This is a genomic window from Ralstonia insidiosa (assembly GCF_008801405.1).
Classification (GTDB): Bacteria; Pseudomonadota; Gammaproteobacteria; order Burkholderiales; family Burkholderiaceae; genus Ralstonia; species Ralstonia insidiosa.
In genome coordinates, this window is the sequence record NZ_VZPV01000002.1 from 742,544 (window position 1) to 968,064 (window position 225,521).

Annotated in this window: 216 protein-coding genes and 1 pseudogene (2 of these 217 running past the window's edge); 90 read left to right on the forward strand and 127 right to left on the reverse strand. The window is 63.5% G+C overall.

Annotated elements, in window-relative coordinates; all coding sequences use genetic code 11:
- From F7R11_RS20125 to F7R11_RS20140, 4 genes are all read right to left on the reverse strand, one after another.
- Positions 1-1,050: the 5' portion of an efflux RND transporter periplasmic adaptor subunit gene (locus F7R11_RS20125; RefSeq protein WP_064808405.1), read on the reverse strand. Its footprint begins 255 nt before the window's first position; 1,050 of the gene's 1,305 nt are visible here — the first part of the coding sequence; the start codon lies at positions 1,048-1,050; its stop codon lies beyond the left edge, outside the window.
- Positions 1,043-4,249 carry an efflux RND transporter permease subunit gene (locus tag F7R11_RS20130; RefSeq protein ID WP_064808403.1) on the reverse strand — a complete coding sequence of 1,069 codons (3,207 nt, stop codon included), beginning with the start codon at positions 4,247-4,249 and terminating at the stop codon, positions 1,043-1,045. The genes F7R11_RS20125 and F7R11_RS20130 overlap by 8 nt, the downstream gene beginning before the upstream one ends.
- 257 nt (positions 4,250-4,506) lie before the next feature.
- Positions 4,507-4,800: an addiction module antidote protein gene (locus tag F7R11_RS20135; protein ID WP_064808401.1), complete on the reverse strand. Its 294-nt coding sequence runs from the start codon at positions 4,798-4,800 to the stop codon at positions 4,507-4,509.
- A 1-nt stretch (position 4,801) separates the two neighbouring features.
- Positions 4,802-5,098, reverse strand: coding sequence for a type II toxin-antitoxin system RelE/ParE family toxin (locus F7R11_RS20140; RefSeq protein ID WP_021193282.1), 297 nt, complete (start codon positions 5,096-5,098; stop codon positions 4,802-4,804).
- A gap of 280 nt (positions 5,099-5,378) precedes the next feature.
- Here F7R11_RS20140 and F7R11_RS20145 point away from each other — a divergent pair, with 280 nt between their 5' ends.
- Positions 5,379-6,617 carry a cystathionine gamma-synthase family protein gene (locus F7R11_RS20145; protein ID WP_064808399.1) on the forward strand — a complete coding sequence of 413 codons (1,239 nt, stop codon included), beginning with the start codon at positions 5,379-5,381 and terminating at the stop codon, positions 6,615-6,617.
- Here F7R11_RS20145 and F7R11_RS20150 read toward each other — a convergent pair.
- From F7R11_RS20150 to F7R11_RS20185, 8 genes are all read right to left on the reverse strand, one after another.
- The gene (locus F7R11_RS20150; protein ID WP_104577571.1) at positions 6,608-7,921 is read right to left on the reverse strand and encodes an MFS transporter; all 1,314 of its coding nucleotides are present in this window, start codon (positions 7,919-7,921) and stop codon (positions 6,608-6,610) included. The genes F7R11_RS20145 and F7R11_RS20150 overlap by 10 nt on opposite strands.
- Before the next feature lie 150 nt (positions 7,922-8,071).
- Complete coding sequence (locus F7R11_RS20155; protein WP_064808397.1) at positions 8,072-8,422, reverse strand: cytochrome C oxidase subunit IV family protein; 351 nt, start codon at positions 8,420-8,422, stop codon at positions 8,072-8,074.
- Positions 8,423-8,430: 8 nt separating this feature from the next.
- Complete coding sequence (locus F7R11_RS20160) at positions 8,431-9,123, reverse strand: heme-copper oxidase subunit III family protein (protein WP_064808394.1); 693 nt, start codon at positions 9,121-9,123, stop codon at positions 8,431-8,433.
- On the reverse strand, positions 9,120-9,740 hold the full coding sequence (locus F7R11_RS20165) for a cytochrome c oxidase subunit 3 (protein ID WP_064808392.1): 621 nt from the start codon (positions 9,738-9,740) through the stop codon (positions 9,120-9,122). Before F7R11_RS20165 ends, F7R11_RS20160 begins: the two co-directional genes overlap by 4 nt.
- Complete coding sequence (gene ctaD, locus F7R11_RS20170) at positions 9,737-11,506, reverse strand: cytochrome c oxidase subunit I (RefSeq protein WP_064808389.1); 1,770 nt, start codon at positions 11,504-11,506, stop codon at positions 9,737-9,739. Before ctaD ends, F7R11_RS20165 begins: the two co-directional genes overlap by 4 nt.
- Before the next feature lie 12 nt (positions 11,507-11,518).
- Positions 11,519-12,676 (reverse strand): cytochrome c oxidase subunit II, encoded by a 1,158-nt coding sequence (locus F7R11_RS20175; protein ID WP_064808387.1) that lies wholly within the window; start codon positions 12,674-12,676, stop codon positions 11,519-11,521.
- Between the two features lie 232 nt (positions 12,677-12,908).
- Positions 12,909-13,421, reverse strand: coding sequence for a hypothetical protein (locus tag F7R11_RS20180; RefSeq protein ID WP_064808385.1), 513 nt, complete (start codon positions 13,419-13,421; stop codon positions 12,909-12,911).
- Between the two features lie 99 nt (positions 13,422-13,520).
- Complete coding sequence (locus F7R11_RS20185) at positions 13,521-13,988, reverse strand: DUF3293 domain-containing protein (RefSeq protein WP_064808384.1); 468 nt, start codon at positions 13,986-13,988, stop codon at positions 13,521-13,523.
- 134 nt (positions 13,989-14,122) lie between these two features.
- Between F7R11_RS20185 and F7R11_RS20190 the strand changes: the two genes are divergently transcribed.
- From F7R11_RS20190 to F7R11_RS20200, 3 genes are all read left to right on the forward strand, one after another.
- Complete coding sequence (locus F7R11_RS20190; protein ID WP_021193292.1) at positions 14,123-14,578, forward strand: universal stress protein; 456 nt, start codon at positions 14,123-14,125, stop codon at positions 14,576-14,578.
- 124 nt (positions 14,579-14,702) lie between these two features.
- Positions 14,703-15,401 (forward strand): YceH family protein, encoded by a 699-nt coding sequence (locus F7R11_RS20195; protein WP_064808382.1) that lies wholly within the window; start codon positions 14,703-14,705, stop codon positions 15,399-15,401.
- A 203-nt stretch (positions 15,402-15,604) separates the two neighbouring features.
- On the forward strand, positions 15,605-16,399 hold the full coding sequence (locus F7R11_RS20200) for an alpha/beta fold hydrolase (RefSeq protein ID WP_082932961.1): 795 nt from the start codon (positions 15,605-15,607) through the stop codon (positions 16,397-16,399).
- A 49-nt stretch (positions 16,400-16,448) separates the two neighbouring features.
- Here the strand turns inward: F7R11_RS20200 and edd are convergent, their stop codons facing one another.
- Positions 16,449-18,287 carry a phosphogluconate dehydratase gene (gene edd, locus F7R11_RS20205; protein ID WP_064808380.1) on the reverse strand — a complete coding sequence of 613 codons (1,839 nt, stop codon included), beginning with the start codon at positions 18,285-18,287 and terminating at the stop codon, positions 16,449-16,451.
- Between the two features lie 367 nt (positions 18,288-18,654).
- Here edd and zwf point away from each other — a divergent pair, with 367 nt between their 5' ends.
- The 4 genes from zwf to F7R11_RS20225 all read left to right on the forward strand — a co-directional run bounded on the left by zwf (position 18,655) and on the right by F7R11_RS20225 (position 22,377).
- Positions 18,655-20,124, forward strand: a complete 1,470-nt coding sequence (gene zwf / locus F7R11_RS20210; protein WP_021193296.1) for a glucose-6-phosphate dehydrogenase — start codon at positions 18,655-18,657, stop codon at positions 20,122-20,124.
- Positions 20,124-20,828, forward strand: a complete 705-nt coding sequence (pgl, locus tag F7R11_RS20215) for a 6-phosphogluconolactonase (RefSeq protein ID WP_082932960.1) — start codon at positions 20,124-20,126, stop codon at positions 20,826-20,828. Before zwf ends, pgl begins: the two co-directional genes overlap by 1 nt.
- The gene (locus F7R11_RS20220) at positions 20,809-21,888 is read left to right on the forward strand and encodes a glucokinase (RefSeq protein ID WP_064808378.1); all 1,080 of its coding nucleotides are present in this window, start codon (positions 20,809-20,811) and stop codon (positions 21,886-21,888) included. The genes pgl and F7R11_RS20220 overlap by 20 nt, the downstream gene beginning before the upstream one ends.
- Before the next feature lie 114 nt (positions 21,889-22,002).
- A complete protein-coding gene (locus F7R11_RS20225; protein ID WP_064808376.1) occupies positions 22,003-22,377 on the forward strand; it encodes a CzcE family metal-binding protein in 375 nt (124 codons plus the stop codon).
- Here the strand turns inward: F7R11_RS20225 and F7R11_RS20230 are convergent.
- Positions 22,362-23,219, reverse strand: coding sequence for a MurR/RpiR family transcriptional regulator (locus F7R11_RS20230; RefSeq protein ID WP_064808373.1), 858 nt, complete (start codon positions 23,217-23,219; stop codon positions 22,362-22,364). The genes F7R11_RS20225 and F7R11_RS20230 overlap by 16 nt on opposite strands.
- 206 nt (positions 23,220-23,425) lie before the next feature.
- Here F7R11_RS20230 and F7R11_RS20235 point away from each other — a divergent pair, with 206 nt between their 5' ends.
- On the forward strand, positions 23,426-25,150 hold the full coding sequence (locus tag F7R11_RS20235) for a S53 family peptidase (RefSeq protein WP_064808371.1): 1,725 nt from the start codon (positions 23,426-23,428) through the stop codon (positions 25,148-25,150).
- Positions 25,151-25,195: 45 nt separating this feature from the next.
- Here the strand turns inward: F7R11_RS20235 and F7R11_RS20240 are convergent, their stop codons facing one another.
- From F7R11_RS20240 to F7R11_RS20270, 7 genes are all read right to left on the reverse strand, one after another.
- Positions 25,196-25,726 (reverse strand): MarR family winged helix-turn-helix transcriptional regulator, encoded by a 531-nt coding sequence (locus F7R11_RS20240; RefSeq protein ID WP_064809100.1) that lies wholly within the window; start codon positions 25,724-25,726, stop codon positions 25,196-25,198.
- A 39-nt stretch (positions 25,727-25,765) separates the two neighbouring features.
- Complete coding sequence (locus F7R11_RS20245; protein ID WP_151180555.1) at positions 25,766-26,650, reverse strand: alpha/beta hydrolase; 885 nt, start codon at positions 26,648-26,650, stop codon at positions 25,766-25,768.
- A complete protein-coding gene (locus F7R11_RS20250) occupies positions 26,640-27,341 on the reverse strand; it encodes an ABC transporter ATP-binding protein (RefSeq protein WP_197495075.1) in 702 nt (233 codons plus the stop codon). Before F7R11_RS20250 ends, F7R11_RS20245 begins: the two co-directional genes overlap by 11 nt.
- Positions 27,342-27,351: 10 nt before the next feature.
- The gene (locus tag F7R11_RS20255) at positions 27,352-28,140 is read right to left on the reverse strand and encodes an ABC transporter ATP-binding protein (RefSeq protein ID WP_064808369.1); all 789 of its coding nucleotides are present in this window, start codon (positions 28,138-28,140) and stop codon (positions 27,352-27,354) included.
- Positions 28,137-29,027, reverse strand: coding sequence for a branched-chain amino acid ABC transporter permease (locus F7R11_RS20260; RefSeq protein WP_231973416.1), 891 nt, complete (start codon positions 29,025-29,027; stop codon positions 28,137-28,139). The genes F7R11_RS20255 and F7R11_RS20260 overlap by 4 nt, the downstream gene beginning before the upstream one ends.
- 124 nt (positions 29,028-29,151) lie before the next feature.
- Positions 29,152-30,072 (reverse strand): branched-chain amino acid ABC transporter permease, encoded by a 921-nt coding sequence (locus F7R11_RS20265; RefSeq protein ID WP_104577589.1) that lies wholly within the window; start codon positions 30,070-30,072, stop codon positions 29,152-29,154.
- Positions 30,073-30,173: 101 nt separating this feature from the next.
- On the reverse strand, positions 30,174-31,340 hold the full coding sequence (locus F7R11_RS20270) for an ABC transporter substrate-binding protein (protein WP_064808364.1): 1,167 nt from the start codon (positions 31,338-31,340) through the stop codon (positions 30,174-30,176).
- A 516-nt stretch (positions 31,341-31,856) separates the two neighbouring features.
- Here F7R11_RS20270 and F7R11_RS20275 point away from each other — a divergent pair.
- The 3 genes from F7R11_RS20275 to F7R11_RS20285 all read left to right on the forward strand — a co-directional run bounded on the left by F7R11_RS20275 (position 31,857) and on the right by F7R11_RS20285 (position 35,543).
- Positions 31,857-32,600: a response regulator transcription factor gene (locus F7R11_RS20275; protein WP_064808362.1), complete on the forward strand. Its 744-nt coding sequence runs from the start codon at positions 31,857-31,859 to the stop codon at positions 32,598-32,600.
- Positions 32,601-32,603: 3 nt separating this feature from the next.
- The gene (locus F7R11_RS20280; RefSeq protein WP_021193310.1) at positions 32,604-33,920 is read left to right on the forward strand and encodes a sensor histidine kinase; all 1,317 of its coding nucleotides are present in this window, start codon (positions 32,604-32,606) and stop codon (positions 33,918-33,920) included.
- Between the two features lie 150 nt (positions 33,921-34,070).
- Positions 34,071-35,543, forward strand: coding sequence for a DegQ family serine endoprotease (locus tag F7R11_RS20285; RefSeq protein ID WP_064808360.1), 1,473 nt, complete (start codon positions 34,071-34,073; stop codon positions 35,541-35,543).
- 440 nt (positions 35,544-35,983) lie between these two features.
- Here the strand turns inward: F7R11_RS20285 and F7R11_RS20295 are convergent, their stop codons facing one another.
- The 3 genes from F7R11_RS20295 to leuC all read right to left on the reverse strand — a co-directional run bounded on the left by F7R11_RS20295 (position 35,984) and on the right by leuC (position 39,463).
- Positions 35,984-37,303, reverse strand: a complete 1,320-nt coding sequence (locus tag F7R11_RS20295; protein ID WP_064808358.1) for a 2-hydroxycarboxylate transporter family protein — start codon at positions 37,301-37,303, stop codon at positions 35,984-35,986.
- A 98-nt stretch (positions 37,304-37,401) separates the two neighbouring features.
- Positions 37,402-38,064 (reverse strand): 3-isopropylmalate dehydratase small subunit, encoded by a 663-nt coding sequence (gene leuD / locus F7R11_RS20300; RefSeq protein ID WP_064808356.1) that lies wholly within the window; start codon positions 38,062-38,064, stop codon positions 37,402-37,404.
- Positions 38,057-39,463 (reverse strand): 3-isopropylmalate dehydratase large subunit, encoded by a 1,407-nt coding sequence (leuC, locus tag F7R11_RS20305; RefSeq protein WP_064808354.1) that lies wholly within the window; start codon positions 39,461-39,463, stop codon positions 38,057-38,059. Before leuC ends, leuD begins: the two co-directional genes overlap by 8 nt.
- Positions 39,464-39,590: 127 nt before the next feature.
- Between leuC and F7R11_RS20310 the strand changes: the two genes are divergently transcribed.
- Positions 39,591-40,511, forward strand: a complete 921-nt coding sequence (locus tag F7R11_RS20310; RefSeq protein WP_064808352.1) for a LysR family transcriptional regulator — start codon at positions 39,591-39,593, stop codon at positions 40,509-40,511.
- Between the two features lie 139 nt (positions 40,512-40,650).
- Here the strand turns inward: F7R11_RS20310 and F7R11_RS20315 are convergent, their stop codons facing one another.
- Both F7R11_RS20315 and F7R11_RS20320 read right to left on the reverse strand, forming a co-directional pair.
- Positions 40,651-41,130 (reverse strand): VOC family protein, encoded by a 480-nt coding sequence (locus F7R11_RS20315; protein WP_064808350.1) that lies wholly within the window; start codon positions 41,128-41,130, stop codon positions 40,651-40,653.
- 205 nt (positions 41,131-41,335) lie between these two features.
- Entirely contained in the window at positions 41,336-41,836 is a 501-nt protein-coding gene (locus F7R11_RS20320; RefSeq protein ID WP_151180556.1) for a hypothetical protein, read from the reverse strand.
- A gap of 240 nt (positions 41,837-42,076) precedes the next feature.
- On the opposite strand from F7R11_RS20320, the gene F7R11_RS20325 reads away from it, so the two are divergent.
- Together F7R11_RS20325 and F7R11_RS20330 are read left to right on the forward strand one after the other, a co-directional pair.
- A complete protein-coding gene (locus tag F7R11_RS20325) occupies positions 42,077-42,421 on the forward strand; it encodes an ArsR/SmtB family transcription factor (protein ID WP_064808346.1) in 345 nt (114 codons plus the stop codon).
- Positions 42,411-42,923: an SRPBCC domain-containing protein gene (locus tag F7R11_RS20330; protein WP_064808344.1), complete on the forward strand. Its 513-nt coding sequence runs from the start codon at positions 42,411-42,413 to the stop codon at positions 42,921-42,923. Before F7R11_RS20325 ends, F7R11_RS20330 begins: the two co-directional genes overlap by 11 nt.
- A 74-nt stretch (positions 42,924-42,997) precedes the next feature.
- Here the strand turns inward: F7R11_RS20330 and F7R11_RS20335 are convergent, their stop codons facing one another.
- The 5 genes from F7R11_RS20335 to F7R11_RS20355 all read right to left on the reverse strand — a co-directional run bounded on the left by F7R11_RS20335 (position 42,998) and on the right by F7R11_RS20355 (position 48,747).
- On the reverse strand, positions 42,998-43,768 hold the full coding sequence (locus tag F7R11_RS20335) for a class I SAM-dependent methyltransferase (protein WP_167317180.1): 771 nt from the start codon (positions 43,766-43,768) through the stop codon (positions 42,998-43,000).
- Positions 43,755-44,780: an aminotransferase class I/II-fold pyridoxal phosphate-dependent enzyme gene (locus F7R11_RS20340; RefSeq protein WP_064808340.1), complete on the reverse strand. Its 1,026-nt coding sequence runs from the start codon at positions 44,778-44,780 to the stop codon at positions 43,755-43,757. Before F7R11_RS20340 ends, F7R11_RS20335 begins: the two co-directional genes overlap by 14 nt.
- Positions 44,777-46,111 (reverse strand): radical SAM protein, encoded by a 1,335-nt coding sequence (locus F7R11_RS20345; protein ID WP_064808338.1) that lies wholly within the window; start codon positions 46,109-46,111, stop codon positions 44,777-44,779. Before F7R11_RS20345 ends, F7R11_RS20340 begins: the two co-directional genes overlap by 4 nt.
- Before the next feature lie 93 nt (positions 46,112-46,204).
- On the reverse strand, positions 46,205-47,638 hold the full coding sequence (locus tag F7R11_RS20350) for a nicotinate phosphoribosyltransferase (protein ID WP_064808336.1): 1,434 nt from the start codon (positions 47,636-47,638) through the stop codon (positions 46,205-46,207).
- Between the two features lie 71 nt (positions 47,639-47,709).
- Positions 47,710-48,747: a bifunctional nicotinamide-nucleotide adenylyltransferase/Nudix hydroxylase gene (locus F7R11_RS20355; protein WP_064808334.1), complete on the reverse strand. Its 1,038-nt coding sequence runs from the start codon at positions 48,745-48,747 to the stop codon at positions 47,710-47,712.
- A gap of 155 nt (positions 48,748-48,902) precedes the next feature.
- Here F7R11_RS20355 and F7R11_RS20360 point away from each other — a divergent pair, with 155 nt between their 5' ends.
- Entirely contained in the window at positions 48,903-49,508 is a 606-nt protein-coding gene (locus F7R11_RS20360) for a hypothetical protein (protein WP_104577570.1), read from the forward strand.
- 28 nt (positions 49,509-49,536) lie between these two features.
- Here F7R11_RS20360 and F7R11_RS20365 read toward each other — a convergent pair whose 3' ends face one another.
- Complete coding sequence (locus F7R11_RS20365) at positions 49,537-50,124, reverse strand: chorismate mutase (RefSeq protein ID WP_064808327.1); 588 nt, start codon at positions 50,122-50,124, stop codon at positions 49,537-49,539.
- 191 nt (positions 50,125-50,315) lie between these two features.
- Between F7R11_RS20365 and F7R11_RS20370 the strand changes: the two genes are divergently transcribed.
- The 5 genes from F7R11_RS20370 (at position 50,316) to F7R11_RS20390 (ending at position 54,198) form a co-directional block, all read left to right on the forward strand.
- Positions 50,316-50,666 carry a hypothetical protein gene (locus F7R11_RS20370; RefSeq protein ID WP_021193329.1) on the forward strand — a complete coding sequence of 117 codons (351 nt, stop codon included), beginning with the start codon at positions 50,316-50,318 and terminating at the stop codon, positions 50,664-50,666.
- A gap of 76 nt (positions 50,667-50,742) precedes the next feature.
- Positions 50,743-51,183 (forward strand): GFA family protein, encoded by a 441-nt coding sequence (locus tag F7R11_RS20375; protein WP_261312637.1) that lies wholly within the window; start codon positions 50,743-50,745, stop codon positions 51,181-51,183.
- 307 nt (positions 51,184-51,490) lie between these two features.
- Positions 51,491-52,273: an ABC transporter substrate-binding protein gene (locus F7R11_RS20380; RefSeq protein WP_064808325.1), complete on the forward strand. Its 783-nt coding sequence runs from the start codon at positions 51,491-51,493 to the stop codon at positions 52,271-52,273.
- 36 nt (positions 52,274-52,309) lie between these two features.
- Positions 52,310-52,858 carry an RNA 2'-phosphotransferase gene (locus F7R11_RS20385; RefSeq protein ID WP_197495054.1) on the forward strand — a complete coding sequence of 183 codons (549 nt, stop codon included), beginning with the start codon at positions 52,310-52,312 and terminating at the stop codon, positions 52,856-52,858.
- Between the two features lie 167 nt (positions 52,859-53,025).
- The gene (locus F7R11_RS20390; protein ID WP_064808321.1) at positions 53,026-54,198 is read left to right on the forward strand and encodes a GGDEF domain-containing protein; all 1,173 of its coding nucleotides are present in this window, start codon (positions 53,026-53,028) and stop codon (positions 54,196-54,198) included.
- Between the two features lie 24 nt (positions 54,199-54,222).
- Here the strand turns inward: F7R11_RS20390 and F7R11_RS20395 are convergent, their stop codons facing one another.
- Positions 54,223-54,891, reverse strand: a complete 669-nt coding sequence (locus tag F7R11_RS20395) for a site-2 protease family protein (protein WP_064808318.1) — start codon at positions 54,889-54,891, stop codon at positions 54,223-54,225.
- A gap of 30 nt (positions 54,892-54,921) precedes the next feature.
- Positions 54,922-56,097 (reverse strand): hypothetical protein, encoded by a 1,176-nt coding sequence (locus tag F7R11_RS20400; RefSeq protein WP_064808316.1) that lies wholly within the window; start codon positions 56,095-56,097, stop codon positions 54,922-54,924.
- Between the two features lie 205 nt (positions 56,098-56,302).
- Here F7R11_RS20400 and F7R11_RS20405 point away from each other — a divergent pair, with 205 nt between their 5' ends.
- On the forward strand, positions 56,303-56,860 hold the full coding sequence (locus tag F7R11_RS20405; protein WP_021193335.1) for a dihydrofolate reductase family protein: 558 nt from the start codon (positions 56,303-56,305) through the stop codon (positions 56,858-56,860).
- 1 nt (position 56,861) lies between these two features.
- Entirely contained in the window at positions 56,862-57,434 is a 573-nt protein-coding gene (locus tag F7R11_RS20410; protein WP_249042862.1) for a DUF2059 domain-containing protein, read from the forward strand.
- A gap of 36 nt (positions 57,435-57,470) precedes the next feature.
- Here the strand turns inward: F7R11_RS20410 and F7R11_RS20415 are convergent, their stop codons facing one another.
- Positions 57,471-57,854 carry a VOC family protein gene (locus F7R11_RS20415; protein ID WP_048934908.1) on the reverse strand — a complete coding sequence of 128 codons (384 nt, stop codon included), beginning with the start codon at positions 57,852-57,854 and terminating at the stop codon, positions 57,471-57,473.
- 182 nt (positions 57,855-58,036) lie between these two features.
- On the opposite strand from F7R11_RS20415, the gene F7R11_RS20420 reads away from it, so the two are divergent.
- The 3 genes from F7R11_RS20420 to F7R11_RS20430 are packed head-to-tail and all read left to right on the forward strand — an operon-like array spanning position 58,037 to position 59,200.
- A complete protein-coding gene (locus F7R11_RS20420) occupies positions 58,037-58,495 on the forward strand; it encodes a GNAT family N-acetyltransferase (protein ID WP_064809095.1) in 459 nt (152 codons plus the stop codon).
- A gap of 25 nt (positions 58,496-58,520) precedes the next feature.
- Positions 58,521-58,784, forward strand: a complete 264-nt coding sequence (locus tag F7R11_RS20425; RefSeq protein WP_021193339.1) for a DUF2164 domain-containing protein — start codon at positions 58,521-58,523, stop codon at positions 58,782-58,784.
- Between the two features lie 41 nt (positions 58,785-58,825).
- Positions 58,826-59,200, forward strand: coding sequence for a 2OG-Fe(II) oxygenase (locus F7R11_RS20430; protein WP_064808314.1), 375 nt, complete (start codon positions 58,826-58,828; stop codon positions 59,198-59,200).
- A gap of 5 nt (positions 59,201-59,205) precedes the next feature.
- Here the strand turns inward: F7R11_RS20430 and F7R11_RS20435 are convergent, their stop codons facing one another.
- Positions 59,206-59,919 (reverse strand): tetratricopeptide repeat protein, encoded by a 714-nt coding sequence (locus tag F7R11_RS20435; RefSeq protein ID WP_064808312.1) that lies wholly within the window; start codon positions 59,917-59,919, stop codon positions 59,206-59,208.
- Positions 59,920-60,077: 158 nt separating this feature from the next.
- Here F7R11_RS20435 and F7R11_RS20440 point away from each other — a divergent pair, with 158 nt between their 5' ends.
- The gene (locus F7R11_RS20440) at positions 60,078-60,752 is read left to right on the forward strand and encodes a Crp/Fnr family transcriptional regulator (RefSeq protein ID WP_064808310.1); all 675 of its coding nucleotides are present in this window, start codon (positions 60,078-60,080) and stop codon (positions 60,750-60,752) included.
- Between the two features lie 7 nt (positions 60,753-60,759).
- Here the strand turns inward: F7R11_RS20440 and F7R11_RS20445 are convergent, their stop codons facing one another.
- On the reverse strand, positions 60,760-61,773 hold the full coding sequence (locus tag F7R11_RS20445; RefSeq protein WP_064808308.1) for a 2-dehydropantoate 2-reductase: 1,014 nt from the start codon (positions 61,771-61,773) through the stop codon (positions 60,760-60,762).
- Between the two features lie 27 nt (positions 61,774-61,800).
- Complete coding sequence (locus F7R11_RS20450; protein ID WP_082932955.1) at positions 61,801-63,468, reverse strand: twin-arginine translocation signal domain-containing protein; 1,668 nt, start codon at positions 63,466-63,468, stop codon at positions 61,801-61,803.
- 270 nt (positions 63,469-63,738) lie between these two features.
- Here F7R11_RS20450 and F7R11_RS20455 point away from each other — a divergent pair, with 270 nt between their 5' ends.
- Both F7R11_RS20455 and F7R11_RS20460 read left to right on the forward strand, forming a co-directional pair.
- Complete coding sequence (locus F7R11_RS20455) at positions 63,739-64,899, forward strand: enolase C-terminal domain-like protein (protein ID WP_064808306.1); 1,161 nt, start codon at positions 63,739-63,741, stop codon at positions 64,897-64,899.
- A gap of 289 nt (positions 64,900-65,188) precedes the next feature.
- Positions 65,189-65,950 (forward strand): autoinducer binding domain-containing protein, encoded by a 762-nt coding sequence (locus F7R11_RS20460; protein ID WP_064808304.1) that lies wholly within the window; start codon positions 65,189-65,191, stop codon positions 65,948-65,950.
- A 19-nt stretch (positions 65,951-65,969) separates the two neighbouring features.
- Here the strand turns inward: F7R11_RS20460 and F7R11_RS20465 are convergent, their stop codons facing one another.
- On the reverse strand, positions 65,970-67,754 hold the full coding sequence (locus tag F7R11_RS20465; protein ID WP_064808302.1) for an EAL domain-containing protein: 1,785 nt from the start codon (positions 67,752-67,754) through the stop codon (positions 65,970-65,972).
- Between the two features lie 241 nt (positions 67,755-67,995).
- On the opposite strand from F7R11_RS20465, the gene F7R11_RS20470 reads away from it, so the two are divergent.
- Positions 67,996-69,024 carry a MerR family transcriptional regulator gene (locus F7R11_RS20470; RefSeq protein ID WP_064808301.1) on the forward strand — a complete coding sequence of 343 codons (1,029 nt, stop codon included), beginning with the start codon at positions 67,996-67,998 and terminating at the stop codon, positions 69,022-69,024.
- A 60-nt stretch (positions 69,025-69,084) separates the two neighbouring features.
- Here the strand turns inward: F7R11_RS20470 and F7R11_RS20475 are convergent, their stop codons facing one another.
- The 4 genes from F7R11_RS20475 to F7R11_RS20490 form a co-directional block, all read right to left on the reverse strand.
- The gene (locus F7R11_RS20475; RefSeq protein WP_082932954.1) at positions 69,085-69,924 is read right to left on the reverse strand and encodes a DUF4349 domain-containing protein; all 840 of its coding nucleotides are present in this window, start codon (positions 69,922-69,924) and stop codon (positions 69,085-69,087) included.
- A 204-nt stretch (positions 69,925-70,128) separates the two neighbouring features.
- On the reverse strand, positions 70,129-70,599 hold the full coding sequence (locus F7R11_RS20480; RefSeq protein ID WP_064808299.1) for a nuclear transport factor 2 family protein: 471 nt from the start codon (positions 70,597-70,599) through the stop codon (positions 70,129-70,131).
- Entirely contained in the window at positions 70,596-71,207 is a 612-nt protein-coding gene (locus tag F7R11_RS20485) for a pyridoxamine 5'-phosphate oxidase family protein (protein ID WP_231973298.1), read from the reverse strand. The genes F7R11_RS20480 and F7R11_RS20485 overlap by 4 nt, the downstream gene beginning before the upstream one ends.
- 107 nt (positions 71,208-71,314) lie before the next feature.
- On the reverse strand, positions 71,315-71,860 hold the full coding sequence (locus F7R11_RS20490) for a carboxymuconolactone decarboxylase family protein (protein WP_064808295.1): 546 nt from the start codon (positions 71,858-71,860) through the stop codon (positions 71,315-71,317).
- A 120-nt stretch (positions 71,861-71,980) separates the two neighbouring features.
- Between F7R11_RS20490 and F7R11_RS20495 the strand changes: the two genes are divergently transcribed.
- On the forward strand, positions 71,981-72,928 hold the full coding sequence (locus F7R11_RS20495) for a LysR family transcriptional regulator (RefSeq protein WP_064808293.1): 948 nt from the start codon (positions 71,981-71,983) through the stop codon (positions 72,926-72,928).
- 104 nt (positions 72,929-73,032) lie between these two features.
- Here F7R11_RS20495 and F7R11_RS20500 read toward each other — a convergent pair whose 3' ends face one another.
- Positions 73,033-74,679: an APC family permease gene (locus F7R11_RS20500; RefSeq protein ID WP_064808291.1), complete on the reverse strand. Its 1,647-nt coding sequence runs from the start codon at positions 74,677-74,679 to the stop codon at positions 73,033-73,035.
- A gap of 375 nt (positions 74,680-75,054) precedes the next feature.
- Here F7R11_RS20500 and F7R11_RS20505 point away from each other — a divergent pair, with 375 nt between their 5' ends.
- From F7R11_RS20505 to F7R11_RS20520, 4 genes are all read left to right on the forward strand, one after another.
- On the forward strand, positions 75,055-76,395 hold the full coding sequence (locus F7R11_RS20505) for an MATE family efflux transporter (protein ID WP_064808289.1): 1,341 nt from the start codon (positions 75,055-75,057) through the stop codon (positions 76,393-76,395).
- Between the two features lie 257 nt (positions 76,396-76,652).
- Positions 76,653-77,036 carry an immunity 22 family protein gene (locus F7R11_RS20510; protein WP_064808287.1) on the forward strand — a complete coding sequence of 128 codons (384 nt, stop codon included), beginning with the start codon at positions 76,653-76,655 and terminating at the stop codon, positions 77,034-77,036.
- A 129-nt stretch (positions 77,037-77,165) separates the two neighbouring features.
- Positions 77,166-77,462: a hypothetical protein gene (locus F7R11_RS27170; RefSeq protein ID WP_197495053.1), complete on the forward strand. Its 297-nt coding sequence runs from the start codon at positions 77,166-77,168 to the stop codon at positions 77,460-77,462.
- A 165-nt stretch (positions 77,463-77,627) separates the two neighbouring features.
- Positions 77,628-78,068 carry a hypothetical protein gene (locus F7R11_RS20520; protein ID WP_064808283.1) on the forward strand — a complete coding sequence of 147 codons (441 nt, stop codon included), beginning with the start codon at positions 77,628-77,630 and terminating at the stop codon, positions 78,066-78,068.
- A 199-nt stretch (positions 78,069-78,267) separates the two neighbouring features.
- Here F7R11_RS20520 and F7R11_RS27090 read toward each other — a convergent pair whose 3' ends face one another.
- Entirely contained in the window at positions 78,268-78,426 is a 159-nt protein-coding gene (locus F7R11_RS27090; protein ID WP_156669037.1) for a hypothetical protein, read from the reverse strand.
- 12 nt (positions 78,427-78,438) lie between these two features.
- Entirely contained in the window at positions 78,439-79,047 is a 609-nt protein-coding gene (locus F7R11_RS20525) for a helix-turn-helix domain-containing protein (protein ID WP_064808281.1), read from the reverse strand.
- 87 nt (positions 79,048-79,134) lie between these two features.
- Here F7R11_RS20525 and kbl point away from each other — a divergent pair, with 87 nt between their 5' ends.
- The 3 genes from kbl to F7R11_RS20540 all read left to right on the forward strand — a co-directional run bounded on the left by kbl (position 79,135) and on the right by F7R11_RS20540 (position 83,006).
- Positions 79,135-80,364, forward strand: coding sequence for a glycine C-acetyltransferase (gene kbl / locus F7R11_RS20530; RefSeq protein ID WP_064808279.1), 1,230 nt, complete (start codon positions 79,135-79,137; stop codon positions 80,362-80,364).
- Positions 80,364-81,332 (forward strand): NAD-dependent epimerase/dehydratase family protein, encoded by a 969-nt coding sequence (locus F7R11_RS20535; RefSeq protein WP_064808277.1) that lies wholly within the window; start codon positions 80,364-80,366, stop codon positions 81,330-81,332. The genes kbl and F7R11_RS20535 overlap by 1 nt, the downstream gene beginning before the upstream one ends.
- A gap of 747 nt (positions 81,333-82,079) precedes the next feature.
- Positions 82,080-83,006 (forward strand): response regulator transcription factor, encoded by a 927-nt coding sequence (locus F7R11_RS20540; protein WP_064808275.1) that lies wholly within the window; start codon positions 82,080-82,082, stop codon positions 83,004-83,006.
- Positions 83,007-83,188: 182 nt separating this feature from the next.
- On the opposite strand, the gene F7R11_RS20545 is transcribed toward F7R11_RS20540, so the two are convergent.
- Complete coding sequence (locus F7R11_RS20545; protein ID WP_064808273.1) at positions 83,189-83,665, reverse strand: SRPBCC family protein; 477 nt, start codon at positions 83,663-83,665, stop codon at positions 83,189-83,191.
- Positions 83,666-83,816: 151 nt separating this feature from the next.
- On the opposite strand from F7R11_RS20545, the gene F7R11_RS20550 reads away from it, so the two are divergent.
- The 3 genes from F7R11_RS20550 (at position 83,817) to F7R11_RS20560 (ending at position 86,291) form a co-directional block, all read left to right on the forward strand.
- Positions 83,817-84,365 carry a GNAT family N-acetyltransferase gene (locus tag F7R11_RS20550; RefSeq protein WP_021193376.1) on the forward strand — a complete coding sequence of 183 codons (549 nt, stop codon included), beginning with the start codon at positions 83,817-83,819 and terminating at the stop codon, positions 84,363-84,365.
- Between the two features lie 355 nt (positions 84,366-84,720).
- Positions 84,721-84,954 (forward strand): hypothetical protein, encoded by a 234-nt coding sequence (locus F7R11_RS20555; RefSeq protein ID WP_080981244.1) that lies wholly within the window; start codon positions 84,721-84,723, stop codon positions 84,952-84,954.
- A gap of 332 nt (positions 84,955-85,286) precedes the next feature.
- Positions 85,287-86,291, forward strand: a complete 1,005-nt coding sequence (locus tag F7R11_RS20560) for a Vgb family protein (RefSeq protein WP_064808267.1) — start codon at positions 85,287-85,289, stop codon at positions 86,289-86,291.
- Positions 86,292-86,339: 48 nt separating this feature from the next.
- Here the strand turns inward: F7R11_RS20560 and F7R11_RS27340 are convergent, their stop codons facing one another.
- The 4 genes from F7R11_RS27340 to F7R11_RS20580 form a co-directional block, all read right to left on the reverse strand.
- Complete coding sequence (locus F7R11_RS27340) at positions 86,340-87,488, reverse strand: energy transducer TonB (protein ID WP_238500882.1); 1,149 nt, start codon at positions 87,486-87,488, stop codon at positions 86,340-86,342.
- 288 nt (positions 87,489-87,776) lie between these two features.
- Positions 87,777-89,501: an Hsp70 family protein gene (locus F7R11_RS20570; protein ID WP_064808263.1), complete on the reverse strand. Its 1,725-nt coding sequence runs from the start codon at positions 89,499-89,501 to the stop codon at positions 87,777-87,779.
- A gap of 242 nt (positions 89,502-89,743) precedes the next feature.
- Positions 89,744-94,675, reverse strand: coding sequence for an NAD-glutamate dehydrogenase (locus F7R11_RS20575; protein WP_064808261.1), 4,932 nt, complete (start codon positions 94,673-94,675; stop codon positions 89,744-89,746).
- 104 nt (positions 94,676-94,779) lie between these two features.
- Positions 94,780-95,238, reverse strand: coding sequence for a MerR family transcriptional regulator (locus F7R11_RS20580; protein WP_021193383.1), 459 nt, complete (start codon positions 95,236-95,238; stop codon positions 94,780-94,782).
- 76 nt (positions 95,239-95,314) lie between these two features.
- Between F7R11_RS20580 and F7R11_RS20585 the strand changes: the two genes are divergently transcribed.
- Positions 95,315-96,565, forward strand: coding sequence for an NADH:flavin oxidoreductase/NADH oxidase family protein (locus F7R11_RS20585; RefSeq protein WP_064808259.1), 1,251 nt, complete (start codon positions 95,315-95,317; stop codon positions 96,563-96,565).
- A 5-nt stretch (positions 96,566-96,570) separates the two neighbouring features.
- Here F7R11_RS20585 and chrA read toward each other — a convergent pair whose 3' ends face one another.
- From chrA to F7R11_RS20655, 11 genes are all read right to left on the reverse strand, one after another.
- Entirely contained in the window at positions 96,571-97,809 is a 1,239-nt protein-coding gene (chrA, locus tag F7R11_RS20590; protein ID WP_064808257.1) for a chromate efflux transporter, read from the reverse strand.
- A gap of 17 nt (positions 97,810-97,826) precedes the next feature.
- Positions 97,827-98,408: a hypothetical protein gene (locus F7R11_RS20595; protein ID WP_064808255.1), complete on the reverse strand. Its 582-nt coding sequence runs from the start codon at positions 98,406-98,408 to the stop codon at positions 97,827-97,829.
- A gap of 89 nt (positions 98,409-98,497) precedes the next feature.
- Positions 98,498-99,490 carry a fimbrial protein gene (locus F7R11_RS20600; protein WP_049286086.1) on the reverse strand — a complete coding sequence of 331 codons (993 nt, stop codon included), beginning with the start codon at positions 99,488-99,490 and terminating at the stop codon, positions 98,498-98,500.
- Between the two features lie 20 nt (positions 99,491-99,510).
- Complete coding sequence (locus F7R11_RS20605) at positions 99,511-100,248, reverse strand: fimbrial biogenesis chaperone (RefSeq protein ID WP_064808252.1); 738 nt, start codon at positions 100,246-100,248, stop codon at positions 99,511-99,513.
- Positions 100,245-102,734 (reverse strand): fimbria/pilus outer membrane usher protein, encoded by a 2,490-nt coding sequence (locus tag F7R11_RS20610; protein ID WP_064808250.1) that lies wholly within the window; start codon positions 102,732-102,734, stop codon positions 100,245-100,247. Before F7R11_RS20610 ends, F7R11_RS20605 begins: the two co-directional genes overlap by 4 nt.
- Positions 102,735-102,827: 93 nt before the next feature.
- A complete protein-coding gene (locus F7R11_RS20615; RefSeq protein ID WP_021193390.1) occupies positions 102,828-103,340 on the reverse strand; it encodes a fimbrial protein in 513 nt (170 codons plus the stop codon).
- Positions 103,341-103,489: 149 nt separating this feature from the next.
- Entirely contained in the window at positions 103,490-104,173 is a 684-nt protein-coding gene (locus F7R11_RS20620; RefSeq protein WP_064808248.1) for a response regulator, read from the reverse strand.
- An 88-nt stretch (positions 104,174-104,261) separates the two neighbouring features.
- Positions 104,262-108,659: a beta strand repeat-containing protein gene (locus F7R11_RS20625; protein ID WP_064808246.1), complete on the reverse strand. Its 4,398-nt coding sequence runs from the start codon at positions 108,657-108,659 to the stop codon at positions 104,262-104,264.
- Between the two features lie 677 nt (positions 108,660-109,336).
- On the reverse strand, positions 109,337-109,741 hold the full coding sequence (locus F7R11_RS20640; RefSeq protein WP_151180557.1) for a response regulator transcription factor: 405 nt from the start codon (positions 109,739-109,741) through the stop codon (positions 109,337-109,339).
- Between the two features lie 68 nt (positions 109,742-109,809).
- Positions 109,810-110,889, reverse strand: a complete 1,080-nt coding sequence (locus F7R11_RS20645; protein ID WP_031328870.1) for a linear amide C-N hydrolase — start codon at positions 110,887-110,889, stop codon at positions 109,810-109,812.
- Between the two features lie 734 nt (positions 110,890-111,623).
- Entirely contained in the window at positions 111,624-112,301 is a 678-nt protein-coding gene (locus tag F7R11_RS20655; protein WP_021193396.1) for a response regulator, read from the reverse strand.
- A 417-nt stretch (positions 112,302-112,718) separates the two neighbouring features.
- Between F7R11_RS20655 and F7R11_RS20660 the strand changes: the two genes are divergently transcribed.
- On the forward strand, positions 112,719-116,102 hold the full coding sequence (locus F7R11_RS20660; protein ID WP_082932952.1) for an ATP-binding protein: 3,384 nt from the start codon (positions 112,719-112,721) through the stop codon (positions 116,100-116,102).
- Positions 116,103-116,443: 341 nt separating this feature from the next.
- A complete protein-coding gene (locus F7R11_RS20670; protein WP_160170167.1) occupies positions 116,444-117,025 on the forward strand; it encodes a response regulator transcription factor in 582 nt (193 codons plus the stop codon).
- A 28-nt stretch (positions 117,026-117,053) separates the two neighbouring features.
- On the opposite strand, the gene F7R11_RS20675 is transcribed toward F7R11_RS20670, so the two are convergent.
- The 4 genes from F7R11_RS20675 to F7R11_RS27095 form a co-directional block, all read right to left on the reverse strand.
- Positions 117,054-117,386 (reverse strand): DUF2322 family protein, encoded by a 333-nt coding sequence (locus F7R11_RS20675; protein ID WP_021193399.1) that lies wholly within the window; start codon positions 117,384-117,386, stop codon positions 117,054-117,056.
- Between the two features lie 81 nt (positions 117,387-117,467).
- A complete protein-coding gene (locus F7R11_RS20680; RefSeq protein WP_064808236.1) occupies positions 117,468-117,863 on the reverse strand; it encodes a DUF1801 domain-containing protein in 396 nt (131 codons plus the stop codon).
- A 255-nt stretch (positions 117,864-118,118) separates the two neighbouring features.
- Complete coding sequence (locus F7R11_RS20685) at positions 118,119-118,931, reverse strand: polysaccharide lyase family 7 protein (RefSeq protein WP_064808234.1); 813 nt, start codon at positions 118,929-118,931, stop codon at positions 118,119-118,121.
- 426 nt (positions 118,932-119,357) lie between these two features.
- Positions 119,358-119,510, reverse strand: a complete 153-nt coding sequence (locus tag F7R11_RS27095; protein ID WP_156669036.1) for a hypothetical protein — start codon at positions 119,508-119,510, stop codon at positions 119,358-119,360.
- 106 nt (positions 119,511-119,616) lie between these two features.
- Here F7R11_RS27095 and F7R11_RS20690 point away from each other — a divergent pair, with 106 nt between their 5' ends.
- From F7R11_RS20690 to F7R11_RS20715, 6 genes are all read left to right on the forward strand, one after another.
- Entirely contained in the window at positions 119,617-122,001 is a 2,385-nt protein-coding gene (locus tag F7R11_RS20690; protein ID WP_064808231.1) for a HAMP domain-containing protein, read from the forward strand.
- A complete protein-coding gene (locus tag F7R11_RS20695) occupies positions 122,001-122,717 on the forward strand; it encodes a methyl-accepting chemotaxis protein (protein ID WP_064808229.1) in 717 nt (238 codons plus the stop codon). Before F7R11_RS20690 ends, F7R11_RS20695 begins: the two co-directional genes overlap by 1 nt.
- An 11-nt stretch (positions 122,718-122,728) precedes the next feature.
- Positions 122,729-123,262 (forward strand): hypothetical protein, encoded by a 534-nt coding sequence (locus F7R11_RS20700; RefSeq protein ID WP_064808227.1) that lies wholly within the window; start codon positions 122,729-122,731, stop codon positions 123,260-123,262.
- 26 nt (positions 123,263-123,288) lie between these two features.
- Entirely contained in the window at positions 123,289-123,654 is a 366-nt protein-coding gene (locus F7R11_RS20705; RefSeq protein ID WP_021193405.1) for a response regulator, read from the forward strand.
- 160 nt (positions 123,655-123,814) lie between these two features.
- Positions 123,815-124,087 (forward strand): hypothetical protein, encoded by a 273-nt coding sequence (locus tag F7R11_RS20710; RefSeq protein WP_064808225.1) that lies wholly within the window; start codon positions 123,815-123,817, stop codon positions 124,085-124,087.
- 59 nt (positions 124,088-124,146) lie between these two features.
- Positions 124,147-124,536 (forward strand): DUF2784 domain-containing protein, encoded by a 390-nt coding sequence (locus tag F7R11_RS20715; protein WP_064808223.1) that lies wholly within the window; start codon positions 124,147-124,149, stop codon positions 124,534-124,536.
- A 5-nt stretch (positions 124,537-124,541) separates the two neighbouring features.
- On the opposite strand, the gene F7R11_RS20720 is transcribed toward F7R11_RS20715, so the two are convergent.
- Both F7R11_RS20720 and F7R11_RS20725 read right to left on the reverse strand, forming a co-directional pair.
- Positions 124,542-125,108, reverse strand: coding sequence for a thioredoxin family protein (locus tag F7R11_RS20720; RefSeq protein ID WP_064808221.1), 567 nt, complete (start codon positions 125,106-125,108; stop codon positions 124,542-124,544).
- 68 nt (positions 125,109-125,176) lie between these two features.
- Positions 125,177-125,593: an organic hydroperoxide resistance protein gene (locus F7R11_RS20725; protein ID WP_169340507.1), complete on the reverse strand. Its 417-nt coding sequence runs from the start codon at positions 125,591-125,593 to the stop codon at positions 125,177-125,179.
- 371 nt (positions 125,594-125,964) lie between these two features.
- On the opposite strand from F7R11_RS20725, the gene F7R11_RS20730 reads away from it, so the two are divergent.
- A complete protein-coding gene (locus F7R11_RS20730; RefSeq protein WP_021193410.1) occupies positions 125,965-126,297 on the forward strand; it encodes a hypothetical protein in 333 nt (110 codons plus the stop codon).
- Between the two features lie 11 nt (positions 126,298-126,308).
- Here F7R11_RS20730 and F7R11_RS20735 read toward each other — a convergent pair whose 3' ends face one another.
- The 3 genes from F7R11_RS20735 to F7R11_RS20745 all read right to left on the reverse strand — a co-directional run bounded on the left by F7R11_RS20735 (position 126,309) and on the right by F7R11_RS20745 (position 128,892).
- Positions 126,309-127,175, reverse strand: a complete 867-nt coding sequence (locus F7R11_RS20735) for a class I SAM-dependent methyltransferase (RefSeq protein WP_064808219.1) — start codon at positions 127,173-127,175, stop codon at positions 126,309-126,311.
- Positions 127,176-127,196: 21 nt separating this feature from the next.
- Positions 127,197-127,862, reverse strand: a complete 666-nt coding sequence (locus F7R11_RS20740; RefSeq protein ID WP_064808217.1) for a glutathione S-transferase — start codon at positions 127,860-127,862, stop codon at positions 127,197-127,199.
- Between the two features lie 67 nt (positions 127,863-127,929).
- Positions 127,930-128,892 (reverse strand): GlxA family transcriptional regulator, encoded by a 963-nt coding sequence (locus tag F7R11_RS20745; protein WP_064808215.1) that lies wholly within the window; start codon positions 128,890-128,892, stop codon positions 127,930-127,932.
- 89 nt (positions 128,893-128,981) lie between these two features.
- Between F7R11_RS20745 and F7R11_RS20750 the strand changes: the two genes are divergently transcribed.
- From F7R11_RS20750 to F7R11_RS20770, 5 genes are all read left to right on the forward strand, one after another.
- Positions 128,982-130,244, forward strand: a complete 1,263-nt coding sequence (locus F7R11_RS20750; RefSeq protein WP_064808213.1) for an MFS transporter — start codon at positions 128,982-128,984, stop codon at positions 130,242-130,244.
- Between the two features lie 103 nt (positions 130,245-130,347).
- Positions 130,348-131,754, forward strand: a complete 1,407-nt coding sequence (locus F7R11_RS20755) for an alkaline phosphatase family protein (RefSeq protein WP_064809093.1) — start codon at positions 130,348-130,350, stop codon at positions 131,752-131,754.
- Between the two features lie 2 nt (positions 131,755-131,756).
- On the forward strand, positions 131,757-132,248 hold the full coding sequence (locus tag F7R11_RS20760) for a GNAT family N-acetyltransferase (RefSeq protein ID WP_231973294.1): 492 nt from the start codon (positions 131,757-131,759) through the stop codon (positions 132,246-132,248).
- Between the two features lie 168 nt (positions 132,249-132,416).
- On the forward strand, positions 132,417-133,964 hold the full coding sequence (locus F7R11_RS20765) for a methyl-accepting chemotaxis protein (RefSeq protein WP_021193418.1): 1,548 nt from the start codon (positions 132,417-132,419) through the stop codon (positions 133,962-133,964).
- Positions 133,965-134,091: 127 nt separating this feature from the next.
- On the forward strand, positions 134,092-135,528 hold the full coding sequence (locus tag F7R11_RS20770) for a M20/M25/M40 family metallo-hydrolase (protein WP_064808208.1): 1,437 nt from the start codon (positions 134,092-134,094) through the stop codon (positions 135,526-135,528).
- 322 nt (positions 135,529-135,850) lie between these two features.
- On the opposite strand, the gene F7R11_RS20780 is transcribed toward F7R11_RS20770, so the two are convergent.
- Positions 135,851-136,615, reverse strand: a complete 765-nt coding sequence (locus F7R11_RS20780) for an SDR family NAD(P)-dependent oxidoreductase (RefSeq protein WP_064808206.1) — start codon at positions 136,613-136,615, stop codon at positions 135,851-135,853.
- Positions 136,616-136,739: 124 nt separating this feature from the next.
- A complete protein-coding gene (locus F7R11_RS20785; RefSeq protein WP_021193421.1) occupies positions 136,740-137,324 on the reverse strand; it encodes a CGNR zinc finger domain-containing protein in 585 nt (194 codons plus the stop codon).
- Between the two features lie 148 nt (positions 137,325-137,472).
- On the opposite strand from F7R11_RS20785, the gene F7R11_RS20790 reads away from it, so the two are divergent.
- Positions 137,473-138,543 carry an NAD(P)H-dependent flavin oxidoreductase gene (locus F7R11_RS20790; RefSeq protein ID WP_064808204.1) on the forward strand — a complete coding sequence of 357 codons (1,071 nt, stop codon included), beginning with the start codon at positions 137,473-137,475 and terminating at the stop codon, positions 138,541-138,543.
- 174 nt (positions 138,544-138,717) lie between these two features.
- Positions 138,718-139,626, forward strand: coding sequence for an alpha/beta fold hydrolase (locus tag F7R11_RS20795; protein WP_064808198.1), 909 nt, complete (start codon positions 138,718-138,720; stop codon positions 139,624-139,626).
- A gap of 10 nt (positions 139,627-139,636) precedes the next feature.
- Here the strand turns inward: F7R11_RS20795 and F7R11_RS20800 are convergent, their stop codons facing one another.
- From F7R11_RS20800 to F7R11_RS20840, 9 genes are all read right to left on the reverse strand, one after another.
- Positions 139,637-140,554 carry a LysR family transcriptional regulator gene (locus F7R11_RS20800; RefSeq protein ID WP_064808196.1) on the reverse strand — a complete coding sequence of 306 codons (918 nt, stop codon included), beginning with the start codon at positions 140,552-140,554 and terminating at the stop codon, positions 139,637-139,639.
- A 258-nt stretch (positions 140,555-140,812) separates the two neighbouring features.
- Positions 140,813-142,345 carry an L-piperidine-6-carboxylate dehydrogenase gene (gene amaB, locus F7R11_RS20805; protein ID WP_064808194.1) on the reverse strand — a complete coding sequence of 511 codons (1,533 nt, stop codon included), beginning with the start codon at positions 142,343-142,345 and terminating at the stop codon, positions 140,813-140,815.
- A gap of 57 nt (positions 142,346-142,402) precedes the next feature.
- Positions 142,403-143,458: an ABC transporter substrate-binding protein gene (locus F7R11_RS20810; RefSeq protein WP_021193426.1), complete on the reverse strand. Its 1,056-nt coding sequence runs from the start codon at positions 143,456-143,458 to the stop codon at positions 142,403-142,405.
- Positions 143,459-143,494: 36 nt separating this feature from the next.
- Complete coding sequence (locus F7R11_RS20815) at positions 143,495-144,628, reverse strand: NAD(P)/FAD-dependent oxidoreductase (protein ID WP_064808192.1); 1,134 nt, start codon at positions 144,626-144,628, stop codon at positions 143,495-143,497.
- Complete coding sequence (locus tag F7R11_RS20820; protein ID WP_064809092.1) at positions 144,621-146,045, reverse strand: FAD/NAD(P)-dependent oxidoreductase; 1,425 nt, start codon at positions 146,043-146,045, stop codon at positions 144,621-144,623. The genes F7R11_RS20815 and F7R11_RS20820 overlap by 8 nt, the downstream gene beginning before the upstream one ends.
- 8 nt (positions 146,046-146,053) lie before the next feature.
- On the reverse strand, positions 146,054-146,380 hold the full coding sequence (locus tag F7R11_RS20825) for a (2Fe-2S)-binding protein (RefSeq protein ID WP_064808190.1): 327 nt from the start codon (positions 146,378-146,380) through the stop codon (positions 146,054-146,056).
- 13 nt (positions 146,381-146,393) lie between these two features.
- Complete coding sequence (locus F7R11_RS20830; protein ID WP_064808188.1) at positions 146,394-147,188, reverse strand: ABC transporter permease; 795 nt, start codon at positions 147,186-147,188, stop codon at positions 146,394-146,396.
- A gap of 10 nt (positions 147,189-147,198) precedes the next feature.
- Positions 147,199-148,056, reverse strand: a complete 858-nt coding sequence (locus tag F7R11_RS20835; protein ID WP_064808186.1) for an ABC transporter permease — start codon at positions 148,054-148,056, stop codon at positions 147,199-147,201.
- Entirely contained in the window at positions 148,053-149,114 is a 1,062-nt protein-coding gene (locus F7R11_RS20840) for an ABC transporter ATP-binding protein (protein WP_064808184.1), read from the reverse strand. The genes F7R11_RS20835 and F7R11_RS20840 overlap by 4 nt, the downstream gene beginning before the upstream one ends.
- A gap of 200 nt (positions 149,115-149,314) precedes the next feature.
- On the opposite strand from F7R11_RS20840, the gene F7R11_RS20845 reads away from it, so the two are divergent.
- Entirely contained in the window at positions 149,315-150,157 is an 843-nt protein-coding gene (locus F7R11_RS20845; protein WP_021193433.1) for an IclR family transcriptional regulator, read from the forward strand.
- 27 nt (positions 150,158-150,184) lie between these two features.
- Here the strand turns inward: F7R11_RS20845 and F7R11_RS20850 are convergent, their stop codons facing one another.
- The 3 genes from F7R11_RS20850 to hglS are packed head-to-tail and all read right to left on the reverse strand — an operon-like array spanning position 150,185 to position 154,259.
- On the reverse strand, positions 150,185-151,618 hold the full coding sequence (locus F7R11_RS20850; RefSeq protein WP_064808181.1) for an FAD-binding oxidoreductase: 1,434 nt from the start codon (positions 151,616-151,618) through the stop codon (positions 150,185-150,187).
- 20 nt (positions 151,619-151,638) lie between these two features.
- Positions 151,639-152,850, reverse strand: coding sequence for an aminotransferase-like domain-containing protein (locus F7R11_RS20855; RefSeq protein WP_064809091.1), 1,212 nt, complete (start codon positions 152,848-152,850; stop codon positions 151,639-151,641).
- A gap of 5 nt (positions 152,851-152,855) precedes the next feature.
- A complete protein-coding gene (gene hglS, locus F7R11_RS20860; protein ID WP_064808179.1) occupies positions 152,856-154,259 on the reverse strand; it encodes a 2-oxoadipate dioxygenase/decarboxylase HglS in 1,404 nt (467 codons plus the stop codon).
- A gap of 147 nt (positions 154,260-154,406) precedes the next feature.
- On the opposite strand from hglS, the gene F7R11_RS20865 reads away from it, so the two are divergent.
- Together F7R11_RS20865 and F7R11_RS20870 are read left to right on the forward strand one after the other, a co-directional pair.
- Positions 154,407-155,327 (forward strand): LysR substrate-binding domain-containing protein, encoded by a 921-nt coding sequence (locus tag F7R11_RS20865; protein ID WP_064808177.1) that lies wholly within the window; start codon positions 154,407-154,409, stop codon positions 155,325-155,327.
- 124 nt (positions 155,328-155,451) lie between these two features.
- Positions 155,452-155,988 carry a PadR family transcriptional regulator gene (locus F7R11_RS20870; protein WP_021193438.1) on the forward strand — a complete coding sequence of 179 codons (537 nt, stop codon included), beginning with the start codon at positions 155,452-155,454 and terminating at the stop codon, positions 155,986-155,988.
- 9 nt (positions 155,989-155,997) lie between these two features.
- Here the strand turns inward: F7R11_RS20870 and F7R11_RS20875 are convergent, their stop codons facing one another.
- The 7 genes from F7R11_RS20875 to F7R11_RS20905 form a co-directional block, all read right to left on the reverse strand.
- Positions 155,998-157,002, reverse strand: coding sequence for an NAD(P)H-dependent flavin oxidoreductase (locus tag F7R11_RS20875; RefSeq protein WP_064808175.1), 1,005 nt, complete (start codon positions 157,000-157,002; stop codon positions 155,998-156,000).
- Positions 157,003-157,059: 57 nt separating this feature from the next.
- Entirely contained in the window at positions 157,060-157,515 is a 456-nt protein-coding gene (locus F7R11_RS20880) for a nuclear transport factor 2 family protein (protein ID WP_064808173.1), read from the reverse strand.
- A 114-nt stretch (positions 157,516-157,629) separates the two neighbouring features.
- The gene (locus F7R11_RS20885; RefSeq protein WP_064808171.1) at positions 157,630-158,097 is read right to left on the reverse strand and encodes a universal stress protein; all 468 of its coding nucleotides are present in this window, start codon (positions 158,095-158,097) and stop codon (positions 157,630-157,632) included.
- A gap of 103 nt (positions 158,098-158,200) precedes the next feature.
- Positions 158,201-159,100 (reverse strand): LysR family transcriptional regulator, encoded by a 900-nt coding sequence (locus tag F7R11_RS20890; protein WP_064808169.1) that lies wholly within the window; start codon positions 159,098-159,100, stop codon positions 158,201-158,203.
- Positions 159,101-159,127: 27 nt separating this feature from the next.
- The gene (locus F7R11_RS20895; RefSeq protein ID WP_064808168.1) at positions 159,128-159,451 is read right to left on the reverse strand and encodes an AtuA-related protein; all 324 of its coding nucleotides are present in this window, start codon (positions 159,449-159,451) and stop codon (positions 159,128-159,130) included.
- Between the two features lies 1 nt (position 159,452).
- Positions 159,453-160,796, reverse strand: a complete 1,344-nt coding sequence (locus tag F7R11_RS20900) for an acyclic terpene utilization AtuA family protein (RefSeq protein ID WP_064808166.1) — start codon at positions 160,794-160,796, stop codon at positions 159,453-159,455.
- A 4-nt stretch (positions 160,797-160,800) separates the two neighbouring features.
- Positions 160,801-162,099: a CitMHS family transporter gene (locus tag F7R11_RS20905; RefSeq protein ID WP_064808164.1), complete on the reverse strand. Its 1,299-nt coding sequence runs from the start codon at positions 162,097-162,099 to the stop codon at positions 160,801-160,803.
- A gap of 189 nt (positions 162,100-162,288) precedes the next feature.
- Between F7R11_RS20905 and F7R11_RS20910 the strand changes: the two genes are divergently transcribed.
- Both F7R11_RS20910 and F7R11_RS20915 read left to right on the forward strand, forming a co-directional pair.
- Positions 162,289-162,837 carry an RBBP9/YdeN family alpha/beta hydrolase gene (locus F7R11_RS20910; protein ID WP_064808161.1) on the forward strand — a complete coding sequence of 183 codons (549 nt, stop codon included), beginning with the start codon at positions 162,289-162,291 and terminating at the stop codon, positions 162,835-162,837.
- Between the two features lie 46 nt (positions 162,838-162,883).
- Complete coding sequence (locus F7R11_RS20915) at positions 162,884-165,388, forward strand: heavy metal translocating P-type ATPase (RefSeq protein ID WP_064808160.1); 2,505 nt, start codon at positions 162,884-162,886, stop codon at positions 165,386-165,388.
- 36 nt (positions 165,389-165,424) lie between these two features.
- On the opposite strand, the gene F7R11_RS20920 is transcribed toward F7R11_RS20915, so the two are convergent.
- From F7R11_RS20920 to leuA, 4 genes are all read right to left on the reverse strand, one after another.
- Entirely contained in the window at positions 165,425-167,047 is a 1,623-nt protein-coding gene (locus tag F7R11_RS20920; RefSeq protein ID WP_064808157.1) for a DUF4139 domain-containing protein, read from the reverse strand.
- 76 nt (positions 167,048-167,123) lie between these two features.
- Positions 167,124-167,600, reverse strand: a complete 477-nt coding sequence (gene cadR, locus F7R11_RS20925; protein WP_021193448.1) for a Cd(II)/Pb(II)-responsive transcriptional regulator — start codon at positions 167,598-167,600, stop codon at positions 167,124-167,126.
- Positions 167,601-167,618: 18 nt separating this feature from the next.
- Entirely contained in the window at positions 167,619-168,005 is a 387-nt protein-coding gene (locus F7R11_RS20930) for a four-helix bundle copper-binding protein (protein ID WP_021193449.1), read from the reverse strand.
- 136 nt (positions 168,006-168,141) lie between these two features.
- Complete coding sequence (gene leuA, locus F7R11_RS20935) at positions 168,142-169,854, reverse strand: 2-isopropylmalate synthase (protein ID WP_064808155.1); 1,713 nt, start codon at positions 169,852-169,854, stop codon at positions 168,142-168,144.
- A 619-nt stretch (positions 169,855-170,473) separates the two neighbouring features.
- Between leuA and F7R11_RS20940 the strand changes: the two genes are divergently transcribed.
- The 5 genes from F7R11_RS20940 to F7R11_RS20960 all read left to right on the forward strand — a co-directional run bounded on the left by F7R11_RS20940 (position 170,474) and on the right by F7R11_RS20960 (position 175,032).
- Positions 170,474-170,932, forward strand: coding sequence for a (2Fe-2S)-binding protein (locus tag F7R11_RS20940; RefSeq protein ID WP_064808152.1), 459 nt, complete (start codon positions 170,474-170,476; stop codon positions 170,930-170,932).
- 20 nt (positions 170,933-170,952) lie between these two features.
- A complete protein-coding gene (locus F7R11_RS20945) occupies positions 170,953-173,196 on the forward strand; it encodes a xanthine dehydrogenase family protein molybdopterin-binding subunit (RefSeq protein WP_064809090.1) in 2,244 nt (747 codons plus the stop codon).
- Positions 173,197-173,316: 120 nt separating this feature from the next.
- Positions 173,317-173,751 (forward strand): organic hydroperoxide resistance protein, encoded by a 435-nt coding sequence (locus tag F7R11_RS20950; protein WP_021193453.1) that lies wholly within the window; start codon positions 173,317-173,319, stop codon positions 173,749-173,751.
- Positions 173,751-174,368 carry a nucleotidyltransferase family protein gene (locus tag F7R11_RS20955; protein WP_064808150.1) on the forward strand — a complete coding sequence of 206 codons (618 nt, stop codon included), beginning with the start codon at positions 173,751-173,753 and terminating at the stop codon, positions 174,366-174,368. Before F7R11_RS20950 ends, F7R11_RS20955 begins: the two co-directional genes overlap by 1 nt.
- Positions 174,369-174,828: 460 nt before the next feature.
- On the forward strand, positions 174,829-175,032 hold the full coding sequence (locus tag F7R11_RS20960) for a YMGG-like glycine zipper-containing protein (protein ID WP_039596769.1): 204 nt from the start codon (positions 174,829-174,831) through the stop codon (positions 175,030-175,032).
- A gap of 63 nt (positions 175,033-175,095) precedes the next feature.
- On the opposite strand, the pseudogene F7R11_RS20965 reads toward F7R11_RS20960, so the two are convergent.
- Positions 175,096-177,727 (reverse strand): annotated as a pseudogene (locus tag F7R11_RS20965) (putative bifunctional diguanylate cyclase/phosphodiesterase).
- Between the two features lie 935 nt (positions 177,728-178,662).
- On the opposite strand from F7R11_RS20965, the gene F7R11_RS20970 reads away from it, so the two are divergent.
- From F7R11_RS20970 to F7R11_RS20980, 3 genes are all read left to right on the forward strand, one after another.
- Positions 178,663-178,953: an H-NS histone family protein gene (locus F7R11_RS20970; protein WP_021193457.1), complete on the forward strand. Its 291-nt coding sequence runs from the start codon at positions 178,663-178,665 to the stop codon at positions 178,951-178,953.
- 84 nt (positions 178,954-179,037) lie between these two features.
- A complete protein-coding gene (locus tag F7R11_RS20975) occupies positions 179,038-179,766 on the forward strand; it encodes a GntR family transcriptional regulator (RefSeq protein WP_064808146.1) in 729 nt (242 codons plus the stop codon).
- A 252-nt stretch (positions 179,767-180,018) separates the two neighbouring features.
- Positions 180,019-181,083, forward strand: coding sequence for a porin (locus F7R11_RS20980; RefSeq protein ID WP_064808144.1), 1,065 nt, complete (start codon positions 180,019-180,021; stop codon positions 181,081-181,083).
- Positions 181,084-181,197: 114 nt separating this feature from the next.
- Here the strand turns inward: F7R11_RS20980 and F7R11_RS20985 are convergent, their stop codons facing one another.
- The 4 genes from F7R11_RS20985 to flgA all read right to left on the reverse strand — a co-directional run bounded on the left by F7R11_RS20985 (position 181,198) and on the right by flgA (position 184,284).
- Positions 181,198-181,911: a LuxR C-terminal-related transcriptional regulator gene (locus F7R11_RS20985; RefSeq protein WP_031328887.1), complete on the reverse strand. Its 714-nt coding sequence runs from the start codon at positions 181,909-181,911 to the stop codon at positions 181,198-181,200.
- A 450-nt stretch (positions 181,912-182,361) separates the two neighbouring features.
- Positions 182,362-182,823, reverse strand: coding sequence for a flagella synthesis protein FlgN (locus tag F7R11_RS20990; protein WP_064808141.1), 462 nt, complete (start codon positions 182,821-182,823; stop codon positions 182,362-182,364).
- Positions 182,824-182,941: 118 nt separating this feature from the next.
- Complete coding sequence (flgM, locus tag F7R11_RS20995) at positions 182,942-183,271, reverse strand: flagellar biosynthesis anti-sigma factor FlgM (protein WP_021193462.1); 330 nt, start codon at positions 183,269-183,271, stop codon at positions 182,942-182,944.
- Between the two features lie 122 nt (positions 183,272-183,393).
- Positions 183,394-184,284, reverse strand: a complete 891-nt coding sequence (gene flgA / locus F7R11_RS21000) for a flagellar basal body P-ring formation chaperone FlgA (RefSeq protein ID WP_064808139.1) — start codon at positions 184,282-184,284, stop codon at positions 183,394-183,396.
- Positions 184,285-184,969: 685 nt separating this feature from the next.
- Here flgA and flgB point away from each other — a divergent pair.
- The 12 genes from flgB (at position 184,970) to F7R11_RS21060 (ending at position 196,507) form a co-directional block, all read left to right on the forward strand.
- On the forward strand, positions 184,970-185,425 hold the full coding sequence (flgB, locus tag F7R11_RS21005; protein ID WP_021193464.1) for a flagellar basal body rod protein FlgB: 456 nt from the start codon (positions 184,970-184,972) through the stop codon (positions 185,423-185,425).
- Positions 185,426-185,623: 198 nt separating this feature from the next.
- Positions 185,624-186,031, forward strand: coding sequence for a flagellar basal body rod protein FlgC (gene flgC / locus F7R11_RS21010; protein WP_021193465.1), 408 nt, complete (start codon positions 185,624-185,626; stop codon positions 186,029-186,031).
- A 37-nt stretch (positions 186,032-186,068) separates the two neighbouring features.
- Positions 186,069-186,734, forward strand: coding sequence for a flagellar hook assembly protein FlgD (locus tag F7R11_RS21015; RefSeq protein WP_064808137.1), 666 nt, complete (start codon positions 186,069-186,071; stop codon positions 186,732-186,734).
- A gap of 50 nt (positions 186,735-186,784) precedes the next feature.
- Positions 186,785-187,996 (forward strand): flagellar hook protein FlgE, encoded by a 1,212-nt coding sequence (flgE, locus tag F7R11_RS21020; RefSeq protein WP_021193467.1) that lies wholly within the window; start codon positions 186,785-186,787, stop codon positions 187,994-187,996.
- A gap of 52 nt (positions 187,997-188,048) precedes the next feature.
- Complete coding sequence (gene flgF, locus F7R11_RS21025) at positions 188,049-188,786, forward strand: flagellar basal-body rod protein FlgF (RefSeq protein ID WP_021193468.1); 738 nt, start codon at positions 188,049-188,051, stop codon at positions 188,784-188,786.
- Between the two features lie 38 nt (positions 188,787-188,824).
- Positions 188,825-189,607, forward strand: coding sequence for a flagellar basal-body rod protein FlgG (gene flgG, locus F7R11_RS21030; RefSeq protein ID WP_021193469.1), 783 nt, complete (start codon positions 188,825-188,827; stop codon positions 189,605-189,607).
- Positions 189,608-189,640: 33 nt separating this feature from the next.
- On the forward strand, positions 189,641-190,390 hold the full coding sequence (locus F7R11_RS21035) for a flagellar basal body L-ring protein FlgH (protein WP_021193470.1): 750 nt from the start codon (positions 189,641-189,643) through the stop codon (positions 190,388-190,390).
- A gap of 10 nt (positions 190,391-190,400) precedes the next feature.
- Entirely contained in the window at positions 190,401-191,507 is a 1,107-nt protein-coding gene (locus tag F7R11_RS21040) for a flagellar basal body P-ring protein FlgI (RefSeq protein WP_064808135.1), read from the forward strand.
- A gap of 16 nt (positions 191,508-191,523) precedes the next feature.
- Positions 191,524-192,615 carry a flagellar assembly peptidoglycan hydrolase FlgJ gene (flgJ, locus tag F7R11_RS21045; protein ID WP_064808133.1) on the forward strand — a complete coding sequence of 364 codons (1,092 nt, stop codon included), beginning with the start codon at positions 191,524-191,526 and terminating at the stop codon, positions 192,613-192,615.
- Positions 192,616-192,733: 118 nt separating this feature from the next.
- A complete protein-coding gene (gene flgK, locus F7R11_RS21050) occupies positions 192,734-194,671 on the forward strand; it encodes a flagellar hook-associated protein FlgK (protein ID WP_064808131.1) in 1,938 nt (645 codons plus the stop codon).
- A 65-nt stretch (positions 194,672-194,736) separates the two neighbouring features.
- On the forward strand, positions 194,737-195,696 hold the full coding sequence (gene flgL / locus F7R11_RS21055; RefSeq protein WP_064808129.1) for a flagellar hook-associated protein FlgL: 960 nt from the start codon (positions 194,737-194,739) through the stop codon (positions 195,694-195,696).
- Positions 195,697-195,763: 67 nt separating this feature from the next.
- Positions 195,764-196,507, forward strand: a complete 744-nt coding sequence (locus F7R11_RS21060; protein ID WP_064808126.1) for a YoaK family protein — start codon at positions 195,764-195,766, stop codon at positions 196,505-196,507.
- Between the two features lie 8 nt (positions 196,508-196,515).
- On the opposite strand, the gene F7R11_RS21065 is transcribed toward F7R11_RS21060, so the two are convergent.
- The 10 genes from F7R11_RS21065 to fliL form a co-directional block, all read right to left on the reverse strand.
- Entirely contained in the window at positions 196,516-197,325 is an 810-nt protein-coding gene (locus F7R11_RS21065; protein WP_064808124.1) for a hypothetical protein, read from the reverse strand.
- A complete protein-coding gene (locus F7R11_RS21070; RefSeq protein ID WP_064808122.1) occupies positions 197,325-198,053 on the reverse strand; it encodes a 3-ketoacyl-ACP reductase FabG2 in 729 nt (242 codons plus the stop codon). Before F7R11_RS21070 ends, F7R11_RS21065 begins: the two co-directional genes overlap by 1 nt.
- A 233-nt stretch (positions 198,054-198,286) precedes the next feature.
- Complete coding sequence (locus F7R11_RS21075) at positions 198,287-198,637, reverse strand: hypothetical protein (RefSeq protein WP_151180558.1); 351 nt, start codon at positions 198,635-198,637, stop codon at positions 198,287-198,289.
- Positions 198,638-198,745: 108 nt separating this feature from the next.
- The gene (gene fliR / locus F7R11_RS21080; protein WP_021193479.1) at positions 198,746-199,549 is read right to left on the reverse strand and encodes a flagellar biosynthetic protein FliR; all 804 of its coding nucleotides are present in this window, start codon (positions 199,547-199,549) and stop codon (positions 198,746-198,748) included.
- 41 nt (positions 199,550-199,590) lie between these two features.
- Positions 199,591-199,860, reverse strand: a complete 270-nt coding sequence (gene fliQ / locus F7R11_RS21085; protein WP_021193480.1) for a flagellar biosynthesis protein FliQ — start codon at positions 199,858-199,860, stop codon at positions 199,591-199,593.
- 9 nt (positions 199,861-199,869) lie between these two features.
- A complete protein-coding gene (gene fliP / locus F7R11_RS21090; RefSeq protein WP_064808118.1) occupies positions 199,870-200,619 on the reverse strand; it encodes a flagellar type III secretion system pore protein FliP in 750 nt (249 codons plus the stop codon).
- Complete coding sequence (gene fliO / locus F7R11_RS21095) at positions 200,616-201,005, reverse strand: flagellar biosynthetic protein FliO (protein WP_021193482.1); 390 nt, start codon at positions 201,003-201,005, stop codon at positions 200,616-200,618. Before fliO ends, fliP begins: the two co-directional genes overlap by 4 nt.
- Before the next feature lie 61 nt (positions 201,006-201,066).
- A complete protein-coding gene (fliN, locus tag F7R11_RS21100; RefSeq protein ID WP_064808116.1) occupies positions 201,067-201,519 on the reverse strand; it encodes a flagellar motor switch protein FliN in 453 nt (150 codons plus the stop codon).
- Positions 201,509-202,516 carry a flagellar motor switch protein FliM gene (fliM, locus tag F7R11_RS21105; RefSeq protein WP_021193484.1) on the reverse strand — a complete coding sequence of 336 codons (1,008 nt, stop codon included), beginning with the start codon at positions 202,514-202,516 and terminating at the stop codon, positions 201,509-201,511. Before fliM ends, fliN begins: the two co-directional genes overlap by 11 nt.
- Before the next feature lies 1 nt (position 202,517).
- Positions 202,518-203,015, reverse strand: coding sequence for a flagellar basal body-associated protein FliL (gene fliL, locus F7R11_RS21110; RefSeq protein ID WP_021193485.1), 498 nt, complete (start codon positions 203,013-203,015; stop codon positions 202,518-202,520).
- Between the two features lie 394 nt (positions 203,016-203,409).
- Here fliL and F7R11_RS21115 point away from each other — a divergent pair, with 394 nt between their 5' ends.
- The gene (locus F7R11_RS21115; RefSeq protein WP_104577569.1) at positions 203,410-205,257 is read left to right on the forward strand and encodes a putative bifunctional diguanylate cyclase/phosphodiesterase; all 1,848 of its coding nucleotides are present in this window, start codon (positions 203,410-203,412) and stop codon (positions 205,255-205,257) included.
- A 133-nt stretch (positions 205,258-205,390) separates the two neighbouring features.
- Here the strand turns inward: F7R11_RS21115 and F7R11_RS21120 are convergent, their stop codons facing one another.
- A complete protein-coding gene (locus F7R11_RS21120; protein WP_064809088.1) occupies positions 205,391-206,026 on the reverse strand; it encodes a LuxR C-terminal-related transcriptional regulator in 636 nt (211 codons plus the stop codon).
- A 404-nt stretch (positions 206,027-206,430) separates the two neighbouring features.
- Here F7R11_RS21120 and F7R11_RS21125 point away from each other — a divergent pair, with 404 nt between their 5' ends.
- From F7R11_RS21125 to F7R11_RS21140, 4 genes are all read left to right on the forward strand, one after another.
- Positions 206,431-207,252, forward strand: a complete 822-nt coding sequence (locus F7R11_RS21125; protein WP_021193487.1) for a flagellin N-terminal helical domain-containing protein — start codon at positions 206,431-206,433, stop codon at positions 207,250-207,252.
- Between the two features lie 215 nt (positions 207,253-207,467).
- Positions 207,468-209,513, forward strand: a complete 2,046-nt coding sequence (gene fliD / locus F7R11_RS21130) for a flagellar filament capping protein FliD (protein WP_064808114.1) — start codon at positions 207,468-207,470, stop codon at positions 209,511-209,513.
- A 52-nt stretch (positions 209,514-209,565) separates the two neighbouring features.
- Positions 209,566-209,994: a flagellar export chaperone FliS gene (gene fliS, locus F7R11_RS21135; RefSeq protein WP_021193489.1), complete on the forward strand. Its 429-nt coding sequence runs from the start codon at positions 209,566-209,568 to the stop codon at positions 209,992-209,994.
- 61 nt (positions 209,995-210,055) lie between these two features.
- On the forward strand, positions 210,056-210,412 hold the full coding sequence (locus F7R11_RS21140) for a flagellar protein FliT (protein WP_021193490.1): 357 nt from the start codon (positions 210,056-210,058) through the stop codon (positions 210,410-210,412).
- Between the two features lie 24 nt (positions 210,413-210,436).
- Here F7R11_RS21140 and F7R11_RS21145 read toward each other — a convergent pair whose 3' ends face one another.
- The 15 genes from F7R11_RS21145 to fliE (F7R11_RS21215) form a co-directional block, all read right to left on the reverse strand.
- On the reverse strand, positions 210,437-211,522 hold the full coding sequence (locus tag F7R11_RS21145; protein ID WP_064808112.1) for a glycosyltransferase family 2 protein: 1,086 nt from the start codon (positions 211,520-211,522) through the stop codon (positions 210,437-210,439).
- Between the two features lie 60 nt (positions 211,523-211,582).
- Positions 211,583-212,026 carry a MarR family winged helix-turn-helix transcriptional regulator gene (locus F7R11_RS21150; RefSeq protein WP_021193492.1) on the reverse strand — a complete coding sequence of 148 codons (444 nt, stop codon included), beginning with the start codon at positions 212,024-212,026 and terminating at the stop codon, positions 211,583-211,585.
- Between the two features lie 203 nt (positions 212,027-212,229).
- Positions 212,230-212,559 carry a flagellar hook-basal body complex protein FliE gene (gene fliE / locus F7R11_RS21155; protein WP_064808110.1) on the reverse strand — a complete coding sequence of 110 codons (330 nt, stop codon included), beginning with the start codon at positions 212,557-212,559 and terminating at the stop codon, positions 212,230-212,232.
- Between the two features lie 12 nt (positions 212,560-212,571).
- Entirely contained in the window at positions 212,572-213,801 is a 1,230-nt protein-coding gene (locus F7R11_RS21160; RefSeq protein ID WP_064808108.1) for a glycosyltransferase family 2 protein, read from the reverse strand.
- A 29-nt stretch (positions 213,802-213,830) separates the two neighbouring features.
- Positions 213,831-214,577, reverse strand: a complete 747-nt coding sequence (locus F7R11_RS21165; protein ID WP_064808106.1) for a cephalosporin hydroxylase family protein — start codon at positions 214,575-214,577, stop codon at positions 213,831-213,833.
- Positions 214,570-215,286, reverse strand: a complete 717-nt coding sequence (locus F7R11_RS21170) for a WbqC family protein (RefSeq protein WP_064808104.1) — start codon at positions 215,284-215,286, stop codon at positions 214,570-214,572. The genes F7R11_RS21165 and F7R11_RS21170 overlap by 8 nt, the downstream gene beginning before the upstream one ends.
- Positions 215,283-215,798 carry a GNAT family N-acetyltransferase gene (locus tag F7R11_RS21175; RefSeq protein ID WP_064808102.1) on the reverse strand — a complete coding sequence of 172 codons (516 nt, stop codon included), beginning with the start codon at positions 215,796-215,798 and terminating at the stop codon, positions 215,283-215,285. Before F7R11_RS21175 ends, F7R11_RS21170 begins: the two co-directional genes overlap by 4 nt.
- The gene (locus F7R11_RS21180; RefSeq protein ID WP_064808099.1) at positions 215,795-216,964 is read right to left on the reverse strand and encodes a class I SAM-dependent methyltransferase; all 1,170 of its coding nucleotides are present in this window, start codon (positions 216,962-216,964) and stop codon (positions 215,795-215,797) included. The genes F7R11_RS21175 and F7R11_RS21180 overlap by 4 nt, the downstream gene beginning before the upstream one ends.
- Complete coding sequence (locus tag F7R11_RS21185) at positions 216,961-217,809, reverse strand: phytanoyl-CoA dioxygenase family protein (RefSeq protein ID WP_064808097.1); 849 nt, start codon at positions 217,807-217,809, stop codon at positions 216,961-216,963. Before F7R11_RS21185 ends, F7R11_RS21180 begins: the two co-directional genes overlap by 4 nt.
- Positions 217,794-218,933 (reverse strand): DegT/DnrJ/EryC1/StrS family aminotransferase, encoded by a 1,140-nt coding sequence (locus tag F7R11_RS21190; protein WP_064808095.1) that lies wholly within the window; start codon positions 218,931-218,933, stop codon positions 217,794-217,796. Before F7R11_RS21190 ends, F7R11_RS21185 begins: the two co-directional genes overlap by 16 nt.
- Positions 218,934-218,955: 22 nt before the next feature.
- A complete protein-coding gene (rfbC, locus tag F7R11_RS21195) occupies positions 218,956-219,534 on the reverse strand; it encodes a dTDP-4-dehydrorhamnose 3,5-epimerase (protein WP_064808093.1) in 579 nt (192 codons plus the stop codon).
- Positions 219,531-220,649, reverse strand: coding sequence for a CDP-glucose 4,6-dehydratase (gene rfbG, locus F7R11_RS21200; protein WP_064808091.1), 1,119 nt, complete (start codon positions 220,647-220,649; stop codon positions 219,531-219,533). The genes rfbC and rfbG overlap by 4 nt, the downstream gene beginning before the upstream one ends.
- Complete coding sequence (rfbF, locus tag F7R11_RS21205) at positions 220,634-221,407, reverse strand: glucose-1-phosphate cytidylyltransferase (protein WP_064808089.1); 774 nt, start codon at positions 221,405-221,407, stop codon at positions 220,634-220,636. The genes rfbG and rfbF overlap by 16 nt, the downstream gene beginning before the upstream one ends.
- A gap of 38 nt (positions 221,408-221,445) precedes the next feature.
- A complete protein-coding gene (locus tag F7R11_RS21210) occupies positions 221,446-222,588 on the reverse strand; it encodes a glycosyltransferase family 2 protein (RefSeq protein ID WP_064808087.1) in 1,143 nt (380 codons plus the stop codon).
- Positions 222,589-222,651: 63 nt separating this feature from the next.
- Positions 222,652-222,993, reverse strand: coding sequence for a flagellar hook-basal body complex protein FliE (gene fliE, locus F7R11_RS21215; RefSeq protein WP_064808085.1), 342 nt, complete (start codon positions 222,991-222,993; stop codon positions 222,652-222,654).
- 273 nt (positions 222,994-223,266) lie between these two features.
- Here fliE (F7R11_RS21215) and fliF point away from each other — a divergent pair, with 273 nt between their 5' ends.
- The gene (gene fliF, locus F7R11_RS21220) at positions 223,267-225,090 is read left to right on the forward strand and encodes a flagellar basal-body MS-ring/collar protein FliF (RefSeq protein ID WP_064808083.1); all 1,824 of its coding nucleotides are present in this window, start codon (positions 223,267-223,269) and stop codon (positions 225,088-225,090) included.
- Positions 225,087-225,521: the beginning of a flagellar motor switch protein FliG gene (gene fliG / locus F7R11_RS21225; protein WP_021193507.1), read on the forward strand. 558 nt of this gene lie beyond the right edge of the window; the window shows 435 of its 993 coding nt (coding positions 1-435); the start codon lies at positions 225,087-225,089; its stop codon lies beyond the right edge, outside the window. Before fliF ends, fliG begins: the two co-directional genes overlap by 4 nt.

Genomic DNA, 225,521 nt, shown 5'->3' on the forward strand with positions numbered 1-225,521 from the left:
GGTCGGCACGATGAACGACTTTGGCGCATCGCCGGTTGCACCTGCCTTGCCGGCGACGGCCACCTGCACATACGCGCCGGGCAGCAGACGGCCATCCTTGTTGGGCAATTGCACCTCGACCTGCATGGTGCGCGTGGCCGTATCAATGGCGCCGGATGCGCGGGCGATGGTGCCGTGGAAGGTCTGTCCCGGCATTTCGGCCATCGTGACGGCCACGTCCTGGCCTACCTTCACCTGCTGCGAATACGCTTGCGGAACGTACAGGTAAATGCGCAGCGGGTCGGTCTGCGCCAGCGTGAACAGCTCGCGATTGGCACCCGCATTGCCGGCGTTGACCAGCGTGCCCACATCGACATTGCGCTTGGTGACAACACCTGCAAACGGTGCCACCACACGGCGGAAGCCTTGCAGCTCCTGCAGGCGGCGCACGTTGGCATCGGCGGCAGCCAGGTCGGCGTGCGCCTGGTTGGCGGTGCTGGTGCGCTCATCCAGTTCCTGTTGCGAGACGGCGTCTTTCTGGCGCAGGTTCTGCCAGCGCGTGAGCGACGTCTGCGCAAGTGCCAGACGCGCGGCCGCCTGGTTGCGCGCGGCCTGGGCCTGGTTCAGTTCCTGGTCCACTTCCGGCGTGTCGAGCAGGGCCAGCACTTCGCCCTTGTCGACATGCGCGCCGATGTCTTTGAACCAGCGCAGCACGTAGCCGTTGGTGCGCGCATAAATGGGCGATTCCACAAAGCCCTGCAGCGTGCCGGGCAGCGTCAGGTCGCGGCTGGTGTTGGCGGGTTTCGGTGCGGTGGTGTTGACGTAGCGGCTGGTTTGCGCGCTCACCTGCCGCTCCAGCGCGTGGGCGTTGTAGTAGCGGCTGACCAGCGTGCGCGCAGCGCCCAGTGCCAGCAGCACGCCCACAACAATCACGACCCAGCGTGCGCGTCGCATGGCGCGGCCGCGGTCTACGTGCTCGATCGGGTCAACGGTGACGACGTGATGCGGCGGGCCGTCCGCCAGATGACCCGAATGCGGCCCAGAATGCGTGCCGGATGATTGTTCAGACATGTCCTTCGCTTCCCCGCAAATCGTGACTACGCCGTGCGGCGCGCCGCTGCAATCTGTTGTGCACGCTGGCAAACACCACCGGAACAAAGAAGAGTGTCGATACGGTCGCAAACAGCAGACCGCCGATCACTGCGCGGCCCAGCGGCGCGTTCTGCTCCGCGCCTTCGCCCAGGCCCAACGCCATCGGCACCATGCCGATCATCATTGCCAACGCCGTCATCAGCACCGGGCGCAGGCGGGTGGCGCCGGCTTCCAGCGCGGCCTGCACGGGTGCGATGCCTTCGGCCAAGCGCTCGCGCGCAAACGAGATCAGCAGAATCGAGTTGGCCGTTGCCACCCCCATCGTCATGATCGCGCCCGTGAGCGACGGCACCGACAGCGTCGTACCTGTCACGAACAGCATCCACGCAATGCCCGCCAGCGCCGCCGGCAGGGCGGTCACGATGATGAGCGGATCGATCCACGACTGGAAGTTCACCACGATCAGCAGGTAGACCAGCACGATGGCCATCACCAGGCCCACGCCCAAGCCGACGAACGACGATTCCATCGTCCGCACCTGGCCGCGAATGGTCACCTGCGCGCCGCGCGGCAGCTTGGGGCGGATGTCGTCCACGGCTTTCTGGACTTCCTTGGCGACGGCTCCCAGGTCGCGCCCCTGCACGGAGGCGTACACGTCCACCACTGGCGTGATGTCGTAGTGCGAAACCACTTGCGGCTGCACCGATGGGCTCACCTGTACGAGGTTGCCCAGCAGTTGCGGGCCACCCGGCTGCGCAGCACCGCCACGCGCACCGGCCACCGGCGTGCGCAGCAACGCGTCGAGTGAATCCACGCGGTACTGCGGGCTCTGCACCGCTACCTGGTAGACCACACCGTTGATCGGGTTCAGCCAGAACGTGGGCGACGTCTGGAAGCTGGAGCTGAGCGACACCAGCAGGTTTTGCGCCACGTCGCGTCCTTCCAGGCCAACCTGCTGGATGCGGGTGCGGTCCATGTTCAGGGCCAGCGTGGGCTGGTCAAAACGCTGGTGCACGTGCGTATCCACTGCGCCCGGAATCTGCTTGATGCGGTTGGCCAGAATGCCGGCCAACTGCTGGTTGGTGGCCACATCGGCGCCCGAGAACTGCACGTCAATCGCCGAGGGCAAACCGAAGTTCAGGATCTGGCTGACGATGTCCGCCGGCTGGAAGGCAAACTCCACGCCCGGGAAGCGCTTGGGCAGCTCTTCGCGCAGGCGGCTGATATACACGGCACTGGGCTTGCGCTCGCCTTCGCGCAGGGCGATGAGGATTTCGCCATCCAGCGTGCCGATTGTGCCGGCGTTGCTGTACGACAGGTTGATGCCCGAGTTCGGCACGCCCAGGTTGTCGAGGATGGTGGTCAGCTCGTTCTTGGGAATGATCTCGCGGATGGTGGCTTCCACTTCATCCGCCAGGCGCGCGGTTTCTTCAATGCGCAGGCCGGACGGTGCACGCATGTGCAAGCGGATCTGCCCTGCATCCACATCGGGGAAGAAGTCGCGCCCCAGCACCAGATACAGCGCGCACGACGCCACGCAAAAGCCCAGGAACGACAGCGCGAACGCGCGGCGGCGCTCCAGCAGCCCACTGAGGATGGCCGCGTAGTTGCCGCGCATGTGCTCGAACTGCGCGTTGAACCCCTTGTAGATGCGACTGAAGGTGCTCGGCTTGGCGTCGGGTTTCTGCGTGTTTTGCGTGTGGCCGGCCATCATCATCATCACCAGCGTCGGCACCAGCGTGCGTGACAGCACGTAAGACGCCAGCATCGCGAAGATCACCGCCTCGGCCATCGGCACGAACAGGTAGCGCGCCACGCCGGTGAGGAAGAACATCGGCACGAACACGATACAGATACAGATCGTCGAAACGAACGCCGGCACGGCAATCTCGGCCGCGCCGTCCAGAATGGCGGTGATCGGGTCCTTGCCCTCGTGCAGATGACGCTCGATGTTCTCGATGGTGACGGTGGCGTCGTCCACCAGAATCCCCACCGCCAGCGCCAGGCCGCCCAGCGTCATCAGGTTGATGGTCTCGCCAATCAGGTGCAGCACGATGATCGATGTCAGGATCGACAAGGGAATCGATATCGCGATGATGACGGTGCTGCGCCAGTTGCCCAGGAACAGCAGGATCATGGCCGCCGTCAGGCACGCGGCGATCAGCGCCTCGCGAATCACGCCCTCAATGGCGGCCTTCACAAACAGCGACTGGTCGAACAGCGGCGTGATCTTGAGGTCTTGCGGCAGGGCCGCCTCCGCCGCAGGCAGCAGCTTGTAGATGTTGTTGACGATATCGAGCGTGGACGCACCGCCGTTTTTGAGAACCGACAGCAGCACGCCGCGCTGACCGTCCTGGCGTACCACGTTGGTTTGCGGCGAGAAGCCGTCGCGCACGTTGGCCACGTCGCCGAGGTAAAGCGTGGCGCCGTTGCTGGTCTTGACCGGAATGGCATTGAGCGCGGCGATGCTGCCCGGCGTGCCGTTGAGCGTGACGCCGTATTCGGTGGCATCGATCTTCTGCGTGCCGGCCGGCAGGATCAGGTTCTGCGCGCCCACCGCGTTGACGATGTCCACCGGCGTCAGACCCTGCGCCAGCAGCTTCTGCGTATCCAGATCCACCGTGATCTGCCGGCTCTTGCCGCCGTACGGAAATGGCACGGCGATGCCCGGCACGGTAATCAGGCGCGGGCGCAGGAAGTTCAGCGCCGTGTCATTGAGTTCCTGCTCAGACAGCGTGTTGGACGACAGCCCCAATTGCAGAATCGGAATGCTGGAAGCCGAGTACTTGATGACCAGCGGCGGCGTGGTACCTGGCGGCAACTGCCGCACCTGCGCCTGCGTGCTCGCCACGATCTGCGCCAGCGCCGTCTGGATGTTGGCGTTGGGCTGGAAGAAGACCTTGATGATGGAGATGCCGCCCAGCGACTGCGACTCGATGTGCTCGATGTCGTTGACGGTGGTGGTGAGGCTGCGCTCCGTGACGGAGACGATGCGATCGGCCATCTCCTTGGCGGGCAGGCCGTTGTAGTTCCAGATGATGCTGGCAACCGGAATATCGATTTCCGGAAAGATGTCCGTTGGCGTACGCATGAGCGTAAACGGCGTTGCCAGCAGGATCAGCAGCGCAAGGACGATGAACGTCAGCGGCCTTCGCAGCGCGAGTTGGACAATCCACATGGAAGCGTTTCAGAACCGCGAAGCGTTGACGGGGGCGAGAGCCACCCGAGCGGGCGGCGACCAACAATTCTAGCGCCGGGAGTGTTCGATCAGAATGTTTTGATGATCAGACATTATTACAGTGCATAACGGCGGCTGCCGAGGCAACTGAAGAGCGTTGCGTGGTGCGGCTGTTCTGCCTAGGGCTTCCATTTGACCGACCGGTCAATCCCCAATAAGCGGACGCGCGGGTTGGATCGCCTGTCTCTTACCGCTGCTCAGTGGGCAACGTGGACCTTGGTCGTCAATTCAATACCGAGCGCTTGCATGACAGCCAGCAAGGTCTTCAATGTGGGGTTGCCCTGCTCACTGAATGAGCGATAGAGCTGTTCGCGGGAAAGACCGGTGTCATTGGCGATCTGTGCCATGCCTTTGGCGCGGGCGACGATTCCCAGCGCATGCGAGATGAAGCCAGCATCGTTGGTTTCGAATGCGCCGGCCATGAACGTGGCGATGGCTTCGTCAGAGGTCAGATCCTCAGCCGGATCATAGGTCGTCAACTTGTCGGTCATGTCATTCGCTCCATTGCGCAGCGAGGCGCTTGGCCGTGTTGATGTCCTTGGCCTGCGTGCTTTTATCACCACCGCAAAGCAGGATAACGATCGTGCTGCCTCGCTGATGGAAATAAATGCGATATCCAGGCCCGTAGTGGATGCGCAGCTCACTAATGCCTTGTCCGACCGGTTCGGCATCGCCAACGTGGCCATAACCCAAACGGGCCAACCGCAAGGCGATGGCAGCGCGAGCGCGCTCGTCCTTGAGCTTTGTGCGCCACTTTCGGAACGTCTCGGTTTGCTTGAGCTCGATCACAGAATTGTGGTTTATAAACTACTGATATGCAAGAGGGGGATGGCGAGCCAGCCTGATGGCTGATCGCGGAACAGACGATGTCGAGACTGCGACGTCAGCTGCCGGCACCACGAAGGCGGGTGCGTAAATGGTAGTGATCGGTTTCTGTCTGTAAATTGCCCGGCGTCTGATTTGCGAAGCCTTGGCGTGATGACCTGCATTACGCGTTGCGACGCCGCAGGCGTAGCAAGATTCGCGCGATAATGATCGACTTTCCCGCCTTTCCCTTGCTGCCCCCGCCATGACCGGACTCACCACCGCCCTCCTGCACGCCGACCGCGAAGCCGGCTCCGAGCACTACGCTGTCCACAAGCCGCTCCATACGTCCACCACCTATGGCTATACGGATACGCGCGAGCTGATCGACGTGTTCCAGGGCAAGCCCGGCTACACGTACGCGCGCCAGGGCAACCCGACCACGGCGGCGCTGGAAGCCAAGATCACCATGATGGAGGGTGGCCTGGCCACCGCGTGCTTCGCCACCGGCATGGCCGGCATCGTGGCGGTGTTCTCGACCCTGCTGCGCGCGGGCGACCACGTGGTCTCCAGCGCCTTCCTGTTCGGCAATACCAACAGCGTGTTCGAGACGCTGCGCCACATGGGTGTGGAGGTGACGTTTGTCGATGCCACCTCGGCACAGGCCGTGGCCGACGCCGTGCAGCCGAACACGCGCCTCGTCTTCGTGGAAACCATCGCCAACCCGCGCACACAGGTGGCCGACCTCAAGGGCATCGGCGACATCTGCAAGGCGCGCGGCCTGCTGTACGTGATCGACAGCACGATGACTTCGCCGTGGCTGTTCCGTGGGCGTGATGCACAGGCCAGCCTCGTGGTGCATTCGCTGTCCAAGTACATCGGCGGGCACGGCAACGCGCTGGGCGGCGCGGTGGTCGACACCGGTCTGTTTGATTGGACCACGTATCCGAACATCTTCCCGGCCTATCGCAAAGCCAAGCCGGAAATGCAGGGCATCCAGCAGATCCGCAAGAAGGGTCTGCGCGATCAGGGCGCGACGCTCATTGCCGATGCCGCACACCGCATTGCTGTGGGCGCTGAAACCATGGCCCTGCGCGTGGACCGCACCTGCAGCAACGCGCTGGCACTGGCTCGCACGCTGGCCGCGCATCCGAAGGTGGCACGCGTCTACTACCCCGGCCTGCCGGAGCACCCCGAGCATGCCCGTGCCACCGAGCTGTTCCGCCACTACGGCGGCCTGCTGAGCTTCGAGCTGGTGGAAGGCGCGGACTATGTGGAGATGCTCAACCACCTGCGCTTTGCCGTGCGTGCCACCCACCTGGGCGACACGCGCACGCTGGTGATTCCGGTGGCGCCGACCATCTATTGGGAAATGGGCGCCGAGCGCCGTGCGTCGATGGGCATTGCCGATTCGCTGGTGCGTGTGTCGGTCGGCATTGAAGATGAAGCCGACCTGCTGGCCGACTTCACCCAGGCGCTGGACGCCATTACCGTTCAGGCGTAAGCCGGCTTGTGCCGCAGCACGCGCATCAGCAACGCAGCGGCACACAGGTAGAGGGCCATCACGAATGCAAGCCCGGGCACGGGGGAGCCGGTCGCACCGGTAATCCAGGTCGTGATCGACGGCATGACGGATGGCCCGAGATTCCCCAGGCTGCTAATGAGGGCGATGCCGCCTGCGGCGGTCTTGCGCGGCACGTACTCGCTTACGGCAGCAAAGAAGAGCGGCGTGGTGGACGATTTACCCACCGCGACTACCGCCAGCGCCACGATGGACCACACCAAGTGTCCTTTGGCGAAGATCGTCAGGAACAGGCCCAATGCGGCGAGTAGCGCCATGCAGGCAAAGTGCCGGCGGCGTTCTTGGTGACGATCGGAACTCCGGCCCACCAGCACCATGCTGGCCGCGCCCACCACGGCGGGAATGCCGGCCAGCAATCCGACCACGAACACGTCTGCCACGCCCCAGCTCTTGATGAGCGTCGGTGTCCAGAACACCACCGCATAGCTCGCGCCCAGAAACAGGAAGTACGTGAGCGACAACAGATAGACCTTCGGATCACGCAGCAGGCTACCCAGCGCACCGTGCCCGGCCCGGGTGGTGTCCTGGCTCAGCAGGCGGCGCAGCGTGTGCTTCTCCCCTTGCGTGAGCCAGGCGGCGTCTTCGGGGCGGTCTTTCAGCGTGAAATAGGCCACGATGCCAAGCAACGGCGCCGGCAGGCCGTGCACCACAAACAGCCACTGCCAGCCATGCAAGTCGAGTACGCCGTCCATGAACTTCATGAGCCAGCCTGAAGCCGGCCCGGCGATGATGCCGGCAATCGGCAGGGCGACCATGAAGGTTGAGATGGCCTTGGCGCGCCGGCTGCTGGGGTACCAGTAAGTCAGGTACAGAATGACGCCCGGAAAGAACCCCGCCTCGAATGCACCCAACGCAAAGCGCAGCGCATAGAACTGCATGGGCGTCTGCACGAAGATCATGGCGGCCGCGCACAGGCCCCAGCACACCATGATGCGCAGCAGCGTCTTGCGCGCGCCGATCCGCTCCAGGATCAGGTTGCTCGGCACTTCAAACAGGAAGTAGCCGACAAAGAAAATGCCCGCCCCCGCCGCGTACACCGCATCGCTAAACGGCAGCGCATGCTTCATCTGCAACTGCGCAAAGCCGATGTTGATCCGGTCCAGGTAGGCAATGACGTAGCACGTGATGAGCAATGGCAACAGGTGCCAGTTGACCTTGGTAAAGAGTGCGTCGTCATTAGGTTGCGCTAGGGGGCGCAAGTCGGCTGGCGCCAACGTTTTTTCCATGCATGTCTCCTTTGTTGTCCGCGCGCCATGTTTGGCATGCGTGCCGAGGCCCATGGCTTTGTGGTGCCTCGATCAAAGGATGGTGCTTGGAATGTCGTCCGGTTGTGCGGCGCTCAACCAATCCTTACGTTGTTGTTGCGCTTTGGCAGGTCAGTGGAAGAAGAGGGCGCGCATGCCAAAGGTGTGGTGTGCCTCTGCGGCCATCAGCACCATCAACACCAGCAGGGCCAGGGGCGGCATCAGGATGGCGTAGACCAATGCCAGCCGCTCCCACACCATGTGCATGAACACCGATACGATCAGGCCCGCCTTGGCAACCATCAGCACGATGATCAGTGTCCAGCGCGTCAGGCCTTCCACGCGAAAGTAGTCCACCAGGTACGACAGGGTGCTCAGCACGAATAGCAGCCCCCAGATTTTCAAGTAGATGCCGATGGGGTGCTGCTGGCCATGTGCGGCAGCGGAAGCCTCATGGCCGTGAGCGGCGTCGGTGTGGTCCATGGTCTGCCTCACCACAAGTAGAACAGCGCAAAGATGAATACCCAGACGAGATCGACGAAGTGCCAGTACAGGCCGGCGATCTCAACAATCTGGAAGTTGCCTTGCTCAGCAAAGCCTGGCTGCAGGATCTTGCGCGCGATCACCAGCAGGTAGATCACGCCGCAGGTCACGTGAAAGCCGTGGAACCCGGTAATCATGAAGAAGCACGCGCCAAACTGTGCCGCACCTAGCGGGTTGCCCCATGGGCGGATGCCTTCATGCACGATCAGCTTGGTCCATTCGAACGCCTGCATCGAGACAAAGGCTGCGCCCAGCAAGGCTGTGGCCAGCATCAACAACGCCGCCCGCTTGGCGTCGCGCCGGTAGCCGAAGTTGACCGCCATCGCCATCGTGCCGCTGCTGCTGATGAGTACGAACGTCATGATGGCAATGAGGAGCAACGGCACTTCGACGCCACCCACCGACAGCCCGAACACCTTGGATGGATCAGGCCACGGCACGGTGGTCGACATGCGCACCGTCATGTAGCCGATCAGGAAGCTGCTGAAGACGAAGGTGTCCGACAGCAGGAAGATCCACATCATGGCCTTGCCCCACGGCACCTTGAAGGTTTCGCGGTCGCCTGACCAGTCGGTGACGATGCCGGGCCAGCCTTCAGGTAAGGCCTTGGCGGAATCGGTCGGGAGCGTGGGGGTGCTCATGGTGTGGCTCCAGTCAGCGGCCCGCAGATGGCGGTGACGAATGCTGGGGTGATCCACCACATCGCCGCCAGCAGCACGAGCCACACGGCCAGCAGGAAATGCCAGTACGTTGTGCAGAGAGCGACGGCGCGCTGGGTGCGATCCATGTTGCCGCGCAGGCGTGCAATCGTCACAACCAGGACGACAAGCCCGCCGATGACGTGCGCCGCATGCAGACCGGTGAAAACATACAGGAAACTGTTGGAAGGGTTGGCCGCCACACCTTGGCCGCTGGCAGATAGCTGTTGCCAAGCGTTCCATTGGCCGAAAACGAACAACGCCGCGAGTGCACCGCCCGCCAGCAGCCAGACCGTGCGGCGCGATGCTGTGCGCCGTGCAAGCTCCATCGCCGCACTCGCCAGCGCAAGCGCACCGGTGTTCCACCACAGCAGCACGGGGTGCGGCACGGGCATCCAATCCGCTTCACGCATGCGCATTGCATAAGCGAGGATCAGCAGCGAGAACAATGCCGTCACGACGCCCATGAAGACGCGCAACCCCGTTTTTTCCACATCCTGGCCAGCGCTTGGTAGAACGGGCGATGCATCTGGAACGAAGTGGCGGGGCAGGGTCGTCATGCGCGCACCCCGCCAGCGTGGAGGATGTCGGCTTCCGTCTCGGGTGCACCGGTGGGCGGCTCGTTCTGTGGCACGAAGTCTTCTGCGCGATTGGGCGGGCTGTATTCATATGCCCAGCGATAGACCACCGGTAGCGTCGCCCCCCAGTTGCCGTGCACGGGCGGTGTCTGCGGGGTCTGCCATTCAAGCGTGGTGGCGCGCCACGGGTTGCCGCCGGCCTGTTTGCCGCGCACCAGGCTCCACGCCAGATTGATCAGGAACAGCAACTGCGCGGCACCGACGATGAACGCAATGATGCTGATGAAGGTATTCAGCGTCTGCGCCGATGGCGGAATGAAGCTGTAGCCCTCATAGGCGTAATACCGGCGCGGCATGCCCAGCACACCGAGGTAGTGCATCGGAAAGTAGATCAGGTACGTGCCGATGAAGGTGATCCAGAAATGCGCGCGGCCCAGCGTGTCATTCAGCATGCGGCCCGTCACCTTCGGATACCAGTGGTAGAGCCCGCCAAACACCACCAGGATCGGCGACACGCCCATCACCATGTGGAAGTGCGCGACCACGAAGTACGTGTTGGACAGCGGAATATCCACGCTCACGTTGCCGAGGAAGAGGCCGGTGAGCCCGCCGATCACGAACGTGCTGATGAAGCCGATGGCAAACAGCATGGGCACGGTCAGGTGGATATCGCCGCGCCACAGCGTGAGCACCCAGTTGTAGACCTTGAGCGCGGTCGGGATGGCGATGATGAGCGTGGTGGTGGCAAAGAAGAAACCAAAGTACGGGTTCATGCCCGCCACGAACATGTGATGCGCCCAGACGACGAACGACAACGCACCGATGATCACAATGGCCCACACCATCATCCGGTAGCCGAAGATGTTCTTGCGCGCGTGCGTGCTGATGAGGTCCGACACGATGCCGAAGGCCGGCAGCGCAACGATGTACACCTCTGGATGCCCGAAGAACCAGAACAGGTGCTGGAACAGCAGCGGGCTGCCGCCGGCATGCTGGAGTGTTTGCCCCATCGACACGACCGCCGGGATGAAGAAGCTCGTGCCCAGTGTCTTGTCGAGCAGCATCATGATGGCCGACACGAACAGCGCCGGGAACGCGAGCAGCGCCAGCACGGTCGCAGTGAAGATGCCCCACACCGTGAGCGGCATGCGCATCAGCGTCATGCCTCGGGTGCGCGCCTGCAGCGTGGTCGTCACGTAGTTGAGCCCGCCCATGGTGGCCGCGACGATGAAGATCGCCAGCGACACCAGCATCAGCACGATGCCCCACTCGGTGCCCGGTGTGCCCGGCAAGATGGCCTGCGGGGGATACAGCGTCCAGCCCGCGCCCGTCGGCCCGCCGGGCACGAAGAAGCTTGCCACCAGCACCAGCACAGCCAGCAGGTAGACCCAGTAGCTGAGCATGTTCAGGAACGGAAACACCATGTCGCGCGCACCCAGCATCAGCGGGATCAGGTAATTGCCGAAGCCACCCAGGAACAGTGCCGTGAGCAGGTAGATCACCATGATCATCCCGTGCATGGTGACGAACTGGTAGTAGTGGTTGGCGTCGATGAAGGCGAACTTGCCCGGAAAGCCCAACTGCAGCCGCATCAGGTTCGACAGCACGAGCCCCACCAGCCCGATGGCGATGGCCGTGAGCGAGTACTGCACCGCGATGACCTTGTGGTCCTGGCTCCAGACGTAGCGTGTCCAGAAACTCGAGGGTTCGTGACCCTGGCCGTCGTGGTCGGTGTGGGCGTAGGACATGGAGTCTCCTCGCTACGGTTTGGCCGCGGTGGCTGCAGCGTCGCTGCTCTGCGCCTTGATGTAGGCCACCAGTGCCGAGAGTTCCTGCTCGCTCAGATCGAAGTTCGGCATGATCGGCGCGAAGCCCTTCACCACACGCGCTTTCGGATCTCGAATGAAGGCGCGCAGGTAGGCCTCATCGGCCACAGCGGTCGAGCCGTCGGCCATGGTCTGCGTGGAGCCATACAAGCCTTTCCACGTGGGGCCGACGCCAGGGCTGCCGTTGACCGTGTGGCAGGCGACGCAGCCCTTGGCCTGCGCGAGTGTCTTGCCCTGGTCGGCCAGTGCCTGCGCGCTGCCACCAGCCGCTGTTTGCCCGGCCGATGCGGCTGGCACCTTGGCTTGCTGCCGCTGCTCAAGCGTCGGCTGCTGTGCCAGCCAGCGTGCGAACGACGCTTCGTCTTCCACCACCACCACACCGCGCATGTTGGAGTGGCCGATACCGCAAAGCTGCGCGCATAGGATGTCGTACCGGCCCGCCTTGGTGGGCGTGAACCAGAACGTGGTGATCATGCCCGGCACCATGTTCATCCGCGCCCGGAACGGCGGCACATAAAAGTCGTGCAGCACATCGCGCGAGCGTGTCAGTACCTGGATGGGGCGGTTCAGCGGCAGGTGCACTTCGGGTGCATCGATCAGGTGGTTGTCGCGCCCGTTCGGGTCCGCCGGGTTCAGGCCAAACGGGTTGTCGTCGCTGATGTACTTCACGTCGGTTGTGCCGAGCTTGCCGCCTGCGCCGGCAAAGCGGAAGCGCCATTGCCACTGCTGGCCGAGCACCTCCATCTGCAGCGCGTTGGCAGGGGGGCGCACGTAGTCGGCGTAGACGAACAGGCCCGGCGCCAGCAGCGCCGCCACGCCCACGGAGGTGATGCCGATTAGCCACCATTCCAGGCGGCGGTTGTGCGGTTCGTACGTGGCGCGATGGCCGTCACGATGACGGTAGCGCACGAGTGCCGCAACGATGAAGAGGTTGATGGCGATGAACAGCGCGCCGGTGATGATGATGGTGATCGTGAGCGTGTCGTCCATGCGCACCCAGTTGGATGCGATTGGCGTGATCCACCACGGGCTGACAAAGTGAAACCCCACCGCCAGCACGACGATCAGCACAAGCGCAATCGCAAGGGCCATGGGCACCTCCCGCCGAGGGTGATCCTCAACACGCTAAAGACAGGCTAGGTCGCCCATCTGGATCGTGCAAGGCAACGAAAGGAGGACGCGCGCCCGGCATGCGGATTGCGCCAACACACGTTTTGCGTGTTGCGATGCAATGCAAAACGGCCGCCTCCGGCATGTCGTGCCGCAGGCGGCCGTCTCCTGATGGCGCCGGGTGTCTTGCGGCGCCGCAGGAAAAAACGGCGCGTCAGTGCATCGTTTCCTGGGCGCGCCGCTCCAGCATGCCGTACGTGACGGCGGTCACCGCGCCAAACAGCAGGTTCGCCAGCAATGGCCCGGAGCCGCGTTCCGATGCAAACCACGGAAACACTGCCGTCATGCCGTAGAAGTTGACGACGTACGCGACGATCCCAAAGGCCAGCCCGATGGCGGCGAGCATGCCCATGCTCGAATCGAAGTGGAACGGCGCGATGATGGCCCCGAGAATCATCCCCATGATGGCGCCCAGCACGAAGTGCAGCACCAACGCTGTCGCCACGATGCCGAAGCTGAACAGCGACATCTGCTCAAGCGCCCCCTGGCCCATGATCATGGCCGCGATCTTGTGCGTCGGGCGCCAAGGGCTTTCATTGAGCACCATGGTCGACCAGAAGAACTCCAGCACGATGACCAGTGCTCCGCCCACGATGCCCGCCACGCTCGCAGCCAGCCAGTCGGGCATGCGGCGTTCCCAATGATGCGATTGCATATGCAGTTCCATACGAACCTCCTGCTGATGTATCCGCGTCAGCACTTAAGCATCGGAAGCGCCACTCGCAATGCTTCAGAGCGCCACTCGCTAAGTGCCCTTTTGCGTAACTCAGTCTGGCAGATACGGGTGCCAACGCAAGGTACAAAAACCCTGCGCATCACACAGCACCACGGCGTTCTGCTCGAAGGTCAGCATCAGGGTGTCGGCGATCGTCGGATCATCGATGAACAGCAGCAGGCTGGGCTCCGGTGCCCACGCACTGGATGTGCCCGTGGGCGTGTTTTCAGGTGGGCCGCCCTCGCCGGTGAGCCACGACATGCCGCGCGCGATGGCCCAGGCAAGCAGCTCGGCCTGGCGTGCGGCGTTCTCTTCTGCAGAGACCGGGTGGGAGAACGGTTGATACGCCGTCACGAAGGCAGCCCATGGTGCTTCAGCCTGCGCGAGGAGCGCGGCCACACGCGGGCTGGCGGCGTCGATGAGCAGCAGCACATCGCCTTGCGGCGACGCGACGCGATACCGCGCGCTGCGGTATGCGGCGATCAGATCAGGTGTGAGAGCGGGTGGATGACGGTGCATTGTTGTGTCACTTCGTCACGGCCATCTGATTTGGCGCAACGCAAAAGGGTCGTGGATGTCACAGAATACGCATGTGCCGGCAAAGCCGTGCCATTGCAACACGCAAACAACCACTCTCCTGCGAGGCTTCAACCATGTACAAGAAAATCCTGGTCGCCGTGGACGGCAGCGAAACCAGCAAACTGGCCCTGACCGAAGCTGTGCGCCTGGCCAAGGCGTTTCAGAGCACGGTGCGCGCCGTGTATATCGTCGACAGCCCGGCCATGCTGTTCGACGTCGGCTACTACGACCCGACCGAGCTGCGCAAATCGTTCGTCCAGGCTGGCACGGCGCTGCTGGCGGATGTTGGCTCCGCACTCACCAAGGAAGGCCTGACGTACGAGACCACGCTGGTGGAAACCGAAAGCGTGGGCGAAGACGTGGCGGGCGCTCTGCAGCGCGAAGCCGCACAGAGCGGCGCTGATGTGGTCGTGATCGGCACGCACGGCCGCCGTGGTCTGGCGCACGCCATGCTGGGCAGCGTGGCCGAGAAGTTCATCCGCCAGGCCACCACGCCGGTCCTGCTGGTGCGCGGGCCTGCCAAGGGCTGACGCAACGCCGGCCCGATGGCGACGGGTGCCTCCGCCTGTGCCGGATATCATGTTGGGATCACGGGCCGCCGCCTAACAGGCGCACGACCGGCCTCGCTCCCAACACATCCGTCGCCATCCCATCATGAACGTCAATCCCGACGCGCCTGCGCGCCGCACCATCCGCACTCTCACCGCACTTGAAGGACGCGTGCTTGGCGTCCTGGTCGAGAAGCAGAAGACGGTGCCTGACACCTACCCACTGACGCTCAACGCGCTGGCTTCGGGCTGCAATCAGAAGACCGCACGCGCCCCGGTGATGTCTGTTACCGAAGCTGAGATCCTCACCGCCATCGACGGCCTGAAATCGCTGAGCCTGGTCATGGAGGGCAGCAGCAGCCGCGTGCCGCGCTTCGAGCACAACATGAATCGCGTGCTCGGTGTGCCTAGCCAAGCCATTGCGTTGCTGACCGTGCTGCTGCTGCGCGGCCCACAGACCGCCGCCGAATTGCGACTGAACGCCGCAAGGCTCCACGCCTTTGCCGACATTTCGTCTGTCGAAGCGTTTCTGGAAGAGATGGCCGAAAGCGATCCGCCGACCGCCGTAAAGTTGGCGCGCACGCCGGGGGAGCGTGAAAGCCGTTGGATGCATCTGCTATGCGGTGAAGTCACGCAGACCGACATGCCGCAGAGCAGCGCTGCCGACGAGGCCATCGCGCCTTCCGAGTTCGAAGCGCTCAAAGCGGAGCAGAAGCGCTTGGCCGACCAAGTGGCCCGGCTTCAAGCACTCGTCGAACAGATGGCCGGGGAGTTGGGCATCTCGATTGACACGTCGACGCTGTAATCACCGCCGGTCACGCTCGGTCAATGTGATCCTTGATCGACATTATTTGTCATTCTCAGATAGTATTGGCCCGCCCTCACGCAATGCGGCTCCGCGCTGAGGCATGGACTCAATCGATCCTGTCCAGAAGCGGCTGAGTGATGGGTCCCGAATGCGGATCGCATCAGGCTGTGACGACCGCAGGTCAATACCGGCAATAGAGGATGCACGAGATGACGACGATTAACGTCGCAGGTACGAGCGTGAACTATTCGGCAACGGGTGCGGGCCCGGGCCTGGTGTTCGTGCACGGAACAAGCGTTGATGCGCAGGGCAATTTCGGCCACGTGGTCGACCGCTTTGCTGACCAACGGCGGGTGATCTGCCCCAACTACGGCGGGGCCGGCAATTCGACGATCCCCGATGGGAGTCTGGCGCTGGACACTCTGGTGGAACAGATTGCCGGAACGATTCGCCATGCGGCGACAGCCCCGGTCGATCTGGTGGGCGACTCGCTTGGCGCTGTGGTTGCGGCCGCGACGGCAGCGCGCTACCCGGCGTTGGTGCGCAAGCTGGTGCTGGTGGCAGGGTGGGCCGATAGCGGCGATGCGCGGCACAAGATGGTGTTCGATACCTGGGCGCGCTTGGAGGCGAGCGATGCCGAACTCGCGAGCCGCTATGGCATGGCACTGGCTGTGAAGCCCGCGTTCCTCACCGCGCTCGGCGAGGCCACGATTGCAGCGTTGAGCCGCCAACCCGCTCCGTCGGAGACAGGACGGCGCATTGACCTGGGTTCGCGCATCGACATACGCGACGCGCTGCGTACGATTACAGCGCCGACGCTGATCATCCGTGGGTCACACGACTATTTGATCCCGCCCTATCAAACTGCGCTGCTACGCACGCTGATCAACAACAGTCAGGACGTGGAAGTCGACAGCGGCCATGCGGTCTTTCTCGAACAGGGCGATGAGGTGGTGGCGATCATCCGGGAATTTCTGTTCGACCGCGCGATGTAGCTAGCTGTGTGCAGGCCCGGGTATCGCGCCCGCACACATTGACATCAACTCACGCGCCCGCTGACACAAACAGCGTGCAGGCGCCTTCTTCCGCCGCCGATACGTTGCGGCGGAAGCCCGAGAACAAGTCCCGCCCAACACCCGCGTGGTAGTGCGCCAGGTCTGGCGTTGTGACCTGACGGGCATTCCATTCCGCCTCCGGCACACGCACTTGCAGCGTGCCGGCTTCGGCATCCAGCACCACGACATCGCCATCGCGCACGCGCGCCAGCGGCCCACCGTTGAGCGCTTCCGGCGTGATGTGGATGGCGGCCGGCACTTTGCCCGACGCGCCCGACATGCGCCCGTCCGTGACCAGCGCCACCTTGAAGCCGCGCTCTTGCAGCACCGACAGCGTGGGCGTGAGCTTGTGCAGTTCGGGCATACCGTTGGCGGCTGGGCCCTGGTACGGCAGCACGGCAATGAAATCGCGTTCCAGCTCGCCGGCCTTGAAGGCGTGGATCAGATCATCCTGCGCCAGGAACACGCGCGCGGGTGCTTCCACAACGCGGTGCTCCGGCTTGACTGCCGACACCTTGATCACCGAGCGCCCGAGGTTGCCGTCCAGCACGCGCAGGCCGCCATCTGCCGAGAACGGCTCGGCCACGCCGCGCACGATGTTGGTGTCGAGCGACGCTGCCGCACCATCGCGCCACACCAACGTGCTGCCTTCCAGGAAGGGCTCTTGCGCATGACGGCGCAAGCCCTTGCCCATGACGGTGGTCACATCGTCGTGCAGCAGGCCGGCATCGATCAGCTCGCGAATCACGATCGACAAACCGCCCGCCGCCTGGAATTCATTCACATCGGCCTTGCCGTTCGGGTACACGCGCGCCAGCAGCGGAATCACACCGGAGAGATCGTTGAAGTCATCCCACGTGAGCAGAATGCCTGCCGCGCGTGCCATGGCAATCAGGTGCAGCGTGTGGTTGGTCGAGCCGCCCGTCGCCAGCAGGCCGACGATGCCATTGACGAAGGCGCGCTCGTCCAGCACATCGGCAATCGGCGTGAACTGTTCGCCGCCGTACACAAGCTTGAGCACCTGTCGGGCGGATTCACGCGTGAGCGCCTCGCGCATCGGCGTGCCCGGGTTGATGAACGCGGTGCCAGGCAGGTGCAGGCCCATGACTTCCATCAGCATCTGGTTGGAGTTGGCCGTGCCGTAGAACGTGCACGTGCCCGCGCCGTGGTACGACTTGGATTCCGCTTCCAGCAGGTCAGCGCGAGAGAGCTTGCCCTCGGCGTAGCGCTGGCGCGTTTGGGCCTTCTCGTCGTTGCTTATGCCGGTGGTCATCGGGCCGGCTGGCACAAAGATGGCCGGCAGGTGGCCGAACGACAGCGCGCCAATGACGAGGCCCGGCACGATCTTGTCGCACACCCCCAGGTACAGCGCCGCATCGAACATCTGGTGCGATAGCGCCACAGCGGTCGACAGCGCAATCGTGTCGCGCGAGAAGAGCGACAACTCCATGCCGTCCTGCCCCTGCGTCACGCCATCACACATGGCCGGCACGCCCCCGGCGTATTGCGCGGTGCCGCCGGCTTCCAGTGCGGTTTCCTTGATCCACGCCGGAAACGCTTCCAGCGGCTGGTGCGCCGACAGCATGTCGTTGTACGCCGAGACGATGCCGATGTTGGGCCGCTCCAGTGCCTTCAGGCGGATCTTCGCCTCGCGTGGCATGGCCGCAAAGCCGTGGGCGAGGTTCGTGCACGACAGCAGCGAGCGCTCGACCTTGCGGCCGATGTTCTTGCGCGTGACATCCAGGTAGGCCTGACGGGGGCCGCGGCTGCGGTCGATGATGCGCTGGGTGACGTCGGCCACAACGTTGTGCAGGCGGTGCGGGGCCATACGGGTTCTCCTGGTGGGGGTCCGGGGTGGGACGGAATGCTGTAATTTTCCTACAAACGGGCCGTTCGTGGTGCAGGGTTTTCCACAGGTGCCGGTTGTGTTCTGGCGCCTGAGCACGCGAATTGCGTGCCAGAAGAGGCGCCAAGGCGCTCGCTGTGCGGCATTTCCGGCAGATTGCGGTCGATCGGAAAACAGTGCCGGGGGCGGCCGCAACAACGCCTTGCCTGTGATGTAGTAATACTACAGAATGGGCGAGAAAAGCACGTTGCCCCGCTAGCCGCCACAAAACGCGCTCACAATGAATCGGCGCGATTCCTGCGCGTTTTCTAGGCTAGCCTAATCAGTGGCTCACACACAGGAGATGACGATGTCGGTGCCCGCATTCGACATGGTGTTGTTTGGCGGTACGGGCGATCTGGCCCGCCGTAAGCTGATTCCGGCCTTGTTCGATGCGCACCAGGGCGGCGAACTGCACCCGCGCGGGCGGATCTTCGCCATCGGCACCCAACCGCTGGAAACCGCGGGCTACCTGGCCTTGCTGGAGCGTGAAACGCGGCCGACCATGCGCCTATACTCCGGCGCACCCGTGTCGGACGACGCCTGGGAATCGTTCGCCAAGCGCATCGTCTATCAGCAGGTCGATGCCCGCAAACCGGAGCATTTCGATGGGTTGGCCGCTGCGCTGGGTGAAGACCGTGCGCCCGTGACCGTGTGCTACCTGGCCACGGCGCCCGGCATCTTCATCGACATCTGCGCGCAGCTCGCCCGCGTTGGCCTGAATACGCCCAATGTGCGGCTCGTGCTGGAAAAGCCGCTGGGCACCGATCTCGCGTCGAACGAGCGCATCAACTCCGCCGTGGCCGAGTTCTTTGCTGAAGAGCAGATCTACCGGATCGACCACTACCTCGGGAAAGAGTCCGTCCAGAACCTGATGGCCATCCGCTTCGGCAATGCGCTGTTCGAGCCGCTGTGGCGCCGCGAGTGGATCAAGGATGTGCAGATCACCATTGCCGAGCAGCTCGGCGTGGAAAAGCGCGGCGACTTTTATGACGGTGTCGGCGCGCTGCGCGACATGGTGCAGAACCACCTACTGCAGCTGCTGTGTATCGTCGCCATGGAGCCGCCGTCGAGCCTGTCGCAAGACGCCATCCGCGACGAGAAGCTCAAGATCCTCAAGGCGCTCAAGCCGATTCCGCTGCAGGAAGTGCCCGAGAAGACCGTGCGCGGCCAGTATCTGGAAGGGGCCATCGCCGGGCAGCCGGTGCAGGGCTATTTGCACGAGCAGGGCATTCCGCCGGACAGCCGCACCGAAACGTTTGTCGCCATCAAGGCCGAGATTGCCAACTGGCGCTGGGCCGGCGTGCCGTTCTACCTGCGCACCGGCAAGCGCATGCCGCAGCGGCTGGCGGAGATCGTGGTGCGCTTTCATGACGTGCCGCATGCGTTGTTTCCGAAGCCGCTGATCCAGTTTCCCGAAAACCGTCTCGTCATTCGCCTGCAGCCGGAAGAAAGCATCCGCCTGCAGTTCCTGACCAAGACGCCGGGCGCGGCGCTAGGCCTGCAGCCTTCCACGCTGGACCTGGACTTCACCAACCACGGCGGCGTGCGCCATGCCGGTGCGTATGAGCGTCTGCTGATGGATGCCGTCAACGGCAAGCTGGGCCTGTTCGTGCGCCGCGACGAGCAAGCCGAGGCGTGGCGCTGGGTCGAGCCCATCATCGAAGCGTGGAATGAGGCACGTACGCCACCCAAGGGCTATACGGCGGGCAGTTGGGGGCCGGCTGCGTCGAGCGCACTGCTCTCGCGCGATGCCGCTGCCTGGCACGAGGAGATGTGATGACGATGCGGTGGCACGTCTCGTCGGATGCGTCAGCGCAAGTTGCGTCGCTGGCGGAAGCCATCGCTGGTGCGCTGACGCGTTTGATCGACGCGCAGGGCAGTGCTTGCCTGGCCGTATCCGGCGGGCGCTCGCCCATCGCCTTGTTTGCTGCGCTGCGTGTACTGCCGCTGCGCTGGGCCGATGTGTCGATCACGCTGGTCGACGAGCGCGCCGTGCCGCCCGAGCATGCCGACAGCAACGCGCGCCTGGTACGCGAGCATCTGCTGCAGGACGGTGCTGCCGCCGCGCGTTTCTTTCCGCTGGTGCTGTCCGCACACGTGCATGGCGATTCCGTGGAAGTGGATGCGTGTGTGGCCACCGCCAACGATCCGTTTCAGCAACCCGACGTCGTGATCCTCGGCATGGGGGACGACGGGCATACGGCATCGCTGTTTCCCGATGCGGCAGAACTGGACGAGGGCATCGACCGCGAGCAGGCGCCTGCGTATTTGCCGGTGCGCCCGGGTGTGGCGCCGCATCGGCGCATCAGCTTGAACCTGTCGGCGCTGTGCGCGGCGCGGCAGTTGTTCCTGTCGATCACGGGGCCGGTCAAGCGCACGGTATTCGACGAGGCTGCACAGGGCGCGACACAGCGCGCGCTGCCGGTGAGCTACGTCATTCATCAGCGGGAGGTACCGCTCGATGTCTATTGGACTGCATGAAGTGAGCGCGGGCACCGGGGCCGACCGATTGGCCCACACGCTGGCCTACCCGCGCCTGGTGGCCGACGTGGGTGGCACCAACGTGCGCTTTGCGCTGGAGATGGCGCCCATGCGCCTCGCCCACATCGGCATGCTGGCCGGTGACGACTACCCTTCGCTCGAAGCGGCCATGCGCGCGTATCTTGCGGCGCTACCGCGTGAGATTGCGGCCACGGGTGTCAGGCATGCCGCCATTGGCATCGCCAACCCGGTGCTGGGTGACCAGATTCGCATGACCAATCGCGACTGGGCGTTTTCCATTGAAGCGATGCGGCAGTCGTTGGGCTTCGACACCTTTGTCGTACTCAATGACTTTGCCGCGCTGGCCCACGCGCTGCCGTACTTGCCGGCGGACGAGCTGGAGCAGGTGGGCGGTGGTGCGGGCCTGACCGATGCGCCGCGCGCGCTGCTGGGCGCTGGCACGGGCCTGGGCGTGGCGTCATTGCTGCCCACGCCGGATGGTCGCTCGGGTGTGCGTTATATCGCCGTGGCGGGTGAGGGCGGCCACGTCGCCTTCCCGCCAATGAACGACGAGGAAGTCGCGATCTGGAAATTCGCGCGTGACCGCTTTGGTCACGTGTCGGCCGAGCGCCTGATTTCAGGTATGGGGCTGGAGCTGATCTACGAAGCGCTGGGCGCATGCTTTGACCTCTGGCAGCAAGGCCCCGCCGTGCGCCGCGCCGCAGACATCACCGCCATCGCGCTCGGCGAAATGGAAGACAACCTGGGCGATCATGCCCGCTGCCGCTATGCGGTCGACACGTTCTGCGCGTTCCTGGGCACCATCGCGGCCAACTTGGCGGTCACGCTCGGTGCGCGGGGCGGTGTGTATATCGGCGGCGGCATCGTGCCGCGCCTGGGGCCGACCTTTGCCAACTCGCCGTTCCGCCGGCGTTTTGAAGACAAGGGGCGTTTCTCGGCCTATGTGGCATCGATGCCCGTGTATGTGATTCACTCGCCGTACCCCGCGCTCATCGGCCTGTGCGCGGCGATGGACCACGCGGTCGCACAAGGGCATTGATCGCGCCCGGATGTGGGTGCGGTAGATGATGCGTTTGTCATCTACGCGCCACGTTCGCGTCGGGGGCCGCCTTCTACGCTGACCCTGTCTCTGACACGACGACAGGAGTTTGCGATGACCTTCTCTGCTGCCTTTGTATTACCCGCCGCGCTTTCGCTCGCGGCGTTTCTCAGTGCCAATCCGGCGTTGGCTGTCACGCAGATGACCGTGCAGGAAGCTGCCCGGCCGGGCGCTTACGCCCACCTGTTCGGCACGCCCGCGGATGCGAAGACGGCAACGCGCACGGTCGAACTGCGCGGCCAGAACGTCGTGCGTGTGTCATCGGGCGAGACGGTGGCGTTCAGCAGCGGCACGCGTATCGGCGCATGGCATTTCACGCCGCGCGCTGACAGCACGACGGTGGCGCTCAGCGAACTGTTGCCCGCCATGCCCGGCGGTGCACAGGTGACTGTGCTGATCGAGCGCAGCCCGATCTACTCCGGCAACTGACGGTCTTGCGGAATGGCACTGCCCTTGCGCAGCGCCACTTCCAGCACCAGGGCGTCGAGCAACGCCAGGTGCAGCAGCCGCGCGACCATGGAGCGGTCGGCTACGTCGGCGACCACGTCGGCGGGCAACACCACATCAGCCAACGCGGCCAGTGGGCTGTCGGGCGCCGTCACGGCAATCACACGCACGCCTAGCTCACGCACGCGCTCCACGGCCGTCTGCAATTCGGGCAGTGCGCCTGACTTGGAAATGGCGATCACCACGTCGCCCGCCTGCAACACGTTCAACGACATCGACACGAGGTACGGATCGCTGTACGCATTGGCGGGAATGCCGTAGCGGAAGAACTTGGTCTGTGCATCGGCCGCCACCACGCCGGAGCTGCCGAAGCCGTACAGGTCGATGCGGTGGGCAGCGTCGACCAGTGCAACGGCGGCGTCCAATGCGTGTGGGTCGAGCCGGTCCTGCAAGGCGGCGAGTGCGTCGATGGTGTTCTGCAGCACGCGCGTGCCCGGCGGCGGTGCGGCGCGTTCCGGCGCGGCACCGCGTGCGCCGTCGTGCGCCACATTGCCGAGGTTGCCTTGGGCCAGCCGCAGCTTGAAATCCGACAGGCCGTGACAGCCCATCGAACGGCAGAAGCGGATCACGGTTGGCTGACTGACGCCGGCCTCACGCGCGATGGCTGCCACGGGCAGGCTCAGCACCGTGCCCGGCTGGCGCAGCACCCAGTCGGCCACTTGGCGCTCCGCTGGCGACAGCGATGCACGTGCAGTGCGGATGCGCTCGCGCAAGTCGGTCGAAGCGTTGGCGGGGGCGGGGGGCGTGGCTGGCAGGGCGCTCATCTGCGCGCGGGTGTCGGGTGGTTGATCGCGTCACGATAAAGGCAAGCGCAGCCTTGCGCAACCGCCTGCTTAGGTGTGGATGGCTCCGCCTGCAACTGTATGTTTTTGCACTGTTGCAGGGGCGAAGTGGTGGATACGGTGAACGACGCCACGGGCGCCACAAGCGCGGTGGCTCCACAACGTCGTACTCCTAAAAGGGACATCCGATGAACCGTACTGCCACCCCCATGCAGCATCTTTCCTCCCTATGCCGTCACCTGGCCCGCGCATGGCCGCTGGCGCTGGCGGCTGGGTCCGTGCATGCCGCCACGGATTGGGTCGACACCCACACCAAGGCCTTCGTTACGGGCCCCCAGCTCATGGCGCGCGGTGCCGCCAACGAGGTCGCACCCGGACAGACCACCGATGTGCTGATCAGCCTCACGCCGCGCAACGAAGCCAAGCTCAAGGCGCTCGCGCACGACGTGAACAATCCGCGCAGCGTGCACTATCGCCAGTACCTCACGAGCGCACGGTTCCTGGCTGACCATGCGCCCACCCAGGCGCAGGTCGATGCGGTGGTGAGCTATCTGCGCCAGAACGGCTTCATCGACATCGAGGTCGCGCCCAACCGGCTGCTGGTGTCGGCACGCGGTACAGCCGGCACGATCAGGACCGCATTCAACACGCCGCTGGTGCACTACCAGTTTGCGGGCCGCAGTGGTTTTGCCAACAGCGGCAAGGCTCAGGTGCCGCGTGCGCTGGGCGGCATTGTCGGCTCCGTGCTGGGGCTGCAGAACGTGACGCGCGCCCGCCCGCTGCTGCGCGTGGGTGACGTGGCAGAAGCCCGCACGCTGGCCGCCGGTACGGCCACGGGCCACTATCCGAAGGAATTCCCGGCCTTGTACGGCGCTACCGGCGTGCCGACGGCCAGCGGCACCACCATCGGCATCATCACCATTGGCGGGGTGTCGCAAACGCTGCGCGACCTGCGCACCTTTACCAGCAGCAATGGCTACGCCACCGTTTCCACGCAAACCATCAAGACCAACGGCACCAGCGGCAACTACGCCGACGACCAAGACGGCCAGGGCGAGTGGAACCTCGACAGCCAGTCCATCGTGGGTGCAGCGGGCGGCGCAGTCGGCAAGCTGGCCTTCTACATGGCGGATCTGAACGCACCGGGCAACACGGGCCTGACCAAGGCCTTCAACAAGGCGGTGTCGGACAACACGGCCAAGATCATCAACGTGTCGCTCGGCTGGTGCGAGAACGACGCCAACGCCGACGGCACGCTCAACGCCGAAGAGGCCATCTTCACCACGGCCGCCGCGCAGGGGCAGACGTTCTCTGTCTCCTCCGGTGACGAAGGCGTGTACGAGTGCAACAACCGCGGCTATCCGGATGGCGGCAACTACAGCGTGTCGTGGCCGGCATCGTCGCCGCACGTGCTGGCCATTGGCGGCACGACGCTCTACACCAGCGGTTCGAGCTTCGCCAGCGAAACCGTGTGGAATGAAGGCTTGGATGGCAACGGCAAGCTGTGGGCTACGGGCGGCGGCAGCAGCCAGATCCTGCCCGCGCCTGCCTGGCAGGGCGGCAACGCCCGCCTGCTGCCCGACGTGTCATTCGATGCCGCGCAAAGTACTGGCGCCTACATCTACAACTACGGGCAACTGCAGCAGATTGGCGGCACCAGCCTGTCATCGCCGATCTTCGTGGGTTTCTGGGCGCGGCTGCTGGCGGCCAACGGCAACCTGGGCTTCCCGGCGGCGCGGCTGTACAGCGCCATTCCGGCCAATGCCTCGCTGCTGCGGTATGACGTGGTGTCGGGCAACAATGGCTACCAGGGTTACGGCTACAACGCGGCCCAGGGCTGGGATTACCCGACGGGGTGGGGCAGCCTGAACATCGGCGCGCTGAACCAGCTCATCCAGTCGGGCGGGTTCTGATCGCTACGTAGGCGTGGTTGGCTAGCGGCCGGCAAGGGGCGGCCGCTAGCGCCCAGGCGATTCGCCCAGGTGGCGCTTGAGCTTGCCGAGCAGGTTGGCGAGCTGGCCCTGCTCTTCGCCGCTCAGGCCGTCGAACAGGGCGATCACCCACTGCTCGTGCAACGCCGCCATCTCCGCAAACTGGGTCTTGCCCTTGTCGGTCAGGCAGACCGTGTAGGCTCGCCGGTCGCGCGGGTCATCACGGCGCTCGATCAGGCCTTCTTCGACCAGGCGATCAGTGATGCCGGTCACGTTGCCGCCGGACACCATCAGCAGCCGCGACAGGTCGCGCATCTTCAGCCCTTGCGGATGGCGCTCAAGCTGCGCCATCAGGTCGAAGCGCGGCAGGGTGGTCTCGAAGCGGGTGCGCAGCTGGCTGCGCAGTTCCGTTTCGATCAGGCTGTGGCAGGTCAGCAGCCGCAACCACACGCGCAGCGCACCGTGGTTGCCGGCGGATGGGGGCTTCGAGTCGGGGCGGACGGCGCCGCCATGCTGCGGTTCCGTCTTGCCTTTGCGCCGGTTGCGTGGAGTGTTCACGATGTCTGCCAAGCGTTGTGCATGCTTGCCGGCGCGGCCCTACGCGCGACAGACATCGATCAATTCCAGCGATGCCTCGAACAACGGTGACTGCGGTTGCGCGAAGGCTTCGCACAGGCTCAGGTGATCGTCCGCCGGCATGTCGACCGCACCGCGCCAGCCATCGGACCAGGCATCGGCAAGCAGCGCCAGTTGGCGTTTGAACTCGCTGCTTTCCTGGCCGCCCACGGCGCCGATCAGCGGGGTGTTCGCCACCGGCATCTGGTGGATCGGGCTCAAGGTCGCAATGCGCTCCGGCGTGAAATGGAGGTCGTTGTGCAAGACCGGCACCTGCGCCAGCGGCGCAAGGTCGGCCAGCGGCGACAGCGCAATGCCGCCTGCCAGCAGCCGTGCCGGCAGGGCTGCATCCAACGCAGGCCAGTCGGTCGCAATGGCCATGCACGTCAGGTGCCCGCCCGCCGAGTGGCCCGACACGACCATGCGGCGGCGATCGATGCCGTAGGTGTCTGCCTGGCTGTACAGCCAGGCGATGGCCCGACGCGTCTGGTCGACGATGGTCTCCAGCGTCGTGGCCGGAGCCAGGCCGTAGTTGACGACGGCCACGGACACGCCGCGCTGCACGTAAGCGGGAGCGACCCAGGCGAAATCGTCCTTGTGCAGGCGCCGCCAGAAGCCACCGTGCAGGAAGACCAGCAGGGGTGCGTTGTGCGTGGCCGGTGCGGCGCAGAACAGGTCGAGCTGTTCCGCTTCGCCCGGCCCGTATGGCAGGTTGTAGTGACCGGGCAGCCGGTTCGGCCCGTCGCGCAGCGCGCGGGAGCGCTCGGTCCACGACGACAGGGTCGATGCAAAGGCCGGCACGAAGGCCGAGACATCGTATTCGCGCGCCAGGTCCACCGCCGGCGCATGCATCGGTTCAGACGCCAAGATAGCGCTCCCACAGGTCGGGCTGCGCCGCCAGGCGGGCGTTGTCGCCCGTCCACGGCACGTGGCCTTTTTCAATGAAGACGTGGTGGTCGGCCACGCGCTGGATTTCCTTCAGGTACTTGTCGATCACTAGGATGGTTTGGCCGGCGGCCTTCAGGCGGGCCAGCACGTTCCAGATCTCGCGGCGGATCAGTGGCGAGATGCCCTCGGTCGCCTCGTCCAGGATCAGCAGATGCGGGTTGGTCATCAATGCACGGCCGATGGCCAGCATCTGCTGCTCGCCGCCGGACAATTCGTTGCCCATGTTGTCGCTGCGCTCTTTCAGGCGCGGGAACAGGGCGTGGATGCGGTCGAGGTTCCAAGGGTCTGCACTGCCGCTGCGGTTGCCGGCAAAGGCGGCGAGGTTTTCGCGCACAGTCAGGTTCGGAAAGATCTGCCGGCCTTCCGGCACCAGCGCAATACCCATCTGCGCGATGCGTTCGGTGGAGCGGCCGTTGATGCGCTCGCCGCGGAAGCGGATCTCGCCGCGCCAGGCGGGCAGCAGGTTGAACAGCACCTTGAGCGTGGTGGTCTTGCCCATGCCGTTGCGGCCGAGCAGGGTGGTTACCTGGCCGGCGCGCAGTTCGAAATCCATGCCGAACAGCACCTGGCTCTGGCCGTAGCCGGATTCCACGTGTTCAAACGAAAGCAGGGCGCTCATCTCAGATCACTATCGTGTGGGTGGCAGGCGCCTCGTCGGCGGTGTCGCTGTCGTTGCCGAGGTAGGCCTGGATGACGGCCGGATTGGCACGGATGTCTGCCGGCGCACCCGTGGCGATGACGTGGCCGGCGACCAGCACCGAAATCCGGTCGGCCAGGCGGAACACCGCATCCATGTCGTGCTCGACCAGCACGATGGTGTACGTGCCGCGCAGCGCCTGAATCAAATCGGCCATGCGCTGGGATTCCTCCGGATCGGTGCCGGCCATCGGCTCGTCCAGCAGCAGCACGGCCGGTTGGCAGGCCAGCGCCATGCCCATTTCCAGCGCGCGCTGCTTGCCGTGCGAGAGCGTGCCGACCACACGGTCCAGCGCATCGCTCAGTCCGACGACGTGGGCGATCTCCTGCGCGGCGGCGTCCAACTCCGATTCACCGGCCACCACGCCCAGCACGTCGAAGGAGTGGCCCGTGCGTGCCTGCGCGGCGAGCGCGAGGTTCTCGCGCACCGTCAGGCGGGCAAACAGCGTCGTGATCTGGTACGAGCGCGCGATGCCCGCCGCCACGCGCTGATGCACGCGCTGGCGCGTGACGTCGTTGCCGCGGAACAGGATGCGGCCGCTGTCGGAGGCCAGTTCGCCCGACAGTTGCGCCAACAGCGTGGTTTTGCCGGCGCCGTTCGGGCCGATCAGCGCATGGACCTCGCCGGCGGCGATTTCCAGATTGCAGTCGTTGGTGGCCGCCAACCCACCAAAGCGCTTGAAGAGATGATCAACCTGCAGGATCGGGCTCATTGCGCACCTCCGCGGCGCAGCGCAGCGGCTATGCGGCCGCGCAGGCTCATGACGCCGTTGGGCGCCACCATCACGATCAACAGCAGCAGCGCGCCGAGCACGAGGTTCCAGTGTTCGGTGTGCGAGGAGATGACCTCTTCCAGCAGCAGGAAGATGGCCGCGCCCGCAACGCCGCCCCAGAAATAGCCCGAGCCGCCCAGGATCACCATGACCATCAACAGGCCCGACTGGTGCCACGTGAGCGTATGCGGCGTGACGCCCAGGCTCAGGTTGGCCAGCAGTGCACCGGCCAGTCCTGCCAGCCCACCCGAGAGCGTGAAGGCCATCAGCTTGAGCCGGTAGACGGGGTAGCCGATGGCCGCCATGCGCCGTTCGTTCTCGCGGATGGCGACCAGCGCGCGGCCGAAGCGCGAGGCGACCAGGCGGTAGAGCAGGGCGAAGGCCAGCCCTGCGATGAAGAGGACGAAGTAGTAGAAGGCCACGTCGTCACCCAGCGACAGGCCGGGCACATTCAGGCGGGTCGTCAACTGCAGGCCGTCGTCGCCGCCCAGCACCGGCAGCGACACCGTCAGCAGGTACAGCAACTGCGCAAAGGCCAGCGTGATCATGATGAAGTAGACGCCACTCGTGCGCAGGCTGGCCGCCCCGATCAGGAAGGCCGCCAGCGCGGCGACAGCCACGCCGGCCGGCACCGCCAGCCAGGCCGCCTGCACGCCCTGGTTCATCAGGAATGCCACGGTGTAGGCGCCGGTGCCGAGGAACGCCGCATGCCCGAGGCTGATCATGCCGCCGTACCCAAGCGCCAGATTGAGCGCACTGGCAGCCAGCGCCAGGATCAGGATGCGTGCGCCGAGCGTGATGTAGAAATCCGCGCCGATACCACGCATCAGCAGCGGGTACAGCGCCAGGCCGACCACCACGGCCAGCGCGGTCCAGCCGCCGGGCAGGCCGGCCGTCAGCGGTGTGTCGGCGGGGCGCAGGTTCAGCAGAGACGGTTGTTGCGACATGCTCTTACCCCCGCGCCGGAAAGAGGCCCTTGGGCCGGAAGAACAGGATGCCCACCATCAGCAGGCTGACCAGCATGGAGGCGAGCGTGGCGCCCAGCGTGGCCGCCTCTGACACCGCAAGCGCCTTGAGCAGCGTGGTCATCACCAGCCGGCCCAGCGTGTCGATCATGCCCACCAGCAGCGCCCCGACCAGCGCGCCGCGCATCGACCCGATGCCGCCGATCACGATCACTTCGAAGGCCGGGATCAAGATCGATTCGCCCATGCCGATCGACACCGACAGCAGTGGCCCCAGCAGCGCCCCCGCCAGCGCACACAACGCGGCGCCCAGCGCAAAGACAAAGGTGAACAGCGGCTGGATGCGAACGCCCATGGTGGCCGCCATGGGCGGGTTGGAAGCGCCCGCCCGGATCCACATGCCGAGCCGAGTCTTGTTGACCAGCACATACAGCCCCACCGCCACCGCCACGCCCACGGCGATGATCACCAGGCGGTAGAGCGGGTACTGCAGATCGTCGCCCAGCAGATTGACGGAGCCCGAGAGGCTGTCGGGCATGCCGATCATCAGCGGTTGCGCGCCGAAGAGCATCTTCGTGGCCTCGTTGGCGATCAGGATCAGCGCAAAGGTGGCGAGCACCTGCGACAGATGCGGCATGCGCTGCAGCCGCTGGTAGAGCACCTTCTCCAGCAGCGCGCCCAACAGCGCAGTGGCCACGATCGCCAGCAGCAGCGCGCCGAAGAAGTGGTGCACGAGCTGGTAGAACGCAGCCGCCAGGAAGGCGCCGATCATGTACAGCGAGCCATGGGCCAGGTTGATCAGGTCCATGATGCCGAACACGAGCGTCAGCCCCGCCGCCAGCAGGAACAGCATCAGCCCGTACTGCAGCCCGTTGAGGAATTGTTCAAGGATCAGTGCCAGCATGATGAAACCGCAGGGAAGCGCAGAGGCGTGAGGCCATCCAGGAGGGCCGCCCCGCGTGGCGCGAAGCGGCATCGGCATCGGTATAACGTCGGTGGTCCGTCCGCCTACTGCATCTTGCACTCGCCCACGTAGGTGTCGGCCAGCTTGTCGGCCACCTTGCCGATGTACTTGTTGCTGACGCTGCCGTCGGCGCTCTTCACGATCTCGCGCAGGTAGTAGGCCTGCTCCGGATAGTGGTTAGGGCCGAAGCGGTATTCGCCGCGCGTGGTGGGCGCCTTGACGGTTTCCAGGGCTTTGCGCAGCGCGGCCTTGTTGTCGAGCTTGCCGCCCACCTGCTTGACGGCTGCGTCGATCAGCAGGGCGGCGTCGTAGCCCTGCGATGCATACAGCGTCGGCAGGCGGCCATATTCCTTCTGGAAATCGGCAACGAACTGCTTGTTGGTGGGGTTGTCCATCTCGCGATACCAGTGCGAGGTGTTGTAGATGCCTTCCATGGCCGGGCCCACGGCCTTCACGACATCCTCGTCGGCGGAGAAGCCGGGCGCGTACAGCGGCGTCTTCTTGAGCAGGCCGGACTGCGCATATTGCTTGATGAAGTTGACGCCCATCGCGCCGGGCAGGAACACGTACAGCGCATCGGCATTGGCCGCGCGGATCTGCGCGATCTCGGCCGCGTAGTCGAGCTGGCCGAGTTTGGTCATGATCTCGTCGGCCACCGTGCCCTTGTAGTAGCGCTTCACGCCCGCCAGCGCGTCCTTGCCGCCCGGGTAGTTGGGCGCCAGCAGCACGGCCTTCTTGATGCCCTTGTCCTGCATGTACTTGCCCATCGCCTCGTGCAGGTTGTCGTTCTGCCAGGCCACGTTGAAGAAGTAGGGATTGCACTGCGCGCCCGCGTACTGGCTGGGCCCGGCGTTGGCCGAGACATAGAAGGTTTGCGTGTTGAAGAACGCCGGTCCCACGGCCAGCATGATGTTGGAGAAGACGATGCCGGTGCCGATGTCGACCTTGTCCTTCTTGATGAAGCGCTCGGCAATCTGCTTGCCCGTCTCGGGGTTCTGCGCGTCGTCGGCGATCAGCACGTCGGCCGGCAGGCCGCCCAGTTTCTTGTCCAGCCGCTTGAGCGCCAGGTTGAAGCCGTCCCGGATGTCGATGCCCAGGCTCGCGCCGGGGCCCGACAGCGTGGTCATCATGCCGACCTTGATGCCGTCGGCGGCCGTGGCGCCCGCGGCCAATGTAGATAGCGCCGCGGCAAGAACGAGTGGCTTGAACATGGGGTCTCCTCGGTATTGGGGTGGATACGGCTTGGGGTGCTGCTGGCGGTGCGGCTCATGCGTGCGGCGCGAGATGAAGCGGGCGGTCGGCCGCATACCCTTCGCCTGGTGTGCGGGCTGGGGCGGGGCGCGTCCGGGTACGGTCGCGCCAGGCTGCGCAGGGCCCGGCGGTGTGATGCCGGCTGCAAATGGTTTGAGTATGATTAATTTAGGTATGAACTATTTAAGCTGTCAATTGCCGCCGACTCGGGGTTTTCACGGCCCCTGCCGGTGCGGGAAGGCGGGCTTGTACGCCCTGCCACCCGTGTGCGATATGCGCAAAAAAGCCCATGACGATTGGGTTTGCGCGGGATGCATACGGCGTTGTTGCGGCACGGCAAACGCCCAGCGGGCTGGGCGTAGACGGTGCGTCTCTTTCGGATGAAGGGGTAAACCAGAGGGGCCGTCGGGCCTTCATCGGGCAATCCCGATGGCGGTCTTACAATGAGCCTTCCCCGGCTCATCATCTTTCTTGTCATGCGCGTACTGCTAGTCGAAGACGACGACATGATTGGCGACAGCGTGCGCAAGGGTTTGCGCCACGACGGTTTCGCCATCGATTGGGTGCGCGATGGCGACGCCGCCGTGCAGGCGGTCATCGCCCCCGGTGCTGCCGGCGCTGACCCCGGCACCTCCATGTTCGACCTGATGCTGCTTGACCTCGGCCTGCCCAAGCGCGACGGGCTGGAGGTGGTGCGCGAGGTGCGCCAGCGTGGCATCGCCATCCCCATCCTGATCCTGACCGCGCGCGACGCGGTGGCCGACCGTGTGGCCGGCCTCAACGCGGGGGCAGACGACTACCTCGTCAAGCCGTTCGACCTGCAGGAATTGGCTGCACGCATGCATGCCTTGCTGCGCCGCCAGGGCGGTCGTGCTGATCCGCTCATGCGCCACGGAGAGGTGCTGCTCAACCCCGTCACGCGTGAGGTGCTGCGTGCGGGGCTGCCAGTCAAGCTGTCGGGGCGCGAGTTTGCCGTGTTGCATGCACTGCTCGCGCGGCCGGGCAAGGTGTGGTCGATCGCGCAGTTGCAGGACAACCTTTATGGCTGGGATGAGGAGGTCGGCAGCAACACGGTGGAGGTCTACATCCACGCGTTGCGCAAGAAACTTGGCAGCCACTTCATCCAGAACATCCGCGGCGTGGGGTACGTCATTCCCCGCGAGACCTCTGTGTCGCCAACGTCTCCTGCGGAACCAGCCGACGGCAAAGACCACCAATAGCACATGCAATCGATTCGAAAAACTCTGCTGTGGTGGCTGGCCGGCGGTCTGCTGGCGGCTATCGTAGTGGCCACCGGCCTGATCTACGCGCAGGCGCGCCAGGAAGCCAACGCATTGTTCGACTACCAGATGCAGCAGGTGGCCGCCGCGTTGCCGAGCCAGTGGATCGACCCGCCGCCGCCAGCACTGGCCGCCATCGCCGGGGACGACGATGTCGTGATCCGCATCTGGGACGACACCGGCCGCAGCCTCTACCTTTCGCACGCGCGTCCTGATTTGCCCGCCCGCGCGGCGCTCGGCTTCTCTGATGTACGCACGCCCGAGGGTCCGTGGCGGGTCTACAGCGTGGCCTATGGGCCGGCTGTTGTGCAGATCGCCCAGCCGTATAGCGCACGGCACGAAGTGGCCGCCCGCATGGCGCTGCGCACCGTGGCGCCGCTGCTGATCCTGCTGCCGCTGCTGGGCTGGATCGTGTGGCTGGCGGTGGGGCGCGGGCTGGCGCCGCTGGGCTCGGTCGCCAAGCAAGTGCAGGCGCGCGATGCCGCTGCGTTGTCGCCGCTGCCCACGCAGGGTTTGCCGGATGAGATTCGCCCGCTCACCAACGCGTTGAACGATCTGCTGGCCCGTCTGGGTGCGGCACTCGCGCATCAGCGTGCCTTCGTTGCGGATGCCGCGCATGCGCTGCGCACGCCGCTGGCCGCGCTCAAGCTGCAGCTGCAGGTGGCTGACCGTGCGCAGGATGAGGATGAGCGTCGCGCCGCGCATGCCGATCTGCATCGCGGCGTGGAGCGGATGATTCGCCTCGTGGGCCAGCTCCTGACGCTAGCGCGGCAGGAGCCCGGCGCGGCAGATACGCAGCGCGCGCCGGTTGCGCTCGATGCGGTGGCGGCTGATGTGGTGGCCGAGCTGTCGCCGGCGGCCATGCACAAGGGCATCGACCTCGGTATCGCCATGGAGTCGCAGCCCGCTTCAGTCACGGGCAACGGCGATGCGCTGCGCGTGCTGCTGGTCAACCTGGTCGACAACGCGCTCAACTACTGCCCGCGCGGCGCGCGGGTGGACGTATCGACGGGCCATGCGCCTGACGGCGGTGCACAGCTCGTGGTGGAAGACAACGGCCCCGGCATTCCCGCTGAAGAGCGCGAGCGTGTGCTCGACCGCTTCTACCGTCCCGCGCAGGCACCCACCGGCGGCAGCGGACTGGGTTTGGCGATCGTGCGCGAGATTGCACAGGGGCACGATGCCACGTTGGCGCTGGAGGAACGAGAGGGCGGCGGTTTGCGTGTGGTGCTGCGCTTTCCGTTCAAGGCGGCCGCCTAGCCGCTACCCTCCAGAAATACTTTGTTGCATGTGATGCCCGAGCATTTAAGTCTCGATTAAGTCTGCGTGCCTACGATGTTGGCAACCGATGGGCACGACAGGCGACCTTGTCAGTCGTGGCCCGCGTACCAAGCACGAGAGGACACGACAATGACGCGTCAAACCCTGACCCGCAGCGCGGCTGGCCTGGCCGCTGTGATGGCCGTTGCAGGTGGCTATGCCTATCTGCAGAAGGACATGATCTCGCATGCGGTGGCCGCACCGCTGGCGCCAGTGACTGCGCAGGCTGCAGCGGGTGCCCCGATCGCGGTGGCTGCACCGGTGGACTTCTCCGGCATCGTCGAGCGCTATGGTCCGGCGGTGGTCAACATCAGCACCACTGCACACGCGCAACGCACCAGTATGCAAGGCCTGCCGCCCGGCATGAGCCCGGACGACCCGTTTGCCGAATTCTTCAAGCGCTTCATGCCGCAGGTGCCGCAGCAGCGCGGCGACCAGATCGTGCGCGGGCTGGGCTCGGGCTTCATCGTCTCGGCCGATGGGCTGATCCTCACCAACGCCCACGTGGTGGATGGCGCGCAAGAGGTCAACGTCAAGCTGACCGACCGCCGCGAGTTCAAGGCCAAGGTGCTGGGCGTGGACAAGCAATCCGACGTGGCGGTACTGCGCATCTCGGCCACCAACCTGCCCGTGGTGCAGATCGGCAACCCGGCCAATACCAAGGTGGGTGAGCCGGTGGCGGCCATCGGCTCGCCGTACGGTTTTGATAACACGGTGACGGCGGGCATCGTGAGCGCCAAATCGCGTTCATTGCCAGACGATACGTATGTGCCCTTCATCCAGACGGATGTGGCCGTGAACCCCGGCAACTCGGGCGGCCCGCTGTTCAACGTGCGTGGCGAGGTGATCGGCATCAACTCGCAGATCTACAGCCAGACCGGCGGTTACCAGGGCCTGTCGTTTGCCATCCCGATTGATGTGGCGATGAAGGTGGAACAGCAGCTCGTGTCCACCGGCAAGGTCACGCGCGGTCGCCTGGGCATTGCCGTGCAGGAGGTCAATCAGTCGCTGGCCGATTCCTTCAAGCTGCCCAGGCCTGAAGGCGCGCTCGTCAACTCGGTGGAGGCCGATGGCCCGGCCGCCAAGGCGGGCCTGCAGACCGGTGACGTGATCCTGCAGATTAACGGTGCCCGCATCGACCACTCGGGCGACCTGCCGGAACAGGTTGCCGAGATCAAGCCAGGCACGACCGTGCCGATGCAAATCATCCGCCAGGGCAAGCCGACCACGCTGTCAGTCACCGTGGGTGCCGCCAAGGATGCGAAGGTGGCGGCCAACGAAAAGGCGACGCCTGACCAAGGCCGCCTGGGCCTGGCCGTGCGTCCGCTGCAACCGGAAGAGAAGCGTCAGAGCGGTCTGCCCGGCGGGCTGGTGGTGATGGATGCGACGGGGCCTGCGGCCAAGGTTGGTATTCAGCCGGGTGATGTGATTCTGTCGCTCAACGGTACGCCGGTGTCTTCTGCGCAGGAGCTGCGCACGCTGGTGGATCGCGCTGGCAAGCATGTTGCGCTGCTGGTGCAGCGGGACGATACGAAGATTTTCGTGCCGCTGGATTTGGGCTGAACTCACTCCCCAACACGCTTGAGACGCTTCTCCCGGGATGGCCGGTCTTGATGGACTGGCCATTTTCGTTGTTTGGTCAAGGGCTTGCCTTTCTTTCGCTCGATCGAGAGCAGCATGGCAACCCGCGCCGGTACTGGTTGGATGACAAAGTGGCGCGGGTTCGGACGGGCCGCCATTTCCGCATATGGAACGGCCTCGAGGTCGGTCAGGGTGGGCTGTAGCTGTACCTATTTCTCTCTCGGGATGTCGCGTGTGGTTTTGGATTCGCTGTGCCCGGATGGCAACGCGCTTTGCAATGTCGCCATGGCCTTTCTTGATCAGGGCTTGCAGCAGGTGCGCGATGAGACCGCCCGTATGCGGTTCACGAGCCGCGCGGGTGGCCCGATGAAGAACTTCACAGCGGGCACGCCGCGCAAGCGTGGGTTTGGAATCCTTGCCCGTCAGTGCAGCACCTTGAGCAGAAGCGTCGCGCAGACAATCATGGCCGCCCCGCCGATGCGCGTTGAAATCTGCGCGAACGGCATCAGCCCCATGCGGTTGGATGCCGAGAGGATGGCCACATCGCCCGTGCCGCCCAGCCCGCTGTGGCACGCGGTGACGATGCCCGATTCCACCGGATACATCCCCAGCCATTTGCCGACGAGAAAGCCCGAGCCGACCAGCGCCAGCACCGTCGCCGCGCAGATCGCAAAGTAGCCCGGCGTGAAGGCGGCCACCAGCTCCTTCCACGACACAAACAGTGCGCCCAGGCCGACCAGGATGGCGAACGTCAGGTTGGTCGAAACGAACCGGTACATCTGGTGGGCGCCCAGTTCCATCTTTTGCGGCAGCACCTTTGACACCTTCAGCAGCGCCGCGCTGATGATCATCAGGATCGGCCCCGGAATGCCCGTGAACTGCGCGAGCAGCGCGCCGAAGATGAAGAACGCGCAACTGATCATCAGCCCGGCGCCCATGAGGCTCAGGTTGATGGGCACATCGGTGTGGCTGTTGCTGAGCAGGTCGGCATCCTTGCCGGATTTGACCAGATCGCCATTGCCGCTGAGGTGCGGGCGTTTCTCACCCAGCGTCTTGAGTACACCGCTCGCCAGGATGGCGACCACGTTGCCGAGCAGCGCGGCCGGCACCAGCATGGCGATCAGTTCCGCCTGCGGCCGGCCCAGGATTTCTGAGTAGCCGATCGACAGCGGCAGGATGCCTTCGCCAATGCCGCCCCCAACGATGGGGATGACGATGAAGAAGAACGTGTGCTTCGGGTCATAGCCGAAGAACAACCCGACGGTGATGCCCGCCACCACGGCCGCCAGCGTGCCCACCAGCAGTGGAATGAACATGCGCATGAACCCCTGCACCAGCACCCGGTGGCTCATGCCAAGAATGCTGCCTGCCACCAGGCACGCGATGTACAGATACTGCAGATTGGCCGTCTTCATGGTGGTGGTCAGCGCCTTCATCATCTCCGGGTCGATCACCTTGTAGCCGACCAGTGCTGAGGGCACGAACAGGCACAGGATGGCTGCGCCGCCAATGTGTTTGAACACCGGCAGCCGCGCGCCGATCTCGCCCAGCAGGAAGCCGAGCAGCATGAGCACCGCCAAGCCGCCGATCATGTCGTTGGGCAGCTTCTTGTTGATCGCGGCCAGCACGGTGATGGCCGCGATCGTCACATACACGGGCAGCGGCAGCGGTCCGATCTTGGTGTCGACGAGCGTGCGCCATAGGCCGGTGCGCGTGTCTTGCGCCTGGATGGATGCTTCCATGGTTGTCTCCTGGTTTGACGCGCGGCGAGCCTCGTCTTGAGCGAGGTGGTGGAGCGCCGGTGCAATGTGTGAATGTTGAAGCGCGTGCCGGGCAAGCCTCAGAGGCTGCTGCCCGGTGTCATTGCGGCAAGGCGCGCGCGCGTGGTGGCGGCAACGTCGCGCAGCCAGGGGCGTGTTTTCCAGTGCGCTTGCTGGAAGGCGTCGATCTCGGCCCAGCGCGCCAGCGTGGCGCCGATCATGTCCAGGCCATGCAGGAACATGTGGCGATGGCGCCCGGACAACGAGAACGTTGCCGCAACGCTGTGGCTGCGCACGGTCATCGTTTCCACATCGATGGCGATGCGGCTGGTGGCCGGGTTGGATACGTCGGCCAGGATGCGCTCGACAACTGCCGCATCGAGCATCACCAGCAGCAAGCGGTTGTTCATCGCGTTGCTGTAGAAGATCTCGCCAAAACTTGGCGCGATGACGGCCCGGATACCGAACTGCTGCAGACCCCACACGGCGTGCTCGCGGCTGGAGCCGCAGCCGAAGTTGCTGCCGCCCACCAGAATGGAAGCGCCTGCATACGCCGGCTGGTTGAGAACGAATTCGCTGCGCGGCTGGTGATCGGCGTCGTAGCGCAGGTCATAGAGCAGGCCCTTGTCGAGACCGGACTTGTCGATGCCGCGCAGGAACTGCTTGGGCATGATCTGATCGGTGTCGAGGTTGGGCGTGGGCAGCGGCGCGGCGATGCCTTCGATGCGTGGGTTGTCAGACATGGGCGGCCTCGGCTTGCTGTGCTTGCAGTTGACGGACGTCGGTGATGCAGCCGGTGATGGCTGCCGCGGCGGCCATGGCAGGGCTCATCAGGTGTGTGATGCCACCGCGCCCCTGGCGCCCTTCGAAGTTGCGGTTGGTGGTGGACGCGCAGCGCTCACCGGGGGCGAGAAAATCGTCGTTCATGGCCAGGCACATCGAACAGCCCGGCTGGCGCCATTCAAAGCCGCTGGCCTTGAGCACCTCGGCAATCCCTTCCTGCTCGGCCTGGCGACGCACCGCACCCGAGCCGGGCACGACCATCGCGCGCACACCCGGCGCCACCTTGTGACCGCGCACGATGGCCGCGACGGCGCGCAGGTCTTCAATGCGCGCGTTCGTGCACGAGCCGATGAACACGCGCTGCACGGGCACGCCTTCGATGGCGGTACCGGCTTGCAGGCCCGTGTAGCGCAACGCTTGGGCGGAGGCTGCGTCCGGCTGCGGGATCGTGCCCGTCACGGGGATCGCCTGATCGGGGCTCGTGCCCCAGGTCACGTACGGTGCAACGTCGCGCGCGTCGAAGCGGTGCTCGGCATCGAACTGCGCATCGGCATCGCTGAACAGCTGGCGCCAGTCGGCTAGCGCAGCACTGGCGTGCGTGTGTGCCACATCACGCGCATGTTCGAGCACGTAGCGCGTGGCCTTGGCGTCCGGCGCAATGAGCGCCCCGCGTGCCCCGGCTTCCACCGCCATGTTGCACAGGGTCATGCGTGCTTCCATGGAGAGCGCCGCAATCGCGCTGCCCATGAACTCGACCACGTAACCACGCGCACCCTGTGCACCGACGCGGCTGATGATGTGCAGGATCAGGTCTTTGGCGGTGGTGCCGACGGGCAGTTCGCCGTCCACGCGAATGCGCATGTCTTGCGCGAGCCGGTAGACCAGCGTTTGCGTGGCCAGCACGTGCTCGACCTCCGACGTGCCGATGCCAAACCCCAGCGCGCCGAATGCACCGTAGGTGGTGGTGTGGCTGTCTCCGCAGAGCACCACCATGCCCGGGCGGATCATGCCCAGCTCCGGCGCGATCACGTGCTCGATGCCCTGCAGCGCGTCGTTCGTGTCGAACAGGACGATGCCGTGCTCGCCGCAGTTCTTCGCCAGGTTGGACGCCTGCAGCGCCGATGCCGGGTCTTGAATGACGCGCACCCGCACCGGGTGTGTGGGGATGATGTGGTCCACCACGGCCATCTGCTGGCCCGGCACGGCGACCGCGCGGCCAGCTTCTGCCAAGCCAGCAAAGGCTTGCGGGCTGGTGTACTCGTTCATGATGTGCAGGTCTGCGTAGAGCAGTACGTTCTGCGCATCGAGCTGGGCAACCGTGTGTGACTCCACCAGCTTCTGATACAGCGTCTTTGCCATGCTTCCTCCAATTCGGGTGGCCGGTCGTATTGATTGGGCCCGGCCCACCGGTGAACTGGAGTGTAGATATGCAGAAGCGTTTTATAATTGGCGTCAAAATTTATCTATTCTTCATTTCAATTGAATAATGGATCGCGTATCGGATCTGGAGTTTTTCACCCAGCTGGTCAAGCAGGGCTCGCTGGCCGCGCTGGCGCGCGAGCTTGGCGTGACGCCGCCGGCCATCACCGCGCGTCTGGCGCAACTGGAGAAACGGCTGGGCGTGCGGCTGCTCAACCGCACCACGCGCCGGCTGAGCGTCACCCACGAAGGCGAGATCTACCTGGCCACCGGTGCGCGGCTGCTTGAAGAGCTGCAGGAACTGGAGCAGACCGTCTCCAGCAGCCGGGGCACCCCCAAAGGGCTGCTGCGGGTGAATGCGACGTTCGGGTTCGGGCGCCGGCATATCGCGCAGGCCGTGGTGGAATTTGCGCGGCGCTATCCCGAGGTGGAAGTGCAGCTTGAGTTGACGGACCGGTCCGTCAACCTAGCGGACAAGGCGTTCGACATCGGCATCTGGTTCGGCACGGTGCCGGACTCGCGCATGGTGGCGCGCAGGATCGTCAGCAACCGCCGGCTGCTGTGTGCGTCGCCCGAGTATCTTAAACGCGCGGGCGTGCCGCAGGTGCCGCGCGATCTGCAATCACATCAGTGCATCGTGCTGCGCGAAAGCGACGCCGCCTACGGCACGTGGTACCTCACGCGCGCCAGCAAGCAGGAGACCATCAAGGTGCGCGGCGCGCTCAGCACCAATGACGGCGAAACCGGTGTGCTGTGGGCGCTGGCCGGCTACGGGATCCTGATGCGCTCCGAGTGGGACATCCACGAGTACGTGCGCGCGGGGCGCCTGGTGCCCGTGCTGGCCGACTGGGCATTGCCCGCGGCCGACATCTTTGCGGTGTATCCGGAGCGCGCCAACCTATCGGCCAAGGTGAGCGCATTCATCGACTTTCTGACGGACTGGTTTGGGCAAGAGGCGGCATGGGTGGAGGCCCGACACCGCGTATGAGGAAGCCCCTGCATCACGCCAGTTTTCGCGCGCCTTGCGCGTTGTGCTCCGCTTCCAGATGCATCTGCAGCACCGCATCGCGCTTTCCCAGCAGGAAGCGGCGCAGGATGCCCATCCCCACACAACTTGAGGAAAGGCGTTAGCCCCGCCGTGCCGCTTCGATCGCGGCGATGTCGATCTTGCCCATCGTCATCATCGCGTCGAAGGCGCGCTTGGCTGCTGCACGGTCGGGGTCGCCGATTGCTGCGATGAGCGCCCGCGGGGTGATCTGCCACGAGATGCCCCAGCGGTCTTTGCACCAGCCGCAGGCGCTTTCCTGGCCGCCGTTGCTGACGATCGCATTCCACAGGCGGTCGGTTTCGGCCTGGTCGTCCGTGGCGATCTGAAAGGAGAAGGCCTCGTTGTGCTGGAAGGCCGGGCCGCCGTTCAGCCCCAGGCAGGGAATGCCGGCCACGGTGAACTCCACCGTCAGCACATTGCCCTGCTTGCCCGCGGGGTAGTCGCCCGGTGCGCGGTGGATAGCCTGCACTGCGCTGTCGGGAAAGGTCTCCGCATAGAAGTTGGCAGCATCCACCGCATCGTTGTTGAACCAGAGACAGATCGTGTTCTTGCTGGGCATGTGGGTCTCCTGAAGAATCGGGCATGGGCGTCCGCTGGTTCCAACCGACTTCAACCCGAGCTTTTTGCACGGCGCCTCAGCGTGCGGCGTGTCGTGAATGGCCGGCATCGGTTGACACCATCCAGTGACGAACGACAAACGGTCTCGTATGACCGTTCAACGTTCAACATCATCGGACCTCCGGTGGCTCCTGGTGTGAGCCCCGTTACTTGGCAGCGTTGGGGCGTGCTGCTAGGGGGAGCACCTGGTGGATGCGGCCCGACGGGGAAATTTTGAATGTCTTTGTTTCTGGCACCGAAGGACAGCACATTGAATCCTTGGGGCCCAGCGATCGGCCCTTCACCTCAATGGTTCCGCTTGAAATTCTGACGCCGGTGTCGGTCATGCGGCCTTTTCCTCCGACTTCAACGGGCGGTGTGATCTTTTGGTTGGCAAGCACAACCATGTAGCGCACCCAGTTGTTCGAGCACGTGCCAGGTTGCGCTTGCGGATCTTGCGCAGCGCATGCGCCTTCGGCGGTGTAGATCGCCACGGTGATGCCGTGTTCGGTTTTCACCGTCCGGGCATCGCAATACTCGGTAGCCCGTAGCGCGATCATGTGTTGTTGAATCGCCTTCTCAATCTTGGCAGGCGCAGCAGGACACCCCCCAGCTAGCACGTCAAGCGAAAGCACAAGGAGCGAGAGCATCGCGATGAGGCGTTTCATTGCGTGCCCCCATCGATTGAGCGGCGAGGTGTCCATTCTTGGTTTGGCATACAAGCCGCAATTTTGACGCCGAACCCAACTGACCTACCAGCAATCGATGGCGCGGGTTCATTCTTGCGAGGTGCCGAGAGCCGCAGCCGCATCGTTGGCCCTGTGAAAGACGTTGAATACGTGCCCATGGGTTTTCTCCAGCATCGCATCATGTTGCAGTGAAAAATCATCGAGAGTATAGTTAGCCAAATGGATAACAATGCAATTGCGCTAGACGCGATCTTTCATGCGCTTGCAGACCCGACGCGCAGGGCTGTTGTTCATCGGCTCGGTAGCGGGCCCGCAACGGTGAGTGAGCTGGCAGAGCCATTCGACATGGCCCTGCCGTCGTTCATGAAACACGTGCGGGTACTGGAAATGACCGGGTTGATCCGTTCCAGCAAGAGCGGCCGAATCCGGACGTGCGTGCTTGAACAAGAGAAGCTGGATGCCGCAGAGCGCTGGTTTGCTGACCAGCGCGCGACCTGGGCAAGCCGGTATCGCAACCTGGACAACCTCTTAGAAGAGCTGAAGGGAGAAGGTGATGAACGCTAAGCTTCAATTCGATTTTCTCGTCGACAAGGAAAAGAGCCGCATCACCGTGAAGAAGGCATTCGCGGCGAAGCGCCAGCTCGTGTGGGATTGCCACACGAAGCCTGAATTGCTCGATCGATGGTTTGCACCCAAGCCCTTGACCACCAAGACCAAGCACATGGAGTTCAAGGCTGGAGGCTATTGGCACTACGGCATGACCACCCCTGACGGCCAGACGTTCTGGAGCCGCCTGGACTATCAATCCATCAACCCGATCGACGGCTACACGGCCCTGGACGGTTTCAGCGACGAGACCGGCGTTGTGAATCCGGACATGCCCAGGGCGCGTTGGGATGTCACCTTCACCGAAGCAAAGGAAACGACGCTGGTGACGACTGTTGTGGTCTATAACTCGCCGGAAGATGTGCAGAAGGTCATCGACATGGGGTTGAAGGACGGCATGACCTCCACCCTTGAGCGACTCGACGAGCTTCTGCTGGTCATCGGTGCAGCAGAGGCCTAGGCGTCAGGTGTGTGCAGGCCTTTCGGGCCAGGCGCATTGAACTTCCGTATCGCTGCGCTTGGCCGGGGCGTATGTCAGGCGGCACGGCAGAACAGAATCTGCTTGGGCGAGTGCGTTGTAAACGGCGACCTGTCGTAGCCTCCCAAACGCCGAGCGACGTCGAATCCGTTGAGCCGGCACAGCGCCAGCAGCTCTTCCGGGAAAAAGCAGCGCATGCTGACCTGTTTGGTCCGGATGCATTCGCCGTGACGCAGGTAATAGAGCTCGAATCTCAGGATCTGGCTGGCCGTGTCGTAGTGCGAAGTCGCCTCGACGCGGATTTCCCTTCCCTCGGCGTCAACCATCGACTTGTGCAGATAGCGGGTATCGGCCGACCGTGCCAGCTTGCGGATGTCCGGATTGAACACATCGAGGATCAGCGTGCCGCCCGGCGCCAGCACGCGCTTTGCGGAACCCAGAAACGCGCTGACCGAATCCAGGTCGTGCAGATGCTGCATGGCATTGGTGGCCGAGAAGATCAGCGAGAAGCGCCGTTCTGACTGGATCGCCCGGCAGTCCTGCTCAAGCCAGGTCACATCCAGCCCTTCGGCCTGCGATTTCTGGCGTGCCCGATCCAGCATGGATCGCATGACGTCCAGCCCCGTGACGTCAACGCCGGCTCGCGCAATGGGCAGCGTGATGCGGCCAGTGCCGCAGGCCACTTCCAGTACGGGGCCATCGGCCTGTTTGGCCTGCTCGATGAAGAAGCTGGCGTCGTGCGCTCGGTTGGCGAATTCCTGATCGTAGAAATCGGCGTCTTCGTAGACGGCCATGTCGGCAAGCGGCGTCATGTCAGGTTGATGCATGGTGTTGTGGAGCAAAGCCATCGGACAGGCTGGTCAGGATGCTGCCGTTCCAGCCTTCGGCGCCGAACGCGCTTGCCGGGATGGCCAGCAGGCCGTAGTCATTCAGGAGTTGCTCCGCACTGAACGGCACGGGAAAGAGGTAGCAACCGGGCGCACTGTTGGCTGGTGCGACCAGCCGTACATCGCGAACTGTTTGGGGCAATCGCTCGGCAAGGCTGCGTGCACGTGCCTGAAGCGCGTCGACCACCCGCGCCGGGCAGTCTGCCGCTGCAGACAGGAAGTGATGCGCGAGCTGCAGTTGCATGGCAGATGGGGGATCTTCGCGGAAATCGGTTTCGAACCCAGCACAGTCTTCACCCACCAGCGCCACGCCGAATGTCTGCGGTGTGAGCCAGCCCTTGGTGGCCGAGTGCAGCAGAATCGCGCGCTCGGTCTGCAGCAGTTTCATCGTTGTGGGATGAAACGGCGCGCCCAGGTCGTAGACGCAGTCGATCAGCAGGCGCCGGCCGGGCGCTGCGTTGACCCACGCCAGCAGGGCCGCGCATTCCTCATCGTTCAGGAATCGCCCCAGCGGTTTGAGCGGGTTCGCGATGAGGAGAAACTCGGGGCCGTCGGTCCCCCCAACTGTGGGAAAGCTTGGCGTTGGCAGCGTCGGAAACAGTTGAGGCACGATGCCCGCTGACTCGGCCAACGTCTGGTAGACCGGGTAGACATCACCCGGCAACCATAGGTGGGCACCCTCCGCAGACAGCCGCCTGAAGATCAATTGCAGAGCGTGCCGCACCCCTCGACACACGAGCGCCTGGCGCGAACGCCCGGCATCAAAGCCATACCGTTGAAGCCACGCTCGCGCGAGATCGCAACGGTGTACCCGCTGCGGTGTTTCCGATGGATCAAGACGCGGTTGCAGCGGGGCGAGCGTGCTGTATAGATTCGTTTCGGCGCAATCCACCACGTCAGGCATCGTACGAAGGCAGGCCTCGCGCCAGAGTTTGAACGCTGCGAAATTCATGTCGGGGTCCCTAGGGTGAGTTCGCTCGCGCGGTCTTCCAGTGATGCAAAGCAGCGGCCGTCAGCCATCACGTTCCAGCTTCGGGCAATGCCATGCGAGCGTTCCCAGTACAGGCTTGGTTCGGTATAAGCGGCAATGCGCATCGGTCGGCCAGCCCATTTGCCGGCGAAGACCGGCGCGCCCCACGGCAGCCGATGTTCAACCGAAAAACCTTCGCGTGCAGCGAAGCTGGTCACAAGCGAAAGCGGTATCTGGTGATGCCGACTCCAATCGTTTGCCGCGCGATCGAAGTACATCGATTCCGTGCTGGTTGAAACGTAGAGCTCCTTGAAGCAGATCTCTTCAACGCCCTGGTCTGCCGCCCAGGTCAGATAGCGCTCGAGCGTCTCTTCATCTTCTACCCCGCCATCCTGCAGAACGCAGATGAACCGCAAGCGCAGATTTGGCCACAGGTGGCGATGCTCGCGCCAGGTGCCAACCAGTGCTTCGATTGGCGTGCGCAGCTTCATGATGCGTTCGTTGTGCTGCGCATCGAAGTGATGGCGAGAGAGGGACAGCACGCTGAGCCCCGCGTCGTGCAGGGCGCGCAAGCGCGCGATTCGCTCGGCTTGCGCTAGCGTCGCAAACGCGTGCCCGTTGGAGATCAGCACCACCTTGCTGAATCGCTCCGCGCAGCAGGCAATGAGTTTTTCCAGGTGTACAAAAGGCAGCAGCGTTGGTTCGCCGCCACCGGTGATCACGGCACGCTCAGCGCCATGCGCAGCCGCCTTGTCCAGCCATGCGCCAAGCGTGTCCCAGTCCGGCCGGTATGCCGCCTGGTCGCTGGAGATCGACGCCTTGGAAAAGCAGAATGCACACTTGGCCTGGCAACCCTGCGCAATGGGCAGGATGGACAGGGTGCGCGGCCGCAGTGTCGCAAATTCTTGAAACTGCCCGCTCAACAGTCGCAGCGACGCTGCCGTCATGTCCTCGATCACCGTGCGGCGCCATGCCATGCCGCCGTCCTTGGGCTCCAGGTCATACAGTGCGCTGAGCCTGATGTGGTCTGCGTGAATGAAGACCCCGCGTCCGGTGGCCGTGTTTTCCTGGATGAGCGCCGGATCGACCTGGGTTTCCAGCAAGATCAACCGGTTGCCAGGAATTGCCAGCTTCTCAAGCAACTGCGAAGCCTTCTGGTACCCGATGTCGAGGTCGCCACGCTCCAGCAGATAGAAGCGGTCGGGATAGGTGCTTTCAGGAATGCGGGCCTTCGCATAGCAATGCGAGTACTTGTCGAATGCCCGTGCGAAGTTGGACAGCACGGTCACGTGATAGAGCTTCTTCTCGATCATGATCGGAATCCGTTTCTTGATGCTTCTGCGTCTGCCGCGGCGGAGCCACGTAAAGGTCGTCCGGGTCGCGGCAGGCGCGCTACAGCCTTGTACTCAGACGTCGTGTGTTTGGGCGCGGGCGCGTACGTCATTCAGCGACACATCGATCTGCAGCTTGCCGCTGTCGAACACCGTTTCGAGCGCTTCCACCCAATCGCTCTCGACGCGGCGGTCGTCCCAGGCCAGCGGGAGCGTCGTGGTTTGGTAGGCGCCGGTCTGGCGATTGCGCAGCAAGGTCAGGCGCCCTTGCTTGGAGCGCTTGCCGGCATCCGTGACCGGGTCCTTGCAGACATCGCGCCAGACATCGTCCACCTTGACCGCCGAGCACTTCATGGCAAAGCGCTGTGTGTCGCGGTTCAGTTGCTGCAGCAGCGCGCCGCCCATGCCGAACACGATGTTGTCTGCTGCGTAGCCGGCGGCTTCCATTGCAGCCAGGATGGCTTCGATGGATTCCGCATTGACGCCATCGCCCTGGATCACACGCACATGGTTGAGCACGCGATATCCCTTGCCGTTGACCATCGAGCCGAAGGCTTCGTCCAGCGCGCGCAGGGTCTGCATCACGATGGTCTGCGGGTCGCCGGAGTCTGGGCGAATGACCAACGTGGCACCGGAGTCAATGACGGCCTGCCGGAGTTCCGTACCCCACATGCGCAGCGCCGCAAACAGGTCATACGAGTCCGACACCACCGAGACGATTGCCCCCGGCTTGCCGAACTGCCGCAGCATGTTGCGATACGCATCGCCTTCACCGTCCCGGCCCCAGGCCGTGATGGTGCTGTGCTCGGCCGCCGGCACCGAGAATGCTGCCATGGGCGCGTTGTAGTAGGCGTTGGCCGCCACCACGCCCAGCACGGTGTCTGAACCCATGAAGCTCACCAGGTGTGCGGCACCGCCAATGGCCGAGGATTCCGCGCTCGACACGCCGCGCGCGCCAAAGTCGTGCACCTTGAACGGCAGTTGCGAAATGTCGTCGCTGTTGCGCTCCAGGTAGCGGCGCACGAGCTGCCGCAACTGCCAGCTCTGCGTGGCCACCGTCACCGGATACCACACGCGCAGCAGCATCGTTTCGATATACGAGGTCAGCCAGAATACCTGCGGGTCGTCGCATTCCACGGTCACGAGCACGTTGTGCGTGGGCACCACCGAACCTTCCGGCACCGCACGGATACGCACCGGCAGATAGCCGCCATAGGCCTCGACGATATAGCGCCAGCCGGCTTCATTGAATGGTTCACCGTGTGCAGCGAAGAAGGCGCGGGCCTCGTCGATCATCGCCGTGGTGATGGGCTGGCTCAGGTATTCCTTGAGCAGCATCTGCAGCCCGAAGAACAGCGTGCTGTCATAGCGCCCGCCGCGCGACTCGATGTACGAGAACATCGCCGAGGTGCCCGGCGGGTACTGCAGGTAGTGGGAAGCCTTGTACGAATCCGTGTTGAGGATCGGATTGGACAGGATGGACGACAGGCGACGCAGGTCGTTTTGCATGGCTAGAGCTCCTCTATGCCGTTGGGTGGCCGCCGGGTCTGTCCCAGCGGGTGAAACTGGTGAGGTAAGCGTTAGAGCTTGCCGAGGAAGTGGTAGGCGATGTCGAAGTGGTCCTCAAACATGACGCTGCGCATGCGCGCGAAGTCGTTCAGCGGGACCCAGCGCGCCTTGTCGGCATCGTCGCCGCCCTTGACGCGCGGTAGCCCACCCACGGGAAAGCTGAACAGGAACGCGTGCGTGATCGTCCGCCCGCGCAGCGAGCGCTGCGGGTGATCAAACACCTGCCGGTCTTTCAACGAGCCACGCAGCACGGGCTCGGGCAGCTTGAGCCCGGTCTCTTCGCGCAACTCGCGCAGGCATGCGGCCTCCAGCCGTTCCTCCTGGTTGACGAAGCCACCCGGCAATGCCCACAGGCCACGCCCGGGCTCGCTGCGCCGGCGGACCAGCAGCAGGTGGCCGGAATGCACGACCACCGCATCGACGGTGACGAAGGTGACCGGATACGGCGCTGCCGACCAGGCCTTCTTGTAGCCGGCAATGAATTCCGCTTCCGCCTTCAGTTGCGCGAACGCCGGCTGGTTGCGGAAGCTCTCCATCCACTCGAACACCGGTGCGGGCACAGCCCACGACACGAAGCTGTTGCTGCGCTCGGCCAGGAACTGCTCGCGGATCTCGGTGGCGGAAATGTCTTCGGTGCTGTCGACTTCCACCAGCTCCCACTGCGGAAACATGCGGAGGTAGTACGAAGTGCCGTCCTTCTCGTGGCCGATGATGCCGATCTTGCGGCCCGCGGTGTCGCCCAGTTCGGCGGCCACGGCGTCCTGTACCCAGCGGACCCAGTCGCCGTCGTTGTAGGTCGAGTCCTGTACCGGCGCGAAGCGCACACGGGTGCGGGACGCCGCGTCCAGCGCAGAGGCAATCATCTGCCGGCGCTCGTCGAACGAGAACGGGTCTTTGATGGTGCGGGGTTTGTCGGTCGAGCCGATCAGGACGCAAACCGTATCGGCAAGGCTCAATGCCCGGCGCAGTACGTCAAGGTGTCCACGGTGCATCGGCTGGAAACGGCCGATGAAGACAAGCGCATCGAAGCGCTTTGCATTGGTGCTCATGAGGCTCCCTCAAGAGATTGGCGGTGTTGGGTCTGTCCCGTAACCGTGAATAAATACTACGCGCCGCCCCCGTTGAGCGTCAAATGAAAATCTCGTAAAAATGCGCACTGTGCAACGGCATTCGACCCGTTGCCGGACCGTTGAACCAAGACAACATGCCTGCCCTTACCAATGTCATCCCGAACGAAACCTGGCAACTCGCGTTGGAGTTTGAAGGGCAGGAGATTCGCCTGTTCGACGCATCGATCGCCCGGGCAGAGATGAATTGGCCCGAGCTTGCCTATCCGCACAAGCTCAAGAACCTGACCTTTGACGCGCGGCAGGTGTGCTGGCCTGGCGATCGCGTTCTCGATGCGGCCTATCTCTATGAGAAGTCCAAGCCGATTGAAGGCTGGGCCCTGCAGCGCCAGGTGCTCCGGCTTGGCGACAAGAACCAGGCACCGACCTCGCAGCATGCGTCGCATCACGTCTACGGCGTGTGGCTCTGCCCGTTCAGGGAGCGGGCGTTCGAGCTTGGCGAATCCATTGGCGGCGGGCACGCCGATACGGGCGGGTCGTCAGGGTTCAGCCTTGCCGGGCTGCGAGCCTCGCAGGGCTGGCAGCATCACTTCGATCTGTCGGACTGTGCCTGGGCTGTGCCGATGGTGGAGGCGGCCAGTGACCAGGCGACGTTGCTGAACGCGCTGGTCAGAGAGGTCTGTCGCCGCGCGGGCATGCTGAAGGCCCACGCAGGACGTCGCACTTCAGGTCGGCCGGTTTGATCAGTCACCGCGCTGACATATCCGTCGCTCAGGATTTGACGCAAAGCCGCGCGGTGGCGCGATCCAGCGCAATGCGATGCAGCGTATCGAGCGATTTCTCGCGGGCAACGCGGCCGATTTCCTGTGCGATCTGCAGTGCGCAATCCGCCTGGCTGCGGGCTGGTGCAGCGTCACGCAGGCTTTGCAGGATCGACGTCTGCAGTGTGTCCAGGCGCGGCCGGATGTCGCCGGACAGGCTTTGCCGCGGCGTGGTGGTTGCCGCGCCGGCCCTGCGCCAGTCGTTGAGCAGGGCGTATTGCACTTCCTTGTTGGCTTCGATCTGGTCGGCAAAGACATTGGCCACGTCCGTCGCGTTCAACCCGAAGGTGGGCGCGATGCCTGAAACGTTGGCGATGACCTTGGCCTCCCGTTCCGGATCGTAGACCGATTGACCGCTGTCCCACTTGCTCAGGGCCACCTGATCGGCGGTGACCAGGCGATCCGCCAGATGGCGCAGCAGCGGCGCGAAGGTGCTTTCCTGCGCAGTCACCGGCGTTGCACAACCCGCCACGAGACACAAGGTGCAGGTGAGCAGCGCGGTCTTGAGCATGACGGATGGCTTGAGGGTGAGGTTCATGGCGGGCGTTGGCAGATTGCCGGAAGTCTGGGAGGGTTGGCAGCCGTCATGATACCGATGCAGCCCGGCATCCGGAGCGCGCCCACGTTGCGTTTGCACGTGATGTTCTCCACAAACCCAGGTATCATGCGGACTACGCGCCGTGTATGTCTGCAAAGCCAGCGGCGGCGCGGTTAGCTGAGCCTACGACGATGGATTTTTACCCCGATCTGGAAGGTTTGCCGCTGTTCGCCAAACCCGCATTCGGCTGGGAGGATTCGGTGTCGGCAGCGCCCGCCGACCCCCCCTCCGCCAAACCCCGCCGCCCGCGCCAATGGCGCGGCCCGATCACGCATTGGGAACGCGGCTACCGCTCTCACTACTATCGCGACAAGCGCGGCAAGAAGCTCGGTGAAATCCACCTGAGCCCGCGTGGCGATGCGCCGCTCGTCTACCGCTGGCTGGCGGGCACGCTGTCGGGCATCGAAGGGTCGCTCTCGCATGCGCGCATGCGCGTGGAAGAGGCAATCGGGTTTGGCATGCGGCAGATGGCGCTGTTCTAAGCGGCGCAGCGTTACCAGCGGGCCTGAGCGGGCGCTCGTAGAATGCGCACCAGCATTCCAGCTCTGGAGCTCAGGTTTGACAGCAATCCCCGATACCCTGCAATGCATCTGTGGCCGCGTGCAACTGCGCATTGCCGGCGCGCCCGCTGCCCGCGCCAATTGCCACTGCAACGCCTGTCGTGATTTCTACGGCACGCCGGTACTCTCCGCCACCGCGTGGGACCCAGCCAACGTTACCGTTGAACATGGCGCCGGCGAGCTCATCGCCTTCCAGCACCCCACACGCCAACTCAAGCGCCACTTCTGCCGCCATTGCGGAGAGACCCTGTTCGGCAACAATCGCCTGGGCATGGCGGTGATCCCGAACAGTCTCTTCGCGCGCGCCGCGCAGAACGGTTTGCCTGACGCATTGGCGCCGACCATGCATCTGTTTTACCGGCACCGCGTGGTGGATGTGGCGGATGCATTGCCCAAGTATCTGGACGGGTGGGACGGCCCGACTTACGAGGTGGCATAACCCGATGCCGAACGCTGTGCCGCCGCCCCTGACCCCCTTGGGCGATGGACCGGGTCTTCCCCGATACCGCCGAGGGCATTCCCCGCGCCCTCGCGCGTGGTGCGACGCTGCTATGGGCCAACACCGTGCTGTTTCCGGTCACTCATTCTCGACAGCAAGCCGGTGCGTGGGCGTGGCAGCCAGGGCGTCGGTAGACTGACCAAGATGGGTTTGCCGGTCTGCGTCTGGTTGACGGCACCTTCGGTCGCACACGCAACGCCATCCCATCTCCACGATCTCGAACATCCTCATCCCTAGCCTACACACCATGTCCATCGACTCGACGCTGCCGACCTTGCGTTCGGCTTTGGCACCCACAGGTGCACTGCGCGCTTCCATCAACACGGGCAACCCGATCCTGGCGGGGCTGGATGCGCAGGGGCAGGCCGTTGGCGTGTCCGTTGATCTGGCTCGGGCGCTGGCTGAACGCCTGGGGGTTGCGTTAAAGCTGGTCTTGGTGGATGCCGCCGGCAAGTCGGTCGATGTGGTGTCGCAGGAACAGGCGGACGTTGGTTTCTTTGCCATCGACCCGCGCCGCGCAGCGAGCATTTCCTTTACCGAACCATATGTGCTGATCGAGGGCTACTACCTCGTGCGCAACGACTCGCCCATCCGCAGCAACGCCGACGTGGACCGCGCCGGCAACCGCGTAGTCGTCGGCAAGGGCAGCGCGTACGACCTGTTCCTCACGCGTGAATTGCAGAATGCGGAGATCGTGCGCGCGCCCACCTCACCCACGGTGGTGCAGACCTTTCTCGACACGCATGCCGAGGTGGCGGCGGGCGTCAAGCAACAGCTCGAAGCCGATGCCGCCAATGTGCCGGGCGTGCGATTGCTGAGCGAGCGCTTCATGGTTATCCGCCAGGCGATGGGCGTGCCGACCAGGCGCGGGGCGCAGGCCGCAGCGTATGTCGCGGGGTTTGTGGAGGACATGAAGGCGTCGGGGTTCGTTGCGCAGGCATTGCAGCGGCACGGGGTGACCGGTGTCACTGTGGCGCCGGCCACCAAGCATCCGGGCGCGATCGTTTCGCAGCTTTCTGGCCACGCCTGATGGTCGTCTGCCCCACGGGGTGAGAACATCGGACTGATGAACCCATCCGAACTCAAATCCCTCAGTAAATTTCTCAGCCTGATCCTGCGCCACGAGCCCGAGCACATCGGGTTGGCGCTTGACGATGCTGGGTGGGCCGGCACCGACTCCTTGCTGGAGAAGGCCGCCGCGTCAGGTCGCCCGATGACGCGCGAGCAGCTCGAAACCGTGGTCGAAACCAGCGACAAGAAACGCTTTGCAATCAGCGAAGATGGCCTGCGCATTCGCGCCAATCAAGGCCATTCGATCGATGTGGACCTCGGCCTGCGGCCCGCGGCGCCGCCCGAGGTGCTGTACCACGGCACGGCAACGCGGTTTCTGGAGTCCATCCTTGCCACTGGCCTGGACAAGCGCCAGCGCCACCATGTGCACTTGACGACCGATCCTTCCACTGCCCGATTGGTCGGCCAGCGCTATGGGGTTGTGGTGGTGCTGACAGTGGACGCCGCGCGCATGCATGCCGAGGGGCACACGTTCTTCCGCTCAGAGAACGGTGTGTGGCTGACCGACGTGGTGCCGGCACGCTATCTTTCTGCCGGCATCTGAGTTGCGGTACGCGCAGATCTTTCATCTGCCCACACACGGGCTCGCTTAACTTGAGTACTGGATGTAGACAAGTTGGCGGGAGTTCGTGCCCCTCCACCCGGTGATGCCCGCAAAACCGCCCCTCACGTAGAATCCACCGCCACAGTAGACCCAGCGGGAGGGTGCCCATGCTAGATCCAGGTGTCGCCATCGCCACGTCTGCACTGATGAGCTTTGTGCTCTTGGTGCTGCTGGGCTCGCTGCTGCGCGCAGGCAAGCCTGGTGTGGCCGAATGGTTTGGCGCCAACCTTGCCGTGGTGCTGGCGTTGCCGATGCTCCTGCTGCGCGGAACGATTCCCGATGCGCTGTCTGTTGTTGTGGCCAACGTGCTGCTTGCGCTGGCGGGTGCGGCCTACTACGCGGGCTGTGCACGCTTTCTTGGGCGCCGGCCGCATTGGCCGATGCTGCTGGCGGGCGTGACGGCGGTGGGCGTTGCCGTCATCTACTGGCGCTATGCCGTCGACAGCATCCCGATGCGGGTGTTTTCGACCACGCTGTTCTCGGCCGCTTTTTGCTCGGCGCTGGCATGGATGCTCGTACGGTATCCGCCAGCGGGTCGTCCGGCGTATCCGTATCGGGTGACGGCCGTCATCGCCTTTATCTTTGGTGCGTGCCAGCTTGCGCGCGGCATCTATTTCCTGACGCTGGATACCGCTTCCAGTCCCACCATGTTCTCCACAGCCGTCAGTGTGTTGCTGCTGGTGGTTGCGGCGGCCATCATGCCGATCCTGTCGATGTCGGCCATGTTGATGATGCACGACGCGCTGCTGGCCGATGCGCGAGAGGCTGCCAACCGCGATTTTCTGACCGGCGCGCTGTCGCGCAAGGGCTTCGAAACCTTGGCGCGTCGCTACGTGGATCGCCTGCAGTTACAGGCCCGGCCGCTCTCGTTGCTGATCCTGGATCTGGATCATTTCAAGCGCGTCAACGACACGTTCGGCCATGCAGGTGGCGATGCGGTGCTGCGTGCCTTCGTGCAGATGGTGCAGGCACAGTTGCGGCCGACCGACGTGCTGGGGCGCATTGGCGGTGAGGAGTTCGCGCTGCTGCTGCCTGAAACGAGCCTTGACAGCGCCCTGCTGCTCGCAGAGCGTTTGCGCAAGGCCGCGGCCGCGCAGATGGTGGCGATCGGATCACAGGCACATCACTACAGCCTGAGCGGCGGCGTGGCCAGCTGGCAAGCCGGTGAATCTTTCGACCGCCTGAGCGTGCGCGCAGACCGCGCGCTGTACGACGCCAAGCACCAGGGGCGCAACAGGATCTGCGCTGCCGATGTCAGCAGCGCTGCCAGTGTGGCCTAGCCCGCCCGGTCAGCAGTCAAAGTTCTATTGCGATGGGTTCAGGACGTACACCATCAGCGCGCCGACCCAGGACAGCCCCAACGCCAAATAGGCCAGCACCAGAATGTGCGTCAGTCGCGCGGGCCAGATCCTGCCCAACCCAAGCCTGCGCCCGATGAAGGTCAGCGCTTGACCGCCATTGGTGGCAGGAAGCGGCAACAGGTTGAACGCTGCAAACTTGGCGGCTACATACCCCAGCAGCGCCGTGAACGGCAACTGCAAGATCGCCTGATGCGCTTGAGCGAGCAGGGTCTGCGCGTCGCCGACGGGTGATAGCGCACCAAGCACGATCTGCGCAAAGCCGTTGATGAAGGCCGGTGGTGCTTCAAGCCGTAGCAGCACGAGTGCAACGAGCAACAGCGTGACCGTGCCCGACAGCGATAGCGCCAGTTGCATCCACAGCGGCTGCGTATCCAACGCGCCGAGCAGGTCATCTTCGGTCAGCCCGTCTTCACCAAGGTCTTTGAAGCGGACATGGCCGCCGACCGGCAGCAGGCGAACGCGCAGACGACCCAACCGGAACAACTGCGGCCCGAAGCCAAGCGACATCTCCCGCACCGGAATCCGGAGCGCCGTGCCCACCGCGGCAAATGTCGTCAGATGGAGCAGTGTGCAGAGCGCGAGGGCGACGATAAATGCGAGGCTGGCGGGCATTGCTGAAGTGTTGTGAGTCGAGCGGTTGGATCAGTGCATCGCGGCTGGTGTGCCCAGACGGGGCGCCCAGTCTTCTGAAGGCTCGCGCTCGACCAGTGCACACACGCATGCACCCAGGTCAATGTCGAGATGCGTTTGCGCCGCGGCAGCACCGGCGTCGGCACGGTCGGCGTGCCGCACGAATGCGGAAAACGGCTCCCATGTGCGCGAGAGGTAGTCCACCAGAACGCGGGCCAGTTCATAGGACAGCAGGTTGCCGTCGTCGGTGCGCATGAACGCATCGCCAGACCAGAACTCCTGCATCTTCTGCGCTTCCCAGAAGCGCAGGTGCATGGCGTGGATCTGCTGAGGTGTGTACTGCGTTCTTGTTCCGCCCGCCAACCGGCGCTCACTGTTGACAGCAATGCCTTCATCCAGCCAGCGCGGCAGCTTCAGATACGAGAGCGCACTGTGCGTGAGTTCGTGCGCGATGGTCGGTTCAATGGCCGACAGGTGATCGCGCTTGACGACAAAGTGTGGGCAACCCGCATCGATGAACATGCCGCCGCTGAAGGCGAACTCCCCATCTTCGGGGTAGTAGATGCTGACGTACTGGTAGTACCAGTCCTCATCGTCGAGCACCAGCAGGATGCTCTTCTCGCCCTGCGCGAATCGTGCAAGATCACCCAGCAGGCGCCCGATGCGTTTGCGCGTGGTCTCGACATAATTGGCTGTTGCACGCGCAACGGCCTCTTCCAGCGAAGACAGTACAAAAGCGTGTTCGGTCTCGAACAGCCAGACGTTCGGGCCGAGCGTATCGCGCAAATGCAGCAACCACGCGCGCTGGGCCTGCGTGCGGGTTTCACGTCGCGCAGGTTCCGCTTCGATGGCATTGAGCCACTTGCCAACAGCGGTCCAGTCCAGTAACGGAAAGCCGTTGACGTGGCCGATATGCTCTTCCAGCGCCAGACTGGCCACGCCCGGCGCGGAGAGCGACTGTGCCGGTGCCGGCGCATCGACGCCGGCGGTGGGAGCGGCGGCTTGTTGCGCCATCGCGCGCTCATACGACCGGATCTGTGCGCAGACAATGAACGCGCAGAGAAACGGCGTGATCCAGACCACCGTGATGTAAAGACCTTTGTGGTCGAAGTCTTTCGCGCGCAGGATCCGGCGCGTTGTCCAGGCATTGACAGCGATCCAGCAGAGCAGGCCGATCAGGAATGGCATGGTGGTGGTGTGGTTGGATTAAGAGCGCGTGCCGCGCAACGCTAGCACTGTGCCTGTGCGTACACAGCGACCAGGAAGAGGGGTATGTGGCCGAGGTGCAACGTGCAGCCCAAGCTGGGTCACGCGCCGGCATTCTAGGGGCGTAAGCGGGTGCTCACCCGCATCGCATAGCATTTCTTTCCCAAAACCAACAAGAGCGCACGCCATGTCCAAGACCCAGTATTACGCCGCCACCAGTCTTGACGGCTTCATCGCGACGACGGATCACTCGCTGGATTGGCTGATGCAGTTCGGCTCGCTGGACGGCACGAGCTACGACGGTTTCATTCGCGATGTGGGTGCGTTGGCGATGGGTGCATCCACCTATGAATGGCTGCTGCGCGAACTGGTCAAGCCCGGCACCGCGCAGGCCGCCCCTTGGCCGTATGCGCAGCCCGCGTGGGTGTTCACTTCACGCAAGCTGCCGGCGGTGGAGGGTGCGGATGTCCGCTTCGTGCAGGGTGACGTGGCGCCGGTGCATCAACAGATGCGCGCAGGGGCCAACGGCAAGAACGTGTGGATTGTCGGTGGCGGAGAGCTGGCCGGGCAGTTTCTCGACCGTGGCCTGCTCGACGAGTTGATCGTGCAGATCATGCCGGTGGTGCTGGGCAACGGGTTGCCGCTCTTGCCGCGTGCGGTGGTGACGCCGGCATTGAAGCTGACATCGGCCACGCCTTATAAGGACACGTTCGTGGAGGTGCGCTACGAGGTGGTGCGCGAGTAGTGTGTGGTCCAACGTAGAATCGCCAGACAAAAAACAACATCAGGGGGGCAAAGTGGTGCGCAACTGGATCGCGATTGTCGTCGGCGTTGTGCTGTCGACATCTGCGCTGGCGGATAGCCGTGCAGAGAAAGTGCAGAAACTGATGGAAGCCCAGGGGTTGGTGAAAATGTTTGATCAGTCGCTGGCGAGTGGTCGTGAGTACGGTCGCAAGCAGGCAGATCAGATGATGACGCAGATGCTCAGTGGCCTGAATCCCGATGCGACCTATCGCAAGCGCTTTCAGGAAGTGATGGACACGTTCATGAGCGACTTGCAACCGCCTTGGGGCGCCAAGGAGTACGTCCAAACCTGGGGGCAGGTGTTCGGTGCAAAGTTCACCGATGCGGAGTTGGACCAGCTGATCGCGTTCTATTCATCGCCGCTTGGCCAGAAGGAGGTTGTGGCATCGCGTGACGCGATGCCCGCGTTTGCGCAGGTGTTCCGTGAACGCTACAAGCCAATCCAGGAGCGGGCAACCGCCCAGTTTGTTGAGCGTATGAAGCTGATCGCCAAGGAATGCCGCTGTAATCGCTAACGTGAGAAGGCCGCCGCCCAATGGATCGGGCGGCCCTCACGACCCCAGGTCATATGGCCGCGTCATGATCTCCAGAAAGTGCCCGTCCGGGTCATCAAAGTACAGACCGCGGCCGCCATTGTGCGCATAGGTCTCGCCAAGCCGCTTCTTGGCGGGGTCCGCCCAGTACGCAAGCCCTTTTTCCTGGATGCGCGCGAATGCGCGGTCGAATTCGGCATCGCTGATGAGGAAGGCGTAGTGCTGCGCGGCGATTGGCGCGTCGCTGTCAAAGAAGTCGAGCGAGACGCCATTGGACAGCGGTACGACCAGCATCTGCCCAAAGGGGATCGGCTCGGGAAGGTCGAGGATGTCGCGCAGGAAGCGGGTGGACTGTTGCTTGTCGCGGCACCAGACGATGGTGTGGTTCAGCTCGACGCGCATGCTGTGTCTCCCGTGCGGTGAGGCGGCCCGTGCACTTGCTGGCGGGCCGCCGTGGTCCCGCCTTAAAGATAGACGATGGATCGATGCATTCGGCGGCGTAACGCGCATGCCGGCCAGCGCACAGAAAGGCTTAGACTGGCGGCCAAAGCGCATTGCCGCTGTCGATCACGTTCGCATCGTCTATGGAATCCATTCTCTTTCGCACAGCGCGCCTGGCCGATGTTCCGGCCATCGTTGCCCTGCTGGCTGACGACGCGTTGGGTGCTCAGCGCGAGTCTCTCGGGCCGACGCTCGACGCATGCTATGTGGCAGCGTTCGACGCTATTGCAGCCGATACCAATCAACAGCTGGTGGTGGCCGTGCAGGGCGATACGGTGGTCGGTACGCTGCAGTTGTCGTTCATCCCGGGCATGGCGCGGCGTGGTGCGTGGCGCGGGCAGATCGAGGCGGTACGTATTGCGGCGCCGCTGCGCGGTAGCGGCCTCGGGCACCGCATGTTCGAATGGGCGATCGACACCTGTCGTGCGCGTGGGTGCCAGCTCGTGCAGCTCACCACCGACAAGACCCGCAGCGACGCACATCGCTTTTACGAAAGCCTGGGCTTCGTGGCAAGCCACGAGGGCTACAAGCTGACGCTCTGAAGCCTGCCCATTCTCAGGAGCCCCCATGCCGATCGAGCTTGACCGCGATACCCGCGAAGAGGCGATTCAATCCATCCAGCGCTACTTCACCGACCACCTGGAAGAGCGCATCGGCAACATCCAGGCTGGCGCATTGCTGAGTTTCTTCATCGAAGAGATCGGCCCGGTGGTCTACAACCTCGCCGTACGGGATGTACAGGAGCGCCTGCAGACGCGCGTGGCCGAACTCGACTACGAGTGCCACGAAGCGCCGTTCACGTATTGGTCGAAGGTTGGCAAGCGGCGGTAGTTCCCGGCTAACATGCGCGGGTTCAGCGACCCGTGGCTCTCATGTCTTCCTTGCGCCAGTTTCTTCAAACCGCTTTTCGTTGGCAACGTGGCCGCCAGGGTACGGGCTACGACAAGATGCTGCTGGCCACAGCCATGTGGCCAATCCCGTTTGACAGCTATCTGATCCGCTACCCGGAAGGGTCGGAAATCCCGCCGCATACCGACCCCGTATCCAATGGGCGGCACTATCGGCTGAACGTCGTGTTGAAGTCGCCGCGCGCGGGTGGCGAGTTCATCTGCGCCAACCCGATCTTCCAGACACGGCGCATCAAGCTGTTCCGCCCCGATGCGTGTGAGCACAGCGTGACGCGCGTGGTGGGCGGCAGCCGGTATGTGTTCTCGGTGGGGTGGGTGCTGGGGCGCCGGCCAGAGTAATCCGCTTACGGGTTGCCTGCCTTGGCGCGTTGCGCCTGCACGTAGCGCAACTCTGCTGCCGCGCGACCATCCTTGGGGTCCAGCTCCAGGCACTTGCGGTACAGCGCTTCGGCTTCGTCCAGCCGGTTCTGTTCGACATACACGTACGCCGTGCCACGCCAGGCGCGCCCGATCTCGCTGTTCTTGATCTGCGGCGGGGAAAACTCGCGCGCATCGCGTGCGGCGGCGTCGAAGCTGGCGAGTGCCTGCGGCCAGTTCTTCTCGCGCTGGTAGAGGTTGCCCATTTCTGCACGGAACTGCGCGTTGTGCGGTGCCATGTCGATGGCACGCTGCAGGATCGTCTTGGCCTCATCTGCGCGATTCAACTCAACCAGGGCGTAGGCCTTGAGGTAGTACGCATAGGCCCAGTTGGACGACACCACTTTGGCGCTTGTCTTGGCGTTGGCCGCTTCCGCCAGGTACAACAGCGATTCCACCTGGCTGCGGGCGCTATAGAGCCGGGCCGTTTCGTCGCGATACGCGTTTTCGTAGAAGGCCGCCACCTTGTCGAAATCGTCGATGGCTTCGGCTTGCCGGCTCGCTTTGGCAAGCTGTGCGCCTTCCTGCAACAGCTGAGCGTTGCGGGTGTCGTCTGCGTTGGCGGCGGGCGGGTTCTGCGCCCAGACGGACACGCTTGCGAGCAGCGCGGCAACGGCAACCAGAACACGTGGATACGGCATGGCCCCTCCCATTGAAATGTCGAGCGACGTTAGCAGAACGTGCCGGATGCCGGTGCGCCCGGAAGTGGGGTATGTCGGTGGACTGCAACGCACAACCGCTTTGCCAATAGGCAGGCATTGCAGGTAGTCTCGTGCCAGCGCATTCACTGCCGCCGCCCATGCAAGTCTTTTCCACCAACCCCTGGTTCCAGAGCCTTCCGCAACAAGCGGCAGAGGCGCTGCTGGAAGCCGCCACGACCGTGCCGGTTGCCGCCGGTGCATTCCTCTTCCGTCAGGGCGATCCGGTGGATGCCGGTACCAACGCGTTCTTTGGTGTCGCCAGCGGCGTGCTCAAGCTGTCGATCTTCAACGCGGAGGGCGACGAGGCGATTCTTGCGCTGGTTGAGCCCGGCAACTGGTTTGGCGGGGTATCGACGTTGGATCAGCAACCGCGCGGCCACTGTGCGATTGCGCTGGAAGAGACCGAGGTGCTCGCCGTCAGTGCCGAGCGCTTCGAGGCGTTGATGCGCGATGCCGCGTTTGCGGCCGCCATCGCGCGGCTGGTGGCGATGCGTTTGCGCTTGGCCTATGGCTCGCTGGCGAGCGCCGCGCTGCACGGTACGCGCGCACGCGTGGCACGGCGGATTGCCATGCTGGCGCACGGCGATGTATCGCAATCGGCGCAAGGGCGCGCCACCATCAATACCTCGCAGGACGCGCTGGCCATGATGCTGGGCATCAGCCGGCAGACGCTCAGCAAGGAGCTGCAAGCGCTGGTGAAGCTGGGTGCCATCCGCCTGCGCTACGGGCACATCGAGATTCAAGACATGCCGCTGCTGCTGAGCGCAAGCTGAATCGCGTTCAGGTGGCCGAGCGCAGCGCCGCGAGCAGATCGTTGCCCGACCAGTTCGGGCGTGTGGCGGCGGTTTCTGCAGCATGCACCAGCGCGCAAAGCTGCGCGTTGACCGGCGCACGCTGCCCAAGCCGATCAGCCAGGCGTACGACCTCGCCGTTGATCCAGTCGACTTCGGTGGTGCGGCCGGCGGCCAGATCGTCGGACATGGACGAGCGCGCGAGCGGGTCGATCGCGAGCATCTTGCCGCCCAATCGCGTGAATATGGCATCGGGCGTGGCCAGCAGGCGCGGAATCCACGCGGGTGGTACGGGGGTGAGCTTGGCGGGCTGGATGCCTGCGCGCACCAGCAGCCGCATCGCCTCGGTTTGCGCGAGTGCCAGACAGCGCCGGTAAGCGCGCTGCGACAGTTCTTCCTTCAATGGCCGATTGGCAAGCGCATTGATGGCGTTGTTCAGGTTGAGCAGCAGCTTGGCCCATTGCACCGATGCCATGTCCGCACGCTCAACCAGCGGCAGACCGGCACGCTGGAACGTATCGAGGAAGGTGCCCAATGCCGGCGATGCAGCGACCTCCAGCTCACCCGCTGTGCCCTGATGAAAGGCGCCCGGCCCGGGCTGCATCACATTGAAGGGCACCATGCCCGCCAGCACCGTCTGCTGCGGCAGCGCGGCGCGGAGCACGTCGGCATTGCCCAGTCCGTTCTGGAAGCTGACCACCACCGTGCCGGGGCGCAGCAGCGGCTTTAGCTCGTCCGCCACGGAAGCGGTTGCGGCTGACTTGACTGTGACCAGCACCAGATCCGCCGTGGCGGCTACGTCGGGCTCGGTCACGTAGTCCACGTCGGCGGCGTGCACCTGCCAGTGGCCACCACGGTAGTCCGTCAACGTCAGGCCATGCGTGCGCAGTTCATCGCCAATGCGTGCACGCCCGACCAGTGTTACGTCAGCGCCCGCGGCCAGCAGCCGGCCCCCCAGATAGCAGCCGATCGAACCGGCTCCCACGATGCAGATCTTCGCCATGCGTCTCCTTGTTGTTGTGCAGGCACCTCAAGCCAGGCGCGGCACCTCGTACACCAGCGCCGGCTGGAGGGTGTCGATGGCGTCCACCGGCTCGGGCGGGCGCCACAGGAACAGCGAGAAGGTCATCTTCTCGGGTGTCACGTCGATGATGGTAAAGCCGTTTTTCTCGGTTGGGCGCAACGCTTCCTGCATGGCGACGGACAGTGCCGGCGTGGTCTCGATGCTGCGGAAGGCGGAGGGGAAGCCCATGTCGCCGGTGCCCAGCGTGCCGGTCATGACGGCATGCACCGGATGCGCGAACTCCAGCTCGGCCGACCGCGACATCGCCCCGACGGCCGACGCGTGAAAATCGCCCTGCACGATGACGGCGGCGCGCTGCTGCTGTTGACCGAGTGCCGCCACCAGACGCTGGTGTTGCGCGTGCCAGCCGGTCTGCCAGCCGGGCTTGGGTTGATTGCCGACCAGTCGCCCGGTCTTCGTGTCGAGCAGATCCGGATACCAGTCGCCCAGCTTGCCGGAGGAGTACGCAAACGGCAGCGATGGCACGTGAAAGAAATGTGCCGTGTCTTCCGCACGCGTGCGCGCCACGATCCAGTCTTCCACCCACTGCGGCACCACGCGTGCGTGCATGCCCTTGTTGTCGAGAAAGCGCCGGCAGTCATACAGCACCGCTTCAAGCAGGGTACCGTAGCGCAGGGTGCCGAACGCGCTGTTGGTGTCGGTGGGCATGCCCGCCTTGTCGCCGCCGGGCAGCCATACAGGGCGGTTGGCATCGGGCAGGAACTCGGGGTAGTAGCGGTGCTGTGTCAGCTCTGCGCCAATCAGCCCATACGGCTCCGGCGGCAGCGTGGCGACCTTTTCGTCAAACTCGTCGTTCTCGAAGGTGTCGTGGTCATCCGTCAGGAAGTACGCGGGCGTGGAGCGCAGCGCGGTGCCGTACAGCCCGCCGATCTGGTAGTCGCACACGCGCGTGAAGATCGCCTCGTTCTTCGGGTGCGACATCGGCACCGACATGTCGAGTGCGCCGCCAAATTTTGTCCACATCAGCTCGCGCACCTGGCGTGCGAAGGGCTTGTTCTGCGAGGTCTGCAAGTCCCAGTAGATGTGGTCGCCGTTGGCGATGACGGCATCGGGGGCGAACGCCATACCGCGCGCCAGCAGGCGGCGGCGCGCGGCCATGTCGAGCCAGGCGGTCTTGCCGGCAATGGAGGGGCCGTCGTAACCGCCGGCGCACGTGTAGGCGAGTATGCGCAGTCGCGCGGGTGTGGCGTTGGGTGCGGGGAAGGTCTTCAGCGGCCAGGCATCAGCCAGCGGCTTGCCACCAGCGTCGACAATGCGCAGCGTGTACTGCGTGGCCGGCTGCAGGCCGCGTACATCAAAGCGCCAGAAGCGGCCTGCTGTATCGGTGGGCTCGCCAGCAACACGCTTGCCGTTCACGATCAGCCACGGTGCGCGCGCCAGTGGTGCCTGAAACGATGCCTTGATGAGAAAGCGGTCATGGCTGGCCGCGGGGATCAAGTGTGCAAGCTGCCCGGCATGCCAGTTGGTATCCGCTGCCGGTGTGGTTGCGAGTGCGGTGTCGGGCAAGGTCAGGCCAAACGCGCCCAGGCCGGCCGTGGCGGTGCCGAGGGTCAGGAAATCGCGCCGGCTCATGCCGTGCGGTGCTTGGGTGCGTGGTTTGATCGGGGCGGACATCTTCCATCCTGTGGCGTGGTGCGAAGACGCCATCGTCCTGAGTCATGTCCACGCTGAATGTTCAGCTTTTGACAATCTAGGGGTTAGTCCTCAACCAGAGGCAGCGGTGCCGCGTATACGGGCAAAGCGAGTCGCGGCGAGACGGTCAGGGCTTTGCGCGTTCGATCGGCACGCCATGTTTGGCGCAGGCCGCTGCTGCACGCATTGTGCGAGACCTTGCGACAATGCACGCGAACGTGCCGCCGCATCGGCGGTGCAGCGAGGGCTGACATGCATATCACTGAGATTCGCGAGCAGGCCATTCCAGTTTCTCGGTATGACGATCTGTCCATTCCATCGGGCGGGCTGACCACCAGTCTGGTGGCCGTCACCACCGATGTGATGCGTGATGGAAAACCGGTGGTCGGTTACGGCTACGCATCGGTCGGCCGCTTTGCGCAGGGCGGGTTGATTCGCGAGCGCTTTGCACCGCGCCTGCTGCGCGCATCACCCGGTAGCCTGGCGGATGATGCGGGCACCAATCTCGATCCGTTCCGCGCGTGGCACACGATGATGGCGGGCGAGAAACCCGGCGGCCACGGCGAGCGCTGCGTGGCCGTTGGCACACTCGACATGGCGATCTGGGATGCGGCTGCGAAGATTGCCGGTGTGCCGCTGTACGCCTTGCTTGCACAGCGGCTCGGCAGGGTGGCGCAGCCGCGTGTGCGCGTGTATGCCGGCGGCGGCTATCGTTATCCGCAGGACGATCTGGCGCGCCTGGCTGATGAGATGCGCCGCTGCGTGGATCTCGGCTTCACACACGCCAAGATCAAGATGGGTGGTGCGCCGTTGGATGTGGATTGCCAGCGCATTGAAGTGGCTGCTGCACAGTTGTCTGGCACCGGCAACCTCGCTGTCGATGCCATGAACCTGTATGACCAGACCACCGCGCTGCGGGCCGCCATCGTGCTGGAGCCCTATGCGCTCTGGTGGTTTGAAGACCTGTGCGACCCGCTGGACTTCACCACGCACGCCAAGGCGGCCGAGGTGTATGCGCCGCCCATCGCGGCGGGCGAGGCGTTGTTCTCACAGGCCGAGGCGCGGTTGCTCGATCAATACGGTGGCCTGCGCAGCGCGCGCGATGTGCTGGTGTTTGACCCCGTGCATTGCTACGGCGTGCCGGGCTACCTGCGCATCATCGACACCATGACCGCGCACGGCTGGCCGCGCTATGCATTCTGGCCGCATGGCGGACATCTCTTTGCGCTGCATCTGGTGGCGGCGCTTGGTCTGGGCGGTGCGGAGGTCAGCCCGTTTGCGTTTGCGCCGTTTCGTGGGCTGGCGGATGGCGCACGCATCGAGGCCGGCAATGCAGGCTTGCCGGAGGCACCCGGGATTGGTTTCGAGACGCATGCTGAAGCGTGGGGCACGTTTCGGCAGGCTTTTGCGTGAGCACGGCAACAACGCGAACCGAACCATTGGAATGCCGATCCGGCATGCAAGCGATATGCAATTGACCAGGCCAACTTTGCGCAAATCTGGCCGATGATCGTGCAGGTTATCGCGCGGTTTATGCCTGTAGTGAGCGCGCCTCGTATTCGAGAACAAGCACTACAGATTGCCGGTATGCGCAGCATGAAAACCGTATCGAATTTTGTATAGTTTCCTCACGCTGCTTCCTGGCCTTAGCGGAGCGTAAGTCGACATCCAATCAAGATCACCCCGCTGGGAGCCTTCCTGCATGGGCGTTCGTGTTTTCTCTACCGATCATCAGGCGACGTCGTGGCGCGCGCAATGGTTGCGCAACCTGAACGCCATGCCTGATGCTGATGCCGCGTTCCGCAGCCTGCACGCGTTTGTCACCCCGCTGGGCTTTGAGTACTACGCCTACACGCTACGGACTTCTGTGCCGATCACGCGCAGTCATGCCGTGTCATGGAGCAACTACCCCGAAGCGTGGCTTGCCACCTATGCGGCACGCGGGTATGCGGAGTGTGATCCGGTGCTTCAGTTCTGCCAGCGCAGTGTCAGTCCGCTACTGTGGCCGCAAGCGGACAAGGTGGGCGAGTCGGATGCATCGTACTGGGCGGATGCGCGCGCCTGTGGGTTGCGCCACGGTTGGTCGCAGACGGTGCGCGATCATCGCGGTATCTTCGGTACGTTCAGCCTCGCGCGCAGCACCGAGCGCATCACGGAGGACGCGCTTGTCGTTGTTGAGCCGGAGATGATCTGGTTGGCTCAGCTCGTGCACGCCACCATCAGCAATCTGGTGGTCGCACAACTACTGCCCGACGCAGCGGCACCGCTCAAAGATGTTGAGCGCCGAACGCTGCATTGGACAGCGGAGGGCAAGACTGTCGCCGAGGTAGCTGCCATTCTGGAGATGACCGAGCGCAACGTCAGCTTTCACATTCAGAACGCCGTGGCCAAGCTCAACGCGGCCAACAAGACGCATGCGGTGGTGAAGGCGGCGCTGCTGGGGCTGATTCCAGCAATCGGGTAACAGCGTGTTGCCACGGGGGCTAGGCGATGGCCGACAGCGGTTGTGCGGGCTGCATCGCTTCCAGATAGAAGCCGCTGTCGCTCTGCTTGGCGCGGCGCTTGGCCAGTGCGGCTGCCGTGCCGATGTCGTCGCTGTTGCGCGCGGCGCCCGGGACCACATGCAGCGCGCCCACCGCCATCGTCACGAAGCGGAAGAACGCCGGCAGGCCCTTGCGGTCTTCCGCGTGGATGCCGCCGGCCAGTTGGTCTGCTGGCGTGTACATCGCCAGTGCATTGGTGTTGAACGTGGCGATGGCATGCTCGACGCGCGCATGCCAGTCGGCGCTCTGGAACAGGATCAGGAAGTCATCCCCACCCACATGGCCGAGAAAGTCGCGCGTCGGCTCGCACGCCGTGGCCAGTACGGCGGCGGCCATCTTCAGCATCTCGTCGCCCTGCCAGTAGCCGTACTGGTCATTGAAGGGCTTGAAGTGGTTCAGGTCGACATAGCAGGCGTAGAACTCCGCGCGCGCTTCCAGCAAACGTTCAATGTGCAGGTTCAGCGGAATGTTGCCGGGCAGGAACGTGAGCGGGTTGGCATAGCGCGCCGCTTCAATGCGGATCTCGGTGACGGTGCGCACGAGTTCTTCGCCCGTGCCCAGGCCCAGGTAGCGGCCGTGCTCGGTGATGATGAAGCCGTCGGTCAGGTAGCGCTGGTCTTCGCTCATCAGCAGTGCAGACATGTCTTCCAATGAGGCGGATTTCTCCACCAGAACCGGCTGCCGGTTGGCAAACGCCAGCGCAGATTTCTTGCCGTACAGTTCACGGTGATACGGCATCGCGTAGCGATCAATGAAGGCGCGGCGGGCGATGAGCGCCAGCGGCCGTTCGTCTTCATCGAGCAAGGCCACGGCGTGCAGATCGGGGTGACGGTTGAACAGGTGCAGCACGTCGTCGTTCCTGCAGCGCAGGGGCAAGGTCGGCGCCACGCGCAACAGCTTGCTGGCCGTGATGGCACGCCAGCCCACGCGCACGGCCTGTGGGAACACTGCAATCTGCGACGACTGCAGCACGCGCGCCGCCTGGCTCGACATGTCGCCAGCCGGCTTGTCCTGCGGTCGCCCCAGGAAGAAACCCTGGCCAAAGCGGATGCCCAGATCGCGCACCACGCCCAGTTCATCTTCCGTTTCCAGCCCCTCGGCAATGATGCTGGTCGCGCCGCCCTTGAGCGTTTGCTGCAAAGAGCGGGCGACGTCCAGCTTGGCCGGGTGCTTGGCGATATCGCGCAGGAAGTATTTGTCGAGCTTGATGAAGTCCGGCGTCAGTTCGATCAGCAGGTTCAGGTTGGCATTGCCCGTGCCGAAATCGTCCAGTGCGCACTGCATACCGAAGTCGCGCGCCACCGACAGGGCCTGGGCAAAGCTGGCGAGGTCGTCGATGGGCGTCTGCTCGGTCAGCTCGATCACGATGCGCGACGGGTGCAGATCGTGGTCGGCAATCTCATGCAACAGGCGGGCGTGATTCTGCAGCAACTGGCGCACGCCGAAGGCGCTGAAGTTCAGGAACAGCTTGCCCGGCAGGCGCATGGCCGAGAAATTGGCAATGGCCAGGCGCGCGGCGGTGGTCTCCAGCGCAACCGCGCTGTCCGTGTCCGATGCCGCGGCAAACAACGCGGCGGGTGACTCCATGGCCGTGCCCGCCGGCCCACGCAGCAGTGCCTCGTAACCAAGCACCTCGGTGGTGGATAGGCGGAAGATCGGTTGAAACACCGTACGCAGCATCTCGGGCGCAATGCCCGCCGGCAGGGGAAGCGGTGATGAGGTCATGGGTCAGGGCGCAGGATCGGACATTCCGCCTAACGGCCCACTGAACACAGAGTTAAATGAATTTTTTGTGACGTACGCTGTGGTGCGGGTTGGCGGATGATGGCCCCCACCACAGAGGGGCTCAGGCCAAAATGCTGTGTGCGCTTGCGTTTCCCTGCGGCGCCATCCATTCACGCTGCGCTTGACCCTCACACTGCGTGAGGTCCTAGCCTGGGTTCAAGCCAAAAGACAGGAGCAGGCCATGTTGTTGAAAGTGGGCGATCTCGCCAAACGCTGCGGCCTCACGGTCCGCATGCTGCATCACTACGACAGCATCGGCCTGCTCACGCCTTCGGCCCGCTCCGATAGCGGCTACCGGCTGTACGACAAGGCTGACATTGCCCGGCTGCACCAGATCCAGGCGCTGCGGCGTTTCGGCATGTCGCTAGCTGACGTTGGGGCTTTCCTGGCAAGCCCGGGCGTTCCCCTGACCACGATCATGGAACGGCAGATCGCGATGCTCGATCAGCAGATCACGCAGGCCAGCGTGCTGCGCGACCGGCTGACCCGTCTGCACGACCAGCTCATGCGCAAGGAAGAGCCCGAGCTTGCCGAGTGGCTCACAACCTTGGAATGGATGACCATGTACGACAAATACCTTTCGCAGGAAGAGCGCGAGCGCGCAGAACGGCTGGATGCGGATACCGCGCGCCACGAGCGCTGGGCGGCACTGGTGGCCACCGTGCAGGAGGCGATGACGCGCGGGGTGCATGCCCGCAGCACGGAGGCACAGGCGCTGTCCAAGCGCTGGATGGAATTGCTCGCGCAGGATACGGCGGTGGACCCGATTCTCACGGCCAAGCTACACACCATGCACATCAACGAGCCGATCCTGCAGGATCGCACCGGCATCAGCCTGGCCATGCTCGACTTCATCATGGAGGCGGCCAACGAAACCAAGCTGGCGCTCTATGCGAAGTACCTGTCGGCGCAAGAGCTGCAGTACATGCGTGCGAACTTCGGCAAGCGTGCCAACGAGTGGCCGACCCTCATTGCCGAGGTGCGGCAGCACTTGGCCAAGGGCACGGCGCCGCATGCGCCAGAGATGCAGCAGCTTGCCCGGCAGTGGATCGATCTGTTCCGCTCCTATGCGGGCGATGATCCGCAGACGCAGGCGAAGATCCGTCTGGCGATGGAGCGAGAGCCGGCGCTTTCCGCCAGCCCGTGGATGGGCCCCGACCTGATCGCCTACGTGCGCGAGGCGATGGATGGGTTGATGAAGGCGGCGTAAGCCCAAAGACAAAGCGCCCGCTGGTTCTGGCGGGCGCTTTGTTATTCAGCGATCAAGTCGTTAGTCAGCCGACTTCTGCAGCCGCCGTTTGCGCCGCACGCGTGCAACCAGCACGCCCACGACCGACAGCACGATCACCCACGGCAGCAGGTAGGCCACCGCCGAGATCACGCTCGCGCTGGCATGCACCAGCGACGGCAGGAACTCTCGCAGCGCATTGCCGATGGGCGCCCACAGGCTGCGCGCCGCAGTCTGCCGGGTGCTCAGGTCGATCGACAGCACCTCGCGGTTCACGCGGTCCATCAGATGCGAGCTCTGGCCGGTGGCGGCTTCCAGCTCGGACTGCGTTTCCGACAGCTTTTCTGCGATCAGGATCAGGTCTTCCACCTTGGTCGCCTTGCGCTGCAGGTCGAGCAGGCTGGCGCGGTAGTTCTTCAGCATCTCCAGGCGCTTGCCGACCTCGGCAATCGGCTGGCCCAGGTCATCCACGTGCGTGCCTTGGCTGACCACGCCACCGCTGTCGGCCAGACGCTTGCGCATGGCACGTACGCCCTCGGGGCTGGCGCGCAGGTTCAGGTGGGCGGTGCCGCCGCGCTGGTCACGTTCAAGCTGGATGCTGGCATCCATGACCGTGCAGTGCCAGGTGGCCTCGTTCACGCAGGCGTCCTGCAGCTCGTGGTACAGGTGCTCCATCTGCGGGGCATCGACTTCCAGCGAGACGCGATGCTCGTAGGCGAGGAACCGGCGCTCGGCACCATCAGCCTGCTTGGCGCGGGCCTCCGGTGCGGCGGCCACCATGCCAGTCGGTCCGGCGCCACCGGCTGCGCCGGGCGCTTCTTCTTTCTTGCCGCAGGCGCTAAGTGACAGCGCGATCAGGAGAACGCCGAGGAGTCTTGTCATGGGCTATATCGGTTCGGGAGAGATCGGGGGGAAATTGCGTGCGCAGTCTAGCGCACGTTTCTGAGCAGCTTCCCGGCCCGGTTTCGCCTTTTCGTTCCGACTGCACCCTCGATGTTTGGCCATGAACGCTTCCCGCCCATGTGGGAAGCGCCGTTGCATCGACCGCCACCCCGTCGGTCTGCGCGTGCTGTGCTGGGCGAATCGTCAGAAGCCCAGGTCGCTCAGGCCGGGGTGATCGTCGGGGCGGCGACCCAGGGGCCAGTGAAAGCGGCGCTCGGCTTCGCGGATCGGCGCATCGTTGATGCTCGCCAAACGACGGCGCATCAATCCGTTCTCGTCAAACTCCCAATTCTCATTGCCGTAAGAGCGGAACCAGTTGCCACTGTCGTCGTGCCACTCATAGGCGAAGCGGACGGCCACGCGATCCCCACCAAATGCCCACAACTCCTTGATGAGCCGGTAGTCCAGCTCACGTTGCCACTTGCGCCGCAGGAAGCCGACGATCGCTTCACGCCCCTGCACGAACTCGGCACGGTTTCGCCAGGTGCTGTCGACGGTATAGGCGAGCGCGACTTTTTCAGGGTCGCGGCTGTTCCACCCATCTTCGGCCAGGCGGACCTTTTCGATGGCGGTTTCCATGGTGAAGGGTGGCAAGGGCGGGCGCTGTGTGCTCATTGATGGTCTCCAGGATTGGCAAGGCGAGCGCGTAGCTCGGCGTTTTCGGCTTCGAGCCGGGCCAGTTGATCGCGAAGCGGACGGACTGCGTCGCTGACTTCCTGCTCGGTGAAGCGCGGCGTGATGTGCTGCGGGCAATTCCAGTCGAAGCTCGCGAGGTGCAGCCGGAAGATGCGTTCGGGCATCGCACGGTAGCCGGGCGCGGCAACGCGTGCAGCCAGCGCAGGGTCCGCGTCGAGCGCCAGGGTTTCAACATGGACATACATCTTGAGCCGCGCGCGGTGTGCATAGTCCATGAGGAACAGGCAAGCGCGATCGTCGGCCGCGAGATTGCCGGTGCTGATGTACTGGCGGTTGCCGCGATAGTCGGCAAAGGCAAGCGTGCGATCGTCCAACATCTTGAGGAAGCCGCGTGGGCCGCCTCGATGCTGGACGTAGGGCCAGCCCGTCTCCGAAACGGTCGCCATGTAGAAGCTGTCGCGATCGGCGATGAAGGCCGCTTCGTTGTCGGTGAACCGATCGAACTCGCGGCCCTCCTTCAACTTCAAGGCCTGCCAAACGTGGTCCACACCCATGCTGGCCTGCACCGCCCGCACGCTGGGCGTCACCGCAATATCGAGAAAACCATAGGACATCGTTGGCCTCCGCTGGTGAGAAAGCGGACCAGGGCTTGATTCAGGCCAGGTGCCTCGGTCCGGTTGCCATCGGGTTGCGATTAAGCGGCTTCTGCGGCGAGCACGACGGGAAAATCGATCTCCGTCTTCGCGACTTCGTTCAGGTAGTTCGTGAAGCTGTTCTCAGCAACGAGGCCGACAATCTCCACGATCTGGGCATCGGTAAAGCCGGCCGCGCGGACCGCCTTGATATCGGCGTCGCTAACGTGGCCACGCTCCTTCGCCACCTTATAGGCGAACTGGACAGCCGCGTTTGCCGTGGCATCGCCCGACGCACCCTGGCGATTCAGGGCGATTTCCTCCGGACTGATCTTCGCCAGATTCAGGCCGAGATAGGTGTGCGCCGACAGGCAGTAGTCACAGCCATTCACCTGGGCCACGGCCAGCGCGATCCGCTCGCGGGTCTTGACGTCGAGCGTCTTCGAGAGCGCGCCCTGAAAGCTGGTGAAGCCCGCCAGCGCGGCAGGGCTGCTGCCGATCAGCCGGAATAGGTTCGGCACGACGCCGAGTTGCCGGTTGACGGCGTCCAACGTGGGCTTGGAAGCTTCCGGCGCGGTATCAAGGGATGGGATGGAAAGGCGGGACATGGGCGTTCTCCAGTGACTCAAGCGCGGAATGCGCTCGGTGAAACGGATCTTGCCTCTTTCCATTTCTGTTGATAATCCGGCAATATTAAGAATATCTCTACCAAATTCTGGAAGGATAAGATGGATCGCCTGGAGGCCATGTCGTTGCTGGTGGCGGTTGCGGAGAAAGGCAGCCTATCTGCGGCGGGACGCGATTTGAAGGTGCCGCTGGCCACCCTCAGCCGCAAGATTTCCGAGCTGGAAACGCGGCTCGGCGCGCGGCTGCTGATCCGCTCGACCCGCAAGCTCACGTTGACGGATGCCGGGATCGCCTATGTGGCGTCGGCACGCCGCATCCTCGACGAGGTGGAGGAGGCGGAGCGCCAAGCGGCTGGCGAGTTCACCGTGCCCAAGGGGGAGTTGGTCGTCACCGCGCCGCTCATGTTTGGGCGCCTGCACGTGCTGCCGGTTGTCACCGACTTTCTGGCGGCGTTTCCTGAGATCAACATCCGGCTCATCCTGTCCGATCGCAACGTGGATCTGATTGGCGACCATGTGGACATGGCGGTGCGCATCGGGAAGCTGCCGGACAGCTCGATGGTGGCCACGCAAATCGGCGTCATGCGAACGGTCACGTGCGCCAGCCCCGGGCTCCTTGCCGGTCGCGGCACACCGCAGGCTCCCGATGATCTGTCGCGTCTTCCGTGTGTGAGCGTGGATACGCCCATGCCTTCGCCGTCGTGGCGATTTCGGAATCCACGATCCGGCACGGTGATCGACGTTCCGATCCTGCCGCGTCTGACCGTTACGACTCCGGAAGCGGCAATGCAGGCGGCAGTCCGCAAGGTCGGCATCACGCGGTTGCTGCATTACCAGGCGGCGGAGGCTGTCGAGCGTGGCGAGCTGCAAGTCTGCTTGGAGGCGTACGAGCCGGAACCCGCCCCTGTTCATCTCGTGCACGTGGCACGTGGGCAGATGCCGTTGAAGATGCGTCGCTTCCTTGATTTTGCCGCGCCACGCCTGCGGCAGGCACTCAGCGACGTGGCTTCTTCTCGGGGCAAGTCAGCGATGCGCCGGGAGTCAAACTGAGGCGCTGTCCAGCGAACAACGGTGCTGAATGAAGCCATCGTGAAATAAAAAACGCCCGCCGGCGAACCGGACGGGCGTTTTTTCTGAGGATGGCGATGCGGGTATCAGACGCCTTGCGGTACGCCGCGCGGTGCGCGTTTGCCGCTTTGCGCCGGCGCGTCTTCATGCACGTGCTCGACTTCATCCAGATAACGGGTGTGCCAGCCGCTGCGCACCCCCCAGTGGTAGAAGAACAGAGAGATCGCCGCCACGATGCCCATGTCCCAGCCGTACGGGATGTAGCCATGGCCGCCAAACTCCTTGCTGCCGCAGTACGACAGCACGGCGATGGTCGGCAGGTAGGCGATCATCCACCAGGCGCCCTTGAGCTCCGTCTTGAAGTCAGGCCAACCGGCCTTGGCCTGGTAGTAGAAGTACACGGGCAGTGCCACCAGCATCAGCACGATGATCTCGCCGGTCAGCGGCCACTTGGCCCAATACAGGATCAGCGATGCGCACACGAAGGCAAACGGTGCGATCAGCGACAGGCCTGCTAGGCGCAGCGGGCGGTGCAGACCCGGGGAGGTCTTGCGCAGCGACATCACGCTGATCGGGCCCGTCAGGTACGAGATGACGGTCGCCACCGAAATGACGGCTGCCAGCGCACCCCAGCCGCGGAAGAAGAACAGGAAGATGAACGACACGCCCAGGTTGAACCACATGGCCGGACGCGACACGCCAAACACCGGGTGCACGCGGCCGAAGATGGCCGGCATGGTGTTGTTGCGCTCCATCGCATAGATCATGCGCGTGGTGGTGGCCATGTACGTGCTGCCGGTGCCCGACGGGCTGACGAACGCATCGATGTACAGCACGATGGCCAGCCAGTTCAGGTTGAGCGCGATCGCCAACTGGGCAAACGGGGAGTGGAAATCAATGCCGTGCCAGCCACCCACCAGCGACTCCGGCGGCACCGCGCCCAGGAAGGCGATCTGCAGCGCCACATAGATCACGGCCGCCAACAGGATCGAGCCGATCACCGCAATGGGCACGTTGCGGCCCGGGTTGCGTGCCTCGCCCGCCAGGTTGATCGGGCTCTGGAACCCGTTGAAGGCAAACACGATGCCGCTGGTGGCAATGGCGGTCAGCACGGCGGACCAGCCATAGGGTGCGAAACCCTGTGCCGCGCCACTCGCGCCTTCGGTCATGCCGAAGTTGCTCGGGTGGAAACCTGCGCCGATGAGCGCCACAGCCGTCGCCGCCGGAATGATGAACTTGAAGATGGTGATGGCGTTGTTGGCCTTGGCAAACACCTTCACGCCCCAGTAGTTCAGCAGGAAGTACACGATCACCAGCACGGCAGAGAGCACCAGCCCCACCGGCGTCAGTTCGCCATGTTGGAACAGCCCCTGCGCCCACGGCCACGGCCACGAGCTCATGTACTGGATGGAGGCCTCGGCCTCAATGGGGATGACGGTGACGATGGCGATCCAGTTGGCCCAGGCCGCCACAAAGCCCACCAGCGAGCCGTGCGAGTAGCGCGCATAGCGCACCATGCCGCCGGACTCGGGGAACATCGCGCCCAGTTCGGCATACGTCAGGGCGATGGCCAGAATAACGATTGCGCCGATGACCCAGGTGAAGATGGCGGCAGGGCCTGCCACCTGTGCGGCGTGACCTGCACCGAACAGCCAGCCCGAACCGATGATCGAGCCCAAGCCGGTCAACATCAGGGGCCAGGCGCCAAGGTTGCGTTGTACGTTTTTTTCCAAGGGAGTCTCCACCCCGGCGAGTTCGGACGCTCGACAGGGCATCGCGGCTTGCTTAACAGTCCGCTTAGTTCTACCGAGGCGACGCTGTTTTGGCATCGCCCACCGTCCCATGTGGTGGGTTTCACCAGCCTGGGACATGCGTGCACGGATTGACGCGTAGCACCAACCGTACCTGTCCGGTCGCGTTGAAAGGCGGGGGCACGGTGCCTGCCTTCCGGGGGGATTCGCGTATAGTCATCGGCGACGTTGTGCAGGGTGCCGCACTTGTCGCGCGATTGCCGGAACTCGCAATGGGGCGCAATCATAGCGAAATCGCCGGCGGTTGCACCTCTTTTTCATCCGATTTTCACTGTCCCTCCCCATTTTTTTGCCCTCATGGAGTCCTCATCCGTCACATCGGTTGCACCTGCTGCGCCTGTGCAGTGGCATCGGCGCGTGCTGACGCTGGCGTTTCCCATCGTGCTGGCCAACCTGACGCAGCCGATCCTGTCGGCGGTGGATACGGCCGTGGCGGGGCATTTGCCGGGGCCGGAATACATCGGCGGGGTGGCGCTGGGCGGGGTGTTCTTCAACTTTGTGTTCTGGGGCTTCGGCTTCCTGCGCATGGGCACCACGGGGCTGGTGTCGCAGGCGCATGGTGCGGGCGATGCACGTGCGCTGCGGGCGAGCGTGGTGCGTGCGTTGCTGCTGGCACTGGCCATTGGTGCGTTGTTGCTGGTGCTGCAGGGGCCGGCCATCCGCATCACGCTGACGTTGCTGGGGGCAAGTGACACCGTCACCCGCATGGCCGAGGTGTATTGCCATGCGCGTATCTGGTCAGCGCCGTTTGCGCTGGCCAACTATGTGGTGCTCGGTACCTTGCTCGGGCGCCAGCAGGTGCGGCGCGCGTTGCTGCTGCAGGTGTTCATCAACGCGGTCAACATGGCGGCGGTGCTGGGCCTGGTGCTGGGGGCGGGCATGGGTGTCGGTGGCATCGGCGCGGCGACAGCGCTGGCGGATATCGCCGGTTTTGCGCTGGGCATGTTGCTGCTGTGGCTGCAGCGGCCGCTGGGTTTGCCGCCGCTCACGCGCGCTGAACTGCTCGCGCGCGATGCCTGGCGCCGGCTGATGGGTTTGAACACCGACATCTTCCTGCGCACGCTGTGCCTGTTGGGCGCCTTCGGCTGGTTTGCCCACGCGGGCGCCAAGCAGGGCGACGTGGTGCTGGCTGCCAACGCGCTGCTGCTCAACTTCCTGACCTTCATGGCCTACGGGCTGGACGGCTTTGCGCATGCCGCCGAGGCACTGGTGGGCGCCGCATTGGGCGGACGTGACCGCCATGCACTGCGCATGGCAATCCGCGTATCGACGTTCTGGTCAGTGCTGGGGGCGGGGCTGTTTGCGGCGGTGTATGCGTTGGCGGGCTCGGCCATCATCGGCGTGCTGACCGATCAGCCGGCCGTGCGCGAAGCCGCGCGCCACTATCTGGTGTGGGCGGCGCTGCTGCCGATCGTGTCGGTGTGGGGCTTCCAGTTTGACGGCGTGTTCATCGGCGCCACGCGCACGCGTGAACTGCTGGTGACGATGGCCGTGGCGGCTGCCGCGTTCTGGGGGTTGTCGGTCACGCTGCAACCGCTTTGGGGCAACCACGGGCTGTGGGTGGCGATGCTGGGTTTTATGGCGCTGCGTGGGTTGATGCTTGGAGTGTTGCTGCCGAGGGTGTGGCGGGCGGCTTAGGCTTCAAACGGAAAATGCTGCGCTTCGTACTGCTCGTCTTGAGATTCACTTAACTTTGAACTTTGTTCGTTTAACTCTGAACTCCACGGAAGTGCCAACGGGCACGGCCGGGCAACCGGCAGAAAGCGAGGCAGAGGCCGGAACCGGGGCACGATCGGCAGAACGGGGAGGATATTAGGCTCAGTTCGGCCAGAAGCAGCCGCTCGGTAGGTGAAGGAATACAATTTTTTCTTGCTCTCAAGGGAAGCCAACCAACGATGCATAGAACGGAAGTTTCTCATTTCTATCTTGGCCGGATAACTGATGCCTCTCGATTCTTAAGCTTTCTCGCTGAACACTACGGCGAGGATGAAAATCAACCAGTTTCCGAGTTCTACGGCTCTCAGGGTGAGTTCTTCTGTGACCATGATTTCATGGAAACAGGGCTGCGACAGTCGGGCACTTCACTCGAAGAGTTCTTTGCACCTCACTCGTACTCGGACAAATGGTCGGAAGCGCTATGTGAAGCGGCGCGCGCGGCCAATTTGGGAGATGCGAACGCGCTGATTTTCATAAATTGCGAACAGATAAAATCGCCAAGGTCAGTGCATGGAGAAGGGTTCGAACTGGTCTACATCGGGATGTTCGAATATCCAATTTGAGCTTCTCGAATTTAATTTCGCCCGATGCGACGCCTGCTGCTAGGCGACCGCTTTCGGTTGAATCCGCAGTCAAGAGCAGCCGTTGGTTGAGCAGCTTGAATCTGTATCATTTCATTCAAAGATACCTCCTTGATTCCGATGATTTCAAAAGACTTGCTTGGCGACTTCGCCGGGGCTATCTCAGGTGCAGCCACAGATGCACCAGACAAGTACCCTGATTGGAGCTACTGGACTTTTGAGACTCATATGGCCGACATCAAGGACCTGTGGGGCAAAATTCGCCTCCAGCTACTGGCGGATGAGGAGATGACCAAGTTCATCGACGAAAAGCTTCAGTACATGTTTTCGGCATTCGAGTGCGGCGACAACGACGGCGGACGCACCGCAGCATGGGCGATATACAACGCGATAAATAAACTTAGGTAGCGACTGCTGTCTTGTAGGGGTGAGTCTGCTATCGGCTGCGGATTCAACCGGTCGATGCAACAGATTGTGGAAAATTACTGCGGAATTTCTCGCTCATGTGCCGAAGGGCGCAACCCAGACGGTCTGCCAACGAACCATGCTCGCCAAACGAGAGGAGCCCTTGTAATGCTGAGAAGTACTGTAGTGCTGGTGGCCCTTGCATTGGCAACCCAAAGTGCAAGCAGTATCACGCCCGCCGACCCATCGATAGGAAGCTATCCTTGGTTTGTTGCATTGGATCAAAGGTGCCCGCAAAAGAGCGCTTCGCGCGAAGCCGCCTTGGAAAGGTACAAGCGCCACCTCATCGCCAATATCCGAGCAATAGCCGCAGGGCTACCGGAATCTCAGGCGGCCATCTTTTTGAAGCGCGCCGACGAATTGGAAAGGACTGGTCCTTCGACGGTGGACCTAGATCGCTTCGCCGACATATTCGCCAAGGGAAGTGCTGAAGAGATACAAGAACTCTGTCAGTCTTTTGAAGTCGACGTGAACGACCGGCTAGCTATCGAGCGGCAGCTCATGCAGACCGTGAATCCCATTCGGTCACCGAACACAAATTCGAGGTGAACGGCCACTTTGAGCAAGAACCACTGTCCCTTGTGGGTCGATCACGGCCAGCCCGTGCTATTTCTGACGTTGGAAACGTAGCCGGAAAGTTCAAAGTTAAGAGAACCAAACCTCGGATAGTTCAAAATTAAGTGAACCAGCAATTCAGACTGAATTGAGCGCGGTCTTTGGAAAGCGCGGCGCTCGCTGATGCGAGAGTTCAGCGTTGAGTGAGTCTCAACAGCTCGATCAGCCCGGTCATGATTCCGAGGCGATTTCTATCTGTCATGCCGGGCTTAGCGGCAGCATCGACGAGTTTCGACGCGATGGCGAGCGCCTCGTTGTAATCGTCTTCAGTCTGTAGCAGTTGCGTGCCCATTGTTTGCGTTCACTACTGCGCACACTCCACCACCAGCAACGCCGTCGCCACCGTCTTCCCCGCATTCGAAATCGCGTGCTGCACGTCCGCCGGGTAGCGCGCGGATTCTCCGTGCCGTACCTTTTTCTCGCTTGCACCCGATTGCACCGTCAGCGTGCCGCTGAGCACCGACAGGTGCTCTTTCGTCCCCACCTCATGCGGTTCTGACGCCAGCACACCGCCTGGCTGAATCGACAGCTCATACCACTCAAAACGCGCCGCCAAGTCCACCGGCCCAAGAATCTTCAATTCGCACTTGCCATCCGGGCTTTTGATGACTGGGATGGAGTGAGCCGGGATGACGGTGACGGACGGCGCCGCATCCGCCGCACCTTCGGGCGAGAGGAAATCCGCCAGCCCCACGCCCAGCGCGGTTGCCAAGCGCCACAGTACGGCCACGGTGGGGTTGGCGAGGTTGCGCTCGACCTGCGAGAGCATGGACTTGGACACGCCGGCGCGGCGCGAGAGTTCGTCCAGCGACAGCTTGCGTGCCTGACGCAGCACTTGCAGCTTGGCGCCAACGGCCGGTGGGCCGTCAGCAAGCCCTTCTTCAAACGGACGGGTGGCAGGGGCTTGTGCCATCGGATGGTATCTTGTAAATTGAACAAATTATTCGATATATCGAACTTGTTCGATTTATCGATCAACGCAGTCTACAGGAGGAGCACCATGGGGACAACGGCAGGCAATGCCTCGACGGGGGCTTCGATCGAAGCTTTCTACGCCAACATCCGCCACGAGCTGGAAGCCATTGAGGAGGCCGGTCTGTACAAGACCGAGCGCATCATCACCTCGCCGCAGGGCAGCGTGATCCACACGGCTGACGGTAAGGAGGTCATCAACCTCTGTGCCAACAACTACCTGGGTTTGTCGTCGCACCCCGAGGTGCTGAAGGCCGCGCACGAGGCACTGGATTCGCACGGCTTTGGCCTCAGCTCCGTGCGCTTCATCTGCGGCACGCAGGATCTGCACAAGACGCTGGAAGCGCGGCTGGCCAAGTTTCTCGGCACGGAAGACACCATCCTCTACGGCTCGGCGTTCGATGCCAACGGTGGGTTGTTTGAGACGTTGCTTGGCGCCGAAGACGCCGTCATCAGCGATGAGTTGAACCACGCGTCCATCATCGATGGCATCCGCCTGTGCAAGGCACAGCGCTATCGCTACAAGCACAACGATCTGGATGACCTGCGCGCGCAACTGAAAGCCGCCGATGCAGCCGGCGCGCGCTTCAAGCTGGTCTTTACCGATGGCGTGTTCTCGATGGACGGCACCATCGCGCGGCTGGATGAAATTCGCGCCATTTGCGATGAGTTTGGCGCATTGCTGGGCATTGATGAGTGCCATGCCACGGGCTTCCTGGGCAAGCGCGGGCGCGGCTCGCACGAGCACCGCGGCGTGTTCGGCAAGATCGACATCATTACCGGCACGCTGGGCAAGGGCCTGGGCGGTGCATCGGGTGGTTTTACCAGCGCGCGCAAGGAAGTGGTGGCGCTGCTGCGCCAGCGCTCGCGGCCGTATCTGTTCTCGAATACCGTGGCACCGGCCATTGTTGGCGCCAGCATCAAGGTGCTCGACTTGCTGGAGGCCGATACCTCGTTGCGTGACAAGCTGGAAGACAGCGCACTCTACTTCCGCCGCAAGATCGTTGAACTCGGTTTTGACATCAAGCCGGGCGACCACCCCATCGTGCCGATCATGGTGTACGACGCGCCCAAGGCGCAGGCGCTGTCCAAACGCCTGCTGGAGTTGGGTGTGTATGTGATCGGCTTCTTCTACCCGGTGGTGCCCAAGGGGCAGGCGCGTATCCGCGTGCAGATCAGCGCGGTGCACGAGCGTGAGCAGCTTGATGCGGCACTCAAGGCGTTTGAAACCGCCGGCAAGGAACTGGGGATCATCTGATGAGCAGCAGTACTGGCACTGGCACCGCGCCGCGCATTCTCATCATCGGCGCCAATGGGCAATTGGGGACGGAGCTGGCGGCGGCGCTGGCCGAGCGTTACGGCACCGGCAACGTGGTGACCAGCGACATGGTGCCCAAGGGGCGCCATCCGCAGATCCGCCACGAAATGCTCGACGTGACCGATCGCGGGCAGTTGCGCGAGATCATCGAGCGCCACGGCATCACGCAGATCTATCACCTGGCGGCGGCGCTTTCGGCGGCCGCCGAGCAATCGCCCACGTGGGGCTGGCAGCTCAACATGAACGGCCTGCTGAACGTGCTGGAGGCCGCGCGCCAGCACAACATCGAGCGCATCTTCTGGCCGAGTTCAATTGCGGCATTCGGGCCCACCACGCCGGCCGACAACACGCCGCAGAGCACGATCATGGAGCCCAAGACGGTCTACGGCATCTCCAAGCTGGCGGGCGAGGGCTGGTGCCGCTGGTACTTCGAGCACCACGGTATCGACGTGCGCAGCCTGCGCTATCCGGGGCTGATCTCGTACAAGACCGCTCCGGGCGGCGGCACCACCGATTACGCCATCGACATCTTCCATTCCGCCGTGAAGGGCGAGCGCTACACGTGCTTTCTGGAGAGCGACGAGGCGCTGCCCATGATGTACATGCCCGATGCCGTGCGCGCCACGATCGAGTTGATGGAAGCACCAGCCGAGCGCATTACCGAGCGCGGCAGCTACAACCTGGCGGGTGTGAGCTTTACGCCGGCGGAGCTGGCGGCGGAAATCCGCAAGCATCATCCGGCGTTTGACGTGGCGTACGCGCCGGATTTCCGTCAGGCGATTGCCGCAAGCTGGCCCAACTCGATCGACGATTCGGTCGCCCGGCGCGACTGGGGTTGGAAGCCCGAGTACGGCGTGGCGGAAATGACGACCGACATGCTGAAGAACCTCGCGCACCTGGCGCATTGAGCACCTGCCCGGCAGTCGGCGGAAATAGAGCCGACTGCCGGGCTGCTCCCAGTATCGGCCGGACAGGTTGTGTCCAACCATGCAGCATGCCCGCCCCTTCCTGCTCCCGTGGCATGCCCTGTCCGCCGCACCCACTTCGTGATGCGGCGTAAGCGCCTGAGCGGCGCTGCATCCGTCACCTCCGCATTGCTTGCAGCACATGTTTCCGTGACCAAGCGGCGCCGGCCTCTCTTGCCTGGTAAGTTTTAAAACAGGTTGTAAAAACGTTCAGTTATCGACCAACGGCACGAGCGTGCATTCGCCACGCGTCCTGAAGTCGTCACCATCCGGCTACAAAATCGGGTGCGTGCGCGGCAGTGCAGCAAACGGTGCTGCAGGCCATTGAGCCGTTGCTGCAGCGGGTTTCAACCACCTTCCGACCGGTCGGTTTTGTGCCAAGTGTGTAAGCAGATGTTGCATTGCACGGTTCTGGCCCGATGCTTGCTCAATGTCGTGCGGTCACGCTGCGTGAGCAAGCGCTTTGCGCCTCACGCACACAACGTTCTTCCAAATAAGCGGATCCGGAGCAATCCACGGCATTCGCACTTCGCTTCTCCACTGCTGGCGCTCTCGCACTTCGCCGGTGGCAGGGCGCTTCTTTCGGACGGTCCCGGGGTTTCAACGGTCGACTACGCGCACGTGCACGCCTGCCGCGGCAGGCTCGGTATGCGCGCGACCGGAATCGCTTCACCAGAAAACGAGGAAACCATGAAAGCAGTCCTGCTGGAGAATCATCCGTTGCTGCGAGCCGGACTTGGCGCACTGCTCAAGCATCCCACCCTGGGCCTGGAAGTCGTTGCCCCCGTGTTGCCGGTTGGCGAGCCGGGCGACGTGCATGCTGTTGATACGCGTGCCGACCTGCTCGTCATCGGCCTGGACGAAGCCGATGGCCCAGTCGACACGGCCCAATTGCGTGAAGCCATTGCTTGCAGCGAGGCCAGCCGCGTGGTGTTGCTCGCGGCCCGCCTGTCGGCAGAAGAGGCGCACGTTGCGATGACGTGCGGGGTGGATGCCTATGCCGCCAAATCACAGCCGCCTGAAGTGCTGCTGGCCACGCTGCAGCTGGTGCTGGCGGGCGGGCAGTCGTATCCGGCATTGATGCCACGCCCGGCCGCCACGGCCGTCACCATGCTCGCGCTTGATGCGTCGGAAGCCGCGCAGCGGTTGAATGTGTCGCTGCGCCAGTACGAGGTGCTGGTGCTCCTGTCGCGCGGGCATTCGGTCAAGGGTGTTGGCCGCCTGCTCGGCATTTCGGAAGCCACCGTCAAAACGCACGCGTGCACGCTGTATCGCCGCCTCAATGTGCGCAATAAGAGCGAAGCCGTGTATGCGGCCATGCGCCTGGGCATTCCGCTGGAACTGCAAGGCACTGCCATGGCGCAGGGTGAAACCACTGCCGCCGTGCAGGAAGACACCGCCGTGTTTGTCCAGACCGCTGCCGGCCCGTCGCGCGCGTCTGCGTCCACCTCGATGTCTGCCACCGATGCTGTGATGAGCGCGCCCCGCGTTGCGGTGGCCGACCACGGTGCGGAATCGCGGTGGGCGGCCATGACACGCGCCTTTGGCGGCGTGACACCCGCCAAACCACCACGCCCGCACGTGCGCACCGCCAACGGCACAGCCCGCTTGGGCTGACACGCTCGGGTCTCCAGCGTCCGATCCCCACGTCACGCGGTTGACCGCGTTGAGCGCATCGACGTGCTGTACGGCTTCTGGCGTCGGGCAACATCGTTGCGGACGAAGACTGATCGCTTGAACCGGCAGACGGCCATGGCGTGCCTTTCCCTGGAAGGCGCGCGCCTTCTATCGCATGTCGTTCACGCTTGTTGAGGCTGGGCGCTCTTGGGCGGATAGGCCTCCTCCAGCGCGATAGCGCCCGTCTCCAGCAACGACTTCAAGTTGGACAGAATCTTCGGCCAGCCACCCGACACGGCTTCGATCAGCTTCGAAGGTGCACGCTCGATGCTGTGCGTGATCGTCAGCTTGACTGCCGTGCTGCTGGGCTCCAGTTCCATCGTGCAGAGTGACGGGCCCTCGGCCTTGAGTTCGGGTTTGGTCTGGTGCTGCCAGCGGATGACCAGGCGACGGGGTGGCTCGGCCTCGACGATCTGGCCGTCGTCGAAGACCACACCGTCGCCGGATACCAGCGCCCACGAAGCGCCCGCCGTCCATTCGCTTTCACAGCGCATGCCGAACCAGTACTGCTTCATGGCGTCGGCATCGGTGAGGGCATGCCACAGCCTCTCGGGTGTCGTGCGGATATAGGTCACGTAGACAAAGGTCGACTGCGGCATGGGCGTTCTCCCGTTGTTGTTTCAGCATAGAACGCGCGACCAGGCACGAAAACCAGAGTGGCGTGTTGCGTCGCCCATGGTGTGAGTTCCAGTTTAATGGATGGTAAATCCAGTATGATGGAAATCATCGAACCGCTGCACCGGAGCTTGCATGACTTCCCCCGCACCCCATGACGACATCCGCCTGATCGACTGCACCGAGGCCGAGCATGCGTCAGCCATTCTTGAAATCCTGAACGAGGCCATCGTCAACTCCACCGCGCTGTACGACTACGTGCCGCGCCCGCCGCAAGCCATGGAGACCTGGTTTGCTGCCAAGCGTGCGGGTGGCTTTCCGGTGGTGGGCGCGGTCGATGCCGCGGGCAAGCTGCTGGGCTTTGCGAGCTGGGGCACGTTCCGCGCGTTTCCCGCCTACAAGTACACGGTGGAGCACAGCGTGTACGTGCACCACGCATGCCGTGGCCGCAAGCTTGGCGAGCGGTTGCTGCGCGAGTTGATCCGCCGCGCAAAAGAAAAGCAGGTGCACGTGCTGGTGGGCTGCATTGATGCGGCCAACGGGGCGAGCATCGGCCTGCACACCCGCCTGGGGTTCGTGCACGCGGGCACCGTCAAAGAAGCCGGCTTCAAATTCGGCCGCTGGCTGGATGCCGCGTTCTATCAATTGAATCTGCAAATGCCTGAGCAACCGGTTGACGGTTGATTGCTGCAGCAGCAACAAGGCTCAATGCCGCTGGCAGACGCCCTAGCAAAAAAAGACTAGGGCGCACACACAAGGCCAGCGCAATCGTTGTCACCCGTTCGCGCGTTTTGAGGGCAAACGTATGTCGCCCGACAAGGTGCGTAAACGTGTGAACGATCGTGCAGCGCATCACGCAGACGTGGTGAGCGGGCGCCTTGATTGGTCGTTCACGCACGCCTATGCTTGGTTCTCCTGCAGGCCGGCACAGCACGCGCGCGCTCATTTTCATCGGCTCTTGCAGTGCTCATGGTGTCAGTGAATCAAGCCTATCGTCACGGCGGCCCTTCCGTGACCGACAACCACGATGGAGTCGACTGTGCTGAGTCCCCATGAATTTGCCGTCCTGCTTCTCGTCAACGATGGTGCCGAGCCCGATGAACTCGATCGTGCCGATGTCGAGGCGCTGATCGAGCGGCAGCTCGTCACGCTGGAGCATCGTGGCCCCGACCGTTGCTACGCGCGGGTGACCCTTCAGGGGTATGTCTTCCTCAAAGCTTCGGGCCTTGTTCGCGCCAGCGGGCGAAGGTTGGCCACCGCCACTGCGCATTGAGCGTACGGCTTTCGCGCACGAACGCTTCCTCATTCCTGATGTGCAGCCAATACGGCATCCGGCCGTGACCGTTGCCGTTTGCGGCCTCGATCGTGCGCGGTGTGCGGATCACCATCGTCCATAGGCCGCCAAGGATCACGAGCGCGAAATGCGCGATGAAATGTGCGAGCACATGGAGCATGGATCCACTCACGCGATGACAACACCAAGCGGCCCACGCGGTGCAACTGCATGGGCCTTTTTGCTGTGCTGAGGCAGGCGAATATGGGTTGGGATGGCGACGGTATCGGTGCAACACTGAAGCGGTTGGTGTGCCTCGCACGGAGGCGGACATGTTGAAGATCGGTCGAAGTGTGGGCATGGCAGCACTGATGTCCATTGCGCTTGCCATCGGCACGGCGCAGGCACAGTCACCGCAATCGTCATCGTATGAAGGCTTTGCCGTGCCGATTGGCAGTGCACCGCACGACGTTGCGCCATCCCCCGACGGCACCGTGTGGTACACCGCGCAGGCGCAAGCCGCGGTGGGACGGTTGGACCCACGCAGCGGCAAGGCGGATCGTGTTGCGTTGGGCACCGGTTCAGCGCCGCATGGCGTGATCGTCGGTCCCGACCTGGCCGCGTGGGTGACCGACGGCGGCCTCAACGCCATCGTGCGCGTTGACCCGAAAACGCTCGCCGTCACGCGCTTTCCGCTACCGAAGAACCGCACCGACGCCAACCTGAACACCGCCGTTTTCGACAAGCAAGGACACCTGTGGTTTACCGGACAGAGCGGCATCTACGGCGAGCTGGACCCCGCCAGCGGAAAGATGCGCGTGTTCGATGCACCGCGCGGCCCCGGTGCCTACGGCATCTGCGTCACCCCAAACGGCAACCTGTACTTTGCATCACTGGCCAGTAGCTACCTGGGCCGCATTGATCGTGTGAGCGGTGCGGCCCAGGTCATCGAACCGCCAACGCCAAAGCAGGGCGCGCGCCGCGTCTGGGCGGATTCAAAAGGGCGCGTCTGGATCAGTGAGTGGAATGCGGGAAAGGTCGGTATGTTCGATCCGGCAACCCATCAATGGCGCGAATGGAAATTGCCCGGTGAAGACCCACACGCCTATGCCATCTTTGTCGATGACAAGGACATCGTTTGGCTCAGCGAGTGGACCGCCAACGCACTGGTGCGCTTTGACCCGCGCACCGAGACGTTTGACGTGTTGCCGATGCCCCGGCCGCATGCGCGTGTGCGTCAGATGATGGGGCGGCCGGGAGAGCTGTGGCTGTCGGAGTCTGGCACCGATCATTTGCTGCGCTATCAGACGAACGCAGCAGGGGCGAGCGGGAACTGAAGGTGTATCGCCACGCGGGGTTTCGTAAGCTCGCTTTTTGCTGGGTGACTAGTTGTCGAGCCTGAAGACATATGACTTGCTTGCCACGACAGGTACAGCTTGGCCGTGTTGCCGATAGGGCGTGCACCTGACGGTACGGGCGGCAGTGGTGGCAGCGTTGTCAAGGCGCGGTGAGCCGGATGAAGAGGTCAGTGCCACATTGGTGATCTCACCGGTTTCACCAATGAAGAGCTTGACTGTCGCTCGACCTTCCTCGCCCATCTTTTGTGACATCGGCGGATACACCGGCTGTGGATCATTGCATTGGATGGTGTTGGCGCCAGTGTTGCCCATCGCGCTCGATGCCGGAGGTGGTGCGATCGTCGATGAAGGGGAGCGCTGCGCCAGAAGATCATGGCCGCCTGCAGTGCTTGATTCGTGAGACGCCATCGATTGCGGCACGGGTCCGTTGCCGAGCAAGCGCGCGCCATTGATCAGCACAATCAACACTAGCCATACCCACCACCAGCTAAAGAATGACCGTTTGGATGAGGAAGGCCCAGACGACTGCCGCTGCGGCGCCTGCTCCCCGCGCTTGCCAGGCGGCAACGCGGCATACAGTTCTCGCCAACGCGGCAGTTTGCTGACGTCGGTGATGATGCCCAGCCACGTTGGAAAATTCCTAACCGTGTTTTCCAGCAGTAGGAAAGAGTCCTGCAGCTCCCGACGGTTCGGCTCCGACGGATTGCGCAAGCGCTGGATGAGCGCGCGTTGCTGAGCGCGATCCTTCGGCGGCAGGCGATCGAACAGCGCGCGCTCCTGCAAAGCACGGTCGAGCACGAAGCCAATGTTCCCGAAGTTCTGCAGGTGCCGACGGTCTTCGTTCCAGCGGAACACATTGGTGGCGGCGACGAGCAGCGCTTCATGACCGGGCTTCCACCCCTGTGTGAGCAGGGCCGCGAACTTGTACTCGAACATCTCGCGCGCGGTCATGCTGATTAACGCGTCGCCGGCCATGAGTTTTTCAAGCGCGGCCTGCCACGTGTGGTAGTCCGGCATGGTCTTCGGGTTGGCCGCGGCTGCCTTGAATGTATCCATGAAGCTGGCAAACGCGGTGTTGGCATGCGCTGCTGCGTCGTCTTGCTGTGTCGGCGCCGGCACGGGCGCTGTTGCTGGAGGCGGCGATGTCGCCTCCACGCGTAGCTTGGGGATCGCCACGTTCGGCGGCGCAAAGGATGCCGTGGGCGCCGGGCTTGGCGCCGCGTCGGCTTCGTCCTCGTCCTCTGCGTCAAGGTCTTGTTCCGGCGCTGATCTGCTGGGCTGTCGCGCCCACATCAGCGCCGCGTCGTAAGCGGCGCGCAGAGCCTGAAAGCCCGCCGGGTCGGCTTCCTGGTCGATCTTCTTGAGCTTCTGGGCGTACGCGCGCCGTATTGCGCGCTCGTCCGCCGAGGTATCGAGTTCGAGTTGCTGCAGAAAGCGCGGCACCATGATCATTCCGGTCACGAATCAGGCTTGGGGTTCTGGCTGCGGGAAGACGCGGATCTGGCGCTCGACGTGCTCCACCAGTTCGTCGAATTTCTGTCGATCAGCCTGAATGCGGTGCAGCTCCTGCGATGCCAGTGACGCTTCGAACAGCCGGATCTGGGCGCCGAACCATTCACGCTCCTTACCGCGCAACTGCTGATACAACCGTTCCGCGCGCGCCATCAGCGTGCGGTTCTCCATTTGGTCACGCGGATGGATCTTGAGCGTCGACAGCGCGGCGAGCTTCTCTGCGATTTCCTCTTCAGACAGCAGGCCTGGGTTGTCTTCAATGATGAGGCTCACGGTTTCCTGCGTCTTCTGCACCGTGGCTTCGACCTGCAGCAGGCCATTGACGTCATAGGTGAAGCGCACGTCGACGGCACACTGGGCGCGCGGGAGGTCCGGCAAGGGCACTTTCAATGTGCCCAGCTGAATGTTCTCGGTCACGAGACGGGCTTCGCCTTGATAGACGTGCAGATCCACTGCGCGTTGCTGTTCGCGGATCGGGCTGTAGGTCTTCACCCGGCTGATCGGCACCGGGCTATTGCGCTCGATGATCGGGTCAAAGTGGCCGTCGGTATAGGAGCCGTCAGGGAGCTGCATGGCCACGGCGACGCCGAGCGAGTAGGGCGCGACGTCTGTCATGACGACATCATCCAGCGCGGCATCCTTCATCTTCAGGCCGGCCTGTACGGCAGCCCCCAACGCCACCACCTCATCCGGATTGATTTCGCACTCCGGAAAGCGCCCGAACATGCGGGCGACCATGCGCCGGACCACCGGCATGCGCGTGGCGCCGCCCGCCAGCACGATCTTGTCCAAATCCGTACCGCGCAGGTTGGCGTCGCGCAGGGCGCGTTCCACCGGCGCACGCAGCCGCTGCAGCAGCGGGGCGCAGATCTGCTCGAACGTGGCTTCATCCAGTTCCAGCGTGTAGGTATCGCTGTTGTGAGCGACCTCGATCGTGGCCGCAGGCTGTTCCGACAGCGCGCGTTTGGCTGCTTCGACCTGCGCGGTGAGCCGTTGCATGAATGCGGCATCGGTCTTGAGCTTGGCCGGTGCCTTGGCTTGGTCGAAGAAGCGGTCGATGATGCAGGCGACGAAGTCTTCGCCACCGAGGAAGTTGTCGCCGGCAGACGCCCGGACTTCCATGACGCCCTCGAACATGTCGAGCACCGACACGTCGAACGTACCGCCGCCCAGGTCGAATACAAGGAAGCGGGTTTCGGCGCCAAGCTGATGGATGCCGTAGGCCAGGGCTGCCGCAGTGGGTTCGTTCAGCAGCCGATCGACTTTCAGGCCTGCCATGACACCTGCTGCGCGCGTGGCCTTGCGCTGCGCGTCGGAAAAATAGGCGGGAACAGTGATGATGGCTTCGGTGATCGGCTGGCCCAGCGCGGCTTCCACGTCTTCTTTGAGCGAGCGCAGTACCAATGCCGAAAGCTCTTCCGCACGGAACTCGCGCTTGCCAAGGCGGATGGTGCGCTCGCTACCCATGAAGCGCTTGAACACGGCGGCGGTCTTGTCCGGATGCGTTTGCAGCCGCTCGCGCGCCGCGCGTCCGACGAGGATGGTGCCGTCTTCATCCAGGCTCACACAGGAGGGTGTGAGGTAGTCCCCAAGGCTGTTCGGAATCAGGCGCGGCTGCCCGTCTTCCCAAACGGCCACCAGGCTGTTTGTTGTTCCCAGATCAATACCGATGATCATCCCGCCCCCAACAACTTTGATGCGGCCTTCAGGCCACTTGTGATTTCTGTCGGATGCGTAACGTGAATCGCAGGGGCCTGTCTGTCATGCCGCCAATGCGGCGATCGACATAGCATCGCGCACCGGATGGCGCGATCAGGCAACGGAATCACGACGCGGCGGCCAAGATACCACGGCAGAAGTGCCGGGGCCGCCGCACAGGAGAGGGGTGTTGTGGTGTTGCGTTGAGGGGCCCGCTGCCTCTAAGCCTCCACTTCCGCCAGCGCCTTGAGCCCCACCGACAGCATGGCCAGATCTGCCTGCCCCGCAGCCACCTGATCGGCAATCACGCGGTTGTAGCGCGCCAGTGCCTCCTGCCGGGTGGCTTTCCACGTATCGACCAGCGCCTCTGCCCCAATGCCGGCGGGCGCATCACGCAGCACCGAGCCGGTCAGCCTGCGGCGCAGTTGCCCCAGTTCCTCAAGCAACGTGGCGCGCGCCAGCATCTGCCAGTGGGTTTGCGTGGGCAGGTTGAGGATGCCACCCTGCAGCCAGCCATAACCCAGCGGCTGGTCGAGCGCAAAGTACACGCGTGCGGCGAGCTTGGCATCGCAACCACTGGCGGCGGCCACTTCGGCAATGTCGAGCAGCGACACGCGCGCCGGCACACCTGCCGCGGTGCGTGCCAGCGCTTCGGGAACGCCCTCGTCAGCCAGTGCCTGCTGCTGTTGTGCCGACGTGCGCGCGGAGTCTTCCGTTTGCAAACCATCCACTTCCGGCGCCAGCGCATCCACCGCATCGCGGAAGCGTGCCACCGTGGCCGGCACGTCTGCTATGCGCCGCCGCAGGAACCACAGCGTAGCGCGCTCGTGTAGCTGCGCAAATGCGGTGAACAGCGCCGTCTGCGTTTCGTGCGGCACCTGCGCATCCAGCCCGTCGACTTGCTCCCAGAGCGGGTCCATCCGATAGACCGCGCGCGCCACCAAGCTGGCCCACACAACAGCCAGCGGCTCGGCGCCGGTTTCTTCGGCAAGGCGATGCACGAACGTCACGCCGGCGCGGTTGATGAGCGCATTGGCGTGCATGGTCGCCAGGATCTCGCGCCGCAGCGGGTGCCGCGGCATGGTCGGGCCGCAACGTGCCTGCAGCGGATGCGGAAAGTAGCCGGGCAGTCCGTCGGCCACGAAGGGCTGGTCGGGCAAATCGCTGGCCAGCAGCGCGTCGTACAGCCACATCTTGCTGTAGGCCATCAGCACCGCACGCTCCGGTGTGGTGAGGCCCCCGCTGGCGGCGCGCCGCGCGTCGATCTCCTCGTCGGGCGGCAGGAATTCAATGACCCGGTTCAGGCGCCCGGTGCGTTCCAGATAGCGCATCAGCCGCGCTTCGGCATCCAGCCACTGCGTCGTGCGCGTGCGTGCGAGTGAAAGCGCCTGCGTCTGGAAGTAGTTGTCGCGCAGCACCAGCGTGCCCACCTCGTCGGTCATCTCGGCGAGCAGTGTGTTGCGCTGCTTGAGTGTCATCTCGCCGTCGGCCACCACCAGGCCCAGCAGGATCTTGATGTTGACCTCGTGGTCGGAGCAATCTACGCCGGCGGAGTTGTCGATGGCATCAGTATTGATGCGGCCGCCATGCAGTGCATATTCAATGCGGCCGAGTTGCGTGCAGCCCAGGTTGCCGCCTTCAGCGACGACCTTGCAGCGTAGCTCTGCACCGTCCACGCGCAGCCCGTCGTTGGCGCGGTCGCCCACCTGGGCATGCGTTTCGCTGCTGGCCTTGACGTAGGTGCCGATGCCGCCGTTGTAGAGCAAATCCACCGGCGCCTTGAGGATGGCGTGCAGCAGATCATTCGGTGCCATCTCCGTCGCCGTCACATCCAGCATCGCACGCACTTCGGGCGACAGCGGAATCGACTTGACTGTGCGCGGGAAGATGCCGCCCCCCGGGCTGATCAGCGTCTTGTCATAGTCGGCCCAGCTTGAGCGCGGCAGGTTGAACATGCGTTCGCGCTCGGCAAAGCTGGTGGCCGCATCGGGGGATGGATCAAGAAAGACATGCCGATGATCGAACGCCGCCAGCAGACGGATATGGCGCGAGAGCAGCATGCCGTTGCCAAACACATCGCCCGACATATCACCCACACCCACCACGGTGAAGTCCTGCGACTGCGTATCGACGCCCATCTCGCTGAAGTGCCGCTTGACCGATTCCCACGCGCCGCGTGCGGTGATGGCCATCTTCTTGTGGTCATAGCCGACCGAGCCGCCGGAGGCAAACGCATCGCCCAGCCAGAAGCCGTATTCCGCAGAGATGGCGTTGGCGTAGTCGGAGAACGTGGCGGTGCCCTTGTCGGCGGCCACCACCAGGTAGGGGTCGTCCTCGTCATAGCGCACCACGTCGCGCGGTGGCACGAGGTGGCCGTCGACGTAGTTGTCGGTCAGGTCAAGCAGGCCGCGCAGGAAAGTTTGGTAGCACGCCACGCCTTCGGCCAGGTACGCATCGCGGTCTCCGGCGGGCGGCGGTTGCTTGACGATGAAGCCGCCCTTGGAGCCCACCGGCACGATGACGGTGTTCTTGACCATCTGCGCCTTGACCAGCCCCAGCACCTCGGTGCGGAAGTCTTCGCGCCGGTCAGACCAGCGCAGCCCGCCGCGCGCCACCTTGCCACCACGCAGGTGCACGCCCTCCACACGCGGCGAATACACCCAGATCTCGAACATCGGCTTGGGCTCGGGCAGGCCCGGCACGCGCGCAGGGTCGAACTTGAACGACAGGTACGGCTTGGATTGCCCGGCCTGCCCACCGTCTGCCGCACTCTGGAAGTAGTTGGTGCGCAGCGTGGCCTCCAGCACGCCCAGGAACTGACGCAGGATGCGGTCTTCGTCCAGGTTCGGCACCTCTTCCAGCGCTTCGGCAATCTGTGCGCGCAGCTTGTCGGCATCGCGCGTGCGTTCGACCTCGTTGAGTGCTGGGTCAAAGCGCACCAGGAACAGGCGGACCAATGCCCGGGCAATGGACGGATTGCCCGTCAGCGCGCTTTCCATGTAGGCGTTGCTGAACGTCGAGCCGATCTGGCGGATGTAGCGCGCATACGCTCGCAGGATGCGTACCTCGCGCCACGTCAGGCCCGCCTGCAGCACGAGACGGTTGAGATCGTCGTTCTCGACCTCGCCCGTCCAGATGCGTGCGAAGGTGTCTTCAAAGCGCACGCGTGCTTCGTCGAGATCAACCTCGCTGCCGTCGATGGTCTCCATACCGAAGTCGTGCATCCAGATGGGGACGGCATCGGCAGGTTCGACGCAGTAGGGGCGCTCTTCGTTGACGCGCACGCCAAGGTGCTCAAGCATCGGCAGGCTGCGCGACAGCGAGGTCGGCTCGCCTGCGCGGTAGATCTTGAAGCGCAGTGCACCGGTAGGGGCCTCTAGCGGCCGATAGAGCTGCATCGTGAGCGTGCCGGCGGCAGCGGCTTGCTGTGCCGATGGTGAAGCCGCCAGCAGTGGCTCCATCAGTTCGATGTCGCGCACGGCAAGTCGCGCGGGGTAGTCCTCGCGGAAGCCAGCGGGGAAGGCATCGCCATAGCGACGCAGCAGGCGGTTGCCGCGCTCCTCACCACCGCGCTCCAGCAGGGCATCGGCGAGGTCGTCCTGCCAGCGCCGTGCGGTCTGCACGATGCGCTCTTCCAGTTCCGCCACATCCACCTCGGGCACGTTGCCCGGCTGTGTGCGCACGGTGATGTGGATGCGCGCGAGCATCGACTCCGACAGCAACGGTGTGAACTCAACCCCCGTGCCGTGATAGGCGTCCTGCAGCAGCTTCTGAATGCGAATGCGCAAGTCGGTGTTGAACTTCTCGCGCGGTACGAACACAAGGCACGACACGAAGCGGTCAAAGCGGTCACGCCGCACAAACAGGCGCGTGCGCTGCCGCTCCTGCAGCCGCAGGATGCCGAGCGCGATGTCGTGCAGCTCCTCACCCTCAAGCTGGAACAGCTCATCGCGCGGATACTGTTCGAGAATCGTAATAAGTGTCTTGGCAAGGTGCCCGTTCGGCAGGAAGCCAGTGCGCGCGATCACGCTGGCGACCTTGCGCCGTGCCAGCGGAATGCTCTCTGCCGGCACCATGTACACGGTGGAGGTGTACAGCCCCAGGAAGCGCCGCTCGCCGCAGGTGCGGCCTTCGGCATCAAAGCGCTTCACACCCACATAGTCTAGATAGCCGGGGCGGTGCACCGTGGCACGCGAGTTGGCCTTGGTGATAAAGATGGGGGCCGGGGCGTTGATGATCTTGACCGCGCCCGGAGCAAGTCGCGAAAGGTCTGGGCTAGCCGCATCGCGCAACGCTTCGCGCAGCACGCCCAGGCCCGTGCCCGGCAGACCTTGCAGGTAGTGGCCATCTTCTTTCACGACGAGTTCGTAGTCGCGATAGCCCAGGAAGGTGAAATGCCGATCCAGCATCCATGCCAGAAAGGCTTGTGCCTCGGCAATCTCCGTGCGCTCGGTTTCATCGGCCGAAGCATGCGCGGCGCGCGCGCCCAACGCATCGATGGCGGATTGCGCTGCAGCTTGCATCGGCTTCCAGTCTTCCACGGCGGATCGCACGTCGCGCAGCACGCGCACCAGGCCGTCGTGCAGCGCCTGCAGCCGTTGCGGCTCAGAGAAACGATCGACCTCGATGTGGATATACGACTCGTAGTGCGCGTCGCCATTCGTGTCGTCGTTGGCGTCGGCTGGCGTGTCACCCGCGAGTGCGGCCGGCCGGAGCACGCCGCCGGCTTCTACCGCCGTGCGGGTGCCCGACGCGTCGCGCCGCATGCGGTAGACGGGGTGGAAAGCAGAATGGAGCGCCAACCCTTGCCGGTTGATCTCCATGGTGACGGAGTCAAACAGGAAGGGCATGTCGTCGTTCACGATCTCGACCACCGTGTGGCCGCAGTACCAACCGTGCTGTTCCAGGCTTGGGTTGTAGACCCGCACGCGTGGTTGCCCTGACACGAACTTCTGGCCGAGCTGCCAGTGCGCCATCGCTGCGCCGTAGAGATCGGCCACGCTGCGCGAGACGACGTCTTCGGGGTCGGCCAGTCCGTAGTAGTGCCGCATGAATGGCTCGAACAGCGCGGCCATGTCTGGCGCACGTCCGCGTGCGAGGGCCACTGCATCCGCCATGTGCTGACGGACTTTTTCTTCGTGCTGGGCAGACATGGGCGATCTCCCGAAAAGCGCGGAAAAAACGGCTTTTCCATGCTACGCCGCGTGCCCTTGGGCCGCAACGTGCAACCCGTGTCAACCGAAAGGGGGAGCGTGGGTCAGGCGCGCTTTTTTGTGCGGCGCGTTTGCAGATCGGTTGAGGGTGTTTTTGCGGCGCCTTGCGTGATCTTGTCGAGCACGCGCTTGGTCCGCCCTGCGCAGCTCTCGCTTTCCGTGCGGTTGTTGATGTCGCCGACGAGCGCGAGCAGGTGGTGTTTGGTCTGTGCCAGGCGTTGCTCCAGCAATTCAATCTCGCTGATTTTGCGGTGCAGCGCTTCGAGCAATTCCTGATGCGGCCACTTTTCCAGATCGGGCGGCAGGATGGCGCGGATTTCCTCCAGCGAAAACCCCGCACCCTGCGCACACAGGATGATCTCCAGCCGGGTTAGCGTGTCGGGCGTGTACTCGCGGTAGCCGTTGGCCTGTCGCTGTGCGGGCTGCAGCAGGCCGCTGGCCTCATAAAAGCGGATGCGCGAGGCGGCTACGCCACTCTGCTCCGCCAGTTCGCCGATTTTCATACGTATGCTCCGGGGCTTGACATTAAAGTCAACTTTAAGCTTAAGGTTAGGGCGTCGTCAAACCGGAGTGCCCCTCATGAAGCTGCTCACGCCCGCGTTGTTCACCCCCCTAACGTTGCCCAATGGCGCGGTGATTGCCAACCGCCTGGCCAAGGCCGCCATGGAAGAGAACATGGCCGATGCGGACCACGCGCCGTCCGATGCGCTGGTGCGCTTGTATGAAGCCTGGGCGAAAGGCAACGTCGGCTTGATGCTGACGGGCAACGTCATGGTGGACCACCGCGCCATGACCGGGCCCAACGGCGTGGTGTTGGAAGACGATGCCCACCTAGACCGCTTCCGGCGCTGGGCACACACCGCACGCGCACACGGCGCGCATGTCTGGATGCAGATCAACCACCCGGGCCGTCAGATGCCCGCAGCGCTTGGCCAAACCACGCTGGCGCCATCTGCCGTGGCGATGGACCTGGGCGCGCTATCCAAGCAGTTTCCGGTGCCCCGGGAGATGACCGCCGCCGACATTGCCGACGTGCAGCAACGCTTCACGCGCGCAGCGGTACTGGCCGAGCAGAGCGGCTTTACCGGCGTGCAGATTCACGCGGCACACGGCTATCTGCTGAGCCAGTTTCTCTCCCCGATCACGAACAAGCGGCAGGACCAGTGGGGCGGCCCGATCGAGAACCGCGCGCGTTTGCTGCTCGACATCGTGCGTTCGGTGCGCGGCGCGGTGTCGCCGCAGTTTGTGGTGGCGGTCAAGCTGAACTCGGCGGACTTCCAGCGCGGCGGCTTCAGCCCGGACGATGCCAAGCGCGTGGTCGAACTGCTCAACCCGCTGGGTGTGGATCTGGTGGAGTTGTCTGGCGGCAGCTACGAGGCGCCGGCCATGCAAGGGCAAGCCCGCGACGGCCGCACGCTGGCCCGCGAGGCCTACTTTCTGGAGTTCGCACGCGACATCGTTGCCATTGCGCAGATGCCGTTGATGGTCACGGGGGGCATCCGCCGCCGTGCGGTGGCAGAGCAGGTGGTCGACAGCGGTATCGCCATGGTTGGCATTGCGACTGCGCTGTCGATTGATCCGAACCTGCCGCGCGATTGGCAGGCCGGTAAGAACACCGCACCGGTGCTGCGCCCGATTACGTGGAAGAACAAGGTGCTGGGCTCGTTGGCCAACATGGCGGTGGTCAAGTTTCAGCTGCAACGGCTGAGCCAGGGACACGGGACGAACCCGCGTGTCTCGCCGTTCAGGGCGCTGGTGGTGCAGCAGTTGGCCAATGCCTGCCAGACGCGACGCTACAAGCGTTGGACAGCGCAGCGCGCTGTAGATTGACCGCGCTAGTGCAGGAGGGTGGCTTGGGCAATGCCAGCGGCTGCGCAGAGGGCCACCACGGCAAGCGGTGGCAGCTTCCACCGCGTTAGCAGGCAAAACCCGACGGCGGCAATCGCAAAATCCAGCGGAACATGCACCGCGCTGGTCCAAACCGGCGAGTACAGTGCGGCGGCCAGCACGCCAACCACGGCCGCATTCACCCCTGCCAACAGCGCCGCCATGGACTTGCGCGCACGCAGTGCCTGCCAGTACGGCAACGCGGCAACAACCAGCAGCAAACCAGGCAGGAAGATGCCCGCCGTGGCGAGCAAGGCACCACCCAGGTGATTGGGCACGCCACTCATCATCCAGCCGAGAAACGCGGCGAACGTAAACAGTGGCCCCGGTACCGCCTGCGCGGCGCCGTATCCGGCAAGAAAGTCGCTGGACGTCACCCACCCCGTGGCAACCGTCTGCTCCTGCAGCAGTGGAAGCACGACATGGCCGCCGCCAAACACCAGCGCGCCGGAGCGGTAGAACGCGTCGAATACACGAACAGCATCGCCAGCGCCGGCTTGTACTAGCGCAGGCAACCCGAGCAACAGCACGCCAAAGAGCACCAGCGCGATGGCACCCGCGCTGCGGGAAATGCGAAACCCCGCGTGCTGCGCAGGCACAGCGGTGACGCCGGTCACGGATGTGTCTTGGCACAGCGCAAGGCCCAGCACCGCGCCGAGCGCAATAGCGATGAGCTGCGCATAGACAGAGGCCGTCAGGCCCAGCAGCACGATGGCTGCCAGTGCGATGCCGGCCCGACGCAAATCGGGGCACAAGCGCCGCGCCATGTCCCACACGGCCTGCGCAACCACGGCAACGGCCACCAGCTTCAACCCGTGGATCAATCCATCACCCAAGGGGCCGCCGAGCGTTGGCGCCAGCATGGCAAAGGCAATCAGCAGCACGACGGATGGCAGCGTGAACCCGCACCATGCAGCCAGACCGCCAAGCCAGCCGGCGCGCAGCAAGCCGATCGAAAAGCCGACCTGGCTGCTGGCCGGCCCCGGCAGGAATTGGCACAAGCCAACCAGATCGGTGAACGTTGCGTCGTCAAGCCAGCGCCGCCGCTCGACAAACTCGCGGCGGAAGTACCCGATGTGTGCCACCGGGCCGCCAAACGACGTCAGCCCCAGCTTGAGGAAGACAGCGAGCACGCCCAGCACGTTGGTTGCCTGTGCGGGCCGTGATGCATCCATGTTGGTGTCCATTGCTGTCTGCGCGCCGTTTAATGGATGTCGCTTGCCGCGTCCCACAGGTCACGCGTGCCGAGCGTTGCGTGCCAGGCTTCGAAGCGCGATCGCCATTGCTCAAAAGGCTCGCCCAGCGGGTGCCTGGGGTCGTCGCTCAACGCATAGGCCATGCCCTCGATCAGCCATCCGGGGCGGGTGGCCACCGCATAGTTGCCCAACACTTCCGCCTGCCGAAAGTGAATGAGCTCATGCGTTACGTAATAGGTTTGCCACCCACGTGGCGCGATGACCAGGCCGAGATTGCCCACGGCTTCTGCCGCACGCCGCCCAATGCCGAACGTATCGGCACAAGCCGCTGTCGTGCAGAACACCATGCGCGGTGCGCGCTGGAATGGCCCAACCACATCAGCGGTCTTGGCGTAGCCCTCCTGGTACAGCCGTTGCGCATCGCTCAGGCTGGCAATGTTGTCGGTGCAGATGTTGGGCAACGGGCAGGACACCCCCAGCATGAGCGATGGCGCAACAACCCGCAGCGGCTTGACGAAGGCAAGCGCTGCAGCGGGCAATGCGATCAACAAGGCGGCACTGGTGGCCAGCAGGATCCGGGTGGGCTTCATGGGTTGGCGGCAGAGAGATAGGCGGTGGCGAACATTATCAGGTATCCGCACCGCCCGAGGGGTGCCGCCGCCACTGCGCGGCCGCCATGTCAGTCGTAGAGAATCTGCACCGTGACCACGGCAGTAAACGGTCCGATCTTCGGCGCGCCGAGCGGTTTGAGCGTGGCGCTCAGCGGTACATCGATATGCGTATCGGCAGCACCGAAGTTTGCCAGCGGAAACGGTTCACCGATCGGTAACTGTTGCCCGCGCTGATCCTGGATGCTGATGCCGAAGTTGCTGTCGGCGGTGGGCAGGATCAGATTGTTCTGCACCGGGTTGGCGGTTTCAAAGTAGCCGTTGATGTTGACCGGTGTTGTGCACTGCGTCTTGTTTAGGGCCAGACTGAACGGCTTGGTGGGTGAGGTCGGTGAGAACCCGGTGGGTGTGGCCTGCACCTGCCCGAAGTTGACGATGCCAGGCTCGGGTGTGACCGTCACGTCAACAATGCATGGTGTGGGTTTCAGGTTGTCCAGCCCGCTCAAGATGTACTGGAAACTGGTGTTGCAGCAGTTGATGCCGTAAAAGCCATCAAACTGAAACGCAGCGTAGGTGTCTTGCGGAACGCCAACCCAGGTGCCACGTTTTCGAATGACGACCTGATAAGTGATGCTCACGGGGATCTTTGGGCAAAGCCCTGCATTGAAATCCGCGTCCGAGCAAATGGGTACGACATAGCCGGTTGGCACGCCGGTGCCAGGCTGATTGCCTGCGCCAAAGTAGTCGACCCCCTTGTAGCGAATGCCAATTTCCAGCCCCCACGCTGCCGGGTCCATCTTGCCCGGGTTCGCATAGAAGCTGACAGGGTCCTCATAGGAGAGACCGCCGCGCAAGTCCTTGTAGCAGTAGCCGGTGGTGGTGCGGGTGGGTGAGATCCAGATGATGTAGCCGTCCGGCGCGTTGACCGGGTAGGTCTGCACAGAGCCGATAGGTTCGATGAACTTGTCCGCGCCGCCGGAGGTAAGGCAGCGCAGGGCCATTGCCGACTGCGAACCCAACAGGAACGCCAGAGCAAGCAGCGCTTGCATCAACACACGCTGCATCTGGCTGTAACGGACGGTGTTCATGGCTGCACGCTCCGGCACGTGCTGGCATCACACGTGTATTTGACGGCGTTCTGGCCGCCCCAGTCATTCATGTGCGATACGTAGAGCGTAGCGGGCAATGCACCCGTGAAGTCCACCTCTGCGGTGGCCTTGGGTTCGACCATCACTGCGTCGAACTTCAACACCTTCTTCTCTTCGCCCGCGGCCAGCTCAACCACGGTCACGTGGTAAGGCGTGGGGTTGTCGAACACCAGTTTGTGATGCGTGGCATCCAGGCGCAGCGTCATCGGCAAAGACACATCCTCATCCTGCTGAGGCTGCACGCCCTTGGGGCGGTAGAACAGTTTGATCTTGGAATGCAGCGCAATCTGGATGGCGTTCTGCACATCCGTCTTGGGCGGGATCTCGCGCACGTTCAGGTAGAAGACCGATTCACGATCGGTAGGCAACGCATCGCCCGGCAGCTTGACGATGCGCACGATGTTGCGCTCGTTTGGCTCAATGCGTTGCAGCGGTGGCAGCACCATGAACGGCGAGGTGATACGGCGGCCGGTGCTGTCTTCAATCCACGATTGCACGACGTACGGGTACGTTGCGCTCTTGTTGGAGATGGTCAGGCTTTCCGATTGCGCATCGGCGTTATAGATGACACGGGTGCGATCCGGCACCACGGCCGCTTGAGCGGCGGCACACAGTTGCAGGGTGAGGGCAATGCCGGCTAGCCGGTAGAAATGGGTAGGAAAGCGTCGCTTCATGATGAGGGTGTCGGAGTGGGGTGGGCCGACGCCACGCAGGACATCGGGATCGGGTCTGGCGTCAGGTGGAGCGGCTGGCTGAGCGGGCCGATGTTGCAGACCGCTTGGTCCGCTTGTCGAACTGACAGCACGGTATCTGGGCGAATGCCCGCGAGATAGACGACGCCATGTTCACCAACGATGCCCAGCTCCTTGCCGCTGGTGAGGTCGATGACAGATGCCCCGAACGGCACTTCCTTGCCCGATGGCAAGGTCAATGCAACCAAGGCGTTGCTTCCATGCGTGGCGTCAAAGCGCAGGAAGCCGATGGCGCCGTCCGTCAGGACGACGCGCTGTACAGGGTTGGCCACCGTGGTTTCCAGTGACATGGCTTTGGTGTTGACGCGGGCGTCATACGGATTGAACGGCGCCACCGAGCCGATCACGGCGTAGCCGCGGGCATCCGTTCTGGCTTGCGAGCCCGAGAAGGCCACGTCAGGTACGCCGTCGGATGACACGAGCAGGCGTGTGTCGCCGTTCATGCCGACTGCGTGTGGTTCGACGCCGTACTGGGTGGCCACCAATGAACCATCCAGTTCAAGCGACGCCGCGCTGTAAGCGTTGCCCGTGGCCGAAGCCTGTGCGTTGACTTGCACGGCGCTGGTTTGCTTGCGCACGTTGGCGCTGAACGATGCGCGGCCATCGGTGGTGCCCGCGTAGGCGGCGTAGCTCAAGCCCTGGTCGTTGCCACCCGAGTAGCCGGTGCTGATGCTGGTGCCGCCCGTGCTGGACGAGGTCACGCTGGTGGACACCACTTGCCGGTTGCCCAGCGGAATCGTCATCGCCAGAAAGACCTGATTGCCGTTGCCCGTCACACCGCGTGTGTGATACGCAGAAACGTTGAGCGAAACGTTGCGCAGCGCGCCAATTGACACCGTGCGTGCCAGCGTCAAACCCAAACGATCGTCCGACGAACGGTTCCAGTAGCTCGTGTGGTCAATTGACACGAAGGTCGAGATATTGCCAAGGCGCTTAGCCAACGATACGGAAACGCGTTGTCGGCTGCCAGCCAACCCGGCGGCGGTCGGGTCTCCAAAGAACTGAGGGAAACTCGTATAGGTACTGTCGGAAAAGCGGTAGCCAAAGAAGCGCAAGTCCGAGTCGAGCGTGTCGAAGTGCTTGGCGTAGTTGAAGCGATACGACCGGCCTGTTTGTGTATTGCCAGTCCACCACAGGCGGGCACGCGCGAAGGTCACGTCTGCGGAGACGGCGCCGAACTTGCCGAGATTCTTGCCCGCCCCCGTTGCCACGGACGTATAGCCATCAGCCCCGATCGCGCCGCCGTACACCGTCAATTCATGGGGCAGGCCGTAAGCGGCTTCGACAAAGCCAAAGGTGGGTGAAATGCCATTGCCGCCAAACAGGCGGGGTTGGCCGGTGGCGGCTTTGTAGCGCAACTCGCCTTCACGGGCGAGAAACGGCACGGCCGCAGTGGTGACGGTAAAGCGCTGCTCCGTACCGTCTTCTTCCTGCACGGTCACGTCCAGCGTGCCTTGCACGTTGGCGGAAAAATCCTGCAGCGCAAATGCGCCGGGTGGCACACGTGTGGCGTACAGCACGCGCCCTTGCTGCGACACCGTCACCGTGGCGTAGGTGCGCGCCACGCCGGTAATGGGCGCAGCGTATCCGCGCATGCCGGGCGGCAGCATGCGGTCGTCGCTCTGGATGGCTGCACCGTTCAATGCGAACGTGTCGAAAATGTCGGAGTTCAGGTACGTCTGCCCGAGCGATACCGTTGACTGGATGCTCGGTAACGCGCGGTAGGCGTACAGCCGGTTGAACTGGAACGTCTTGCTCGACCCGCCAAAGTTGGCGGCCGAGCCCGAGGCTGTTTGCGCTTGATAGTCACCCCGCAAGCGCCAGGCGCCGGCATTCGCGCCCAAGGTGCCGTAGGCCTGCAACGTGTTGGTAGACCCGCCGGGTGCGTTTTGGGTGGTGCCGATGACGCGATAGTCGAGCATCGCGCCTGGAATGCCGTCACTCCAGCGCTGCGGCGGAATGTAGTTCGGGTCTGCATATTCCAGCGCCACTTGCGGCACCGTGATCAGGAGCTGACCCTTGCCTTTGTTGTGCCGGACAACGGTGCCATCGATGGCATTGATGTCAATGCAATGGCCGTCGTGCGTGCTGGGCAGTGCGTCTCGGGTGGCGGGCTTCAAGCCGAATTGATCGACCAGCGTGGCGGGCAGGCACGCCTGACTCAGGCCAGGGTCTGACGGTGACTGCATGAACACGATGCTCTCGCGTTGCAGCAGCTGGCCGTTGAGCACCACATCCAGCAGGTACGTGCCCGGTGGCGTGTAATCGGCGCGCGCAAACTGTGTGAGATTGACGTCGTCCGCTCCGTCGATGCTGAGGAACGACGAATTGAATTCCGTGGCCCGAGCGTTTGCGGCCAGCCAAATGCCTGCGATGCTGGCGCAGAGGACCCGTAGCTTGAAGTTCACGTCGATGAGGCCGGAGGAACATCCGGCAGGCGAGGCGGAAAAATGGAAGAAAAAAAGGGGGGCTTGCGCCCCCCCTTTCGGGCACAGCTCTACTTACTGGTAGCGGACCGTGAAGTTGGCCACCGAGTTGGCCAGACCCGGCGTGACCGTTGCGGCCGTGGCTTCGTACATGGCTGCGAACTGAATGGTGTTGTTGCCGTTGGACAGCACCACCGGAGCCTTCTGCTCGGTGCCGTTGTTCAGGTATTCGCCGGCGGCGGTCTGCAGACGCACGCCAACGTGGCCAGCGCTGCCGGTGGTGGCGAACAGGCCCGGCGTGACGGTGTCGGCGGTGCCAGTGAACGTGAAGAACGCGTTCTTGGCGGTGGTTGTATCGCAGTCGGTCAGCTGAACGTTGAACGGCACAGCTTGCGAGCGATCACCCAGCTTGGCGAATACGTGTGCCGGCACTTGGCCCAGCGGCACGGTTTGATCCAGCGTGTCAGGGCTGATGCCGCAGGCGCCAGCAACGATTTCACCGTTGAAGGTGATGGTGCCCGGGTTGCCAGCGGCAAAGGCGGAAACGGAAAGGGCTGCGAGAGCGGCAGCTGCAAATGCTTTTTTCATGGAGGTTGCGAATCAAAGAAGTTGGTAAGCGCGATGCGGTGTTTGTGCATGCGGAGCAGATTATTGGTCGGACGTGCAAGAACCGAAATGGGACGTGTTCGAATTGCCATCCAGTGTTGATGACACGCGTCAAATTAGAAAAATGCGAGTCATGACAGCGGGTCCATGTAGGCCGACGGTGATGCAGAAGACGAGATCAGTCCCATCTCTATCGCGTAGCGGAACAAATCCGCTTCTCGCTCAATGCCCAGTTTGCGCATGGCCATGATCTTCTGAGTGCTGATGGTTTGTTTACCCCGGTTCAAACGTTGAGCAATGTCCCCAATCGACAGGCCCGACACAAACAAGCGGACGACTTCCATCTCCCGGCGTGTCAGAGGTCGCGAGCTTGGTCCTTGCAGCTCGCGCGACGCCTTCTGGATTGCCTGCATCGTGGGCGAGACGTACATTTGCGCTTGCATGGCCGCACGCAGGGCAAGTGGGATGTGTTCAACGTCATCGGATTTGCTCAACACACCATGCACACCCGTTGCAACAATTCCAGCCAGGATGGCGGGGTTGTCCAGCATTGTTAGGACGACGATGCGCAATGCCGGGTAGCGGCGCGAGAGAAACGAGAGCAGCGGAACGCCGTCTCCATAGTCTCCGCCGGGCATGGCGTAGTCGGTCAGCAACACATCGCAGGGTTGGTGGTCCAGGAATGCCACGATCTCGGTCGAGCTGCTTGCTGCAGCACTGATCCGGATGTCGTGCTCCTGCTCGATTGCTGCGCTCACGCCAGCAATGACGGCAGGATGATCATCGGCCAATAGCACTCGGATTGGGGTATTCATTGGATGTAACCCACGTTCACTAGGTCGGTTGAAAAACGGCCCCCAAACGGGGGCCGCCTTGTGCACATCGATAGGCTGATCTAGCCGGTTACCACTGATACAACGCGCCCGCCCCGTAGGTCGTGCCCGCACCGCTCATGCTGGCGCCCATCTTGACCTTGATGCGCTCGCTCAGGCGGGCGCTCACACCAATGGCCGAAGCCGCATAGCCTTGGTACGAGCCCACACCCACGCCCACGGCAACCGTCTTGCCCACGTCCACATCCGGGATCATCGTGAGCGCCGTGGCACCCGCGATGCCCGAGTACGCTTTGCGTGACACATCACCCAGCGCTTGCTGCACCATGCCGACTTGCTGGTCGGTGTAGCTCTTGGCACCGGCCACGGCCGTGTCCATCGTGCGCTTGTTGACCGCATCGGTGTCTTGCACTGCATCGGCCACGTTGGCGACGATACGTTCTGCGCCCACCGAGCCAACTGAGACGGTGTTGTCGCGAGTGGTGGTCGAACCTGCGCCCAGCGCCACGCTGTTGTTGTTGGATGCCGAAGCACCTGCGCCCACTGCCACGGCGTTGTCACCGGTTGCCGTAGCCGCGTTGGCCTGGTCGCCGCTGGTGACAACGTGTGCATTGACTTCACCGGTGGAGATCACCTTCTCGACCACGGTCACGCGGTCGCCGGTGTCCCCAATGGCCGTTGCCAGTCCGCTCAGGGCGTCACCCACGTTGGTGTAGGTCACGTTGTTGAGCGTGTAGCTCGGGTTGATGAAGGCACCGTCCGAACCGATGGCAGCACCACCGCCCAGCGCACCTGCCAAGCCGCGCAGTTGGCCGACGTTCGCGGCATCCATGTCTGCCATGCCGGCGCGCACGTTCGACAGCAGCACCGGCGCATCCGGCGAGCCGAAAGTGACCGACGTGCGGTTCGAGCCCGCGTCGTACGTCACAGCATCCAGCGTGTTGCCGTTCTGGTCGACCAGGCCGGTCCGCTGGAGCTGGCGCAGATTCACTGCATCGGTTGCGGCCGTGCCGTCCGCGACGTTGTGAAGCTGCACCGGGCCGGCCGCGTTCTGGCCGCCTAGCGTCACGCTGCCGTAGTTGGGCGAGCCGTCCGCATTTACGTCGTACGTTACGGCCGCCAGGGCATTGCCCTTGTTGTCGATCAGCCCCGTCTGCTTGAGCTGGCTCACGTTCACCGCGTCGTGGTCATCCATACCGTTGGCGACACCCGTCAGCTTGCGCGCACCCGCCGTGCCGGTGAAGTCGACCACCGCACCATCCGTGCCCGCAGCCACCGTGATGTTGCGCGTGGTCGGGTCCTGCTGCACCAGGCCTACTGAGCCATCACCGATCTGCTTCTGCAGGTTGGTGATGTTGGTTGCATTGGTCGTTACACGGCCATCAAGGTCGGTCACGTTCGTGTTGATCGTGCTGATATCGCCCGTGTTCTTGGCGACCTGCTGGTTGGTCGCATACAGCTGCGAGCCGTTGACCGCATCCGTGCTGCCGTCGGCCACTTTGCCATCAGCCACACCCGTGAGCGTGCGTGCGCCCGCCGTTCCGGTGAAGTCCACCACCGTACCGTCCGTGCCCGCCGCCACCGTGATGTTGCGCGAATCCGTATCCTGCTGCACCAGGCCGATCGAGCCGCTGCTCAGGTTGTCGGTCAGTTCGTGCAACTGGCTGACGTTCACGGCGTCGGTTGCGGCCGTACCGGCTGCGACGTTCGTGATTTGCCGCTCGTTGCCGGCCGAGCCGACCGACACCGAGTTGTCACGGTCGGCAATGGAGCCCTTGCCGAGTGCAACGGAATACGCGTTCTGCGCTTGTGCCGAGACGCCAAGGGCCATGCTGCTGGCGCCGGCTGCTTGTGCACCAAAGCCGGCTGCAATACCGAAGTTCCCACTCGCTACCGAGTACGGGCCGATGGCGACGCTGACTTGGCCCGAGGCGTTGGCGCCGTCGCCTAGCGCGGTCGATCCGCGGAAGGCTTGCGAATTCGAGCCGACGGCCGTGTTGGTGATCTGCTGGCCCGTATAGCCCGGAGGCACGGTGCCATTGACTCTAATGGTGGTCACGTCAGTGGTGGCACCTGCACCGATTGCAACGGCGCGAAGAGATTTTGCGTTTGCATTCGAGCCGATGGCGACGGAATTGGGCGCGGAGGCGATTGCGTTGTCGGTACCGTTGTTCAAGCCGTTTGCCTGGAAGTAGCGCGTGCCCTTCGTCAGATTGTTCTGCAGATTGGTGATGCTGGTATCCACAGCACCCAGGGCGCCGCCAACGTTGTTGTACGTATTGCCCTGCACGGTGTAGTTCGGTGCCGAGACCGTACCATCCGGGTTGACCTCCGAATTTCCGCCCAGCGCGTTAGCCACCGACGTGCTTACGCCATGCAGCTGGCCACCGTTGATGGCGTCCAGGCTATTGGCGGCCACTGCGCCATCGGCCACCCCCGTCAGTTGACGAGCACCAGCCTTGCCCGTGAAGTCCACGAGATTGCCGTCGGTGTCCTTGGCGACTGTGATGGCGCGCGAATCCGCATCCTGCTGCACCAAGCCGATCGAGCCGCTGGTCAGGTTGTCGGTCAGGTCTGCGATGTCCTTGCTGTTTTGCGAGGCACGGCCGTCCAGGTTGGTGATCGCATCGCCCACGTTGTGCACGGTTGTGCCGTCCACCGTATAGCTCGGTGCCGAGACCGTGCCATCCGGGTTGACTACCGATTCACCACCGAGAGCGGCGGCTACTGACGCGTTTGCGCCGTGCAACTGGCTGACGTTCACGGCGTCGGTGGCGGCCGTACCGGCTGCGACATTCGTGATCTGCCGTTCGCTGCCGGCCGAGCCGACCGACACCGAGTTGTCACGGTCGGCAATGGAATTCAGGCCGAGTGCAACGGAATACGCGTTCTGCGCTTGCGCATTGGCGCCAAGGGCTGTGCTGTTGGCACCGGTTGCCTGTGCGCCAAAGCCGGTTGCAACACCGAAGTTGCTGCTCGCTGTCGAGTATGGGCCGATGGCTACGCTGGCTATGCCTGAGGCTTTGGCGGTGTCGCCCAGCGCGGTAGAGCCGCTGCTCGCATACGAAGAGGCGCCGACGGCTGTGTTGGTGATCGATTGGCCCGTATAGCCAGGAACCGAGCCGTTCGTGTTCGAGACGCGACCGGTGGACGCCGTGGTGGTGGCACCTGTACCGATTGCAACGGAGCGGATCGTTCTTGCGTATGCATTCGAGCCGATGGCGACGGCATTGGGAGCGGCGGCGTTTGCGTTATCGGTGCCGTCGTTTAGGCCGGTGGCTTGGAAGTAACGCGTGCCCTTTGTCAGACTGTTCTGCAGATTGGTGATGTTGGTATCCACCGCACCCAGGGCGCCACCGACGTTGTTGTATGTATTGCCCTGCACGGTGTAGCTCGGTGCCGTGACGGTGCCGTCCGGATTGACGGTCGCACCACCACCCAGCGCAGTCGCTACGCTCTGGGCGTTGCTCTTGAGCTGCGACAGGTTGACGGCATCGGTGTCCTCTGTGCCATCGGCCACATTGATGAGGTTGCGCTCACCGCCCACATTGCCGATCGAGACCGTGTTGTCGCGGCTGGTGGTGCTGTTGGCGCCGATAGCGGTGGAGTTCACGCCCGTGGCTTGCGCGTTGTAGCCAATCGCCGTGCTGGCTGCTGCGCTGGCTTTGGTGTTGGAACCAAACGCGGTGGCTTGGTTGGCAGTTGCGTTGGCGGCACGACCAAACGCGGCCGTGCGGTCACCCTGTGCGTGGGCGGAATCGCCAAACGCCGTTGCGCCATCGCCGGCCGCAATGGAGTTGGTGCCGACTGCGGTGGCGCTCCATGCGTTAGCGGTCGTGCCTGAATCTGCGCTGGCTCTCCAGCCCATTGCGGTGGCCCCCTTTGTGCCCACCGCTGATGCGCCGGCGCCCAGTGCGGTTGCGTACTGAGTTGTCCCATTGGCTGCAGAACCCAGTGCAATGGCACCCCACTGATTGGCGTTGGCATTGACACCAACCGCAACGCTATCCTGGGCCGTCGCCATCGCGCTGGTGCCCAATGCCGTTGCATGCGTGCCCGCAACACTGTAGGCGCCGACCGCCGTACCGTAGAAACCGCTGGTGGTGGCTGAATCGCCAATTGCGGTACCACCCTGGGTGGCGACCGCAGCGTTGCCGAATGCAGAGCCTTGAATGCAGGTGCCGTCGACATACGCAGAGTTCTTGAGTGCGCCTGCCGCAGCGACACCACAGGAGGCTGTGGAGTTCTGGCCGATGGCGATGCTGTTCGCCGATCCACCGCCAGTAATGGTGCCGGCCGGATTGGTGGCCGTGGTCTGTGCAAATACGCCGGAAGACGCGCCAACCAATGTCAGCGCGGCGGCGGCAACGACCGAACGGGAGGTCTTCTTGCGGCCCTTGGCAATTTCGGAGGCGGCTACCCAGGTACCGGTGGCTGCGTTGAAGAGAGTGCGGTAGGTCTTGTTCATGGTGACTCCGTAGGTGGATTGATCTGACGGGAGCCACTGTATTTTTTACGTGTACTACGGGATATCTGACGAGTACTAAAACGCCATCTGTGCCGCGCTGGCGCTCGGAAACTCGTACGAGTACGAGGCCCGGCATACGAAATTGCGTGGCGCAAGCAACGCAAGACGCATCCGAGGCGGTGCATGCGTGGACCGTTCAACACATTTTCGTTGTCGTCCGATTGCTGGTTGGAGGCGGGGCATCCCACAATCGATTACACGAGGCAGCGATGTCCGATTGACCCTCATGACGCTCAGACGATGCCCTTTACTTCCATGTCTCTCTCAGTTTTACTTCTTGGCTTCGCGCGGCTTTCCGCAGCGGATCGGAAAGCGTTTCTCACGCAGTTGAATCAATTCATCCTGGCTTCACCGCACCAAAGGCGTTCGAAGATCCAAACGTGGGAAGAGGATGGCGGCGCGAGCGCTGCGGCACGCGCCGAGCCGCTTGAGAAACCGATGTGACGTTAGCTGCCGACTTCGGTCTGCGGCAGTGTTGAAGGGGAAGCCAGCCCAGTTTCAATCGCATAGCAGAACAGATCAGCTTCACGTTCCAGACCGAGTTGGAGCATGACTGAGTTTTTCTGCGTGCTGACGGTTTGTTTGCTGCGATGCAGGCGCTCGGCAATCTCTCCAACCTATCGCCCTGACACGAACAGCCGCACGACCTCACTCTCACGGCGCGTCAGTGTCCGCGTTCCTGTGCCCTTGGTCCATTTTGAGGCGTCGAGAATGGTGCGCGTGGTGCGGGAGAAGCACGTCTGTCCCAACACTGCCGCATGCACTGCCGGAACGATATGGGAGAGATCGTCCGATTTGCTCAGCACGCCCAGTACGCCCGTGGCGGCGATCGCAGAAAGCGCTGCGGGGTTGTCCATCATAGTCAGCACCAGCACGCGTACACCCGGGTACCGGCGCAGCAGGAACGAGATCAGTGGGATGCGGTTGCCATAGTTGCCGCCGGGCATGGCGTAGTCAGTCACCAGCACATCGCACGGTTCGCGATACGGATTTGTCCCGCTGAGAAGTAGAGAATCCGCCATGATTCTCACGATCTAAAGTAGAAGACCGCCCCTCGATCACGATCCCGCTTTGCCGTAAAGGCGCTTCTTTAACGAGGGTTGCCCGAGCCAGTTCCAAGAAATGGGAACGGCGCCGACACCTTGAACTCTGCCGATACCTCGCCGCTGAATGTATTGCGTTGATTTGCCCCAAGGTCGAGCTTGCGCACCGGTGAGCCATTGGAGAAATCGACTTTCTTCAGGTCAACCCAGAACGTATTGGGGGTGAGTGCCGACTCGAAGAAGTACAACATACGCTTGTGATCAACGACCGTGCGCCAGCGCGTTGACGAGATATTTGGCTCACCCGGCGTGGAAATGCCAAAGGGGACCGACACATTGCGAATCACGCTCAACACGCTCGCGAGCGCCTTCACTGGATCTTCACTTTTGGGAATGGCATTGATATAGAACGATGCACGTGTGAAACGATCCGATGCTCGATTTGTGCCTGGTAGGAATGTTGTGCCGCCAATCTGCTTCCAGTAAGCGTTCAGTGCCAGTTGCTCGTCAAACGTCGGGGAGTTGGTCATCACCTGGTACTGTTGGCCATGATGAATAACTTGTCGCCCATTGATGTATTCGACGATCGCGCTATCTCCTGATGCATCCGACATCGACAGATGTAGCGTGGCGAGCCGAGACTCCCCGGGAACCTTGTCCGTAATGACGGTGAAAGGCTCCTTCTCCAGTGCCGTCACGGCCTCGGCGACCGTAGCGAAATTGTCGAGCACGTACTGCGCCCAAGCAGCAATGGTCAACCCAGGCTTAGCGTTGCTATCGAACTTTGGATACTCTGACTCCACTAGCCAAAGCAATTGCGCGGAGAGGCCCTTCTCGTTGACGCCATCCGTCGTTGACACGTCATATCCGGTGGCTACGACACTTCCGTACTTCGCCGTCCAATGAATCGAATTTGATCCGGCTTCGCCTGTACGCGTAATTCCTCGCGGCAACAAGTACAGATTGGTCGCAACGTCGAGCCGCCAGTCCATGGATCTTGCGGTAATGACATCGCCGTTGGCACCGAGGTACACGACACGGGTGCACGCGATTGACGGAACGGGGGAGAGGGCGATTGCGATTGCAGAAAAAAGGCAAACAAGTGACCCGACAAGCTTGCTGGACATAGCGATATCTCACACTTGGGAAAGGCGTCGCAGAAGAATTCGCAAACGTCGTCAGTATAGTAATAATTTCCCCTAGCCAAGCTGCCCAACAAGCCATTCGTGGTATGACCAACGCCGTCAACGCGCGCAAGCGCCGGCCAACCCTCTTGCAGGGGGTGGTGCACCTAGCCATCTTCGCCGCATATCTGTTCTTATCGGTTGTGCCGTAGCCTGCCAGATTGCACTACGCATCGGCTATTTGCTCGGTTCGGGAGGGCGCGCATTGGCAGGGTGGATTTCTCTCTTTCAACCTGCACCCGAAACAATCGGATACATCAGTACTGAAATGGCATTCCCGTTGCGCCCGGTGCCTGGAAATTCGTACTGGTGAAAGCGCGTAGGGCGAGCAATACAAGAAACATCTGAGGGTGATGCATGCGTGGATCGTTCAACGCATTTTCGTTGTCGTCCGATTGCTGCTTGGGGTGGGGCATCCCACAATCGATTACACGAGGCAGCGATGTCCGATTGACCCTCATGACGCTCAGACGATGCCCTTTATCCATGTCACTCTCGGTTTTGCTTCTTGGCTTCGCGCGGCTTTCCGCAACGGATCGGAAAGCGTTTCTCACGCAGTTGAATCAATTCATCCTGGCGTCACCGCACCAAAGGCGCTCGAAGATCCAAGCGTGGGAAGAAGATGGCGGCGCGAGCACGGCGGCACGCGCCGAGCCGCTTGAGAAACCGATGTGACGTTAACTGCCGACTTCGGTTTGCGGCGGTGTTGAGGCGGAAACGAGTCCGGTTTCAATCGCATAGCGGAACAGATCAGCTTCACGTTCCAGACCGAGTTTGCGCATGGCCGAGTTTTTCTGCGTGCTGACGGTTTGTTTGCTGCGATGCAGCCGCTCGGCAATCTCTCCAACCGATAGGCCTGACACGAACAGCCGCACGACCTCACTCTCACGGCGCGTCAGTGTCTGCGTTCCTGCGCCCTTGGTCTCTTTTGAGGCATTGAGAATGGCGTGCGCGGTGGGGGAGAAGTATGTCTGCCCCAGCACGGCTGCGTGTACAGCCGGCACGATGTGAGAGAGATCGTCCGATTTGCTCAGCACCCCCCGTACACCCGTTGCGGCAATGGCCGAAAGCACGGCAGGGTTGTCCATCATGGTCAGTACCAGTACGCGCACACCGGGGTAGCGGCGCAGGATGAAGGAGATCAGTGGAATGCCGTCGCCATAGTTGCCGCCGGGCATGGCGTAGTCAGTCACCAGTACATCGCACGGTTCGCGATCGAGAAAGGCGACCATGTCGGTCGAGCTATGCGACGTGCCAATGACCTCGATGCCCCCTGCATCTCTGATGGAGGCTTTTACCCCGGCGATGATGGCCGGATGGTCATCGGCCAACAGCAAGCGAATGGGGGCTTTCATGATGGTGTGGTTCCCCGGGTGACGCGATTGTTGTGACTTATGTGTGCTTTGCCAGTTTGCTCACCCCGGGGCGATTCCCGTCTGCCCTGAAGGGGTGGCTATAGAACGCATTCAGATGCAGTATAGAGCGCTTTCTGTCCGCATCTGGAGATGCTTAAGCAGCCGGCAGGCCTATGCTGATGTTGGTGTGTGCGACCCCAACCAACGCTGCACGGCTGACCGATTCAATTGCTACATCTGGGCAAGTTGCGCATAACGTTGCACTGCGTATTTTCGATGGGCACGCTCGTTCGCATAATAGGACAAGATCGAAACGTTCAATGCGCATCGTACGCGTACGAAAAATGCGAGGAGCGGGTGCATCTCGCAGCGGCTGCGTAATACATTAGCGCTTTGCCGGATCTACCAAAGAACACCATGCCGATTCAATCTCAGTATTGGCTTCGCCGTGTGCCCGGACTCAAGGAGTTGGGCGTGTTCGGCAAAGTGCAACGCAGCATGCTGTTTGGCGGCGCGGCCATCTTGTCGCTGGTGATCATTGCGGTTGCGGCGATTGCAGCCTACGCCAAGGCTTCAAACTATGTTGCCTACGGGCGCGAAATTTTCCTCACACACAAGGCGCTACTGCTGATCGACGTTGAGACCAAGCAGGCGGCGCTTCAGCGCAGCGTGATCAACGCAGAGCTTCTTTGGGGCGAGCATCGCCCGGCACGGGCCGCCTTGCTGCATGACTTCAAGATGCAGGGTGGCCGCGCTTATCTGCGTGCCAGTCCAAGCCTCCAACCGCAGCTTGCCTTGGGTGACCTAGCGGCCAAGTCCCCGGAGGCCTATTCCGACTACCTCGCCTTCAGCGAAGAGCAGGCCTATACCGACAGTGCGAGTGCGCGCCAACGCGGTCGACCGCTGACCGGCTACATCTATTCGCCTGACGAGCACTTCGTCTCGATCATGCCGCCGCCCAAAACGGGTGATCCGCTGCAGGCCGTGAAAGCACATTCGCTGGCGGATCTCATCCACACGTTGTCGAAGGATATTGGTGACCTCAGCGATCCGGAGGTGGATCGCAAGCTGCTGGAGAGTCGTCGGGTCATGTGGTTGCCGCCGCATGTGGATCCCTTCACGGGGGACCGCGTGTTTAAGCTGGTGCAACCGGCGTTTGACAACGGCAAGCCTTTCATCGTGTTTGTGACCGATCTACCGGTCAAGGTGCTCTCTGACAGGCTGGCGCAGGCACCATACGATGGCAACATGCTGCTGCTGTCGAAGGAAGGGGAGGTGCTGCTTGAAGGCATCGGCGCAGAGGCAAACTCGGAGGAAGAAGCGCACGCCTTGACCCGCAAGGTCGTGCAAGACCGCATGTGGGAGCGCGGTCTCACGCGCCACAACAATAGCTATCACGACGGCGTCTTCACCATCAGCGAACCGCTTTCCGATACCGGTTGGGTGTTGGTCTACACGTATTCATGGCGAACAGTCTTGAATGCACTGCAAGAGTTGTTGTGGGGGTATCTGGCGGGAGTGCTGGTGGTGTTGGCCCTGCTTTGGACCTTTGTGCTGCTGTTCCACTATCGGGTGTTTCGGCCGGCATATCTTCAATCACTGCGTGTGTATGAAAGTGAGAACCTAAGCCGCACCATTATCGGAACAGCGCCGGTAGGCCTAAGCCTTGTCGCGTTCGGCTCGGGCAAATTGCTGTTGCAGAACAACGTGGCCGGTCACTACCACACCGATGGTCAACCCTTGCACCAGCGGCTGCTGCGTACGTATCAGGAAGACCACCATGGGCCCGACGATGCGGTCAGCCGCGACATCGAAGTGCAGCGGCCGGATGGCCGCACTGCCGAGCTGCACGTAGATCTCGTCCCCACCAAGTACCAGGGCGAAGACGCGCTGCTCTGCAGCTTCATCGACATCACCTCACGCAAGCAGACCGAGCGCGCGCTCAAGGACGCCCGCACCGCTGCCGAAGAGGCCAACCGTGCCAAGTCATCGTTCCTCGCCACGATGAGCCACGAGATCCGTACGCCGTTGAATGCCATTCTCGGCAATCTGGAGCTCATTCAGCACGCACAGACGCTGCATGGAGCGGAGCGTGATCGCCTGGAGGTAGTCTCCACCTCGTCGCATACGCTGGTCGCACTGATCGACGATATTCTCGACTTCTCCAAGATCGAAGCCGGCCAGATGCACCTGGAGTCGATCCCGTTTGATGTGGTGGAGGTGGTCGAGTCGGTCATCGCCGTCTTCCTGCCGGTGGCGGAGGCCAAGGACTTGACGCTGCACTACCGGATTGCGCCCAACCTCGCACAGCGTTACGTGGGTGACCCGACCCGCTTACGGCAGATCCTCAACAACCTGCTGAGCAATGCCATCAAGTTCACGCAGATGGGTTCGGTGTGCATCGAAGTGGAACCACGGGGTGGGCAGGGCAATGATGCGCGACTGGCGTTCAAGGTGTCAGACACGGGCATCGGCATTGCCGAAGACAAGCAGAGCGCGTTGTTCCAAGCCTTTACGCAGGCAGACACCTCCATCACGCGCAAGTTTGGCGGCACCGGGCTGGGCCTCGCGCTGTGCCGCAGGCTGGCCGAGTTGATGCACGGGACCGTGTGGGTGCAAAGCGCACCGGGACGCGGCTCGACCTTTACCGTCGACTTGCTGCTGGGTGTGGCGAGTGGGGCCGACACGCCATCCCAGCCAGCTCAGTCGCTGCGGGACGTCGCTATCTCAGTGCTGTGCGGTGACGAGGTCTGGGTGCAGGCACTGATGCCGCATCTGCAGTTGCGCGGTGCGCGCGTGCAGGCGGGCGCATCCCCGGCTGAGCTGCCGGCCGATTGCGATGTGCTGCTGGTGCATGGCAGTTCGCGCAACTGGCCGCTGGCGGATGAAGATGCGCTGGCGGCGCGTGCCCGACATGTCATCGACGTGATCGACGATGGCCCGCGCAAGCCGACCCAACACGCCGGTCGCACGGTCGTTTCCAGCTATAGCCTGCGCAATCTCATGGGGGTGTTGGGCGGCGCATGGGAAGCGGCGGTGCCCATGCAGAACGATGTGCCGCGTCCAACCTCGGCACAAGGCACTGCATTGCGTGTGCTGGTGGCAGAAGACAACCCCGTGAACCGCCTGTTGCTGCGTGATCAACTGACGTTGCTTGGCCATGACGCCACGCTCACGGCCGCCGGTGTGGAGGCGTTGGAACGCTTTCATGTGGGCCAGTACGACGTCGTGCTGACTGACTTGAGCATGCCCGGCATGGATGGTTTTGCGCTGTGCCGCGCTTTGCGCAGCCAGGGTGCGACCGTACCCGTTCTGGCCGTGACTGCGCACGCCAGCGTGGAAGAGCGTGCTGCATGCGAAGCCGCTGGCATGACAGACATGCTGGTCAAGCCGCTCTCAATGGATGCATTGGCACAGGCGCTGCGCGTCTTTGTCGAGCGCAAGAGCCAAGCTGCTCTGCCTCAGGACAATGCGCTGGCGAACGTGAGCAGCCTGGACAGCGGCGGCCCGCTCTCGCACGAAATCTGGCTAGCGCTCACCACGTCGTTCCGTACCTCTATCAACGAAGCGCGCACCGCTGTGGCCCAAGCCGACTTTCACAAGGCAGCCAAGTCCATGCACTTCATCAAGGGCGGTTTTGCGGTGGTGCGCGAGGTGGCGCTGGTAGAGGCATCGCACCAACTGGAAGGGCTGTTGCTGAGAGGGGACTCCAGTCAGGACATCTCTCTACGCCTGGATGCGTTGGCCGAGCACGCGGAGCACATGTTTGAGCGGCGCGCCCCGCTGGACGTCACACGCTAACGCGGCGACCGGCGACCGGCGACCGGCGACCGGCGACCGGCGACCGGCGACCGGCGACCGGCGACCGGCGACCGCTTCAATTTCGTACCCGTCCAATATCTCGCAGGGCGCTCGATCTTTAAAGTCTGTAACGATTGTTGCGCCCCTGCGGGCGCCTTGGTTCAGACGATAAAGGGATTGCTATGCATGTCGCACTTGTTCACTCTGGCAACATCGATGGGGACTGGGTGGAGTGCGCGTTGGGGCAACTCAGGCACGATGTGGTTCGCTTCGATAGCCTGGATGCGCTGCTGCGCACTGTTCACCACACGTCGTACGATTTGGTCTTGTTGCACAACGGCTTGAGCCGCGCACATATGCTCGATGCATTGGCGGTGCTGCGCTCCCGGCAGCAGCACAGCGTGCCGTCTTTGGTGTACGGCAAGACGCTCGACCATGACGAGATTGCGCGCCTGCTCAACGGCGGCGCAGATGATTACGTCGATATTCCAACGGGTGCGGCAGTGTTTGCCGCGCGCGTGACGGCGCTGCTGCGGCGCGTGTATCCGGCGCGCTTTCAGCAGACCAGCTTCACTGTCGGCAGCTTTGAGATCAACCCGTTCCAGCGCACCATCAAGATCGGCGGCGAACAAGCTAACCTGACGGACACCGAGGCGCGCCTCGCACTGCTGCTGTTTACCAACATAGACCGCACGCTTTCGCGCAACCACATCTTTGCGTTGGCCTGGGGGCGCACCACGCTGCAGATGACGCGCACCATCGATACGCATATCTCACGCCTGCGGCTCAAGCTCGGATTGCATGAAGACAATGGTGTGCGGCTGCGCGCGGTCTACAACGTGGGCTACCGCCTTGAGCGCATTGCACACCAGGGGATCGATCAGTTGACCGATCCGATGCGGCCGCTCGCACTGCAGGCCTGAGCGCGCAGCGCGAGGGAAGGTGCGTCTGTTACGCGCGGGCGATGACGTTGATGCGCAGCGGCTCGCCGCCCGCCACGATGGCGAGCAGGCGGTCCACATTCGGATGCGCGCCCGGGCGGTTGCGTGCATCAATGGTGTGCTCGGCAAACACGGCCAGACCGTGCTCAGCGGCCTTGGCGTCGAGCTGACCGAAGGCCTGCTGCAGATAGTGATACACCGCCACCGAGCCTTGCTTGCCGGGCTTGTTCTCGATGTCGGCCACCACGGCGCCCTTGCCGTCGACCAGATCGATGCGCTCGATGCCGTCAATGGCGGGCAGTTGGGCGAGGTTGTCCTTGAATACGTTGCTCGGCTGAATCACTGAAGTTGCTCCGTTGGTTGGTCAGGGTTTGGCCCTGGATGGGGCCGTATGTTAACTGCTCTGACACAACCAACGTGAACCTCAGCGCCGCGCGGTCGACTGGTTCAGGGCAACGGCGGCCATGATGAGCGCCTTCAGCGCCTTCTCGTTCACCTTGTCGCCTTCGCGAAAATCAATCGCGCGTCGGGTGTTGCCTTCCAGGCTGGAATTGAAGAGGCCTGCCGGGTCCGGCACAGAAGCGCCCTTGGCAAACGTCATCTTCACGGTCTGCTTGTAGGTCTCGCCGGTGCAGAGGATGCCGTCGTGCGACCAGACCGGCACGCTCCACTTCCATTCTTCTACCACCTCGGGGTCGGCCGCCAGGATCAGCGCGCGCAGCTTGGCGAGCATCTCGCCGCGCCAGTCATCCAGCGCTGCGATTTTCGCGTCGATCAATGCCGATGCAGGTGCCGCGTTCTCCGGTGCGCTCTTCTTCATGGGGTCTGCCTCCTGGTGGGATCAGCAGACCATTCTGGCAGGAATGCAGAGCGGTCGCCAATCGAGAGGGCTCTGGTGTACACAGTGCAAGCCCAACGTTCACACGCTGGGCTTGGTGTTGAGGCTTAGAGCCGCTAACAAAGCCGCCCTGGCGTCGTTGCGCCTCCCGCAGTGACGAACATTCGGTACTACTTGTACTGTCTGCGTCGGCGCGCCTAGCCAGGACGGTTTTGTTAGCGGCTCTTAGGGGGCTTGCTACTGGTGCGTGAGCGTCAGCGCGTAGAACTTGACCACCGTGCCTGGCGTCGTCAGCGGTGTGCCCGATACCGCAGTCTGGTCATAGTTGCCGGCCTTGAAGTAGAAGCTCTCGCCCACGAAGCTGGAATCCATCGTGAAAGTTTTGGCTGTACCGTTGGCCGTGACGGTGATCGTGCTGCCGGTCAGGCTCAGCTCGTAGTCGAAGGTGCTGGCCACTGGCACGCTGGTGATCGGATAGATGTTCGCACTGCCGCCCTGGTTGGTGTTCTCAAGCAGAAGCTGCACGCCCCCGGTGGAGGTCACTTGCAGCTCGCACAGAGGCTTGCTGGGGCCGGTGCCCTGGAAGATCTGGCCAATGGTCGTGTGGTCGGGCACTTGCGTAACCGCCACCGTGGCGTTCAGCTTGTTGGTGCCGGTGGTGGCCCAGATGGTGTTCTCGCGCAGTTCCACGCGCGGATGCAATGAGCCCGAAGTCGTCCAGCCCTGCGTCGGGTCCATCATGACCATCGCGCCGTCGGTGCTGTCCGTATAGAAGTAGGTGGGGTTGGTGTAGCCGGCTGCGAGCTTGGTGCCGCTTACCGTATCAACCTTGCCCGAAGAGCCGGTGGGCAACTGTAGCGTAAATGGCGCCAGGTTGAAGTTCGACCCCGGCGGGTTGCTGGTGCTGAGCGCGGGCAGTGGCGCGCTGGCGATCTTTTGCACGCTTTGCCCTTGTACCGACAGCGGGCTGCCGTCGCCACCGCCGCCACATGCCGAGAGCGCGCCGCCTGCCAGGGCTGCTGTCAGGCAAATCATGATCCGATGCTTCATCTCGTCTCCTCTTGCTCTTGTTTGCTGCTGGTTGAAAAACCGTCAGATGCTGGCGAGCTGCCGTTGCCAGCGAGGCTACGAGAGGAAACGTTTTCCTGCAACAGGTAATTTTTTTCGTAGATTGAGCAGGCTGGAAGGTATCAGATCACCCTGTCCTAGGTCGCTTATCACAGAAAATCAACGAGGAAATTGGCTTTTTCTGTGGGCGTTGTCCTCGCTCTGTACGCAGGGTAGGCGAAGCGCACTTTGAGGGTAACGTTTTCTTTAACGGGGATGACAACGTTTGCGGAAAGACGACAGCTCGCTTGGCGTCACTTTGATTTATCTAAATCTTAGAAGCGCCTTTCTATTTGATTTGCGGCTAAGCGAAAGAAAATAGGCTGAAAAATATGAATAAATGAAGCGGCTAATATAAAACGGCAGGATTCAAATAAACTTGAGGCTTTTTGTGTAATTCCCCACTTGAGTGGGGTGCAAGGCCATTTCAACCAGAACCCAAGCGGCATGCGGGTGTGCGGCCAGATGCTTGCATGTGGTGATGCGATGTTGCAATGCCATATTTTCTGCTGTGGCAGTCATCGATTGGTCATCTTTCGAATCCAATAATTGCGCCTCCGAAGTCGGTAACGCATAAGGATGCCCCCCACTTTTGAAGGGGGTGGCGATTGGACCGAGAGAATTTCAAATGACGATTCGTCACCGTATTACTTTGCTGATTGTGCTGATGTTTGTCGCGCTGGCGGCCATTGGCGGTTATGCGGTCTACCAGACCCGCAGCAGCGCGTCGGAGGTCAAGCAGGTGACCGAAGGCGTGGTGCCGAGCGCGCTGGCGTCGGCCGATCTGGTGTCGCTGGTGAAGGATGTACAGCTAGCGACGATGGTGCTGGTGTATGCACCCGACGACAACATCGTCGCGCAAGCGAAAGACGACCTGAAGACCAAGGAAGCCGCGCTGCGTGCCGCGCTGGACGTGCAGGCCAAGCGCGCCAACAGCCATGCCCAGGAGGGGCTGGTCACGCAGGCCAAGGAAACCGTCGACAGCTACGTCGAGGCCATCCAGCAGACCACCGACATGAAGGTGCAAGGCAAGAACGAGCTTGCGCAGGCCTTCCTGTTTGCCAACGTGGCCAGCTATCGCGACGTGCTGGAGAAGATTGTCGAGACGCTGCGCATCGAGAAGAACCGCGAGAAGGACGACGCCATTGCTGGCCTGAACGGCAAGCTTGCCAGCACGGCCACCACGATCGGTGTGGTGAGTGGCGTGGCCATCGTGCTGCTGACGGCCATCGGCATGCTGCTGTATCGCCAGATCACCCGCCCGCTGACGCGCATGCAGGCCGAGATGAGCGAGATTGCCACCAGCCAGGATTTCACGCGCCGCGTGCCAGTGGTGCGCATGGACGAGATCGGTCACTCGGTGGTGGCGTTCAACCAGATGATCGAGAAGATCCAGGAGAACCAGGCACTGCTCAAGCAGAAGACGGCCGACATCCAGGCGATGCTGCAGAACATGCAGCAGGGCATCCTGACCGTGGTCGATGCCGGCGTGGTGCACGAGGAATACTCGATCTACCTGGAATCGATTTTCGAGACGCAGGAGATTGCTGGTCGCAAGCTGATGGACCTGATCTTTGCCGATACCAACCTGGGCGCCGATGCGCTGTCACAGGTGGACGCGGCGGTGGACGCGTGCCTGGGGCAGGACGTCATCAACTTTGCCTTCAACCAGCACTTGCTGGCGAGCGAGGTGGAGAAGCGCATGCCGGATGGCCGCGTGAAGACGCTGGACCTGTCGTGGTCGGCCATCACCGATGAGAGCGACACCATCCTGCGCCTGATGCTGTGCGTGCGCGACGTGACCGAGCTGCGCAAGCTGGCTGCCGAGGCCAGCGAGCAGCGCCGCAACCTGGAGATGATTGGCGAGATTCTGGCGGTGAGCCAGGAGAAGTTCCAGCACTTCATCGACAGCTCCACCAGCTTCGTGCACGAGAACGAGCGCATCATCCGCCAGTACTCGCAGGCGGACAGCGCGGCCATTGCGGCACTGTTCCGCAACATGCACACCATCAAGGGCAACGCCCGCACGTACAACCTGCAGCACCTGACCAACGTCGTGCACGAGACTGAGCAGACCTACCACGCCCTGCGCGAACCCGGCAGCGAGCACACGTGGGATCAGGACTGGCTGATGCAGGAGCTGACCCGCGTGCGCGAGGCGATCGAGAACTACGCGCGCATCAACGAAAGCAAGCTGGGCCGCAAGGGTGGCGCAGCCCAGGGCGGTGCGGTGCAGGTGGTGCCGGACGCCATGTCGCGCATTCAGGAAAGCCTGCGCCTGCTGGAATCGGCCAACCCGGGCAGCCTGTACGAACTGGTGTCGATGCGTGATTCCGTTTATCACCTGCTGCGTCTGCTGGGCAGCGAGACGGTGGATGAGATGCTGTCGGGCGTGCTGCAATCGCTGCCGTCGCTGGCGCGCGAGTTGGGCAAGGAACCGGCCGCCGTGCGCATCGACGACAACGGCTACCGCGTGCGCACGGAAGCCGGCGGCATTCTGCAGAACGTGTTCACGCACCTGCTGCGCAACTCGATTGACCACGGCATCGAAACGCCCGACGTGCGCACCGCACTCGGTAAGTCGGCCGCCGGTACGATCGACCTCGAAGTCGGTGTCGACCAGGGCATGTTGCAGATCACGCTGTGTGACGACGGCCGTGGCTTGGCGCTCGATCGCATCCGCAATATCGCGGTTGAACGCGGCTGGATTGGCGCGGAAGAACGCCCGAGCGATGAAGACATCGCGCAGTTCATCTTCCGCCCTGGCTTCTCGACCGCCGAGACGGTGACGGAAATCTCCGGCCGTGGCGTTGGCATGGATGCCGTGTTGGAGTTCCTCAAGCGCGAGCAGGGCCGCATTGAGCTGCGCTTTACCGATGACCACAAGGGCGCAGCGTTCCGCCAGTTCCAGACGGTGGTCTGCCTGCCCGAGCGCTTTGCGGTGGACAGCGTGAACGCAGCACTCGGCGGCCAGCCGGATGTGCATCTGGATATGGATAAGGAAGCGTCGTGATGGGATCGTTTGTTCTGGCCGCGCTGGCTTGCGGATTGGTGCTGGGTGTGCTGGCGTGGATGGCACAGCAACGCCGGGTCAACGCGCTGATGCGCACGCTGGGCGACGCTGAGCACCGCATCGCCGCGCTGTCGCGTGATTTGGCGAAGCACACCGCACAGGTGGAAGCCGGCACGCGCGAAGTGCAGACGCTGGAAGCCACCGTCGCGCAGATGCAGAGCGCGGCATCCGATCAGGCAGAGCTTGTTGAGCAGTTGCGCACCGAGCTGCAGTCGGCCGCAGAGGCCAAGGAGCACTGGGCCAGCCGCGCCCGGCAGATTACCGAAGAGGCTGCACGCTTGCGCGGCCTGGCGCTGACCTTCGAGCGCTGGCATGAGCAGATGATCTCGCTCATGGAGCAGAACCACGACATGCACGCCAAGAACCAGGAGTTGCAGTCGATCGTGCGCCATGTGGTGATCGTCTCGCTCAATGCCTCCATTGAGGCGGCGCGTGCGGGTACGGCGGGGCGTGGCTTTGCCGTGGTCGCCAGCGAAGTGCGCGCGCTTGCGGCGCGCTCGGAAGAGTTGTCCAAGAGCTACCGCAACAGCCTGCACCTCAATGATCTGACCACCACCGCCACCTTCCAGGACATTCAGGCGGGCGGGAAGATGATCACCGCGTCGTTGTCGAGCGTCGAGGCGCTGGCCAACCAGTTTCAAACCCAGCTTCACTAGGCAGGTATGACGTGATCAGCAGTAACGCGCAAGACAGCTTCGATCGCATCTTCCGCAAAGCCGCGCGCAGCAGGCTCGCGCTGCATGCGGAAGACACCTGCGATGTGGCCACCGCAGCCCAGGGCGATGCCGTTGGTGGCGAGCAGGCCATGATCCTGACCATCTCGTCCATCGCATTCCGCCTGCTGCTGGTGCTGCGTTTTGACGATGAAGACAGAACGCGGGCGTACTACACAGGCGAGGCGCCGGGTCGCTCGTTTGACGAGGCTTGCCTGGAGATCGGCAACCTGTGCTGCGGGGCGGTGAATCAGGAACTGCTGCAGGTGTTTCCGGATCTGGGCATGTCGACGCCCTATGTGGTGAGCGCGCGCTGCCTGCCGTATCTGGATGCGCTCAAGCCGGGGTACATGGCCGCCTATACGGTCACGATCAATGACGCCGTGCGGGTGGCCGCAACGGTGTGTGTGTGCACCCATGCTCCGCAGGACTTTGTGGCCGATGTGCGTGACGAGGTCGAGTCCGGTGGTGAGCTGGAATTGTTTTGATTCAGATTGAGAACGAGGAAAAACCCATGAGCAAGATTCTGGTGGTCGACGATTCGAGCACGGTGCGCGACGAAGTGGCCGGCTTCCTGAAGAAGAATGGCCTGGCAGTGGACACCGCCGTGGATGGCAAGGACGGCCTGGCAAAGATCAAGGCCAACCCCGGCCTGAAGCTGGTCATCAGCGACGTGAATATGCCCAACATGGACGGCCTGACCATGGTCGAGAAAGTACGCGGCGAGCTGGGCAACAAGACGGTCAACGTCATCATGCTCACCACGGAAAGCAGCCCGGCCATGAAGGACCGCGGCAAGGCGGCCGGCGTGAAAGGCTGGATCGTCAAGCCCTTCAAGGGCGATGCCGTGCTGGAGACGTTCAAGAAGCTGGCGAGCTGAGCCAATCCGGTGTGCGCTGAGCGGCGGGCGAGAAGATGCCCGCCGTCGCGCATGCGGTGATGACATAAATTTGTCACATATGTGATTGAAGCAAGGTCACGTTGCGCACCGCTTCCCTCTACGCCGAGAATGCCTGCATTGAAACTTCGCAGGAGGAAGGATGCAGGCCTGGGCGATTCAGCAGTTTCGCGGCTGCTCGGTGCATGTGCTTGCGGTGCTGGGGCGCGGTGCCCGCTTCCATTACGCCTACACAGGGTTCGTCTGCGCACCGAAAGGTGAAAGCCTCGCCTATCCGCAACTCCAGCGTTTTCATCACACCGCTGCCGATTTCGATTCGGCCGATGACGCTATCTCTGCCGGCATGCAGCAAGGGCAATCCATTGTGGAGCAGTGGTTTGCCTCCAGTGCCGATTCAAGCCGAAGGCCCGCCTGACGATTTTCGGCGTTAGGCTGGGCATACCTTCCCACCAAAGCCGCCAAGGGCCAGATGCCATGACTGCATTGGCCGATGCAGTGCTCGTGCTGCATGCGTTGCTCGTCCTGTTCATCGTGGGCGGGCTGGTCGCAGTCTGGGTGGGTGCCGCGCGCAAACGCAGTTGGGCGCGCAATCGCGTTTTCCGCTTTGTGCATCTCACGGCCATCAGCATCGTTGCCGGGCTGGCGGTGCTGGATGTGCCATGTCCGCTCACAGTGCTGGAGGATCGGCTGCGCACCGGATCAGCCGGCTCCAGCGGTTTCATCCAGCGCTGGGTGAGCGCGCTGCTTTACTACGATCTGCCACTGTGGGTGTTTGCCGTGAGCTATGTCGCGTTTCTGCTGGCAGTGGTGCTCACGTGGTGGCGTATTCCGCCACACCCCAAGGCGTCGGGCCCCTCGGGGTGATGGCGTCAACGCGCAGGCTGCGTCGGCTTGCGTTCTGCCAGCAGCTTCTGAATGGCCGCTTCCGTTTCGGCATAACGCCCTTCGCCAAAGTGCTGATAGACGATGCGGCCATCGGCGTCGATCAGGTACTGGGCGGGCCAGTACTGGTTGTTGAAGGCCGTCCATGTGGCATAGCTGTTGTCCTGCGCCACCGGATAGCGGATGTCGAAGCGCTTGAGCGCGGCCTGCACATTCGCGGTCGACTTCTCGAACGGGTACTCGGGCGTGTGTACGCCCACCACAACGAGCCCTTGATCCTTGTACTTCTCGTGTAACTGCTTCACGTATGGCAGCGTGTTGATGCAGTTGATGCACGAGTACGTCCAGAAATCGACCAGTACCACCTTGCCACGCAGGCTGCTCATGGTGAGCGGTGGGGAATTCAGCCATTGGTCAATGCCGGTGAACTCAGGGGCGGCAGTGCCGCTGGCCGCAGGTGCGCTGAAAGGGCTGTAGGCGCGTGCGCCGGTGGCAGCAAAGTAGGCCGCGCCAATGGCAATCGCCACCAGGGCGGCGCGTAAGTAGGTGCGCATGATCTCTAGCCTGTGAAAAGTTGGGAGCGGTAGCCAGCCCGATTGCACCGGGCTGGCGGTGGATGGCGTCAGACCAGATTCAGTTCGACATGGATGTTGCCGCGCGTGGCCTTCGAATACGGGCAGAGCTGGTGTGCGGCTTCCACCACGGCTTGCGCAACCTCGCGGTCCAGACCCGGCAGGCTGACGTTCAGGCGGGCCTGCAGGAAGTACGCATCGTCGGTGGTGCCCAGGTCCACTTCGGTATCCAGTGCCAGGTCTGCCGGCAGCTTGATCTTCATCTGGCTGGCCGCGCGGCCCATCGCACCAATGAAGCAGGCCGACCAACCTGCTGCAAACAGTTGCTCCGGGTTCGTGCCGCGGCCGCTGCTGCCCGGGGGCGAGAGCTTCAGATTCAGGCGGTCGTCATTGCTCTGCGCCTGGCCGTCGCGGCCACCGGTGACGTGGACGTTGGCGGTGTACAGCACGTTCTCGATGCGGGTCATGATCGTGTTCCTTGGAGATTCGGTTTGCATTGGGATTGCGCGGCCGGAGATCGCTTTGCTTACGTTCGGCGCTGGGCCACGAGACGCATTTAAGACGGCGGACGTATCACGCACGTAGCGCCCAGCCCCCCTTTCTGTCAGGGCACGTATCGCGGTGGGCGGCAGATACAAACGCATACAAAGCGCCCCGCAAAGTGGCGGGGCGTTGGCATGGGTAAGGTGGGCAGGTGAGGCGTTTTGCGCCTCGGACCATCCGGCCGAACCACCCGGTATTTAGCTGTGCTGGCCGCAAAGAATCGGCTTCAAAGTTGGCGATTCCTTGATACGCTGGAACGGATTGGGCTCATGGGGCAACGGGTGAAGGAGTCGTCATGCAAGAGCTTGCCTTTCGCACCCTGCTGTATCGCTACTTCTTCTTTGGCTGGCTGTTCAAGGATGCCAGCCACGGCAACCTGTTCGAGCGTTCGGCAGCGTGGCGTTTCAACAAGGCACATGCGCATTGGCTGCTGGCCTATATGCGCCGCTGGCTCTGGTGTGGACTACTTTGTTATGCCCTGGGCGGTTTGGTTGAGCTGGGGCTCAAGACGCCCGGCTTGTCGGCGGTGTTCTACGTACCGAGTGCGCTCAGCGTGCCGATCAACATGGTGATCGGGGTGTTGTGGATCGGCCTGAAGGCGCTGCCGGGGCCTGTGCACGAACGATAGTCCGCACGCGGCTAGACCGTTGCAACGAGCAATTCCTCGGCGTTGTTCGGCGGGCGAAAGCCATCGGTCCGGTTGGCAAAGTAGCGTTCGGTCAGCGCGGCTGCAGAAACGTGCTCTGCCTTGCCGAAACCGGCTTCATGGGCCAGCGACTGGATCTGCGGTGGCGTAAAGAAGCTGATGAAGGGCGTGCCGCTGGCCCGTGCACCTTTTTCGGCCATCTCCAGCCCGGGGCGCACGTCGGGGTCTGCCATTTCCAGCGGTAGCAGGAATGTCATCGCCAGCACTGACCCCGGCGCCAGCGTCGCCACTTCGCGCAGCGTGGCCGCATTCGCTTCTTTGGTGAGATACATGCTCACACCCGTTGACACCACAACGGCTGGCTTGCTCGCATCAAAGCCTGCCGCCGCAAGACCCGCCTGCCAGGACCCGCCCGCTTCGAAATCAACCGGCACAAAGCGCAGCCAATCGGGCACGCCAAAACCCAGTTCGATCAGGCGCTGGCGTTTCCATGCCTGCGGGTTGGGCTGGTCCACTTCAAACACCTTGAGGTGCGATGCAACATCCGGCCTGCGTTGCGCAAAGCTGTCGAGCCCCGCACCCAGGATGACGTACTGGCTCAGCCCCCGCGCAGCCTGCTCGACGACCAGGTCTTCAATAAAGCGCGCCCGCGCCACGATGGAGGCGCGAAAAGGGCGCGTGAACTCCGCATGCATGTCGCCGCGCTGCTGCCAGCCGGGTTCGGGCGCGAGCAGCTGCAGGCCGACGTTGTCTTCCAGCACATGCGGCGGCGCGTCGACTTCAAGATGCAAGGCGCGCCACAGGGCGACGCGTGCTGCGGTGCTGTCTGGTGCCAGATCCTGCATGTTGCTTGCGCTCATGAATGCCTCCGCGTGGGGGTATCAGGTGACGGGCTGAAACTCGGGGAACACGGCAGCGGCCTGCACTGGCTGTTTGGTCATGCAGACCTCGAACAGGCGGCTGCTCAACCAACCCGCCAGCCAGGCCTGCAGCGCGGGCATGGGCTGCGCTGCAAACCAATCCGGCTGCACCGCCGCAAACTGCCGGACGAATGGAAAGATCGCCAGATCCGTCGCGCACGGCGTTGCGCCGCCAAGATACCGCTGTGCCTGTAACCTGGTTTCCAGCGGGGTCAGCAGTGTGGCCACTGCCTGGGAGCGAATGGTCTCGCGCGATTGCCCGTCGTCCGGGTAGCGGTCGGGGTATTTGTAGCGGTCGAGCAGGCGTTTGAAGTCGCCATCGTTGGTGCGCAGCAGGGCCAGGTTGTCGCCAGTCTGGGCGCGGCTCCACCAGCCTTCGAGGTCGGGCGATTCGAGCGCCCAGCGCATGATGTCCAGGCTCTCTTCCAACATGCCGCCATCGGGCAGATGCAGAACCGGCACCGTCCCCTTGGGCGACAGCGCAAGCAGCGCGGCGGGCTTGTCGCGCATGACGATTTCAAAGGTTTGGAAGCGCCGGTTGGCCTGCAGCATCGCCAAGCGTGCGCGCATGGCGTACGGGCAGCGGCGGTAGCTGTAAAGCAGGGGCAGGGTGGTGTCGGTGGACATGGGGTGGGGCAAAAAAGCGTTGATGCTGAGCGCGTTAGGGTAACGGGTTTGCTGTGACCAGCAAGTCTTACGCCGCCAGGCGCGAGCGCCCGGAGCGCCCACCACGCCGCACGGACTGCGGCGGCTGCCCGAACACACGGATGAACGCGCGCCGCATGCGTTCCGGGTCGGCAAAGCCGACGGCGCGGGCTACTTGTTCCAAGGATTCGTCGCCAGATTCCACGCGCGGGCGGGCGGCTTCTGCACGCAGCTTTTCGACGGCCTTGGCGGGCGTCTGGCCGGTCTCGGCCGCGAAGGCACGATCGAACTGCCGGCGGCTCAGATGCGCCACTTCCGCCAGTCGATCCACATCAAGCGCTTCGTGCAGGTGCTCGCGCGCATAGCTCAACGCACGTGCAATGCGGCTCGATGCCGGGTCCAGCTCCAGCAGCGCTGAAAACTGCGACTGCCCACCCGGCCGCCGGTGATACACCACCAGCTCACGTGCCACCGCGCGGGAGACTTCAACGCCCAGGTCTTCTTCGATGAGCGCGAGCGCCAGGTCAATGCCCGACGAGATGCCGGCGGATGTCCACACCGGGCCGTCGTGGATGAAGATGTGATCGCTTTGCACCTGAACGTGCGGATAGCGCCGCTGCAATTGCGCGGCCACACGCCAATGTGTGGTGGCGCGGCGGCCGTCCAGCAACCCCGCGGCGGCCAGCGCAAACGCGCCGGAGCACACGCTCGTCACGCGTCGTGAATGCTGCGCGGCTTCCTGCACGAACGCGATCAGCGTGGCGGAAAACGTGTCCTCACGCGGGCCGTTGCCGCCCGAAATGATGAGCGTGTCGAAGGCCGGGTCGTCCAGCTTCTGCGTCTGCATGACGAGGCCGGGCGCGCTCTGCACCTGCGTACCGTTTTCGGACAGCACGTCGATCCGGTAGGCCGGTTGTGGCGCCAGGCGGTTGGCCACATCAAAGGCGGTCAGCGGGCCTGTGAAATCCAGCAGGCTGCAGCCCGGAAACACCAGAAAACCGATTCTGCGCATGATGTCTTGAAATGAGGGAATAACGTCATTTAGGCCTGATCTTCCTCCGCCAGACTGCGTCTGTCAAATGCACTGCTGGAGCGTCGATCATGACTACCGTCGCACTGTCGCCCGCTGGTTCCGCCCACGTTTCACGCCATCACCGCTGGAAGGTGCTGGGCGTGGGCGTGGCCGCCAATGCCAGCTTTTCTGCCGCGTTTTCGGGCATCCCGACCACGGCAGTGTTTATCCGCTCGGCCTACCACCTGGGCAATGCCGAGCTGGGCATCGCGCTGGGGCTGCTGGGGCTGGGCATTGCCATCAGCGAGCTGCCGTGGGGCCTGTTGACCGACCGCTGGGGCGACCGTGCCGTGCTGCTGGCGGGTCTCGGGCTGACGGCGCTGGCGCTGTTTGTGATGGCGTGTTTCGTGGCCCCCATGCATGGCAGCGTGCCGCCGCTGACGTGGCTGGCGGCTGGCATGCTGAGCGTCGGCCTGCTGGGCGGCAGCGTGAATGGGTCCAGCGGCCGCGCGGTCATGGGTTGGTTCCGTGAGGGTGAGCGCGGTCTTGCCATGAGCATCCGCCAGACTGCCGTGCCGCTGGGTGGTGGCATTGGTGCGCTGGTGTTGCCGAGCTTGGCCGCCCACGCCGGGTTTGCCGTGGTGTATGGCGTGCTGGCTGCGGCCTGCGCATTGACGGCGGTGCTGACGTGGCTGTGGGTGCGCGAGGCACCGGACATCGTGACCACCACCGCCAAGACAGCCGCCACCGACACCGGACGTGGCCCGCTCGGCGACCCGATGCTCTGGCGCATGGCGCTGGCCATTGGCCTGCTCTGCGTGCCGCAGGGCGCCGTCGTTGCCTTCGCGACCGTCTTCCTGCGTGACTTTGCGCACGCCAACGTGCTGACGCTCAGCCTGACGATGGCAGCGGTGCAGGGCGGTGCGGCAGTCATGCGCGTGTGGAGCGGCCGCTGGACGGATCGCCATGGCAATCGCCGTGCTTACCTGCTGGCGTGCGCCCGGCTGAGTGTGGTGTTGTTCGTCGTGCTGGCCGGCGTGGCATGGGCCACGACTGCGGTGTCGATCGATCTGTCGATCATGCGTGTGGCATTGGTGGCGGCCACCATAGTTGCCGGCATCAGTGTGTCGGCGTGGCATGGTGTGGGCTTTACCGAGATGGCGACAATGGCTGGCGTGCAGCGCGCCGGCACGGCATTGGGCCTGGGCAATACCGGCGCCTTTACCGCGCTCGGGGTGACGTCGCTGTGCCTGCCGCATGTGCTGGCGTGGTCGTCGTGGCCAGTGGTTTGGCTGGTGACGGCAGGCAGTGCGCTGATGGCGTTGCGGGTGCTGCCGGCGGTACAGAAGTAGGTTCTGGCGCGACGCCAGTCCCCTTCGTTTCTTCCTATAGTGAGCCGCAGGTCGCCCTGGCCTGGATATGGCGGCCACCGCACAACGAGACGAGGGGGCCATCATGGCGGGCTTGAGCGTTATCCAGCACGTGGTCGTGCTGATGCTGGAAAACCGGTCATTCGACAACCTGTTCGGCACGCTCTACCCCAAGAGCGCCGAGTTTGACGGGCTCTCCGGCACCGAGACCAACCCCGACGGCAGCGGGGAGCCCATCCGCGTGTGGACCACGCCGGCGCCACCCAACGTGATGACGCTGCCCAACCCCGACCCGGGCGAGCTGTTCACCGACATCAACCAGCAACTCTTTGGCGCGCAGACCCCGCTGGGGCAGACGCCCGCCATGCAGGGTTTCACCACCAACTACGCCAAGAACGGCGGTGACCCGCGCAACATCATGCATTTCTTCACGTCGGACCAGGTGCCGGCGCTGTCCACGCTGGCACGCAACTACGCCGTGAGCGATGCGTGGTTTGCCTCCGCACCGTGCCAGACGTGGCCCAACCGCTTCTTCGTGCATACCGGCACGGCGCATGGTTATCCGAACAACTCGCCGGTGCACTTTCCGTACTTGATGCCGACGCTGTTCAACGCGCTGGATGGTGTGGTGCCGGACGATTGGCGCGTCTACTACCACGACTTTGCGCAGTCGCTCACGCTCACGCGGCTGTGGCTGCATCTGGACCACTTCCACCTGTTCGACGATTTTCTGGACGATGCCACCAATGGCAACCTGCCGTCGTACAGCTTTATCGAGCCGCGCTACTTTGCCGATCTCGACTGGCCGAATGACATGCACCCGCCGCACGATGTCGGCTATGGCGATGCGCTGGTCGCCCAGGTGTACAACGCGCTGCGCACCTCGCCGCAGTGGCACCAGACCCTGCTGATCGTCACCTTTGACGAACATGGCGGCTGCTACGACCACGTGCCGCCGCCGTCGGCTGTGCCGCCCAGCCCGCCGCAGCCGGGGCAGCTCTTCGCGTTTGACCGGCTGGGTGTGCGTGTGCCGGCGGTAGTGGTGTCGCCGTGGATTCCGAAGGGCACGATCTTTCGCTCGACGGTGGCGCAGCCATACGACCACACCGCCATCATCAAGACGCTGCGCAACCGCTACAACATCCAGACACCGCTCACCGCGCGCGACGCCAGTGCGCCGGACCTCGCTCAGGTGCTGGAGTTGACCGCCCCGGATGACAATCGGGACCCCGTCGTCGCCCGCCCCATGGTTGCCGACCCGGCCGGTCTGCAGGCCGCGCGCAACGCGCCACTCAACGATTTCCAGTGGGCCATGCACGAATCAGCGGCCATGCTGGCGCCGCTGGGCACGGGCATCAGCATTGATGACCACGTGCGCAATCTGTCGACGGATCAGCAACCACCCGTGCCGGCTGCGCAGAATGCTCAACAGGCGGCGCAGCACATCAAGGACGTGTTAGCGTCGATGGATTTGCCATATGCAGGTCAATGAGCATGAACGCACCACTTCAGCATCCCCCAGTGGTGATCCGCCCCTTTCGCTCGGGTGACGAGCCAGCGTTGCATGCGGTCTTCCATTCCGCGGTGCATGGCATTGCCGCTGCCCGGTATCGCCCAGAACAGCTCGAAGCCTGGGCACCCACCGACTATGACACCGAGCAGTGGGCCGAGCGCATCCGCCGCAATCAGCCCTTTGTGGCCGAGATTGACGGACAGCCCGCGGGCTACGCCGACCTGCAGGCGGATGGCCACATCGACCACTTCTTTGTATCGGCCGCACATGCGCGACGGGGCGTCGGGCAGCACCTGATGAATCACATTTTGGGGCTGGCCACACAACGCGGGCTGTCGCGCACGCAGGCCCATGTCAGCCTGAGCGCCGAACCTTTCTTTGCCCGCAACGGGTTTGCGGTGATGGAGCGCCAGACCGTCATGGTGCGCGGCGTACCGCTGGACAATGCGTTGATGGTCCGAATGCAGTTCTGATTCACAGTTTCTTCACATTGGGCGACGCAAAGCTTTGCGTCGCATTGATGTTGTGACCGCGTCTTACGGTGATTAAAGATCGCTGTTTATCTGTCGTTAGCTTGGTTGAAGTCGGTGCGGCTCAAGGCACCCCACAAAAGCAATCTCCCCAAGCAATCGACGGCAGATATGAAGACGCTCTCCATCAAAGCACGGCTGGCATTGGTGCTGTTTGTTCTGGCTGTATTCCTGGCGGGCGTCGGTGCGCTCGGTTTGTACGGCAACCTGCGCTCTAATGCAGCGCTCAAGGAAACCTATGGCAATCAGCTCGCATCGGCGCGGGCGGTGAGCCAGGCCATTGCACGTGTGGGGCAGGCGCGTACCGCCCTGGATCGTGCCATCTATGAAACAGACGACGCCAAGATTGCACCGCTGGTGAGCGCCGCCGAGGATCGCTTCAAGGAGGGCCTGGCTGCCTGGAAGGCCTACAACGATCTGCCGTTCGCCACGGCTGAAGAAGAGCGCACCGCCGGCGAGGCGAAGGTTGCGCTCGAGGCGTTCATGAAGCAAGGCATGGAGCCGACGTTCGAGGCCTTCAAGCGTCATGACTTGGAGGCCGCCAAGCCGCTGGTGCTGGACAAGCTCTTTGCGCTCTCCACGCCGTACCTGACCAAGCTGGAACGCCTCGATGCCATCCAGACCGAGGTCTCGGCTGCAGCGTACAAGGATGCGCAGTCTTTCTTCACCCAGTTGGTGTGGGAATTCCTGATCGTGATCGGGCTGGGTGTAGCGCTGGCGATCGGCTGCTATGTCGTGCTGTCGCGAGCCATCTCGCGCCCGCTGGAAGAAATGCTGGTGCACTTCCGCGAGATCGCCGCCGGCAATTTGACGACCGAGGTGCGCATTCACTCGCGTGACGAGATGGGTGTGCTGATGGAAGGTCTGCAGCAGATGCAGGCCAAGCTGAAGGAAACCGTGGTCACGGTGCGCCGTGGCAGCGAGTCGATTGCCTCGGCCACGCAGCAGATTGCTGCCGGCAACACCAACCTGTCGCAACGTACGGAAGAGCAGGCCAGCTCGCTGGAAGAAACCGCTTCCAGCATGGAAGAGCTGACCAGCATCGTGAAGCAGAATGCCGACAACGCCCGTCAGGCCAGCACGCTGGCGGTGAGCGCCTCCGAGATCGCCGTGCAGGGCGGTGCCGTGGTGCAGGACGTGGTGGCAACGATGGGCGAGATCAGCGAATCGTCGCGCAAGATCACCGACATCATCGCGGTGATCGAGGGCATCGCGTTCCAGACCAACATCCTGGCGTTGAATGCTGCAGTGGAAGCTGCGCGTGCGGGTGAACAAGGCCGCGGCTTTGCCGTGGTGGCCGGTGAAGTTCGCACGCTGGCACAGCGCAGCGCGGGTGCTGCCAAGGAAATCAAATCGCTGATCGAAGATTCCGCCACGCGTGTGGATTCGGGCTCGAACCTGGTGGCGCGTGCCGGCAAGACGATGGAAGAGATCGTCGTGGCGGTGAAGCGCGTGACCGACATCATGGGCGAGATCAGCGCGGGCTCGGCCGAGCAGAGCAGCGGTATCGAGCAGATCAACGAAGCCGTCACGCAGATGGACGACGTTACGCAGCAGAACGCCGCATTGGTTGAGCAAGCTGCCGCTGCCGCACAGGCGCTGGAAGAGCAGGCTGACGAGCTGCGCCGCGCTGTGGCGGTGTTTCGCGTGGCGATGTAACGCACCCTTTTCCGATGGTTTGCCCCGGCAGCAATCTGGCTGCTGCGGCGCTACACTGCGGGGTCGACCTTCGGGTCGGCCCCGCTTTTTTTATGCGGTGCACTCATAACGATTATTCGGAGGTGTCATGCGTTTCCAGTGTCGTCGTGTTTCTGTTCGCGCTCTTGTGTCTGCTGCCGTACTGGCATGCAGCGCTGGGGCGATCGCTCAGACCATTCCCGCCAGCAAGCCCGCGCCCACCACGCTCACGCCCGAGCAGCAGCGCTACCACGACATCTACAAAGAGCTGGTCGAAATCAACACGACGCATTCGGTGGGTGACACCACCCAGGCCGCACGTGCCATGGAAAAGCGCCTGGCCGACGCGGGCTTTGCCGCTTCCGACATGCAAGTGATCGAGCCCTTCCCGAAGAAGGGCAACCTGGTGCTGCGCTACAAGGGCACCGGTGCGAAGCAGCCGATCCTGCTGCTGGCCCACATCGACGTGGTGGAAGCCAAGCGTGAGGATTGGAAGACCGATCCGTTCAAGCTGCAAGAGACCGATGGCTACTTCACCGCACGCGGCTCGATTGACGACAAGGCGATGGCGTCGGCGTTTGTCTCCGTGCTGGGGCAGCTCAAGCAGGAGGGCTTCAAGCCCGCTCGCGACATCATCCTGGCGCTGACCACCGACGAAGAACGTGGCGATGTGCCGAGCAACGGCGCGTACTGGATCGTCAACAACAAGCCCGAACTGGTGAAGGCCGAATTCGGCATCAACGAAGGCGGTGGCGGTGAATTGCGCGGCGGCAAGCCGGTGCTCCACCGCATTCAGGTGGCCGAGAAGATGTACACCACCTACGAGCTTGAAGTGCGCGATGTGGGCGGCCACAGCTCGGTGCCGACCAAGACGAACCCGGTGTATGCGCTATCTGCAGCGCTGGACCGGCTGGGTGCGTATCAGTTTCCCGTCAAGCTGGCGGACGTGACGCAGACCTACTTCGCACGCAGCGCGCCGCTGGCCACGGGGCAACTGGCGGACGACATGCGCTCGGTCGGTACGGGCAAGCCGGATCAGGCGGCGATTGATCGCCTGTCGGCCATTCCGTTCTACAACGCGCAGTTGCGTACCACGTGTGTTGCCACCATGGTCAACGCTGGTCATGCGGAGAATGCGCTGCCGCAGTCGGCCAAGGCGACCGTCAACTGCCGCATCCTGCCGCATGACGATCCGGCCGACATTGATCGTCAGCTCAAGCAGGTGATCGGTAACGACAAGATTGCCGTGCGCTACATCAACAAGCCGCTTGCGAGCCCGGCTTCGCCGCTCAATGGTGACTTGGTGAAGACGGTCGATGCGCTGACGCAGCAGACGTGGGGTGTGCCGGTGATTCCGGCCATGAGCACGGGGGCGACTGATAGCCGCTTCATGCGCAATGCTGGTATTCCGATGTATGGCGTGTCGGGTTTGTTCACTGAGCCGGCTGATCTGCGTACGCACGGTCTGGATGAGCGTATCGAGATCGCGCGGCTGTATGACGGGCGTGAGTTCTTGTATCGCCTGGTTAAGCAACTGGCTGAGTAAATGCGGGTGCCGCGCCTGCGTTTTGTGGGCGCGGATTGGGGCTGATTGGCGGTGGTGGTGCGCCTCGGTTTCGTCCCCTGCCGGGGCCGACTCACTTTCTTTGTCTTGCCAAAGAAAGTAAGCAAAGAAAGGCGCGCCCGATGCGGCGAGAGACTCCTTGAATTTATGTCGCAGGGAGGGAAGGGAGGCAAACTCGCTTCGCTCAGACAAGCCTCTCTTCTTTTTCCTCCCTGCAACAGAAATTCAAGGCGCCGCATAGGGCAGGGTACGGCCAAACCGTCTGGGCGCATGGGCTCGGGGTATGGCCGTTTCATTGGGCTTCTTAGATGAAGCCGCCGTCCGTCTTGAGTGTGCGGCCGGTGATCCAGCGTGCATCGTCTGAGGCGAGGAAGGCGATGGCGTCTGCAATGTCCTCCGGCTCGGCCAGGCGGCCCAACGGGGTCGACTCGCGCATGCGGTCTTTCACTTCATCGGGAATTGGCGCGGTCATGTCGGTGCGTGTGAGCGCCGGTGCCACCGCGTTGACGGTGATATTGCGCGGCCCCAGTTCGATGGCAAAGGCGTGCGTGAGCCCGTCGACGGCTGCCTTGCTTGCGGCATACACCGCCAGCCCCGCGCGTGGCCGATACACCAGGCTCGACGACACATTCACGATGTGCCCGCCGCGTGCCGGTACGTGCGGCAGCACTGCCTGGGTGACAAGGATGACCGAGAAGGCGTTGGTGCGGAACTGCGCATCGAACGACGCCTGATCAATCTCGCCCACCGGCTGGCCTTCGAGGATGCCCGCGTTGTTGACGAGGATGTCGATGGGGCCAAAGGCTTCACACACCGTGGTGACCATCGTGTTGACGGATGCCGCGTCGGCCACGTCGGCCTGCACGGCAATGGCTTCTGCGCCGGTCTTGCGGATGGACTCGACGACCGCATTGGCCTCGCTGCTGTTGCTGCGATAGACCACGGCCACGCGTGCACCATCGGCGGCCAGTCGACGTGCAACGGCCGCGCCGATACCGCGCGAACCGCCGGTGACGATGGCCGTGCGGCCGGCCAGGCGCGGTGCGGAGGAAGATTGGGTTTGCGACAAGGTGTTCTCCTGAAAGAGGGCAATGTTTCGGGAGAACAGGTTACGAAGCAGCCGGCCCGCGCGCAGCCAGCGTGGCAGCGACGCGGCGTTGCAGCATTGGAACGACCGGGGCCGAGGAGGGCGATCAGCCTTGCTGGCGCTTGCGGTACTCCGCCACTTTGTGCCGATTGCCGCAGACCGCCATGCTGCACCACCGGCGTTTGTGCGACTTGGTGCGGTCGTAGAACCACAGCGTGCATTCCGGGTGTTCGCACACGCGCACGAGCTGGAAATCACCTTCCGCCAGCAGGTGGGCGGCGGCTTCGGCCAGCGGGGCGAGGCGCTGTTCGACGGAATCGGTGGGGCGCAGGCGATCCACGCGCGGGGTGTCACCATCCCATACCAGCACGGGGTGGCTGGGCGCTTGCCGCAGGAAGACGTTGAGCGCATCCGCGCTTGCAGGGCGGCCAGCCTTGCGCGCCTCCACCAGCGTGCGAATCACCTCACGCAGATGCCGCGCCACGGCCAGCAGCACGCCGGGCGGGTAGCCGCCGGCCAGCGGTTCTGTCAACCAGCCAGCACGCACAAGCCAGTCGGAGACATCTTCATCGGTCTGCCAGAAGTCGTGTGGCTGGCCGTCGACATTGGCGATGGTGTTGAGCATGTCGAGCACCGGGTGGTCGGCGATCAGCATGGGTGCGTCAGGCGATGCGGCGGCGGGCTGGGACATGGGATGGGCTTCGGCGTTATTACCGTAATTGTAACCATATAGAGAAATTATCCCAGTTACATCGAGGGATGGGCCACCACGACCGGAATCGCACGCAAAGTCAGCCGCATTACCATGTCTCCATCCAAGACCCTTGCTGGAGAAGATCATGAGCGCATGGCCTGATGCCCGCGTGCTGGCGTTGTTCAATATTGATGTGCCGATCGTGCTGGGGCCCATGGCTGGCGTGGGTGGCGCCGAGTTGGCGATTGCCGTGGCGCGTGCGGGCGGCTTGGGTTCAATCCCCTGCGCGATGCTGAGTGCAGACCAGATCCGTCAGCACGTCGAGCAGTTTCGTGCGGCGGTACGCGGCCCGATCAATCTGAATTTCTTCTGCCACACGCCGCCGCAGCCTGATCCGGAGCGTGAGGCCAAGTGGCGTGCGCATCTGGCGCCGTACTACGCGGAGTTCGGCATTGACCTGAACACGCAGGCGCCGGCCGTCAACCGCGCACCGTTTGACGAAGCAACCTGTGCGCTGGTTGAAGAGATCAAGCCTGAAGTCGTGAGTTTCCACTTCGGCCTGCCGGCGCCCGAACTGCAGGCGCGCGTGAAGGCCACCGGCGCGAAGGTCATCGCTGCCGCCACGACGGTGGAAGAAGCGCGCTGGCTGGAAGCCCGCGGCGTGGACGCCATCATCGCCATGGGCAACGAGGCTGGCGGGCACCGCGGCATGTTTCTCACCACGTCTATCGAGTCTCAGGTCGGTACGTTTGCGCTGGTGCCACAGGTGGTGGATGCGGTGCGCGTGCCGGTGATTGCGGCGGGCGGTATTGGCGATGCACGGGGCGTGGTGGCGGCGTTCGCCCTGGGCGCATCGGCGGTACAGATCGGCACGGCTTACATGCTCTCGCCCGAAGCGAAGACGTCGGCCATCCATCGCGCCGCACTCAAGCGGGCCACGGATGCGGATACCGCACTCACCAACGTGTTCACCGGTCGCCCGGCGCGCGGCATCGTCAACCGGTTGATGCGTGAGATTGGCCCGATGAGCACGTTTGCGCCGGCCTTCCCGAAGGCCGGTGGTTCGCTGGCACCGCTGCGCGCCAAAACCGAGCCGACCGGCTCGGGCGATTTCATCAACCTGTGGTCGGGTCAGGGCGCCCAACTGGCCACCGAAGACTCCGCCGAGGTCATCACACGCCGTATCGCCACCCAGGCGCTTGAGCGGCTCACCTGAGTTTTCCTGCTGCAGGACTCCCCACGCGGGCACGCCACACGGCGTGCCCGTTTTGTTTTGCATCACAGATCGGAATGCGACCAATGGGAAAATTTCATGTAACTTGAAAAATATAATTTCACTGGTTACAGTGGCTGCGGTGCTGTTCCCCAAAATCTCACCAGGAGCCCTGTCATGAACGCCCCAGCCCACCCGGCCGATCTTGTTGCCGATGCCTATGCCCCCACCGCCGTCCGCCATCGCACGGCAGACGTTGAGGGTGTGCGCGTGTTCTACCGCGAGGCCGGCCCGGCCGACGCGCCCACCGTGCTGCTGTTGCATGGCTTCCCGAGTGCCTCGCACATGTTCCGAGACCTGATTCCGCAGTTGGCTGGGCGCTATCACGTGGTTGCGCCGGATCTGCCGGGCTTTGGTTTGACGCAGGCGCCGGAGGGTTTTCGCTACACCTTCGACAACCTTGCGCACGTGGTGGATGGCTTCACGCAAGCGATTGGCTTGTCGCGCTATGCGATCTACGTGTTCGACTACGGTGCGCCGACCGGCTGGCGCCTGGCAATGGCACATCCGGAACGCATCACGGCCATCGTCACGCAAAACGGCAATGGCTATGAGGACGGCTTTGGTGAGGGCCCGTGGGCGCCAATCAAGGCCTACTGGGCCAACCCGGACGAAGCGCATCGCCGGGAGCTGCACGGGCTAGTCTCTGACGAGATGACGCAATGGCAATACCTGAACGGCGTGCCCGATCCAACGCGTGTGGCACCGGATGGTTATCTGCTTGACCAGTACTTCCTGGGCCGCGCGGGCCAGCTCGACATCCAGATGGACTTGTTCCTGGACTACGCGAGCAACGTGGCGTTGTATCCAGCGCTGCACGCGTACTTTCGCGCGCACCGACCGCCGCTGCTGGCCGTGTGGGGCCGCAATGACGCCATCTTCATTCCGCCCGGTGCGGAGGCGTTCAAGCGTGATCTGCCGGATGCCGAAGTGCACTTTGTCGACAGCGGCCACTTTGCGCTGGAGACGCACCACGAGGAAATCGGTGCGCGCATGCTCGACTTTTTCAGCAGGGTGGTGAGGTAAGTGGCCGGTCTCAGCTGATCGGCTGCATGGTGGCTTCCTTGGCAAAACGCTCCCGCAGGAATGCCACCAGCGCCTTCACCGACGGCGGTACGCCCGCGCGCGATGGGTACAGCGCATGCAGGTCAGCCGGCTCAGGCGTCCAGTTCGGCAACACCGTCTGCAAGCGGCCATCAACAAGCGCTTCGTGGCAGCAGTGCTGCGGCAGGATGGCGAGGCCCAACCCGGCGATGGCCGCTTCGCGCAGCGCGATGATGTTGTCGGCGGCAAAGCGTGGCCGGACGGGCAGCGCCAGCCGATGGCCACGCGCATCCAGCAGAACCCAGTCACGGCTGCGCGCAAGCGTGCCTTGGCCAAGGCACGGCTGGTTGTCGAGATCGGCCGGCGTGCTCGGCGCTTCCACACGCGCAAGCAGCGTGGGACTGCCCACCAGCACACGCGGTGAGACCGCCAGATGGCGCGCCACCACGTCGCGTGACGGCAACGGCCCGGTCGCCGCGCGAATGGCAACGTCAATGCGTTGCTCGATCAGGTCGACATAGGTGTTGGAGAGCTCCAGCTCGATACGCAGCTTTGGGTGGGCATCGGCAAACTCGGCCAGCCAGCCGGCGAGCAAGGTCTCGGCCAGCAGCGGTGACGTGCCCACGCGCAGCACCCCCGCAGGCTCGCTGCGCGCTGCACCCGCCAGTGCTTCGATGGCCGCCGACGCATCAGCCATGTCGCGCGCATGCCGATACACCGCTTCGCCCACCGGCGTGACGGACACGCGATGGCTCGACCGCTGCAGCAGGCGCGTGCCGAGCTGCGTTTCCAGTTCGGCAATGCGGCGGCTGAGGCGTGACTTGGGGATGCCCGTGGCGCGCTCGGCGGCGGAAAAGCCACCGGCTTCCACCACGCGTGTGAAGAGGTACAGGTCGTCGAAGCGCTTCATGTGAGTGCGGTGTTGCAGTCGACCTGCATTGAAGCACAGGAAAGCGATGGCGAACGGCCAGTCACCGGCGTGCGGGTTGCGGGCATATTGCCTGCGCAGTCAGTGCGATCCACCCTGTTACGGGGCCGAAGGCGCGATCTAGCACCGACACCTGGAGAGCATGCCAGCGGTTTCATGGAACGCTTTCAGACGTGCCCCCACGCGCTGAGCGGCAGGAGGCGACGAGGTTCGGCAGCCGACCTCGTCGCCGTCTGGTCGTCACACGTCGAACCGCACGCCCTGCGCCAGCGGCAGCGCGCCGCTGTAGTTGATGGTGTTGGTGGCGCGGCGCATGTAGCCCTTCCACGCGTCCGAGCCGGATTCCCGGCCGCCGCCGGTTTCCTTCTCGCCGCCAAACGCACCGCCGATCTCGGCGCCCGATGTGCCGATGTTGACGTTGGCAATGCCGCAGTCGCTGCCTGCTGACGACATGAAGCGCTCGGCATCGGTCAGGCTGCCCGTGAAGATGGCCGATGACAGCCCTTGCGGCACACCGTTCTGGATCGCGATCGCCTCGTCGGTGTCGCCGTCGTACACCACCACGTACAGGATGGGCGCGAAGGTCTCGCTTTGCATCACGTGGGTCGGCTTGGGCATCTTGACCAGCGCGGGGCGCACGTACCAGGCATCGGCACCGAGTTCTTCATGCACGCGTTCACCGCCGAGCACCGTGCCGCCTTCAGCGCGTGCCTGTGCCAGCGCCTGTTGCATGGCATGGAAAGCGGCCTGGTCGATCAGCGGACCAACCAGGGTGCCGTCGGCCAGCGGGTCGCCAATGGCAATGCTCTGGTAGATCTTTTCCAGGCGTGCCAGCAGTGTGTCGGCCACCGAGCGGTGCACGATCAGGCGGCGCAATGAGGTGCAGCGCTGGCCTGCCGTGCCCACGGCCGCAAAGGTGATCGCGCGGGCCGCCAGTTCCAGATCGGCCGAGGGTGTGACGATCATCGCGTTGTTGCCGCCCAGCTCCAGAATCGAACGGCCAAAGCGCTCCGCCACCTTCACACCAACCTGACGGCCCATGCGGGTCGAGCCCGTGGCGCTGACCACCGGCACAAGGTGGCTGGCCACCAGCGCCTCGCCCACGTCGCGCCCGCCGATCAGCAGTTGGCTCAGTCCCGCAGGGATGGCGTCCGGCTTCTCCGCATTGAATGCATCCACCACCTGTTGCATCAGGTGCTGGCACGCAATGGCGGTCAGCGGTGTCTTCTCTGACGGCTTCCAGACGATGGCATTGCCGCACACCAGGGCGAGCGCCGCGTTCCACGACCACACCGCCACCGGAAAGTTGAACGCCGAGATGATGCCCACCACCCCCATTGGGTGCCAGGTCTCCATCATGCGGTGCCCGGGCCGCTCGCTGGCGATGGTCAGGCCGTGCAGTTGCCGCGACAGGCCGACCGCGAAATCGCAGATGTCGATCATCTCCTGCACTTCGCCCAGGCCTTCAGAGGCGATCTTGCCTGCCTCCAGCGATACGAGTTCGCCCAATGCTGCCTTGTGCGTGCGCAGTACCTCGCCCAGTCGGCGCACCAGCTCACCACGCACCGGCGCGGGCACGGCACGCCATGTCAGATACGCCGTGTGCGCGTTCTGAATGGCGGCCTGCGCTTGCTCGGCGGTGTGCGATTTGACGCGGGCCAATACGGAACCGTCACGTGGGGCGCGGCTCGTCCAGTCCGTGCCTTCGTAGGCCTTCAAGTCCAGGCCCAGGGCGTTCAGTACCGTTTGCAATCGTGTGCGGGAATCTGCCATACATCCATCCTTACTGTTCTTTCGTGTTCAACTGATCAGTGTGCGCTTGCCGGGCGATCAACGCTCGACCACGCGGTTCCAGCGCTTGCTCCACTCCGGGCGCTCGGCGTTGATGACATCCCAGTCCAGCGCGACGGCCGTCTTGAGAATGCCGTTCATCTTGTTCTGCTCTTCCGCAGCCTTGCCCTTGAGCGGTGCTTTCGGATTGACTGGATTGTAGGAGCCGTTTTCCATGGCGAGCGCCTGTGCCTCAGGGCTGATCAGGTAGTCCGCCAGCTTCTGTGCGAGGTCGGCATCCGGGTTGTTGGCCAGCACGCACTGCGCGGTCAGCAGAACGACGGCGCCTTCCTTGGGCGCGACAAACTCCATCGGAATGCCCTTGGACTTCATCAGCTCAACCTGCGTGAGCGTGTAGGGGAACAGCGCCGCATCGCCGGCCTGCATCATCTCCACCACCTTCGACGAGTTGGGGATGTACTCGATCACGTTCGGGCCGATGGTGGTGGGCCATGCCTTGAATGCCGGGTCGACGTTCTTTTCCGTGCCGCCCTTGAGCCGGTTGAACATCAGGAACGCGTCCAGCCCAAACGACGACGCCGGCATGGACTGCACCACCACCTTGCCCTTGTATTTCGGGTCAGCCAGGTCGCCCCACGAGGTCGGCGGTGTCCAGCCCTTGTCGGCAAAGATCTTGGTGCTGTAGGCGAGACCCGTCAGCCCCATCGAGAGGCCCACGGCGTAGTCGCCCTTGAGGTGGGCAATGGCGGGCACGGCCGACAGGTTGGCCGAGGGCTTGAGCTTCTCGCACAGCCCCATGCCGATGGCGCGGAACATGACGCCGTCGTCCAGCGTCATCACGTGCATCTGCGCTTTGCCCTTGGTGGCCTGCGCCTTGGCGAGGATGTCGGTCGAGGTGCCGGGCACGACGACCACCTTGACGTTGTTGGCCTTCTCGAACGGCGGGAACACGAACTGCGTGTAGGTGCGTTCCATGTTGCCGCCGTTCATGCCGATGTACAGCGTCTTGGTCTCGGCGTGGGTGATGCCAGCGGCAAGTAGCGCAGCACCGGCAGCCGCTGCAACGAACGATGTTTTCGCGTGTTTCACAAGCATGGTGATCTCCTGGGGCATCAAGTGCATCAAGCTGCATCAAGCGTCGGGATGCAGAAAACGTTGGATGGAAAAGGGTTCGATCGGCGTACTGGTGCGGCCTTCGGCAATCAGCTCGGCCATGACATCGCCCACACCGGGGCCGAGCTGGAAGCCAGCACCGGCAAAGCCAAAGGCATGGAACAGGCCGGGGCGACGGGCACTGGCACCGATCACGGGTTGGTCATCGGGCAGGTTGCCTTCCGTGCCGCTCCAGGTGCGGATGATGTGCGCGCCCTTGAGTTGCGGCAGGAGCGCAGCCAGTTGCGGCAACTGGCGCAGGATGGCCACGTGCGATGACCGCGCGCGTTGATCGTCAAGCAGGTAGCCGCGCCCGCCGCCGAACACCACGTTGCCGCGCCGCACCTGGCGGCAGTAGATGCCGCCACCTTCCACGCCCAGGCTCCAGGGCAGGAAGAAGGGCAAGGGTTCGGTCACGCCCATCGTGGGCGGGATGGTGAACATGGGCACGGGTTCGCCCCACTGCGCAGCAAAATGCGCTGCCCAGGCACCGGCGCAGTTGACCAGGGCGGGGGCCTTGATCTCGAGGTCCTGATCATGCTGCCGCGCGTGTACGACGAAGCGTGCGCCGTCGTGCTCGACCGACAGCACCGGCGCGTGCTCGCGCACATCGGCGCCGGCAGCCTGCGCGGCGCGGGCAAACGCGGGAGACAGCAGACGCGGATTGGCCTGCCCGTCCTCCGGGCACAGCGAGCCGCCGACAATCTGATCGCCTCCCATCGGGAAATACTTCTGCAGCGCGGCCCGGCCTTCGATCAACTGCAACCCAAGGCCGAAGCTCTGACTGCGCTCGGCATAGTCGGCCAGCGATTCCATATCAGCGATGCTGCGGGCGATCTTGAAGTGTCCGCTGCGTTCGTATTCCGCCTCGGTGCCGATCAGCTCGGTAAGGCGCCCCCAGATCTGGTGCGCGCGTTGCGCTAGCGGCAATTGCTCGATGGCGCGACCCTGGCGCCGCACGCCGCCGAAGTTGACGCCGCTGGAGCGTGAGCCACACAGGTCGCGCTCCAGCAGCGTGACCGTCAGCCCACGCTGGCGCAGGAACAGGGCAGTGGCGCTGCCCATGATGCCGCCACCGATGATGGCGACGTCGCACGCCAGTTGCTCACGCATGCTCGTCCTCCCCGGCGGTCACATCCAGCGGTAGCGGTTTGATCGGCGCCTGACCGCGCAGGCGGCCCACCTGGGCCAGCGGTACGGAGCGTACGTGCGCCAGGATTTCCGCTGCCGCGGCACCACACATACGGCCTTGGCAACGGCCCATGCCCACCCGGCACAGCGCCTTGAGGCGGTTCAGTTCATGCGCACCGCATTCGTTGGCCGTCTGGCGCAGCGTGCCGGCGGTGACGTTCTCGCAGCGGCACACGACCAGATCGTCGCTGGCGTGCGCAGCCCAATCTTCGGGAAACGGAAACGCCGTTTCCAGCGCATGGCGGAATCGCTCGATCTTTTGCAAACGCGTTTGCAGACGGCGTACGCGGTCAGTGTCGATAGCGACTTGCCGATCCTGCAGCAGTGCCATCGCCGCCAGCGCGCCCGAAGATTCGGCAGCATCGGCGCCCATGATGCCCGCGCCATCGCCCGCCAGATACACGCCTGCGACGGAACTGCGCCGCATCACGTCGATGCGCGGCACATGACAGCGGTGCAGCGTGGAGAACTCGAACGCGCAGCCCAGCAGATCGGCCAGTTGGGTTTCGGGCCGCAAGGCGTAGCCCATGCCCACGGCGGAGCACGCGGTGTGCTGATCGCGGCCGGCGCTGTCTTGCCACACGAGTTGCTTCACCGCCGCATCGCCCTCGGCACGCAGCAGCCGCACACCGTGGTGCATGGGAATGCCATGCAGCTTGAGCCAGGCGACCAGCGCCATGCCCTTGGCCATGACGGCGGGCTGGCCCAGCATGGCCGGCGCTGCCTTGTAGCGCGCGGCAGCCGGTGCCGTGTCGAGCACCGCCACCACGTTCGCCCCGGCCTTGGCGTATTGGCTGGCCACCAGATACAGCAGGGGGCCGGTGCCGGCAAACACCACGGCATCGCCGATCGCGCAGCCTTGGTACTTGAGCGCGACCTGCGCGCCGCCCAGCGTGTAGACCCCCGGCAGCGTCCAACCCGGCATGGGCAGTACGCGGTCGGTGGCGCCGGTGGCCACGATCACGTCGCGCCAGGCAAGGCTGCTGATGCCGCGCGTGGGCACGTGCAGCAGGTCGAGCAGATCGGGCTGTGCATTCCACACCAGCGTTTGCGGGTGATAGTCGAGCTGTGGCAGAAGTCGGTCGAAGGTGGCATGCACAGCCTGCGCCCGCGCGGCCTCGGTGCCGTACAGCTCTGCGGCGGGGCGGCCAAAGCTATCGGGTTGCCGACGGTAGATCTGGCCGCCTGCGCGTGGCGCTTCGTCCAGCACGATGGGTTTGAGGCCGTGCGCCAGCAAGGTTTCGGCCGCGCGCACGCCTGCGGGCCCGGCGCCGATGATGACGGGCGGCAAATCGTGCTGGCTCTGACGCTGCAACGTGGGCGCGGCGGGCGCAGTCATCGTCACCATTACGCGGCTCCCTCGGTGGCGGCCAACTGCGTGCAGATATGCATGCCCGGTTCGATCATGGTCTGGCAGGCGCGCAGTGATCGGCCATCGGCCAGGCGCACCCAGCAGTCCTGGCAAGCACCCATCAGGCAGAAGCCGGCACGCGGTTGCTGGCTGAATTCGTTGATGCGCAATTGGCGTGCTTGTGTGAGCACCGCCGTCAATACGGTGTCGCCGGTCAGTGCTTCGGCGGGCTGACCATCCAGCACGAAAGCCACTGTGGGGCGGTTGCGTTCCTTGAGGCGCTGGAGTTGCGCAACTGCTACCGGTTTTGCAGGAGCATTCATCGTGGTCTCTGTCTCAATGCTTGCCGATCAGGATGCGGTCCAGGCCGTAGACCCTGTCCAGCAGCAGCATCAGCGCCAGCGTGAGGAAGACGATCAGCGCCGAGACGGCGGCCATCATCGGGTCGAGCGATTCGGTGGCGTACATGTACATGCGCACGGGCAGCGTGACGGTGGCGGGCGACACCACAAAGATGGACATCGTCAGTTCATCAAAGCTGTTGATGAAGGCCAGCAGCCACCCACCGGTGATGCCCGGCAAGATCATTGGCAGCGTCATGCGGCGGAACACGGTGAAGCCGCTGGCGCCCAGTGAGTAGGCCGCGTGCTCCACCGAGTGATCGAAGCCCACGAGCGCGGCCATCACCAGCCGCATGGTGTAGGGCGTGACGATGAGCGCGTGCGCGAAGATCAGCCAGCCGAAACTGCCTTGCCCACCCACCAGCGAAAACATGCGCAGCAGCGCCACACCCAGCACGAGGTGCGGAATGATCAGCGGCGACAGAAACAGCCCCTGCAGAAACTGCAGGCCCGGCGCCCGCGAGCGGACGATGGCCATGGCTGCCGGCACCGCCAGTGCAGTGGAGATGGTGGCAGCCGCCACACCCAGCCACAGGCTGTTCCAGAACGACTGCACAAAATCTGGGTGATGCAGCACCTGGTCAAACCAGCGCAGCGAGAGATGGCGGGTCGGCAGCGTGAGCGTTTCTTCCGGGGTGAAGGCGACGATGCACACGATCACCAGCGGCGCCAGCATGAAGGTGATGACGAGCGCGTTGAAGGCGAGCGCGAGGGGTCCGTTCTTTTGCATGCGCGCCCCCTCAGCCCAGCGTCTTCTTGTAGCGGCTTTCGATCATGCGGTTCCAGCCCAGCATGATGACCAGATTGGCCGCCAGCAAAATCAGCGCGATGGCCGCACCGAGCGGCCAGTTGAGCTCGTTCAGGTACTCGTCGTAGATGAGCGTGGCCACCATCTTTACGCGGCGCCCGCCCAGCAGGCCCGGAATGGCGAATGAACTGGCCGACAGACCAAACACGATCAGGCTGCCCGACAGAATGCCCGGCATGACCTGCGGCAGCACCACGCGGCGCAAGGTGGTGAAGTGCGATGCGGACAGTGAGAGCGCGGCGTTCTCCACCCACGGGTCGAGCTTCTGCAGCGACGTCCACACCGGGATCACCATGAACGGCAGCATCACGTGCACCAGCGCAATCACGATGGCTGTCTCGTTGTACAGCAGCTTGACCGGGCCGATACCGATGGCCTTAAACACGCTGTTGATCAGGCCTTCGGGCCCAAGCAGCATGCTCCAGCCGAACGCGCGCACCACCACCGAGATCAGCAGCGGCGCCAGGATGACCAGCAGAAAGATCGAGCGCCAGGGTTTGCCCATCCGGCTCAGGATGTAGGCTTCCGGCGCGCCGACCAGAATGCACACCACCGTCACCAGTGCGGAGATCCGCAGCGTGCGCCAGAAGATCTCGTAGTAGTACGGGTCCTGCACCACATGCAGGTAGTGCGCAAACGTAAAGGTGCCCGCGATGGGCCCCTTATCGGCATCGAAGGCGTTGAAGGACAGCACCGCGCTCAACGCCAGCGGCACGAGCAGCATCACCGTGAACAGGGCCAACGCGGGGCCTGTCATGCTCAGCGGCACCCAGTTGAATCGGCGGATCATGCGGCCTCCCCGGCGCCGATGACTCGCACATAACGGTCCTGCCAATCCACGCCCACGGTCTGGCCGACATCGCACGGCGCGCCGCCGTCGTTGACGGCCGACACGAGCAACGCGCCCAGCGGGGTATCGACGGTGTACATCCACTGATTGCCGAGGAAGAAGCGTTCGGTCACGCGGCCTTCGCAGCGGCCAGTGCCGTCAGCGGTACAAGTCATCTTTTCAGGGCGCAGCGCCAGTACGACGGAGTTGCTGGCAGGGGTGCCCGGCGGCAACGCCACCTGAACCGACCCGACGGTCGCGCGGATCTCGCCATCACTGCCCGACACCACCGCGGCATGCAGCAGATTGGCCTTGCCGACAAAGGTGGAGATGAACGCATTGCGCGGGTGCTCGTACACCGCCAGCGGCGTATCGACCTGCGTGATGCGCCCGGCTTCCATGACGACCACGCGGTCGCTGATCGACATGGCCTCGGCCTGATCGTGCGTGACCATGATGGTGGTCGTGCCCACCTTGCGCTGGATCTCGCGCAACTCGAACTGCATCTCTTCGCGCAGCTTGGCGTCCAGGTTGGACAACGGCTCGTCCAGCAGCAGCACCGGCGGTTTGATGACCAGCGCCCGTGCCAGCGCAACGCGCTGGCGCTGGCCGCCGGAGAGCTCGCGCGGATAGCGGTCGACGTGCTTGTCCAGATGTACGAGCGCCAGCGTCTGCATGGCGCGCTCGCGGCGTTCGGCCGGCGGGCACTTGCGCATCTCCAGGCCGAATTCCACGTTCTCGCGCACCGTCATGTGCGGGAATAGCGCGTAGGTCTGGAACACGATCCCCAGGCCGCGTGCGTTGGCCTTGGCACGGGTGATGTTCTTGCCGTCCAGCTCGATCGTGCCGGCAGACACCTCCGTAAAGCCCGCAATCATCTGCAGGGTCGTGGTCTTGCCGCAACCCGAGGGGCCGAGCAGCGAGACGAACTCACCCTTGTGCACCTCCAGGTTGAAGTCTTGAACCACGCGGAGGTCGCCGTACTGCTTGGAGACATGGTTGAGGCGCAGAAAACTCATCGGTCATCCTTTGCGACGGGGCCTTAGTTCTGGGTCCTGAGGCCGCATTCTTTGTCTGAAGAATATGGATATGCTATTGCAATGCACGTGCCAAGACATTGGGTTTGCGTAGGTGTATACGCTGCAAATGGAATATTTCTCTAATTTATTCCGTTTAACGGAATACAATTGATCAACCCAATTCGCTCCATTCCAGCTTCATGGCTTCTGATTTCGAAGACGATGCGCATCAGCGCAGCGCCATGCACCGTACCTTCCAGATCCTGCGCACCATGGCGGAGCAGCAGCACCAAGGTGTGCGTGTCACCTACCTGGCCAAGACGCTGGGCATGACCCCCGCCACGACGCACCGGCTGTTGCAGGGCCTGACGCAGGAGGGCATGGTCGAGCAGGATCAGCAGAACAAGCTGTACCGGCTGAGCCTGGACTTGTTCTGCCTGGCAGCCCAGGCGGGCACGGTGAACGATCTGCGCGCGGTAGCACGGCCGGCCTTGCTACGCCTGAATGCCAGCCTGGGCGACACGGTGCTGCTGTTGGTGCGTTCGGGCTTCGATGCGGTGTGCCTTGACCGCGTGGAAGGCCAGTACCCCATTCGCACCTTTACGGGCGATGTGGGCGGCCGGATCGAACTGGGCGTGGGCCAGGGGGCGATGGTGATCCTGGCGCACCTGCCCGAGGCAGAACAGGAGGAGGTGCTGCGCTACAATCTGCCGCGCATCCGGCACTACAGCGTGTACGACGAGGTCTACCTACGCTCCGAAGTCAGAAAAGCCCGCGAACAGGGCTACAGCGCCAAGACGGATGGGTTGCTCGAAGGCATGGCCGGTATTGCCGTGCCGGTGTTCGATCGCAACGGCAACGTGGTTGCCGCGCTATCGGTCGGCACGCTGGTCAACCGCCTGAGCGCCGACCGCCTGCCCATCGTGGTCGACATGCTGCTGCGCGAAGCCAACCGGCTGACCACGCAGATCAACCCGTTTGATCCGACGCTGCGTCGCCCCATGCATTCCATGGCAGTGAGCGACGCTTATCGTGCGATCTGAGGCGCCATCGGATCCGTCTGCGCAATCTCACGGTGTCGTGGCTTCTGCCGCCAGCACCCGGCCAGGGTTCAGCAAACACTGCGGGTCCAGCGCCTGCTTGATGGTGCGCATCAATTGCAGCGCCACAGGCGTCTTGTAGTGCGGGAGCTTGTCGCGCTTGAGCGTACCAATGCCGTGCTCTGCCGAGATCGAGCCGCCAAACCGGTGGACGGCCTGATAGACCGCATCGCTGATCGCCGCCTCATGCGCTGCGATGAACGCAGCTGCATCTGCACCCGCGGGCGCCTGCATGTTGTAGTGCAGGTTCCCATCGCCCAGGTGCCCGAAGTTGATCAGCCGCACGCCCGGCGCCAGCGCCTGGAGCTGCGCATCGGTCTGCGCCACGAATTCGGGAATGCGTGAGATCGGCACAGACACATCGTGCTTGATGTTGAGGCCCTCGGCGGCCTGCGCCAGCGTGATGCTCTCGCGGATGTGCCACAGGTCATGCGCCTGGCGGATGTTCTCCGCGATGATGGCGTCGGTCACGATGTCGTCTTCCATCGCGGTCTCTAGCAGGTGTTCGAACTGCGCCCTGGCGTGGGCTTCGGATTCGCTGTCGGACGCTTCCAGCAAGACGCACCATGACGTTTCGCGCCACATCGGCACGCGCAGATGGGGGTAGTGCGCGTCAACGAGCCTGAGCCCCTCCTGGTTCATCACTTCAAAGCCCGTGAGCGCAGAAGACAGATGCCGGTGCGACAAGGCCAGCAACGCCGTTGCCGCCTCCAGCGAGGGCACCGCTGCCCACGCCGTCAATTGCGCTGCGGGTTGCGGATACAGCCGCAGCGTGGCCGCCGTGATGATGCCCAGCGTGCCTTCGCTGCCGATGAACAGGTTGCGCAGGTCGTAGCCGGTGTTGTCCTTGCGCAGGCCCTGCAGGCCTTCCCAGACTTGCCCGTCGGCCAGTACCACTTCCAGCCCCAGGCATAGCTCGCGCGCATTGCCGTAGCGCACCACCTGCGTGCCGCCCGCGTTGGTCGCCAGGTTGCCGCCAATGGTGCAACTGCCCTCGGCACCCAGGCTCAGCGGAAACAGCATCCCCGCCTCCTGCACCGCCTCCTGCAGCGACTGGAGCACGCAGCCCGCTTCCACCGTAACCGTCATGTTGGCGAGGTCGATGGCGCGCACGGCTTGCATGCGGCGCAGGCTCAGGATGACCTGCTTGCCGTCGGCATCGGGCACAGAGCCTTCTACGAGGCCTGTATTGCCACCCTGCGGCACGATCGAGACGCCGGCCTGGGCGCATGCACGCATCACCTCGGCCACTTCTGCGGTAGAGCCAGGTCGTACTACGCAGAGCGCCTTGCCGCGCACGCGCTGGCGCCAATCGGTTTCGTATTCGGTGCACGCATCGCCGGTCAGAACATGCGCGGCCCCCACGATGTCGCGCAAGGCAGGGATCAGGTTGTCGGGTGTCATGGCAACGGTGATGAGGGTTGTCAGCGCAGGACTTCAGTCACGGCCGAAGCGAGCCGCTGCACGGCCTGCTCGATCTGCGGCACGTCGGGCGCGGCGAAAGACAGGCGCATGGTGTGGTGTGGCGCGCTGTCGGGGTAGAACGCCTTGCCGGGTACATACAGCACCTGCTGGGCGACAGCGGCATCGAACAGCGCCTGTGGGGCGATCGACTGTGCAAACGTGGCCCAGACGAACATGCCGCCCGCTGGCGGCGCGCAATGCACGCGGCCATCCAACTGCGTGGTGATGCCTTGCACCAAGGCCTGCATGCGCCGCTGGTATTCGATGCGGGCACGCTGCACCGTGGCCGGGTAGCGTCCGCTTTCCAGGTAGCGGGCGGCCACCATCTGCGCCAGTGGCGAGGTGCACAGGTCCACCGTCTGCTTGGCGATCGTGCAACGGCGCAGCAAGCTGTTGTCGGCCAGCATCCAGCCCACGCGCAGTGCCGGGGCAACGGTTTTGGACAGGCTGGACAGATACACCACCGGGTTCACGCCGCCATCGGCCAGTCGGTCACCGATGGTGCGTAGCGTGGGCGGCATCGGGCCATCGGTGTCGAAGCGCAGCTCGCCGTAGGGGTCGTCTTCCACCACCCAGAAGCCATGGGTGCAGGCCAGTTGCACCAGGGCCTCACGGCGCTCGGCGGCCAGCAGCGTGCCCCGCGGGTTGGAGAAATTCGGTACGGTGTAGAGCAGCTTCGGACGCTGCGTGTCGGGTAACTGTTGCAGCAGTTCAGCCAGCGCGTCGGCTTGCAGGCCGTGCTCGTCCATCGGCACAGGCACGATGTGCGCCTGCGCAAGACGCAAGGCTTGCAGCGTGGCGGGATAGGCGGGCACCTCAACCAGAACCGTATCCCCCGGTTCGATCAGCACGCGCACCAGCAGGTCGAATGCCTGCTGCGAGCCTGTGGTCACCATCACCTGTTCAGCGCCGGACTGAATACCGCGTTCGCGCATCAGGGCTGCCAGCGATGTGCGGAGGATCGGCAGCCCCTCCGTTGCGCCGTACTGCAGCGTTTGCGCATCGCCCGTCATGGCCTGGGCGGCAGCGTGTGCCAGCCCTTCGGCATCGAACAGGCTGGGCGACGGATAGCCGCCGGCCAGCGAGATCATCCCCGGCTGACTGAGGTACGGGAACAGCTCGCGAATGGGCGAGCCCGCAGGCTGCGCAAACGGGGCGGCAAAGGCCGGCATGTCGCTCATGCTGTGGCATCCACGACGGGCATACCGCGCAGCACAGCGCGCAACTGGTCGACCGAGCGCTGCTGTGCCGCTTCGTAGAGGGCGATTTCGTCATGCACGCGCCCACCCAGCGCGGCCTCAAACGCCTGCTGTGCAGCATGGGCCTGATACTGCTTCTGTTCTTCGCCGCCCAGGTTGGACTGGAAGATGCCCGCCGCGCTCACCGGCAGAAAGTCTTCATACGTGATGGGATCGGCTTGCGCCCAGCCTTTGGCCAGGAGCACTTTCAACGATGTCTCAGCGTCGATCTGCGCGGCTTCGCCCGATGCCGTCAGGCTGTAGCGATAGTAGGCCAGCCCTTGGGCGCGCAGTGCCTCATGGGTGTCCGGAAAGGCGCGGAACACCAGTGCCAGCCGACTCTCGTAGTCTGGCGCGGCACTGCCGGCATTGCCCATGTCACGCACCTCGGCCAGCAGTTGGTCGTACAGCGCACGGCCCTTGCGCGTCAGGGCGACGCCGCGTTGCTCGATCTCGCCAAAGCGCGCCGTATGTGCACCTGCATCGTCGGTAAAGCGGACGGCTTCCTGCAGCGCCTTGAAGCTGGTCTGGCGCAGCAGGATCGGGCAGTTGCGACGCGGCGGGCCTTCCACCACATCCTTGGCGTCCATGCCGCGCGCGGGCATGGCGGCCTGCGCTGCGTCGATGTCGAGCGTACGCGGCGTCAGGTGGTTGATGTGCGGCCCGCGGAAGCAGACCACGTCGGCCACCAGGCGGTGTGCCGCCTGCAGGGCGCGGTAGTTTTCGGCGTCGACGGTGGCGGTGCTGTGCCAGCGGAAGGTCTCCAGCGCCTCGCGCACGAAGGCATCGGCATCTGCGTCGGCGAGGCCGCCATCGGTCTCGCACTGCGCGATCAATTCCAGCACGCGCGGCGTGAAGATCTGGCGGCGTGCCAGGATGGTTGCCGCCTTCTCGCGCAGGGCTGGATCGGCAATCAGTTCAAGCCGCAGCAACGACGTGAACACGCGGAACGGATTCGCCGCCAATGCAGCATCGGCCACCGGACGAAACGCCGTGGAGTGCACGGGCACACCGGCCACCGACAAGTCGTAGTAGCCCACGGGCTCCATGCCCATGACGGCAAACAGCCGCCGCAGCGTCGCCAGCTCGGCTGCTGTGCCAACGCGGATGGCGCCGTGGCGCTCCACATCCAGTCGCTCCAGCTCACCCGCATGCGCCATCTGGGCGCGCAACGTGGGTTGGGCATGCAGCGTGCGCGCGTTGATGTCGGCTACCAGGTCGATCAGGGTGCCGTACTGCGGCACTTCCTGGCGGTACATGGCGGACATGGCACGTGAAAAGCGCGTGCGGATGTCGTCTGCGGAGACGAAGGAATCGGCCGTGGGTTGATGCGACGTGCTCATGACTGGGTCGGGGTTGGCGAGGAGTGGATCGATGCTAGGTGGGGCACTGAAAGCCGGTCAAACGATAATTCGGACAGAGTTCATTCCAGAATAGAATGACCTGCCAGACTCCAGCTTGATCACCCAACCCCATCGCCAGGGCCTTGCATGTTCCCGCCACGCCGCTTTCTGCCGCCCATGTCCCTGCTTTGCGCATTTGAGGCGGCTGCGCGTCACCAGAGCTTCACGGCGGCTGCCGCTGAATTGCACCTGACGCAAAGCGCGGTCAGTCGGCAGATTCGTGCGCTGGAAGATCGCCTGGGGGCCGAGCTGTTTGTGCGTGAGCGCCAGACCGTGCGTCTGAGCCCGGCGGGCCAGGCGTATGCGGAGGAGATCCGCGGTGCGTTGATGCGCATTTCCAGCGCCACGGTTGGCTTGCGTGCGAATCCGCAAGGGGGCAGCCTGAACCTGGCCATCCTCCCCACCTTCGGTACCCGTTGGCTGGCACCGCGCCTGCCGCAGTTTTTCGACCAGCACCCCGGCATCACGATCAACCTGACGACGCGGCTGTCGCAGTTCGACTTCCAGTTGGAGACGGTGGATGCGGCCATCCATTTCGGCCCGCCGCACTGGCCGGGGGCCGAACTCGCCTTGTTGATGAGCGAGACCGTCGTGCCCGCGTGCAGCCCGGCGCTTTTGGCCCGGTACGCCTTTGCGCAGCCGCGCGATCTGCTGGGTGCGCCGTTATTGCACCTGGCCTCGCGCCCCGATGCCTGGTCGCGCTGGCTGGCCACCCATCAGGTGGACGGGGGAGATACGCAAGGCATGGTGTTCGACCAGTTTGCGACCGCCGCCCAGGCGGCTGTAGCAGGCCTGGGCGTGGCATTGCTGCCGCGCTTTCTGATCTCTCACGAGTTGCGGCAGGGCGATCTTGTGCTGGCCTTGCCCCATGTGCCGGAGATGGAAAGTGCCGAGCGCTACTATCTGGCCTGGCCCACGGGTCGGACCGACTATCCGCCGCTGCAGGCGTTGCGAACATGGCTCGTGCAAGCGGCACAGGACTTCACGCAGGCACAGGCTGCCGAGTGATATGCAACAGTGGCAAACACTGCATGACGTGTCGATGACTGTTCTGTAAAGTTCGCAGATCGCATCGGGCAACGGTGTGCCATTCCCGATCGCTGAAACACAAGGCCGACGCTACTTTTCGCTCATGTCTATCCAACACGCGCTGCTCACTTCCCTGCTCGAAAAGCCCTCGTCCGGCTACGAACTCGCCCGCCGCTTTGACAAGTCGATGGGCTATTTCTGGAGTGCCACTCATCAGCAGATCTACCGCGAGCTTGGCCGCATGGCCGAGGCCGGTTGGGTCAGTGTGGAAGAGGAGGAAGACGGCCGCAAGAAGACATACACGGTCTTGCAACCGGGGCGCGAAGAGCTCGCGCGCTGGGTACTGGAGCCGACCGTGTCGTCGGACAACCGTGAAGAGGTGCTGGTGAAGTTGCGCGCCGAGGCCGTAATCGGCCCGCTCGGCTTTATCGACGAGATGCAGCGCCTGATCGAGCAGCACCGCACACGCCTGAATACGTTCCGCGAGATCGAGCAGCGCGATTTCATGCGCGCTGATCTCACGCGCGCACAGCGGCTGCAGCATGCGGTGCTCCAGCGCGGCATCGTTTACGAAGAAGGCTGGCTCGCGTGGGCAGACGATGTGCTGCCGTTGCTGGAGCCAGCCTCGGTGACGGCTTAAACGCTCGGGTTAAACCGTTGCCTTGTCACCCGCCGGGGCGCGCAGCGCCTCGATGTTGTTCAGGCGGCGGCGTGCCACCTCAAACTCCTCGGCAAAGCGCTTGACGAGTTCTGCCGCCGGCACTACGCGCTTGACCGCGCCCACGCCCTGGCCGGCGCCCCAGATGTCTTTCCACGCCTTGGCCTTCGCGCCACCGCCCGAGCCGAAGTTCATCTTGCTCGGGTCCGATTCCGGCAGGGCTTCCGGGTCCAGGCCCGCGCTCTCGATGCTCTTGCGTAGGTAGTTGCCGTGCACGCCGGTGAACAGGTTCGTGTAGACGATGTCGCTGGCGGTGGACTCCACAATCGCTTGCTTGTAGCCCTCGATCGCGTTGGCTTCTTCGGTGGCGATGAAGGCCGAGCCCACATAGGCCAGGTCTGCACCGGCCGCCAGCGCTGCCAGGATGGCGTTGCCGTTGGCAATCGCGCCCGACAGCAGTAGCGGGCCATCGAACCATTCACGAATCTCGTGGATCAGCGCAAACGGCGAGGTCGTGCCCGCATGGCCGCCCGCGCCGGCCGCCACGGCGATCAGGCCATCCGCGCCTTTCTCGATCGCCTTCTTGGCAAACTTGTTGTTGATGACGTCGTGCAGCACGATGCCGCCGTAGCTGTGCACGGCCTGGTTCACGTCTTCACGCGCGCCCAGCGAGGTGATGACGATGGGCACCTTGTACTTCACGCAGAGTTCCAGGTCGTGCTCGAGGCGGTCGTTCGACTTGTGCACGATCTGGTTGACGGCAAACGGTGCCGATGGCTTGTCCGGATGCTGCGCGTCGTATTCGGCCAGCTCCGTGGTGATGCGCTGCAGCCAGGTTTCCAGCAGCTCGGCCGGGCGTGCATTGAGCGCCGGGAACGAGCCAACCACGCCCGCCTTGCACTGCGCGATCACGAGGTCGGGGTTGGAGATGATGAATAGCGGTGAGCCCACCACGGGCACGGACAAGCGGTTTTGCAGGATCGGTGGCAGCGACATGGCAGTCTCCGTTGGAATCGAATCGTTATGGAATGAGGAAAGCGGTAAGCAGTGTGCTCAGGCCTCGGACTTGAGCACTGCGAGCTTGTCGGCCAGCTTGGCACCCATGGCCGCGCCGAGCGCCTGCAGGCCGGTTGCCGGGCGGACCATCACCTCGAACTCGACAATCTTGCCGCTGGCATTGAAGCGGATCATGTCGATGCCCTTGAGCGATTTACCGCTCACGTTGGCGCTGAATTCCAGCACCACGCTCGCGCCATCATCCGTGGCGAAGCTGCGGTGGTATTGGAAGTCTTCAAAGACCGTGTTGACGGTGCGCAGCACCAGCGTGGTGGCGGTGCGGCCTGGGTACGCCGTGTGCGCCACGGGCGAGCGGAAGACGACGTCCTCGGCGAACAGGTCGTCGAGCGCGTCCATGTTGCCGCTCTCAAGCATGGCGTGCCAGGCGGTGAGCGTGGCTTGCGACTGGGCGGACAGAGCGGTAGGGATGGGGTGGACTGCGGGCTGGGTCACAGTGTCTCCTGAACAGAAGTGCAACAGATTGCATCAGCGTGGAGGCAACATAGCACAGCGCTTTTCACTATGCAACAAGTTGCATAGTGTGCCGACTCGAGTGAACGTGATTCTTTAGCCGCCTGTGTGATCGGCGTGCTGCGCACGTACCACGATGACGGTGCGGCGCGACAGCTTGACGGTACGCTCGGCCACACTGCCCAGCAGGATGCGCGACAACCCGCTGCGGTTTTGCGAACCGACCACGATGGTGTCGGCCTGCCAGCGCACGGCTTCGTGCTCCAGGGCGTTGCCGATGTCGTCGTCGGTGGAGTCGAGCATCAGGACGCCGGTCTCGACAACAACGCCGGCACCTTCCAGCGTACGTTGCAGCTCGGCCAGGGCGTGGTCGGCGCTCTGGTGTTCGGTGTTGCGCAGCGTATCGACGCTGTAGATCTCGCGCGACTCCGGCATGGTTGGCGAGCCGATCGCCCACACTATGCGCACCCGGCCGCCGAATGCCTGGGCAAGTGCCGCGGCTTGATCGACTGCCAGCCTGGCTTCGTGGCTGCCGTCAAAACCGGCGAGGATGCGTTGATACATGGGGCGCTCCGTGTGTGGGGATGAAGCCACTGTAGCAGCCTCGTTTGATGCCGCCATGCCCGACACGCGCACGCGTTTGCGCCGCATCAAGTCTCAAGTCTCGTCAGACTTCACTGTCGGCGTGCGCGGGGTGGGCCAGCAGCAAGTCCAGCAGCGCCTGCGCCGCCACCGACAGGCTGCGCCCATCACGGCGAATCACGTATAGGGTGCGCACCAACCCCGGTAGCGGCAGTGGGCGCACCACCAGCGCCGGCAGGCGGAACTGGAAGAGCGCCAGCGAGGGGATGACGGTAATACCCAGGTTGGCTGCCGCCAGCGCGGCTGCGGTGGCCAGATGCTCGACCTCCATACCGCTGCGCAGCTTGGTCGGGTGCAGGGCGGCGTCGAGGTATTGCCGGATGCTCGTGTTGCGCGCGAGGTGGATGAACGGCGCATCGACAAGATCGCCCACACCGAGCGAGGGTTTGCGCGCGAGCGGGTGATCCTGATGGCAGACGAGGTGGAAGTCGTCTGTGCAGAACGGCTGCGCGGTCAGCCCGGCCATGTCTGCACCGATGGCGGCGATGGCGAAGTCCGCCGCGCCGCGCCGGACCATGTCGATGCACGGGTCAGACAGCTGATCGTGCAGCGCCAGTTGAATGCCCGGATGCCGCGCAGAGAAATCCGCCAGTACGCCCGGCAAGATGCCTGCCGCAATCGACGGCAGCGCGGCCACTGTCACACGCCCTGTGCGCGCGGCAGCGCGGTCGCGCAGTTCGGCAAAGGTGGCTTCGAAGTCCGCCAGCAGGCGCAGGGCGGATTCAGCAAACGCTTCGCCCTCGGGCGTCAGCTCAACGTGGCGTGTGTTGCGATCGAACAGGCGCACGCCGGCATCGGCCTCCAGGTTCTGGATCAGCGCGCTGAAGGCCGATTGCGACAGATGGCAGGTTTGTGCCGCCTGTGTGAAGTTCTTGTGCTCGCGCAGCGCGGCAAAGGCGCGGAGCTGCTTGACGGAGAGGTTCATGGCGAAGGCCGGGCGTGGTGCGCCAGCTTATCTCGGAACCAGCGCCGGAATCTCTAGAGTAAGCAGCGCACTCGACAGCGACTTGCCATGCGCATCCAGCGCCAGCGAGCGCGTTACGCCGCCGGCCAGCGCCCCGTGCAGCACGAAGTTGAGCGCGCCCAACTGCGGCAGCACGTAACGCTCGACATCGCCGTGTACGAGATCAGCGAAATGCGCGCGCACGCGTTCGGCTGTCACGTGTTGTTCCAGCACGGCAAAGTCTGCTGCGCGATGGGCGATGACGGAAATGCACGAGATGTCGCCCTTGTCGCCGGCGCGGGTGTGGGCGAGGTCGCGGAGGATGCGGGTCATGTCAGCTCTCCAGAATGTGCACGTTGTGAGGTGCGAGCTCGGCCGGGATCAACGTTGACGCGACGGCAATGATCTCGCGCGCGCTTTTTGTCGCGCCGCCGCCGCCGGAGGGGCCACAGGTCAGCAGCGTTTCCACCTCGTTGCCGATGCGCACGGCTTCGGCCATGGACTCCGTGCGCGCCGCCACCCGCACACGTACCTCGTACGGTTCGGCATCGATGTGGGAGAGGGCGGGGCCGTGCAATGCATCTACGCCGATGAGTTCGAAGCGTGTCTCGGTCATCTGCACACCCGTGAGCGCCAAGCGCTCGCGCACGATGTCGAGAGCAAGCTTTCCGCGTGCCACTGCATTGGGGCCGGCATAGCCGATCTGGCCCTCGCCGATGTAGCTGTCGAGATAGCCGATCGATACCTTCAACTGACTGGTGCGCGGCGTGCCCGTCGCGCCTTCGATGACGACGCGATCGGTGCCATCGGTGTGCATGCGCACGTTGGAGAAATCGGCCACGACATCGGGTGTGAGGTAGCGCGCGGGATCGTGAATCTCGTAGAGCAACTGTTCCTTGCACGTCGCCTCGGTCACGAGTCCGCCAGCCGTAGCGACCTTGGTGATGAGTACCGAGCCGTCTTCCCCAACTTCGCCGATGGGGAAGCCCAGGCGCGCGAGATTGGGGACGTCTTTCACGCCCGGGTCGGCAAAGTAGCCACCCGTGATTTGCCCCGCGCATTCGAGCAGGTGCCCGGCCAGCGTGCCGCAGCCCAGGCGGTGCCAGTCGTCCATGCGCCAGCCGAAGGCGTGGATGAGTGGCCCAAGCGCCAACGCCGGATCGGCCACGCGCCCGGTGATGACAACGTCCGCGCCCTGCGCCAGAGCATCCACGATGCCCTGCGCACCGAGGTACGCATTGGCCGACACCATGCGTGCACCGAGTGACGCAACGGGTGTGCCGCCATCCATCAACGTGAAATCGTTGCCGCGTGCTTGCAGCAGGTCGAACACATCGTCGCCGGTGACGGCTGCTACGCGTAGCTTGAGCCCGAGTTCACGTGCAATGTCGCGCGTGCGTTCAGCGGCCGCTTGCGGGTTGGCCGCGCCCATGTTGGTAACGATGCGGATGCCGCGCGCCGCGCATGCCGGCAACACGGCACGCATGCGTGCTTCGAGCAGCGGGTCATAACCGTGCGATGGATCTTTGCGGCGCACCTGCTGCGCGAGCGCGATGGTGCGCTCGGCCAGGCACTCGAACATGAGTACGTCGATGTCGCCGTGCTCTGCAAGTTCGAGTGCCGGTTCGATGCGGTCACCCGAGTAACCAGCGCCGCCGCCGATACGTAGTTTTTTCATGCCATCACCACGGAAGCACGCCCAGCACCACGGCTGCCACCGTCATCAGCAGCGTGGCGCCAAACAGGAAGGGGATCGAGAATTTCTGGTGGTCCGCCAGATCGATGCCGCATAGGCCGACCACGAGGAAAGTGGCGGGTGTGAGCGGGCTGACGGGGAAGCCGGTCGTCATCTGGCCGAGCACGGCGGCCTGCGCCACGTGCACCGGTGCCACGCCCAGCATCTTCGATGCTTCTGCCACCACAGGCAGCACGCCAAAGTAGAACGAATCCGGATCGAACAGCAGCGACAGCGGCATCGACAGCACGCCCAGCACCACCGGAATGTGGTGCGCCATGGCAGGCGGGATGAAGTCGACCGCCGTCTTGGCCATCGCCGTGAGCATGCCGGACTTGCTCATGATGCCGGTGAAGACGCCCGCCGCCAACAGGATGCTCGCCATCATCAGTGCAGCCTTGGCGTGCGCATCCACGCGCTGGCGCTGTTGATCGACGTTCGGGTAGTTGATGAGCAGCGCAGCGACTACGCCCAGCATGAACATCACCACCGGGTCCACCTTGCCGCTCACCATCACGCCCATCACAACCACAGTCAGCACGAGGTTGATCCAGAAATTGCGCGGCCGGCGCAGCGCCTGCTCAGCCTCCGTGAGCGGGCGGGCGACGACTTGTGTGGCGCCACCGTGGTTGGCGAGGCCCAGTCGCTTCTCTTCACGCTTGCCCAGCAGCCACGCGCACACGAACACGAAGACGAGCCCCGCAATCTGCACCGGGATCAGCGGGTTGAAGATGTCCGTGACCGGCATGTGCAGCGAAGCCGAGGCGCGAATCATCGGGCCCGTCCACGGCAGGAAGTTCACGCCGCACGCCATCGACGTCACGCACGCCAGGATGCGGCGGTCCATGCCGAGCCGGTCGTACAGCGGCAGCATGGCCGGGATGGTGATGAGGAAGGCCACCGCGCCCGAGCCATCCAGGTGAATCAGCAACGCCAGCAGCGCCGAGCCCACCACGATGCGCGGCGGGCGGCTGCCCACGGTGCGCAGGATGCGGTCGATGATCGGGTCCAGCATGCCGGCATCCGTCACGATGCCGAAGTACAGGATGGCGAAGATGAACATCCCTGCCACGGGCGCCACATCCTTGATGCCGCCGATGATGAACTTGCTGGTGTTGAGCCCGAAGCCGCCCACAAGCGCGGCGATGACGGGAATGGCGATGAGCGCAACCAACGGCGACATGCGCTTCGTCAGGATGACGACAAACAGCGCGACGATGGTCAGCAGCCCGAGCAGTGCGAGCATGGTCTCCTCCGAGTGGCATAGATTCGGAATCCCTGTTGGCGGGATTTACGGGCGACTGTAGAAGCTGGTGATCTGCCTGTAAAACAGAATATTTGGATGGATTGAGCTGATTTGTCGATAAGTGATGCAGGCACCGCTCAATAAATCCCGGCAGAATGTGGCGCGTTCCCACCCGATGCTGGAGACCTTGTGCATACCGCCCCGACCATCCTGATCCTGCCTGGCTGGCAAAACTCCGGCCCCGAGCACTGGCAATCGCGCTGGGAGCGCCTGCATGGGGATCACCGTGTTGAACAACGCGAGTGGTTCACGCCCAAGCGTGCCGACTGGGTGGCTGCACTGGATGCCGCTGTGCGTGCCGCACCGGGCGATGTCGTGTTGGTGGCGCATAGCCTGGGGTGTGTGCTGACGGCGCATTGGGCCACGGCGTCTGCCCACACAGCGCGCGTGCGAGGTGCCTTGCTGGTGGCGCCACCGCAGCTTGGCCGTGAAGATTCGCCGCCCGAACTGATTGACTTTCAGCCGGTGCCGCAACAGCGTCTGCCGTTTCCGGCCACCCTCATCTTCAGCACCAACGACCCGTTCAGCGATGCCGCCTGGAGCCGCCAACAGGCCGAAGCCTGGGGCGCCACGCCCATCGACCTGGGTGCGCGCGGTCACATCAATGCCGAATCGGACCTGGGCGATTGGCCGGAAGCCCGTGCCATCGTTACTAAGTGGAGCAAAAGCCCCACTTGAAATGAGGGCTTGACCCTAAAGCTTCTTCAGGGTTTTGAATGGAGGCATGAAACCAGATCTCGCCTCCGCCCTCCTGTCCCACAACCACGCCGCCAAGCCGGAAGCGTCTGGCTGCGGTGGTTGCTGCGGCCACGATCATCCCGTTGCCCGGGAGTCTGCTGACCAAGAACACAAGCATGGCAACGACCATGAACACGGTCACGACCATGCACATGACCACGGTCACAAGCACGAGCACGGTGATGACCACGACCATGGTCACGAGCATGCGGACGGCAAGGCCCAAGGCTGCGGCCATGGACACGATCACGGGCACGACCACGCGCATGCGCACGGTCCAGCGCCGGTCGCTCCCCCGGTTGACGCCGCTGCCCTGGCCCGCGCCAAAGGCCGCACGAAAATCCGCATCGAGCAGATGGATTGCCCGACCGAAGAGCGCATGATCCGCAATAAGCTGGGCAACGCCGCCGGCGTGGTCGCGCTGGATTTCAACCTGCTGGAGCGCCATCTCACCATCCACCACACCGTGGACGACGTGACGCCGTTCCTGGAAGCCCTGCGCGCCATCGGCATGGATGGCGAGTTGCTGGAAGCGCATGATCGCGCGGCCGCCGCGCCTGCTGAGCCCACTGGCATCTCGCGTCGCACCTGGCTGCTGGGCATCGGCGGTGTGGCTGCATTTGGTGCGGAGGCCATCGCCTGGTCCCTGGGTGATCATGCTTTGCCGGTGCTGGCATTGGCGCTTGCGTCCATCGCACTGGCGGGTGGGCCGACGCTGCGCAAGGGCTGGATTGCCGTGCGCGCGCTCACGTTCAACATCAACTTCCTGATGGCGGTGGCCGTGATCGGTGCGCTGCTGATAGGCAAGTGGGCCGAAGCGGCCATGGTGATCTTCCTGTTTGCCGTGGCTGAGGCCATCGAGGCGCGTGCCCTGGTGCGTGCCCGTGATGCTGTGCGCGCGCTGACTGCCATCGCCCCCGACACCGCAGAGTTGACCGACGGCAATGGCGGCTGGCGTGATGTGGCCGTTGACACGGTCGCCATCGGCGCACGCCTGCGTGTACGCACGGGCAGCCGTGTGCCGGTCGACGCGCGCATCGTGAGCGGCCGCGCGGCGCTGGACGAATCGCCCGTCACCGGAGAGAGCCTGCCGGTGGAGAAGACCCTGGGCGACACCATCCTCGCCGGCACCATCGTCACCGACGGTGTGATCGAGGCCGAAGCCACGGCGGTGGCCGCCGACAGTACGCTCGCGCGCATCGCCGGGGCCATCCAGGAGGCGCAGTCGCAGCGTGCGCCCACGCAGCGCTTCGTCGACAAGTTCTCGTCCATCTATACGCCCGCCATGATGTTGCTGGCGCTGGCGGTTGCCGTAGTCGGCCCGCTGGTTACTGCCGATGGTTGGCTGACGTGGACGTATCGCGCGCTGGTGTTGCTGGTGATCGCTTGCCCCTGCGCATTGGTGATCTCCACGCCGGTGACGGTGGTGAGCGGCCTGGCTGCAGCGGCGCGACGCGGCATTGTCGTCAAGGGCGGCGTCTATCTGGAAAGCGGCCGGCGCCTGCGTGCACTGGCGCTAGACAAGACCGGCACGCTGACCGCTGGCCGCCCGGTGCTGGATGCGGTGGTGTTGCCTGATGACACACGCGGCACGCGCCGCGCCGTGGCGGATCTGAACATCGCCACGGATGGCGCCCACCTGCAGGCACTGGCTGTGGCCGCTGCGCTGGACGCCAATACCACGCATCCGATTGCCGTGGCGATCGTGCAGGCTGCCCAAGCGCATGGCGCCGTAGATGCGGGCGCGGTTGAAGACTTGTCCGTGCTGCCGGGCCGCGGTGTGGCCGGCACGCTGGGTGGCGTGCGCTGGCACCTCGGTAACGCTGCACTGGTGGCTGAACGCGGTTTTGATACCGTTGACTGGCGCGCAGCCGCGGAAGGCTTGCAGGCTGAAGGCATGTCCGCTGTCACGCTGTGCGACACGAACGGTGCGGTAGCACTCTTCGGCGTGCGTGACCGCGAGCGCCCGGAAAGCGCGCAGGCCATCGCTGATCTACGTGCACTGGGTGTGCAGCCCGTCATGATTACCGGCGACGACCGCCGCGCGGCACAGGCCATCGCCAAGACGGTCGGCATCGACAACGTCCATGCCGAGCAACTCCCCGCCGACAAGCAGCGCGTGGTGGGTGAGCTTGCGGCACAGAATGGCTTCGTCGGCATGGTGGGTGACGGCATCAACGACGCACCGGCCCTGGCACGCGCCGACATCGGCTTCGCCATGGGCGCAGCCGGCACGGCCACGGCACTGGAAGCCGCAGACGTCGCCATCATGGATGACGACCCGCGCAAGCTCGCCGGCTTCATTCGCATCAGCCGTCGCACGGTGGCGGTGCTGCGTCAGAACATCGTGTTGGCGCTCGGCATCAAGGCGGTGTTCCTCGCACTGGCCGTGATGGGTGACGCCACGCTGTGGATGGCCATCTTTGCCGACGTGGGTGCAAGCCTGCTGGTGGTGTTCAACGGGCTGCGGGTGATGCGCACGCGCGTCTGATCATCGCGATCCGACAGCGCGCGCACGGAAGGGCGATCAACGCAGGCCGGTGACGCGCGCGTCCTTCGGGTAGGTGATGAGGTAGTCCGCGGAGAAGCGGGCGCTCTGTCCGGCGGGAATCGTCTGTTCCCACGCGATCACGCCCAGGCGGTGCTCCCAGTCGCGCTTGGCAGGCTCCGGTGAGAAGGTCGAGCGCACCTTGATGTCGTCGGACTGGCTGACCGGCGTGGCTTCCAGGATCTCCACGGTGATCGCGTCACGGTGCTGGTTTCGCACCGTGTAAAGTGCCCCAAGCTGGCGCTCGTTGCGGTTGTCGAGCAAACCAACGCTGCGCTGGAAGGTATTGGGTGTTTCCACCACCACCGTCACGAGATCATCGCGGCCGAAGGGAAGTGTGATCCTCTGGTCTTCGCCCGCCGGATTCCACGTCGTTGTCCCCACGACCGCGCCATCGCGGCGCAATTGCAACGTGCCGCCCGGCCAGACGCCCTGCGGGCGATCTACGGTCGCGATCAGGTAAGCAGCGCGATCCATGCGGGGTGTGCTGCGCGCCGTCAGCTTGGCGGGCAGCGTTTCGCTTGCCAGCGAGAAGGTCACCTTCTGCGCATCGGATGGCAGTTCCACGGTGCCAGGGACTTCAAATTCGGTGGAGAAGGCGGTCTGGATGGTGTTGACGTCAAAGAGCGGGGCGTCTTCTGTCCCACGAAGCCCCCAGCGTGAGGTTTCCGAGGCGACGGCTGCCGGCGCGACTGCCCTCGAGAACACCGGCGCAGGGGCGGCTTTGGGTGTGGGCTGCGGTTGCTGGATGTCCAGTTGCCACGCATACGGCTCCGGACCACGAGGCGTATTGCGTGGCTGGCCCGTCGATAGCCGCAGCCGAACGCCGCGCCAGTCTTCTCCGGTTGATTGCGCAACTGTTGCCTGTCGTTCAACGACGACGTTCGAGCGCACGGAATCCACGCTTGCCTGATATGCCGGCCGCCAGCCCGCACGCGCGGTCTGGTAGCTGACACGCAATTCGCCGCCACGCGGTGCTGCCACGGCAATGCGGACCGTGCGCAGTGTGTCTGCGCCAGAACCATGCGTGCGTTGCAGCGCATCGAGCTGCGCTTTCAACTCAGCGTCGCGCTTCTTCAGTTGCTCTTGCCGTGTGAAGACTTCCTGCGCGTTACGCGCCAGCGCATCGGTGGCGCGGCCCAGCGTGGAGAAGTCCGTGGCCGGTGCACGCCCATCGCCGCCGGTACGTTCACTCACCGCCTTCAGGTAGCTGGCCGACAGCGCATTCGCCTGGAGTTGCACATCGAGTGCAGCACGCTGGTCTTGCAGGGTGCGGATCTGAGTTTCCAGGGCGGTCTTTGCGCAAGCACTGCCTTCACTGGGCACGGTTTCCACACGCACGTCACCCACGCGGATGGCGCTATCGCCCTCGACACGCAAACTGTCGGCGTCGAATGTGGTTGGCAGGCAAGTCAGCTCGACACTGCGTGCACCCGGTGCAACGGTGGTTGTACGCACGATGGTGGCGCTATCCGGATACAACGTGACATCGGTGATGCGTGATGGCGTTGCGGCTTGCGTTGCCGCAGCGGCGGCCATCGTGACCGCGCCGAGCGCCATGCGTTGCTGATGCAGAAAATGCGTTGCCGGTGTCGTCTTCATCCGCCTCACCCACATGTCGTGAAATGCGGCGAGTATCGCACGTCAAAGTGGCGTACCCGGCAAGAGGAATGGCCCGTCAGCGATGCACGCCGCGGATGTGCCGATGTGCGTGTTCGGCCTCGCCATGATCATGGTTGTGGCCGTGGGGGCTGGTGGCGACCGGCTCCTCATGCAGCGACTGCAGCACGCCGCATTCCGCCACGGATGCGGCCGTCGTGCAGCGCAGCCCGATCGATTCGATCTGGCGCTTGAGTTCGGTCAGCTCCGCAATGCGCGCTTCAACGTGGCGCAGGTGGTCGTCCAGCAGGTGGTTGATCTCTTCGCACGAGGCCTGCGGGTTGCTCTGCAACTCCAGCAGCCGTCGGATTTCGGTATGCGCCATGTCGAGCGACCGGCACTTCGCAATGAAGGCCAGTTGCTCGGCATGTTCGGGCGTGTAGACGCGATAGTTGTTGGCGGCGCGCGCCGGCGGGGGCAGCAGGCCCTGCGCTTCATAGAAGCGGATGGTCTCGATGCTGATGCCCGTGCGCTGGGCGAGTTCGCCAATCTTCATATGCGTTGAAAAAGGGGATTAGAAAACGGTCGGTTCAGCGGTGACGGCTTCAACGCCTGCAACTTTCAGGCAGGCATCCACGCAAGCGCGGCAGGCGGTTGCGCAGGCACTGCAATGGCCCTGTCTGTGATGATCGCATTCTTCCGCGCATTGATGACAGATCTCGGCGCAGTCTTCCAGCAGCAGTTCTGCGAATTCGCTGTTGCGCTCCAGGAATCGGCGCGTAATGGCACAGTACTCCGCGCAGTCCGTACACAGGCCCATGCAGCGCGCCATGACTTCAGCGTGGCCGTTCTTGCCGGATTCCGTCGCGCAATGCTCGCAAGCGGTTTGGCAAGCATGAAGCGCCTGGATCACACTGGCAAAACGCTTGGCATTGTCTTTCGCGGTCGGACGATTGGTCATGTCAGTTCTCCTGTGGCAGTGGGCGTGCACGCTTGCGCGCTTCGGAAGGGATGGGCCGGGGCGTGCCCCGTGCCGCATCTCTCCAATTTAGCAACTGGCGCTCCACTGCGTGAGGCCGACCTACACCTAAGACAACTCAGGCGACGGTCGCCTCGGCGTTACCGCGACGCAGCATGCCCTTGCCGGCACGTGCGATCAGGCGGTTCACGCCGCCCACTACGGCACGGATCGACGCCGTCGTCAGGTTGGCATCCACACCCACGCCGAATACGCTGCCCGCCACACCCGGTGCGGCCATTTCTGCAAAGGCAATGGCATCGGCATTGGCGCCCTGGCCCAAGGCGCGCTCTTCGTAGTGGTGGATCGACACGGGCGCCGTCAGCACGTGTGACAGCGCATGCACCAGCGCATCCAGCGGCCCGTTACCGGTGCCTTCACAGATGTGCTCATGGTCGTCGATGTTGACCACCAGGCGGATGTGCTGGCTGCCGTCATCCTGTTCGGTCAGGCGGTGCGATACATAGCCGACGGCGCCGTCCGCGCGCAGATACGTCTGTTGAAACAGTGCCCAGATGTCGGCACCAGTGACTTCACGGCCGCTTTCGTCGGTCAGTTGCTGCACGGTGCTGCTGAACTCCACCTGCAGCCGGCGCGGCATCGCCACGCCATAGCCGGATTCCAGCAGGTACGCGATGCCGCCCTTGCCCGACTGGCTGTTCACGCGAATGATCGAGTCGTACGTGCGGCCCACATCGGCCGGGTCGATCGGCAGATAGGGCATCTCCCAGAGCGCATCGGGTTGCTGCACCGCAAAGCCCTTCTTGATCGCATCCTGGTGCGAGCCCGAGAACGCCGTGAAGACCAAATCGCCCACGTACGGATGGCGCGGATGCACTGGCAGTTGCGTGCAGTCCTCACACGTGCGCGCCACATCGTTGATGTGCGAGAAATCCAGTTCCGGATCGACACCCTGCGAGTACAGGTTCAACGCGAGCGTGACGAGATCCACGTTGCCCGTGCGCTCGCCGTTGCCGAACAGGCAGCCTTCCACGCGGTTGGCACCCGCCATCACGGCCAGTTCCGCCGCCGCAACAGCGGTGCCACGGTCATTGTGCGGATGCACGGAGAGGATGATCGAATCGCGGCGCGCCAGGTTGCGGTGCATCCATTCGATCTGGTCGGCGTAGATATTGGGCGTGGCCATCTCCACCGTGGCCGGCAGGTTGACGATGATCTTGTGCTCCGGCGTCGGCGCCCACACCTCGGTCACGGCGTTGCAGACCTCGAGCGCAAAGTCCAGCTCGGTGCCGCTGAAGACTTCGGGCGTGTATTCGTACGTCCACTGCGTCTCGGGCATCGTCTCCGCAATCTCGCGGATCAGCTTGGCGCTTTGCACGGCAATGCGCTTGACGCCCTCGCGGTCGGTGTTGAACACCGTGCGGCGGAAGACCGGCGCCGTCGCGTTATAGACGTGGATGATGGCTTTCTTGGCGCCGCGCAGCGATTCCATCGTGCGGCGGATCAAATCTTCGCGGGCTTGCGTGAGCACTTCGATGGTCACATCGTCGGGGATGTGTCCGCCTTCGATCAGCTCGCGCACGAAATCGAAATCGGTCTGGGAGGCGGCGGGGAAGGCGGCTTCGATTTCCTTGAAGCCGATCTGCACGAGCATCTTGAACATGCGCATCTTGCGCTCGGCGTTCATGGGCTCGAACAGGGCCTGGTTGCCATCGCGCAGGTCCGTGCTCATCCAGATCGGGGCACGGGTGATGGTCTTGTTGGGCCAGGTGCGATCGGCGAGGGCGATCTGGGGGAAGGGGCGGTATTTGGTGGCGGGGTTCTTCAACATGGTGTGGGTGTCCTGTGAGATCGAGATCGGTGGATTACGTCAGGGACGACCGCGCGGGCGGCGTCCGGCGTGGCCGGGTGAACGTTGCGGGTGTGGCGGCCAGACAGCCACGGGCGCGTGGTCTGGCTGCCGGGCGATAGTCGGGTCAGTAGGCGTAGCGAAAGCAGGATCGAGGTCGGCATGGAAGGCTCCAAATCGGTGAACGGATTACTGGATGACGCCACATCAGACGAGGCCCGTCGCCTGTTGCGCAACGGGCCGGTCAAACACCGGAACGAGGGGGAAAGAGAGGTCTACGCGCTTACACGCGTAGTAGGGAAGCGGATAGCGATAGCAGACCGCGCACGCACGAGAAGGTGCGAGCTTGAGCGGTGAGAAGGGCGATCTGCTGGGAGTGCATTTCTCAATACTGCGGGCGGATGGGGGCCGTTGTCAAGTTGCCTGGGCGGAGTTCGGGCGGTTCGGGACCACGCGTCGGAGGCGGAAATTCAATGTGAAGTACTCGCCAGCAAAACGTAAGCGAACCTGCTTTAATACACCCCGTCCATACCGCCAGCCCGCTGTATCAACGGCTTTATAACGGTAAGACTCCCTCATGCCCCACAAGGAGAACACCACAATGGTCACGTTGAACATCAACGGCAAACCGGTGGAAGCTGATGCCGATCCGTCGACGCCGCTGCTTTGGGCGCTGCGCGACAACCTCGGCCTGACCGGCACGAAATTCGGTTGCGGCGTTGCGTCGTGCGGTGCGTGCACGGTGCACCTGAACGGCCAGCCCACGCGTAGTTGTGTGCTGCCGATCTCCGCGGTGGCGGGTCAGCAGATCACCACGTCTGAACACATTGCCGATGACAAGGTCGGCAAGGCTGTGCTCGACGCTTGGATCAAGCACGACGTTGCGCAATGCGGCTACTGCCAGAGCGGCCAGATGATGAGCGCGGTGGGTCTGCTGCGCAGCAAGAAGAAGCCGACCGATGCCGACATCGATAGCGCGATGGCTGGCAACCTGTGCCGCTGTGCGACGTACCAGCGTATCCGCGCGGCGATTCATGACGCCGCGAAGTCGCTGGCCTGAGCCCCACCGGAGAATTCATGATGCGTATTCGAAATCTTGAAGCACTGGCTGGTGGCGGCGCGCACCCTCAACCGGCATCTGCGGACGCGGGTGTGGCGACACTGGATCGCCGTAGCTTTCTGAAGCTCACGTCGCTGGCCGGCAGCGGTCTTGCACTCGGCATTGCGCCGGTGCTGGCGGGCGCGCAGGACGCGAAGGCCAAACCACCTTCACCCCCGCAGGCCTTCATCATCATTGCCTCGGACAACACCGTGAGCGTGGCGGTGAACCGTCTGGAGTTTGGTCAGGGTGTGCAAACCGCGTTGCCGATGGCGCTGGCGGAAGAACTCGACGTCGACTGGCGCAACGTGCGCGGCGTGCTGGCGCCGGCGGGCGATCCGTACAAGGACCCGGGCTTCGGCATCCAGATGACGGGCGGCTCCACTGCGCTGAACCACTCGTTCCAGCAATACCGCGAGCTAGGTGCGCGCGCACGCGCCATGCTGATTTCGGCTGCTGCGCAGCGTTGGAATGTGGATCCTGCCACGTGCCACACGTCCAATGGCGTGATCACCTCGGGCAGCAACCGCGCCACGTATGGCGAGCTGGCGCAAGCCGCGATGGCGTTGCCGGTGCCGGCGGAGGTCACGCTGAAGAACCCGTCGCAGTTCCGCATTGTCGGCAAACCCACGCCGCGTCTGGATGCGCGTGCGAAGCTCGATAGCTCGCTCAAGTTCGGCATCGATACGCGCTTGCCGAACATGAAGGTGGCCGTGCTGGCCCGCCCGCCGCGCTTTGGTGGCAAGGTGGCCAAGTACGACACGGCAGCGGCCAAGGCTGTGAAAGGTGTGGTCGATGTGCTGCTGATCCCGACGGATCGTGGCGGCACGGGCGTGGCCGTCATTGCCGATGGCTACTGGCCGGCCAAGCAGGGCCGCGACGCGCTGCAGGTGAGCTGGGAAGACACTGGCTCGACGGTGTCGACGCCAGCGTTGATGGAGACGTACAAAAAGCTCGCCAGCCAACCCGGCACAGTGGCCAAGCCGGCTGACGTGAGCGCTATCCAGTCGGCGCCCAAGCGTATTCAGGCTGATTATGAGTTTCCGTATCTTGCACACGCGCCGATGGAGCCGCTGAACTGCACGATTGACGTGCAGAGTGCTGGCGGCAAGATCAGCGGTGCGAAAGTGTGGGTCGGCTCGCAGTTCCAGACCATCGACCAGGGCGCGATCGCCAAGGTGCTGGGCGTGGCGCCCGAGAAGATCGAGCTGAACACGATGATGGCTGGCGGCGGCTTTGGCCGGCGCGCGATCACCACGTCGGACTACGTGGTGGAAGCCGCCAACGTGGCCAAGGCGTATGCCGCCGCGGGCCATAGTGGCCCCGTCAAGGTGATCTGGAGCCGTGAAGACGACATCCGCGGCGGCTACTACCGCCCGATGCATCTGCACCGCGTGGATGTGGGCGTCGACAACAGCGGCAAGGTGGTCGGCTGGAATCACGTCATCGTCGGTCAATCGATCCTCAAGGGCACGCCGTTCGAGGCCTTCATGGTCAAGAACGGTGTTGACAGCACGATGGTCGAGGGCGTGATCGAGAACGATTACGGCTTCCCCTTGCAGCTGACGGTGCACCATCCGGACGTGAACGTGCCAGTGCTGTGGTGGCGCTCGGTTGGCCACACGCATACGGCCTTCGTGATGGAAACGATGGTCGATGAGGTGGCGCACGCTGCCAAGCAAGATCCGGTGGCCTTCCGCCTGGCGCGCTTCAACGATAAGGAGCACGCGCGTCATCGCGCCGCGCTGCAACTGGCCGTTGACAAGTCCGGCTACGGCAAACGCAAGCTGCCCAAGGGCCAGGCTTGGGGCGTGGCGGTGCACGCGTCGTTCGAGTCGGTGGTGGCCTATGTGGTGGAGGTGTCGATCGACAAGGGCAAACCGCGCGTGCATCGCGTGACGGCTGGCGTGCATGCCAACCGCGTGGTCAACCCGATGGGTGCGGAAGCGCAGATCCAAGGCGCCTGCGTGTTTGGCCTGGCGATGATTGCCCCGGGCTTTGCCATCGAGATCGAGAACGGCGCGACCAAGAACAGCAACTTCCCCGACTACCCGCCCGTGCGCATGCCGGACGCGCCGCCGGTGAACGTGTTCTTTGTGCCGTCGGAAGATAACCCGACCGGCCTGGGCGAACCCGGTACACCCGCGATTGCACCGGCCGTGGCCAACGCGGTGTTTGCGTTGACCGGCAAGCGCCTTCGCAAGCTGCCGTTCGACACGGTGTAATTGTCATCATCGCGTGATGCGATTGGAGCCGGCATGCAGCAATGTGTGCCGGCTTTATTGTTCAGCGGATGGTTTCTTGCGTCCGCGCTTGTGTTGTCTATCCACCCGGAGGAGCACGTTATGGCATTGAACATTCTGTACACCGCCCACGCCACCGCCACAGGCGGCCGCAACGGCCACACGCAAACCGACGACGGCCAGGTCTCGCACGACCTGTCGGTCCCGAAGGCAATGGGCGGCCCCGGTAAGCCCAACACCACTACGCCGGAAGACCTGTTTGCCGCTGGCTATGCGGCATGTTTCGGCTCGGCATGCGACTTTGTCGCCAAGAGCATGCTCAAGCTCAATCCGAGCAGTGTCGAGATTCATTGCGACGTGGGCATCGGTACGCGCTCCGAAGGCGGTTTCGGTCTGAAGGTCGGGCTGACCGCGCGCGTTGGCGGCCTGTCGCAAGCCGACGCTGACAAGCTGGTGGCCACGGCACATGAGGTGTGCCCGTACTCCAACGCCACGCGCAACAACGTGGAAGTCACGCTCAAGACCGAGGTGGTCTGATGCATAAGCGGCCCGTTGCTGGTGCTGTTGTTGGGGTATTGCTGGCCGCGGGCCGCGGCAGCCGGTTCGACCCTGCGGGTGCAGCAAACAAGTTGCTCGCTGTATTGCCTGACGGTACACAGGCGGGCACGCCTGTCGCCGTGCAGGCGGCACGGCATCTACTGCAGGCCGTAGGGGACGTGGTGGCCGTGGTGCCCGCCGCCGCTACGCATGGCGCGCAGGTTGAGCAACTGGCCGTGCTGTTGGCCGAGGCTGGTTGTGACGTCTTGCGATGCCCGACAGCGGCCAACGGCATGGGAGCCAGCCTAGCGGCAGGCGTGAGCGCACGTCCCGACGCAGGCGGTTGGGTCATCGCCCTGGCCGATATGCCGTGGATTGCTCCCGAGACCATTGCTCAAGTTGCGCAGGCGCTCGACGCGCACCACTGCGTCGCGCCATTCCACGCAGGGCAGCGTGGCCACCCCATCGGCTTTGGCGCCGATTTCTTCGCCGGTTTGACCGCGCTCGACGGCGATGAAGGCGCGCGGCGCCTGATTGATCCCGCCACGCTCGTCCGCATTGACAGCAACGACACCGGCATCTTGCGTGATGTCGATACCCCCGCTGATCTGGCGTAGTGCCCTGTTTCTTCGCAGTTGCACAATTTGTTCACAGCAACGCCCAAACTGCCTGCGAAACCGGCCGCAACCGATTGACGCACAAGGATTTGTTGCCTGATGTAACGGCCGCACCCGATGTGGATAACTTTCGCCAGGCGTGCCCGTTTTGCGTTGTCGACACGTTTGCGGGAATCCGTCAAGCCCGTTGTCATGCCAAAGGCTAACGGCATGTCGGGTTATGCACAGAACATGTGGATAAGTCTGTGGGAAACGTTGTTCGACCCGCGTGGCGACGGGCTTTGGTCGGCATTGCTCGGGGATTTGGCACACCCCGTCGGGTTGACGCGGTGAGCTTCTTGCAACGTTTGATTACAACAGGAAACAGAATGTCAGCCGGTCTTCGACCAGACTCCCGGTACGCGACGACGGCGATCCTGGCGATCTCGGGTCGCGACCGACGCATTTGAAGGAGAAGAGCATGGTCCGGGTACTGACGATTTTTCTGGCGGCTGCCACGGTGTTGACGGCAACCGGTTGTGCCGACATGACGGCGCGTCAACGCAATACCGCCATCGGTGCGGGCGTAGGCGGTCTGGCTGGCGCCGCGCTGATCGGCGGCCCAGGCGCAACCCTGGGCGGTGCTGCGCTGGGCGGACTGGTGGGCAACGTATCGACACGCTGATACGGCGATACGCTCGTCGCTTAAGCGAAAACGGACCCGGGGTGGAAGCCTCGGGTCCGTTTTTTATGCCTGCGCGCGGCTGAGTGAGCGCAGCAGGCTTTCGAGTGCGGGCACTTCCAGCGGACGACCAAACAGGAAACCCTGCACTTCATCGCAGGCGTGTGTCGAGAGAAAGGCTGACTGCTCGGGGGTCTCCACGCCCTCTGCCGTCACGGTCATGTTCAGCGCGTGCGCCATCGCAATGATGGTCTTCGTCAACGCCACGCAGTCGGCCACTGCAGGCACGCCGCTGATGAACGAACGGTCGATCTTGATGTTGTGGATCGGCAGGCTGCGCAGGTACGACAGCGACGAGAACCCGATGCCGAAATCATCGAGCGAGATGCGCACACCGCGTGCGGCCAGGCTTGTCAGCAGACGTTGCGTCGACAGGCGATCGGCCAACAGCACGCTCTCCGTCAATTCCAGCTCCAGCCGCGACGACGTCATGCCCGACGCCTTGAGTGCTTCATCCACATCGCGTTCGATCACGCCTGCATCGCATTGCCGCGCCGATACGTTAACGGCGACGCGTCCCGTGAAGCCGAAGTTGCGCTCCCATGCCTGGCCCTGCGTGCATGCCTGCATCAGCGCCCAGCGGCCAAGCTCAAGGATGTAGCCGGACTCTTCCGCCACGGCGATGAACTCGGTGGGCGAAATCGCTCCCAGTTCTGTGTCGGACCAGCGCATCAGCGCTTCCACGGCCACCAGTTCGCCCGACGAGAGCGCGTACTTGGGCTGATACACCAGCCGCACTTGCCCGCGCGCGAGTGCGCGGCGCATGCGTTCGTTGAGGGTGAAGCGGCGCAGCATCTGCGATTCGAGCGCACGCGAGTATCGCGTGATGCGGCTGCGGCCGTTCTCCTTGGCACGGTACATGGCGGCCTCGGCATGGCTGACCAGCGTGCCCGCGTCATTGCCGTCTTCCGGATATGCCGTAACACCAATGCTGGCGGACAGGTGCAGTTCGCGGTCACCGCCGGTAAAGGGCTTGGCCAGCGCATCAAGCACCTGCTGGGCGAGCGCATCAATCGTGTCGGGGTCGTCGATGGCCACGCAAAACTGGTCACCACCCAAGCGCGCCAGCAGCGCACGCTGGCTGACCTCGGCGCGAATGCGCTGCGCCGCCAGGTTCAGTACCTGGTTGCCGATGTGGTGGCCCATCGCCTCGTTGACGGTTTTGAAGTGGTCCAGCCCGATGTAGAGCAGCGCGGCGCGGCCGGTGGAGGGCAGCGCCAGGCGCGCGTCGAGCCGTTCGATGAATGCCGCGCGATTGGGCAGGCCCGTCAGCGAGTCCTTCGTTTCCAGCAGGCGCAGTTGCTCGTGGGTCGAACGTTCCGCGGTGATGTCGGTAAAGATGACCAGCACCGCATGCGGCGAGGCGCTGTCCGGTGAAAACATCGGCAGTACGGATTCGCGCAGCCAGACAATCTGCCCGTTGCCGGTCGGTACGCCCACTACCACGTTGCTGATGGCGCGTCCGGTGCGTGCGGCCAGTGTGGAGGGCCATGCTGCGCGCGGCAGGATGGTGCCGTCTTCGCCGAGCATCATGTCGCTGTGCGCCATGCGCGGGCGACCCTTCCATGACCCGCCCGACAAGCGCAGGATCTCGGACGCGCTGCGGTTGTACGACAGCACGCGGCCGTCGGTGGATAGCGTGAGCACGCCTTCGCTCAAGTGGTTGACGACCAGACGGTATTGATCGCGCAGGTCACGCGCTTGGGCGTACTCGCCTTCCAGGCGCAATAGCTTGACCAGCGCGCTGACATAACTGGCACACGCGGTACGCAATGCAGCGTCGTCGCGTGTAGCGGCTGGTGCGGGGTAGAACAGGCACAGCAGGTCACCGCTCGACGTCATGCCACCATGCTGGGCGGGGATGCGGCATAGCCAAGCGGGTAGCGCTTTGCCGAGCACGCGCGTGAGTACCTCATGCAGGGCGGTCGGCGCATTGGACTGGCGAATCAGTTCAATAGGGGCTACGTCGTTCAACAGCGGCGCGATGCGCGCAAGTTCAACATCGAGTTCGCCGGAGACTGGCGCGACCAGTTGTTCGCGGGCAGCTTGCGTGCCATACAACCGCGCCCGCCCGGATACCACGCGCGTCACGATGCATAGCGCGGTGGGCAGCGCTGCCTCGAGCGCGCGCAATACTGCGTGCAGGCGCTCCCCGAGCGAAGCCGCGGACGGCAGCGTTGACAGCAGATGATCAAGGTGTTCGTGCGGCAACGCCGCGCCGATGGCCTCGGCGCTGAGAATGCGCTCGCCCGCCTTGCCAGGCAACTGCGCGTCGAGCGGCAAAGGCAACCCGTGTACCACGATCTGCTGCGCAGGCAGGCCATCGAAACGTGTCGGCGTGATAGTCAGCCGGACGTTGACCGGTGTCTCGGATGTGCCCAGAGAAACAGCAGAAGCCACCTCTGTGGCGGCTGTATCGGGCATCTGCGGATCAGCGTTGGCGCCTGCGTACGCATTCAGCGTGACGGGCACATCCTGAAAGAAGCGCGAGAACGGCTCGCCGAGCAGTTGATCGACCGAGCGCGCGCACCATGCTGATGCCGGCCGCATTGGCGTACACGATGCGGCCTTCGAGAACGACATAGAGGGGAACGGGCAGGCTTTGTGCCGACAGCGGGTAGGAAAGTTCGTCTTGCATCCCACGCTCCAACCAATGGTATTGCCCGAGATACCACGCAATCAATGTGTCCGCGGGCAACGCAACAGCAGCCAGCCTGCGGAGGCGGGACAACAACTTTTATGATGCGCAAAAGTTGCGTGTCGCGCAAATCGTTGATTTGTGATTTATACAACACACTGCATGCTTGGTTTGTCTGCGAAGTTCTCGGTTGTTTGCAGCATTCGCTGAAAAGGGTGGTCCGATCGATACGGATTCGATCAAGCCTGCAATACCGCATCTGAAGCGCTTCTCTTGTCGGCGAAATGCCGTTTGGTTCGGCAAGGCGTGCACGCCAATCTGCGCGCTGACATCAAGAGGCAGATTCGCATTGTGAGGACGAAACAGGTGTTCACGCGGCCGATGAACATTATGGAAAGAAAAAAATTGTGCCTGTAAGTAGCAGGTGTACCGGCATGCCGAAGCGCAAAGCCAACGGTAAAACACGGGCAAGGATGGATTCATCGTGGGTGTATCCAACGATCAGTCCGCAGGGGTCATCGCTTTGAAGCGGTTTTAGCGACGATCAAACATCCCTCCAGAGTGGTGAAGCAATGCGGTGCCAATGCCGGGTCACCACGTAGCTTGATAGGCGGTGGCACAGCCAGCCGCCAGCAATGTACTGGCGTCAATTGGCCTCGGGAATTGCAGGACCCAACGGCAGTTGCTAATGTGATGGCACTGAAATGCAGTGCCTTGCAGGTTTGCAGTCTTGTCTGATCGCGTATACCAGAGGAATGCATCCATCTGACTTTCTGGTTGAATCTTGAGCATTCGGTGTGCCTGATTTGATTCGACCGCTTTTGGTGCACTTGCGGCAAGCCGCGGTGCGCGATCAAAACCGTTGAAATTTCATTTCAGTTATGAATACAATTGAACTAATATCTGACCCACAACAGAATTTATTGGGAGCGCATATGGCGACATACAAGGAATTGGTTGCACAAAAGGCCAAGCTGGAAGAGCAGATCGAAACCGCCCGCGCCAAAGAGCTGGAAGCCGTTATCCAGCAAGTGCGTCAAACGGTTGCCGAATACGGCCTGACGGCTGAAGACCTGGGCCTGGCACCGCGCCGCGGCCGCCGTGCTGGTGCCAAGGCACCCGTGCCGGCGAAGTACCGCGATCCGAAGACGGGCGCAACGTGGTCTGGCCGTGGCCGTGCACCGGCCTGGATCGGCAAGAACCGCGACAAATTCCTGATCGCCTGATTTGCCCCTTTCGGTACGACGGCCCACCAGACCGGTGGGCCGTTTTTGTTGGAGCGCCTGAGCGTTCCTGACTATAACGTCGACATGACGCCCCGCCTCCCCAAATACCTCGAACTGGCCGATCGCATCCGGCTCGACATCCTGCATGGCGCCTTGCCGGCCGGCAGCGTTGCCCCCAGCGAAAACGAAGTCGCCCAACGCTACGGCGTATCGCGGCTGACAGCGCGCCGCACGCTCAATGAGCTGGCTGCACGTGGGTTGCTCAAGCGCTCGCGCGGGCAACGCAGCGTGGTACTCGATCGGGTGGGGCCGCATCGTCCTGTGCTGTATGCCCCGGGTCAGTCCGATGCGGCGTTGGAGTACGTGCCCGGCGCCGCCTACAGCGTCAGCGCATTCCAATTGGAGCGGGCTGATGAGACGGTGGCGGCCGCGCTCGGTCTGGAGGTTGGCGCGCAGGTGGCATTTGTGGAGCGCCGCGCGCAGGTCGAGGGCAAGCCCATCATGCTGCTGCGCACGTGGCTGACGTCACGGCTGGCGGCTATGCTCGAGGCGCGCGATTTTGAAGACCGCTTGTTCGTGCAGGTCTTCCAGCGGGCCAACCTGACCATCGCGCGCTCGCGCGAGGCGCCGCTGGCATGCGTGGCTGACGCGCATCAGGCCAGCCAGCTCGACGTCGCGGCAGGCGTGCCACTGGTGCGCGTACGCCGGATCGGCTACAGCGTGGCTGACGTGCCGATTTCCCTCACGTATTGCGATTTCTCCCCCGAGCGCTATACGCGCGAAGTTGACATTCGCGTCCTGCAAAACGACTGAGACTGCACTTGCGCCAGCACGGTGCAGAAACGGCGCCACACACCCCTGTGTTGGGACTTGTCTGGTGGGGGTATTCAAGCTAGCCTGCGCGCCTTCCCGCGAAAACGTATTCATTCGTGACACATCAGCATGCTGACGGCGTATTGGCACGGCTGTTGCATTCACTCGCGGCGATCTCAGCAGGGCAGGCGAGCCACCTGCCTCTGTGAAGCGAATTCAACACAACGGAACCAGAAGAGGGAGAAATCAACGATGCAACTCAAGCGATGTTTCAAGCTGGCCGCGCTGGCTGCTGCCGCCGCTCTGACCGCAGGTGCGGCCCAGGCGCAATCGTCTGTCACGCTGTACGGCCAGGTGGATGCCTGGGCCGGCATGACCAAGAACCTGGGCGCGTCTGACCGCGCAGCGGTTGTCAACTCGGGCGGCATGTCCACGTCGTACTGGGGCATGAAGGGCAGCGAAGACCTGGGCAACGGTCTGAAGGCCATCTTCACGCTGGAAGCGTTCTTCCGCCCTGACACCGGCAAGGGCGGCCGTTTTGATGGCGACACGTTCTTCGCCCGTAATTCGTTCGTCGGTCTGCAGTCGAACACCTGGGGCTCGATCAAGCTCGGCCGCAATACGCCGCAGTACTTCGTTTCGACGATCCTGTTTAACCCGTTCGGCGATTCGTACACCTTCTCGCCGATGGTGTTCCACACCTACCTGGGCAACGGCCGCACGGGCGCAGCCGGCATCTCGGGTCTGGTGGGCGATTCGGGCTGGAACAACTCGATCCTGTACAGCACGCCGGACATCAATGGCCTCACGGGCACGCTGATGTACGGTGCGGGTGAGCAGGCTGGCCACAACGGCCAGAACAAGTTTGGCGCGGGCTTCCTGTACTTCCGCGGCAACTTTGCAGCCACCGCCGCTTTCCAACAGGTGCGCTTCGATGCCAACCCGGGCGACCTGAATGCATTGGTGGCAGGTTTCCAGCGCCAGACTGCAACGCAGCTGGGTGCGTCGTATGACTTTGGCGTGGTCAAGCTGTACGGTCAGTACCAGTACATCAAGAACACGATCGCCACGGGTGATGCGAAGAGCAACGGCGGCCAACTGGGCGTGTCGATTCCGGTCGGCCCGGGCAGTGTGCTGGCTTCGTACGCCTACACGAAGACCTCGGGTGCTGCAGACGTGAAGCGAAACACCTGGGCCATTGGTTACGACTATTCGCTGTCCAAGCGCACGGATGTGTATGCCGCGTACTTCCGCGACAAGGTGTCCGACCTGAGCTCGGCTGATACTTTCGGCGTGGGCATGCGCGCAAAGTTCTAAACCTGCGCTTTCCTTGTCACCCCCGCGTGTCGACAGCGCGGGTGGGCATTTACAGCGGCGTCCGGGGTTCCGGGCGCCGTTTTTTGCTTGTGGAAGGCGAGTGGGGTCGGGCGTTCAACCGGTACGCGCGATGCGTACGGGCGCCAAGGAAGACGTGGCAGGCTCAGCTACGAGTTGCGGCTGATTCAGCAGCATGGCGCCACGCTGGGTGGCGACGAATACCGCTTCGGTACGGCTGCGGACTTCCAGGCGACGATATAGCGCGTTGATGTGCGCCTTGGCTGTGGCCTCAGAGATGCCGAGCATGCGGCTGATGGTTTTGACCGGATGGCCGCGCGAAAGCAGAACCAGGATTTCGTACTGGCGTTGGGTGAGTCCCAATAATGCGCAGTCGTCACTGCCCTTGGCGCCACCTGTTTGCGCATCTGGCCGGGCAAGCACAATGGAAGCCGGTACATAACGGCCGCCGGCGAGTACCAATTCCAATGCGGCTGCAATCAATTTGCCTGAATAGCTTTTCAGCAGATATGCAGAGACATTCAATTGCATCAGCGCGCGCACATGTGCGGCTGAATCGCTTTCACCCAGTACGGCGACGTGCCGTGGATGTGGCTGTTGCAGCAACCGGGAGAGCGCCGGAAGATCGTCGATGCCCGGCAGTGGCAGGCCGATCAGGGCCAGTTCGGCGTCCGCATGCGCCGCGAGATTTTCAAATAGGGCCTCGTCCGGGTCGACGCTGACGACTTCGGAAATGGCCGGCAAAGATTGTAAAACGTGGGTCGCACCGGCACGCACCAAGGGGTGTGCCTCAACTACGATCGATTTCACTGCGCCGCCTGTCTGGTTATGGTTGTTTGCCCATTTCCGGAATATGGCCGGCCGTCGCCCATTTGGACCGGCGAGATCCAAATTGATACAGGCGTGGCTGGTAGAAACGCAATGACGCGCGGTTTCGGTATGTTTCCCCGTTCAACCAGCAGTCACCAGGTGTGGTGCCGCCGGGCCGAAACCTTGGCATGCCATTCAGGCGCGATTTCTTTCCGGTTTTCTTGTTTATGTCGCCAGGCGCGGAGGATATACCCCGCCAAAATCGGCAGAATAAATCCCCAGCATGCTTGTTGCACCCATCAATGGGATGTAAACCTTTTTGTTTACCCCGATTGGCGGTGTGCCAGACCCCCTATAGATAGCAGGATCAGGCAGGGGCAGCTAGCCCCACTTCAAACCCATTGACGTAAACGTAAACCGGCGTTCGGCCGTCTTTGACGGCCCTGCGGTTTATTGGGCGACGACCGAGAAGCGCGGCATCGACAGCGGTTGCTTGCCGTCGCGGCCGTAGGGCGTGCCACCGCCGTTGTTGGCAGCGTGCAGGACAGACAGCGCGTTTTGCGTGGCGCGCAGACGCAGATCGATCAGGGTGCCGTTGTCCAGATTGCGCTGGCGCAGAGTGCGGGCCAGGGCCAGGTTCTCGTCGAACAGGCGGCTGGCGGTTTCATCGGTGCGCAGGTATTTGACCAGCCCGTACGGATCGGCGCCGCCGTGCTGCGCCCACCAGAGGCGGCGCTCGCGGTCAGCTTCGCCCAGGGCGGTGAGCTGCTTCTGCTTGGTCTGGGTGATGCGCTCGAGCTCGACCATGTCGCCGTCGCGCAACGCTTGCGCCTCGGCTTCCAGTGTCTGGGTGGCGGCGCGCAGCAGTTCCTGCTCGTCGGCAAGGGTGCGGATCAGCAGTGTGTTGTCCATGTTGGCGACCTTTAGCTTGCAAGCTTGGGCAGCCGCCGGCCGGCACACCGCCCCGCCGCGATCAGCCAAGGGCTGGCGGCGTCATGAGAAATGGGGGACGGACGACGGGAGGCTCCCGTCAGACCTTCTTGCTTTGTGCCGAGAGCAGCGAATGCGCGTCGGACAGCGCCGCATCGGCGATCTTGCCGGCGTCCATCTTGAGCGTGCCATTCTGAATGGCGCTGCGGATCTGCTCGACGCGTGCTGCGTTGAAGTCGCCGCTGCCCACTTGGCGCGAAACTTGATGGACCGACAGCGAAGGCACGGTTGAATCCTGGTCGCTGTGGCGCGTGGTGCCCGTGGCCGTCGTGGCCACCGAGGACGAGCCGGTCGCGCGCGTCGACCCGGACGCTGCGTCCTTGGTCGGCGCAATGGCCGGCGTGTTGTTGACGATATGGTTGATTTTCACGGGTGTCTCCGAAGAGCGCGTTCATCCTATCACCCATATCGGCCAACCCCGACCCAAACTTTAGCGGGGGATATCGGTTGCGCATCACCGTGTGTGTGTGATCGATTGATATCAAATCGATGTCAGAACTGGATCGCGACCACACCGGCGGACTGCGCAATGCCGGAAACGACGTTGCCGTTGGCCGTGCGCACCTGCGCCACCTGGCCCACAGCTGCCTGGTTCATGGCCCGGCCGTCGCTGGTCACCTGGAAGCCGCCGCCCTCCGCAACGAGCTTGACGGTCTGGCCGGCCTGCACGGCAATGGCCAAGCGCAGGCTTTCGGCGCGCAGCGGCTGGTTGGCCGCCACGCTGGTTACCAATACACGCCCGACCACGTCGGCGGGTTGCTGTACGACTGACGGTGGCAGCAGCGAAAGGTCCCCCGTGCGTGCTTCCAGGTCGCTCATGTCGAGCGTCTTGCCTGGCGAGAGCTGGTGCGACGCCACGTAATACGTCCCCGTGATCTGGATGGTGGCCGGTACCCACGCTGCCCAGGCGTGTGGTGATTTGCAGCGCACACCAACTTGAATGCGGCCGCGCAGGCGGTTGGCCGCCGGGAGCATCAGGTCGATCTGGTCACACGGCTGGTTGGCCACGCGTGGGTCGACCGGGCCGACTTCCACTGAGGCGCGCGGTGCGCCAGCGTCATTGGTGCCGCCCAGGATGTCCAGCTGCGACTGCAGTTGCTGCTGGATCTGCATCTGGATGGCGTTCGGGCCCTGGATGGTGGTCGTGGCGGGTTGTGCGGCCTGGGCCGGCATCGGCATGTTGGTGGCTGCCGGCGCGTAGCCGACGCGCATCATGCTTTGCGCGTGCGCCAGGATCGGATGGGCGAGGCTTGCCAGGACGCCCAGCGCCAGGGCCAGCAGCAGCGTGCGCCGGCGTGCGGCCAACGGCATTGCCGTGGCGCCGCGGCGGCGGACAACGGCAAAGGTCGGGTAGTGGGCGCTGCGTACAAACCGCGTGGACATGGAAAGCCCTCCATCTAGGAGCGTGTCATGCACTCTTACGGGAGTGCGAATCCACCCAAAAGGCCGCAGGGCTAGGCGTGGCCGACGCCGTGTGGTGATTCCACACAAGGAGGCCGCAACGACGCCATGCGGCCTTTTGGGTGGATTCCCTTTGGGTTGTTTCCAAAACACGCGCTGGGGGTGTTACGGCCACCCGCCAATGGAACAACCATTGGCAGCCGTCCGTGCCTACCCAGCACGCGTTTTGGAAACAACGCATCTCCCGTAAGAGTGCATGACACGCTCCAGAGTCCGGTGAAGTGTAGCCACGCGCGCGGGAGGGCCAAATGCGGAAATGTCGGCCAATCCCCCCCTTATTCGGACGAATGCTCTTGCCAGGTGGCCCCTAGACTTTGCAACGTGGTGAAGTCCCTGGCGTTGCGCGGTGCCGTTCCATTTGCCGCGCGGCCTGCCCCGGAAGGTCGGTTTCCCGGCCGGCCCCCGGATCCGCAGACAAGGCCCTCTCCACTGAGGCTGCATGACGGCAACTCAGCAATACAGCGGTTCTGGAGACGGCATCGGCGGTTTTGAAGGGGCTGCCGATGCCTGCTTCTCCAACCCACGGAATTCGGAATACCAAACAAACGCGGCGGCGGGGTTGCCAGTTCAGGCACCAACAAGACGCCACGCGCGAGGAATGACAGACATGGTCGACAAGCTGGATCAGTTGTTCGGTTTTCAGGAGAAGGCGTTGCAGTTGCGTTCGCAGCGGCACCAGATCCTGGCCTCGAACATCGCCAACGCCGACACGCCCAACTACAAGGCGCGCGACTTCGATTTCCAGTCGGCGCTGCAAAAGGCGGTCGGCCAGCAAAGCGGCAACACGCTGCCGATGACGGCCACGGCGTCCGGCCACCTGACGGCGGACGGCGCCCCTGCCGGTGATGTGACGCTGATGCAGGCGTCGCTCTCTCAGCAGGCCAAGTCGCTGCAGGGCGAAGTGCAGTACCGCACGTCGCAGCAGCCTTCCATTGACGGCAACACGGTCGACATGGACGGCGAGCGCATGCGCTTTGCCGACAACACCGTACGTTACGAGGCCGACCTGAACATCGTGACGCAGAAGATCAAGTCGATGCTGGCGGCCATTCAGAACAGCTAGCGCGGCAAAGCAAGACAAAGCAGGACCGAGCAGAACAGAGCAAGACAGGGTAGGACGATCGCGCCGCAGTCTCGGGTGCGACGAAAGAGGGGCGGGAGTGATGCGGCGCCCCGGGCCAGGCAGTCTGGCCCGGAGAGCGCCCACACAACACCGGACCGATCCGGCAACAGCAAACAGTACTCAGACAGCGGAACCAACATGTCGCTATTCAAGGTGATGGATGTGGCTGGCAGCGCGCTCACCGCGCAGTCCAAGCGCATGAACGTGGTGGCCTCCAACCTGGCCAACGCCGAGAGCGTGACGGGGCCCAACGGCACCGCCTACCGCGCCAAGCAGGTGGTGTTCTCGCCCGAGCAGGGGGCTGACGACTACGCCACGGGCGTGTCGGTCGACCGCGTGGTGGAAGACACCGTCACCCCCATGAAGCGCATGCACCAGCCGGGCAACCCGCTGGCCGATGCCGACGGCTACGTGACCATGCCGAACGTGGATCCGGTCGAAGAAATGGTCAACATGATTTCCGCCTCGCGTTCGTACCAGGCCAATGTGGAAGTCGCCAACACCACCAAGACGATGGCCGCCAAGGCCCTGACCCTGGGCCAGTAAGCGGCCCCCGCTCAAGCCTCCTAAGCGAGATACGACTATGACCGTCAGCTCCACGACAAGCACCACGGGTACCACCGGTACCACGAGCACGACCACCGGCAACAACCTGGCGATCACCAGCGGTACCGATCTGCAGAGCACGTTCCTGCAGATGCTGGTGGCGCAGTTGAAGAACCAGGATCCGCTGAACCCGATGGACAACTCGCAGATGACCACGCAGCTCGCGCAAATCAACACGGTCAGCGGGATCCAGCAGTTGAACACCACGATGTCCAGCATGCTCACGCAGAACGCTGCCACGCAGGCTTCATCGATGATCGGCCGGACGGTGCAGGTGCCGTCGTCCAACCTCACGCTGGCGTCCGGCAAGGCCAACTTTGGCATCTCGGTGCCTAATGGCGCCGATGACGTGGTCGTCACCATCAAGAATGCGGCCGGGGTTGCGGTGCGTACCGTTGATCTGGGCCAGATGACGGCCGGCTCCGGCAACTACACCTGGAACGGCAAGGACGACAAGGGCAACCAGCTTGCCGATGGCAACTACACGATCAGTACTGCGGCCACGCTCAACGGCCAAACCACCACGGCAAACGCGCTGGGCACCGACAAGGTGGCCGGCGTGACCATCAACAACGGCACGATGCAATTGGTGCTGGCATCCGGCGGGACGGCCAAGCTGTCTGACGTCGCTTCTATTCAGTAACGGGCCCGTCTCAGACACGCCCGCCGCATTTCTATTCTCGGGAGAACACTATGGGATTCCAGCAAGGCCTGAGCGGTCTCGACGCCGCCTCTCAAAACCTCGATGTGATCGGCAGCAACGTCGCCAATGCCAACACCGTCGGCTACAAGAAATCGACCGCCGAGTTTGGCGACGTGTACGCACGTTCGCTGGTGGGTGCTACCGACAATCAGGTTGGCCAGGGCGTGAGCGTGACCCGGGTGTCGCAGTCGTTCACGCAGGGCAACGTGACCAACACCGGCAACCCGCTGGACATCGCCATCAACGGCACGGGCTTCTACCGCATGGTGGACGCGAGCAGCGGCCAGGTGTCGTACACGCGTAACGGCCAGTTCCAGACCGACAAGAACGGCTACATCATCTCCGCCACCGGCCAGAATTTGACCGGCTACGGTGTGGATAACACCGGCAAGGTCAACACCGCCGTGCTGACCAACCTGAAGATTCCGGTCAATGACCTGGCGCCGCTGGCCACCACCAACACCGCGTTCGGGGTGAACCTTGACGCTGCCGCCACGCCGCCGACCACCACGCCGTTCTCGGCCACCAACTCGGCCACGTTCAACCACTCCGTTTCGGAACAGGTGTACGACGGCACGGGCACGGCCCACATGCTGACCAACTACTACGTGAATACGGGCCCTGGTACATGGGCGGTGTACTCGCAGGTCGATGGCAACAACCCGACTGGCGGTAACCCGGTCTCCACGCTGACCTTCAATGCCAGCGGTGCACTGACCACCAACCCCAGCAAGGTTGCCGTGGCCTTTGGCGGCATGAGCATCGCCAACATGGACTTCACCGGCACCACGCAATACGGCGGCGGCTACAACGACACCGCCCCCGGCGTTTCGCAGGACGGCTACGCCACTGGCCGCCTGGCCAGCTACGCGGTGGGTACCGACGGCACCATCACTGCGCGCTATTCCAACGGCCGCACCGCCGTGCTGGGTCAGGTTGCCATGGCCAACTTCAAGGCACCGGAAGGCCTGCAGAACATCGGCGGCAACCAGTGGGTGGAAACGTCCAACTCGGGCGCCCCGAACCTGGGCACGCCGGGCATGGGTTCGTTCGGCTTGCTGCAGTCGTCGGCGGTGGAGCAATCCAACGTGGATCTGTCGGCCGAGCTGGTGAACATGATCATTGCCCAGCGCTCGTACCAGGCCAATGCGCAAACCATCAAGACGCAGGACACCATCCTGCAGACGCTGGTGACCATGTAAGCACTGGATTGTCCTAACAGCCATCACCTGAACGCCCATCTAGGAACCTCGCATGGACCGCTCAATTTACGTGTCGATGACTGGCGTGAAGCACCTGTTCGACCAACAGGCCGCCAGCGCCAACAACCTGGCCAACGCCAGCACCACCGGCTTCAAGGCGCAGATCGACGCGTTCCATACGGTGGGTGTGCAGGGCGATGGCTCGCCCACGCGCAGCTATGTGATGGCATCGGCCATCGGCACAGACGTGACGCCAGGCCCGATCGAGACCACCGGCCGTTCTCTGGATGTGGCAGTCGACGGGCAGGGCTACTTTGCCGTGCAGGCCGCGGATGGCTCCGAGGCGTACACCCGCGCGGGCACGTTTCAACTGAGTGCCGACGGCACCATCGTCACCCTGGCCGGCCAGCCGGTGATGGGTGATGGCGGCCCGATCACGCTGCCGCCCAACACGACGGTGCAGTTTGCCAAGGACGGCACGGTCAACGCCATCAGCGCGGACAACGTCACGCCGCCGGTGTCGCTGGGCCGTCTGAAGCTGGTCAGCATTGACCCTTCAAACCTGAACCGTGGCACTGACGGCCTGTTCCGTCAGCGTGATGGGCAGGACGCCGACACGAATGAAAACGTGCGCATCACGCCCGGCGCACTGGAAGGCAGCAACGTCAACCTGACCGACTCGCTGGTCAACATGATTGAAATTTCGCGCCAGCTCGAGATGCAGATGAAATCGCTGCAGACGAGTGACACGAATGCCCAGTCGGCCAATGAACTGCTGCGCCACGCTTGATGCGTTGCGTGTGAACTGAATCAACCAAGGACTCGAACATGATTCGCTCCCTGTGGATTTCCAAGACCGGGATGGACGCCCAGCAATCGCAGCTGGATGTCATCTCGAACAACCTGGCGAACGTCAACACGACGGGCTTCAAGCGCTCGCGCGCCGTGTTCGAAGACTTGCTGTACCAAAACGTGCGTGAGCCGGGGGCGCAATCGTCGCAACAGACCACGCTGCCTTCGGGCATGCAGGTCGGTACCGGCGTGCGCATCGTCGCCACCGAGCGCTTGCACACGCAGGGCAACCTGACGCAAACCGGCAACGCGACCGACGTGGCCATCAACGGCAACGGCTTCTTCCAGGTGCAGATGCCTGATGGCACTCTGGCGTATACGCGCGACGGTAGTTTCCAGGTCAACGCGCAGGGTCAGTTGGTGACCTCCAGCGGTTACCCGATCCAGCCGGCCATCACCATTCCGCAGAACGCCACCAGCCTCACCGTGGGCAAGGATGGTGTGGTGACGGTCACCACGCCTGGCTCGGTCAACAACACCCAGGTCGGCACATTCCAGTTGGCCAACTTCATCAACCCGGCCGGTCTGCGCAGCATGGGCGAGAACCTGTATGCAGAGACCGAAGCCGCCGGCACGGCCAACCTGGCCAATCCGGGTTCCAACGGCACGGGTGTGCTCAACCAGAACTACGTGGAAACGTCCAACGTGAACGTGGTGGAAGAAATGGTCAACATGATCCAGACGCAGCGTGCGTACGAGATCAACAGCAAGTCGGTGCAGACGTCCGACCAGATGCTGGAGAAGCTGTCGCAGCTCTAAGCTGGGCAGCGCAGTTTTTAAGGAAGTCTTGCGATGCAAACCCCCCCGGTCTACTCGCTCCAACAGGAACAGATTCAGCACGGCGGCCGCGCTGTGCGAATCGCCAAACTGGCCGTGCTTGGCACGGCGGCTCTGCTCGCTACGGCGTGCGGCTTCCTGCCGCCGCCGGCGCCGATTGTGCAGGGCCCGACCACGGCGCGTCCGCCCATGCCCGTCATGGCACCGCGTCAGAACGGGGCGATCTACCAAGAGGTTGCATCGGGCAGCGGCGGCTTTCGCGGCATGTTCGAAGACCGCCGCGCACACATGGTGGGCGACACCATCACCATCGTGATTACCGAGAACACGGCAGCCAGCAAGCAGACTTCCGGCAGCGTGGACCGCAGCGGCAGCAAGACCACGTCGGTGCCCACGTTTGCTGGCATGAACCCGGGCGTGCTGTCGCTGCTGGGCGTATCGGCCAGCGACGCCAACAAGTTCGACAGCAAGGGCGCCAACGGTGCGCAGAACAACTTCACCGCCACCATTACCGTGACGGTGGTGGAAGTGCTCGGCAACGGCAACCTGGTGGTGAGTGGCGAGAAGCAGATGGCCGTGGGCCAGGGCACCGAGTCGATCAAGTTCTCAGGCGTGATCAACCCGACCACCGTCAACAACCAGAACACCGTGCTGTCCACCCAGGTGGCGGATGCACGCATGGAATACCGCGGCACCGGCTACGTGGCCGAAGCCCAGCAGATGGGCTGGCTGTCGCGGTTCTTCCTGACCGTGTCGCCGTTCTGAGGAAGCCGCTATGACTTTACATCGCATCATCGGCGCGGCCCTGGTGGCACTGAGCGCAATCTGTGGCACGGCACACGCCGACCGCATCAAGGATCTGACCAGTGTTGCCGGTGTGCGTGAGAACGCGCTGATCGGCTACGGCCTGGTCGTCGGCCTGGATGGCAGTGGTGACCAGACCACGCAGACGCCGTTCACGATCCAGAGCTTCAACAACATGCTCACGCAGTTCGGCATCAACGTGCCGGCCGGCGCCAGCATCCAGCTCAAGAACACCGCTGCCGTGGTGGTGACGGCTGCGCTGCCTGCCTTTGTGCGGCCTGGCCAGACCATCGACGTAACGGTGTCTTCCATTGGTAATGCCAAGAGCCTGCGCGGCGGCACGCTGCTGCTCACGCCGCTCAAGGGCGTGGACGGCCAGTTGTACGCCCTGGCGCAGGGCAACGTGGTGATTGGCGGTGCGGGTGCGTCGGCCAACGGCAGCAAGGTGCAGATCAACCAGCTGGGCGCCGGCCGCATCGCCAACGGGGCGACGGTGGAGCGCGCAGTGCAGGCCACGGTGGGCGAAGCCGGCAGCATCCAGCTCGACACCGGCACGACGGACTTCGGTACGGTGCAGAACATCGTCAACGCCATCAACAAGCAGTTCGGCACCGACACCGCCCAGGCCGCCGACGGCCGCACGATCAACGTGCGTGCGCCGGCGCTGGCGTCGGACCGCGTCGGGTTTCTCGCCAAGTTGCAGAACATTGACGTGACGCCGGCGCTGGCCGCCGCACGCGTGGTGGTCAACGCGCGTACGGGCTCGGTGGTGATGAACCAGCTCGTCAAGCTTGAGCCCTGCGCGGTGGCACACGGCAGCCTGTCAGTCACCATCAGCACCGAGCCGGTGGTGAGCCAGCCGGCACCGTTCTCGCAAGGCCAGACGGTGGCGGCCGCACGTTCGAACATCGAGGTCAAGCAGGCAGGCGGCAGCCTCATCAACGTGAAGGGCGGCACCAACCTGGCAGATGTGGTCAAGGCCATCAATGCGATCGGTGCCAACCCGCAAGACCTGATTTCGATCCTGCAGGCGATGAAGGCGGCCAACGCCCTGCGCGCCGAGCTGGAAATCATCTAAAGCAGGGGCCGACGCGATGAACCCGACCGACCTCACCAGCCGCCTGGCGCTCGACTCCACAGGGTTCGAGTCGCTCAAGCAAGCCGCACGTACTGACCCGACCGGTGCCGCCAAGACCGTCGCCAAGCAGTTCGACGCGATCTTCGTGAACATGATGCTCAAGCAGATGCGCGATGCATCGCCGCAGAACGGGCCGTTCGATTCGTCGTCGACCAAGATGTACACGTCGATGCTTGACCAGCAGCTCTCGCAGACGATGGCATCGCGCGGCGTGGGCGTAGCAGACCAGTTGCTCAAGCAGATGCTGCGTCAGGCCAACCATGTGAACCCGGATGCCGGTGGGCCGGTGAATACCGCGCTGTCCAACACCACCGCCACGAACACCGCCTTGCCGGGGGCAACAGGCTCCACGTCGGACACCGCCAAGGCCATCGCCCGCTCGTCGCTCAACAGCATGGCCGCTGCGGTTGCGCCCGGCACGGAAGACGATGGCTCGGGCATCAGCACCGTGCCGCGCCCGGGTCTGGAAGAGCGCGTGCAGCGCGCCCTGGCTGCCCTGCGCAAGCAGGCCGGGGCGGACCAGAGCGGCCAGTCGACCGGCGCACTGCCGGATGTAGATTTGTCGACCGTGGCTTCCGAGCCGCGTGGTGATCGCATGGCCAGCTTCTACAACAAGCTGATCGGCCACGCCTCGCAGGCCGCGCAGGAAACCGGCATTCCGGCCAACTTCATGATCGGCCACGCCGCACTGGAGTCCGGCTGGGGCCGCCGCGAAATCAAGTCCAGCGACGGCACCAACACGCACAACCTGTTCGGCATCAAGGCCGGCGGCTCGTGGACGGGCAAGACGGCCACGGTGACCACCACCGAATACGTGGGCGGCGTCGCGCACAAGGTCCAGGAGAAGTTCCGCGTCTACGGCTCGTACGCCGAGGCGTTCAAGGACTACGCCAATCTGCTGGCCAACAACCCGCGCTACAGCAACGTCGTGGCGGCGGGCAACGGTAACGACGCGGCCTCGTTTGCCAAGGGCTTGCAACGTGCGGGTTACGCCACAGACCCGAACTACGCCAACAAGATCATGGCGGTGCTCAAACAGATCGTTTGACGTTCGCTATCAACGAGAAAAACCAATAGTGTCGGCCGGCTCAAGTTTGATCAGAGCCGGCCGATGTTGTTTGTAGGGTCCATCTTGGCGGCACTGTGCTGCCTGCATCGAGACAAACATGAGCAGCTCCCTCCTGAATATTGGCGCGACCGGCCTGCAGGTCGCCAATATCAACCTACAGGTGACCGGCAACAACATCGCCAACGCCAACACGCCTGGCTATTCGCGCCAGGAGGCCGTGCAGACGGAGAACATTCCGCTGTACGCCGGCGTTGGCTATCTGGGGCAGGGTGCGAATGTGACGACCGTCAAGCGTATCTACGACCAGTTCCTGACGGCCCAAGTGCAGAGCGGCCAGGCCGCCACCAGCTCGGCTGACCAGCTCAATAGCCTGGTGTCCGGTCTGAGCCAGTACATGTCGGATAGCAACAGCGGGCTCTCCTCGGCGCTGACCAGCTTCTTCAACGGGGCCGACGGTCTGACGTCCAACCCGTCGAGCACCACCGCGCGCCAGGTGTTCCTGAACGCCGCGGCGGGCTTGCAGAGCCGTTTCAATTCGATTGCCGGCCAGTTGACCTCGCTGTCTGGCCAGGTCAACACGCAGGTGCAGACGCAGATCAGCTCGGTCAACAGCGTGGCGCAGCAGATTGCTGGCCTGAACGACCAGATTGCCAAGGCTGAGGCCTCCACCGGCCAGCCTGCCAATGACCTGCGTGACCAGCGCGACCAGCTCGTGCAGACGCTCAACAAGTCGATCAAGGCCAGCGTGGTGCAGACCGGTGACGGTCAGTACAACATCTACGTGGGCAATGGTCAGGCGCTGGTGCAGGGCAACCAGAGCTACCAGCTGGCGGCCGTGCCGTCGCAGTACGACCCGACGCAACTATCGGTGGGCTACAAGAGCCCGGCCGGCACCGTCAACATTGACGACAGCCAACTGGGCGGCGGCGCCCTGGGGGGGCTGCTGGATTTCCGCCGCAACACGCTCATCCCGGCGCAGAACAGCCTGGGCAAGCTGGCTGCGGCCGTGTCGGCCGACGTGAACGCGCAGAACAACCTGGGTATGGACGCCAACGGCAAGATGGGGACGAACCTCTTCTCCGTGGCTGGCCCCACCGTTGCCGCCAGCAGCAACAACACCGGCAGCGCTACCGTCACGGCCAGCATCACCAACGCCAATGCGGGCCAAGGTTACGACTACCAGATCAAGTACCAGGGCGGCGCCTACACCGTTTCGCACTACCCGGATGGCTCTGCTTCCGTGACGGTGACGAGCTGGCCGACCACCATTGATGGCGTCACGATGAACCTGTCGGGCACCATGAACAGTGGGGATTCGTTCCTGGTGCGCCCGACCGCCAATGCGGCATCGAGCATGCAGACGCTCACCACCGACTATCACAACGTGGCGGCCGCCACGCCGGTAGTGCTCAACCAGGGCAGCAACAACACGGGCAGCGCTACGGTGTCGTCCATTGGTGTGGACAGCACGTACGCCGGCGCGCCGCTCACGTCGCCGGTCAACCTGACGTACAGCTCGGCGGTGGGTGGCTCGCTCTCGGGTTTCCCGGGCAGCGTGACGGTCAACGTCAACGGCACCAACACGACATACAGCGGCGGCACTGCGCCGTACACGCAGGGTGCGACGTACTCGTTCAATGGCGTGCAGCTGACGTTGTCGGGCACACCGGCCAACAACGACACGTTTGCCGTCTCGGCCAACACCGCCAACAGCACCGACGGCGGCAACGCCAGCGCGCTGGCCAAGCTGCGCAATGCCACGCTGCTCGACGGCGGCACCACCTCGATCGGCTCGTCGTGGAACAACCTCGTCACCAAGGTGGGCGTACAGGCCAACACGGCCAGCAGCAACCTGACCTCGCAGAAGGCGCTGCTGGCAAGCTCGCAGCAGCAGCAGTCGTCTGTGTCGGGCGTGAGCCTGGATGACGAGGCAATGAACCTGATGAAGTATCAGCAGGCCTACCAGGCATCGGCCAAGGTGATGCAGACGGCCAATACGCTGTTTGATTCCTTGCTGTCGATTGCCGGCGGCTGACCGGGCGGCTGAAGAATCCGCCCCATTTGTCGATAACGTCCTAAAGCCCTTCGTCCGGACCGATCATGCGAGTCAGTACCGCCCAATTCTTTGCTGCATCCACTGCTTCCATGCAGAACACGCAGTCGAACCTGATGACGCTGCAGCAGCAGATTGCGAGCGGCATTGCGCTCACCAGCGCGGGTGACAACCCGAGCGCGTTCGGCCAGATGTCGCAGCTGCAGCAGACGCAGGACGCCAATGATCAATACCAGGCCAACCGCGACGCCACCGATGCACGCCTGACCAACGTGTCGTCAGCGCTCACCAACCTGGCGACCACGCTGCAGCAGGGCAAGCAGAGCCTGGTGTCGGCCAATACCTCGCTGATGACGGATTCGCAGCGCATTGGTGTGCTGGCACAGGTCAAGCAGCAGTATCAGCAGTTGCTCGCCACCGCCAACCAGCGCGATGCCTCAGGCGTGGCACTGTTCGGTGGCGCTAACGGCACGACCGACCCGTTCGTCAATTCGGGTGGCACCGTGCAGTACGTCGGCAGCGGACAGCCGCCCACGGTGCAGGTCTCTCAGAACGTATCGATGCCGAACTCGGTGTCGGGTGACTCGGTGTTCGTGCGCATTGCCAATACGGACCCGGCCAACCCGAGCGCCAATCAAAGCATCTTCAAGACGTACGAAAACCTGATCACGGCACTGTCCACCCCGATCAATCCGGCCACCCAGGCCACCGATGTTGCCAACCTGCAGAAGGCCGTGCAGACGGCGCAGGGCAACCTCGACAACGCTTACCAGGTCGCCCTGCAGGCGCAGGTGACCGTGGGCACGCAGCAGGCGCAGATCACCACGCTCAACAGCAGCGGCTCGAGCTACGGCGAGCAGTTGAAGGAGCAGATCTCCAAGCTGCAGTCGGTGGACTACACCACCGCCATTTCGCAGTTTGCCCAGCAGCAGGTGTCGTTGCAGGCCGCGCAGAAGACGTTTACGGCCATGCAGGGCATGTCGCTGTTCCAGTACTTCAATCCTTGATCGGCTGACCAGAGGCGGTCAGGGGGCGCGGCGTATCATGTCGGCTCGCCTACCGTCAGGACTGGTCATGCCCATTCAATATCTCCGCCGCCTGACCAGCCCCGAACGCACGGAAGACGCCAACCGCCGGCTGGGGCAATCGCTGGCTTTCGTGGCCGGCGCCGCCAACGCAGGCGGTTTTCTCGCCGTCAAACAGTACACGTCGCACATGTCCGGCATTGTCTCGGCAATGGCCGATGACCTTGTGCTGGGCGACGTGGTGCTCGTGCTGGCGGGCTTTGCCTCGCTGCTGGCGTTTCTGTGCGGAGCAGCCTGTACGGCGGTACTCGTCAACTGGGGCCGCCGGCGCAGCACGCAAAGCGAGTTTGCGCTGCCCCTCATGCTGGAGGCCGCGCTGCTGCTGCTCTTCGGGCTGATGGGCACGTCGCTCGGGCAATACCGCGTCGTGTTCGTGCCGGCCACCGTAGCGCTGCTGTGCTTCTTGATGGGGCTGCAGAACGCCATCATCACCAAGATATCGAAGGCGGAGATCCGCACCACCCATGTGACTGGTCTGGCCACCGATATCGGCATCGAGGTCGGCAAGGCGCTGTACTGGAACCACGGGCACCGCAATCTGCCGGCCGTGGTTGCCAACCTGCCCAAGCTGCGCTTGTTGGTTTCCCTGCTGGGGATGTTCTTCGTGGGTGGCGTGGCGGGGGCGCTGGGTTTCAAGCACGTGGGTTATGCCACCACCATCCCGCTCGCATCCATTCTGATGCTGCTGGCTGTCGTGCCCATCGTGGACGATCTGCTTGCACGCAGGCGGTAGCGGTTTGCTCAGCGCAGCACCAGGCCAATGGCGATCGCGCAGCCCAGCACGATCAGCCACGGCACCGCAGTCCTGACCACCACCGTGCGCAGCCAGTCGGCCTGATCGGCGCGGCGCGCGGTGCGGATCAAGCCTCCTGCCAGCAGCACCTCGAACGCGGCTTCCGACAGCAGCATCGGCCCTTGCGTGTAGAAGTACGTCACCACGCCAAGGCACGCTGTCACAGCGGCCACCACCACAGCAATCACCAAGACCAGCGGTAGCGCCTCATCTGCCGAAGACAGGCTGTCTGCCACGCCGCTGCCGGCTTCACCCAGCAGAGATGAATCGGCTGCATCGGCCAGCGGTTCAAAATCGGCCGAGGCGCCGCCACCGCCAAATATACCGCCCTGCCCACCAATGGGGCCAAGCTGCGCGGCCGCACGCCCGATGTTGCCGCCAAGGCGTGGCATGGGGAGACCGGAGCCAAAGTCGATCGCATCTGCGGCTGCATCGGCAATCGAATCGCTCTGCCAGCCTCGTGCGCTTTGCTGTTTGCGACGCTGCGTGAATCCCGCATAAGCCAGCCACAGCTTGAAGGCAACGAGCATTGCCAGCCATGCGGTCACGGTGGCGATGCTGTAGCGCCACGGCGGCGAGTCCAGTCCCGTCAATTGCAGCAGCTTGTTGCAGGTCACACCCCATGCCAGCGACCACAGCACGATCAACACCACGTGCAGACGCAGGGCAAAGCGGCTCGCCAGCCGGCGGGCGAGATTGCGTTTGAGGACGGGTTCTGTCGTGAGCGTCGGCGCTGCGGGCGTCTTCTTGCGCTTCATCAGATCATGCCGCCGTTGACGCCAATCACCTGCCGCGTGACATACGACGCCGCATCCGACATCAGAAAGCCTACTACCGCAGCCACCTCTGCCGGTTGCCCGACGCGGTTCATCGGCACCGCTTCCAGCGCCTGGTCCAGGTGCTCCATGTGCGCCAGCATCTCGGTTTCGATCAGCCCCGGTGCCACGCAGTTGACGGTGATGCGGCGCGAGGCCAACTCCACCGCCAGCGCCTTCGTCGCGCCAATCAACCCCGCCTTGGCCGCGCTGTAGTTGACCTGCCCGCGGTTGCCCATCACGCCCGAGACGGAGGCAATGGTGACGATGCGCCCGCCCTGGCGTGCTCGCACCATCGGCATGGTGAGCGGGTGCACGACGTTGTAGAAACCGTCCAGGCCCGTCTCCAGCACGATGTCCCAGTCTTCGTCTGTCAGGGCAGGGAAGGCCGCGTCGCGCGTGACGCCCGCGCACAGGACGATGCCGTAGTAGGCGCCGTGTGCATCCACATCGGCTTCGAGTTGCGTACGGCAGGCCGTGCGGTCACGCACGTCGAATTGCAGGACGTGGGCGGCACCGCCCTGGGTTTGGATGTCGGTAACGATGGCCTCGGCCTCTTTGCGGCCGCTACGGCAGTGGACCGAAACGTCGAACCCGTCAGACGCCAGTTGGTATGCGATTGCGCGGCCAATGCCACGGCTTGCGCCCGTCACGAGAACACGGCGGCTCATGTGGTGAGACTCCCTTCTTTGGATGCTTGAAAACCGGTGGGCGGGTGCGATTCGACGATCGCTTGGGCTAGAGGCTGGCCACCGGCGTAGCTGTGCAATTGCGCAAGACTAACACCCTGTGCCCGGAGGCTTCCCATCGTTCCGGCTAGGGCGCGGCTGAGCAGTCGGCGCGGATTGGATTGTGACCGGCAGCCCTGTCCAAATAGGCCAACCGATGGCGAAACGTGAGGCGACTACGAGCGGCTACGTGTCAGCAGGCAGATCAGGCTGCCCGCCGACAGCAAGATGGCTGGTATGTGGACCAACGCCTGCACCATTTCCTGTAGGTGAAATGGCTGTATGACAGCAATCGCTGTCTTGGCGCTCAGCAGACTCAGCAAGAGGACGATCGAAAACACAGCGATGGCGATGTGCCGAGGTCGGTGTCCAAAGGGCAATCGCTGCGCGAGCACCACAAAGCCCCACGCCAGCAGGGCACTTGCAAAGCCGGAAACGAGAGCAAGGAGCTTCGCGTTGTCAGCCGCTGCTGCCGAGACTCCCGTCATCACCGCCATCGTGATGTTGATGATGAGCCCGAAGGCCAACACATGCAGGGCGAACTGCGCGAACCCGCAATGGACTCGGGGTTGAGTGGGTGCCTGTGAGGCGTTGTTCGGCGTATCGGAGTCAGTAGTCACCGCGAGCCAGATCGATCAACGAGACAACGCCCCGTTTGTCCCAAACTGAGTAAACGCCCGCCCACTCAACTCCAGCGCATCCATGACCGACCGCTCCACCACCGGTGCGAGCGAAGTCATCATCACCATAACCAACATCAGCCCCACCACCAGCGTGGCGGAAATGCCCACCGCAAACGGGTTGAGCGCCTGCGCGGTGCGTGCCAGCACGGCAAAGCCCAGGTTGACGATCATCATGATGGCGATGATCGGCAGGGCGACGCGCACGGCCAGTGCGAAGGCGATGGTGCCGCCTTCGGCCAGTGCCTGCCAGCCGGGGTTGGCCAGCGGCGCAGCCGAGATGGGCAGCGCGGTAAAGCTGTCGAACAGGGCGTGCAGCAGCACAAGGTGCCCGTCGCCGGCAATGAAGGCGGTGATGGCCGTGAGGTTGAGAAAGCGGCCGAGCAGCATGCTGCTTTCGGTTTGTGTCGGGTCGACCAGCGTGGCAAAGCCCAGGCCCATCTGTATCGACATCACCTCGCCCGCACCGCTGATGGCGCTGAACACGAGCTGCACACAAAACCCGAGCGACAGCCCGATCGCCACTTGCAGCAGGGTGATCCACAGTCCCTCGTATGAGCCCACGGACACGCCAGGCGGCACTGGCAGGATCGGTGCCAGTGCCACCGTGAGAATGACGCCGAACGCCACCTTGATCGACATCGGCACTTCTGTGTTGGCAAACGGCGGCGCAATCGCAATGAACGCCAGAATGCGCACGAGCGGCCACCAGTACATGGCGATCCAACCGTTGAGCTGGCTGGCGGTGAACTGGATCATGGCGGCGGGGTGGTGTGTTTGGTGGCTGCGAGTCGACTACGTCAATTCACGTAGTTGGGGATATTGGTGAGCAGATCGCGCGTGTAATCGACGATCACGCTCACGAGCCAGGGGCCGGCCAGGATCATGGTGGCGGCCACGGCCACCAGCTTGGGAATGAACGACAGCGATTGCTCGTTCAGCTGTGTGGCAGCCTGGAACACCGCCATCAGCAGGCCGACCACGAGCGACACCAACAGCATGGGCGCGCCCACCATCATGGCGACCTGCATCGCCTGGCGCGCCATATCCAATACGTATTCGGGTGTCATGGCGGCTCCTTATTGCACAAAGCTCTGGGCCAGCGAGCCCAGCAACAGGTGCCAGCCATCCACCAGCACGAACAGCATGATCTTGAACGGCAGCGAGAAGATCGACGGCGTGACCATCATCATCCCCATCGACATCAGCACGGCCGCTACCACGATGTCGATCACCAGGAACGGGATGAAGATGGCAAACCCGATCTGGAACGCGCTCTTCAGCTCGCTGGTGACAAAGGCGGGAATGAGCGCGCGCATGGGCGTCTGCTCCGGGCTGGCAATGGGGGGCATGTTGCCCATCTTGACGAACAGGGCGAGGTCCGGCTCGCGCGTCTGCTTGAGCATGAACTGGCGCAGCGGCGTGGCGGCCGTGTCCATGGCTTGTTCTACGGTGATCTTGTTGTCGCGCAGCGGCACGTAGGCGTCGGTGTACACCTTGTCGAGCACTGGCGACATGACGAAGAACGTGAGAAACAGTGCCAGCCCAATCAGCACCTGGTTGGGCGGCGTGGTTTGTGTGCCCAGCGCATGGCGCAGCAACGACAGCACGATGACGATGCGCGTGAAGCTGCTCATCATCAGGATGATGGCCGGCAGGAAGCCCAGCGACGTGAGGAAGATCAGCGTCTGCACCGGCAGCGTGTAGCTCTGCCCACCAGTAGCGCCCGAGAGCAGCGGTAGGCCCGGTTGCGCCTGCGCAAACACGGCGGGCGTGGCACACAGCAAGGCCAGCGCAGCGAGGTAACGAAGAACAGCACGCATGTTCATTCCGACTTCCCCGTCAGGTGGCGCTTGACCTGGACAGCCAGTGCATCCGCAAAGGAAGGGGGTTTGGTATTGGCGCCATCACCGGAGTTGGCATTCGGCTCGGCGGGCGTGGCGGGCTCAATGGGCCGTGGCAGCGTGTGCAGTGTCTGCACGTTGTGCTGGGTAACGCCCAGCACCAGCCACGTGCCATCCACTTCCACCACTACGACTTTCTCGCGGGCGCCCAGCATCTGCTGCGCCACGACCGAGACGACCTGGCTGCGGCGCCCAGGGCCCATGCCCGCGCGCTGTTGCAGCCTGCGCAGCAGCCAGCCGGCTGCCACGATCATGGCCAATACGACAAACAGGCCGCCCAAGGTGCGGGCCCAATCAACTGCATGGTTCATTTCAACACCTTGCCCGGGGGGAGCAGTGGTTGCGCAGGGTGCGACGGCTTAGCCGTTCAACTCAGCGGTTCAACTTACGGATACGTTCGGACGGCGTGATGATGTCGGTCAGGCGGATACCGAACTTCTCGTTCACGACCACCACTTCGCCCTGGGCGATCAGGTAACCGTTCACCAGCACGTCCATCGGCTCACCGGCCAGTGCGTCCAGCTCCACCACCGAGCCCTGTGCCAGTTGCAGCAGGTTCTTGATGGGCACCTTGGTGCGGCCCAGCTCCACCGTCAACTGCACGGGGATGTCCAGGATCATGTCGATGTCGTTACGCGTGTTGCCGGCCGCACTGGGGCTATCGACAACCAGCGGCTTGAACACCGAATCGGAGGCTGGTGTGGCTGCGGGCGGATTGGCTGCAGCGCGCTGTGCGGCCTCCAGGGCCATGGCCTCTTCCATCGTCATCTCGACATCGGTGTCGTCGGCGCTGGTCTCGGGGTTCATGGTCGGTTCAGTTGTCATCTTCAGACTCCATGGCAGATTCACTGCCGCTCATATTCAGCATGCGGTTGACCCGCAGGGCGTATTGACCGTTGAAGGTGCCGTAGCTGCATTCCATGACGGGCACGCCGTCCACCTTGGCGGTCACGGATTCGTCCAGCTCAACCGGCAAGACATCGCCCACCTTCATGTTCAGGAGGTCGGAAAACTGCACGCGGGCGGTGGTCAAGTCGGCAATCAGTTCCACCTCGGCGGTCTGCACCTGCTGCGAGAGCAGCCGCACCCAGCGCTTGTCCACTTCCAGCGCCTCGCCCTGGATGGCGGAGGTGAGCCGGTCGCGGATCGGCTCGATCATCGTGTAGGGCATGCAGATGTGCACGTCGCCGCCGTTGCTGCCCAGCTCCACGCTGAAGCTGGTCGTCACCACCACCTCGTTGGGCGTGGCGACGTTGGCGAACTCGGTGTGCATTTCCATGCGCAGCTGTTCGAACTCGATCGGGTAGATCGGCTGCCAGGCCTTGGCATAGTGGTCGAACATGAGTTGCAGCATGCGCTGGATGATGCGCTGCTCCACATCGGTAAAGTCACGGCCTTCCACACGCATGTGAAAGCGCCCGTCGCCACCGAACAGGTTGTCGACCACCAGGAAGATCAGGTTGGGGTCGAACACGAACAGCGCCGTGCCGCGCAGCGGCTTGACATGCACGAGGTTGATGGCAGCCGGCACGACCAGGTTGCGGATGAACTCGCTGTACTTCTGGACCTTTACCGGACCAACGGAGATCTCCGCGTTGCGGCGCATGAAGTTGAACAACCCCAGGCGCCAGTTGCGCGCAAACCGCTCGTTGATGATTTCCAGCGTGGGCATGCGCCCACGGACGATGCGCTCCTGAGAGCCCAGGTTGTAGGTGCGTACACCAGACGGGTCGGCCGCGACAGGTTCCTCGTCGACCTCGTTGGTGACGCCCTTGAGGAGCGCATCGATCTCCTCCTGGGAAAGAAACTCTTCCTTGAGCATGTCACTGGATCACGAAGTTGGTGAACAGGACGTCCGCCACCGGCGATTCCTTGCCGACAGCCGTGAACACCTGCTCGCATTGTTCGACGATTTCCTTGGCCAGTGCGGCCTTGCCCTCTGCCGGATACAACTCAGTGGGCGACTTGCTGGCCAGCAGCGTCAGGATCCGGCTGCGCAGTTCGGGCGTGTAGGTCTTGATGCCTTCTTCAGCGTGCTTGTCGAAGCTCTTGAAGGTGATGCCGATCTGCAGATAGCGATCGTTGCCTTCCTCGGGCTTCAGGTTGACGGTCAGGGTATCCATTGGCACGAACACCGGCTCTTTGGGCTTGGCCGGTGCGGCAGGGGATGCAGCGTGATTGCCGCCTCCCAGGAAGAACCAGGCGGCGGCACCGCCCATGCCGACGAGCAGGAGCACGATCAGGATGATCAGCAGCAGCTTGGTGGAGCCGCCCTTGGCAGCAGGGGCGGGGGCAGTAGTGGCGGCAGCGGCTTCGGCCATGGGGATCACTCGGAGCTAATGGGACAACGATCGGGGGGAAGACCTGTCCGGCTCGAAATTCGGAAATTCCAGAGTCGGGTTCTCGGATGGCATTCTTCCTCACCTCTGTCCAGCTCATTCCGGCAAGAAACGCGGTCAATCCCGTCTATCTCGGGGGTTTGCGGCAAAGCGCTGGGGGAATTGAGTTGCCATAAAGTTGTTTATACATCACTTTTATGCGGCGTATCTCGTCCCCATGCGCCTTCCTCATCTCCCGGCGCGCAAACCGCTGCGTAAAAGTGATGTCTGCCCGAAAGATTTGCCGGTGCGTGCCGTTGTAGTTCTGCAAAGGGCGTCGGGCAGGTTTCCGGCGCCGCACAACGTCCTGCCGGAAGCCGTCTTGAATTCCTTGTCCATGCCCACCCATGTTGCCTTTGGTCCCGTCGATGCCGACGGGCTGCCGGCTGACTGTCCGGCACGCGGCGAGCCGCCGGGCTTTTGCCCGAAGCTCGACCTGCTGTCGATGGTCAACGCGCTGACAGAGGGCATTCTGGTGTGCGATGGCCTGCGACGCGTGACCTACGCCAACCCCAGCGCAGCGCGCCTGCTGGGCGTGCCGGTGGCCGAGTTGATCGGCCGCACGTTGGCACAGGTCGTGTTGTCAGCCGTGGACGAGTTTGAGACCACCATCCACGACGCCGACTGGCCCGACCGTGACGTGATGGCCGAGGGCCTGCCGCAGTTGAACCAGATCTTTGGGCTGCACTGCCAGGACGGCCGCACCGTTTGGGTGTCGAGCAACTGGACGCCGCTGTACACCGAGGGCGGCCATTCGATGACCGCCGTGCCCGCGGCCGGGTCCAATGCGGGCACGCCGCCGTACTCCGTGCTGGTGTCGCTGGTCGACATCACGCAGATCCGCGAAGCGCAGCAGCGTATCCGGCATCTGGCCACGCACGATACGCTCACCGGCCTGCTGAACCGCTCCGCGCTGGAAGACCGACTGGAGCATGCGCTGGCCATCGCGCGCCGCAACCGTACGCGCGTGTCGGTCATGTTCCTGGATCTCGACCGTTTCAAGAACGTCAACGACACGCTGGGCCACCAGTTTGGCGACATGCTGCTGCGCGAAGTGGCCGCCCGCCTGCAAGCCTGCGCGCGTGAGGCCGATACCGTGGCCCGCCTGGGCGGCGACGAATTTGTCGTCATGCTCGAATCGCTCGATGCCCTGGGTACGCGCCGGGTCGCCGAGCGCATTCTCTCGGCCATCAGCGCGCCGTTCCATATCGACGGGCAGGAGCTGTTCCTGGGGGTGTCGATCGGCATTGCCGTGGCACCCCACGACGGCGACGACCCCAACACCCTGCTGCGCAAGGCCGACGCGGCCATGTACCTGGCCAAGGAGCGCGGCCGCAACAACTTCCAGACCTTCACCAGCGATCTGGACGACCGCGTTTCGCGCCGTTTCCGCATTGAATCGGGCCTGCGCCGCGCCAGCGACCGCAACGAGTTCTACGCCGATTACCAGCCGCGCGTGGACGTGAAGAGCGGCCGCATCGTCAGCGTCGAGGCGCTCATCCGCTGGAACTCGGCAGATTTCGGCCGCATGATGCCCGGCCAGTTCATTCAAGACGCGGAAGAGACCGGCCTGATCGTCGAGATCGACCGCTGGATCCTGCGCGCCGCTTGCGATCAGCTTGCGCGCTGGCGCCGCATCGGGCTGCCGCAACTGCGCATGTCGATCAACCTGTCAGGGCAAGCATTCAGTTCGGGGCAGCTCAGTGCCATGGTGCGTGGGGCGCTGTCCACCAGCGGCTTGCCAGGGGACGCGGTTGAGTTGGAGATGACCGAGGGCATCCTGATCCGCGATGATCCGTCGCTACATGCGCTGCTGACCGAGCTGCGCGCGATGGGGGTGTCGCTGGCGCTGGACGATTTCGGCACTGGATACTCATCGCTTTCGTATCTGCACCGCTTCCCGATCGACACGCTCAAGATCGACCGCTCGTTCGTGCAGGACTTGCCGCACGTGGCCGAGCGCGCCGCCATCACGCGGGCCATCATCATGATGGCGCAAGCGATGGGCATGAAGACCGTGGCTGAAGGTGTGGAGACCACCGGGCAGCTCGAATTCCTGCGCGAAATTGGCTGCGATGAGTATCAGGGCTACCTGCTTACACGGCCGCTGGAGCCATCTGCCGTGCAGGATCTGGTGCGCGAGAACGTGCGTCGCTATGGGTTGCGCGAGCCACGTCTCCTGTGATTTCGAGTCTTTTCAGGGTGTCCTGAAAAGCGTAGCGAGCCGCCCGAGGTTGACACGAGAAGCGCAGCCGTACACGCGTACGGCGAGCATCGCAGGGTCAAGATCGGACGGCGCAGTAGCTTTGCGGGACGCCCTATAGCTGCAACCCGTTGCTGACCACGTACATGGTCACCTCGGCGTTGTTGCGCAGCCTCATCTTCGTGAGCACCCGCCCCCGATACACGCTGACCGTCTTGGCGCTGATCTGCAGCGCCTCGGCAATCTCACTCAGTGTGCGGCCGGAGCCAAGCATGCGCAGGGTCTGGAATTCCCGGTCGGACAGGATGTCGTGGCGGGGCTTGTCCCAGTCGACGTTCAGATTGTCGGCCAGCACTTCCACCAGGTCGGACGGCAGGTATTTCTTACCCTTGGAGATGGCGTTGACGGCCGCCAGCAACTGCGGCTGGGTGGCGTCCATCGGCAGATAACCGGATGCGCCGGCCTTGAGTGCGCGCACGGCCAGCAGCGCCTCGGGGTGGCGGCCCAGCGCCAGCACGGCCAGGCGCGCATGCTGCTGGCGGACGGCCTTGATGGTCAGGAATTCGTCACCGGTGGCAGATTCCACCGAGAACAGCATGACGTCCCACTCGCGTTCGGCAAGCAGGTCTTGGTTGGCGTTGTGCAGGTCGGGTACGGCCTCGATCTGCCGGGCCAGGCGTGAATCCTTGAGGATCTGGCGCAAGCCTGCACGGGCAATATCGTGCGGTTCGACAATCAGAACGTTGAGCATGGTGGGCGTTGCGGTCAAACGGGCTCGACTTGAGCTCTTCTAACCGCCGGCAGGTTTTGGGCTGGTCCGGCGGGCCTGCAACTCCCCATCTGTGCGATGGCGCTCTCTATATAGGGATGCGGGCGCCTCTGAACTGGTCGATCGAGTATAGCCGAGCACGTATCTGCCAAGAAGACGGCCCGGCGCCTCTTTTGGTGGGGGGCGGAAGTAGGGGGTGCCGCCGGAGCCAAACCGCCGCTCGCGCACAAATTTGTCAAGTTGCCCCTAAACTTTCTGCCGGGGCCACCGATAACCTGAGTACAACGCAGACCTGATCCCCTTCAAGTTGCAGGTCACGTTGCCCGGCCTAGCCGGAACGAGCAATCAAACGGGCAACAACGCCATCGGGAAACTTAGGAGCCGTCATGTCCCTCAGCCTTAATACCAACATCTCGTCCCTGCAAACGCAGCAAGCTCTGTCGCAATCGCAGAACGCTCTGCAAACGTCGCTGCAACGCCTGTCGACCGGCCTGCGCGTGAACAGCGCCAAGGACGATGCCGCTGCTTACGCTGTGGCCTCCAGCCTGACCACCACGCTGAACGCCCAAACCCAGGGTATCCAGAACGCCAACAACGCACAGTCGTATCTGCAAACGGCCGACTCGTACCTGGGCCAGGTTGAAAACAACCTGCAGCGTATGAACCAGCTGGCAGTGGAAGCCAACAACGGCGGTCTGTCGACCACCGACCAGGCCAACCTGGACAAGGAATACCAACAGCTGGCCACGGCCAACAAGAACATCGAAACCAACGCCAACTACAACGGCGCCAAACTGTTCGATGGTTCGGTGACCTCGACGGCGTTCCAGTACGGCCAAAGCTCGACCACGGACGTTGCTACGGTTACCAACGCCAACCTGTCGTCCTTCGGTACGCTGACCGGTACGAGCGTGACCAGCGCTGCCAACGCCACGGCAGCCCAAGCTGCCATTGCCACCGACCTGACCAACCTGAAGGCAGCTCGCGCAAGCCTGGGTGCACAACAAAGCGGTCTGAGCTCGACCATCAACACGCTGACCTCGTCGAACACCGCGCTGTCGGCTGCCAAGTCGACCATGATCGATACGGACTACGCGTCGGAAACGTCGAACATGACCCGCCAGAACATCCTGCAGCAAGCGGGTACGGCCATGCTGGCGCAAGCCAACTCGGCACCGAACAGCATTCTGAACCTGCTGAAGGGCTAATAGCAGGCTGATGCTGGCCCGGCCTGTCTGGTACAGGCGGCTGGGCGCAGGAGTCGGTAAAGGCCGGCGCTCTTCGGGGCGCCGGCCTTTTCTTTTGTTGATCGATACCCCCCTTTATCAGGGGCGGCGTATGGGCGCCATGCCCTAAAGAAGTGGCAGGCACTGCCGTTGAGAAGAGAGACTTCCGCCGACGCAGACGTTCACCAGATTCGATCATGGCGACCACCACGACCTCTTCCACCACCAGCAACTACGTACCGCCGATCTCGATTCCCGGTATCGGGACGAGCATCGACGTCAACTCGCTGGTCACCAGCCTGATGAGCGTGGAAAGCCAGCCGCTGACTCAGTTGCAGACCCAGCAGAGCTCGTACCAGACGCAGCTCTCGGCCGTGGGTACGCTCAAGAGTTCGCTGTCGACCTTCCAGACTGCACTGTCGAACCTGACCAGCCTGTCGAACTACAGCGCCATGAAGGCGAGCGGCTACGACGCATCGGTGCTGAGCGCGTCGGTTTCCGGTTCGGCGCCGGCCAGCTCGTACGCTGTGAATGTGACGCAGCTTGCGCAGTCGCAAGTGCTGGCCGCCCAAGGGCAGACGTCCACTACGGCAGCCATTGGCAGCGGGTCGTCCACCACGATTTCGTTCTCGTTCGGCTCCGTGTCGGGCGGCAGCCTTTCCAACGGCAAGTACACCGGCGCCACGTTCACACAGAACGGCAGCCTGCCGGGCGGTTCGATCACGATCAACTCGTCCAGCAACACGCTGGCCGGCATTCGTGATGCCATCAACTCGGCCAACCTGGGCGTCTCGGCCAGCATCGTGGATGATGGCAGCGGCAACCCGTACCGCCTGGTGCTGACCTCCACGGCGGGTGGCTCCAACTCGGAGATGAAGATTTCCGTGTCGGGCGACTCGACGCTGCAATCGCTGCTCTCGCAAGATCCGGCCGGCACGCAGAACCTGAACGAGGTGACCACGGGCCAGAACGCCCTGGCCACGGTCAACGGTATTGCGGTGCAAAGCCCGACCAACACGTTGTCCAACGTGGTGGATGGCACGTCGTTCACGCTGGCCAAGACGGGCAGCACCACCGTGACGGTGGCCAACGACCCGACCGCCACCACCACCGCCGTCACCAATTTCGTGAATGGCTACAACGCGCTGCGCACGCAACTGAACACGCTCACCAATATCGACACCAGCAACAAGGCCAACAACGGTCCGCTGGCTGGCGATGTGAGCACCAAGACGCTCATCAACCAGATTACCGACGTGCTGGGCCAGGCCGTCGGCAATGGCAACTACCAGTCGCTGGGCAGCGTTGGTGTGACGATGAATTCGGACGGCACGCTGGCGATCAACAACAGCACGCTGTCGGCCGCCATTGCCGCATCGCCCAGCCAGGTCGCCGGCCTGTTTGCGGGCACCGGCACGGCCACGGATTCGCTGGTCAACGTACCAACCTTCTCGAGCACCACGCAGTCGGGCAGCTATGCCGTCAGCGTCTCGCAACTGGCCAAGCAGGGCTCGATTACGGGTTCGGCCGCTGCCAATACGACCATCACGGCGGGCAGCAACGACACGCTGGCGTTCAACATCAGCGGTATCGCCGTCAACGTGACCATACCGGCGGGCAGCTACAGCGCTGCGGGCCTGGCCGCACAGGTCCAGAGCCAGATCAACGCATCGTCGAGCCTGCAGAACGCCAAGATCACCGCATCGGTGTCGGCCAATGCTGGTGGCGTGCTGAGCATTGCCGACAGCCAGTTCGGTTCGATCTCGTCAGTGTCGGTATCGGGCAATGGCGCTGCGTCGCTGCTGGGTGGCAGCCCCACTGCAGTGGTTGGCCAGGACGTGCAGGGCACCATCAACGGGGTGGCGGCCACGGGTTCGGGCCAGAACCTGTATGGCGCGACCGGCACGGCCGTCGATGGCCTGACCGTGCAGGTGACCGGCGGTGCGCTGGGCAACCGCGGCACGGTGACAGTGCAGCGTGGCTATGCCGCACAGCTCAACACCGTCATGACCAACCTGCTGTCGACCAACGGCATGGTGCAGAACGAGACGGACTCGATCAACAGTTCGCTCACCTCGCTCGCCAGCCAGATCAGCAACATGCAACTGCAGTTGAGCAACAAGCAGGCCCTGTACTACACGCAGTTCAACGCGTTGTCTGCGGCGGTGGCCAGCATGACGAATACCAGTACCTACCTGACCACGCAGCTCGCGGCGATTGCGAACCAGACCAAGAGCAACTAAGTCCGGATTGAAGCAACACCCATAACAAGATCACACAGCGAGGACCTTTCTCATGTACGCAGCACGCCGCGCCATCGGTGCCTACGCGCAAGTCGGTATCGAGACGTCTGTGGTTGACGCTAACCCGCACCGGCTGATCGCCATGCTGTTCGATGGTGCACGCGCCGCTGTCAAGCTGGCTGCCGCCTCCATCGAGCGCGGCGACCTGCCCACCAAGCTGCGTGCCTTTGACAAGGCCATCTCGATCATCGGCCAGGGCCTGCAGGCCAGTCTCGACCACCAGCGTGGTGGCGAAATCGCTGCGCAGCTCAATAGTCTGTACGACTACATGCTGCGCCGTCTGCTGGTGGCCAACGGCACCAATGACCTGACGGTGCTTGCCGAGGTTGACGGTCTGTTGGCGTCGTTGCAGGAAGCCTGGCTTGCTATTGGCCAGCCGGGTGCTGCTGCGTCCAGCAACCACCTGAGTGTTGTGAGCTGACGCGGCTGGCCGCGCAGCAAAGCGATTTTTACGAATTGAATTCGGCCCAACTGGAGCCAACATGCACCGCAACATCCCGATCAAGGACAGCGAAAGTCTGTTCGTCTGCTACGAAGCCATCGCGCGCCTGACTGCCGAGATGGTCAATGCTGCTGAAGTGGGCAACTGGGAGATCGTCAGCACGCTGGAGAGCGAGAGCGCCGCCTATGTGGATGCGCTGCGCCGTTCTGAGCCGCATCCCACGCTGTCACGCGATGACATCGAGCGCAAACGTACGCTGCTCGTGCGCATTCTTGAAGACGACGCTCGCGTACGCGCGATGGTGTATCCGCGCCTGGATCGCCTGCAGAAGCGCATTGACACGGCACGCCGTGCCAACACTGCCAGCAACGCCTACGGCAGCATGGCACGCTACTGATCCGCTATACGGATAGGGTCACTCTCAACCCTCGCGAGGCGCAGGCGCGCCTTGCATCTGCTTTGACAGCGCCAGGTATTGCTCGGATTTGCGGGCAAGCACGTTGGCCTGCATCTGATACACGGTAGCGAGTTGCTGGGCAGCCAGGAAGCTGCCTCGCCCGACAACGCTGCCGTCCATCCCCGCCTGATCGCCAATCTCCAGGCAACGGCAGAATGCCTGCTCCGCCAGCGGCAGCCATTGCGTGTTGGCGTGCTCAGGATGTTTGACCGCCGCATCCACCAACACCAGGCCCAGCGCGAAGCACAGATCCGGAAAATCCGGCCATGCATGGATGCTGGTATCCGCATGGGCCATCGCTTCATCCAGTCGATCCGATTTGCCCAGGCTGTACAGATAGCGCAGCGCAAGGCCGCGCCGGTACGGTGCGTCTTGCGGCGCGAGGGCGAAAGCCCGGGCGTAATAGTCCGTGGCCCGGGCGTAGTCTTCCTGATGCAGCTCGATTTCCTTGCCGAGTTGGAATAGCACGTAAGGATCGTCAGGCCGATGCTTGAGTTCATCGAGCAGGAGTTGCGTATTGCGCTCGCCTTTCTTCTGCATCTTGGCGGCGGTATAGCCATCGTGCCGCAGCACGATGGACAGGCGCTGCGCCGGCAGTGAAGACACCGGTTGTTCATGGATGCGGCCCACATAGCGCACGCCACGCGGCAGCAGGCGGGGGAGCCATGCAATCAACTGGCTGGCGGCGTCGGCCGCATCGGTATCGTTCTTGATGCAAAGGATGCCCAGCACCGGTTTGGCGTTGCTGAGGGCGCGCAGATGTTCACCACCGCTTTCCAGCCATTCATCTGCATCCAGGACGAGGTTCCAGTCCGCATTGGCGGCTTCCAGCGCGGCGTTGCGGGCTGCTGAAAAATCATTCTGCCAAGTCATCTGGCTGACATGCGCGCCGCATGCCTGGGCAATGGCGATGGTGTCGTCAGTGGAGCCGGTATCCAACACCACCATGCGGTCGACAAACGGTTTGGCGCTGAGCAGGCAGCGTTCGATGCAGGTGGCTTCATTGCGCGCGATGACAACCAGCGCGAGCTTGGTGGGAGTGGATTGCACGGTGTGTCGGAAAGATGAAGATTCGGGATGCGGCCTGGTCTGTCGATCAGGTGAGTGTGGCTAGCCGCGGTCATCGGCCGCAGCAAGCGCATTCAGCAGCTTGTGCAGCACTTCGCGCGTGGCGCTGATCTCGTCGGGCTCAAGCGGAATCTTGCACGTGAGCGCTTGCGGCACCTTGGTCGCGCGCTCCTTCAGGGCGCGGCCAGTCTCGGTCAGCTCGATGACAACGCGGCGCTGGTCGTCCTGATCGCGCGTGCGTGTGAGCAAGCCCTGTTCCTCCAGTCGCTTGAGCAACGGTGTGAGCGTGCCCGTATCCAGGTACAGCGTGCGTCCCAGATCGCCTACGGCGCACGGTGTCTGCTGCCAGCAGGCGAGCATCACGAGGTATTGCGGATAGGTCAGATCCAGCTCGTCGAGCAGCGGACGGTACAGACGCGTCAGCAGATGGCCGGCGGCGTACAGAGGAAAACAGAGCTGCTGATCGAGCGCCAGCACGTCGTTCACGGAAGACTCCCGGGGACGGTCCTGGCGCCTGTGCGGCGCGTGCTGCACTGGCCTGAGCAGGCGCGGTGCGCATGACCGTATTCAATGGGGCATCCATATTGCCACGGACGGCATGCGAATAGTCGCGTTGTTGGGGGCCGTGACCGTCAGCGCGCTTGCGGTTGCTCAAACGCAGCCAAAGAACCCGTGCAATTGGAGTGACGTCAGATAGACATGCTCATGATGCTCTGGTACGCCGAGACCAGCTTGTTGCGCACCTGCACGGCGGTCTGCATGTCGATGTTGGCTTTCTGCAGCGAGAGCATCACGTCGTGCAGATCGACGTCGTTGTTGCCCATCTCAAAGCTGCGCGAGATGGACTCGGCCTTTTGTTGCGAGGCATCGACCTTGTCCAGCGACGACTTGAGCACCGAGCCAAAGTCGACACTGGGTTGCGTGGCGCTACCGCTGGCAGTGCTGCCGCCGACCGCGCTGGATGGTGCCAGCACGCTGTTCATCAGCGAGACCACGGAATTGGCGTTGGAGAAATCCATGCTGGGTTCAACTCAGGGAAATTTGGCGAGCGTTTCGAGTTCCGACACGAAGCGGACTTCGCGACCGGCCGGCACCGGAATGTCCATCGGAATCGGGGTCACGACGATGGTGTGCTGCGGAATGGCCGCATCGTCGTCGAGCACCAGGAACTCGGTCCCCGCAAAGTCCTGCGCGTGCGGGAAAATCTGCAGCGGCGCGCGGCGCAGGGTCGCGTACTTGGGCGGTTCGGGCTTGAACGGATCGAGCTTGGTCAGGCATTCAAATGCGGCGTTGACGCGGTACAGGTCATACGATGCAGGCAGATCGGACGCCTCGCCAAGCGCGCGGACGCGGTTAGCGATGTAGTAGTTGTCGATCCAGTGACCGCCTTCATGCGTGCGCAGGCGCAGCGCCACCTTCATGCGTGCCAGGACGAACTGGTTGATGGCGTTCAGCCACTCCGGCCGTTCGCTGGCGGGCACAGTGTGTGAGAACTTGCCGAACAGGTATTCGAGGCCGCCGCGATACCGGTCCCATGCATGTTTGACTTCCTCGCTCCCCGCCTGGGTGCGAGTCTCATCGGCAAAGTAACGCGTGACTGACCGGTAGAACGGCGTCTTGCTGAAGTAGAGCGCGTATGACCCCAGCATTTCCGCCGCGTGCGCGAACGCCCAGAATGCATGCTCGGGCGCGCTGTAGTACAGCTTGTCGATGACTTCGCGGCGCGCCAGGTAGATCTCCGGGAAGATGTGGTGCGACAGGATCAGCGCCAGGAGCTTGGCGTAGTCGCGTTGCTCGATCAGGTAGTCGTCGTCCTGCCGGTAGAAGGGTGTGATGTCCTGCTGGGCGGCCAGGTCGTGGATGAGCCAGGGCGCGAAGATGACACCCACAGCGGGGTTGCGCTCGAAGATGTCGAGATTGTTGTTGATCTCGGCAAGGATCGGCAGGTCGTCGTCGGCATGGTAGAGCACGTACTTGCCCTGCGCGCTGCGGTAGAGCTGGTTCATGTTCTCGGCGGACCCCAGGTTGGATGGGCGCCGGAAATACCGGATGTTCAGCTTGTCCTGATATTCGGCGACCACCTGTTCGGTGGTGTCGCTTGAGCAGTTGTCGCCGATCAGGAGTTCGTAGCTGTGTCGCAACCCGCCAATCTGCGCGGTCAGCTCCTTGAGCAGATTCTCCAGGTAGCGTGCCCGGTTGTAGGTCGGGATGCAGATGCTCAGCGTGATGGCATCAGCCGGCATCGTCTTGGTGGGTTCCATCTCAGGAGCCTATTCGTTGGGTCGGCTGGTCAGGCAACGCGCTTCAGATAGCCGTCCGGTGCGACGGTAATCAGGAGCTTGTGCTGGATGTCGGTGTCGATCACGAATTCCGGATGGTCACGCAGGTAGGCATGCACGGCGGTCTTCGGGTTGTTGCCGACGCCCCACGGACGATCGTGGAACATCGCTTGCGGCATGTCTTCGACGGCGGTGTCGAACACTACGCAGTAGCTGCCCACGCTGGTGAGCGGCGCGTAAGCCTGCAGCTCGGCCAATACGTGGTCGTGGGTGTGGTTGGAGTCCAGCGCCACCAGCACCCGCTGCTTGCCCGCGGCGATCTGCTTGACCTGCTCGATGACGCTCGCATCAATGCTGGAGCCTTGCAGCATCTGGATGCGTCGCGCCATCGGGTGTGCCTCGATCGCCTCGCGGTTGTGCTGGCGGATGTCGATGTCGATCCCTAGCACCTTGCCGTCGCCATGACCGCTCTGCGCCAGCAGTTCCAGCATCGACGCATAGAAGATCATCGAGCCACCGCGCGCGATGCCGGTTTCGATGATCAGGTCCGGTTTCACTTCCCAGATCAGTTGCTGCATGGCCAGCACATCTTGCGGGCACTGGATGATGGGCACGCCCATCCACGTGAAGTTGTAGTGGTACTTGTGCGTGGTCACTTCACGCAGCCAGATGCGCGACAGTGCCTGCAGGTCTTTGTCCTGCCCCAGCGAGCGGATGTTCTGCTGGACTTCGCCTTGGAATTGTTCAATGTCATTCATGGGTAAATTCGCGCCAGTTGAGGGTCTGTGGGCTCAGGTATTGCTTGCCTGCCGGGCCGTGATTGGCAATCAGGTCGAGGCTGCTGACGAAGGGGGTGAATGCGCCGTGCAATTGTGTATACGGCCGCATGGCGTAATTCATGTAGGCAACGGTGATGCCGCGCTGCTCAAATTCAGCGTGGGCCAGATAGTTCTTGGCGCCATGCCCGGTGATGTAAGTGTCGCCTTGCAGCTTTTGCACGATGGCGAGCACGCGGTCGCTGTTGCGGCCAGGGATGCCCAGTTCAGGCGCGTCGACAAACTTGCGGTCCAACTCGATGCCCAGGTAGCGGCACACCGCCTGCATGGATGCCAACGCCAGTGCGCCCATGTTTGCGTACTCAGCCTCGTACACCGCACGCACCAGCGCCAGCATGTCGCCGGCATAGGGGGCGGCTTCGTAAGCCTGCTCCAGCATGCGCAGATGCTGTGTGCGCCAGTCGACGTTCGTGGCAGGTTTGACTTCGTCAATGCGCGCGCCCAGGTGAAATTTCTCCAGCGGCACCGTCATCCAGCGCATGCCGGTAGGCTCCTTGATCTGCACGCGGTTGGTGAAGCTGCCCTTGGAGAACTGCACGTCGGCGTAGTTGACGAGCACGTCCGCCAGCATGATCTGCTCAAGCAGACCGACCCAGGGGAACAGCATCGGTTGGGTAATGACGACGTTCATGGCGCCAGCATCCGCTCCATGAGAACAACGTCGTGCCAGCGGTTGTCTTGCAGGTAGTGCGCATGCAACGTGCCGACGTGCCGGAAATCGAGCTTCTCATACAGGGCGATGGCGCGTGTGTTCTCGGCCAGCACTTCCAGCGTGATCTTGCGCAGGCACAGTGTTTCGCTGGCATAGGAAAACGCTGCCTCGCACGCGGCACGCCCGTGGCCTTGGCCCTGGGCTGACGATGCCAGGCAGATGCCAAGCGAAGCGTGCCGGTTGACCGCATCGATTTGGTTCAACTGGAGATAGCCCAGCACGCTGTCATCGGCCTGGCTGGCAATGACGAACAGCACCACCTCGCTCTGCTTGGATTTTCCGATCAACCAGTCGCGCACGCTGGCCGCGGAGTTGGGCCGAGGGCGTGTCATCAACTGGAGCTGCATTGGCACATCGTTGCGCAGCGGCAGCAGTTGCGCAATGTCGCTCTCGCGCCATTCCCGAAGCAGAAGTTTGCCGCGCGCAATCATGGCTGGAATTGGAAGTAGTGGAAGCGGTTGGGAAACGCCACCTCCACGGTGTGTTTGACCTCATCGGCAATGACCGGGTTGACGGCCAGATAGACCAGTTCGACTTCCGCTGGAATGTCGGCCAATGCAATCACCGGCTTGCCCGCCAATGACGAACCTTGCAGATAGGGGTTCTGATCCACAAAGGCACGCAGCGCATGCGGGTGCTGCAGATTGTTGGCTGTGTAAGTGCCGTAGAAGCCTGCGCCATAGATCACTGCGGGGGCGTCCTGGTGGCGAGATTCAAAATCGCCCAGATGGTTTGCTGCCTGCTGCCAGAACCGGGCCAGTCGGTTGGCGGCCGCTACCGTGTCTGCCAGCGGCTGTGGCTCAACGGCGAACAGGGCGCGGTCCGGTGCTGCGGCGCGCATGGCTGTGACAACAAACGCCCCACGATGGCTGTGGTCATCGAGGTCAAGCAGATCGAACCCGTGGGTTGCAAGCAGGGTTTGCAGCGATGTGCGCGTGAAATGGTTCACGTGATCCGCCACCAGGAAGTCGGCGGTATTCGTGAACGTGTTCGGCACGATGGCGTACAGCCGCCCGCCTTCGCGCAGCAGGCTACGGATCGTGCGCAACGCGGTTGTCAGGTCTGGAATGTGTTCGAGCGAAAAGAACGAGCTGACCACATCGAACGAGCCCTGCCATGCCGGCGGGATGGTGTACGTGGCCCAGCGTTCCGGGCTGACAAATTTCTCCCAGAAACCGACATAGCGGTCGCTGATGTCAAACAGGTGGACGTTGACGTCCGGCCGCTGCTGCAAGAGCCGCCGCATCGTGGCGCTCTTCGCGCAGCCGAAGTCGAGCACGCGCGCACCTTCGGGCAACGCCAGTTTGCGCTGGAAGAGGGCAACTTGATGGTCCGCGCGGAAGATCTTCTCGCCGTGCTCGACCGCATAGATCTGGTCTTCCTCCTCGCTCTTGACGAGGATGTCGTACTCGGTGTCGTAGAAGCTGCCGTTGTCGCACAGCTCGACGGTCTGGATGTGGCCGCACGCCGCGCAGCAGAACACCTCAAGCGTGCCCTCCATCGACCGCTGCAATGAAGACAGCGAGCTTTGCGGGCCCGCGGTGTAGATCGGGGCTGCCAGCGGTGTCTGGCAAACGTTGCATGGTTGCGCACTCATGATGGGTTTTCCGCGCAAAGTTCAGGGTGGATGGTGCGGAAGTCGACACCGTTCGCATACGAGCCTTTCCAACCGTGCGCACGGCCAGTCGGCTCGCGGAAGTTGAAATAGCGGAACTGCATTGACCAGCGAGACCGATGGCTGGTGTTGTGGCCCGATGCGTGCAGCACCAGAAAATCGACCAGCACCAGATCGCCGGGCTTGGTCAGCGGCGATACATGCGGATAGCGCGCGAGATAGTCGGCCTCGTCCTTGAGCGTGAGCGCGTAGGCGCCTTGCTTGCCGGCGTTGTCTGGGTCTGCGCTGACGACCGGCAGTGGCCCTTCGCGGTGTGAACCGGGGCAGAACTCGACCGGACCGATCTCGGGGGTGATCTCCACCAGCGGGCTCCAGAACACCACGCCATCAAGGCTGCGCAGCTGCGCGGGGTACTCCTGATGCCAGTTGGCGCGAAACTTCTCTTCGCGTGGGTTATCGATGCGAATGCCGTAGCCGCCGCCGGCGATGCCGGGCAGTGCGTTGGGGCGCAGTTCCGATACCAATTGCTCATGGCGCGGGTCGGCCAGCAGGCGCACAAACGCGGGGATCTGCTTGACCGCGTCGTACACCTCGCCGCCGTGCGCCCGCTTGGCCTGGATCAGCGCCTGATACCCGTCGTCAAAGCACTCCGGTGCAAACGGCACGCGTGCGATGTCCAACCGGTACTTGTCGATGATCAGACCGATCACGTTATAGATGGCGCGTTGAATCGGCTCGATTTGTGCCGGTGCATAGAACCCGGGCACGATCAGCAGGCCATCACGCTGGAAGGTCTCGATTTGCTCCGGGCTCAGGAGGCCAGGCATGACAGCTTCTCCTGATGTTCGCGCACGAGATCGAGCACCACCTGCGACACGGTCTCGATGTTCTCGCTCGACATGTCGTGATACGACGGCAGGTTGATGGCGCGCTCCGCAATCGCGTAGCTGTTGGGCGTGTTGCCTGCCGGCTTACCAAAGAGCTCGGTCTGGCTGAGCGGGTAGAAGAACACGCGCGCATCAATGCCACGGCGCGAGAACGCTGCCAGCAGCCCGTCGCGCGTGATGCCCAGCGACTCGTCAAACACAACCGTGGGCATCCAGTAGCTGTTCAGCGTGCCGGGTGCTTCCGGGTTGAGCGCAATGCCGCTGATGCCACCCAGGTGCCGCGCATATGCCGCGAAGATCTCGCGCTTGCGTGCGACCAGCGCATCGACACGCTCAAGCTGCGCACAGCCGATGGCGGCCTGGATATTCGAAATCCGGTACTTGAAGCCAATGAAGTCAGACCAGAACTGCTTGCCGCCCGGCACGCGGCCGTGGTTGTTCAGCGTCATCACACGGTCGTACAGCGCACGGTCGTTCGTGACGAACATACCGCCTTCGCCCGTGGTCATGGTTTTGGTGCCGTGGAACGAGAACGTGCCGAAGATGCCTTGCGCGCCCGCGGCATGTTGACCCCAGCGTGAGCCGAGCGCTTCCGCCGCATCTTCGATGACGGGAATGTTGTGGCGCTGACTGATCGCCAACAGTTTGTCCATCTCGCACAGGTTGCCGTAGAGGTGCGTGGCAACGATGGCCTTTGTGCGCGGCGTGATGGCGGCTTCCACCAGCGCCGGGTCCATACACCACGTGTCGGGCAGGATGTCGACAAACACGGGGGTGGCGCCCACGTAGGTGATGGGCGAGGCGGTGGCAATCCAGTTGGTGTCCGCCAGGATCACCTCGTCGCCAGCGCCGATGCCCAGCGCCGCAAGGCCCATGTGCATGGCACCGGTGCAGCTCGACGTGGCAATGGCGTACTGCGTGCCGACAAACTTGGCGAACTGCTTTTCGAAGCGGTTGATATAGGCGTAGCACTGGTCGCCCCAGCCGTTGCGGGCGGCATCGGTGGCGTACTCGACTTCCAGCTCGGTGATTGACGGCTTGGAATACAGAATCTTCTGGGTCATGGCTGTTCCTGTGGTTCAGGCGTCAGTGGCTGCGCAGGGCCGGCAGGTCAATCCCCGTGAACGCGTTGGTCAGCGGCGGATGGGCGCGGTCCCGGTCGGAGCATTCGGTCATGGCGAGTGGCCAGGCAATGCCCAGCCGGCCGTCGTTCGGGTTGAGGCCGTCTTCTGCGGCTTGCGCGTACGGCGTCGAGGTCAGGTACAGCAGCTCGCAATCGTCTTCAAGCGTCTGGAAGCCGTGGGCAAACCCCTTGGGCACCAGCAGGCTGTTGTGCCGCTCGGCGGACAGTTCCACGGCATGCCACTGCAGGAAGGTGGGCGAGCCGGCGCGCAGGTCGACGGCCACGTCGAACACGCGGCCACGCACGCAGCTCACCAGCTTGATCTCGGCATGCGGCGGGTATTGGAAGTGCAGCCCACGCACTGTGCCGCGCTTGGCGGAGTAGGAGTGGTTCATCTGCGCGACCGGGCTGTCGAAGCCGGCATCGGCAAGTTCATCTGCGCAGAAGAAGCGGGTGAAGTAGCCGCGGTGGTCGCCGATGATTTTTCGGTCGATTTCAACCACGCCGGCAAGCGGCGTCGGCGTGATGGTGAAGCGGCTCATGCGGCGCTCCCGGATGTGGCAACCGAGGTGGCTGCAGATGCGGCGGCGGTAAAGTGGTCGATCTGTTGGTCACACAGCGCGCGTGCATCTGCGGTCTTGTCATGCAGTTGGCGGTACCAGGCGGCGGTGTGCTCCAGCGCGGTCTCAAACGACCACGCTGTCTGCCAGCCTAGTTGCTGGCGTGCCTGGCTGGCGTCCAGATGCAGCATGCCGGCCTCGTGCTTGCCTGTGGTGGCGTTGGCATCCAACTGCCAGATCAGCGCGGGCCAATGTTGTTGCAGACCTTGCAGCACCTGTTCGACGGTGCGCGTGGCCGCGCTATCCGGGCCGAAATTCCAGGCGGTAGCGCAGGCAGCGTCACCCGCCAGCAAGCGTTGCGCGAGCACCAGATAGCCGTGCAGGCAATCCAGCACGTGCTGCCACGGCCGCGTGGCGTGCGGTGATCGGATGACCAGCGGCGTACCGGCACGCATGGCGCGCTCGGCATCGGGAATGAGCCGGTCTTCCGACCAGTCGCCACCGCCAATGACGTTGCCTGCGCGGCCGGTAGCCAGCAGCGGGCCGTTGGCGAAGAACGCGCGCCGGTAGCTCGCGGCCACCAGTTCGGCGCAGGCCTTGGAGGCGCTGTAGGGGTCATGGCCGCCCAGCGCGTCGGTCTCCCGGTAGCCCCAGGCCCACTCGCGGTTGTCGTAGCACTTGTCGGTGGTGGCCACCACGATGGCCGACAGGTTCGTGCAGCCGCGCGCGGCTTCCAGCACGTTCACCGTGCCCATCACGTTGGTGGCGTAGGTGGCGACGGGGTCTTTGTATGACGCGCGCACCAGTGGCTGGGCCGCGAGGTGGAGGACCGCATCGGGCCGCGCTGCGATCATCGCCTCGCGTAGCGCATCCGCATCACGGATGTCGCCCAGCGTATGACCGGCCAGTGCGGATTCCACGTCGGCAGACGTGAACAGATTCGGCGTCGTCTCCGGTGCCAGGCTGTAGCCGTAGACTTCTGCGCCAAGCTGGCGCAGCCACAGCGCCAGCCAGCTTCCCTTGAAGCCGGTGTGCCCAGTCAGGAAGACGCGCTTGCCGGCCCAGGCGGCGGGGTGGAGCGTCACCACTTTTTCCACGGTGCACTCCCCGATTGCCACAGGGCTTCGAGACTGTTCTTGTCGCGCAGCGTGTCCATCGGCTGCCAGAAGCCCTGGTGCTCGAACGTGTTCAACTCGCCCATCTCGGCCAGGCGATTCATCGGCTCGCCTTCCCAGTGGGTGTCTTCGCCTGCGATGTATTCGATGACGGCCGGGTTCAACACAAAGAAGCCGCCGTTGATCCAGGTGCCGCCGTCACCCGGCGGTTTCTCCGTGAAGCCGGTCACACGGTTGCCGTCGCGTTGGAGCATGCCGTAGCGGCCCGGCGGCTGCACGGCCGTCACGGTGGCCATCTTGCCGTGCGCGCGGTGGAAGGCGATCTTGCTGGTGATATCGACGTCGGACACACCATCGCCGTAGGTAAAGCAGAAGGGCTCGTTCGGATCGAGATACGCGGCAACACGCTTTAGGCGCCCGCCGGTCATGGAATGCTCGCCAGTATCGACCAGTGTGATGCGCCAGGGCTCGGCGTGGCGCTCGTGCACGGTCACTTCGTTCTTGGACATGTCGAACGTCACGTCCGACATGTGCAGGAAGTAGTTGGCGAAGTATTCCTTGATCACGTAGCCCTTGTAACCCAGGCAGATGATGAAATCGTTGATGCCGTGGGCAGCGTAGATCTTCATGATGTGCCACAGGATCGGGCGGCCACCAATCTCGATCATGGGCTTGGGCTTGAGGTGGGACTCTTCGCTGATGCGTGTGCCCAGGCCGCCGGCAAGAATGACTGTTTTCATGGTTCAGTGCTCGCTTATGCGCCTGCTTGTGCGTCCATTCATGCGGCAACCGGCGTGGCTGCGGATGCGATGTTCTCCTGCATCTGCCGGGCGAGATTGGAAAAATGGTTGGCCTTGATGGCCAGTGTGTCGGCCTGGGCGCGGTAGGTCAGCGCCAAATACTTGGCAGCGGCAAAGCTGCCGCGCCCGAACACGGCGGCGTCCAGCTTGGGCTGCTCGCCAATCTCCAGGCACTTCAAAAAAGCGGACTCCGCCATCGGCAACCACTGCTTCTCGGCCTGCGCGGCGTCTTGCGCGGCGGCTTCAAACATCAGGTGGCCAAGCATGTAGAAGTAATCGGGCGAGTTCGCCCACTCTTCCATCCACTCACCAGCCAGGGTGATGGCCGCGTCCAGTTGCTTGGATTTGGACAGACATGCCAGCAGGCAAATGCACAGGTCGTGCCGATACGGCGCCGTCTTGGGCGCCGTCGTCAGCGCGCGCTGGTAATGCGCGGCGGCCTGTGCGGGGTCTTTCAGGTTGATCTCGAAGTCTTTGCCGAGTTGGTAGAGGACGTACGGGTCATCAGGGTGCTCTGCCAGTTCTTGTTGCAGCAGGGCGTGATTGCGTCCGCGTTTCTGGTCCAGCTTGGCGTTCATGTAGCCGTCGTGGCCGATCACCAGCGGCAGGCGCACGCGCTGCAGGTTGGCCGCAGTGGGCGTACTGGCGACGGGCTGCTCGTGGATGCGGCCCTTGTAGCGCACGCCGCGTGGCAGCAGGCGGGCAATCCAGCTGTTGGAGTGCTCCACGTGCCCCGAGATGTCGTACTCGCTGCGGATGCACACCACGCCCAACAGCGGGCCGAAGGTGCAGGCGTCGCGCAGCTCTTCCGTGCCGCCCGCGATCCACTCGTCCGCGTCCAGCACGAGGTTCCAGTCGGCGTTGGCGGCGGCCAGGGCGGCGTTGCGGGCGGCTGAGAAGTCGTCCACCCAGGTGAAATGGTGGACCTGCGCGCCGCATGCCTGGGCAATCGCCACGGTGTCGTCGGTGGAGCCAGTGTCGAGCACGATCATGCGGTCGACATGTGGCTTGACGCTCAGCAGGCAGCGCTCGATGCAGGCGGCCTCATTGCGGGCGATGACCACCAACGCAATCTCGGACCGGTTGGATCCTGTGCGGCGGTGTTTGGCGTGTTTGGACATGCGGACTCCCAACGGCAGCTGCCAGTTGGTGCAGACAAAAATAAAGATCCGGCGCGTGTGGCGTCAGATCGACATGCTCATGATGCTTTGGTAGGCCGAGACGAACTTGTTGCGCACCTGCACGGCAGTCTGCAGGTCGATGTTGGCCTTCTGCAGCGAGAGCATCACGTCGTGCAGATCCACGTCGCTGTTGCCCATTTCGAAACTACGTGAGACGGACTCGGCCTTCTGCTGCGAGGCGTCGACCCTGTCCAGCGACGACTTGAGCACGGAGCCGAAGTCGACGCTGACTTTGGCGCCGTCGCCGTCCGCGGCCGGGCCACTACCGATCCCGCCGACCTTGCCCGACGGGGCCAGCACGCTGTTCATCAGCGACACCACCGAGTTGGCGTTCGTAATATCCATGTGAAGAGGACTCCTCTTTTGTTGCGTCTCTTGCATGTGGCGCCGGCTGTTGGCCGGCGAATAGCGAACTTCGGGCCGCTATGGCGCCACGGTGATGCAAAGGTAGCCGCCCGCCAGCCGTTCCCAAGCGCCCAAAAGAGCGGGAAAAGGCCCTCTTCTTGGCAATTTGCTTGCGCACCCCCTGCCGATAATGGCAACCACGGAGCTTTGCCCGTTTTGTAGGTTTCTCGGGGTTTAGTTGCTCCGGCAACGCAGTCAGTCAGGAGATTTGGGATGCCAACGACAGCCGATTCGGTTGCTGTCGCCGACACGCTCGGTACGGTCGATATGCCGGCGGTAGGCCAAGGTGCGATGACGCGCCAGAACGGGGGAGCATTGGGCTCTCTGGGCCCGCTCGGCCGTTTGTCTCCGCGACTGCTCATGATGATCGGCGGCGCCGCGCTGGTGGCCGTGATTGCTGCCGCCATGCTGTGGAGCCGCGCCCCTGACTACCGCGTGCTGTTCAGCAACGTCAGCGACAGCGACGGCGGTGCCATCATTGCTGCCCTGCAGCAGATGAACGTGCCGTACCGCTTTGCCAACGGCGGCACGGCCATCATGGTGCCCGAGGCCAATGTGCACGAGACGCGCCTGAAGCTGGCGTCGCAAGGGCTGCCCAAGGGTGGCCTGGCCGGCTTTGAGCTGATGGAAAACCAGAAATTCGGCACCAGCCAGTTTGCGGAGCAGGTCAATTACCAGCGCGCGCTGGAGGGCGAACTGGCCCGCACCATCCAGGCCATGCAAGAGGTGCAGTCCGCCCGCGTGCACTTGGCGCTGTCCAAACCGTCGGTGTTCGTGCGCGAGCAGGCCAAACCCAGCGCCTCGGTGCTGCTGACGCTGTTTCCGGGCCGCATGCTGGATCGCTCGCAGGTCCAGGCCATCGGCCATCTCGTTTCCAGCAGCGTGCCGAACCTGCCGCTGGCCAACGTGACGGTGGTCGACCAGTCCGGCCGCCTGCTGTCGACCGCATTCCAGGACAACGCCTCGGGCCTGGACCCGACGCAGCTGAACTATGTGCGCGAGATCGAGCAGGGCTACATCAAGCGTATTGAGGCCATCCTCGGCCCCGTGGTGGGCGACGACAACGTGCGTGCCCAGGTGACGGCCGACGTTGATCTGGACAACACCGAACAGATGGCCGAGACGTACCGTCCGAACCAGGACCCGGCCAACGCTGCCGTGCGCAGCACGCATACCGCTGAAGCCACGCAAAACAAGGCCGACGCCCAGGGCGGCGTGCCGGGCGCATTGTCCAACCAGCCGCCGACCGCGCCGCGCATGCTGCCGACCGCACCGGCGCCTGCTTCGCAGCCGGCCGCCACGGGCCCGAATGGCCAGCCGCAACAACCAGCCGCTGCAGCCAACACGAGCGGCACCGCGACCAGCGGCAACTCGTCGAGCACCCGCGACACCACCACCAACTACGAAGTCGACAAGACCGTGCGCCGCACTCGCGCTGCGGTGGGCACCGTGCGCCGCCTGTCGGTGGCCGTGGTGGTCAACTACCGCGCCGACGGCAAGGCCTGGAAGCCGCTGTCTGACGCCGATATGACCAAGCTCAACGCGCTGGTCAAGGATGCCGTGGGTTTTGACGCCAAGCGTGGCGACTCTGTGAACGTGGTCAACAGCCAGTTCTCGGGCACGCTGCCGGTGGCTAAGGACGACCTGCCGCTGTGGAAGCAGCCGGACATGATCCAGTACGCCATCCAAGGGGCGAAGTACCTGGCGCTGGCGATTGGTTTCCTGATCCTGGTGTTTGGGGTGATCCGCCCGGCGATCCGCTCGATGGGCAAGAAACCCGAGCCTGCCACGCCCACCTTCGTGGGCCGCGAAGGCGAAGACCCGAACGCCCCGATCATCACTGGCGCTGCGGCTCCGGCCGGGCCCGGGCTGGAAGGCCCGACCTCCACCGACGTTGCCAGCGAAGAACTGCCGGACGCCCTGCCGCAGCTCAAGAACAACGATTTCGACAAGAAACTGGAAACCATGCGCCGCGTGGCCCAGCAGAACCCGCGCGCCGTCGCGGCCGTCATCAAGCAATGGGTGAATAACGAATGAGCGCCGAAGGACTCCAACGCAGCGCCATCCTGATGATGTCGCTGGGCGAAAGCGAAGCCGCCGAAGTGCTCAAGCACCTGGGCCCGCGCGAAGTGCAGAAGCTGGGCGCCACGATGGCGGCGCTGAAGAACGTCTCGCGCGAGCGCGTGCTCGACGCCTTTGACGCCTTCTTTGTCGAAGCCGAAGACCTGCCGCTGGATGTGGACTCCAACGAGTACATCCGTACCGTGTTCCGCAAGGCGCTCGGCGACGACCGCGCCGCCAACATCATCGACAGGATCCTCTCGGGCGGCGACACCAGCGGCATTGAAGGCCTGAAGTGGATGGATGCATCGTCGGTGGCGGAGCTGATCCGCAACGAGCACCCGCAGATCATTGCCACCATCCTCGTGCACCTGGATCGCGACCAGGCTTCGGAAATCCTGACCTAC

Excerpts from the sequence above, each read along its gene's own strand:
- F7R11_RS20130 (WP_064808403.1), bottom strand. The coding sequence starts at position 4,249 with ATGTGGATTGTCCAACTCGCGCTGCGAAGGCCGCTGACGTTCATCGTC.
- F7R11_RS20135 (WP_064808401.1), bottom strand. The coding sequence starts at position 4,800 with ATGACCGACAAGTTGACGACCTATGATCCGGCTGAGGATCTGACCTCT.
- F7R11_RS20145 (WP_064808399.1), top strand. The coding sequence starts at position 5,379 with ATGACCGGACTCACCACCGCCCTCCTGCACGCCGACCGCGAAGCCGGC.
- F7R11_RS20150 (WP_104577571.1), bottom strand. The coding sequence starts at position 7,921 with ATGGAAAAAACGTTGGCGCCAGCCGACTTGCGCCCCCTAGCGCAACCT.
- F7R11_RS20155 (WP_064808397.1), bottom strand. The coding sequence starts at position 8,422 with ATGGACCACACCGACGCCGCTCACGGCCATGAGGCTTCCGCTGCCGCA.
- F7R11_RS20160 (WP_064808394.1), bottom strand. The coding sequence starts at position 9,123 with ATGAGCACCCCCACGCTCCCGACCGATTCCGCCAAGGCCTTACCTGAA.
- F7R11_RS20165 (WP_064808392.1), bottom strand. The coding sequence starts at position 9,740 with ATGACGACCCTGCCCCGCCACTTCGTTCCAGATGCATCGCCCGTTCTA.
- ctaD (WP_064808389.1), bottom strand. The coding sequence starts at position 11,506 with ATGTCCTACGCCCACACCGACCACGACGGCCAGGGTCACGAACCCTCG.
- F7R11_RS20175 (WP_064808387.1), bottom strand. The coding sequence starts at position 12,676 with ATGGCCCTTGCGATTGCGCTTGTGCTGATCGTCGTGCTGGCGGTGGGG.
- F7R11_RS20180 (WP_064808385.1), bottom strand. The coding sequence starts at position 13,421 with ATGGAACTGCATATGCAATCGCATCATTGGGAACGCCGCATGCCCGAC.
- F7R11_RS20185 (WP_064808384.1), bottom strand. The coding sequence starts at position 13,988 with ATGCACCGTCATCCACCCGCTCTCACACCTGATCTGATCGCCGCATAC.
- F7R11_RS20190 (WP_021193292.1), top strand. The coding sequence starts at position 14,123 with ATGTACAAGAAAATCCTGGTCGCCGTGGACGGCAGCGAAACCAGCAAA.
- F7R11_RS20195 (WP_064808382.1), top strand. The coding sequence starts at position 14,703 with ATGAACGTCAATCCCGACGCGCCTGCGCGCCGCACCATCCGCACTCTC.
- F7R11_RS20200 (WP_082932961.1), top strand. The coding sequence starts at position 15,605 with ATGCACGAGATGACGACGATTAACGTCGCAGGTACGAGCGTGAACTAT.
- edd (WP_064808380.1), bottom strand. The coding sequence starts at position 18,287 with ATGGCCCCGCACCGCCTGCACAACGTTGTGGCCGACGTCACCCAGCGC.
- zwf (WP_021193296.1), top strand. The coding sequence starts at position 18,655 with ATGTCGGTGCCCGCATTCGACATGGTGTTGTTTGGCGGTACGGGCGAT.
- pgl (WP_082932960.1), top strand. The coding sequence starts at position 20,124 with ATGACGATGCGGTGGCACGTCTCGTCGGATGCGTCAGCGCAAGTTGCG.
- F7R11_RS20220 (WP_064808378.1), top strand. The coding sequence starts at position 20,809 with ATGTCTATTGGACTGCATGAAGTGAGCGCGGGCACCGGGGCCGACCGA.
- F7R11_RS20225 (WP_064808376.1), top strand. The coding sequence starts at position 22,003 with ATGACCTTCTCTGCTGCCTTTGTATTACCCGCCGCGCTTTCGCTCGCG.
- F7R11_RS20230 (WP_064808373.1), bottom strand. The coding sequence starts at position 23,219 with ATGAGCGCCCTGCCAGCCACGCCCCCCGCCCCCGCCAACGCTTCGACC.
- F7R11_RS20235 (WP_064808371.1), top strand. The coding sequence starts at position 23,426 with ATGAACCGTACTGCCACCCCCATGCAGCATCTTTCCTCCCTATGCCGT.
- F7R11_RS20255 (WP_064808369.1), bottom strand. The coding sequence starts at position 28,140 with ATGAGCCCGATCCTGCAGGTTGATCATCTCTTCAAGCGCTTTGGTGGG.
- F7R11_RS20260 (WP_231973416.1), bottom strand. The coding sequence starts at position 29,027 with ATGCGTGGTATCGGCGCGGATTTCTACATCACGCTCGGCGCACGCATC.
- F7R11_RS20270 (WP_064808364.1), bottom strand. The coding sequence starts at position 31,340 with ATGTTCAAGCCACTCGTTCTTGCCGCGGCGCTATCTACATTGGCCGCG.
- F7R11_RS20275 (WP_064808362.1), top strand. The coding sequence starts at position 31,857 with ATGCGCGTACTGCTAGTCGAAGACGACGACATGATTGGCGACAGCGTG.
- F7R11_RS20280 (WP_021193310.1), top strand. The coding sequence starts at position 32,604 with ATGCAATCGATTCGAAAAACTCTGCTGTGGTGGCTGGCCGGCGGTCTG.
- F7R11_RS20285 (WP_064808360.1), top strand. The coding sequence starts at position 34,071 with ATGACGCGTCAAACCCTGACCCGCAGCGCGGCTGGCCTGGCCGCTGTG.
- F7R11_RS20295 (WP_064808358.1), bottom strand. The coding sequence starts at position 37,303 with ATGGAAGCATCCATCCAGGCGCAAGACACGCGCACCGGCCTATGGCGC.
- leuD (WP_064808356.1), bottom strand. The coding sequence starts at position 38,064 with ATGTCTGACAACCCACGCATCGAAGGCATCGCCGCGCCGCTGCCCACG.
- leuC (WP_064808354.1), bottom strand. The coding sequence starts at position 39,463 with ATGGCAAAGACGCTGTATCAGAAGCTGGTGGAGTCACACACGGTTGCC.
- F7R11_RS20310 (WP_064808352.1), top strand. The coding sequence starts at position 39,591 with ATGGATCGCGTATCGGATCTGGAGTTTTTCACCCAGCTGGTCAAGCAG.
- F7R11_RS20315 (WP_064808350.1), bottom strand. The coding sequence starts at position 41,130 with ATGCCCAGCAAGAACACGATCTGTCTCTGGTTCAACAACGATGCGGTG.
- F7R11_RS20320 (WP_151180556.1), bottom strand. The coding sequence starts at position 41,836 with ATGAAACGCCTCATCGCGATGCTCTCGCTCCTTGTGCTTTCGCTTGAC.
- F7R11_RS20325 (WP_064808346.1), top strand. The coding sequence starts at position 42,077 with ATGGATAACAATGCAATTGCGCTAGACGCGATCTTTCATGCGCTTGCA.
- F7R11_RS20330 (WP_064808344.1), top strand. The coding sequence starts at position 42,411 with ATGAACGCTAAGCTTCAATTCGATTTTCTCGTCGACAAGGAAAAGAGC.
- F7R11_RS20335 (WP_167317180.1), bottom strand. The coding sequence starts at position 43,768 with ATGCATCAACCTGACATGACGCCGCTTGCCGACATGGCCGTCTACGAA.
- F7R11_RS20340 (WP_064808340.1), bottom strand. The coding sequence starts at position 44,780 with ATGAATTTCGCAGCGTTCAAACTCTGGCGCGAGGCCTGCCTTCGTACG.
- F7R11_RS20345 (WP_064808338.1), bottom strand. The coding sequence starts at position 46,111 with ATGATCGAGAAGAAGCTCTATCACGTGACCGTGCTGTCCAACTTCGCA.
- F7R11_RS20350 (WP_064808336.1), bottom strand. The coding sequence starts at position 47,638 with ATGCAAAACGACCTGCGTCGCCTGTCGTCCATCCTGTCCAATCCGATC.
- F7R11_RS20355 (WP_064808334.1), bottom strand. The coding sequence starts at position 48,747 with ATGAGCACCAATGCAAAGCGCTTCGATGCGCTTGTCTTCATCGGCCGT.
- F7R11_RS20360 (WP_104577570.1), top strand. The coding sequence starts at position 48,903 with ATGCCTGCCCTTACCAATGTCATCCCGAACGAAACCTGGCAACTCGCG.
- F7R11_RS20365 (WP_064808327.1), bottom strand. The coding sequence starts at position 50,124 with ATGAACCTCACCCTCAAGCCATCCGTCATGCTCAAGACCGCGCTGCTC.
- F7R11_RS20370 (WP_021193329.1), top strand. The coding sequence starts at position 50,316 with ATGGATTTTTACCCCGATCTGGAAGGTTTGCCGCTGTTCGCCAAACCC.
- F7R11_RS20380 (WP_064808325.1), top strand. The coding sequence starts at position 51,491 with ATGTCCATCGACTCGACGCTGCCGACCTTGCGTTCGGCTTTGGCACCC.
- F7R11_RS20385 (WP_197495054.1), top strand. The coding sequence starts at position 52,310 with ATGAACCCATCCGAACTCAAATCCCTCAGTAAATTTCTCAGCCTGATC.
- F7R11_RS20390 (WP_064808321.1), top strand. The coding sequence starts at position 53,026 with ATGCTAGATCCAGGTGTCGCCATCGCCACGTCTGCACTGATGAGCTTT.
- F7R11_RS20395 (WP_064808318.1), bottom strand. The coding sequence starts at position 54,891 with ATGCCCGCCAGCCTCGCATTTATCGTCGCCCTCGCGCTCTGCACACTG.
- F7R11_RS20400 (WP_064808316.1), bottom strand. The coding sequence starts at position 56,097 with ATGCCATTCCTGATCGGCCTGCTCTGCTGGATCGCTGTCAATGCCTGG.
- F7R11_RS20405 (WP_021193335.1), top strand. The coding sequence starts at position 56,303 with ATGTCCAAGACCCAGTATTACGCCGCCACCAGTCTTGACGGCTTCATC.
- F7R11_RS20415 (WP_048934908.1), bottom strand. The coding sequence starts at position 57,854 with ATGCGCGTCGAGCTGAACCACACCATCGTCTGGTGCCGCGACAAGCAA.
- F7R11_RS20420 (WP_064809095.1), top strand. The coding sequence starts at position 58,037 with ATGGAATCCATTCTCTTTCGCACAGCGCGCCTGGCCGATGTTCCGGCC.
- F7R11_RS20425 (WP_021193339.1), top strand. The coding sequence starts at position 58,521 with ATGCCGATCGAGCTTGACCGCGATACCCGCGAAGAGGCGATTCAATCC.
- F7R11_RS20430 (WP_064808314.1), top strand. The coding sequence starts at position 58,826 with ATGTCTTCCTTGCGCCAGTTTCTTCAAACCGCTTTTCGTTGGCAACGT.
- F7R11_RS20435 (WP_064808312.1), bottom strand. The coding sequence starts at position 59,919 with ATGCCGTATCCACGTGTTCTGGTTGCCGTTGCCGCGCTGCTCGCAAGC.
- F7R11_RS20440 (WP_064808310.1), top strand. The coding sequence starts at position 60,078 with ATGCAAGTCTTTTCCACCAACCCCTGGTTCCAGAGCCTTCCGCAACAA.
- F7R11_RS20445 (WP_064808308.1), bottom strand. The coding sequence starts at position 61,773 with ATGGCGAAGATCTGCATCGTGGGAGCCGGTTCGATCGGCTGCTATCTG.
- F7R11_RS20450 (WP_082932955.1), bottom strand. The coding sequence starts at position 63,468 with ATGTCCGCCCCGATCAAACCACGCACCCAAGCACCGCACGGCATGAGC.
- F7R11_RS20455 (WP_064808306.1), top strand. The coding sequence starts at position 63,739 with ATGCATATCACTGAGATTCGCGAGCAGGCCATTCCAGTTTCTCGGTAT.
- F7R11_RS20460 (WP_064808304.1), top strand. The coding sequence starts at position 65,189 with ATGGGCGTTCGTGTTTTCTCTACCGATCATCAGGCGACGTCGTGGCGC.
- F7R11_RS20465 (WP_064808302.1), bottom strand. The coding sequence starts at position 67,754 with ATGACCTCATCACCGCTTCCCCTGCCGGCGGGCATTGCGCCCGAGATG.
- F7R11_RS20470 (WP_064808301.1), top strand. The coding sequence starts at position 67,996 with ATGTTGTTGAAAGTGGGCGATCTCGCCAAACGCTGCGGCCTCACGGTC.
- F7R11_RS20475 (WP_082932954.1), bottom strand. The coding sequence starts at position 69,924 with ATGACAAGACTCCTCGGCGTTCTCCTGATCGCGCTGTCACTTAGCGCC.
- F7R11_RS20480 (WP_064808299.1), bottom strand. The coding sequence starts at position 70,599 with ATGAGCACACAGCGCCCGCCCTTGCCACCCTTCACCATGGAAACCGCC.
- F7R11_RS20490 (WP_064808295.1), bottom strand. The coding sequence starts at position 71,860 with ATGTCCCGCCTTTCCATCCCATCCCTTGATACCGCGCCGGAAGCTTCC.
- F7R11_RS20495 (WP_064808293.1), top strand. The coding sequence starts at position 71,981 with ATGGATCGCCTGGAGGCCATGTCGTTGCTGGTGGCGGTTGCGGAGAAA.
- F7R11_RS20505 (WP_064808289.1), top strand. The coding sequence starts at position 75,055 with ATGGAGTCCTCATCCGTCACATCGGTTGCACCTGCTGCGCCTGTGCAG.
- F7R11_RS20510 (WP_064808287.1), top strand. The coding sequence starts at position 76,653 with ATGCATAGAACGGAAGTTTCTCATTTCTATCTTGGCCGGATAACTGAT.
- F7R11_RS20520 (WP_064808283.1), top strand. The coding sequence starts at position 77,628 with ATGCTGAGAAGTACTGTAGTGCTGGTGGCCCTTGCATTGGCAACCCAA.
- F7R11_RS27090 (WP_156669037.1), bottom strand. The coding sequence starts at position 78,426 with ATGGGCACGCAACTGCTACAGACTGAAGACGATTACAACGAGGCGCTC.
- F7R11_RS20525 (WP_064808281.1), bottom strand. The coding sequence starts at position 79,047 with ATGGCACAAGCCCCTGCCACCCGTCCGTTTGAAGAAGGGCTTGCTGAC.
- kbl (WP_064808279.1), top strand. The coding sequence starts at position 79,135 with ATGGGGACAACGGCAGGCAATGCCTCGACGGGGGCTTCGATCGAAGCT.
- F7R11_RS20535 (WP_064808277.1), top strand. The coding sequence starts at position 80,364 with ATGAGCAGCAGTACTGGCACTGGCACCGCGCCGCGCATTCTCATCATC.
- F7R11_RS20540 (WP_064808275.1), top strand. The coding sequence starts at position 82,080 with ATGAAAGCAGTCCTGCTGGAGAATCATCCGTTGCTGCGAGCCGGACTT.
- F7R11_RS20545 (WP_064808273.1), bottom strand. The coding sequence starts at position 83,665 with ATGCCGCAGTCGACCTTTGTCTACGTGACCTATATCCGCACGACACCC.
- F7R11_RS20550 (WP_021193376.1), top strand. The coding sequence starts at position 83,817 with ATGACTTCCCCCGCACCCCATGACGACATCCGCCTGATCGACTGCACC.
- F7R11_RS20560 (WP_064808267.1), top strand. The coding sequence starts at position 85,287 with ATGTTGAAGATCGGTCGAAGTGTGGGCATGGCAGCACTGATGTCCATT.
- F7R11_RS20570 (WP_064808263.1), bottom strand. The coding sequence starts at position 89,501 with ATGATCATCGGTATTGATCTGGGAACAACAAACAGCCTGGTGGCCGTT.
- F7R11_RS20575 (WP_064808261.1), bottom strand. The coding sequence starts at position 94,675 with ATGTCTGCCCAGCACGAAGAAAAAGTCCGTCAGCACATGGCGGATGCA.
- F7R11_RS20580 (WP_021193383.1), bottom strand. The coding sequence starts at position 95,238 with ATGAAAATCGGCGAACTGGCGGAGCAGAGTGGCGTAGCCGCCTCGCGC.
- F7R11_RS20585 (WP_064808259.1), top strand. The coding sequence starts at position 95,315 with ATGAAGCTGCTCACGCCCGCGTTGTTCACCCCCCTAACGTTGCCCAAT.
- chrA (WP_064808257.1), bottom strand. The coding sequence starts at position 97,809 with ATGGACACCAACATGGATGCATCACGGCCCGCACAGGCAACCAACGTG.
- F7R11_RS20595 (WP_064808255.1), bottom strand. The coding sequence starts at position 98,408 with ATGAAGCCCACCCGGATCCTGCTGGCCACCAGTGCCGCCTTGTTGATC.
- F7R11_RS20600 (WP_049286086.1), bottom strand. The coding sequence starts at position 99,490 with ATGCAGCGTGTGTTGATGCAAGCGCTGCTTGCTCTGGCGTTCCTGTTG.
- F7R11_RS20605 (WP_064808252.1), bottom strand. The coding sequence starts at position 100,248 with ATGAAGCGACGCTTTCCTACCCATTTCTACCGGCTAGCCGGCATTGCC.
- F7R11_RS20615 (WP_021193390.1), bottom strand. The coding sequence starts at position 103,340 with ATGAAAAAAGCATTTGCAGCTGCCGCTCTCGCAGCCCTTTCCGTTTCC.
- F7R11_RS20620 (WP_064808248.1), bottom strand. The coding sequence starts at position 104,173 with ATGAATACCCCAATCCGAGTGCTATTGGCCGATGATCATCCTGCCGTC.
- F7R11_RS20625 (WP_064808246.1), bottom strand. The coding sequence starts at position 108,659 with ATGAACAAGACCTACCGCACTCTCTTCAACGCAGCCACCGGTACCTGG.
- F7R11_RS20640 (WP_151180557.1), bottom strand. The coding sequence starts at position 109,741 with ATGGCGGATTCTCTACTTCTCAGCGGGACAAATCCGTATCGCGAACCG.
- F7R11_RS20645 (WP_031328870.1), bottom strand. The coding sequence starts at position 110,889 with ATGTCCAGCAAGCTTGTCGGGTCACTTGTTTGCCTTTTTTCTGCAATC.
- F7R11_RS20655 (WP_021193396.1), bottom strand. The coding sequence starts at position 112,301 with ATGAAAGCCCCCATTCGCTTGCTGTTGGCCGATGACCATCCGGCCATC.
- F7R11_RS20660 (WP_082932952.1), top strand. The coding sequence starts at position 112,719 with ATGCCGATTCAATCTCAGTATTGGCTTCGCCGTGTGCCCGGACTCAAG.
- F7R11_RS20680 (WP_064808236.1), bottom strand. The coding sequence starts at position 117,863 with ATGAAGAAGAGCGCACCGGAGAACGCGGCACCTGCATCGGCATTGATC.
- F7R11_RS20685 (WP_064808234.1), bottom strand. The coding sequence starts at position 118,931 with ATGAAGCATCGGATCATGATTTGCCTGACAGCAGCCCTGGCAGGCGGC.
- F7R11_RS27095 (WP_156669036.1), bottom strand. The coding sequence starts at position 119,510 with ATGACTGCCACAGCAGAAAATATGGCATTGCAACATCGCATCACCACA.
- F7R11_RS20690 (WP_064808231.1), top strand. The coding sequence starts at position 119,617 with ATGACGATTCGTCACCGTATTACTTTGCTGATTGTGCTGATGTTTGTC.
- F7R11_RS20695 (WP_064808229.1), top strand. The coding sequence starts at position 122,001 with ATGGGATCGTTTGTTCTGGCCGCGCTGGCTTGCGGATTGGTGCTGGGT.
- F7R11_RS20705 (WP_021193405.1), top strand. The coding sequence starts at position 123,289 with ATGAGCAAGATTCTGGTGGTCGACGATTCGAGCACGGTGCGCGACGAA.
- F7R11_RS20710 (WP_064808225.1), top strand. The coding sequence starts at position 123,815 with ATGCAGGCCTGGGCGATTCAGCAGTTTCGCGGCTGCTCGGTGCATGTG.
- F7R11_RS20715 (WP_064808223.1), top strand. The coding sequence starts at position 124,147 with ATGACTGCATTGGCCGATGCAGTGCTCGTGCTGCATGCGTTGCTCGTC.
- F7R11_RS20720 (WP_064808221.1), bottom strand. The coding sequence starts at position 125,108 with ATGCGCACCTACTTACGCGCCGCCCTGGTGGCGATTGCCATTGGCGCG.
- F7R11_RS20725 (WP_169340507.1), bottom strand. The coding sequence starts at position 125,593 with ATGACCCGCATCGAGAACGTGCTGTACACCGCCAACGTCCACGTCACC.
- F7R11_RS20730 (WP_021193410.1), top strand. The coding sequence starts at position 125,965 with ATGCAAGAGCTTGCCTTTCGCACCCTGCTGTATCGCTACTTCTTCTTT.
- F7R11_RS20735 (WP_064808219.1), bottom strand. The coding sequence starts at position 127,175 with ATGAGCGCAAGCAACATGCAGGATCTGGCACCAGACAGCACCGCAGCA.
- F7R11_RS20740 (WP_064808217.1), bottom strand. The coding sequence starts at position 127,862 with ATGTCCACCGACACCACCCTGCCCCTGCTTTACAGCTACCGCCGCTGC.
- F7R11_RS20745 (WP_064808215.1), bottom strand. The coding sequence starts at position 128,892 with ATGCGCAGAATCGGTTTTCTGGTGTTTCCGGGCTGCAGCCTGCTGGAT.
- F7R11_RS20750 (WP_064808213.1), top strand. The coding sequence starts at position 128,982 with ATGACTACCGTCGCACTGTCGCCCGCTGGTTCCGCCCACGTTTCACGC.
- F7R11_RS20755 (WP_064809093.1), top strand. The coding sequence starts at position 130,348 with ATGGCGGGCTTGAGCGTTATCCAGCACGTGGTCGTGCTGATGCTGGAA.
- F7R11_RS20760 (WP_231973294.1), top strand. The coding sequence starts at position 131,757 with ATGAACGCACCACTTCAGCATCCCCCAGTGGTGATCCGCCCCTTTCGC.
- F7R11_RS20765 (WP_021193418.1), top strand. The coding sequence starts at position 132,417 with ATGAAGACGCTCTCCATCAAAGCACGGCTGGCATTGGTGCTGTTTGTT.
- F7R11_RS20770 (WP_064808208.1), top strand. The coding sequence starts at position 134,092 with ATGCGTTTCCAGTGTCGTCGTGTTTCTGTTCGCGCTCTTGTGTCTGCT.
- F7R11_RS20785 (WP_021193421.1), bottom strand. The coding sequence starts at position 137,324 with ATGTCCCAGCCCGCCGCCGCATCGCCTGACGCACCCATGCTGATCGCC.
- F7R11_RS20790 (WP_064808204.1), top strand. The coding sequence starts at position 137,473 with ATGAGCGCATGGCCTGATGCCCGCGTGCTGGCGTTGTTCAATATTGAT.
- F7R11_RS20795 (WP_064808198.1), top strand. The coding sequence starts at position 138,718 with ATGAACGCCCCAGCCCACCCGGCCGATCTTGTTGCCGATGCCTATGCC.
- F7R11_RS20800 (WP_064808196.1), bottom strand. The coding sequence starts at position 140,554 with ATGAAGCGCTTCGACGACCTGTACCTCTTCACACGCGTGGTGGAAGCC.
- amaB (WP_064808194.1), bottom strand. The coding sequence starts at position 142,345 with ATGGCAGATTCCCGCACACGATTGCAAACGGTACTGAACGCCCTGGGC.
- F7R11_RS20810 (WP_021193426.1), bottom strand. The coding sequence starts at position 143,458 with ATGCTTGTGAAACACGCGAAAACATCGTTCGTTGCAGCGGCTGCCGGT.
- F7R11_RS20815 (WP_064808192.1), bottom strand. The coding sequence starts at position 144,628 with ATGCGTGAGCAACTGGCGTGCGACGTCGCCATCATCGGTGGCGGCATC.
- F7R11_RS20820 (WP_064809092.1), bottom strand. The coding sequence starts at position 146,045 with ATGACTGCGCCCGCCGCGCCCACGTTGCAGCGTCAGAGCCAGCACGAT.
- F7R11_RS20825 (WP_064808190.1), bottom strand. The coding sequence starts at position 146,380 with ATGAATGCTCCTGCAAAACCGGTAGCAGTTGCGCAACTCCAGCGCCTC.
- F7R11_RS20830 (WP_064808188.1), bottom strand. The coding sequence starts at position 147,188 with ATGCAAAAGAACGGACCCCTCGCGCTCGCCTTCAACGCGCTCGTCATC.
- F7R11_RS20835 (WP_064808186.1), bottom strand. The coding sequence starts at position 148,056 with ATGATCCGCCGATTCAACTGGGTGCCGCTGAGCATGACAGGCCCCGCG.
- F7R11_RS20840 (WP_064808184.1), bottom strand. The coding sequence starts at position 149,114 with ATGAGTTTTCTGCGCCTCAACCATGTCTCCAAGCAGTACGGCGACCTC.
- F7R11_RS20845 (WP_021193433.1), top strand. The coding sequence starts at position 149,315 with ATGGCTTCTGATTTCGAAGACGATGCGCATCAGCGCAGCGCCATGCAC.
- F7R11_RS20850 (WP_064808181.1), bottom strand. The coding sequence starts at position 151,618 with ATGACACCCGACAACCTGATCCCTGCCTTGCGCGACATCGTGGGGGCC.
- F7R11_RS20855 (WP_064809091.1), bottom strand. The coding sequence starts at position 152,850 with ATGCCGGCCTTTGCCGCCCCGTTTGCGCAGCCTGCGGGCTCGCCCATT.
- hglS (WP_064808179.1), bottom strand. The coding sequence starts at position 154,259 with ATGAGCACGTCGCATCAACCCACGGCCGATTCCTTCGTCTCCGCAGAC.
- F7R11_RS20865 (WP_064808177.1), top strand. The coding sequence starts at position 154,407 with ATGTTCCCGCCACGCCGCTTTCTGCCGCCCATGTCCCTGCTTTGCGCA.
- F7R11_RS20870 (WP_021193438.1), top strand. The coding sequence starts at position 155,452 with ATGTCTATCCAACACGCGCTGCTCACTTCCCTGCTCGAAAAGCCCTCG.
- F7R11_RS20875 (WP_064808175.1), bottom strand. The coding sequence starts at position 157,002 with ATGTCGCTGCCACCGATCCTGCAAAACCGCTTGTCCGTGCCCGTGGTG.
- F7R11_RS20885 (WP_064808171.1), bottom strand. The coding sequence starts at position 158,097 with ATGTATCAACGCATCCTCGCCGGTTTTGACGGCAGCCACGAAGCCAGG.
- F7R11_RS20890 (WP_064808169.1), bottom strand. The coding sequence starts at position 159,100 with ATGAACCTCTCCGTCAAGCAGCTCCGCGCCTTTGCCGCGCTGCGCGAG.
- F7R11_RS20895 (WP_064808168.1), bottom strand. The coding sequence starts at position 159,451 with ATGACCCGCATCCTCCGCGACCTCGCCCACACCCGCGCCGGCGACAAG.
- F7R11_RS20900 (WP_064808166.1), bottom strand. The coding sequence starts at position 160,796 with ATGAAAAAACTACGTATCGGCGGCGGCGCTGGTTACTCGGGTGACCGC.
- F7R11_RS20905 (WP_064808164.1), bottom strand. The coding sequence starts at position 162,099 with ATGCTCGCACTGCTCGGGCTGCTGACCATCGTCGCGCTGTTTGTCGTC.
- F7R11_RS20915 (WP_064808160.1), top strand. The coding sequence starts at position 162,884 with ATGAAACCAGATCTCGCCTCCGCCCTCCTGTCCCACAACCACGCCGCC.
- F7R11_RS20920 (WP_064808157.1), bottom strand. The coding sequence starts at position 167,047 with ATGAAGACGACACCGGCAACGCATTTTCTGCATCAGCAACGCATGGCG.
- cadR (WP_021193448.1), bottom strand. The coding sequence starts at position 167,600 with ATGAAGATTGGCGAACTCGCCCAGCGCACGGGCATCAGCATCGAGACC.
- F7R11_RS20930 (WP_021193449.1), bottom strand. The coding sequence starts at position 168,005 with ATGACCAATCGTCCGACCGCGAAAGACAATGCCAAGCGTTTTGCCAGT.
- leuA (WP_064808155.1), bottom strand. The coding sequence starts at position 169,854 with ATGTTGAAGAACCCCGCCACCAAATACCGCCCCTTCCCCCAGATCGCC.
- F7R11_RS20940 (WP_064808152.1), top strand. The coding sequence starts at position 170,474 with ATGGTCACGTTGAACATCAACGGCAAACCGGTGGAAGCTGATGCCGAT.
- F7R11_RS20945 (WP_064809090.1), top strand. The coding sequence starts at position 170,953 with ATGCGTATTCGAAATCTTGAAGCACTGGCTGGTGGCGGCGCGCACCCT.
- F7R11_RS20950 (WP_021193453.1), top strand. The coding sequence starts at position 173,317 with ATGGCATTGAACATTCTGTACACCGCCCACGCCACCGCCACAGGCGGC.
- F7R11_RS20955 (WP_064808150.1), top strand. The coding sequence starts at position 173,751 with ATGCATAAGCGGCCCGTTGCTGGTGCTGTTGTTGGGGTATTGCTGGCC.
- F7R11_RS20960 (WP_039596769.1), top strand. The coding sequence starts at position 174,829 with ATGGTCCGGGTACTGACGATTTTTCTGGCGGCTGCCACGGTGTTGACG.
- F7R11_RS20970 (WP_021193457.1), top strand. The coding sequence starts at position 178,663 with ATGGCGACATACAAGGAATTGGTTGCACAAAAGGCCAAGCTGGAAGAG.
- F7R11_RS20975 (WP_064808146.1), top strand. The coding sequence starts at position 179,038 with ATGACGCCCCGCCTCCCCAAATACCTCGAACTGGCCGATCGCATCCGG.
- F7R11_RS20980 (WP_064808144.1), top strand. The coding sequence starts at position 180,019 with ATGCAACTCAAGCGATGTTTCAAGCTGGCCGCGCTGGCTGCTGCCGCC.
- F7R11_RS20990 (WP_064808141.1), bottom strand. The coding sequence starts at position 182,823 with ATGGACAACACACTGCTGATCCGCACCCTTGCCGACGAGCAGGAACTG.
- flgA (WP_064808139.1), bottom strand. The coding sequence starts at position 184,284 with ATGTCCACGCGGTTTGTACGCAGCGCCCACTACCCGACCTTTGCCGTT.
- flgB (WP_021193464.1), top strand. The coding sequence starts at position 184,970 with ATGGTCGACAAGCTGGATCAGTTGTTCGGTTTTCAGGAGAAGGCGTTG.
- flgC (WP_021193465.1), top strand. The coding sequence starts at position 185,624 with ATGTCGCTATTCAAGGTGATGGATGTGGCTGGCAGCGCGCTCACCGCG.
- F7R11_RS21015 (WP_064808137.1), top strand. The coding sequence starts at position 186,069 with ATGACCGTCAGCTCCACGACAAGCACCACGGGTACCACCGGTACCACG.
- flgE (WP_021193467.1), top strand. The coding sequence starts at position 186,785 with ATGGGATTCCAGCAAGGCCTGAGCGGTCTCGACGCCGCCTCTCAAAAC.
- flgF (WP_021193468.1), top strand. The coding sequence starts at position 188,049 with ATGGACCGCTCAATTTACGTGTCGATGACTGGCGTGAAGCACCTGTTC.
- flgG (WP_021193469.1), top strand. The coding sequence starts at position 188,825 with ATGATTCGCTCCCTGTGGATTTCCAAGACCGGGATGGACGCCCAGCAA.
- F7R11_RS21035 (WP_021193470.1), top strand. The coding sequence starts at position 189,641 with ATGCAAACCCCCCCGGTCTACTCGCTCCAACAGGAACAGATTCAGCAC.
- F7R11_RS21040 (WP_064808135.1), top strand. The coding sequence starts at position 190,401 with ATGACTTTACATCGCATCATCGGCGCGGCCCTGGTGGCACTGAGCGCA.
- flgJ (WP_064808133.1), top strand. The coding sequence starts at position 191,524 with ATGAACCCGACCGACCTCACCAGCCGCCTGGCGCTCGACTCCACAGGG.
- flgK (WP_064808131.1), top strand. The coding sequence starts at position 192,734 with ATGAGCAGCTCCCTCCTGAATATTGGCGCGACCGGCCTGCAGGTCGCC.
- flgL (WP_064808129.1), top strand. The coding sequence starts at position 194,737 with ATGCGAGTCAGTACCGCCCAATTCTTTGCTGCATCCACTGCTTCCATG.
- F7R11_RS21060 (WP_064808126.1), top strand. The coding sequence starts at position 195,764 with ATGCCCATTCAATATCTCCGCCGCCTGACCAGCCCCGAACGCACGGAA.
- F7R11_RS21065 (WP_064808124.1), bottom strand. The coding sequence starts at position 197,325 with ATGAAGCGCAAGAAGACGCCCGCAGCGCCGACGCTCACGACAGAACCC.
- F7R11_RS21070 (WP_064808122.1), bottom strand. The coding sequence starts at position 198,053 with ATGAGCCGCCGTGTTCTCGTGACGGGCGCAAGCCGTGGCATTGGCCGC.
- fliR (WP_021193479.1), bottom strand. The coding sequence starts at position 199,549 with ATGATCCAGTTCACCGCCAGCCAGCTCAACGGTTGGATCGCCATGTAC.
- fliQ (WP_021193480.1), bottom strand. The coding sequence starts at position 199,860 with ATGACACCCGAATACGTATTGGATATGGCGCGCCAGGCGATGCAGGTC.
- fliP (WP_064808118.1), bottom strand. The coding sequence starts at position 200,619 with ATGAACATGCGTGCTGTTCTTCGTTACCTCGCTGCGCTGGCCTTGCTG.
- fliO (WP_021193482.1), bottom strand. The coding sequence starts at position 201,005 with ATGAACCATGCAGTTGATTGGGCCCGCACCTTGGGCGGCCTGTTTGTC.
- fliN (WP_064808116.1), bottom strand. The coding sequence starts at position 201,519 with ATGACAACTGAACCGACCATGAACCCCGAGACCAGCGCCGACGACACC.
- fliM (WP_021193484.1), bottom strand. The coding sequence starts at position 202,516 with ATGCTCAAGGAAGAGTTTCTTTCCCAGGAGGAGATCGATGCGCTCCTC.
- fliL (WP_021193485.1), bottom strand. The coding sequence starts at position 203,015 with ATGGCCGAAGCCGCTGCCGCCACTACTGCCCCCGCCCCTGCTGCCAAG.
- F7R11_RS21115 (WP_104577569.1), top strand. The coding sequence starts at position 203,410 with ATGCCCACCCATGTTGCCTTTGGTCCCGTCGATGCCGACGGGCTGCCG.
- F7R11_RS21120 (WP_064809088.1), bottom strand. The coding sequence starts at position 206,026 with ATGCTCAACGTTCTGATTGTCGAACCGCACGATATTGCCCGTGCAGGC.
- F7R11_RS21125 (WP_021193487.1), top strand. The coding sequence starts at position 206,431 with ATGTCCCTCAGCCTTAATACCAACATCTCGTCCCTGCAAACGCAGCAA.
- fliD (WP_064808114.1), top strand. The coding sequence starts at position 207,468 with ATGGCGACCACCACGACCTCTTCCACCACCAGCAACTACGTACCGCCG.
- fliS (WP_021193489.1), top strand. The coding sequence starts at position 209,566 with ATGTACGCAGCACGCCGCGCCATCGGTGCCTACGCGCAAGTCGGTATC.
- F7R11_RS21140 (WP_021193490.1), top strand. The coding sequence starts at position 210,056 with ATGCACCGCAACATCCCGATCAAGGACAGCGAAAGTCTGTTCGTCTGC.
- fliE (WP_064808110.1), bottom strand. The coding sequence starts at position 212,559 with ATGGATTTCTCCAACGCCAATTCCGTGGTCTCGCTGATGAACAGCGTG.
- F7R11_RS21160 (WP_064808108.1), bottom strand. The coding sequence starts at position 213,801 with ATGGAACCCACCAAGACGATGCCGGCTGATGCCATCACGCTGAGCATC.
- F7R11_RS21165 (WP_064808106.1), bottom strand. The coding sequence starts at position 214,577 with ATGAATGACATTGAACAATTCCAAGGCGAAGTCCAGCAGAACATCCGC.
- F7R11_RS21170 (WP_064808104.1), bottom strand. The coding sequence starts at position 215,286 with ATGAACGTCGTCATTACCCAACCGATGCTGTTCCCCTGGGTCGGTCTG.
- F7R11_RS21175 (WP_064808102.1), bottom strand. The coding sequence starts at position 215,798 with ATGATTGCGCGCGGCAAACTTCTGCTTCGGGAATGGCGCGAGAGCGAC.
- F7R11_RS21180 (WP_064808099.1), bottom strand. The coding sequence starts at position 216,964 with ATGAGTGCGCAACCATGCAACGTTTGCCAGACACCGCTGGCAGCCCCG.
- F7R11_RS21185 (WP_064808097.1), bottom strand. The coding sequence starts at position 217,809 with ATGCCTGGCCTCCTGAGCCCGGAGCAAATCGAGACCTTCCAGCGTGAT.
- F7R11_RS21190 (WP_064808095.1), bottom strand. The coding sequence starts at position 218,933 with ATGACCCAGAAGATTCTGTATTCCAAGCCGTCAATCACCGAGCTGGAA.
- rfbC (WP_064808093.1), bottom strand. The coding sequence starts at position 219,534 with ATGAGCCGCTTCACCATCACGCCGACGCCGCTTGCCGGCGTGGTTGAA.
- rfbF (WP_064808089.1), bottom strand. The coding sequence starts at position 221,407 with ATGAAAACAGTCATTCTTGCCGGCGGCCTGGGCACACGCATCAGCGAA.
- F7R11_RS21210 (WP_064808087.1), bottom strand. The coding sequence starts at position 222,588 with ATGTCCAAACACGCCAAACACCGCCGCACAGGATCCAACCGGTCCGAG.
- fliE (WP_064808085.1), bottom strand. The coding sequence starts at position 222,993 with ATGGATATTACGAACGCCAACTCGGTGGTGTCGCTGATGAACAGCGTG.
- fliF (WP_064808083.1), top strand. The coding sequence starts at position 223,267 with ATGCCAACGACAGCCGATTCGGTTGCTGTCGCCGACACGCTCGGTACG.